We start from the raw sequence: 229,252 nt of genomic DNA, 5'->3' as shown, positions 1-229,252 counted from the left end.
CCTGCCACGGTTTCGACTGAAATCTCGGTCCGCTGCGTCTTCCGCCGTTCCTCGTTCCGCTGAAGCTCTGCGTACTTGGTCCGGAGAATGGTGTCGCGCGACGCGCTGATTTTCTCAGCGACTTCGCCGGCACCCACTGCTTCCAGCAAGCGCCGCATGGTATCCAGCGCCCGTTCGGCATCGTCGTAGGTGAAGTTCTCGTTGTGGGCGAGCTTGTTGCGGACGTCCAACAGCTCTGACACATAGGAGCGTTCGGGATGGCCCAGCACCGTTCCGAAGGCATCCTTCCAGAACGCCATCATGGCCTTGAGCAAGCCCTGTTGGTCCCAGGCGATAGCCGTGCCCTGGCTATTCGGCTTCAATCCCTGAACACGTTGAACAACTTCGACCTGCCAATGGCCGGACAGCGAAGATTCCAAACGCTTCTCAACGAAGGGGATCAGCCCCTCCGGCAACAGTTCCATACCTTCAAATACGTGCTGACGCGTGCTCTTAGCCATAAAATACGCCCCTTAAAAATTCATCCGCGTCTGGCCGTCGCCGCGCGTGTCATGGATAGTTGCCGCCTCGCGGGTCAGTTCGGTCCAGTCCGCTATAAGGGCATTGTAAGCCGTGGCTTCCTTGGCATCCTGCCGCTTGTTCGCGCAGATATCGTACAGGCAGTAGGCAAGGTCTTTCACCGCCTCAGCCTTGTCTCCGATCTTCTTCAGCACGACCGCGGTGTTATGCGAGATACCGTCTTTCTCATGCAGCCGGACCAAGTGCTGAAGGCACTCCCAAATAGTCAGGTGTGTATCAGTGTCTGGGTTCCAATCAGGGGCAAGCTCATCACGCTTGAACACGCGCACCTTTCCCGCAGCGCTCTCAACGATTCCGGCGTGTTTAACGCTCTCGACCGAAATGCCACGTGCGGTTGCAATACTATTGGCGATCCCATACTCGCCGGCCTTTAGTCCGTTTTGCTCAAACCACGTAATGGCAAAACGGGTGTCAGGATCGAATTCTCCCTGAATACCGCCGAGATATTCGTCTAGTTCCCGGTTTATCAACTGCAGTGCGGCCTTCACCGTCATCGGGCTATCGTCGGATTCGAGCACGGCTTTGTAGCGCGAGAAGACGCCCATGCCGGGACCGATAGCCGATTGCGGCATATCGGCGGGGGCAATGTTGGCGACCTGAAGTTCAGCGATAGCCGGAGGCAGTTCGCGCTTCAATGCACGGATAAACTCGGCACGGGTAATGACCTCAGCCGTGGCTTCCTTCTTGCGGCAGACGAGAACAACCGAGTTGGCGAGGGCGTTGGAGTCAGATGCCCTCATGCGATTGGCCATTTCAGTTCGCATAGGCCAAGTACCGACAACAGAATATCCTGCATCCAAGATTGCTTGCAAGAATGTCGCCCAGCCGGTGGAGCTAATTCCTTCCTGTTCGATTTCACTCTGCTTGAACGCATAGTAAATCGTAGCCGGGAAATTATCGCTCGAATCGACAGCCATACGGGTGATCGCGGCAGTCATCCCGGACAGGAAAAACTGTTCCGCGTTCTCGGCACTGTTGTGTCTCACGCGGTCCGCAACCAACTCCTCCATTTTCGGCACAGCAACAGTCTCGAAGAGGTCAGGATAGATCGGTCGAAGCATCCTCCTCATCCAACTGTAAAAGAAGTCAGACAAATCAGCATACGGTATGTTGTCGTAATATGGTGGATCTGAAGAAATAACCATTTCTTTTGTGTAGGATGCGCTCTGCGCTTCAATATTCTTAATGCTGCCCTGTGGTCCGCCCGACCATCTTTCAACTGCCTTTGATACGGTTGTTGCGCTTACTAGGAAATCACCAGCCGTGCCAGAAAAGGGGTTAGCTTCAAAATAATCCCAAGTCATCGGGATTGCTTGGCGCCCGAACATATTTTTGAGCTGAATCTTGTCTGCGGCCCAGCGACAATGCGAATTGCAGCTATCGGTTAATCTGCTGATCGCTAGTGCGAGATAAGTTATCACGGCAGCTGAATAGGCGCCTGAGCCTCCAATTTCAGCCCTGACTTCGTCCAGAAGATCAGAGAAGGTATTCAAGGCAACCAGCTGTCGGTCCGTGAAAAGCTGACCAAAGGTCTCATATCCATAGCCTAACACGCCAATGTACTGAGAATGGTTCGGCAGACGAGTTTCTGGTTTCCAATTGGGAGCCACAGAGTTAGCGAGGTCTATTTGATCCAGTCTTGCCTCCGCAAACGTCCGACCAGCCTTGGAGCTGGCTACGACAGCGAGCAAAATGCGGCCCATTTTTCCATCTCGGGCACATTGCTTCACGTAACTCGGCGTGATGGCTGCGTCTGAAATCAGGCACCGGAAATTGGCACCACGAGCTTCTTTCGTCCCGTTCTTTGCGCCGTCAAGCTGTAACTTCGTACCGCCGAAGCGAACCTTGAAAGAAATCGTCTTACTTGCCCGGTCAACAACGGGTTCGAGCCAAGCTGTTTTCTCTGCCTTGGAACTCAGCAGAAAGCTTGACGCAATAGGAACTTGAACGTCTGAAAACGCGGGGTCTGGGCTCGGCACGGATCGCGACCAAATCCACCCAATCACGTCGGCTTTGCCGCCCCCATACTCCCGAGGCAAGTCCACTTGCGGATAAATGTGCCCGATCCGCTCCCATGCCTTCGTGCGCATCCATTCGCCATAGTATTTTACATCCTCAGCAAGACCTTCGGCATTGCGATAGAAAGACCGATCCTTAACCCCGGAGTGGACCGGCGGGTGGTCTTTAAACTTCGGCGGGATCTCGATCATCGCTTTGCCGATCATCACCGCGACCGGGTTCAGGTCGGACCCATAAGCCGGTAGGCCTAGCCGCTGTGCCTCCAACGGAATCGACCCACCGCCGGAGAACGGGTCATAAACGGGCGGCAGTTCACCGCCGCAGCTCTTGCGAATCTCCGCGCGTGCCTTTTCCAGCACTTCCTCGTTGGTCGAATTCTCCCACTTCACCAGGTCCTCGATGATCGCGAAGAGGCGCTTGCGCTCAACTTCCTGCGACTCGGGAGTCGGAAACTGATCCGGATGACTGGAGGGATCATCCACCAACTGCGCGAACAGCACCGCACGGCAAGCCGCCAGCGGCCGCCGCGCCCACCACAGATGCAACGTCGAAGGATGCCCATGCCGGATCGATTTCTCCCGCGCCGACGCGGTGTTGATCGCCTCAAGCGGAATGGCGACTTCGATCAGTTTTTTCTTGTATGGCTTGCTCATCATCTACACCGGAAAGTTAATTGTTGAGGGCATGGCCACCAGCTCAGGCCCTCTGGGAGGTTTGTCTTTGCGCCAGCCGCCTTTAACGGTCTGAACCGCAGAAATCGGCATCTTCTGGCTGTGTGGCAGTTCGGCCAGGTCCTTAACGTGCCAGAACACGGCCCAGTGGCCTTTATTGTCGGCGCCGTACTGGCCGGTGGTCGGCGGGCGGTGCTTCATTCCGAGGGGATGAGCGCCATTCCCTGTCTCCTGCGCGCCGACATACAGGCCGAACCATGACACGATGAAGCTGTCCTTGGCCGGAACGTCCTCGTGCGAGGGATAAATCAGAACCGGCACCGCCGCCCCGTTACGGAGTTCGTCCACCTTGCGGAAGAGCTCCCATTTGCGGGAGCCGAAGGCGACAAACCCTTCCGCGTCGGCGATAAGCTTCCCAGACTGGAGATGCTCCAGCGGAACGGGCGCAAGAATGGCGAACTGCGAAAAGGGAGCCGTCATCGGGGCGGCTCCGATCGCGCCAGCAGGCCGTCGAGATTCACCTGGATGGCGGTTATCCCGAACTCCGGCTCCTGCGTGAACGGCCTGCGGACGTACCGCGGCTCCCGGGCGAATCCATTCTCAACCTGGACAACGGCGAGAATGAATTTGTCGGGTTCGTGCAGCGAGGTGATAACCTCCTGCCGCGTCACCATGATGCTGTCGGCACCGTCGATACGGCCCTTCACCTCTATGAACCTGAGGTGTTCGCCGTTCGCCGCGAGCGAGGCGATATCGTAGCCGATCTTCTGGGCGGACACGTCGCTCGGCGAGTTGCCGAGAGCGCGCTCCGCCGCCATGACGGCATTCATGGCCAGTATCTCGATCTCCCGGCGCGCCGCAGGGTCCTCCGCGAAGCCGGCAGGCGCTCCCCCATTCTGTGCCGCCACTCCACCACGCGCTGCGAGCAGCCCGCGCGGTATCACAACCATGCCGCCCCTTACGCGGGGGGGCTGCGAGGAGATAAACTTCTCCTGTTCAAGCTGCATCTGACGGCGCTTGAGCCGTTCTGCCAGGTCCTCGGCCCGGCGCTCGGCATTCTGCCAGTTCAGGCGCGTTTTCTTACCGGCTTTCTCCTCCTCCTTCAGCTCGAAGGACCGGCTGTCCCAGTAATTGATCTCCTTCTTGAGGCGCGCCTTCACTTCCTGCTCGACCTTGTCGATCTCGGGGATGCGGCGCGCCTTCACCTCGGCAACGTGGCCTTGAGCCAGCTCTACCGTCGCAAACTGCACGGCGGTGCGCTCCAGGTCCGCCGTCAGCCAGGGTTCGTCCAGGCAATCGTTGACCAGCCTGATCTCGTCCGGCGTGGCCGGGCGGAGATTGAGGTGGGGCGCGATGCCGGCATTCGTCGTGCGGCCCTGCTTGTCGACGGAAGCGAACTGGAGGTTTTGCGAGATGATGTGCGGTTTGCCGGTGCTGGTCAGGCGTCCGTCCTGAACGCTGTGCTCAAGCAGGAAAATCGCCGCAAGCTCCGAGCCCATGTCCGTATCGTCGACAAGGACGGCGCCCTGCTTCATCAGCTGGTCGTAGTCCTCGCGGACGATGCTGATCACGGCCTCAAGAAGCGGGTGGCCCGGGCATACGAATGTGGCGACGGGCTGCTGGTTGATGGCGCTCTTCTCGAAACAGATGCGCTCATACTTTTTCTGAATGGGCGTGCCGCTGCCTGTTTGCCGGTCTCGTTCGCGGATGCGGACAGGCACATGAGTGATTTCCCATCGCCCTTCCTCCCGCTTTTTCAGACGCCCGCCGAGATGCTGAAAAGCCTCGACGAAAAAGCTCTGGATGTGATGCGGCTGCAGGCGCAGTGCCTCCGCCCGTTCCATCTCCAGGCGCAGTTCATGCACCCTGGCCTCGGGCATAGTGTCGTTGGTCAGGGCGCGGCGCTTCAGAAGCTCCAGCAGGTGCTGCTGATCGACCGCGCCGTCGACCTGCCGGAACAGGCGCGCGCGGACATCCTCCTGCTCGCCGTATTGAATGGCCTGGAAGAGAAGATCCTTGAGCGCGACCCCCTCAAACAGCTCCCCAAGGACGTCGTAGACCCTGCCGCCCAGCGCCTCGCGGGCCGCTTCCAGCTTTTCAAGCAGCCGCGCATAGACCTCGCCCTCGCGGGTGTCGGCGGCGACAATATTCCAGAGATGGCAGACCTCGGTCTGGCCGATACGGTGAACGCGGCCGAAGCGCTGCTCGATCTTGTTCGGGTTCCATGGCAGGTCATAGTTGACCATCAGATGCCCGCGCTGGAGGTTCACACCTTCGCCGGCGGCATCGTTGGCGATGAGGACCAGCATATCGCGGTCCTGCATGAACCGTTCGATGACCTTGCGGCGTTCCTCGCGCGTCACCCCGCCGTGGATGACGTCCACGGCTTCAGGATTGCCTAGGCGCGACCGCACCTTGTCGACGAGGTAGTGCAGCGTATCCTTGGGTTCGGTGAAGATGATGAGTTTGCGACGATTGCCGTGGCTATCGATCATCAAATCATCGTCGAGGATGCGATTGAGCTGCGTCCACTTGGTGTCTTCGCCGGAGCGAAGGACGCCCAGCGCCATCTGCTCCAGGCCATTGAGCGTTTTGACTTCGATGGCGAGCTGATCGATGGTCTCCGCCGTGGTCGCGCCGGTGGAGATGATGTCTTCCAGCTCGTCCACTTCCTCCTGTCCGTATTCCTCAATATTGCGGAGAACTTCGCTGCTGACGCCGGTATCGCCGATGGCGCCGCCCGGACGGCCGCGTACCGCAAGGCGCGCCTCGGCCAGTTCATTCTCCAGTCTCTCCCGCCGGCGTTTCAGCGACTGGTAAATGGCCGCCGGCGATGAGGCGAGGCGTCGCTGCAGAATCTGCAAGGCGAAGCCGACATTGTTGCGCTTCTTGTTGTCGCCGTCGGCAAACCGCTGCACCCGGTTCATCTCCGTCCGGACATAGTCCGTCACCGCGCTGTAGAGAGCCGCTTCCTTCGGTGAGAGTTCGTATTTGACGGTGTAGGCGCGGCGCTCGGGAAAGAGTGGACGGCCGTCAAACCGCAGCAGTTCCTCCTTCGTGAGGCGCCGCATCATGTCTTCGGTATCGGCGTAATGCACGCCGTCGCGGAAGCGCCCCTCGAACCGGTCCCCGTCAAGCAAGGCCATGAACAGCTGGAAGTCTTCTTCCTTGCCGTTGTGAGGCGTTGCCGACATGAGCAGGAGATGGCGGCAAATCTGACCGAGCCTTTGCCCGACCTGATAGCGCTTGGTGTATTTCACATCGCCGCCGAAATAGGTGGCGGACATCCGGTGCGCTTCATCGCAGATGATGAGGTCCCATTCCTGCGACTTCAGCAGCTTGTCCTGCAGCTCCTCGTTCCGCGCTAGCACGTCGAGGCGGACAATCAGACGATTATGGTCGTTGAAGGGATTGCCCGACCGCGAGGTCTCGATCATGTCGCGGGTCAGGATATCGAATTCCAGGTTGAACTTTTCTCCCAGCTCGTCCTGCCACTGTTCGACAAGACTGCCCGGCGCAACGACGAGGCAGCGCTCCAGGTCGCTGCGCGCGATGAGTTCCTTGATGAGCAGGCCGGCCATGATGGTTTTGCCCGCGCCCGGATCATCGGCCAGCAGGAACCGCAGCGGCTGGCGCGGCAGCATCTCGCCGTACACCGCCGAAATCTGGTGAGGCAGCGGATCGACGAGACTCGTGTGAATGGCCAGATAAGGATCGAAGTAGTGGGCGAGCTTGATCCGGTTGGCTTCGGTGACGAGGCGGAGAAGCCCGCCGTCGGCTTCAAACGTCCAGAGCCGGCCGCGCGCATCGAGCTCAAGGCGATGCTCGTCATCGCGATACAGCGTGCCTTCGGCAACGGCACCGTTCTGATCCCGGAACACGACATTGACGGCCTGCTGGCCAATCCAGTCGACCGATATGATCTGGACGGGCTGCTGCGGCACGACACCGCGAACGAACGCCCCCCCTTTAATATCTTTAAGCCGAATCATAAATACCCCTGCGCGCCGCCGCATTTTCCGTATTGTTTTCAAAGAATTCCGCGCGCGCCAGCGCAGTTTGCACGTCACTGAGGCTTGAAACAACTATATGTTGTCGTCTCGCTGGTTCTTTTGAAGCATCTCCCAATAGACCGAGTCGGCGAAGAACATAAAACAGCATAGCGTATCGCACCGACAGAACGCATTTTCCATCGATCATTCCATAATCTTTTGCCACAACAATCTGCTGGCTGGGCGTGAGATCGGGATGGGGGACGATCTCAAAACTGAAATATTCGTGCCAAAGCTTGTCCTCGTCCCCCGACGCCCTTGGCTCGTCCGATGCGCGGGCTTCCAGCGCCCGCGGCAGCAGGAAATCTTTGAACTTGCCGTCGATGTGGCAGAAGGCCCGCGCGTGCCAGCGAAAGCCGTCATAGCCGAAGGCATGGGGCGTAATGCGGCGCCAGACCGGGTCGGGCCGCTGCTTGCTCATGGACTGGTACAGGATTTCGATCGACCGGTGGTCGCGCACCGCTTCGAGCACGGCCCGTAACACGTCTGTATTGATGTCCCGCTTCGGGGTGAGGGCGATGTCGGTCTTCGGGGGATTGGCGATCCAGGACTCAACGGGCATCGACAGCCCTTCGCCCAGCGAGCGCAGCCGCGACAGGTAGGCATCTGGATCAGGTTTCAGAAAGCGCGGCTCGAAATCTTTGGCGGCGACGTAGCGCTTGCCGCTCTTGTCATATTCCACATTCCCCGGCGCGCGCTCCTGATAGAGCGAGAGGTCTTTCGAGGCCTGCGGCACCGACACGCCGAACACGTCGATGATGTCCGACCGGTTGACCCCGCCCTCCCAGAAAAGACGGAACTCGATGAATTCGAGCCGCTGCTCCACACCCCATCGGATGCCGGGGTTTTCATTCTCCATTGTGACCACCATAAAAGGGTATAGAAACTATATTGACATCAAAACTATACGAATATAGTTTCTTATCCCATCAGCAGGCCGTGGTCAACAAGATTCGGGGATTTTCCCCTCCCGTGACCGCCCGGCGCTGCCGCGACCAGCACCGAACCGTCCCGGCAGAGCTGCGGACCACAGGAGATGAATATGCCTGCGAAGCTGACCTTCCACGCTCTCGGCAATGCCGACTGCACCCGGATCGATTTTGCCGACGGCAAGAAGATGCTGGTCGACTATGCCGATATGCGGAACGACAACGACCCCTATGACAAGCGGATCGACCTTCCCGTCGAACTGAAGGCCGACCTGCGGGCCGCCGGCCGGGACAACTATGACGTCGTCTGCTTCACCCATCTGGACGACGATCACTGTTGCGGGGCGGGCGATTTCTTCTGGCTCGACCACGCCGCGAAATACCAGGGCGAAGGACGCATCAAGATCAAGGAACTGTGGGTGCCCGCGGCCGCCATCCTGGAGGATGGCTGCGAGGACAGCGCCCGAATTGTCCGGCAGGAAGCACGCCACCGGCTGCGGCAGGGCTACGGCATCCGTGTTTTCTCGCGCCCGAAAAAGCTGGCCGACTGGCTGGCGAAGCAGGGTCTCTCGCTGGAATCGCGGGCGCACCTCATCACCGACGCGGGCCAGGTCGTTCCCGGCTTTTCCAAGTACGGGACGGAACAGGCCGAGTTCTTCATCCACAGCCCTTTCGGCTGGCGTCAGAACGAGAATGGGATTGTTGACCGGAATCAGGACAGCGTCGTCTTCCAGGCCACGTTCCTCGAAGGCGGCCGCGAGACCTATGCGCTGTTCATGTCGGACATCCACGCCGACTCCATCGACCAGATCGTCCTGAACACAAAGCGCCACGGGCGTGAAGACCGCCTGCTGTGGGACATTTTCAAGGTCCCGCATCACTGCTCCTACACGGCGATCGGCTGGACCAAGGGCGAGGATGAAACCGAGCCCACGGAGCACGTCGAGTGGCTGTGCGAGACGCAGGGGCGCGAGCGCCACATCATGGTGTCGACCAGCAAGCCGATGCCGCTCAAGGGGACGGATGAAGACGCCGATGTCCAGCCGCCCCATCGGCAGGCCGGCAACTACTACAAGGAGGTCGCGCGCCGCGCCGACGGATCGTTCAAGGTGACCATGGAATCGCCCTCGACGGCCCGCCCTAAGCCGCTCAGCATCGAGGTCACGGGCCGCGGCGCGCAGCTCCTGACCGTCTCGGCCGTGGCCGGCGCGGCCAGCATCATCTCCACCCCGGCGCGGGCGGGCTGAGGATGACGGCAGCGCTTCATCCCTGGTGGCCAGCTTTCGGGCAGCCGGTGGCACCGGACGCGGTCGCGCCCGATGCCGCGCGGGCGCTTATCGCGCATGTCGCCTCCGGCCTCGTGCCATCCGTCACGCTGGTCGCCGCGCGGCAGTCCAACGATGGCGCACTGGCAGCGCTTCACCTCGACATCGAGGTCGAGCGCCCGCAGGACCTGGCCGCGCCGATCCGCGGCGTGGAGCCGGTGGCCGTGGTCTTCGGGACGGGCGGCGAGCAGCCGGCGGTCCTGGCGCTGCGCCCTGATTTCCCGGAAACCATGCACCAGAACTGGACGCCGGACGACACGCCGCGTGCCTTGTGCATCGACGACCGGCCATGGGCGGAAGCGCGGCTGGCCTTCACGCCCGCGGACTTTATCCGTCGCATCCAGCTCTGGCTCGCCAAGGCGGCCCGCGGCGAGCTTCATGATACGGCGCAGCCGCTGGAACCCCTTTTCTTCCGCAACCCGGCGACCATCATCCTGCCGGCGGCCGCCCTGACGCCGGCCGACCTTCCTGCCGAACTGGTCGGCCATCTCCGCAATGAGCACGAGACGATCATCGTCACCGAGTTCGTGCGGCCGGGCGGGAACAGCCCTGATCCGCAGTTCGTGGTCGTCCCCTTGCGCGCCGCGCCGCAGGGTATGCAGCGCCTGCAGCACGCCCCGCAGACGCTGGATGCGCTTGCGCGGCAGCTGCAGGGCTGCGGGATCGATCTTGGCGTCGAACTCCGCGCCCGCGTCATCGAATGGGCCGGGCTTGATGCCACGGCCGTCCGCCGCCTCCAGGCGCGGATCGCCCTTGTGATCGCCTTCCCGGTCGCCGGGGACGACGGCCGCCAGGCCGACGACCTGCGCGCTTTCATCACCCACGATTCCGCCGGAGATGTCGGCGTCGCCCTCGGCGTTCTCGCGCGCAATGACAGCAATGTGGGCTCAGGCAGCGGCTATGTCAGGATGGTCGGCGTGGCTGCCGGCACGGCCATGCCCGGCCTTCCCATCTCGCCCGCCGATGTCCATCTGGGATTTGACCGCGCTGTCGGCGCAATGATCAGTGGGCAGGCCCAGCCTGACAGGCGTCAGGCCCAGCCTGACAGGCGGCCGCTGCGTCCTGGTCGGTGCCGGCTCGCTGGGATCGCAGCTGGCGGTCAACCTCGCGCGCGAGGGCCGGTTCGACTGGACGATGATCGATCATGACAATCTGCTGCCGCACAACCTTGCCCGCCATGCGCTCTACCCGATTGATGTCGGCAGGTCCAAGGGCTTGGGCCTGGCGCACCGCGTCGGCGCCTTGCTCGGCGAGCCGGTCAGGTTTTTTCAGGCGAATATCCTCCATCCGCGAGAAGAGCTGGCCGCGGATATCGACGCCGCGTTGGCCGGCGCGGAGATCATCATCGATGCCTCGGCCTCCGTCGCCGTGTCGCGGCATCTTGCCGATCTGCCGCGCCCCGGCGCGCGCCGCCTGTCCGCCTTTTTCAACCCCGCCGGAACGGCGGTCGTGCTCCTGGCCGAAGGCGCCGATCCGGACATCACGCTGCGCGACCTGGAAGCGCAGTATCACCGCCTCGTCCAGACTGATCCGCAGCTGGCGGCACACCTTCAGGCCGAGGCCGGCATCCGGTACAGCGGCTCTTGCCGCGCCGCGACGAACCGCATCCCGGCGGCGCGGGCGGCGCTGCTGAGTGCGATCGCTGCGCAGGCGATCACCGACGCGCTTTCCACCCCGCAAGCGGCCGTCCGCGTCTGGACGCTGGGCGACAACCTTACCGTCAGCCTGTCCGGGCAGCCCGGCTCTCCCATGCGCCGGATCGCCCTCGGCGACTGGACCGTGTCGTACGACCAGGAACTCGCGCGCCAGATTGCCGCTCTTCGTGCGGCGGGCCTGCCGCGTGAAACCGGCGGCGTTCTTCTGGGGATCACCGACACGAGCCGCCGCGCGGTTCACGTCGTCTTTGCTTTACCGGCACCGCAGGACAGCACGGGGAGCGTTACCGCTTTCGAACGCGGCGTGTCGGGGCTGGCGGCTGCGGTCACGGCCGCCGCCGAACGGTCGCTGTATCAGGTCCGCTATGTGGGCGAATGGCATTCCCATCCGCGGGGCTCGTCAACCGGCCCCAGCGCCACCGACATCCGGCAATTGTGCTGGCTGACCGAGGAGCTGGAGAGCGAGGGCGTTCCGGCCCTGATGGCTATCGCGGGGGATGATGGACAGCTGCTTGTTCTGCTCGCGGGCAGGGACATCCAGCTCCCCGGCGGAGATGCCGCATGAACGATATCACCTTGGCGCAGGACATCCAGAGCCTGTTCGCGGCCCACGCCGCACAGGACGATTTCCTGCAGGCCGGCAAGCTGGAAGACACCATCGGCCTTTGCCTGTCCGGCGGGGGTTACCGCGCGATGATTTACCACGTCGGGGCCATTATTCGCCTCAACCAGCTCAGCTTCCTGCCGCGTCTCGCGGAGGTCGCCAGCGTCTCCGGTGGTTCGATCACCGCCGGCCTGCTGGCGCTGCGCTGGCCCGCCCTGCGCTTCGATGACGATGGCCGCGCGGTCAATCTCGATGAGCTGTTTGTCTCGCCCCTGCTGCGTTTTGCCGGCAAGGGGATCGATATCAAGGCCGCCCTCTACGGTCTGCTGCCCGGCTGCAGCGCCGGTGACAGCCTTGTCCGCGCCTATGACCGCCATCTCTTCGAGGGGGCGTGCCTGCAGGACATCACCGATTCCCCGCGCTTCACCTTCATGGCTACGAATCTGCAAACCGGCAGCGGCTGGCGCTTCGGAAAGAGCTACGCGGCCGACTACCGCGTGGGCCTGATCGACAGGCCGGTCATTCCGCTGGCGCGCGTCGTTGCGGCATCGTCGGCCTTCCCCCCGATCCTGTCACCGGTGCGTATCGACCTGTCGGGCGAGTCCGTGCGGGGCACGGCCGGCGCCGACCTCCACCGGGCGCCTTTCACCACGACCGCCGTTCTTGCCGATGGCGGCATCTATGACAATCTCGGTCTCGAACGCGTATGGAAGCGGTGCCGGACCATCCTGGTCAGCAATGCCGGCCGCACGATCCCGGAAGTCGGCCGCCCCTCGGGACGCTGGATCGGCCAGATGTTTAGGACGCTCAGTCTGATTCAGCAGCAGGCCGAGCATTCCCGGCGGCGCATCCTGTTCGGCATGGCCAACCGGGGACAGCGGCAGGTCGCCTACTGGAGTATCGACGCGGCGCCCGCCCACTACGCCGTGCCAGACCCGCTCCCGCTCTCCGCCGAGGAGGCCGCGGCGGCCGCCGCCCTGCGCACCCGCCTGAATCCCTTTTCCGATGACGAGCAGCGCCTGCTGCTCAAATCCGGCTATGCCGGCGCCGACGCTTCGCTGCGCGCCCGCGGCCTGGCGCACAATCAGCCGGTGGCCAATTTCGATTTCCTGCGCTGACGATACCGTCAAGGTCCGCCGCGACTGCGGCCCGGATCTGTATAGATCATGCTATCGGTCAGCCTGCTTCGTCTGGAGCCGTCCGTCACCCTCACCCGATGAGGGCGGCGGCGGAAACAGCGAAGCAAGGGCCTGCTTTGGTGGTGGCTCCCGAGCCCTCCTGATCCTTGCGCGAAGGATCGTCACCCGCGCGGGACGAGACCCTGCAAACGGGATCGGCGAACAGGGGCTCGGGGCGAAGCCTAGAGCCTCGTCCGGCCTACGCCTTCGACTTCGCCTTCGGCTTCGCATCCGCAAGGCGCACGCCATATTCCCGCTCGATCATTTCGACGACCTTGGCCAGTGCCCTGAAGATGCTGAGTTCGTTGCTGCCGAATTGATATCGGCCGGTGATGAGGACTTCCGGCGGAATATCGTAAACCGACCAGCGCTTCACGACCTCATCGCCATCCAGAAACTTCACCGGATAGCGGAACGACCGGCCTTCGCCCTGCCAGACGCCGCCGGGGCCGTAGTTCTGTATTTTGCTGTTGTAGCATTCGTTGCCGATGATCTGTTCCATTTTCACCAGCAGTTCACTGATCGGACCGATCTGGGCCTTGACCTCTTCTGTGTGGAGGTAGGTATTGACGCCGCTGACCACGGCATCGCGCTGGCTGCCATAATCAGCCGGGTGCTCCCGTGCGGTTTCCGCCTTCAGCTTACGTATCAGCGCCGGCGGGACTTGATCGAAATCCTGCTGCAGCTCCCGAAACGCGGCAACCTCGCCCTCGACAATCGCCAGCCGCTCTTGCCAGCTTTCCGTCGCCTCGGCGGCGCCGTCGATGATCTTCTGTCTGACAGACGCGGCTGCGCCAAATTCAACCGCCTGCAACGCTATGTACGCGGCAATCTCCTCATCAACGGTATGCTGAACCATGTCCGCATCATCATCCCAATAGTCTTCAGTATATTTGCGAATAGCGGCAAGGATGTCTTTGGGAACCTGCTTTGAACTCATAATGACCCCGGCTGTTTTCCATTGGTAATAGGCACGACACACCCGCTGCGCCTAGGCGGGTTTGGCTGACAAATTTCCGACCTCTCTCACATTCATCTCCCACACGTACCCTGCCGCGCCTGCTCCGCCGCGAGGACCCGATCTCTTACAGCACACCACACGCCCGAAACTCCCCCGCGCCATCATCTCCCTAAGCCGCAACTCGCCGACAACCGCCGCACGCCTGCGGCGTCTCATCGAGCATCTTCGGCGGCCGGCCGCCGCGCCATGACGAGCTCGACAACTCCAGCAGCTTGGAGGACATTCGGCGCCCGCCTAGCTTACGCTCCATGATAGCGCGTGCCATCGCCGGCCGGCCGCGCTCCTTGAGGAGGCCCGACCGGAGGGATACATGATTTTTTAAAGGACAGCTTTTATTTCCGCTCGCCCTCGGCATTGGGGCCGATAGCTATGGAATGCGAGCATGCCAAGACAAGATGTTTCCTCACGCCATTTTCAACGAAAAATCTCAGACTTCTGCGAGGTGCGGATTGCGCCGATCGCATCGAAACAGGTCCTGGCGAACATCCGGCCTTATCTCATCAGCCTCATCATCTACCGCAAGTCGCCGCCTTTGCTGAATGGCCGTGTTGACTGGATGACGATCGCGAAAGCCTGTGGGATCGAGGACGAGATGACAGCGGAGCTGAAAAACCAGCTGCGCCCCTGTCTCGACGCCATCCTCCGATGGCTCCGCCTGCCGCCCGCGGCCGAAGACATACGGCATTCAAAGCAGAAACGAAAACCGACCAAGCCCATTCAACGGGCGCCAGCACCGACCGCATCCTCCACCCGCAAGCCGCAACGGCCGGGCAGCGACAACCCCCGGCTCAACCCACCTCAGCATCGCCAGGTCCGCAGCCGAAACCGATCCAGGAGTTTCCCGAACCGCTGTTCGAGGCGGCCGACGATCCAGAGAATTTTCGGGACGCGCTCGTCTACCAGATGCGCCGCTTCGGCGACAGTTATTGGCAACTCTATCGCGCAATCATTCGTCTCGGCGAGACTTTCGACCACAAGACGCTGTTGTCGTGGATGCAGGGCGAACGCGCGCCGAGGTCCATTGCCAGCTTCGATATCCTCGCCCGCATCGAGCGCCGCTACCGACTGACGCCGGGATATTTCAAGGCCAAGCTTCCGCATCAGTCCCGCTCGATCAATGGTCACGATCTTGGTGATATCAGTCCTGCCGAGCGGCGGCGATTGGCCTGGCATCTGCCGGATAATTTTGGCAGCCTGCCGTTTTCCAAGCGCGAGGAAATCCTCGACTGGGTGCGTCGCGTCATCATCTCCGGCTCCACCGATTATCGTCGATACCAGGCGGCGGCCAGCAAGCAGCGCTATGCCATCCGCTTTCCCGGCATCACCTATGGCGGCGGATCCCTGTCTCCGCGATCGGCCGTGCTGACCAGCGGCGCCAACCGCAGAGAAGAAGAACCCTTCGAGGATCCGGACCTTCTTTCCGGCGTGGTCGACGCGCCGCCGCGGCTGGCGATGGAGATGGCGGACCTGCCCGGTTCAAGACCTCGACACTGACGGAGATCGGCTTTCAGCGCAACGGTGTTTGGGGCGAGGAAACGGCATCGCAGAAGGTCGAGCATCTCGGGCTGATGTTCGGGGCTCTCGCCGCCTCACCCGCCGGCATCGTCAAAGGCCGCGGCGTGACACTCAGCCAGCTAACCTTCGGTCTGCTGATCTTCCCGGGCGTCTGGGACTGGTATCTGCAATGGCGCGAGCAGCGGCGCGGCTTCTACACCAAATGGGAAGAGGATATGCTGATGGTGGCGCAGGCCCTCACCCGTGCCGAGGTCGGCTGGATCCGGCAGCATCCGGAGCTTCTGAAGAACGTTCGCCCTATCAAGGGCTGATCGCGCCAGAGGAGATCGAATTCGCTTCACGCGACTGGCACGGCGCCTGCGGCGCGTTTCATCGGCATGCCGCCAATCGCTCCAAGGAAGTTCAACGGGTCATGCGCGTGCATCGCGATCCGTTCGAACCGATCATGGTGATCCTGGAGGCGGACAGGCCGCTGGCCGAATACCGCAAGGTCACCGACGAGATCCTGAAGCGCATGCCGGACGAACATCTCTATCCGCGGCCGGCCGCCGAAGCCGTCCGCTCCTTCCTTATGCTTCGGCTCGGACTTCATCTGGGACTGCGGCAGAAGAATCTTCGGCAGCTGCTTCTCTGCCCGCGCGGCCATTTTCCGACGGCGGAGCGGCGGCTGGAAGACATGAAGTGCGGCGAACTGCGCTGGAGCGAGCGCGAGCGTGGCTGGGAAGTGCTCATCCCCTCGGTCGCCTTCAAGAATTCCGGCTCGTCCTTCTTCGGGCAAAAACCGTTCCGGCTGATCCTGCCCGATCTGCTCGACCTCTACCACTACCTGGACGCCTATATAGACCGGCATCGCGGTGTGTTGCTCGCCGGCGCGAAGGATCCCGGCACCCTGTTCGTGAAGACGGTCAAGACGACTAGCACCGACGCCGCTTACGACTCAACGACCTTCTATGAGGCCTGGCGGACCGTCATTCAACGCTATGGGATCTACAACCCGTACACCGGTCGCGGCGCCATCAAGGGCCTTTTGCCGCACGGGCCGCACAATGTGCGGGATATTCTCGCGACCCATATCCTCACGCGGACAGGATCATACGAGCAGGCGAGCTATGCGATCCAGGATACGCCGGACGTGGTGCAGCAGCACTATGGCCGGTTCCTGCCGCAGGACAAGGCGGCGCTCGCGGCAAAAATCCTGAACCAGGTTTGGGAGGCGGCATAGGCCGGAACGGGGCGTTTGCCTACAGTACCGGTCCGCTCAGTGACTCGGCCGAGCCTGCCGCCGACGCGCGGGCAGGTTCGGTCTGCCTCGATTGCACGTGGTCTCATTCTGCGCGGCCGTGATCGCCAACTTGGCGCAAGCTGGTGACGTTTGCGCCTCATTAACCATCTGAATTAACGATGTTATTTTCTGTCGCGGAAGCCATCTCACCCCTAATTTCCGTCACTGATAACGGCCTGAACCGTGATAGGTAACCATCGATAAGTACCGGTTATCGATGGCTATGCTGGCAAATTCAGCAATTTGTATTTGCTCAGAGTCGATTCGTGAGTCAAAGAGCAATAGAGATTTCCGTCGCACGACGTTCGATTCATGCCACGTGACGCAGTAAACTGTGCGGGAAACACTTCAGGCTCCTGTTCGCTGGGGGCCAGTCGGATCCTGAGCCAACCTCAACCACTGACTTCGATGTCGTTGTCGTCGCACCAGGTCCTCAAAGCCTCTTCCGTGGCCTTCCTCTCGAATGCGTACCACCGATCGATGGCGTGCCTCTGCTCCAACAGGTCCTTGAAGCGGGCATAGGCACCCTCCCGGCTGAAGATCTCCAGAACTTTATCGCTATCGCCGGGCAAGTGGTGGCGAGCGAACTTCAGCACGAGCGGCTTGCCAAGATCCAGTTCTTTCTTCTCCGGAATGCGGATGTATTCTTCGCTGTCCTCGATGTCAGGTATTTCCTCAACATCGTCCGCCCAGTCCGAATGCCAGTAGATCTTGCCTGTCTCCTTGCATAGAAAAGCCGTGTTTTCGCCGATTCCGACGGAGCTCACGAATTCGAACGCGTCCAGAAGCTCGCTGAAGTCCACAGCCATTCCCGTCCTGCCCCTCACCAGCCTGTCGTCGCAAGATATAACTCGGTCCCAAATCGGGCGCAAACGTGGGCGTCTCCCGTGCTTGCAATGGGAGAACTGCTTGCGCTCCGCCTGCCTGCGTGAAGCCGTTAGATCGAAAACGTGCGATGAATGAATCGGGAGGTAAAGCCAAAGCGACGCCGCCGTCCGCCAGGGTCACCTCGGGGAGTGTTTGCGTCGACCTGCCCAGGGATCGGCATTCATGGTCACCTTCGATCAACGCGATCCTCGAAAGGACGCGATCTTAGATGTGGATTACTTCCTGTAGATTGCCTCTCAAAACTGCGAGTAGACGCTACGAAATCTTTCGCCTATCGATTGCTCATGAAATCGTCGCTTGATCATATGCCGCTTCGCAAGCATCGAGAGCTCGGCCGGGTCCTCGAAATCCTGCATGAGGAATTCGAGGACGCGCTGAAGGAAGGCACGGCCGACTTCAAGAAGCGCGGCAGGATCCTGAAGATTCTTCTGTTCGGCTCCTACGCCAAGGGCGGATGGGTGGATGAACCCTTCACCATGAAGGGGTATCGCTCCGATTTCGATCTCTTGATCATAGTCAACAACCGCAAGCTCTGCGAGTTCGCCGAATACTGGCACAAGGCAGCGGATCGGCTGATCCGGGACAAGTCGATCGAAACGCCGGTGAGCTTCATCGTCCACTCCAGACGCGAGGTGAATACCTACCTTAAGGAGGGGCAGTATTTCTTCTCGGACATTCGCAAGGAGGGCATCGTTCTCTATGAATTGGACGATGAGCCACTGGCGGAGCCCGAGCCGCTTTCGATAGAGGATCGGCTTCGCGTCGCGAAGGAGCATTTTGACCAACGGTTTCGAGCGGCAACTCGTTTCTTGGAAATAGGCCACTTGGCGATAGATCGTGGATATGCAGAGAATGCTGCTTTCGAACTTCATCAATCCCTCGAGCAAGCATATTCTTGCGTTCTGCTCACCCTCACCAACTATGGCCCGCCATCGCACAACATCAAGTTCCTTCGCTCACTCGCCGAGGAGCAGGACCGCCGGCTGGCCGAAGCCTTTCCACGTGATCAGCACAAGGAACGCGCTTGGTTCAATACATTGAACGAGGCCTATGTGAAGGCGCGCTATTCGAAACATTACGAGATCAGCGAGGAGGCGCTGATTTGGCTCGGTGAGCGGACGACCGTCCTGCTTGAATTGGTCGGGGCCGTTTGCTCCGAGCACCTCGAAAAGCTCAAACACGACAGCCACTAGCAGTGGTGTGGCTCACGTTACTGATCGGTGAAATCGTTTGCCCTCAGTACGCCCCGGGTCGCGATAGGTGGAAGGCCGAAGGCTAGATCCAAGCTTAAAGATGGCTTCAATTGGCCCGAGGGTGAACCTACGCCTGGGCTGAATTTCAAGCGTCATCCGACGACATGGATCCAGCCATGAGGGCTCCTTTGCACCGCCACATCTGCTTTTAAAAGAGAGAATCCGTCGCGAAGATCGAGCCCAATCCACGACCATTTCGTGTGGGGTCGCCGGAAATCTGCTCCAAATCTAGACCTGACCGGTGATTTCAATAATCCGTTTGGATGAGAGATCGTGCCCACTGTGCCGCGTGCAGTTCCATGGAGAAACTCCGGTTGCTCATCATGGAAGGCGATCACGGATTGGGGCGGCGAGGACAAGGTGGGAGCGGAGCAGCGGTTACGGTCCGATCATCTTAAACCGAAATAAAAAAGGCCCTGCGACGACAACACTGGCGCCGACTGTCGGCAAAGGTTTCCCGTCAGCGGACGACGGCAATCACCGGAATTCCGGCTTCCTCCGCAGCGCGAAGGAGTGCGGTACGCGCTGCCTTTGCTGGGATATTACCTTTAATGGCATCGAGACATGTTCTTACCGCCGCGATGTATTCCTTGCCATCGTCTGTCGGCCAGGCGGCGACAAGAGCCTCGGCAACCTCACGGAGTGATCGTATCAGCCGATGCTTTTCTTGTCCGCTCATCACAAGCATCAGGGGAGCGAAATCTTCGCTTCTATGCCAATCCACTATACCGACCGTTTGCACGAATAGCCGCCTTTATTCCTAAAATGCGACGCCGGACATGGATCGGCAACGCTTCACCAGGGAGGTTCTGACTGGATACAGCAACATCGCTAAAACCTCCCTGGTGTCCTTTCAACAAGGATGAGCAAAATTTAAGTCGGATAGCGCCGAGTGGAAGACGGACCTAAGTCGGACTGGCCGGCCCAGGACCTGCTTCTCATATCAGGCTTGAGGTAACATGAAGTTCCGTGGAGGGGCGGAACAGGAGGAGAGTATGAAGTTCGGCCCCAATAGTCATGAAGACCGCTGTTCGGAAGGCCACAGTGCGGCCTCCACTATCGCAACGATATCAGCAGCTCTTTCCGTCGATCCTGACATTGACAGCAGTGCCATCGAGATCAGGATGCTTGGCCCCGTCGTTCTGCTCGAAGGCTACATAACAAATGCTCCAGACCGCGACAAAGCCATCTCAATCGCAGCGATGATCGTCGGCCAGGAAAACGTCCAGGACCGGATGTTGAGCCGTTTCCCCATGCAGTAGTGGCGGTATCCATACGGGCTGAGACCAAGGTCCGATGTAGCCCCGGCACGAAGTCCCAGCTCTGGAACAGTTTTTCTGTTTGACGGTTTCGCCCTCCACCGGAACCAACCGCGTCAAAGGAGAAAAACAGATGAATATCAAAGCAGTAGGAATTGCCGCCAGCATCCTGTTGGTATCGACGTCAGCCTTCGCGCAGTCGTCAACGGTGACAGGTGCGGTAGGCGGAGCTGCCACGGGCGCGATTGTCGGTGGTCCGGTGGGTGCTGCTGTCGGTGGCATCGTCGGCGGCGTGGCAGGCAGCGTCATCGATCCGCCGCCTCAGAAAGTGATCACTTATGTCCAGCAGGCTCCGGCCCCGACCGAACGCGTCGTGGTGAAGGAGAAGGTGGTTGTAGGACAGCCCCTGCCGGAGACCGTTGTCGTGACACCAGTCCCCGATGATCCGAAATATGCATACGCGATCGTCAACGATCAGCGTGTGATCGTCGAACCTTCTTCCCGAAAGGTCGTCCAGGTCATCCAATGACCGACGGACCGGCTTAGGCCGTTTTTCTAACAGTGAGGGCACGCATGCGACGCATGAGAATGCGAGGCGGCATCGCGTGCCCGAATTCTCGGAGATTGATCATGAAAAGCAACCATCTCACCATGCTCATGGCAGCGTTGTCACTGAGCGTGTCGCCCCTTGCAACATTGCCGGCAGCAGCCCAGCAGGACACCAAGAGCAGCGGCCAGGCCCAATCCGGTTCTCAGACGGGCACGGACTCCGGTTCGCAGTCCGGCTCCAGCGCCGCCGGAACCGGCACCGACTGCACCCCCGACGCGTCGGGAGCCTGCCCGCAAGGCAAGGGCCAATCATCGCAGCAGAAATCTGGCCAGGGCTCGGATACCCAGAAGAGCGCCGAGCAGCCTTCCCAGGACAAGTCTTCGACGAGTGGAAGCGCCTCCGGCAAGGCTTCGACGGAAACCAAGCCTGGATCGCAAGACGCCGGTAGCGGCACGACGACCGAACAGAAGCCCACCGCCAAGTCCGGCACCACCGATAACAGCGGCGCAGCCACTTCAGGTACGAAGAGCAGCACGCAAAATGCCAAGCCTGCAGAGGGCACGGATAGCGGCACCCCCACGCAGAGCGGTGATGCGTCCAAACAGTCGACCGATCAGAATTCGTCGACGACCAACAAAAGCTCGTCTGAAACAAACGTCAATAACAATAACACGACAAACAATCAGACGAACACCAAGACCAACGTCAACATCTCGGTCGAGCAGCAGACTGAAATTCGCACTGTGGTGAAGGAGGTCCATGTCGAGCCGGTGAAGGAAGTCGACTTCACGGTTTCCGTCGGGGTGAAGATCCCGAAAAAGGTACGGCTGGAACCGCTACCGCCGCGCATCGTGAAGATCGTTCCGCAATATGAAAGCTACCGCTTCTTCATCCTTGCCGACGGGCGGATCGTCATCGTCGATCCTTCTGCATTCACCATCGTCTACATCATTGCGGCATAACCGCCAGCGCCTCGGCGGCCATCCGCCGCCGGGGCGCTGTGCGAAATTCCGCGCGCGGTCAGCACGGTATGGGCAATCTGGCGTTGGAACATCGAAGGTGGCACGATACGAAAGCTCGGTACACAGGACCTATTATCCGAGGATTTGTATCATCTTCGTATGGCGAGGAAAGGTGCCCGATCGAATAGGATGCCCTGGTTCGGGGCTCAAAGCAGGGGGACAGGAAGCGATCACGCGTTATGTCAGCGTGGGCGGCGTGGTTGGCCGAAGCCCCATGGCGGACGGGCGCCTATAGCGAGGGGTTGCAGGAGGGCGCGGGTCACCAGCAGTGTCAGCTGTTCGAATGCAAGCCTGGCGTTTCGTTGCCCGCGGGACGGTGTATTCGTAGCACCCTTCCTGGGAGCGAATTTGCCAGCTACCGCCGAACTTGCTGCAAGCTGCTTATATTCGAAACCTCGACAAACCCCACAGCCGCATCATCTCCGCTGGAGCTGAGATTTCAACCGGGATCACGTAGGGGTCTCCAGATCGTAGCGCGGTGACGCTCTTGCGCTTCTTGATCGGAAGCCCGTGGCCCATATTGGCGACCGAATAGAGGGCCACTTTCAGCTGGCCGCTCATCTTCCACGACTGCAACCTGCCCCAGGGTTTTTCCTCCAAACGGCCGCTGCTCTCTCCAATGCCTTGGACTTCGAGCCACTGGGCAACACACGCGAGCGCATTGACCGGCTTGACCACCCGGTCTTCCATGCCCTGCCAGATGGTTATCGCAGGCCATGCCTTGGCTTCCGGGGAAATCTCAGCGATGGGTCGTCCCCATCCGCCTAGTGGCGGCATCGCACCTGACTTCATCGCGCGCAGGGCCGACATCGCGTCACGGGCAGATCCGAATGGCATGCCGGCGATGATCGCGGCGCCGGCAAACAAGGAGGGATAGTTAGCTACAAGGGCGCCCGTCATCGCCCCGCCGGCGGACAGCCCAGCGACGAAGATCCTCGAACGGTCAACGCGATGTCGCTCACATATGTGCTCGATCATCTGCTTGATTGAACGCACCTCTCCGCGGTCTCGAGCCACCGCGCTGGGTCGAAACCAGTTGAAGCAATTTTGCGGATTGTTTGCTCTCTTCTGCTGCGGATAAAGAAGAACGAAACCGCGTTCTTTCGCGAGCTTGGAGAAGCCGGCCGCGGCATCCAGGCTTTCGGGAGTCTGATGACAGCCATGAAGCAAGACGACAAGAGCGGGGTTCTTCGGCAGCCGCGTCGTCGGGACAGAGGATTTCATCACCAGGCGGCCCGGATTGCTTCCAAACGCGGTTGTCTCGACTAATATCGGTTTCGGGGGACGGGATGTTTTACGTTTCGTTCTGCCTCGGGTCGCTTTGACAACTTTCTCGATCTGCTTGCTGATTTTCTTTTGGGCTCTGAGGGCCTTTAACAGCGATCTGCCGAAACCGAGCTTCATGGGTCCAGGTTCTCAACCCGCGACAAGAGCGTTCGCAGACCTGGCTGGGCGGCGTCGCGCACGGCGTCTTTCAGTCGAAACCATCGTGTCTTACGAATGCTTTTCTCGGGAAACTCGTCCGCGATCCTTAAAACCTGCAGAAGATGGACGGCCACCTGGTAGTGGTTGGGACCCGTGTCCTTTCGATACGAAAATGAACCGAACACGGTCTCGTCGACGATGCCGACCACTCCGGCTTCCTCGAACGCCTCTCTTAGCGCCGCAGCGCTGCTGGCTTCACCATCTTCGACGCGCCCCTTTGGAATGCCCCAGCGGCCGTTCCGTCGGCTGCCTACAAAAAGGATATCAAGTCCACCGCCTTCGGTCCTACGGTAGCAGAGAGCACCAGCCTGCGCGACATCGCGACCAAACAGGGTTTTCGTAAGTTCCGCCTGGGCGTCTTCGTTGAGCATTGTCCGCCTCCGGTTCGAAGCCCGCGCAAGCTAGCTGGGAGACTTTCAAGAGTCCAGTTTGCTTCAGTCCTGGCGTGTGGGAAGGCGTCAGCAGTTTCAACGATCACTGCGAGCAACATCGACGGTCTTGGTTCCCGCGGCGGCCCGATAGTAGATTTCAGTCACCCGAAACCGGCCATCGATACGCTTGCATTGGACGATGACGTCGATTGCGATCTTCAGCATCTCGCGTATGTCGTCTCGCTCCAGATCTCTCCCGCCTTCGGATTCCTTCACCAGCAGTGTCAGCTGTTCGAAAGCAAGCCGGGCAGAATCGGCGTGCACGGTTGTGATCGAGCCCGGATGACCGGAGTTTACATTGCGAATGTAGTAGAACGCGGTGCCGTCGCGCAGTTCCTGCAGAAGAATGCGATCCGGTCGCATGCGCAGGCAGGATTCGAGCAGATCCTTTGCCCCGACCTTTGCCAGCCCTTGGCCACCCTTGGAGTAGAAGAGACGGACATGGTTCGGTTGCGGGATGACGAGCTCGGGCGTGTCTTCGATGGAGATGATGCGTTCGCTCGAAGGGATATGGCGGATCAACGCCTTCGAAAGCGTCGTCTTGCCGGAACCGGTTGCCCCGGAGATGATGATGTTCTTGCGCGCATAGACCGCTTCTCGAAGAAATGCCTGGTATGAGCCGGTTCGATGCAGATCCAGGAGCCTACGGTCGATTGCAGAAACGTCCGCGTCTTCCCTTGCCACCTCGGCGAACAAGCCGCCTTGATCAAGATCGTTCAGGCTCAGCGACACGGACGACGGCTTTCTGATCGTGATGCTGACAGTTCCCTTCGTCGTGGCAGGCGGGATGACGATCTGGATCCGCTCGTCGCCGGGCAGTGTGGCCGAGAGGATGGGCCGGGTTTCGTCGATTGCCTGGTTGGAGAAGCTCGCGACAGCCCGCGCCAGCCGCATGAGCTTATCGAACGACAGCTCTGGCAGATCGTGGGATTGCCAACCGGCTGTGCCCTCGGTGACCACCTGGGTCGGCCAATTGATGATGATTTCGTAAAGCGACTTGTCACCCAGGAAGGGCGACAGCGGCACCAGCAGCTCGCGCACGACACCGGAATCGGCTCCCTCTTTCATGGCGGTCTATTTCGTGACCAGGGTGGAGGCGCGGCTGAAGTCACCAAGAACCGCCCGATCGTAGATGCGGTTGCGCGGTTCGCTCACGCGAAGCCGATAGACGCTCGAAAAATCGAGATCACGCGCCACGAAGATCGAGACCAGCTCTCCTTGATGCTTCAACAGGGTCGGCGGAATATTGATCGACTGCTCGACGGCGATGGTCGCTGCCTGCTTGCCGGCGCTCGTCGTGTTGTCTGCCTCGACATCGCTATCCTGCAGCTGGCTGCTGGCGTAGGAAGTCGCGTCGCCGACGATCGACAACAGGATCGCGCTGCCGAAACGCTCCCACCAATGGGTATCGACGTAGCCGTCGACACCGGCACGCCCGAGGGCATCGGTTGCCGGCGACGCCAGCGTAATGATTACCCCCTTCGGCGTCTTTGCCCGGTTCCAGAGGACAAACAGGCGTTTCTGGCCACGGCGAAGGCCGCCGCGATATTCGCCGACGACCTGCGTGCCCTTCTCCATCAGCACGACGCGGCCATTGTCCGACAGGACGTCGCGGTTGATGACACAGCTCGTGAAGCCGGGTTGGTCGGAGGACAATGCCGTCTCCAGGACGCATGGAATGGAGGTGCCCATTGCAACGATGAAGTCGCGATTTCCGAGCGTGCCGGCGCGCGAGCCTTGCAACTGGGTCGGCGTCAACATCCGATTGAAGCGCTGGTCCTCGTTTTCCGCCTGGGCAGAGAGATTGCCCGGGTTGTTTCCCAGCGGCAGGTAGTTTGAGTTAGCGTCAGTGCTCGCATCTTCGTCCTGACGATGGGCCGGCGGTGATTTCTCGCCACCATAGGCGATGACCGGCGCACGGCGGGCGGCGTCGAGGAGCTTCTCATCCTCGCCCGTCTGCTCGGGCATGCCGGGCGTTGGCAGGAGGTTTTCCGGCGGCGCGGCGACCGGCTGGACCGGCTCCTTGGCCGGCTCGAAATCGGATGTCTGACGGATGACGACGCGCTCGGGCTGGACCCCGTCGGCGGGCTTCTCCTGCCCGCGCATCGACCAGAGCGCAAAGCCGACGAAAGCGACGATCGCCAGCGCCACCACGCCACGTCTCACCGCCGGATTGTTCTCGAGGCCCCTAGCCGTGCTCGTTTCGGCGCGCTCACCAGGAATGTGGGTGCTGTTGTCTTCCTCGGCCATGACGTCCTCCTATTGCCCTGTCGCAGCTTGCGTCTTCACGACGCGCTCGACAGAGGGTGAGGTCGTATTGGTATCGGGATTGATGCCGATACGATCATAGGCCTCGTTGAAGACGCAGAGGACGTCGCTTCCCCTGCGCAGGATGAATTTGCGGCTGATCGCGTGCACAAGCACCACGTTGTTCTCGACGGACTTCGGCACGAGGGTCTCGCTGCCGTCGGAATTTTCCATGTAGATCGCCGGCATTTCCTGGTTGCCTGCAAAGGCGAAGGTGGTGACCTTGCCATTGTCGTAGACCGCCTGCGGTTCCAATGCCGCGGAGCCTTGAGCCGAATAGCGCCAGTTGCGTGGCCCATAGGCTTCGTGAAGGGCAAGAACCTTGTCCGCTTCGCCGGCCTGAGCCGCTTGCGCGCGGGCAGCGGTCTCAAGTCTCCTGCGTTCGGCCTCGTCAGTGGGATAACGATACTTCACGTAAAAATAAGTGTTCTGCCCCGCCTCGACCGTGCCGTCGCGAACCGTCAGCTCCATCTGGTAGCTGCGTGTCGAGCCGTCCCGCCTTGTCGTCACAACCGAGATGTTCGTCACCGGCTGGTTTTCGCGGGGCTTCAGGAACAGGATGTTGCCGGCCGGCGCCACCTCCCATGCGACGCTGTTGCCGAGCGCCACATGGGCGATCTCCTCGTCGGCCGCGAACTCGATCTGCACCGAGGAGCGTAAGGTGCCGACGATCTTGGTGATGTTATAGGGCTGATAGTCGATGAAACGGACACGGCTATCCTGCGATGCGCCGCGCGGGATGTCGAGCGCGAACGCTGCCTGGGAAAAGCCGGCGGCCAGGGCCAGGGCGATCAGGGAACTCTGCTTCAATTGATGGCCTCCGGATCGGCGCGATAGTCGCTGACAGCAAAACCAAGCGGATTGGTCAGCCGGTCGGTCGAGGACATCGGCGCGTTGACATAGGAGAAGGTGAGCGTTGCAACCCAGTGGGTTGTCCGGACATCGTCACCGCGGGTGACCGTCCTGGTATAGCGCACCGACACGACATTGGCGTTGAGCAGCGAGATCGAGACGATGTTGACGCGTGACGTTGCGCTGCGCCCATAGATATTCTGCGGAGAGTCCGGATTGCCGCCGCGGTAGATCGCAGCAAAGCGCGTCTGTTCCGGCTGGGTCGAGAGGAGCGCGACGGTGCGAAAATTCTCCTCGGCCTCGCTCCAGACATAGGCTTCCCGGGCGCGCACATATTTGGCAGCGAAGTATTTGGTCACCGCCTCGTCATAGCTGCCGGCCGTCGAGGTCAGCGCCGAGACGACGTCGACGATGCCGGTCGAATTGTCGACCCGAACGACGAAAGGCTCGACCGTTTTCAAGGGCGTCAGCCCGGCAACGGCGAAGATCGAAGTGGCGGCAAGCACGCTGGCGGCGATCGCGATTGACCAGGCGATGCGCGCCGAGCGTTCTACCTGGACCAGCCGATCCTGATCGAAACGGCGCGCCTTGTCGAAATAGTCTTTCAGACTGTCCGTATTCACCATGTCACCGCCCCCGGCACGGCCGATAGGACCCCACGGCATCGAAATGCGCGAAGGCGGCAGGCTCCTCCGTCGGCGGCTCTTCGCTATAGGAAGTCGCCTGGCCGGCCGCCGTCGCCGGGACATTATCAGAGCCACTCTGCTTGGCAGGCTTGTCGTCCTCCCACTGCCACATGGCGCGGTTGAGCGGCCGGCGTGAATAGCCGTCGCATTTGGGCAAGGGGTGGGAGGCCGAAGCGCAGCCCGTGAGCTCCATGGCAATGAAAAGCGATAAGAAGATGCGGATCATTTGAACGTAAACCTCTGAAACGTTTTTCGTGGAGAAGTCATCATTCGGCTCCTCAGGATCTGAGGCGGCGGCTGACGGAACGGGCGCCTCGTCCAACCGCTCGGGCACCATGCGAGGCCGCCCAGGCAAGCGTGCCTTCGTGTGCGTCTCGGGCAGCACCATAGCCGTAGGTCAAAGACGCCCCGCCCGCCGCGAGCGCGGAGGCAATGCCTGGCAGCTGATAGAAGACGTAAAGGGCCGCAAGGCAGATGGCGCAAAGGGCGACCGGGCGCATCATGACGTCGGTATAGCTTTCGACCGCCGTGAAGGTCGTGTCGATACAGCTGATCAGCAGTGAACCGATTGCGACGACCAGGACCTGGAGAATGACGAAATTGACAAGCTGACCGATCCAGGATTCGGTGAAACGACGAGTGGACTGGAACATCGCAAGCGCGACGAAGATCGGGCCGATGGCCAGCACGATGGCAAGCGCCAGCCGGGCATAGAGCGAGACGATATAACCGATCGCCGCCACGGTGAAACTCGCGCCGATCGCCATCATCCCGCCGATGCCGGTGACGATGTCGGCCGGCCATGTGGCACGCGCCCAGATTTCCTTGGCGCATTTCTGGCCCTTGTCGAGCAGGCTGTCGAAAGTGGAGGCACTCGGCGCCGTTCCCGAGTTCAGCGCCTGTGAGATCTCGCGGGGCAGCGTCTCGAAGAAGATGTTGGTGACGTAGGTCTGATACTCGCTGGCGTTGCGCACCAGCATGACGATGATGGCAAGCTTCATCGCCCGAAACGCGAATTCGAGAATGGGCTCCTGGACCGAGCCGCGCAGGACAAGGTAGCCATAGAGCACGACGTAGAGCGTCAGCGCCGCAGTCAGCGGACCGCTGATCCAGCTGGCGATGTTCGACGTGCCCGACGAGATGAAATTCTCCAGAGGCGACTTGAACTGGCCATCGACGAAGCTGAAGACCTGGTACATGGCTCAGCCTCCAGGCGTAGTGCGGAGCCACAGCTTCCAGTGCGCCGCCTCCGCGTTCTGGCAATTCGGCGTCTGGCGGAGGGTGCCGGGGTTGTTGCGGCATTCACTTGTGATCTTCGCCAGCAGGGCCTCATCAGCCATCAGCTCGTCGACGGTATAAATCCTGTCTCCCTGGCCGAAGCAGCCGGAAAGGGTGAGTGTGAAGATGCCAAGAAGGAGAAGTTTCATTTAAGCGCCTCCCCCATGGCATCCAGGCGCTTTCGCCAGTCCTCGGCCTTGCGCTGGTCGTCGACCTGAACCTGTGCCTGCTGGACCATCTGGAGAGCCTGCATGCGCAGCACGTCGGTTTGCAGAAACGCGGTTTCGGCCTGCAGGCGTGCCTGAAGATCGGCGATATCCTTGGCATCCGCGGCAGCTGATATCTGCTGGCGCAGCTGATCGATGCCGTCGATACGCTTGGTGGCGGCATCGTAGATCTGCTGGCCGAGGCTCATCTGGCCGGCATTCTGGTTCTGGGCGCGCGCCAATTCCTGCGCATAGAAATCATTGGCGCTGGTGCGATAGGTGGAATTATCATCAAGGAATTTCGAGGCGGAATTGCCGAGGACACCGGTGCCATTGCCCTTGAGCAGCCCTTCGATGGCATTGAAATCCTGCGGCAATGCCTTGCGGATCGAGGGATCGTTCAGCAGCCCGGCGACATCGGCCATATTGGTGACCTTGTTCAGCGATGCGTAAAGTTGCTGAGCCTGCTGAAGCTGCTGATTGAGCGTGTCGAGCTGGGATTTCAGCTGGGTGATGCTCTCGATCTGCTTGGCGATCGCCGTCTCATCGATCACTGGAATGCCCTGTGCCGACACCGTTCCAACAGGCACGAGTGCCGCCATCAACACCAGAGCAAACCCTGTTTTGAGCCTTTCCATCAACCCGTCCTCCTTCTTTGCTGAAACAGCGGCAGCCAGTCTTCAAGACGGTCGCCAACCTGCGCCCGGATCGCCTCGGCAAGTTCGATGTTGGCTGTGCGGCCGGACAGAATATCGAGCTCCTCATCGAAACCCCTGAGGTTCAATTCGGCGACGACGCTGTTGTGACCCTGCTTGAGGATGAAGCGGCGGCTTTCGACCGAAAGCTCGCGGGAGACAAGCTCGAACTCGTGCTCCGTCAATTTGAACCCGTCGACGTAATCGCCATGGTCGCCGCGCGGGTTGGGAAGGAAGATCTGCGTCGGGCACTGCTCGATGATCGTGTGGGCAATAGGCGAGACGATCGCATCGCGCGGGCTTTGGGTCGCAAACAACATCAGCCCGTTCTGTTTGCGGATCGTCTTCAACTTGTTCTGCGCGAGATCGCGAAAGCCCTCGTCCTGCAAAGCCTTCCAGAACTCGTCAATGACGATGATGATCCGACGCCCGTCGATCAGCTGCTCGATGCGGAAGAACAGATAGGCCATCAACGGGGTGCGGATTTCCTCATTGTCGAGAAAGTCGGTCATGTCGTAGCCAATGAACTTGGCGCCGATCCCGATGTCGTCGCTCTCATTGTCGAACACCCAGCCGAGCGGTCCTCCCCTCTCCCAACGCCTGAGCCTTGAGGCAATGCCTTCGGGATCGGTGTTGTTGAGGAAGGTGCGCAAGGCGCCGATGGAGCGCCTGTCCACCGGCAGGTCCGCCAGGCCATCGATGGCAGAGGCGATGTCGCGCAGCTCCAAGACCGTGAGTTCGCGCTTCGCCGACCCGACCAGCTGGCCGACCCAGCGGGCGAGGAAAACTCTGTTCTCAGGCGTCAGTTCAAGTGCCTTCAACGGCGCGCAGCCGGTGGCAACGCCGTTTCGAAGCGGCAGGTAGGTGCCGCCTGCTGCCCGCACGAAGAGGTCGGCTCCGCGGTCCTTGTCGAAGAAGACCATGTGGGGATCATGTTTTTCGAGTTGGGAGAGCATGAAGTTCAAGAGCACCGTCTTGCCGGAGCCGGACGGGCCGCAGACGAAGGTGTTGCCGAGGTCGCTATGATGAAAATTGAAATAGAAGGGCGAGCCGGAAGCAGTCTTCAGCATGGCGACGGCCGGTCCCCATTCATTGCCGTCTTTCTTGCCGGTGGGGTAGGAATGATAGGGGGCGAGCGCTGCAAAATTTCGCGACGTGACGGCGCCCGATCTTGCGCGATAGCGGAAATTGCCCGGCAATTGCCCCCACCATGCCGCCTCGAGCCCAAGATCCTCGCGGGCGACGACCGCCCCGCCGTTGGTGAGATAGGCGCGTGCTTTCGCCATGTGGTCGGCAAGCTCCTTCACCGAAGGCGCAAAGACCGACAGCGCCAGATGGTGCTCTCCAAGGACAAAGCGGTTCGACTCCAGCTCGTCCATGGCATCGCCAAGCTCTTCGATCTGCGACGCCGCCTTGTCGCCAGCGCTGACCATCTGGTTTTGTTTGCGACCCATGATCGTGCGCGCATCGGCTTTCGAGACGAAGGCAAAAGACTGCGTCAGGATGAGCTCGAACGGCGCCGTCAGGATGCCGTCGAGCATTCCGCTGCGGGTCGTCGCCGGATATTCCTTGAACCCGAATAGGCCGGCATAGCGGCTTTCGGCCTCATGACGGATCTCGATCGTCTCACGCCCGAAGATCACCCGATCCGAATAGATCGCCGAGGATATCCGGCCCTCCGTCAGCGGAACGCGCTCCCGCCGGCCGCCGACGATCTGATGCAGGACCTCGCTCGGCTCGGAGAAGAGAATGTCGTCCTGCTCGTAGAGGGAGAGCACCCGGGGCTCGAAGCGTTTCAGCCCGGCGGTCACGTCGGATAGCTTGTCGCGGAGATGCTTCAAGGCATCTTCGTCGAGTTCGATGCCGGCGCGGCGCGCCCTGCGCAGGCGTGAAAGCAGCCTGGCTGCTGCTTCGGCGGGATCCCGGCCCGGATGCCAGACCAGCGAGAGGTAAAGATCGTTTCGAAACAGATCCTCCGCGACCATGCGGTCGCGGTAGCGCGCATTCAGCCCTTGCGAGAAAGAATTGGCGAACTCTCCCTCCGGATAGGTGTTGTCGCGACGACGAATGACATGCGTCCAGAGCGCCAGGCGCTCATCGGCGATGTTGCGGTAGAGCGTATTGAGATCGCGGTGCAGACTGTTGAGATCCAGGACATCGGCGGTCTCGAACGATATGCCTTCGAGCGCGAGCATCACCATCAGCGCCCTGGATTCGAGGGCAATCATCGTCTCATCGACATGACGGACGTGCGGAATGAAGGTCTCGGGCCCGAGTTCGCGCGAGCGAAGCGTTGCGATGCTAGGCAAGGCTCAGATCCTTTTCGTCATAGCGCCTGATGAGCGTCAGGGGCGAGAGGGTCGCGCCGCCCCAAAAGGCGGCGTTGCGCGACCGGCCGCGGGTCTCGATCCACGAGATCAGGATGCGGAACATGTTGTGGTCGTGCTTGACGAGTGTTCGGAATATGAAATGGAAGACGACGCCGACAAGCGCGTAGGCGATCGATCCGGCGGTGATGTAAAGGATCGTCGTCAGCATGACGTTCAAGCCCATCGCCTCCATCGTCACGCCGGCGATCATCGCCGGGCGGGTACAGGCAAGGAACAGGGTGTCCTCCTCAATCGCGGCGGTGGTCGGCATGATGATCAGCTTCCGACGATCGTATTGACGAGTTCCGTCGCCCCGAAAATCCCGCCGATGCCGATGATCCAGAAGCCGGCGCGGCGCAGATCCATGTAGCCGAACATCCAGGCGATGCAGATGATGATGACGGCGATGACCGCGAGCAACCGAGCGATGTTGCCGGTCAGCATGTCGACGATATTCTGCAGGACGGTTTCGACGCCGGCTGCCTGGGCAAAGGCAGGCTCCACCAGGCAGGCGACGATGGCTGCGGCCATCAGGAGAGGGGCCGCCACAGGGCGAAGGTTTGCTTTCGAGATCATTGGCTTTGCTCCGATCGAGTTTTTTGAAACACGAGAACCTGGGATGAGCGCCGGGCGTTGAAGACGTCCCACGATGCGGCTTCACCGGATTGGGGAGGGAATTGTTCGACCGCGGACGCCTCCCGGCTGGGTGACGGCTCGGCGCGAAGCGCTTCGTCACGCAGCTCGACGATGGTGAGAGACCCCAGGCTGGCAGGCAGTCGCCCCATTTCCTGGCGGACCTGCTCGTCATATCTGACCATCTTGCCAACCGACGGATCGTCATGCCCGTAATAGGACTGAAGCATCACTGTTTCGGCCTGCTTCGCATCGGCGCCGAAACGCAAGGCAAGGCGATAATAGCCGTCGAGCAGGGTGGCCGTCGCCTTGAGGTTCACACAGGGATCGAACGCATCCGAAATCGATAGCTTGAGCCTGCGCAGTTCCGCCTCGCCAATGCCGCCAAGACCGATCTGAATGTCCTGACGATTGGCAACGAGGGAGGTCGCGAGTTCAATTGCCTCAGCCTTTGATGCGGGTTGACGCTCTAGCGGCGGGCCGCTGTTGATGCGAATGGCGAAAGGCTTGAAACCACTTTCGAGACTGATGACGGCGGCGAGCGTCCTGACCTCCACCATGGGCGCGCAATCCTGGGCGAGATCCATGAAAGTGACGGCCATCGATCAGTACCAGACCCGTTGCGTCGCCATCCCATCGATCGTCACGTCGACATAGTGGGGCTGCGCTCTCACCTTCGGGCGGGCCGTCGGATAGCCCATGCATCGGCGCCCACCATCCGACCGTTGCCATCGCGGGGACAAAACCGAGCCGTCGCCGGAACTGCGGCTCTCACCGACATCGTGGCATAACGCGTCGCTCACTGGCTGGAGGGCCGCCGACACGCAGATGGTTTCTTGCCCGCGCGGACCATAATCGGTCTTCACCCGGTATCCGGTTTCGCAGTAATAGGGCTCATAGCCCGGGCGCGAACTGTGGAAGGTGGCGCCGCTGCATGCCGGGAAGGAATGCCCCTCGGCAAGCTCACGCCACAGTTTCTGGATCGACGGCCGGCATGCCGCGAACTGCGTTGGGCCTCCGGGGTTGGAAAGGCACAGGATAACCTCGCAGCCCCACTCATTTGCTTGCGCCTTGCCAGGTGAAGTAAGGTAGGGTGGCGCCAGGCAGCAGGCCGCGACGACCGAGTTGACGAGAAGGTTTTTCATGAGCACGACCCTCCAGAGGACATTCGGTTGCGGAAGAGGTGGCTTGCCTGTACAACAATCTATACTGATTTATATAACACAGTAAAACGGCATGACAAGAGCACTCGAAACCCAATGGCGCAATCTGGCTTTCTCAGGTCTCATCCTGCACGAAATCCTCGATCATCCCCTCGAAGACGAGACACCTCAGGCAAGGCTGAAACAGGTCGGCATGATGACTGTCCTCTACAGCATGAACCAGGCACACCAGAAGTTAACCCTTTCCAGTATCATGGAAATTACCGCTCTGACACGCACCGGCGTCAAGGAGACGGTCGATCTCTTGGTGAAACGGGGGATGCTCGACGAGACGATCGTGAAGAACTCGATGGGTCGTGGAACAGCACGCCAGTTCGAGATTTCACAAGCGCTCCTGGAGAAACTGAGCTCATTCGGAGCCGGATGAATGACCGATTTAAGTGACGATTTTTGTCGTCTAAAGTCCGTCGCTCAAGATATCGGTGCAACGCCTGCAGCGACCCATGGTGGCGGTCGATCGATGCCAGCTGAAGAATGGAAGGCGATGGATCATCCCTTTCCTGCCGAGGATGACACCGTTTGATCGGATGGCAATCCAGCCATCTCAGGCGCCGTCTTCCTCATAAAGGGAAAGAATCCTGCCGTTGGGGAGGCGTTCCAATTGCATAAAGGCGGCGCCCGACTGAACAGAAAAACGAAGGCTTGCGGGGGCACCTCACCCGCGTGAGGCGCGCCTGTTCCTGCCCTCATCCGAGGGGTTCAACCCTCAGTGGATCGTCCAATTCACCATGGCGTAGCGGGCAATTTCTGGCCGAAGCTCGAAGGTCCGTCGCAGAAGCCGGGCAGCCTCGTCCATGACAAAGACGACGTCCGTCAACTTTTCGATTTCAACGTGAAGCCGATAGGCTTCGACCTCGTCGAGTCCTGCTCCCAGAAGTCGCCTCGCCGCATCGATCACGCGTTCGGTGCGATCAACGACCTCGAGACTATTCTTGATGATCATGTCGAGCATGCGTTTTCCCCTCGCTTGCAGGTCAAGCGTGGCGGAGAATCACCTTATTCGCAATCCCGAAACGACCTAGATCCGATCTCGTACCCTGTCGTAAAGATCGCGCATCTCATCGAGCACGCGGTCGTAACGCGAGCGGGGCGGCGCCGAGCGGGACCCTCCTATTGCGAAGGCGATCGCCCCGACGGCGGCTGCGACCGCAATCATCGTCGAAACAGGATACAAATTCACCGTCGCCTCTGTCTGCCTGGCAGCTTTCCGCGCGCCACTCTTGATAGACTGGGCAGCATCCGACACCTGCTTCTGCAACGTTTCGAGCTGCTTGCGAACGGCTGCGAATTCTTCGCCAGGATCATAAGCGGGCTGGACAGCGGCCCCGACTTCTCCCGTCGCAGTATTCACGATGCCCTTTGGTACCGGGCTGCCGATTTTCGGGCCGGCGGCTTCGAGGGTAGCAGATTTAGGGGACTTGCGAGGTGGCATGGTTGTCCTCCTTACATTTGGTTCTCGGGTAAAAATGGAGTTGCGCCCTAGGAGGGCAAGCCCTTTGCAAAAGTGTCCAACGAAGCGAGCGTTACGTGAGCTTCCCGACCAGTTCGGCGTAGTCTGAGAAAGTGAACTGTTGCCGCGCTGGGCGGCTTCATTGGCCAGTAACAGGAGGCACGATGGCAACCACGAAAACTCCCAACGAACTTTTCCTTGATATCTGAAGCCCATCTATTTCGCGGAAATCAAATCCTGAAGGTCCTACCGAAGACGGCGCACCGCCCTGTCGGAAGAGGGCAAGGCAGGCTTCCTGCTGCAGCGCGACGAAACCCACGGCCTGATCGAAGGTCTTGTGCAGGTCTTCAGCCCGAGAAAGAGCAGAAAACTGCCGCCAAAGCGCTGATCTCCATGATTGGATAGCTCATTCTGTCGAACGAAACCGCCAGGTCGCGGATGGCGCCGGGCGTGTCCCCGCTTCCGGCTTCACTCACGCATGCGGATCCCCGCAATCATGAATGAGAGAGATGTCATTCCACGGCTATCCAAAATTCGCAAACATATACAATTTGCGCACGAAACAGTGCTTTTGCGGTCTGCATTCCATCGGAAAACGCAGGAATTAACAAAGACTTAAGCAATTTTGATACTTCTTGCACATTAGTATGACTTATTGACGGTGGTCTTTTTGCGCTCGGATCTTTCATATTCAGTTGATCGGGTCTTCAAAACCCTTCGCGGTCTCGGAAGGGACAGGGGCGGCAATGTCGCGATCGTCGTTGCCCTCACCCTGGTGCCGATGATCGTCGCAGTCGGCGCGAGCTTTGACTACATTCGTACCTACAATGTCCGCCAGAGGATGCAGAGCGACCTGGACACGGCCTTGATCGCCGCAGTCAAAGAGATCGATACCGACGACGCCGTCGCTCTCAAGCAAAAGGTTTCCGACTGGTTCCACGCGCAGGTCGAAAACAGCTATACGCTTGGCGACATCGACATCGATACGTCAAACCATAAGATCACGGCGACGGCCAGCGGCACGGTTCCGACGACGCTGATGAAGATCGCCAACATCGACACCGTTGACGTCAGCGTGGCAAGCGCCGTCAAGGGGCCGGCCACCTCCTATCTCAATGTCTACATCGTCATCGACACATCGCCGTCGATGCTTCTAGCAGCAACAACGGCCGGCCAGTCGACCATGTATTCCGGCATCGGCTGCCAGTTCGCCTGCCACACGGGCGATGCGCACAAAATCGGCAACAAGACATACAACAACAACTATGAATACAGCACGGCCAAGAGCATAAAGCTGCGCGCCGATGTCGCCGGCGATGCCGTCAAGGACGTGCTTGCCCTGATCGACACCTCAGACAGCAACCATCAACGGATCAAGGTCGGACTATATAGCCTCGGCGATACGCTCACAGAAGTTCTCGCCCCGACGCTGAGCACGGACACGGCGCGCAACCGGCTCACAACCTCAAGCTACGGCCTCACAAGCGCGACCTCGAAGGCAGCCACCTATTTTGACGTGTCGCTTGCAACGCTCAAACAGAAGGTCGGGACCGGCGGGGACGGAACCTCCTCAAACTCGCCGCTCAAGCTGGTTCTCTTGCTGACGGACGGCGTTCAATCGCAGCGCGAATGGGTGACCGACAAGGTGACATGGAAGAACGGGCAGGCGACGTATGGGGCATACTGGAACAAGGTGGCGCCTCTCAATCCGGACTGGTGCGCCTACGTCAAAAACCAGTCCGCCACCATGGCGGTTCTCTACACCGAATACCTGCCGCTCACTTCGGATTGGGGCTACAACGCAACCGTCGGCTCGACCATGGCAAGCGCCAACTGGAAGGGCACCTATGGTGGTACCATGCAAAGCGGCGTGTCGACCAGCATCACCAGGCGCGACTACATCCCCTATGCGCTTTCCGACTGCGCATCGTCCAAGAGCTTGTTCCTCTCAGCCTCGTCGTCGGCCGAGATCACGGCAGGCCTGTCGGCGCTATTCACCCAATATCTCGCATCCGTCCGGCTGACCCAATGAGACGAGGGAAACGCTTCGCATCGTTGCGCCGGCTGCTTGGCGATCGCAAAGGGGTCGCTGCGATCGAATTTGCGATCCTGGCTCTGCCGCTCTTCATCATGATTTTCGGCATTATCGAAGTGTCGCTGATGTTCTTCGTCAATTCGGCGCTGGACGCTTCGGTTCACAAGATCTCCCGGATGATCCGCACCGGCGAGGTTGCATCTTCGAAGATTACGCTGGCCGATTTCAAAGCCAGGATTTGCAACGACATGCTTCTCTCGTTCAGCTGCTCCAGCGGTCTCCTGGTCAAGGTGATCGTGCTTTCCGACCTCTCGTCCGCCGCCAGCACGGATCCCATCGATGACAGCGGCAATCTCACTGTGACCGAGACCTATGATATCGGCAAGGGCAGCGACTACATCCTGGTTCAGACGTTCCTGCCATGGACAGCCGTCGTCAATTTCTTCAGCCTGTCGAGCGCCAAGCTTTCCGACGGCCGCTACCTACTCGGATCTTCCGTTCTCTTCCGCAACGAGCCTTTCTGACATGATGAAACGGAGCCAGTCCCTTTTCCGCCTCGCCCAATCCCGCGCCCGTCATCTCATGCGCGACCGGTCGGCGGCTTCGGGCGTGGAATTCGCGCTGGTCCTGCCGATCCTGGTGATGCTGCTGTTCGGCACCGTCGATCTCGGCCATGCGCTCACGGTCAGCCGAAAGATAGACGAGATCGCCTCTTCCACAGGCGATATGATTTCACAGCAGGGCTCCTGGACGAAGTCCGATGTCGCCAAACTTCTCTCCGGCGCCAGCTTCATCCTGCAGCCCTATGAGACGACAGGGCTCACGATCACCGTCGCGGTGGACGATATTGCCAAGAGCGGCAGCGCCACGGTCAACTGGTCTGCAGCACTCAACACCTCCGCACTGAACTCCGGCACGGCGAGCACGATCGAGGTCCCTTCGGAGATCCAGGATGACGGCGTACAGGTGGTGCTGACCAGGGTGCAGTACACATTGACGACGCCGGTCTCGGCGTTCTTTTCAAACTTCACCGGGCAGAATGGCTACAGCTTCGATCGCCATTACTTCAATCGCCCGAGGGTCGGCGACAAGATCACTTACAAGTAAGCTCCAGAGTCTGTCGGATTTCGTCCTCTGCGGGCCGATCGTTCCCAACAGTCCGCCATACAGCTACGGCGGACGGCATTGACCCAAAGCTTGCTGGGTGCATAGTCGCGGGGGAGTTGGGTGAAGACGGCAACCGCTGCCTTCGTCGTGTTGGAGGCTATCTGGTTTGGCGCGGTGATGTCGCGTAGGGCCGGCTGCGGGCTGCGGAGCAATCAAATGAAAATCGACCGTATTGGATTCGTCGGCACCGGCGCGATTACCGAAGCGATGGTTCGCGGGCTTCTCACTGAGCCGGCCTATGCATCCGAGATTCACGTGTCTCCACGCAGCGCTCACATCGCCGCGACGTTGGCTGACGAATTCGCCGCCGTGAGAATTGCCAAGGACAATCAGGACGTCGTCGAGCGCAGCGACATGGTATTCCTGGCGATACGGCCGCAGGTCGCCGAGGAGGTCGTGCGCGCGCTATCGTTCAGGGATGGCCAAATGGTCGTCAGCCTCGTTGCGGCAACGGAGCGCCAGGCCCTCTCCGAATGGATCGGCGCCGACGTGCATCTCGTGCAGGCGATACCCCTGCCCTTCGTCGCCGGCCGGCAAGGCGTCACGGCCATCTATCCGCCCGATACCGCCGTCGCAGCGCTTTTCGATGCGCTCGGAACGGCTGTCCAATGCCAGTCGAGGAAGGAATATGATCTTCTCGCGGCAGCGAGCGCAATGATGTCGACCTATTTCGGCATCATGGAGCAGGTTGCCGTCTGGCTGGAAAGAAGCGGCCTCGAAAAGGCGAAGGGACAGGCCTACATTGCCCCGCTCTTTGCAAGCCTGGCGCAGAAAGCGAACAGCCCCGGCAACGAACCGTTCAGCGCGCTGAGCCGCGAATTTGCGACCAAGGGCGGACTTAACGAGCAGGTTTACTCAGACTTCGAGAAGAAGGGCGGCCTTGCCGCCCTGACCGCTGCACTCGACGGAGTACTTGCCCGGATCGAGGGCAGGAACTAGAACGTCGGCGGCGTGCAGGCGCTGATGACCTCGCAGGGCACCGGCCCGACACAGCGGAAGCGGTGCGGGCGCCTGCTTTCGAAATAGTAGGCGTCACCCGGCCCGAGGATCCGCCGCTCGTCATCGACCGTCACCTCGAGCCTTCCCGAGAGCACGATCCCGCCTTCTTCGCCCTCGTGAACAAGGGGAACCTTTCCAGTGTCGGCGCCCGGCTGGTAACATTCCTTGAGGATTTGCAAGCTGCGTCCGAACAGGTTTTCCCCAACCTGCCTGTAGGAGATTGCGCCCTTGCCGATCTCCACCAGCTCCTCGGCGGCATAGAAGGCCTTCCTTGGACGCTCGGGCTCGAAGGCGAAGAATTCCGCCAGACCGATGGGGATGCCGTCCAGAATTCGCTTCAGGGCTCCGACCGAGGGATTGGAGGCGTTCGATTCGATCAGCGAGATCGTCGAATTGGGCACTCCGGTGCGCTTGGCGAGCTCACGCTGGGAAAGCTTATGGGCGATGCGGAGATGGCGAAGACGGTTGCCGATATCGACTGACATGATGCGGTTCGTTTGTGTTGTCCAGAATATCCAAAATTATATCTTTACATCCTTTGAATTTCAACAGTTTGCGCCGACAAAGAAAAGGACTTGTTTGAAAGGGAGAAATTGCCATTCTCGGCGCCACCCCAAAGGAGGCCAGGATGGACCAGCTCAGCAAAACGAACGCACCCGTACTTGAAAATTTCTGGATGCCGTTCACTGCGAACCGGCAATTCAAGGCCACACCGCGGCTTCTCGCAGCAGCCGAGGGAATGTACTACACCGACATCGATGGAAATCAGGTGCTTGACGGCACGGCCGGGCTCTGGTGCTGCAATGCCGGCCACGGCCGCAAGAAGATTTCCCAAGCCGTCGAACGACAGCTTGCAACGCTGGATTATGCACCGACCTTCCAGATGGGGCATCCGATCGCCTTCGACTTTGCCTCGAAGCTGGCTGCGAACGCGCCGGGCGGCCCGCAAGCCAAGCTCGACAGGATCTTCTTCACCGGCTCAGGCTCGGAATCGGTCGATACGGCGCTCAAGATTGCCATCGCCTATCAGCGGGCGATCGGCCAGGGCACCCGCACGCGGATCATCGGGCGTGAGAAGGGATATCATGGCGTCGGGTTCGGCGGCATTTCCGTTGGCGGTCTCGTCAACAACCGGCGGGTCTTCCCGCAAATACCGGCCGACCATATGCGCCATACGCTCGACATCGGGCGCAATGCATTTTCAAAGGGCCTTCCCGCTCACGGCGTGGAACTGGCGGACGATCTCGAGCGCCTGGTGCAGTTGCACGGCGCCGAAACCATCGCGGCCGTCATCGTCGAGCCGATGTCGGGATCGGCAGGCGTCGTTCTGCCTCCGAAGGGCTATCTGGAGAAGCTGCGCGCAACCGCCGACAAGCACGGAATCCTGCTGATCTTCGACGAGGTCATCACCGGCTTCGGGCGTCTCGGCACGCCTTTCGCAACCGACTACTTCGGCGTCGTGCCCGACCTGATCACCACGGCAAAGGGCATCACCAACGGCACGATCCCGATGGGCGCGGTCTTTGCCAGCCGCAAGGTCTATGACGGCCTGATGGTCGGACCTGATAATGCGATCGAACTCTTCCATGGCTACACCTATTCCGGCCATCCGGTCGCCTGCGCGGCCGGGCTCGCTACTCTGGAGATCTACGAGGAGGAAGGCCTGCTGACCCGCGCAGCCGATTTGGCCGAGTATTGGCAAGAGGCCCTCCATTCGCTGAAAGGCCTCCCTCACGTCGTCGACATCCGTAATCTCGGACTGGTCGGCGCAGTCGAACTGGCTCCTCGTGACGGCGCGCCGGGAACCCGCGCCTACGAAATCTTCGTCGACTGCTTCAACAAGGGCCTGCTGATCCGGGTGACCGGCGACATTATCGCCCTTTCCCCGCCGCTCATTATCGAGAAAACCCAGATCGACAGAATTGTTTCGACACTTGGCGATGCCCTGAAGCGCGCGGCATAGATCCGCATCCCGCGTGCCGCTCCCGTCGGCGATCGGACGCCTGGTCCATCGTCGACGGAACCATCCGGCACACCGAGACGGAGCTCAGCGCTTCAAGGTCTGTGACGGTAGTTGGCCGAAACGCTTCCTGTATTCGGCAGCAAACCGCCCCAGATGCGTAAATCCCCATCTGAGCGCGACGTCGGCAATGCCTTGCTTCGCATCAGACGCGAGCAAATCGCGATGGGCCGCGGCCATGCGAAGTTCATGCAGGTAGGCCATCGGAGTCGTATCCCTGAACTGCCGAAAACCCTGTTGCAGAGTGCGAACGCTTACCTTGGCGGCCATCGCGATATCGTTGAGCGAAATCGGCTCGGCGATGTGTTCCTGCATGAAGTCGATCGCCCATTTCACATGGCGTGGGGCTGGTGCCGGAGCAGGGAGCGCAAGCTGGTTCGAATAGCGATTGGGGCAGCTTTCCAGAAGCAGGTAGACCGCCGCGTCGAAGAGCGAGCCGACGGCCAGCGGCGACCGTTGCAGCGGCCCGTTGCCGCTAAGGCCGCGATGGAGGCTCGAGACAAGCTGCTGCAATACAAGCCCCGGGCCGGCCGTCAGATCGATGTGAGGATGAAAATCGATATCGCCGCTGATCGTTCGCTCGAACATCTGCGTGAGGTGGCTGATGATCTTTGCCTGATCGATGAACAGGCCGAAATGACGGCGGGGGCCAAACAGGCGAGCACCTGTGGCACGACCTGCTTCAAGGATCGTGCCACGAGCGGGAACCGAATATATTTGCTCCCTCATGCCGTCGAAGCATGCGTTTCCCTCCATCGGCAGAAAAACGATCATCCTGTCGCAGGGCGCCTCCCGCCTGACGAGAACCGTGCCTTCATAGGTGCAGTCGGCAACTGCTACCTCTCCGACGGAGATGAAATTGCAGTGGAATGCAATGGGCATATTGCCTTCCGCCGAAACCTTGATCGGGGAGTTTGGTGTCGACAATATCTCCGAGAGCTCGTCCGGGTCTGTTCCGCTGTGCGCCGTTTCCCGAAACGACATGTTCTGCGCCGCCAGCTGTCGGGTGAGGCCGCCATTGTTCTGGATATGAGAATTAACCGACATACGGGACCTCTAAAGACGATGTTCACAAGTGATAATGGATTTGCGCAATCATGCTCATCTTGTTTTGCGTTACCCGGGCGGTTTCAGCCGTAGCGGCTGATTGCGAGATCCCTCGCGTCGATTTCCGGCTGGCGGCCGCTGACGAGGTCGCCGATGAGCCGCGCCGAACCGGTGCTCATGGTCCAGCCAAGTGTGCCGTGGCCAGTATTGAGAAAGAGGCCGGCGACTTTTGTCGGGCCGATGACCGGCGTGCCATCAGGCGTCATTGGCCGCAGGCCGGACCAGAAGGAGGCCTTGGAAATATCGCCACCGGGGAAGAGATCGGTAACTGAATGTTCCAGCGTGCTGCGGCGGGCCAAGCCGAGATCATTGGTATAGCCTGATATTTCAGCCATGCCGCCGACGCGGATGCGGTCGCCGAGCCGGGTGATCGCGATCTTGTAGGTCTCATCCATGACGGTCGATTCCGGCGCGCGCGACGCATCGGTGATCGGGATGGTGAGCGAATAGCCCTTGACAGGATAGACCGGCAGCCGGATGCCGAGCGGCTTGAGCAGCAGCGGCGAATAGCTGCCGAGCGCGATCACCACCGCCTCCGCGCTCATCCGCTCACGATCGGTGATGACCCCACGCACCCGGCCGGCTTCGACATCCAGCGCCTTGATCGTCGTTCCGTAAGCGAAGCGGACGCCGAGCGCCTCGGCCTTGGCAGCCAGCGCATTGGTGAACTTGAAGCAATCGCCGGTTTCGTCCTTCGGCGTCAGCAGACCGCCGACAATCTTGTCGCGCACGTGCCTGAGCGCCGGTTCGAAGCGGACACAGCCGTCCCGGTCCAGCACCTCATAGGGAATGCCGTCGGCAGCCAGCGCCTTGACATCCTTTGCCGAGGCCTCGAGCTGCTGCTGCGTGCGGAACAGCTGCAGGGTTCCCTGCATGCGTTCGTCATAGGCGATGCCGGTCTCCGCGCGAAGTTCGGCGAGCGCGATGCGGCTGTAATCGGCAAGGCGCAGCATGCGGCTTTTGTTGATCGCATAGCGCTCGGAGGTGCAGTTCGACAGCATCCTTGCCATCCAGGAGAGCATAGCCATGTCTAACTTCGGGCGCAGGATGAGCGGCGCATGCTTCATGAACAGCCACTTCATGGCCTTCATAGGAATGCCGGGCGCTGCCCATGGCGAGCAATAGCCGAAGGAGACTTCCCCGGCATTGGCAAAGCTCGTCTCCAGCGCCGGACCCGACTGCCGGTCAACGACGGTGACGTCATGGCCGGCCTTGGCCAATTGATAAGCGGATGTGACGCCGACGATGCCGGCTCCTAGAACGATGACCTTCATGATGTTCCCAATGATGGAGCCGCCGGCTCTCAGCGATATTGCCTGTGATAACGATCGCCCAGGCCGGTTAGGATTTCGTAAGAAATGGTGCCGGCGTCGCGGGCAATGTCCTCGAGCGTCTGATGGCGGCCTAGCACTTCGACAAGGCTACCGAAGGTCAGAGCGCCTTCGGGCAGCGCTGATATGTCGACGGTCGCGCTGTCCATCGACACGCGGCCGACGATCGGCAGGCGAATGCCCTTGAAATAAACGGCGCCGCAGTCGCTGAGGCTCCGCGGCAACCCATCGGCATAGCCGGCGGCAATGGTGGCGAGACGCGTTTCGCGTTGCGTGACATGCGCGCCGCCATAGCCGACCTTAGCACCCGCCGGCACGCTGCGCGTCTGCACGACGGCGACATCAAGGCTGACGACCGGCTCCATCGGGTTCTTCTCGCCGGCGTTCGGAGCGCCGCCATAAAGCGCGATGCCGGGGCGGGCGAGCACGCCGTAATAGGCCTCGCCCAGGAAAACGCCGCCGGAATTGGCGAAGGAAATGTCGAAGCCCGGAAATTCATCGGCAATACGGGACATCTCGGCAAACTGCTCGCCGTTCTGCTCGCTATCCATGTCATCGGCCGACGCCAGATGACTCATGATGAACAGGATTTCGACATTGGTGCCATCGCGAAGGGCCGCGGCCAGCTCTGCTCGCTCTTCCCTGGGAAAACCGAGCCGCGACATGCCGGTGTCGAACTGCAGGACAGCAGGCAGGCAGCGCTTCAGAATGCGCGCAGCCGCCGACCATTGCCGCCACTGCGCCAGCGAATTGAGAACCGGGACGATGCCCATCTCGGCGCAGGCGATCTCGTTGCCCGGCTGCAAGCCATTCAGCACGAAAACCTGAGCGTCCTGCGCAAGAGCCGGCCGGAGCCTCACGGCCTCGACAAACTGGGCGACGAAGAAATGCCTGCAACCTTCGCCGTAGAGCGTTCTCGCGACCCGCTCGGCGCCGAGGCCATAGGCATCGGCCTTGACGACGGCGCCCGCACGGACCGGCCCCAGCATCGATACCAGCTTGCGATAGTTGCGGCCGAGGGCGGCAAGATCGATCGTCAGATAGCCCGTGGCTCCCTGCGCGGTCGTAGCGATGCGTGTGCGGGAAGCCAAAATATCGCTATCCATGTCCACCCCTTTTCGATTTCAAGGAGTTTATGAAATAATGAGCGAAATTGCCTATCATTCAGTAGTCGATTATTGCTTGATTTGCTTATTAACCGCATCATCAACGAAACTTTGGAACAATCTCTCATGCCCGCTCTCGACGCGATCGATCGCAATATCCTGAGACTGCTGCGCCTCGATGCGCGCATGAGCAACGCCAAGCTCGCCGCCGAGATCGGCCTCTCTCCCTCGGCCTGCCTCAGGCGCATCAAGATCATGGAAAAATCAGGCGTGATCCGCGGCTATACGGTGCTGGTCGACACCGGCAATGCAGATGAGATGATCGCCGTGATCATCAACATCACCCTAGAGCGCCAGACGGAGGACTATCTTGATCGCCTCGAGGCGGCGGTTCGCCGGCATCCCGAGATCCGGGAATGTTTTCTAATGACGGGTGGCTCGGACTATCTGTTGCGGGTGGAGGTTGCCAATGCGGGCGAGTTCGAGCGGATCCACAAAGAGATCCTTTCGACCTTGCCCGGCGTCCTCAGGATCCATTCCAGCTTCTCGATCCGCAATGTTCTGGCGACGCGCACGAGGGGCCGGCGCTGAACCGCGATCTTCAAGCCTATATCAGTTCGAGCGCCGTGGCCTTGGCGACCGCTTCGCTCGTCGTGGCGACGGTCAGCTTCCGCCGCGCCGAGGCGAGATAGAGCTGCACCGCGCTTACCGAAATGGACAGGCGGGCGCAAATCTGCTTCGCGAGCAAGCCATTGGCCGTCATCTCAAGACATTGCAGTTCGCGGCGCGACAATTGCGGAAAATCGGTTATTTTTCTCATCCCCGACAGAACCATTGCCCTGTCGTGAAGATGGTGGGCGAGAAACTGGAGGTCGCGCATGCTGTCCATGCGGAACTGTCGCCAGTAGGCGTCCGGGTGATTGGAGGTCACCGTAAACAGTGATCGCTCTCCGTGAGGTCCGCGCACCGGCAGGGTAACGCCTTGCCGGCCGACACCGAAGGCCATAGCCTCCTTGAAGAAGCCATATGCCTGGCCTGAATCCCATTTAGACGCAGACCATTCCACGGGCAGGAAGCCGCGCCGGCCGAGGCGCACGACGGGATCGATGCTGAAGTAGTCCCGCTCAAGATATTGCTTCACCCACTCGGGCGGGTAGGTCAACATCAGCAATGGATTGCTGGCCGTCGCCCCCGAGGAGCGGGTCACATGCAGAACCATGTGCGATATCGCATAGATGTGGCGGACTTCATCCAGCGTCGTTTCGAGATCCCGCAATGTCGGCGATGCGGAAATTCGGTCCAAACTGTAGAAAAAACGAGAACTGCTCAGCATGAGATGGACTCGTGGTTGCGTGTTTTCCTGACTGCTCGCAGTGGTAACATTTCGCGGTTGCCGAGAACAGCATATTTTATGGCAACCATGGCGCGATGTGAAGAACAGGTTAAAGAGCTGGCGAGACCTATCCCACTGCTGGGCGGCAGAACAGCGACGACGCTTACCGCATGCCGCTATCGGCGAGAGCTCTGGCAGGATTGGGAGAGGCTTGCTCCAGAAGTCGAGACAGGTTGGCCCGAAGTGTCCGACAATTGTCCGCCGTCACGTCCCATAGTCCGACATACAGCTTGCCGATCTCGGGCCGGGATCGGGCAAGCGGCGTCGGCCTCCAGCCGATCCTGCGGTACACCCCGACCATTGCGACATCATAGACGCCGACGATGCTTTCGATACCCGTGTCGAACGCAAGATCGCAAAGCCCTGAGAGCAGTTCGGTGGCGACCGTGCGCGATTGGTCTATCTGTCCGGCGAGCGGATGAATGCAAAAGCGGGTACATTCCCAGGTCGTCGGGCTATCGACGTCGATAGGCTGATCGAAGAAATGCCGGAACTCGCTTTTGAGCATCGTCGCTCCTGTGGTCGGCAGCAGGCGCAGCGAACCCGTCAGCGTGCCGGAAGGTCGTTGCGTGACGAGATAGACGGGATCTTCCGCCTCGTCGTATCGGTCCCTTTCCCACTGGTCCCGGACATCGACCTGCCATCCTAGCCGATCGCGAAAAACGGCGGCGCGTGCCCGGAACATTTCATCGAAAGCACGTCGATCGGTCTCGAGCATGTCTTTGGTGAGTATCCGCAACATATCCGTCCCTCCTGATGTGCTGACGTTTCACAACAGGAGGTCGACCGGGCGCAATCTGGATATTTCACCAGGTTGACCGGTGCTTCGCTTTGCCTTCCCCTTTCATAAGAAGTTTCTGATGTTCGTCGATCGAAAGCTCTTGGTAATTGCCAATTTTAACGCAACCAACGGGAGGATTCTTGATGACCCACGACATGGCACGCGGCAAACGTATTCGAGAGGCGATATCCCGGGGCAAATTCCGGAAAGTTCACGCCCTGGCGGCCGAACTAGACGTGTCCGTCGCCGCCGTCTCCCGCTGGCAGAATGGTGGCCATACCTCGCTGGAAAGCGCCTGCGCGCTCGCCGACCTGCTGGATGTCTCCCTCGACTGGCTGCTGCTCGGGCGGGGCACCATGGACTGGCATAGGAACAGCGCGATCTCCGCCACGGAATTGCAAATGGTTCTGGCGTTGCGCAACCGGTCTGCGGCAACACGGTCCAATCTCGCTGGGCTGGTCGAATCCATCCCTCCTGAGCACCCGTAACGCCAAGCGCAATTCTGTGAGATTTTTTGACCTGAGGTCAACACGTTTAGGTTGCTAAAAAGCAGATCGTCGACGATCTTTCTAGTTAAAGCTTCAACGGCGGCACAACAGGGCGGCCAGCCCGCCCTGCCCTCGCCGCCGCAGAGACCTTGTTTTCACTCTCAACGCAGAAGGGTCGTTGGCGTCGGCTTTTGACGTGAACCTATCAATACGCTGTGCGCAAGGCCGCAATATTTCTCCCATCCGGATCCGGAATATTTCCTCGATCTGGTCCCAGCAAGTCTCAACCGATTTTGGAGTCAGTCAATGACAGTTGCGCTTTGGAGTCAGTCAATGACAGGGGCGAACCCGGCCCATATCGGCGCCACTGCGCCTGCAGTCAAACCGCAGCCTGCCTTCGCGCAGACCGATCTGGTTGCATTGTCGCGCTATTTTTCTCTTCTGATGATGCGCAACATCACAAGCGATGGCTATGTCATCGAGGATCCGGCATCGCCCGGCGTCTTTTCGGCCCCCGGCTGCGTCATCGCCGCCCCCTCCTATCCCGCGAACACGCCGGGTGTCGACCAGGACTATGTTTTCAACTGGGTCCGCGACGGAGCCATTACGGCCATCGAGATCGCGCTTGCCGGCTTGCTGCCCGTTCCGGGCGGGGTTTTGCCGAGCCTGGTCGACTACGTGAACTTCGCCGCACTCTGCCAGGCGAATGCGAAGAATTCCGCGACCGTCACACTTGGCCATGCCTGCTTCACCATCACCGGCGAGGTTCGTCCGTGGTCGGAGCAGAATGACGGGCCGGCTATTCAGTCGATTGCGATCCTGACCTTGTTCGATCAGCTGGATGGCGCCACGCAGACGATCGCCAAACAATTGGTCGAGACAAACCTCTCTTATCTTCTCGAAGTTTACCAGAACAAGACCACAAATCTCTGGGAGGAATATGAGGGCTATTCCTTTTTCGCAAGAGCCGTACAGCTGCGCTTTTTCCGGGAAATTTCCACAAACACGATCGGTATTGCCGTGTCTGCCGGGGTGGCCGATGCCATCTCCTGGCTGGAAAGCCAGCTGGCCACCCACTGGAACGGGCAGCTCTATGTGAGCATTCTGGACGCCGCGGAGCAAGCCGGTTACGACGCGAATATCGATATCGTCTCTTCGGTCTGCTATGGCGGGATCGAGCCGACCGATACCAAGCTTCTGGCAACGGCGGCCATCCTGCGGCGCCAGTGGGCCGATCCTTCATCTTCGAACTATTACCCGATCAATGGCGCCGACGCGGCCAAAGGGCTCGGACCACTCTTCGGGCGCTATCCAGGCGACCATTACGATGGCGATGTGGCGGCCCCGGTGGTCGGTGGGCATCCCTGGGCTCTGTGCACCGCCAACTTCGCCGAGTTTCAATACCGGCTCGCCAATGCCATCGCGGCCAGCGGCGCCATCCCCATCGATCAATTCTCCGAACCCTTCTTCGCGGAACTGGGACTTGGCGCATCCAGCAGCGCCGCCGACGCGTCCGCTGCCTTGCGGGCTTCGTCCGACGGCATGCTGCGCGCCATCGTCTATCACAGCGATCACTATGAGCTGAGCGAACAGTTCGATGGAACCGTTGGCTACGAGAAAAGCGTCCGGAATCTGACCTGGAGCTACGCCTCCTTTCTCTCGGCAGTCAGAGCCCGCTCCGCCGCCGCCCCGGCCGCTGCCAAATCCAAACCCCGAAACTCCCGCGGCGCGAGGTCATGACGATTTCGGGCCGTCCGGCCTGAAATCTCGATTGAATCCAGAACGGCATGATCCGCAAAGCCTGATGCGGGCTTTCCGGGAATAATGGAGGACCAACGTGCTTTTTCCCCTCGAATCCGCGATAAAAGCCGATGCCAAGACCGTTGCTACGTCTGACGACTACGATATCGTCATCGTCGGCAGCGGCATTTCCGGAGCAATCATTGCCAAGCAGGCTGCGGAGGCGGGCAAGCGTGTCCTTATCCTTGAAGCCGGAACCGGTGCCAATAGCACTCTGGCAGGCTATGACAATCTGTTGACGACGTTCTATTCGGCAGCCTCCAAGGACAACCAGTCGCCCTTTCCGCTGAATGCCAACGCGGCCATGCCCCGCAGCCCTCAGCTTCGCAAGCTGCAGGCGGGGGAAACCAATAGCTCGACCTATATCGTTCAATCCGGCCCCTATGTCAGCGATACGACATATACCCGCATTTTCGGCGGAACGACCATGCACTGGGAGGCGAAAACGCCCCGCCTGCTTCGCTCGGATTTCAAAACGCGCACCATTTTCGGCCAAGGGTTGGACTGGCCGCTGAGCTTTGAGGAAGTCGAGGATGATTACCGCCTGGCCGAGCGGGAAATCGGCGTATCGGCGGATGTCGAAGATCAGCAATATTTGGGGCAGACCTTCCCGGGCGACTATGTCTTTCCCATGCGCGGCCTGCCGCTTTCCTATCTGGATCAGCAGGTCAACAAGGGCATCGAAGGCACCAGTGTCGAACTTTACGACAAGACCTATCCCCTGAAGGTCAGGCCCTATCCGCAGGGGCGCAACAGCATACCGAACCCGGCCTATGACGGTGGGAAGGGCTACCGCCCCATCGGCGCAGTCGATACGCATCAGGTCGAAGAGGGCGGTCGCTGCCAGGGCAACACCAACTGCGTACCGCTCTGTCCCGTGCAAGCGCGCTACCACTCCGGCAAAACGCTTGCCAAGGCGTTCGCGGTAAACGGGAAAAGGGGCGAGCAGCTTGTCGAACTGTTGCCGCAGGCGGTCGCATCGAAGGTCAACATCGATCCGGATAGCGGGAAAGTCCGCTCTCTCGAGGTGAAGATTTACAAGGACCCGGCCTCACCGGCCCACGAGACCATCACCGTGAAGGGCAAGGTTTTCGTGCTTGCGGCAGGCGCGATCGAAACGGCGCGTCTCATGCTGGCCTCCGGCCTGCGCAGCACCAGCGGTCTTGTCGGACGCAATCTGATGGACCACGCCTATCTGCTGAACTGGGCGCTGATGCCGGAAATCTGCGGCACGATGCGCGGAACCAGTTCGACGGGCGGTATCGTGGACCTGCGGGACGGCCCTTTCCGGGAAAGGCAGGCCGCCTTCGCCATCGATATCCATAACGACGGCTGGGGTTGGGCCACGGGTGCGCCGACCTCCGACCTTCTCGAACTGGTGGATGATCACAACCTCTACGGGGCGGATCTTCGGCGCGGCATGATCGACCAGGTTTCGCGGCAGTTACTGCTGGCATTCATGATCGAGGTCATGCCCGTCGAAAGCAACCGCATCGCGGTGGATCCGCAATATACCGATGCTCTGGGCAACATGCGGCCCATCCTGTCCTTCACGGTTCCGGAATATACCATGAAGGGTGCCGCCTATGGCCGCCAGTTTGCGCGCACCGTCTTTACGCGTCTGGGCGCGCAGGATCATACCAAATACGACCCCAGCGATTTCGGCTATGTGGCCTATGAGGGGCAAGGCTATGCGATCCGCGGCGGCAATCATCTGGCCGGCACCCATATCATGGGAACGACGAAGACCAATTCCGTCGTGGACAAGAACCAGCGCAGCTGGGACCACGAAAACCTCTATCTCGTGGGCGGCGGCAGCATGCCGACGATTGGCACGGCCAATGTCACCTTGACGCTGGCCGCCATGTGCTTCCGAAGCGGCCGCGACATTCTGAAGTCTCTGCATTGAATGAAGACCGGCATCCGCTGCGCGGAACGAACCGATGGGCTCGACGCAAGCGACACGAAGCCGACCTGTGCACCCAACTTATCTTTCATGGAGCTTGAGCATGTATTCCTACAGCATTAAGACGCTCGATGAGCTGAAAGAGTTTCTCTATCGGGCGATGCAGCTCGAACATGCGACGATTCCGCCGTATCTGACGGCGCTTTACTCGATCAAGCCCGGCGTCAACAAGGATGCGACCCAGGTTCTGCGCGTGATCGTCGTAGAAGAAATGCTGCATCTGACTATTGCTGCCAATATTCTCAATGCCATCGGCGGCACGCCGGATCTTGTCAGGCCGGACTTCGTAGCCCGCTATCCCGCAGCCCTGCCGGACGGTGAGACCGATTTCAAGGTCAGTATCCAGGCTTTCAGCCGTGAGGCGCTGGCGACTTTCCTGAAAATCGAGCGGCCGGCTCAGCGTCCTGAACATCTCGTCGGCAAGGGCCTGATATATCGCAAAACTCCCCCTGATATCACCGCGCTTGCCAGCCACCCAAGGCATGAGGACCTCCATTTCTTCAGTATCGGTGAGTTCTACTCGACCATCGCGGAGGGCATCAAATACCTGGAAGCCGAAGCGCATGGGGCGGGCACAACCATCTTTACCGGCGACAGTTCGCGCCAGATCAGCTCGGAATATTATTATTCCGGCGGCGGCGAGTTGTTTCCCGTGACCGATCTCAAAAGCGCCTTGGAAGCCATCGACCTCATCATTGAACAGGGCGAAGGCGACGGTGGCGGTATCTACGACGATGACGACCACGAACTGGCCCACTACTACCGTTTCGAGGAACTGGTCAAAGGCCGCTACTACCAGAAGGGCGACCAGCCCGGACACCCCACAGGTCCGCAGTTGCAGGTCGATTGGGAAGGCGCCTATCCCATAAAAGAGAACCTGAAAGTGAAGGACATATACGAAGGCTCGGAACTGCGTGAGGCGGCGATCGCCTTCAACACGCGCTATGGCGAATTTCTCCAGCTTTTGACGCGTGCCTATAACGGTCAGCCGAGCCTGCTGCTGGAAGCCGTTCCGATGATGTTCGAATTCCGCAACATGATCCTCGAACTCATCCGCAATCCCCTGCCGAAACATCCCGACAAGAACGGCAGCCCCACCTATGAGATCCCCGGCGGTATCAAACAGTCAGCCGTCACCCGGCAGGCGGAGGTGAACGCATGAGCAACCGTTTCGAGGCATTTCTCGGTCTTTCCGTCGAATTGACGGCCTTCTCCCAGTTCGATCTTCTGGGAACGGGCCTGGCGGAACGTTATCTCGCCACGCTCGACAAGGTGGTCGGCGGCGAGGTCGCCGAGGCGCTGCTGGCCGCTTTCACCGCCCTGCCACCGCCGGAAGGTGAGGCCCGTATCCAGGCAGTGCGCACGACCATTCTGGGCAATGAATTGCTGGGAGACGTGGCCCGCGCGCTGATCAAGCTCTGGTATTCCGGCACCTGGTTCGAGCTGTCCTCCGCCTGGACGGAGCGCTTTGGCCCCAGGGCTGCGAATACCACCTTCGTCGTTTCTCCCGATGCCTATGTCGAGGGTCTGCTCTGGAAGGCGATCGGAGCCCACCCCGCAGGCGCCAAGGGGCCTGGTTTCGGCTCCTGGGCCTTTCCACCGAAAATTCCAGCTTTTGCGGCTCTCGATTCCAAAACCTGACCTGACGCCATTTCCGCTTGTCTTCAAAGAACTGGATGATTGCCATGACAACACATCTGCATCGACTGACGCCCGCCAAGGTCTGGCTCGGCGTCATCCCCACGCTCTGGTGGAATGACGATTTCATCAATATCGACATCGGCATCCCCTACGAGCAGGCTCTGAGTGAAATGGCACTCGCCGGCTATGTCGGATGCGGTGTCGGTCATAAATATCCGACGGATCCGAAAATATTGCGGCCTGTCCTCGAACTCAGGGGATTGCGGATTTCCGAGCCTTGGGTGAGCACCTATTTCACCATCAATGCGATGAAGCGTCATACGCTTGATAATGTCGATGCTCAGCTCGACTTCCTCGAAGCCATGGAAGGCGGCAGCGACGATCCACGCAGGGCCGATCTGGTCGTCGCCGAGTTTGGCGGAGCGGTCAATCCGCTCCCCGTTGCCCTGTTTCCGAATTGCCCCGATTTCTCCGAGGACCAGTGGAAGCAGCTGATCGAAGGCCTGCATGAGGCGGGAGAGAAAGCCAAGGCCCGTAACCGCCGGCTCTGCTATCACCCGCATCTGGGGACCGGGGTGATGAAGACGGAAGCGATCCACCGGCTCATGGACGAGACGGATCCGCGCCTGGTGAACATGCTTCTCGATACCGCGCACCAGGCGGCTGCCGGTGTCGATCCGCTGGCGCTGGCCAGAAAATACGCCCACCGCATCAAGCATGTTCACCTGAAAGACTTTCGCGCCAAGGTGGTTAGGGAGATGCACACCGGAGAATTGTCCTTCCAGCAAGGGATCGAGGCGGGGATCTTCACCGTCCCGGGCGACGGCTCCATAGAGACCTTTCCGGAAATCCTCGATGCGTTGGCCGAGGCGGATTTCGCCGGTTGGATCTGCGTCGAAGCAGAGCAGGACCCGGCCAAGGCCAATCCGCTGCAATACGCGAAAATGGGCCGCGAATATCTGCGCAAGCTGCTTGGATGGTAGCCCGGCGCGGAGTGTTTGTTTCAGCCCGATGGCGATGTGGAGGAGGTGGGGACGGATCTCGCCTCATGACAATGTCGGGCGAGACATCATCCTGAACCACGCATTACTGGATAGCGACAGCTGGAGCGATGAAGATGGAAGAGGCACGCAGGCGAGATATATATTTCAGCTTCTTTATGTTTACAGCCGATTTGAGGCCGAATGACGCGGGCTATACCCAGGTTCTCGTCAGACATCTGAAAGCTCTGACCGAGATCGGCTACACCGGCTTCGATGTGCATATCGCCCCAGGACCGGCCCATGTCGGTCATCACACCGAGGTCGAAAGCTATATCAGCCTCAAGAGGGCGTTCGATCAGGCGGGCTTCCGGGATGTGAAGTTCACAACCAATGTGGGGACCACGCGAACCTTCGATCCGACCTCGCCTTACGAGGAACAGCGCAAGCAGGCTCTGTCCTATCTCAAATCCCGCGTCGACATCACCTCGGTGCTGGGCGGGGAGAATACGATCATGTCAGGGCCGTTCCTGTACCCCTATGGTATCTTTCCGCTGACGGATGACGGCGAAGGGATCTGGAGCGATGCGCTTCAGGATTGGATGAAGCCACGATACGCGGCGGCGGCCTCCATATTCCAGGAATTGGCGCAATATTCTGCGCGGAAAGGGGTGAAGCTCGCCATCGAACCCGTCAAGAATTGGGAAACGCCCGGGCCGACCATGGTCTCGGAAGCGCTGGATTTTCTCGAAAGCGCCGACATTCCGGTCTGTGGCGTCACGATCGATACAGCCCAGGTCGTGATGGAAAGCCAGGGGCCGGCAATCTTCAGGAAAAATGTCGCCCGTGCCGTACAGCGGAAGCGGCTGAATTACGTTCACATCTCAGCGCCGGACCGGGGCGCTGTTAGAGATAGCTGGATTCCCTGGGAGATCATGCTGGACGAAATCGAGCCGGTCTATTCCGGCCCCTATCTCGTTGAAGTCTTCAACGCGATTCCACCCTTCGAGAGCTCGATGCGAATGACGCGCAGACGCTTCTGGCGGCCCGGTGAGGACGCGCCGGAGGCGGGCGTCGACAGCGCCTACGACGTTGCGCGCGCCGCCCTGAAGACATTGGAGGAAAAGATCGCGTCCCGAGGCCGTTGATCTCATCCGTGATGGCGCTCGGGCGCACATGTTGGAACAACCCGGGAATGTTGGCCAGGGGAGCCCTCATCTCCGCCATGCCGGGGTGAACATCAAACCTTAGCAAACGACCTTCAATCAGGGAGATACCTATGGTCACGCAATTGCCGGATCCCATTAAAATCGTCAGGCGAGCAGGCGATGTCCGTATTCATACTTTCATTTCAGCTTTCACGGATGACAACATCGCCAATGCAACGCACATAATCGAAAGCAGGAACAAGCTTGTTCTTGTCGATGGGCAATTCCTCGTTCCCTATGCGCTGCAATTCAGGGAGTATGCCAACAGTATCGGCAAGGAGATCGACCGGATCTACCTGTCGCACAGGCACCCCGACCACTGGTTTGGCCTGGGAGCCGCATTCAGCGACATTCCGATTTATACATTGCCGGAAACGAAAGAGTTCCTGAGGCAGCACGGACAAGATTCCGTCAATGACCATTGGAAAATGGGCGATCTCGCTCCGAAGAGCTTGGTAATCCCCGAAAAAACTGTCCGCGCCGGCGCGGAAATCATCGACGGAGTCAAATACATATTTGATGAAGTCGTTGATACGGAGATCGATTTTCTTCTCACCATCGGTCTTCCGGACGTCGGCGTTTTTATTGCGCAAGACCTGATCTACAGCGGAACGCACCTTTATCTGACGAAATACATGGAGCATTGGATTGGGATTTTGCAGGGTATGCTGCTGTCCGACTATGACCTGTTCCTTCCCGGTCACGGCTTTCCGGCTGACAAGAACGAGGTTGCCAAAAATATAGAGTATCTGTCCGTCGCCATGGAGGCCGCCGGCAACGGACTCACCAATGATGCTTTCAAGCGCTTCATGCTGGAAAGATTTCCCGAACGAAAATGCCCCGGAATATTCGACATATACATACCGCGCTTATTCGATAACGCGAGCGAGTTTTAATACGTCAATTGTCGTCAACAGGGGAGCCGTTGGAACATGGGCGATACATACACGGTTGGGCAATATCTAGTCGACAGACTTCGTGAACTGGGCCTGGGGCACCTGTTTTCCGTAGCGGGCGATTATTCGATCGAATGGGTGAACAGTTATGTCGAGAAAAGCGGTATTCAGGTCATCGAAGAGGTGAATGAACTGAATGCCGGTTATGCGGCTGACGGCTATGCGAGACTGAAAGGAATTGGTGCGCTTTGCGTTACCTATTCCGCAGGCTCGCTTTGCGCAACAAATGCGATCGCCGGATCTTACGTCGAGAAAGTGCCGGTCGTTCTGATCAACGGTGCGCCAAGCATCAAGAAAACGCTCACATTCGAACAAACCGGCTACAGTTCGCATCACTTCATCAGCGGGCGGGAAACGGATCTTCAGGTGTTCGAATACATAACGGCCGCTGCCGTCCGCATCGATAGCCCTCATCTTGCGCCTATGCTCATAGATTATGCGCTGACGCAGTGCATCACGGAAAGACGTCCGGTCTATATCGAGTTGCTGGAGGATATGGTGGACCTGGAATGCGCGCGCCCGTCGAATGCATTAAAGGCGGCGCCAGACATATCCGACGAGGGCAGTCTCAATCAGTCGATCACGCAAATCAGCGAAAGATTGCAAAATGCCACCAAACCCCTGATCTGGATCGGTGTCGAGATCGACCGGTTTGGCCTTCACGACCAGGCGGAACGGCTCATTCGGGACCTCAAAATTCCCTATGTGACCGAGCTTTTGAGCAAGGCCATCCTATCGGAAGACGATGTCCAATTTGCCGGGGTGTTTGATGGCGAATCGTCGTCACCCTATGTCCAGTCGTTGGTCAAAGACTCCGACTTCGTATTGGCGCTGGGCGTCTGGTTGACTGATATCAATGATTTGGGTTGGCCTATCGATCTCGATAAAACCGCATTCGCCTCCTGGGATACAGTGAAATATGGCACGATCTTCAACGCAGAGGTTTCGCTGGCGGATCTCGTCAACGGCTTGATTGACAAGAGGCTGACGTGCAAAGCCCAAAGTCTTCCGGCGAAAACAGCCCGGCAAGCGCCGGTCGTGAATCCGGCAGGCGAAATTACCTATCAGGGCTTCTACGATTTCATTCAGCAGCAGATCGACGGAAATACTATCGTTGGTGCCGACGCGAGTTTGAACTATTTCGGGAGCCTGCTTCTTGAAGTCGGTGCTCGCCGCGGTTTCATCGTACAATCATCCTATTCGGCGATCGGGTATATCGGCCCGGCCGCGACCGGCGTTTCGCTGGCGAAGCAAGATAAACAGAGGCTACTGGTCTTTGCGGGGGATGGCGGGTTTCAGATGACCGCTCAATGCCTCTCGACACAAACCCGCTTCAATCTCAACCCGATCATCTTCGTGATGGACAACGGCATCTATGGCGTGGAGCAATGGCTTGCCGATGCATCGGTTTTCCATGGCAACAAGCCGTTCTACAACTCATGCATCCTGCACCGATGGAATTACAGCAAGTTGGCAGAGGTTTTTGGCTGCCAAGGCTGGAAGGTGGACACCTATGGCGAACTGGCGGAAGCCATAAATGGCGCCAAAGAAAACCTGAACAGTCCGTCCATCATCCAGGTCGTCGTGCCTCAGCGGTCGATCCCCGATAATGCGAACTGGAAAGCAAGCTAGAGCTGTTCAGCTTTTGGCGGAAGCGCGGAACCGCCCTAGCCTTTTGTTTTTACGCAATTCCGGACGAAAAACCGCTTCACGCTTTTCCTGGAATTGCTTTAGACCATGTCGCGCGAAACCGTGCAGCAGATGCCTCAGAAAAGGTGGCCCAGTTCCGCCTGCTATCGCGCGAGCGTCTGCCTGATGCCGGCAATCCCGCGGCGCAGGAAGGGATCGGTGTGGATGTAGAAGAACTGAACACCCTTCTGCAGCCAATGAGGCAGTTCATCGGTGGTAACAAGCGTGCCTGCAACCCTGCCTGCATCGCGGATCTTGTCGACGGCGACCGAGACCTTGTCCATGACCACTTCGGGACGCGGCTCGCCGAAGGGCGGAGCCGGCGGATAGCCCATATTCTGCGAGAGATCGCCAGGCCCGATGAAGAAGACGTCGATGCCGTCGACCTCCAGCATCTCGTCGAGATTGTCGATGGCATCCACCGTCTCGATCATCGCCACCACCAGGCGTTTGTCGAAGTCGGACGGAAGAGCGTAACGGACGGCATCGACGATGGCGCGAGCCTGCTCCGCCGTGTCCACCATCGGGACCATGATGCCGTCAGCGCCCGCATTGAGATACCTGATGAGGATCGGGCGTTCGTGCGAATGCGGCCTAACGATCGCCGCTCCGCCGACAGAACGGACAATCTGTGCAGTCATGCGCACATCGTCGAAGCTCCAGGTTCCGTGTTCGCAGTCGACGAAGACGGAATCGGCGCCGAGTTCCACCAGCCGGGCTGCCAGGCCCGACGAGGAGTGGTGCGGCGTATACATGGTGACTGCCTCGCCGGCCACCAGCCGGGCGCGCAATTTGGCTCCGTTCATCAAGGTCCTCCCAATTCTATTTTTTCGGCATATCCGGCGTATCGGCCGGCGCTCCGACCCAACGCGCAATTTCGATATCCGCTGACGTGTCCCGCATGAATGTCGGGCAGATGTGAAGCTCGGGGATCACGGCGCTCTTGTTCAGGCTGGCGCAGAGGACGATCGCACGGGCGACGTCATGAGGATCCATCATGACGGCACGTTCCTCCTCCAGAGGAGGCCGCGCGCGATTGTCCATGATCGGCGTATTCGTCTCGCCGGGCAGGATCGTCGTCGCCCGGATCCCCTGATTGCGATAGGTGTTGTGCAGGAAGGTCATGAAGTTTTTCACGCCGGCCTTGGCCGCACCATAGGCCGCGCCACCGAGCAGGTTGGGGTTGATCACCGCGAGTGAAGAGACCGTAATGATCGTTCCCTCACCGCTCGCGATCATGTCCGGAAGGACCGCCTGGGTCAGGTTGAAGACGGCGGTCAGATTGATGTTAAGGGTGGAGGCCCACTCAGCCTCGCTCAAGAAACGCGCGTTCAGCACCTTGCTTGCGCTGCCGGCATTGTTCACCAGGATGTCGACGGGTCCGACGCTCTCCTTGATCCACGTCACGGCCGCAAAGATCTCTTCACGCGTCTCGATATCGAGCGCACGCGCGACGGCCTTGCCATGAGCCTCTTCGATCAAGGCCGCCACCTCGCGCAGCGGTTCGATCCGCCGCCCGGTCAGCACGACGGTGGCGCCGTCCTTTGCCAGCAGCAGGGCGGTCTCGCGACCGATGCCGGAGCCGGCTCCTGTTACCAGAGCGATTTTTCCTTGAAGAAGTCCCATGGTTTCCCCTATTCGGCCGCAGCAGCGATCGGGCCAGAATAGCCGTAAATTTCCTTCGCAGCCTTCGCCGTGATCAGGTTTTCGGAAAGATCCTGCTCGATGAGTGCAGACGAACGATCGCTCGCAGGTCCCCAACCGCCGCCGCCAGGCGTCTCTACCTCGAGGCGCTGGCCCGTCTTCAGGACCACCTTGCCCTTCGGGAACTGGGGCTTGCCGTCCTTCATGACCTTTCCTGCCGATCCGCTCTGCCCTTCGACGACGCCGAAGCAGGGATGGCGGACACGCTCGGAAGCGAGATAGATGTTCATCGGGCTCTTGCCGAGGTTGCGGAGCACGACTCGCTGGCCGAGACCGCCGCGATGCTTGCCTGCTCCACCCGAGTCCGCGATCAGTTCCTTCCGCTCCGTCAGCACGGGCACGGCAACCTCGAACATCTCGATGGCCGTTACCTTGCAGTTCGAGGGGAAGCTCAGCGTGTCCAGACCATCGAGCTCTGCGCGCGCGCCCTGCCCGCCGTGGAAATTCTGGACGGAGCCATATTGCGTGCCGTCGTTGCGCTGACCGACGCAATTGGCGGCCCAGATCGGCGCGCCGCCGCTGTCGCCCATAACCTTCTCGGGCACGACGCCTTCGAGCGCCTTGAAGATCAGCGAAGGAATGACGTGCCCGATCAGGTTCCGCGAATTGCCCGCCGTCCAGTGCTGCGGATTGAGGATGCAGCCGAGCGGAGCCTCGTCGGTGATCGGGACGATGCAGCCCTCGTTATTCGGGGTCTCAGGGTCGAGCAGGCATTTCAGAGCATAGACCGAATGGGCATAGCGATAGTTCGTCCGGCAGTTGATCGAGTGCAGAACCTGATCGGAGGTGCCGGTGTAATCGACATGGATCGAGTCGTCCTTGATGATCACCGAAGCCTTCAGCGTCACGTCGACATCGTAACCATCAAGCAGAACCTCGGCTGCGTAGCTGCCGTTCGGCCATTCCCGGATCGCCTTGCGGGTCTGCGCTTCGGAGCGGGAATGGATGGCGGTCGCCAGGCCCTCGACGTCGTCGAGACCGTATTCATCCAGGAATTTGACGAGTTCGCGGCCCATGACGTTGTTGGCAGCGATCATCGACTCGAGATCGCCGCGTACTTCGGTCGGAAGGCGTACCGACGCTTCGATGATGTCGAAGACGTCCTGGTTCGGAACGCCGGCCTTCAGCAGCTTGATAATCGGGAAGCGGATGCCCTCTTCGTAGATGTCGCTCGCTTCGGAATGCAAAGGGGCGCCGCCGATATCGGGAAGATGAGCGATGGACCCGGCATAGGCGACGACCTTGCCGTTCTTGAAGATCGGCGTGATCATCGTGACATCGGGAAGATGACCGGTGCCGATTTCCGGATCGTTGGTCGCCAGCACGTCGCCCTCTTCGAGCTTGTCTGCCGGGAACTTCGGCAGGAAATAGTTCTGGGCCGCCGCCGGGAGCGAGGTGATGAAGACCGGGATCGACCAGGTGCATTGCGCCAGCGCCCGTCCCTTGTTGTCCAGGAGGACGGTCACGTAGTCGTGGTTCTCGCGGACGATCGGCGAGAATGCCGTCTTGCCGAGGACGTTGTCGGCCTGGTCCGCGATGAAGATCAGACGGTTCCACATGACCTGAAGGTTGATCGGGTCGTTGAAATCGGTGGCGGGTTTCGACATCTGAGTACCCCTTAGTGAATGTTGATCACGAGGTTGCCATGGGCATCCACATGGAAGACGCCGCTTGGGCCGACGACAGCAGTTGATTCCCGCTGCTCGACGATTGCCGGGCCCTTGACCTCTTTACCCACAGGAAGCTTGTAGTGGTCGTAGACCGCAGTCTCGACAACGCTGCCGATCTCCTGGAAATAGACCTTGCGGCTGCCCTTCTTCGCGTCGGCAACGACGGTCTCGTGCGGGCGCGTGACCTGATCCTTTTCGCCGCCGGCGCGTAGGCGCCAGGTGATGACCTCCAGCGGAGCGGCAACGGTACGGCCAAACAGTTCGCGGTATAGCTTGAAGAAATTGCCGCGGAGCTCACTGAGGAATTCCTCCTTCGGCAGGGTCCGGTCAGGCAGAACCACGGTGATTTCATGGCCCTGGCCGACGTGGCGCATGTCGACGGTGTAGCGGTTGCTGATCGTATCCTTCGGAACGCCCGCTGCCGACACGACTTCGGCGCCCTGGGCCGAAAGCTCGTCCAGCAGCCGGTTCATGGCATCCATATTCCAGGCGTCGAGTGCCATCGGATGACTTGCGGAAAGATCGACTGCCACCGGAGCGATCAACAGGCCGATCGCCGAGCTCACGCCTGCACCGGTCGGGCAGATGATGCGGGAAATGCCGAGCTTGCGGGCGATGCCATAGGCGTGGACCGGACCGGCGCCGCCGAACGCGACCATGGGCAGCGACCGGGGATCGACGCCGAGATCGGTCGCATGCATGGCGGCCGCCTTGCTCATGGATTCGTTGACGAGGTCATGGATGCCCCATGCGCAGCGCTCGACCGAAACCTCGAGCGAGTCGGCAAGTTTGGCCATCGCTTCGTGGGCGGCTTCCTTGGACACTTTGAACGAGCCGCCAACGAAGGATTCGGTGCCCATGTATCCGAGCAGGATGTCGGCATCCGTGACGGTCGGCTGGGTGCCGCCGCGCTGGTAGGCCGCCGGTCCGGGCATGGCGCCCGCGGAGTGCGGGCCGACGTCGAGCAGGCCGAGAGGGTTTTTGGCGGCGATCGAACCGCCGCCCGCGCCGATCTCGATCATCTGGATCGACTGGATCTTCAGCGGGAAACCGGACCCCTTGCGGAAGCGCTGATAATGGGCGACCTCGAGATCGGTGCCGACATTCGGCTCACCGTCCGGGATCAGGCAGAGCTTCGCGGTCGTGCCACCCATATCGAAGGACAAGACGCTCGCCTCGCCCGCCGTGCGGCCGAACTCGGCAGCGGCCACGGCACCCGCCGCCGGGCCCGACTCGATGAGGCGTACCGGCAGTTCTGCAGCACGCCGGCTCGGCACCAGCCCGCCCGAGGACGTCATCCAGAGGACCTGGCGATCGATGCGCTTTGCCGCGAACTCACGCTGCAGATGCGCGACGTGGCCGGCCATCTGCGGCCGGGTATAGGCGTTGACAACAGTCGTCGAGGCGCGATCGAACTCGCGCATCTCAGGGCAGACTTCGGAGGAGAGCGAGACGAAGATATCGGGGTCTTCTTCGCGCAGCAGCGCCGCGACGCGTTGCTCGTGCTGCGGATATTTGTAGGCGTGGAGAAGGCAGACGGCGACGGAGCGGATGCCCTTCTCCTTCAGGCGTCCGGCGATTTGGCGCACCGTCTCTTCCTCGAGCTCGGTCATGACGGAACCGTCGGCTGCGATACGCTCCTTGGCGCCGAAGCTGTTTGCACGGGTAACCAGCGGGTCGGGATATTTGATGTTCAGGTCGTAGAGGTCGTAGCGTCCTTCGTTGCGGATACGCAGCATGTCCTGAAAGCCGTCGGTGGTGACGAAGCCCGTCTCGACGCCCTTGCGCTCGAGGACCGCGTTGGTGACGACGGTGGTGGCGCCCAGCACCTGAAGGTTCTCGATGGCGATGTTGCCGGCGAATTTTTCCAGCAATTCGGACACACCCTGTACGACTGCTTCCGCCGGGTTCTTCGGCGTGCTCAGGACCTTGTGAAGGTGAAGGTCGCCCTTGTCGTCCAGGAGCGCGAAGTCGGTAAAGGTACCGCCCGTGTCGAAAGCCAGTTTTGCCATTTTGTCCTCGAAGCGACTGTTCGGCGCGGCAGGCGCCGCTATGCGGATCCGATGCCCGGACCCGGTGTCTGCTTGGAGGTTAGGGGAATGCCCGGCGCGTTGGCTAACACAACTACAGTCTGCCGCTATAGGGTTTGCTTATGGCGGATCGGAGATGTGCCGTCAGACTGCCGTTGCGAGGATCGGCCGCCGGCTAGGCCGGCCTGATTCCGGGATGGTGACTGCTCATGAGCTTGCCCACGACATCGAGGAGAACCGACCGTGCAGCGATGGCAGGTTCCGACAAGGGAAGATGATCGGCGACGCAGAGCGACACGGTCGCGTCGATCACCGGCTTCGTCAGCGCCCTCACCTGTGCGCCTGAAAAGATCGCCGTCTCCGTGACCACCGAAGCCGGGAGAATGGTCGATCCAAGCCCATCGAGGACCGCCGCGCTGAGAGCCGGAACGGATTCGATTTCCGAGACGACATCAGGCGTGGCCCGAGCTCTCGCCAGGGCGTCGTCGATCAGCCGCCGGAGCAGATGTGCCTTGCTGGGAAGAAGCAGCGGGATGTCCTGGAGGGCAGAGAGGGGAAGCGGCGCGTTGCTATCCCCAGGGAGTTGGATGCCCGGCGGCGAGACGAGGAACATTTCCTCGCGGAACAATGGCTGCAGGGTGACGCCCTTGATCGGGGCGGCGGCATAGATCAGCGCCATATCCATCTTACCTGTCATGATCAGTTCGCTCAGGATCTGGCCGAAACTGTCATTGATGTGGACGACGATATGGGGATGCCTGGCTTTCATTTCCTTCAGGATCGGCAGCGACAAGGCGCTTGACGAGGAATAGGTCGCAAGCCCGATCGAGACGCGGCCCGCCACCGACTTGGCGGCCTGATCGATGTCGACCTGCGCCTGCTCGATCTGCTTCAACATCAATTGCGCATGCCGATAGAGGATGAGCCCCGCTTCCGTCGGCGTAATGCCGACATTGCTGCGGATGAGAAGCTTGTGCTTGAAGTGCGCCTCCAGAGCGGCAATCTGCTGCGACAGCGCCGGCTGGGCCGTCCGCAGAAGGCTTGCCGCTCGCGATACGCTGCCCGTATCGACGATCTTTACGAAGCTCTTCAATTTTCGGAAATCGACGCTCATGGCCACCGGCTTCTTGTTTCACGAGAAAACGTAAAGCCTGCGGCCGGAGGGACGCAAGTCCCACCGGCCTTTTGCGGTTAACGCAGGCCGGCAACAGCCCGTTCGATGCGATCGCATGCTTGCGTAATTGCCTCCATCGACGTTGCGATCGAGAGGCGGAAATGAGGCGATATCCCGTAGGCGGCACCCTGCAGCGCCGCGACCCCGACGCCATCCAGCAAATAGAGCACAAAATCAAGGTCTGTCTCGATTGTCTTACCTTCGGGTGTCTTCTTGCCGATGACACCGGCGCAGTTCGGAAACAGATAGAAGGCCCCATCCGGCACCAGGCAGGAAAGGCCAGGCACCGCGTTGAGCCGTGAGCACGCATAATCGCGGCGCTCTTTGTAGACCTTTACGCTTTCCGCGACGAATGACTGATCCGAAGATAGCGCATAGGCGGCTGCGGCCTGACTGACCGACGATGGGCAGGACGACATCTGCGACTGCAGCTTGTTGATGGCTGCGATCAAGGCGGCTGGACCCGCCGCATAGCCGATACGCCATCCGGTCATGGCGTAGGACTTGGAGACGCCGTTGGTGAGCAGAACACGCTCCTTCAGTTCCGGCACGACGGCAACCAGCGTCGTCATCGGCTCGTCCTTGAACCAGACCTGGTCGTAAATGTCGTCGGAAAGCACGAAGACATGGGGATGGCGCAACAGCACCTCGCCAAGGGCTTCGAGCTCGCTCCTGTCATAGGCTGCACCCGTTGGATTGGACGGCGCGTTGAGGACCAGCCACAAGGTCTTCGGCGTGATCGCCTTTTCCAGAGCCTCCGGCGTCAGTTTGAAGCCCGCTTCCTGCGGGCATTCGACGATAACCGGCTTGCCTTCGTTGGCGATGACCATATCGGGATAGGAAACCCAGTATGGTGCGGGGATGATTACCTCGGCATCGTTTTCCACGCTCGCCATCAGCGCGAGAAACAGAATCTGCTTGGCGCCGCCGCCGACGCAGATTTCGTTGTCCGCATAGCTGAGGCCGAGCCGGCGCTGGAAGTCGCCGATGATGGCCTTGCGCAGCGCCGGCGTGCCGTTGACCGCGGTATATTTCGTTTCGCCCCTGTCGATGGCCGCGTGCGCCGCGGCCTTGATGTTATCAGGCGTGTCGAAGTCCGGCTCGCCGACGGTCAGATCGACAATATCGCGACCTGCTGCCTTCAGTTCGCGAGCCCGGGCTGCCGCAGCCGTGCTTGGCGAAACCTTGATTCTGGACACACGCGATGCAGGCACGAAAGTGCTCATGGGGATTTCCTCGATTGTGATTCCTTGAGAGGCGAAATCGCCTCAGTGGACGGCTTCTGTTTCGCCGCGCATCTTCCCGGTCAGGAAAAGTTCGCCGAGTTCATCATGGGTGATGTCTTTCGGCAGGCCGTCCCAGATGACTTTGCCAAGTCTCAGAATGACCGCGCGCTGGGCCACTTCCATGGCTTTCTTGGTGTTCTGCTCGACGAGCAGGATCGTCATGCCGTCTGCATGAAGGCGAAGAAGCTCGTCGAAGACGATGCCGATCGCGGCCGGCGACAGCCCGACCGAGGGCTCGTCGACCAGCAGCACCTTCGGCCGCTGCAGCACCGCCATCGCCACTTCGAGCAACTGCTGTTCGCCGCCGGACATATTGCCGGCGAGCGTCGCACGGCGTTTCTTGAGGATCGGAAAGAGGTCGTAGACGTAATCGCGGTCGGCCTTCACCTTGGCGTCGCGGAGAGTATAGGCGGCCATCTGAAGATTTTCGTCGACGCTCATGACGGGAAAGTTGCAGCGCCCCTGAGGCACGAAGGAAATCCCCTCACCCAGAATGGCTCGCGACTTGCAGCCCGCGATGTTCTTGCCGCGCCAGTCGATGTTGCCCTGCTTGATCGTGGTCATGCCATAGAGCGTTTTGAGAAGCGTCGACTTGCCCGCTCCGTTCGGCCCCATGAGCGCCACGAACTGTCCGGCGGGCACGTCGAGGTCGACGCCGTTCAGAATATCCAGATTGCCGTAACCTGCGCGCAGGTCGCGGATCAGAAGGTTCGAATTACCCGCCAAGATAGGCCTCCCTGACGCGTTGATCCTGAATGATATCGCCCGGCAAGCCTTCGACGAGCTTGGCTCCCTGGTCGAGCACGATGACGCGCTGGCAGATGCTGGTGACAACATCGATATTGTGTTCAATCACCAGGAAGCTCACGCCGAGCGACTTATTCGCATAGCGGATGGTGTCGACGACGCGTTCGATGATCTTCGGATTGATCCCGGCCATCGGCTCGTCCAGCAGGATGAGCTTCGGTTCAGGCATCAGCATGGATGCGAACTGGATGAGCTTCTGCTGTCCGCCCGACAGATTGCCCGCCGGCTGGTGGCGCACATCCCAGAGACCCGCCATCTTGATCAGGTCGCGGGCTCTCTCCCTGAGACCATCGATGCGCTGGCGGGACATCTTTCCGAGGCCGAAGGTCGATGCAATGGACGGGAAGGTGAACATCTGACCGGCGATTACCAGGTTCTCCTCGACATCGAGCGACTTGAAGGTGACGGTCTTCTGGAAAGATCGCAGCATGCGGCCTTCCCTGGCGATGCGGTTCAAGGACCAGCCGGTTATGTCCTGTCCATCAAGGACCACCGTGCCGGCGTCCGGCTTCGCAAGGCCTGTGCTGCAATCGAAGAAAGTCGACTTGCCGGAACCGTTCGGTCCGATCAGACCTGCGATCTCTCCTCGGTCGATGTGAATGCTGACATCGTCGACGGCCTTGACCGCGCCATAGGACTTGCTGAGGTTCTTGATCTCGAGAAGGGGAAGATGACTGGTCATTTCGCGCCTCCGATCGCATTCCAGAAGCGATTGATGAGTGGCGCGCAGCCCTTCTTGAACCAGAAAACGAGGACGAGAAGGCAGACGCCATAGGCGATCATGCGCAGTTCCGGTGTAATGCGCAGCGCCTCCGTCAGTCCGACGAAGAGCAGGCTTCCGAAGACAGTGCCGGAAATCATGCCCGCCCCGCCTCCGAGCACGATGATCAGCATCGTCGTCGAATAGTACATCTGGAAGGTCAGCGGGCTGACGACCGTCAGGTAATAGGCGTAAAGGCAGCCGCCGATCCCGGCAAACACGGCGCTGATCATGAAGACGATCAGCTTGTAGTGCCATGTGGGAACGCCGAGAGATTCGGCGAGGGTTTCGTTCTCACGGATCGCCACCATGTTGCGCCCGGCGGGCGAGCGGACGATTGCCCAGACGGCGAAGGTGGCGAGGGTCCCGATGATCAGGGCAAGATAGTAGAAGTTTGTCGTACCGGACACCGTGAACGAAAGCGGGCCTAGCTCGAAGTATGGTTTTGGAATGCTCGATAGTCCCATGTCGCCGCGGGTGAGCGAGATCCAGTTCTTGGCGATGGCCTGGCCAATGATCACGAAACCCAGGGTACACATGACAAAGGACGTCGAGCGCAGCCGCAAGGCGGGAATGCCGAGCGGAAGGGCAAGGGCCCCCGAGACGGCGCCCGCAGCGATGAGATTGACGTAGAATGGCGTTCCATAGGTTACGGCGAGAAGACCTGCCGTATAGGCACCGATACCGAAGAACGCGGCCTGGGCCAATGACAGAAGACCGGTATACCCTACAAGCAGATTGAGCCCATGTGCCGGAAGCATGAAAATCAGGGCGATGATCAGGGAATGGGTGATGTAGCGGCTGCCGATGAACGGCGCGGCGAGTGCTAGGACAACCAGGACTGCGGCGAGCGGTATGCGAAGGTCGCGCCTGCGTGCCTGTTGAGCGGTTTCCGTCAGAGACATGTCGAGTCCTCGGTCGTTCGAGAAAGGTCGGCGGGCGCAGCTGCTAGAAGCGCGCCTGCGTCGAAAAGAGGCCATGCGGTCGCCACATCAGCATCAGGATCAACGTGGCGAAGCCGACGGTGTCGCGGAATTGCAGGCCGACATAGGTGGCGACCAAGCTCTCGGCAACGCCAAGGATCATCGCCGCGACGAAAGTGCCGCGCACATTCCCCAAACCGCCCATGATAATGATCGGCAGCGTCTTGAACGTGATCAGTTCGCCCATGCCGCCATAGACGCTGACGTTGACCGGCGCCGTCAGAACACCTGAAAGCGCGGCGAGTGCCGCCCCCAGCATGAAGGTTCGAAGCACCACCTGCGGCACATCGATGCCGACGACGCTGCAGCACTCGACGTTCTGGGAAACGGCGCGCATCGCCATTCCGAGGCGGGTGTAGCTGACCATCAGTTCGAGGCCGATGAACACCAACAGGCAGACGACGAGAATGAGAATGCGCTGCTGGGCCAGACTGAAGCCCAGGATGGAAACCGGTTCGATATAGCCTCCGGCGAAGAACTTGTAGCCTCCGCCGAAGACGAGAATGATGGTGTTCTGCAGGATCAGCGCGATGCCAAGGGTGGCGAGCACGCCCGACTCAGCGGGCGCGCCGACCATCCGGCGCATGACGAGTTGCCCGACCACATAGGCAACGGCGATTGTCGCAAGAACCCCCACGACAATCGAGGCTTCGTAGGACAGGCCGAGATAGTCGATCGCAAACCAGGCCCCGAACGTGCCGAGCATGTAGTACTCGCCGTGAGCAAAGTTGATGGCTCTCAGCACGCCGAAAATCATGGTCATGCCGACGGCGACGATTGCGTAAACGGAACCAGTGACGATTCCATTCATAGATTGCTCAACTATGGTCGAGAGCATGGGCGTACTCCTCCCGGCAGATTAGTTGGCAGGATATTGAATGTCCGCGGTATATGCACCTTTGATGCTCGGCTTGCCGTTCTCGATCTGCAGCAAGATCATCGGCAATCGGGCCTGGTTGTGGTCGTCGAAAGTGACTTCGCCAACCGGGCTCTTATATTTGATCTTCGAGAGTGCATCGCGAACCTTCACCTTATCCGCGCTGCCGGCCTGCTTGATCGCCGTTGCGAGGAGATTGACGGTATCCCAGTGAACGTAGGCGTGGTTATTCGGGGCTTCATTGTAGGCGGCCGTGAACTTCTCGACGAAAGCCTTGCTTTCGGGCGAGTCGAACTGTGGAAGCCAAGCGGCGGCTTCGACGGCACCTTCGAGCGCCGAAGGGGCTGACTTGATGGTCTTTTCCGTGTTGAACTCGCCATTACCGATCAGCGCGACCTTGCCGGCTATTCCGAGTTCGATCATCTGGCGGGCGATGATGGGCGTCGTATCGGCGAGGCCGTACATGATGATGGCCTGGGCGCCATTGTCGCGGATCTTGGCGAGAACGCTGCGGAAGTCGACTTCGCCTTCCTTGTAGTAGTCTTCGCTGAGGATCTCTCCCTTGAAGTCAGGCAGGTATTTCTTCGTGAAGGTGATCGCCGAGCGGCCATAGTCGCTGTCGACCGAGAGCACGGCGAACTTGGTGAAGCCGCGCTGCTCTGCAGCATATTTGGCGACGATCAGCGCCCGGTTCTCATCTGTCGGATAGTTGCGATAGGTCCACTTAAAGCCGCCGACGCCGGCCTGGTAGGTGATCTTCGGATTGGACGACGCCGCATTCAGGAGAAGCACTTCGGCATCTTCCGCGACGGGCTGAATGGCGAGCGTCACCGAGCTGGAAACATCACCGATGATGAAGTCGACGCCATCCTGGTCAATCAGACGACGGGCGGCCGAGACGCCTTCGACCGGCGTGCCCTGGCTGTCGGCGTTGAGGAGTTCGATCTTCATCCCATCGATGCCGCCGGCATCATTGATGTCTTTGACGGCGAGTTCGGCTCCATGCATCGAAAATGCGCCGTAGCGCGCATTCGGACCGCTCATCGGCGCAACAAGCCCGAGTTTGATCGTCCCGTCCGCTGCCAGCGCGATCTCTGGCAGGCCGGAAACGGCAACCGACAGCGAAAGGATTGCAGTAGAAATGAAAAGTGCTCTGCGGCTTACGGTAAGTTTCATGTTCCCACTCCATGTTCTCGGGTGCAAACGCTTGGCATATGGCCCAGCGTACTCCTGACCGCTTTCCGCGGTTCTTGTTGTGTCAGCCCAGCGCTGACACCGTCACAGTAGGTTCAGGAAAGCGTCGCTGGCCAACACAACTCCACTCTGCCGCTATAGCGTTTATTTATAGCGAACCGATCGATTCGGCATTGCGGGAATGGCTCACCGTCCAGCCGGATGAGCCGTCGGGTGATATAATGGTGATGTCGTCCCTCGTCGCTCGGATCCTGCACTCCACTCGCGATAGGCGAGGTAGATCTTTGCTCCGATCGTCGTGAAAGGCTGCGGCGGCAATGCCGTCGGGGCAGCCAGGCGCGCGTAGACGCGTCGGCCGAGCGGATTCGATTGCTCATCGCCCGCCGAGCAGAGGTGTGAGTTCCGCGACACGTTTTAAAAGGTCAGTTGCACCTTGCAGGCCGCCGTGCGGTCACCGGCGAGGGTGAAGGCTGCGGTGGCTTCTTCAAGCGGCAGGCTGTGGCTGATGATCGGTCGCACATCGATCTTGCGGCTGGAGATCAACTCGACGGCGGTCGCGAATTCCTCGTGGAAGCGCTGCGTTCCGTGGAGTTGAAGCTCCTTGCCAACGATGGCGTTGAGAGGGATCGGGACGTCTCCTGTGACGCCGACCTGCACGATCGTTCCGCGTGGTCTGATGGCGGCAATCGCGCCGCGGATGGCCGGAGCGGCGGCCGAGCATTCGAATACGAGATCGAAATAGCCCTTTCCCGCCTCGTATTCTGCAAGCGCCGGGGCATCCTTGGAAACATTGATGGTGCGGCTGGCGCCCATCGCTTCGGCCCTGGTGAGCGCCGCATCCGCGAGATCGGTCACCACGATCTCGCTTGCGCCATGATAGGAGGCGACGGCAACCATCAGGGCGCCGATCGGGCCGGCTCCGGTGACCAGCACGCGTTTGCCGCCAATGTCTCCTGCACGCGATGCGGCATGCAGACACACGGATAGCGGCTCGCTGCAGGCCGCTTCCGCTGCCGTCGTCGCAGCTCCAACCTTAAAGCACTGCTTGGCCGGTACCACCAGCCATTCCCGGAACATGCCCTGTTCATGCGGCAGGCGCATCGCACTGCCCATGAAGCGCATTTCCAGGCAGTGGATCGGCATGTTTTTCTGGCAATATTCGCAATGCCCGCAGGGTTGGCTGGGATTGACCGCCACCAGCGTGCTGGCCTTCAGATCGACCCCCTCGCCCGCTTGGCTTACGGTCCCCGAGGCCTCGTGGCCGGGTATGATAGGCTCACGAACCCGGACCGGCCCGAAGCCGCCGTCCTGATAATAATGCAGGTCGGAGCCGCAAATCCCCGCGGCTGCCATTTTGAGAAGCACCTCGCCGGGACCAGGGGCCGCAACCGTATCGGTCTCGATCCTGAGATCGCCCTTTTGGTAAAGCCGTGCCAGACGTGTCCGCATGGTGTCCATCCTTATCTCAACAGTCCAAGCTGTTGCGGCAGCCACAGCGATACGGCGGGGACAAAGGTGATCAGGATTAGCGCCAGGAAGAGCGGCACCAGCCAGGGCAGGATCGCCATGGTCGTGCGTTCGACGGAGAGTTTCGCGACCCTCGACAACACGAAAAGCACCATGCCGAGCGGTGGGTGCAGCAGGCCGATCATCAGGTTCAGCGTCATGATGAGACCGAACTGGACGGGATCGATCCCGAATTTCAGGACGATCGGCAGAAGGATCGGCACGAGGATGGTGATGGCCGCGATCGTGTCCAGGAAGCAGCCGACGAAGAGCATCAGCAGGTTCACGAGGATCAGGAAAACCCATTTATTGTCGGTAATCGAGAGGATCGCATCGGACAGCAGCTGCGCCGCCTGGCTTACCGTCAGCAGCCAGGCGAAGACCGATGCCGCGGTGACGATGAAGAGAACCGATGCCGTGGTCTCGATCGTATCGAAACTTGCCTTGGCAAGCGTCGAGGGTGTCATCGTACGGTAACGCACCAGACCGAGGAACAGAGACCAGAGGACGGCTGCGACGGCGGCCTCTGTCGGCGTGAACCAGCCCATTGTCATGCCGCCGATCAGGATGACGGGCGTCATCAGCGCCATGACGGCGGAGAAGCGGAAATACCAGTCGAGAGCAAGAAGCAGGGCAAGGGCAATGCCCGCCGCAACATTCATCGATACGCCCGCCTGCATCAGCAGGTAGATGGCCAGCGGCACCGCCAGGACGACGACGATTTCCATCCCCGCCGACAGCAGCTGTCTAACATCGAACGGCGCGTCGGAGCCCCAGCGCTTCCAGTAGGCGAAGGCGGCGACAGTGATCATCATCAGGAGCGTCATGACGACGCCGGGCAGGATGCCCGCCATGAAAAGAGCGCCGATCGAGACGTTCGCCATCATGCCATAGATCACGAAAGGCAGCGACGGCGGGAAGATCGGACCGAGCGTTGCCGAAGCCGCCGTCACGCCGACCGCTGCCTCGACCGGATAGCCGTGATCCTTCATTGCCTTGATCTCGATCGTGCCGATACCCGCTGCATCGGCCAGCGCCGTGCCGGACATGCCGGAGAAGATGACCGAACCGATGATGTTGACTTGCGCGAGACCGCCCTTCATCCAGCCGACGAGAGCAACGGCAAAGGAATAGATGCGGCCGGTGACGCCGGCCGAGTTCATCAGGTTGCCCGCGAGGATGAAGAAGGGCACGGCGAGCAACGGGAAGCTTTCGACCCCGGCGATCATGCGCTGGGCGACGATGATGTCGGGCGCGACGTCATAGAGGACGATATAAAGCACGGATGCGACGGCCATCGAGATGGCAACGGGCACCCCGACCAGCATCAGCACCAGAAACGAGCCAAGAAGAAGTAGCATCGGATCAACCCTCGACGGTCTGGAATTCTTCGGGGCGCTCCAGAACGGAGTAGCCGCGGCGCATATTGGCGATGAAGACGACGACTGCGCGGATCAGCATCAGCGCGAAGGCGACGAGAACGGCGTAGAAAACGATGTTGCGCGGCAGATCGATCGTGACCATCTGCTCGTCCGCCACGATGTCGACGTAGCGCCACATCAGATGGCAGCCATAGGCGAAGAAGCCGATGCGGACGATATCGACAAAAGTGGCGAGCACGCGCGCCAGGCTTGCAGGCATATAGTGATAGAACACATCCACCTGGATATGCCGCGACGTGCGCACGCACATGACGGAACCGAGAAAGACGACGCCAATCAGACAATTGATCGCGATTTCCTCGGTCCATGCGTAGCTGTCGTTCAGCACATAACGCGTGAAGAACTGCAGGAAGACGCAACCCGCCATCAGCCAGAAGACGATCAGCGTGATCCAGTCTTCAATGGCGTAATCCGAGACGTTTGCGGTCGGAGCGTGCCCTTCGAACTCGTGACCGATTTCTTCGGCCGTGATTTGCGTATGAATTTCTTGCGACATGATCGGCCCTGTTCCAGTTCGGAATGAAGGAGCGCGGCGCCTGCAGCAACCAAGTGTTACAGCGTCCTTGCGCGTCTGAAAGACGCGCGGCGCTGTAAGGCGCCGCGCCGCGAGTTTTACTGGATCGCGCGGATTGCTTCCCAATCGGCCTTCTCGTAGCCGAAATCCTCGAACTTGACCTTTTCCATCACGGCCTTTTCGAAATCGGCCTTGTCGACCTCGGCGACGTTCAGGCCCTTTTCCTTGAAGGTCGCAATAAGACCGTTTTCCTTGCCGGCGATCGTCTTGCTGGTGCGCTCGGCGGCCTCCTGCATGACCTCGCCGAAGATCTTCTTGTCCTCGTCGGAAAGGCTTGCCCACCGCGTCTTCGAGATCACGGTGTTAAGGTGATCGACGATGTGGCCGGTGAGGATGATGTTCTTCTGGACCTCGTAGAATTTCTTCGCCTCGATTGTCGTCAGCGGGTTTTCCTGTGCCTCGACCGTGCCGTTCTGCAAAGCGAGATAGACTTCGGCAAAGGCGATCGGCGTCGTGTTGGCACCGCAGGCGCGCGGCATGGCGAGATAGGCCGGAACGTCAGGCACCCGGATCTTCAAGCCCTGCATATCGGCGCATTTGGTAATCGCCTTGTTTGATGTCGTATGGCGCGTGCCGTAATAGCTGACGGCGGCGATATGGTTGCCGGTCTTGTCTTCATAGCCTTTGGCAAGACGCTTGAAGACATCGCTCTTGGTGTAGGCGATCAGGTGATCGGGACCGCGGAAAATATAGGGGAAGTAAGTCACACCGATCGGCTTGTAGTCGCGTGCCGCAAAGCTCGATCCCGAGATGATGATGTCGACCGTCCCGAGCTTGAGGCCCTGGTTGATGTCTGCTTCCTTGCCGAGCTGCGATGCCGGATAGACCTCGATCTTGTAGCGCCCGTCGGTGCGCTTGTTGATCTCTTCCGCAGCCCAGACGGAATCCGTGTGGAAGGGCTCGGACGTTTCATAGACATGCGCCCATTTCAGCACTGTCTGGGCCTGCGCGATCGCGCTGCTCGCCATGATCGCGGCTGCGGTGCAAAGTATCGTTGCCAGTCTGCTTTTCATTGCTCTCTCCTCCCGAGCTTGGGTTAAGTCTTGGATGTTCCTTTCGACGGCCGCTTCTTGCGTCCGCGCTCCTCTTCCCCCGAAAACTCCTCCCCGAAGCTCTCGGAAAACCTCTTCTGCGACATGGTGAGATGAGCGCGCATGGCCGCCTTGGCGCCGGCGGCATCGCCGGCGGCGATCGCGTCGCGAATGGCGCGATGCTCGTCCAGCGCGCTGCGCCATGTCGTGGGCCCCTCGAAGTGGCTGGCGAGCCTTGCGAAATAAGGGGTCATGCGCATGTCGAACATCTCGCCCGTGACGCGGATCAATGTCGCATTCCCAATGATGGCGGCAATGCCGGTGTGGAAGGCGCGATCGGCATCGAGCACTGCGCTCGCATCGTTGACCACGCCACCCATGCGCGTCAGCGTTTCATCGAGCAGAGCGATATCGTCCGGCTTTGCGCGACCGGCAGCTTCTTCGGCTATGGCACATTCGATGAGGGCTCGCGCCTGCAGCAGCTCGAAAGGCCCCTCCACCGGCTCGCGCTCGGCGCCAGCGACGGTCGCAGCATGCTGGCGCACCACATAGATGCCGGATCCCATGCGGATGTTGACGAGACCTTCGACCTCGAGGACGATCAGTGCCTCGCGGACGGTCGGGCGTGAGACCGACAGTTGCTCCGCAAGGTCGCGCTCAGCCGGCAGCCGCTGGCCGACGGCAAGCTCGCCGCTCGCGATCATCAGGCGAATCTGATCCGCAACCTGCCTATAAAGACGGCGTGATTCAACAGGCGAAAACATCGTGGGCCTCCCCGGCGGCTTCTCCTCAAGCCGCGCAGCTGGTCAACTGGCCTGACCAATTAGCACATGAATATCATCGCGGGAGTTGTGCGTCAATCCGCCGCATAAACGCAAGACACGAATATCCCCACCCGGAGGGCAGCCGTTTGTGAGATCGCCGGGAACCTTCGTCGTCATTCAGGGTTGGGTGGCCGAACATCTGGAGTGGAGCCGATGAATTACCTCTGGCTTTTTGTAGTTGCGGGCGGAGCAGCTCTCCTGGGAATTGCTATTGGCTTGGGGATGATCAAGCAGGATGGACAGCGGTCGGCCGCTGCCATCGCAGGTACTTTCGTCGTTGCACTCGGTGCTGTCGGACTCGGCCTCTTTGTCGCCAGTGCGCCCACGGCCCCTCTGCGAGCGTCCGATAGAGAAGGATCGCAGAACAGGCGCCCGGCGGCTGCGACGACCGAAAAGGATTTTCCTGGAAAGTAACCGAGAAGCAAACCGCCGTGAGCGTGCTGTGCATTGAGGGCACAGACGCCGTGCTCGGCAGGAGGTGCACTGTGATATATTTTATGGCTGTCGCGGAGCGAGCGTTTGCCTCCGCTCTCGAGGCGATGACGGATGAAGAGCTCTTCACAATGATGGCTGATCTGGAAATCCGCAGTGAAACCTGGGTTAAGCCTTCGCCTCATGACGAAGACTTCGCAAAAATCGTTCTGACCGAAAGCGCCATAGAAAGACGTTTCCCTGGACAAATGTTAAAGCCGTACAAGGAGTGGCAAATCCGCCGAGCGCGTCGGAATTGCGCTTGAAACACGCATTGGGACAGGCCTATTTGTTTGGCTGGCCGGCCCCCGGGCGACTAAGCCCAGCCAGCCCTCGCATACAACGAAGCCGATAGCATCACGTGAAGGCTCTGGAGACGCCTGGTGCGGAACCATCAATCCTCGGGTGGAATAAGGAGTTGCCCACCTGGAAGTGCAAAACCTCGGTGACGCTAGCTCCCCGATCGAATCTCCTGGCTGCAAGCGTGGTTAGTCAAGGAGTTGGTTTCCCAGCATCAACAGCAAGGACTCGCGGGCGCGGCTCACGCGGCTTTTCAATGTGCCGATTCGGCACCCACACATCCTGGCGGCGTCCACGTAACTCGTTCCGGTAGCCACTAGCGTTAGGGCGCGGCGCCTGTCGTCGGGAAGAAGAGTTAGTGCATGTTGCAACTCCCGCTCCCGTAGCGCCCACTCCTGGGCTGGCGCGATTGAAACCTGTTCCATCGCCACGTCCAGTCCAGCCGGCTCCCGTCTTTGCTTGCGATAATTGGTGCAGAACGTGTTTCGAAGAATCGTGAAAAGCCAGGACTTGAGCGAGGTGCCTGGGTGGTAGAGATGGAGCGAGTTTAAGGCCTTCATCAGTGTTTCTTGCACGAGATCATCGATATCGTCCTCGTTGCGCAGGAACCTTCTGGCGAAGGCGCGTAATGCCGGCGTCAGCTCAACGATCTTTAGTTCGATTGCGGAAGTTTGTTTGCTATGAGAAGCAGAGTGTACTGCAGATAAAGACGTCATTTTTCTCTCCTTGGATGAAAAGGAAAGTTCTGGACGTCCTAATCGTTGCCGTACGGTAACGGACCGTAGACGCCGTCCTCCGCAGGGCCTGCCCGCGATTGCCACCGTTTGCGTCGAACGCAGCCGATCTCGGGAACTAGGGGCTCGTTCGGATCATCACCGAGTACGCTCGGTCGGCCGAGGCCGACCAAATCATGGAGGAGTTCGATGGCTCGGTCGCCTTTAAGGTCGACCTGATTTCTTCCGCGCGGGCGAGCGCGATGAGATAGCCCCCTACGGCAGTTGATCGCGTGAGCAAAGCAGCACGATCCTTCCCCTAGCCGCAGGCAACACTCGCCGAAGAAGAGGCAACCGACAGGAAACCGACGGAGCGCCGCACTGTCGTCCGCAAACGCTAGGAAGGGAGCGCTTTAAACCATCACGCCGGTGACGGTCAGCGCCTCGGCGGCCGGCTTCCTAGAGTTCCTCACGAACAAACCCGCCCCGTGAACTGACCCCAGAAAATTGGACATCCAACCTCGGGGATCAGTTCACGGAGCGGGGTTTTTTCGTGAAGCGGCCGATCAATTATTATGCGCGGCGCAGGCCTCATCCATCGGGGTCGCGTTGCTCGTGCCGCCTTGTGTCTGGAGTTTGGCGGAGTTGTTGACCGGATTGGGGCACTTGGTCCTGTCGGTTTTCATTGTGCCGGTGCTCGTGGAGCCCGTCGTGGTGGTATCGGTCGCCATCGGCTTTTTGGCCTTCATATTGCCGCTTGCACCGCCACCCTGATCGGCCTGGTTTTTATCGATCGTGGCGCCGGCCGGTGCCGGATTGGATTGGGCGAAGGCAGACGTGGCCATGCCGATGGAAAGAAGCGAAGCTGCTACGAGTTTCATACGCATCTGATGTCCTCCTTAGGATCTTTGCGTGATTATTCAGAACCTCGCCGGCGCGTCATTGTTCCGCAGTTGCTGCTTACAAATATGCCATAGCTTCAGAAGCCGCGGGCGCGACCGAGGATCAACGGTGAGATGGGATCAGGAGACGAGCGATGGAGGCGCGACACTACTTAGCGTAAAGCGCTCGCGACCGCTCGAGATGCTTGAGAAGTGCCGTTTCCGAGCCATCCACGTCGTTTGCTTCAAGGCGGTCGACGATTTCGTCGTGTTCGGCGAGCGTGAACTTTTCCTTGCCGGTCCAGATCAGCATTTCGGTATGATATTCCTTCAACCAGGCAAGCATGGCTTCGCTGACGGCGACGTAGATCGGGTTGCCTGATATCTGCGCGATGCGGGTGTGGAATTCCATGTCCGCGTCGATGAACTCTTCGGCCCGTCCAAGCGACATTCGCTGGCGTTCGATGATGTTCCTGAGGTCGGCGATATCATTTGCGGACGCCCGCTGCGCGGCCTCGCGCGCCATGCCCCGCTCGAAGAAGATGCGGGCGCTCTTGAGGTATTCCAACGAATCCGACGATTGCGACAGCATGATCTTGGCGGTGAGATCGACCTGGCGGAATATCGATTTCGCCGTCAGCCTGAGGACCTTCGCCCGCTCACCGTGCGAAATGTTGACGAGACCTTTGTTGGCAAGGGACTGCATGGCCTCCCTGATCGCCGGCCGGCCGACGCCGAAGCGTTCCATCAGTACGCGCTCGGAGGGCATTTCGTCGCCGGGCTGAAGCTCGCCCGACGTGATCATTCGCTCAAGTCGATCAAACACTTCGTCAGAGAGTTTCCGGCGGACGATTTGTTCGAGGGGCTGTGTCATCACATCTCGCTGGCTCAAAATGTTTCCTCCTAACAGTTTTCCGGGTCGAGAACAAAGCCGCCGGCGAAAATTGCGGGTGCGAAGATTCTACTTTCAATAAGTTGGAATACTCATTATACCAGATCATGAGTTGACGCCATGGCAATGTGGCGGCGAGAGGAGCAACCGTCCGTTTCATGATGATTAGCCTGACCTATCGTATCGAAACGCCCGGCAGCGTCGAGGCAATGGCGGACAAGATCGCGAGCGACCAGTCGACCGGCACCTTCGTGCCCGTTCCCGGCGAAACCGAAGAGCTGAAGTCGCGTGTTGCCGCCCGCGTGCTGGCAATCCGCCCACTCGAAGATGCGCGTCATCCGACCTGGCCCGAGGTCGCCCCCGGCACGCTGCTCAATCGGGCCGATGTCGACATTGCCTTTCCGTTGGAGGCGATCGGGACCGATCTTTCGGCACTGATGACCATTGCGATCGGCGGCGTTTATTCCATCAAGGGCATGACCGGCATCCGCATCGTCGACATGACGCTGCCCGACGCCTTCAAAAGCGCGCATCCCGGACCGCAGTTCGGCATTCCTGGAAGCCGCCGCCTCACCGGCGTCGAAGGCCGCCCCATCATCGGAACGATCGTCAAGCCGGCGCTTGGCCTCAGGCCACACGAGACGGCGGAACTCGTCGGCGAGCTGATCTCATCCGGCGTGGACTTCATCAAGGATGACGAAAAACTGATGAGCCCGGCCTATTCGCCGCTCAGGGACCGCGTTGCGGCGATCATGCCGCGCATTCTCGATCACGAGCAGAAGACCGGCAGGAAGGTCATGTATGCCTTCGGCATCTCGCATGCCGACCCCGACGAGATGATGCGCAACCACGATATCGTCGCCAAGGCCGGCGGCAACTGCGCCGTCGTCAACATCAACTCGATCGGCTTCGGCGGCATGAGCTTTCTGCGCAAGCGCTCGAATCTGGTGCTGCACGCGCATCGAAACGGTTGGGACGTGCTGACACGCGACCCCGGCGCCGGCATGGATTTCAAGGTCTACCAGCAGTTCTGGCGGCTGCTGGGCGTCGACCAATTCCAGATCAACGGCATCAGGGTCAAATATTGGGAGCCGGACGACAGCTTCGTCTCATCCTTCAAGGCCGTCAGTACGCCGCTGTTTAATGCCTCGGATTGCCCGCTTCCGGTTGCCGGGTCGGGCCAGTGGGGAGGGCAGGCGCCGGAGACCTATCAGCGAACCGGCCGGACCGTCGATCTTCTCTATCTCTGCGGCGGCGGCATCGTCAGCCACCCCGGTGGCCCGGCGGCCGGCGTTCGCGCGGTGCAGCAGGCCTGGCAGGCCGCAGTCGCAGACATCCCGCTAGAGATCTACGCCAGGGAGCACCCGGAACTCGCCGCCTCGATTGCAAAATTTAGCGACGGCAAGGGTGCGTGACCGCGATGGATGGACTTCTCGTCAGCTATTACGGCGATGACTTTACTGGCTCCACCGATGTGATGGAGGCCCTGGCCTCGAACGGTGTGTCGACCGTGCTCTTCCTCGACGTTCCGACGCCGGAACTGCTTGCACGCTTTAGCGATTGCCGGGCAATCGGCATTGCCGGGACAAGCCGCAGCGAGACGCCCGCATGGATGGGAGAGCACCTTACGCGCGCTTTCGCATGGCTGAATTCGCTTGGCGCCGCCATCTGCCACTACAAGGTCTGCTCGACCTTCGATTCCAGCCCCGAGATCGGCAATATCGGCAAGGCGATCGAAATAGGCCGTACGGTCTTCAGGCAATCCGTCGTACCGGTCATCGTCGGCGCGCCGCAACTGAAGCGCTACACGGCATTCGGCAACCTCTTTGCCGCTTACCAGGGCCGGGTCTTTCGCATCGATCGCCATCCTGTCATGAGCCGTCATCCGGTGACCCCGATGGACGAGGCGGACCTTGCCGTTCACTTGTCGAAGCAAACCCTGCTTCCCGTCCTGGTCGCCGATCTTATCGCGATCACCGCGGCTGACGCCGATGCGGGTATCGACGGTCTGGCGTCGGGTTCCGAGGGGATTCTGCTCATCGATGTCGATTCCGAGGCGACGCAGGAGGCCGCGGGTCGGCAGTTGCTTCGTGTCGCCAGCCGCTCGGGGAGCTTCGTCGCCGGCTCCTCGGGGGTCGAATATGCCCTGCTCAGCGCATGGCGGCGGAGCGGCTTCATCGGCGAAAGCAAAGCCGAGTTTCCCGATATCGGCCCGGCCGACCGCCTCGCCGTCGTGTCGGGCAGCGTATCGCCGACGACCGAGCGCCAGATCCGGACGGCTGTCGAGAATGGCTTCGAGAGTATCGCGCTCGATCCGCTTGCACTGGTCTCGGAGCAAGGCGAGGGCGCGGTGAGTGCTGCGGTAGAGGCGGGAACCGAGAAGCTCAGGCAAGGCAAGAGCGTCATTCTTTACACGGCGCTTGGACCGTCTGCAGACCGGGGCGCCGACATCGACAAGCTTCCGGGTGCTCGTCACCGGCTCGGAAGCGCGCTCGGCACGATCTTGCGCCGCCTGATCGAGAACGAAGGGCTTTCGCGTGCGGTCGTCGCCGGCGGCGACACATCAAGTCACGCACTCAGGCAGTTGAAGATCGACGCGCTGACGACGCTTCTTCCGCTTCCCCAGACGCCGGGTTCTCCGCTTTGCCTCGCGCATGGCGACTATCAGCCGACCAACGGCCTGCAGATTGCGCTCAAAGGCGGCCAGGTCGGGACGGACGGCTATTTCGTCCAGATCCGTGAGGGGAGGAAGCACTGATGGTTTCCTCCGGCATCGGCCGAAATGTGCGATCGCGGAAAAACGTGATTCCAACGATTAAGTAGTGATATGGTGATTGACTCATCATACCAGTGTATGATCCTATTGATAACGGAACAGGTGAGGAAAACATGACTAAGATTGCCCTCTTCGGCGCAGGCGGAAAAATGGGATACCGGCTTGCCAAAAACCTCAAAGGCTCGCGTTTCGAGGTGCGCCATGTCGAGGTGAGCGACGCAGGCAAGGCCCGTTTGAAGAATGATCTCGGCCTTGATTGCCTACCCGTCGATGCCGCACTCGATGGCGCCGATGTGGTGATCCTTGCCGTGCCGGATACGGCGATCGGCAAAGTGGCGGCAGGCATCGCCGACAAGCTCACATCAGGCACGATGGTGATCGCGCTGGACGCAGCGGCTCCCTTTGCCGGCCACCTGCCGAAGCGCGACGATCTTACCTACTTCGTCACCCATCCCTGCCATCCGCCGATCTTCAACGACGAGACGGAGATGCAGGCCAAGAAGGACCATTTCGGCGGCCTGTTCGCCAAGCAGCACATCGTCTCGGCGCTCATGCAGGGTCCCGAGAGCGCCTATGCGCTTGGCGAGGAAATCGCCAAACTCATCTGGGCTCCGGTCATGCGCTCGCACCGGGTCACGGTCGACCAGCTTGCCATGCTCGAACCGGGTTTGTCGGAAACCGTCTGCGCATCGCTGCTCGTCGTCATGCGGCAGGCCATGGACGAATGCGTGGCACGCGGCGTGCCTGAACAGGCTGCCCGCGACTTCCTGCTCGGCCATATGAACGTGCTCGGCGCGGTCATCTTCAAGGAAGTCGACGGCGTGTTCTCGGATGCCTGCAACAAGGCGATCGAGTTCGGCATCCCGGCGCTGATGCGCGACGACTGGAAAAAGGTATTCGAACCGCAGGAGATCGCCGAAAGCATCCGGCGCATCACCTGAACCGGCATGGGGAGGCGAGCCCTCCCCCTTCAACTGCCCCGAGGAGACGGGGTTAGCCGCTCCGGGAAGTCGGGGCTTCATTCACAACAGGGAGGAAAATATGAAACTGACGCGCAGACTGACACTTGCAGCTTTTGCCGGCGCCCTCGCGCTTGGTACGGCTCTTCCGGCCTTTTCGGCCGATCTCATCGCCATCATCACGCCGGCGCATGACAATCCCTTCTTCAAGGCCGAAGCCGTCGGCGCCGAAGCCAAGGCCAAGGAGCTCGGCTACGAGACGCTGCTCATGACGCATGACGACGACGCCAACAAGCAGTCGGAAATGATCGACACGGCGATCGGGCGCGGCGCCAAGGCGATCATTCTCGACAATGCCGGAGCCGACGCCTCCGTCGCGGCCGTCAAGAAGGCAAAGGATGCGGGCATTCCCTCCTTCCTGATCGACCGCGAAATCAACGCGACGGGCGTTGCCGTCGCCCAGATCGTCTCGAATAACTATCAGGGCGCCCAGCTCGGGGCGCAGGAATTTGTCAAGCTGATGGGCGAGAAGGGCAATTACGTCGAGCTGGTGGGCAAGGAGTCCGACACCAATGCCGGCATCCGCTCGCAAGGCTATCACGACGTCATCGACGACTATCCGGACCTGAAGTCCGTCGCCAAGCAGTCGGCCAACTGGAGCCAGACGGAAGCCTATTCGAAGATGGAAACCATCCTCCAGGCAAATCCCGACATCAAGGGCGTCATTTCAGGGAATGACACGATGGCCATGGGCGCGATCGCGGCACTGCAGGCGGCCGGCCGCAAGGACGTGATTGTCGTCGGCTTCGACGGTTCCAACGACGTGCGCGACTCCATCAAGTCGGGCGGCATCAAGGCAACGGTCCTGCAGCCCGCCTATGCGCAGGCTCAGTTGGCGGTAGAACAGGCAGACGCCTACATCAAGAACAAGACGACGCCAAAGGAAGAGAAGCAGTTGATGGATTGCGTTCTCATCAATGCCGACAATGCCGGCAAACTCGAAACCTTCGCCCTGACGAACTGATCAGCCGCGAATTGCGAAGGGCGCAGCGCTGCGCCCTCCGCAATGCATTTCGCAAGACGTCGAGGTTTAAAGCATGTTGAGAATGAAGGGCGCCCTGCTCGCTGCCGTCGTGGCGGCAGCCTTGCCCGGTTGCAAGATCATCAAGACGCCGACGGCTGAGGAAAAGGCTGCGGCAGCGGCCAAGACCGCCTTCGACCCGAATGCAAAGGTCGAGGCGATCTGGCAGTCCGAGGCCGTGCCCTATTTCGAGAAGCGCGCCGGCGACCTCAAAGACGTCATGCAGCTTTCCGCCTCCAGCCCCGACGCGGCCGGCGAGAAATACGGCAATCCCCGCAAGCAGAGCAGCTCGCCATGGACCTATGCGGTGAAGATCACCGGCAAGATTGTCGCGGCCGATACGGCCTCTCGCGCGGCAACGCTCGATGTCGACGCAGATGGCGACGGCAAGGCCGAAGCCAAGGTGCAGATCGGGCCGGCGCTGCGGGGCACGGCGCTGCGCGACACATTGGAGTTCGTCAATTTCAACGAATTCAAGAACCAGATCGAGTGGGCGCAGTTTGGCAAAGCCTTCAACGAGAAGGCCAATACCTCCTTTCTCTCCGCCATCCCGCGTGAGGGCCTCGCCGGCAAGACGGTAACCGCGATCGGCGCCTTTCCGCTGCCGAAGAGCGGCGAGCTGCCGCTCATAACGCCTTCGGAACTGAAGGTCGGCCCATGACCACAGGAGAGGCACAAAAGGACGATGTCATCCTGCGCCTCGACGACGTGTCGAAGGTCTATTCGGGTATCGTCGCCGTCAAGCGCGCCAATCTCGAGCTGCGTCGCGGGGCAGTGAACGTCCTTGTCGGCGAAAACGGCGCAGGCAAATCGACGCTGATGAAGATCATCGCCGGTGTCGAGCGTCCGACGCTCGGCCGCATCATCCTGGATGGCAAGCCCGTATCCTTCGACAGCCCTGCGGACGCGCAAGCGCATGGCATCGGGATGATCTTCCAGGAACTCAATCTCTTCGCCAACATGTCGGTCGCAGAAAACATCTTCGCCAGGCGCGAAATCACCCGCGGTATCCTCGGCATCGATCACAAGGCGCAGGTCCAAAAGGCCAATGCGTTTTTGAAGCGTCTCGATGCCGGGATCGAGGCCGATACGATGGTCGAGGATTTGCCGATCGGCCAGCAGCAGCTCGTCGAGATCGCCAAGGCGATGTCGTTGAATGCCCGGATCCTGATCATGGACGAGCCGACCTCGGCTCTTTCGGCGGCCGAGGTCGAGATCCTGTTCAAGGTGATCGCGGAACTGAAGGCCCAGGGCGTGGCGATCGTCTATATCTCGCACCGGCTCGAAGAGCTGATGCGGATCGGCGACTACATCACGGTGCTGCGTGACGGCCAGATCACCGGCGAGGCCATGGTCCGCGACATCGATACACGCTGGATCGTGCGTTCGATGATCGGCTCGGATGCCAAGGATTTTGCAAAATCCGTGAATCACGCCATCGGAGCTGAGGTCTTTCGTGCCGAAAACATCAGCCTGCCGCGGCCGACGGGCGGGCTCTCGGTCAACGATGTCTCCCTGTCGGTCAAGGCAGGCGAAATCCTCGGCATCTATGGCCTGATGGGTGCGGGACGCAGCGAATTCTTCGAATGCGTGATCGGGCGTCACACGCACTCGACCGGCAAGATCTTCATCGACGGCAAGCAGGTTCGCGCCCGCGACACCACGCGACGTATCCGCCGCGGCCTTGCGCTCATTCCGGAAGACCGGCAGCGGGAAGGTCTGGTCCAGGTCCTCTCGATTGCCTCCAACCTGACGCTGGCGAGCCTTGGCCGCTTCACCCGGCTCTTCCATATCGACAGGCGTGCGGAGAAGAATGCCATTCGTGATGCGATCCGCGATCTCTCGATCAAGGCACCGAACCCGGATTTCGAGGTGACCTCGATGTCAGGGGGCAATCAGCAGAAGGTCGTCATCGGTAAGGCGTTGATGACCAATCCGAAGGTGCTTCTGATGGATGAACCGAGCCGCGGCATCGATGTCGGCGCCAAGGCCGATGTCTTCCGCACCATGCGGCGGCTGGCGGCAAACGGGCTTGCCATTCTGTTTTCGACTTCCGACCTCGAAGAGGTCATGGCGCTTTCCGATCGCATCGCGGTTTTGAGCAACGGCCAGCTGGTCGCCGTCTTCGACCGGAACGAGGCCACCGAAGAAGCCATCATTGCGGCTTCTGCCAAGGGACACGGACATCAAGGGAAACTCGCGTCATGATGGCGGCTACATCAACTATTCTCACGCCGAAAGGCGCCAACGGCTCCGTGCTTCTGACGCTGATGAAGCTCAGGACCTTCATCGCGCTGTTTGCCGTCATCATCTTCTTTGCGATCTTCGCACCGAACTTCACCTCGACGGCGAACATGATCCTGATGTCGAAGCATGTGGCGCTGAACGCGTTCCTGGCGATGGGCATGACCTTCGTCATCATCACCGGCGGCATCGATCTCTCGGTCGGATCGATCGTCGGTCTTTGCGGCATGGTCGCGGGCGGTCTGATCCTTTACGGCATCGAATTGCCGATTGGCTACACCATCTTTTTCAACCTTTTCGAGATCGTGCTGATCACCCTGTCGATCGGCCTGCTCATCGGTCTGATCAACGGTCTGCTGATCACCAAGCTCAACGTCGCGCCCTTCATCGCCACGCTTGGTACGCTCTATATCGCCCGCGGTCTCGCCCTGCTGTCATCGGACGGCCAGACCTTTCCGAACCTTGTCGGCCGGCCTGAATATGCAACGACCGGCTTCGATTTCTTCGGCGCGGGACGCATTCTCGGCCTGCCGGTGTCGATCTGGATCCTGATCGTGCTTGCGCTGCTGGCCGCCTATGTCGCCCGCTCGACACCGATCGGTCGTCACATCTTCGCCGTCGGCGGCAATGAGCGGGCTGCGCGCATGTCCGGTATCCGGGTCGATGTCGTCAAGATCTTCGTCTACATGTTCTCCGGACTTTGCGCGGCCATCGTCGGCGTCGTCATCTCCTCCGAACTGATGGCAGCCCATCCGGCAACCGGCGAAAGCTTCGAACTCAATGCGATCGCCGCAGCCGTGCTCGGCGGCACCTCGATGTCGGGCGGCCGCGGCACGATCGGCGGCACGATCATTGGAGCCTTCGTCATCGGCATCCTCTCCGACGGATTGGTGATGATGGGCGTTTCCTCCTTCTGGCAGATGGTCATCAAGGGCCTCGTCATCATCATTGCCGTCGTCGTCGACCAGGCGCAACGCCGCCTGCAGCAGCGCGTTACCCTCATGCAGATGGCAAAGGCAGGTTGAGATGACGGAATTAAAAGGAGCTTTGATCGGTTGCGGCTTCTTTGCGATAAACCAGATGCATGCCTGGAATGACGTTCGAGGTGCCGGCATTGTCGCGATCTGCGATCGCGACCCAGAGCGGCTGAAGCTCGTCGGCGATCAGTTCGGCATCAATCGCCGCTATGGCGATGCCGAGGCGTTGTTCGCCGATGGCGGTTTTGATTTCGTCGACATTGCCACGACCGTCCAAAGTCACCGTACCCTCGTCGAAATGGCGGCCGCGAACAAGGTGCCGGCCATCTGCCAGAAGCCGTTCGCCAAGACCTTGTCGGATGCGAAGGCGATGGTCGAGGCGTGCCGCAACGCCGGCATACCGCTAATGGTGCACGAGAACTTTCGCTGGCAGACGCCGATCCAGGCGGTGCGGAAGACGCTGGAGGCCGATGCCATCGGCACGCCCTTCTGGGGCCGTTTCTCCTTCCGTTCGGCCTACGACGTCTTTTCCGGTCAGCCCTATCTCGCCGAGGGCGAACGGTTCATTATTGAAGACCTTGGCATCCATACGCTCGATATCGCGCGCTATATCCTTGGCGACGTTCGATCGCTCACGGCCCGCACCAAGCGGGTCAATCCCATCATCAAGGGCGAGGATGTCGCGACCATTCTGCTCGATCACGAAAACGGCGCCACGTCGGTCGTCGACGTCAGCTACGCCACCAAGCTTTCCAGGGAGCCATTCCCCGAGACCTTGATCGAGCTCGACGGTTCGGAAGGCACGATCCGCCTGACCCAGGGTTACGGCCTCGAAGTCACCAACGCCAAGGGCACCACGACCACGGACGTGTCTCCGAAGCTGCTGTCATGGGCCTCGCGGCCCTGGCACAACATCCAGGAGAGCGTCTATACGATCCAGCAGCATTGGGTCGATCAGTTGGAACGCGGCGCGGAACACTCGACGTCAGGGGCTGACAATCTGAAAACTTTTGCGCTCGTCGAGGCCGCCTATGACAGTGCGGCCAGGGGACAGACGATCGATGTCGGAGCGATGCTGCGATGACGGTCGATGCGTTCCAGCTCTACGGCACTCGCCTCGTCGAAACGCCGCCGATTCGGCTGAGAGCGGGAAAACTGGAAGCCGATCTCGCCAACGGCAACCTCCGCACCATCCGCTACGACGGGACCGAGGTGCTGCGAGCGATTTCCTATCTCGTTCGCGACCGGGACTGGGGCACCTACAGCCCTGAAATCACCGATCTCCGCATCGAGCAGAGTGACGATCGCTTCGAGGTCGCCTATCTCGCCCGCTGCGAGGGACCCGACGATACCAGGCTTGTCATTGACGTTCGCATCAGCGCAACTGCGGACCGGCTCGACTTCGAGGCTGAGGCCATCGCCTCGACCGGCTTCGAGACCAACCGCTGCGGCTTCTGCATTCTGCACCCGATCGTCGGTTTGGCAGGTTCACCGGCGACGGTCGAGCATGTCGACGGGGAGGTCGTGGCAACACGGTTTCCCGATCTCATTGAGCCCTGGCAGCCGTTCAAGGACATGCGCGCCATCACCCACCTGGTCATGCCTGACGTTCAGGCGGAATGCCGGATGGAGGGCGACACCTTTGAAATGGAAGATCAAAGGAACTGGTCGGACGCATCCTATAAGACATATGTCAGGCCGCTCGCCCTGCCCTGGCCCTACCAGATTGCCGCCAATCAGCCTGTCCGTCAAAAGACGTCGCTTGTTATCAGGGATATCAACGGTGCCACACGGGATCCTTCGGCTGGGCTGTCAGTCGGCGCCATAAAACTCGAGCTCGGTGCGCGCACTGGCACCATGCCGGATATCGGCGTGATTATTACACCCGAAGAGGCCGATGCGACCCTCTTGGCAAAGTCCGTCCTGACGGAGATCGCTCCTCAGGAACTCCTCTTCCATTTCGACCCGAGTGCCCGGCACGGCGTCGACGCGCTCAGGCGGTTCGCAGCAATCGCGACGGTCCATCGCGGCCGCTCGACGCTGGAGATTGCCCTTCCCTGCAAATTATCGCCGTCAAGCGAGACCGCCGAGATCGCCCGCCAAATGCAGCTGGCGGAATTCAAGCCCGATGCGATCATGATCTCGCCTTCGGTCGACCGGCAGTCGACGCCGCCCGGCAGCGCCTGGCCGGATTGCCCGCCTTTGGATGAAGTCTATACCGCCGCTCGCGCTGCCTTTCCCGGCATTCGCATTGGCGGCGGCATGCTGAGCTATTTCACCGAGCTCAACCGGAAGCGCGTCCCGGATGGACAGCTCGACTTCGTCAGCCACTGCACCAACCCGATCGTGCATGCGGCCGACGATCTCAGCGTCATGCAGACATTGGAAGCCCTGCCCTTCATCACCCGGTCTGTGCGTGCGATCTACGGCGACAAGCCCTACCGCATCGGCCCGTCGACGATCCCGATGCGGCAAAACCCCTATGGCAGCCGCACGATGGACAATCCGTCCGGCTCTCGCATACCCATGGCCAACCGCGACCCACGCCACAATGGACGCTTCGCGGAGGCTTTTGCATTCGGTTACGCGATACGGGTGCTGGATGCCGATCTGGAATGCCTGACGCTATCGGCCCTGACCGGTCCGTTCGGTTTGATCGCCGGTCCGGCGGAACCGACCGAACAAGGCGGCCGGCGCTCGCTGTTCAACACCATACGGACACTCTCCGCTTTGACTGGTGCATCCTGGCAGGAATGCGTCTCCTCCTCACCCTCTGAGGTCCTGTCTTTCGTTGCAAGGGATACTACAGGCGCCAGGCTGTACGTCGTCAATCTGACGAGCAAAGAGAGAAAGGTCGATTGCAGCGCATGCGGGCCGACCGGCAAGGACTCAAGCGGGGATCTGCTGCTTGCCCCATTGGCTGTCACCGTCTTGCCGCTGCAGCGCGACGTGCTGGCGGATTGACCTCCAGCGGTGCTGCTGCATCTATGCGATCGGGAACTCGCTCTCGGGAGGATCGATGTGAAGACGAAGAAGCTTATCAATTCCGGCGCCGATGCCGTCGATGAGATGCTGCAGGGGGTCCTGGCGGCCCATCCGCGCCATCTCTACGCGGTAGAGGACATGCCCCGCGCGATCGTCGCCAGAAACGGGCCGCGAAAGGGCAAGGTCGGATTGGTCATCGGTGGTGGCTCCGGGCACGAACCGACATTTCTGGGGTTCGTCGGCAAGGGGCTTGCAGACGCGGCCGCAATCGGCAACGTCTTCGCGTCGCCGCCGCCCGATCCGATTGTCGCCTGCGCCATGGCAGTCGACGGCGGCGCCGGTGTGCTGTTCATGTATGGCAATTATGCCGGCGACGTGATGAACTTCGACATGGCAGCCGAGATGCTGGCACTTGACGAGATCGAGGTACGCACCGTCCTGACCACGGATGACGTGGCGTCTGCTCCTCCCGATCAAAGGGATAGACGACGGGGCGTGGCGGGTAACGTCTTCATCTTCAAGGCCGCCGGCGCAGCGTGCGATCTTCTCTACTCGTTTGACGATGTCGAGCGCGCCGCCCGCCATGCCAATGCGCGAACCTATACGATGGGTGTCGCGCTTTCCCCATGTTCGCTGCCCCAGACCCTCCGGCCGAACTTCCTGATCGGCGAAGGGGAGATGGAGATCGGAATGGGCATCCACGGGGAGCCTGGCGTGGCGCGCGAGCCGCTGAGGCCGGCCGACGCGGTGACGGACGAACTCATGGACAGCATTCTTCGCGAAATGAACGCAGACCGGGGCGATCGTGTCGCGGTACTCGTCAATTCGCTGGGCTCGACCCCGATGATGGAACTCTACATCATGATGCGGCGCGTGAAGTCCCGGCTCGACGATGCCGGGCTCATCCTCCATACGTCGCTCGTCGGGAATTACTGCACCTCGCTCGAAATGGCCGGCGCGTCGATCACGGTCATGCATCTTGACGACGAGCTTCAGCGATTGATCGACCACCCCTGTGATTGCGCGATGTTTGCGAGGTAATCGATGACGTTTACGACCGAAGATCTGCAGCGCTTGTTTGCCGGGATTGCCGAGGATATTGCGGCGGAACGGGATCATCTTTGCGAACTGGACGGTGCCATTGGCGATGGGGATCACGGCCTTGCCATGGATGCGGGCTGCCAGGCCGCGGCGAAAGCGGTCGGCGAACTTGACGCCGGGATTGCCCCGACAACCCCATTCAACGTCGCGGCAAAGGCATTCCTGAATGCGGTCGGCGCTTCGTCCGGCCCGCTATATGCCACGGCCTTCATGCGCGCCGGAGCGGCCGCCAAAGGCAAGCAGACATTGAGCGATGACGACTTCCTCAGCGTCTTTGCGGCAATGGCGCAGGGAATCCAGGAACGCGGAAAGGCCGAACCCGGAGAAAAGACGATGGTTGACGCCTGGAAGCCCGCAGCCGACGCAGCACTCGATGCCCGGCAGTCGGGAAAGCCCCTCGCCCAATGCTTCGAGGCAGCGGAGCGGGCAGCGCGGGCAGGCTGTGAAGCGACCAGCAACATGACGGCGGCCAAGGGACGGGCTTCGCGATTGGGGGACCGCGTGATCGGGCACATCGATCCTGGTGCCGCGTCCGCCGTCATCATCATCTCCGCCATGGCCAAATTTGCTCAGCATCACGATGGTTAGGCCGTGAACTCATAAGTCTGCTGGACTGATAGCCTGACAGAGTCCGCTATGCCCCTATGGCCGACACGTTGCTGCGTAGCAGCGAGACGATGCTATGTGCCAAAAGCGGAATTGCCGATAAAGCAGGCTTGCGGCTGCCGGCTTGCCAGCCGAGATCACCAAAACTGAAGGCATCACCGATCATGGCATCCTAACGTTGATATGATCATCATGCCGATCCGGTCTTGCCGCGTTTGCCTGCAGGGAACATACCTAACCTCACAAAGCGGTATTTCCAATGGATGTCGGACTAGAGGAGCCCATGAAATGGATCTGCAGCTCACTGGCAAAAAGGCACTGGTAACCGGCTCGACTCGGGGGATTGGGCTTGCCATCGCTGAGCGTCTTGCGTTGGAGGGAGCCGACGTCGCGATTTGTGCCCGCAGCGGAGACGCCGTTGAGGACGCGGTCAAGGCACTAGAATCCAAGGGAGGCAAGGCCTGGGGCCGGGCCGTTGACGTCAAAGACCCAGCGGCACTTCGGAGCTGGGTTGGAAGCGCTGCGGCGGCGCTTGGGGGTGTCGACATTTTGGTGGCAAATGCCAGCGCTCTATCTTTCGGCCTTAGTATCGAGGCGTTCCAGTCGGCCTTCGACGTCGATCTGATCCACACTGTGACGGCAGTTGAGGCGGTTATGCCGCACCTTGAGCGATCACGGGCGGGGAGCATCGTCGCCATTGGCTCGATTGGGGGAGTCGAGGATTCAGAACTCAATGCTTACACAGAGGTATCCTATGGCGCCATAAAGGCTGCGCTGCACTTTTACATCAAGTCGCTCGCCCGGACCGTCGCGCCCAAGGGTATCCGAGCCAATGTCGTCAGCCCCGGTTCGACGTTCTTTGACGGTGGTGCCTGGGATCGAATCAAGAGCGAGCAACCCGAAGATTTTCGTAATGCGGTTGCCATGATCCCGATGGGCCGCATGGCGAGGCCCGAGGAGATCGCCAACGTCGTCGCATTCACGGCGAGCCCAGCGGCGAGCTACGTCAACGGCGCCAATCTGGTGGTTGACGGCGCCTTCACGCGACGCATCTAAGCTAACGTGTCACACGGGTGACGCCGTTCGGATTAGAGAGCTGGCTCGCCAGCAAGGAGCATGGGCGAACATTCCGTCGAAACGAAACCGCAAAGACCCGATCTGCTTCAGCCCCTATCTCTATCGCGCACGCAACCGGATCGAACGGTTCTTCAACAAAATTAAGCAATGTAGGCGTGTTGCGACCAGATACACCAAACTCGCGGCCAACTATCTGGCGTTCGTCAAATTCGCATCAATCCGAATTTGGCTACGCGGTAATGAGTCCACGCCGTATCTCATCGCGCCAGTTCCTATCTGCAATGGGCCTCGCTCGGCACCAGAAAACGGGCGAAGTCTTCATTCGAAACCGCCAAGGTTCATTTCTTCGACCGAAAGACGCAAAAGCTTTTGAGTGCCTGAACACCACGCGCGTAAAGCAGGTTCGTTGAACGCCGAACGGAATTTGCCCTTCCAGACGACATGGTGACTTGTACTCTCTAATTTTGCCAATAGGCTGTTGGTCGGAGACGAGGTAGCCAGGACATGCACATTCGAAGGGCCGTTTCTGCTGACGCGGAGGAGCTGAGCAGTCTCCTGAACGAGATCATCCGGGCCGGCGGAACAACCGCACTCGAGACACCGCTTTCGGCTGCCGAGTTCGCGGACTGGTTCATCGATGGCGAGTTTCCTCTTACCTGCCATGTCGCAGAGCACGATCAGTCGCTCGTCGGTTTTCAGTCGCTGAGCTTATACGGCGATCCGCCAAAAGGGTTCGCCGACATTGCGACCTTTGCCCGCATGAACCCAAGGACCGCAGGCGTCGGCAGCGCACTTTTTCCTGCAACCCGAGCGGCAGCGGAAGAGCTCGGGCTCGAATTCATCAATGCCACCATTCGCGCCGACAACGTCAGCGGCCTTGGCTATTACGCAAAGATGGGCTTCGAGACCTATGATCGACTGGTCCAGGTTCCGCTTCAGGACGGTACACCCGTCGACAGGATCAAGAAGCGTTTCAGAGTAGACACTAGGCACCGCGCGATACCCGACGCCTGAAACGTGTCGATGGCGCTGGGGAGTGCTTGGCATCCAAGGGCCGATGCCGCCTCTTTGCAGGCCACACTTTGATGTGCGGCGAAGAAGCTAAATTCTGCAGCCTGCGGAACATTAACCCTATGAAGTGACACCGTACTTTTCCTACATGGAAGCTAAATAACACTTACCTTCCGTCATAGGCTTCCTTGTCAAGTAAGACTATCCACCATCCATAAGGATCAGGCATCGGGATAGAGATGGATTTGGAGCCGCAAAGACGTAAAAAGGGAACAGATCAAAGCCATGCCCGGAGATTTGCCCATGCCGACTGCGATGTTCACGGCCGACGAATTGGCGGTGATCCGCCGCGCTTACGCCCATCAGGTAGTGGCAACCGCCGCCACGACGAACCCGCGGATCGAAGCTGCCTTTGCCACCGTCCCGCGCGAAAAATTTCTCGGTCCGCCGCCATGGCAGATCGCCAATATAGGCGGCGGATATCGCCCCCTCCCCTCCTCCGACGTGGTTCTGGCCTATCAGGACGTGCTATTCGCCCTGCTGACCGACAAGGGCATCAACAATGGCAGCCCCTCACTGCATGCCCGGCTCCTGGCAGAGCTAGACGTACAAATCGGCGACCGTATCGCCCATATCGGCGCCGGCACCGGCTACTATAGCGCCATTCTCGCAGAGTTGGTCGGCCCTGCTGGTCATGTCTATGCCGTCGAGATGGATCCGGATCTGGCCGCCCACGCTCAAGCAGCGCTGGCGGATCGAGCCAATGTCAGCGTCATCAACGCCGACGGCAGTCAATGGCCGCAGCAAGAGGTGGATGCGATCTATGTGAATTTCGCCGTCGCGCGGCCTGCTGAACCCTGGATCGAAAGACTGCGGCCTGGAGGGCGTCTGGTGCTGCCGCTCGGCGTGCCGCGCCAGGACCGACCGTCGAAAGGCGGCCGTCACGCGTCCCATGGCGCTGCGCTTCGTATCGTGCGCGGCGAGGGTGGATTTGCGGCGCGTTGGATCGGCGTAGCCTATTTCGTCTGCGCCAACGGTGGATTGTCAATCGACGATAACGAGATCGAGGCGCTGACCGCCGCCTTCAGACGCGGCGGCATCGAATTCGTCAAGAGCCTGCTCTGGAAGACGGACCCGCGGATAGGGCGCTGCTGGCATATCGGCGACCAATGGGCGCTCTGCTATGACGACGTCTGAGGAATCCGCACCGGTTCCGCAAAACCAACTGGCCCACCTCCATGGGGAACGAGAGCAATGCGGCGCGCGGCGGCATCGAAGAGACGTCCTCGACACCATTCTTCTTTCGACCGGCGCGATCAGCTAGCCGCACTTCTGACCACGATGACGGCGCAACTCTCAAGCACCCGGCGTAAGGCACAGGCGGCAACACGCTCGGAGCGCCGGCCTCGGATCTCGCGATCTCGAGGGTTAGTCCAGACCCACCACCGGCACCCTTCCCTGCCCGGTGCTGGAGGGCCGGCTGCGGAAATCACCATCCATCCTCTCTTGAATTCAGCAAGCGCGCGGCAAGGATCCGAGCCACCGCATACCGACTGAGATCGAGACCGGATTGGGTGCCGACGGCGTAATGAAGGGCAGCGGCCGGCGTGCGTCAGATATGGTGCACCAACATTTGACTTGATCCGCTCTAATAGACTGGAACGACATCACCAAGGCATTCGGCGCTTCCTCCTGGAAGGCGCCGCGCAGACCGGAAGCAGATGCCAGTAAGCGGTGGCGTCCGCGCCATCGTCGGTCGTGGCGCTCTTGGCGCGCGGCTTGTTCACAAGCGGTCTCGCGAGACAACCACGCGCGGCTCTTCTGCTGGAGTCGATGCGGCGGTCGCGGCATAAACCGGCGACGCAGACATCCCATCGCCGGCCCAAGCCTCCTCGACCTCGACAAATCTCGCGAGGTCGGATCGACACGAATGGAAGGCGGGGATGCGTTGCCTGTCCGACGGCAGGTTGCCAGAATGGCAAAAGCCCGGCGCGGGAGAGATGCGCCGGGCTTCGATAGTGACCGACAGCCTGGGAGGAGAAGTGCTGTCCGTCGGACCGAAGCGGCTAGGAGGGGAAAGCGCTTCGGTCCGTCACGAGGTAATGTCGCAATGCGGCAAATTCAAGCCTGACGATTGCGCGGATTTCGCAGAGGAGGCGCCAGGCGGATACGGCCTTCTCTCACGCGATGAGCGCTGGAAGTGGTGTTGTCCGCGGACAACTTGCCGAGCAGCGACCTTGGCGGACGCGGTTCTCCGGCCTCAAGCCGGCTGACCTGCCCCGCCCCGAATTGCTCGATGAAGGAAATCGGGCATCGCACTGCTGGTGGGCCAGCAGCCAAACGTGAGGCCAGAGGTTCGCAATGATCGGCGACGATGCGCACTGGAGTTGCCTCGCCTAGCCCTTCGTCCGCTCAAGGGCGTAGCCTCGCTTGTCTCCACCTGACCGACCGCCGAATTGGCCGAGATATCGAACATGGCGATCGCCAAGCTCGACTTCCAACTATCCGCCCCGGCACATGCGGATCCCGACGTCGGCACAAAGCCACCCGCTGCATCATTCGAAGCTTCGGCCCCCGGCCACCGGAACTCAGGAAGGAGGACCAATCGATATAGCTTGGACGGACGAGCCGATCGATGCAGTTCGGGCTCACAGGATGCCAGATTGGCAGCCCTCACGTGCCGCCCCTCTCCAGCTTCCCCCAAAGACGCGCCGCAGGGGCTCGAAGGACGGAGCCGCCGCCCACCGATCTGCTCGGACCAAAGCATCGCCATGAGCCAAACAGCCTAACGCCGCGGGACGGGAGGCCTCGATTGCCGCCCCTCCAGCGAGACGAAAAAGCGGCGACAACGACACCGCGGCGGCGCCTTGCCACCCCTGTCGCGGATCCCATTCGGAGAGTGAAGCCGCAGCGCGCAGTCTCCTTGAATGGGTGCAATTCTGCTCTTCATCAAACCGGTGGCAGGCTCTGGGGAACGCGATCCTGTCGGCAGACCCGACAGGGCTCTTCGGAAGCGCTGGAGCCGAATACCTCCACGCCTGCTCGGCGAGGTGCAGGAAACGGCCGCTCTACGACACCAGGCAGAGCCACCGAGGCGGCCACAGTGCCGCAAGGTCACAGCGTCCATCAGTAGCGCGATATCGGGCATATTTTCCCGGTCGCGCAAACCAATTGCCGCGGGTACCAACTCATGTGCAAACGACCTGACAGCTGCCGGGCTGATCAACCGGTTGTCCGCGGACAACGGCACGATCGGGCGATAACTGGCCTACGGGGGTTCCTGGATTCCCCTGAGGGAAGACTGGAGGATCGACTGTCCTGCCGTCATTGAAGCTGCACCTTCCGTGCGATGGCCGACCGACGGAACGTCGTCGCATCCGACTTTCCACGTGATCGAGCGGAGGGATCACGCGACAGGGGAGGGGCTGCCTTTCGACCCTACGTGATCGGGAGCTCAATGCCGAGGCTTTCCGACGTATCAACTCGTTGTCCAAACGGGCGACCGCTGATATCGGCCGACCGTCCGTCAGCGCACATGCCCCAGCGACAACGATCGCCAATTGCTTGCGGTGGCGAGCCGAGCGCATGTGGGGGCAGGCAGCATCGAGTTCGCCTTGACTGGGATAGCCGGCCGTGACGCCATGGCGCGCCGCCACAGATAGGGCGGCGCCCGCCTTCGATGCACGCCATTTGATGACATGTGGATCCTCGCTCTCTAGCATATGGAAGACCTGCGTTAATCCCGGCCTATATGCCGGTAGATGATCCCCTGCCTCCAAAAGGGATGCGCGAGATGCCCAGCAATGAACTGCCCGAGCAGCGCCTCCAGTCGCGGTCGGGGAGGGGCCGCCGATGGCTCATGGCGCCAGGCTGCGAGCTGGCCGATGTCCCGAGCAACGCGCGCATTAAGTCTCCGCCACATTGCCACGCGGTTGCTTTCGCGTGGCGACTTGGTCGGTGCGCGTTCTGCCGATTGCCGAGACGCTATCAAGCAACCGCCATCGCTATCGAGCTCGCCTCCGCGGGCAGGTCACTATCTAGGTCGCGACGACGCTTTGCCACGCGGCGCGCCGAGCGAAAGCAATCGGCTCGCAGGGGTCGGCCTTGGATTTGGCCGTTGATAACGCAGACGGCTATTGCAGGCCATTGTCACCGGCGCTATTGTTTTGTCGGGCTTGCTACACAGCGCGTCGCGGTCGCCAGCATCGGACGGCAGTGGGATTCAGGTCCAAGTCGCGCTCTCGATAGGAGCTGCGCACCGGTCTCGCGGCCGCCAAGCCGCCCCATCGGTAGACTTGCGAAAAAGAAACAGCACAACGCAGCAAAGGAACTAAAGACCGAGTTCACTTCCGCAGCTGGAGGCGAACGCAGTAATATCAATGCGTTGTAATTTCTAAAACTCCCTAAGATCCGTTGCTTAGGCGGTAACCGAGCGCAGTGGCGGTGCGGCTTGACGAGCCCTCAATCACCTCCGATCCCTGCCGCCTGACCCGGACCGCGGGAACCTGACTGACCTCGCCCCTGCTTAAATGTCCGCAGGAAAGCAACGGCTTGCATCCTTTAGCGGCACGCCGCGTTATCTCCGCACCAGATCGGAGAACATCCTCATGCCAGATGTGCTTCACCTCAAGAAATTCCCCATTGCGGCGACAATCATGGCCGCAGCGATCGGCGCATTTGTCTTGATGCAGGCGACGGAGCGCAGGTCGGCTGCCCCATCTGCGGATGTCGGTCACGCGGGTGACGATCATGGCCGCAGCGCTAGCACGCCCGAGGCTATTCCCTTCAGCGGCCTTCGCGACGTGTTCTGGCGCGTCTTCCACGAGGTCCTCGCCGACCGGGTCACGCTGATTGCCGCGGGCGTGACCTTCTATCTGCTGCTGGCGCTGTTCCCAGCCATGGCGGCTTTGGTATCACTCTACGGGCTGGTTGCAGATCCGACCACCATATCCGAACATCTTCGCGAATTGGCTGGCCTTCTGCCATCAGGCGCGTTCGATCTTCTTGCCGACCAGATCAAGGAACTCGTCGATCGTCGCGACGCTACGCTCGGCATCACCTTTTTTGTCGGTCTCGGCATCGCCCTCTGGAGCACGCATAGCGGCACGCTGGCGATCTTCGACGCTATGAACGTCGCCTATGAGGAAGAGGAGAAGCGGGGGCTTGTCCGGTTGAACCTGATCGGCCTTTGCTTCACCTTGTGCGCAATGCTTTTGACAATTGTCATGGTGGCGCTCGTCGGGGTCATGCCTGTTGTCCTCTCCTATCTCTGGCTCGATCAATTCAAGGAGCACATGGCCCTTCTCATGCGATGGCCGCTGCTTCTGCTGGTCGTCGCTGTGGCCGTTACATCAGTCTATCGCTTCGGCCCCAGCCGGGAGCCTGCCAAACTCCGGTGGATGACGTGGGGCGCGGCTCTGACCACGGTCGCCTGGACCGCCATGTCTCTCGGCTTCTCCTACTATCTGGATCATTTCGCCAATTACAACGCGACATACGGCACACTCGGCGCACTGATCGGCTTCCTCATCTGGATCTGGCTTTCGGTCGTCATTCTCATCATCGGAGGCGAGCTGAACGCCGAACTGGAGCATCAGACCGCGAAGGACACGACGACGGGAGCGCCGCTGCCGATGGGATCGCGCGGGGCCTATGTCGCCGACACTCTGGGCAAGACCATAAGCTGACCGCGATGATTGCTCCTCTCATATGGTTTTGATGTATTCTGCCATTTCTGCAGTCCCGACACAGGAGACGTTGATGACCGCCCCGCATCCTTCCAAAACCCATATCGGCAATCATGCGCTGCATCCCGAGACGCAGATGCTGAACTACGGCTACGATCCCGAACTCTCGGAAGGGGCGGTCAAGCCACCGGTGTTTCTCACCTCCACCTTCGTTTTCAATACAGCCGAGGATGGCCGCGACTTCTTTGATTACGTGTCGGGCCGCCGCGAGCCGCCCGAGGGGAAGGGGGCCGGCCTCGTCTACTCGCGCTTCAACCATCCAAACAGCGAGATCGTCGAAGACAGGCTGGCCGTCTACGAACGGACGGAAAGCGGCGTGCTGTTTTCATCCGGCATGGCGGCGATAGCCACGACTCTGCTCGCCTTCGTCCGGCCGGGGGATGCGATCCTGCATTCGCAGCCGCTCTACGGGGGAACCGAAACATTGCTGGCCAAGACCTTTCTGAACTTCAGCGTCGCCGCCATTGGATTTGCCGACGGCGTCAGCGAAGGATCGGTGCAAAAGGCGGCGGAAGAGGCGATGGCCAAGGGCCGCGTCTCCGTCATCCTGATCGAGACGCCTGCCAATCCGACCAACAGTCTGGTCGATGTCGCGATGATCCGACGCGTGGCCGACATGATTGGTGCAAGACAGGGCCATATGCCGATCATTGTCTGCGACAACACCCTGCTCGGACCGGTCTTCCAGCGGCCGATCGAGCACGGCGCCGATATCTCGCTCTATTCGCTGACCAAATATGTCGGTGGTCATTCGGACCTGATCGCCGGCGCCGTTCTTGGTCGCAAGGCGGTGATCAAACAGATCAAGGCCCTGCGCGGCGCGATCGGCACGCAGCTCGATCCACATTCCTGCTGGATGCTCGGCCGTTCGCTGGAAACGCTGCAGCTTCGCATGGAGCGGGCCAACAGCAATGCGCGGGCCGTTGCAGACTTTCTGCGAGATCACCCGAAGGTCGAGAAGGTTCACTACCTGCCCTACCACGATCCGGAATCGCCGGCCGGCCGGACCTTCATCGCGCAATGCAGCGGCGCGGGCTCCACCTTCTCTTTCGACATCCGCGGCGGTCAGCCCGCCTCGTTCAAATTCCTGAACGCGCTGCAGATCTTCAAGCTCGCGGTCAGCCTCGGGGGCACGGAGTCGCTCGCAAGCCACCCGGCAACCATGACGCATTCCGGCGTGCCCGCCGATATCCGGGAGCGGATCGGCGTTCTGGAATCGACGATCCGGCTGTCGATCGGCATCGAACATCCGGATGATCTGGTGGCGGATCTGGAACTGGCGCTGCAGGGCGCCTGATGCGGCGGGAGAAATCGATGCCCGGCGGTGCCGGGCATCGTGGGTCACGTCACTTGTCGTCGGTCGTCAGTTCCGTCTCGTCGGTATTCAGCACGAAGACCGCAAGCAGGCGCGCCGGCTTTGTCTTGCTGGCGTTTTTGCTGACGGCGTGATGATCGCCCGGAAATTCGGGAAAGCTTTCGCCTGCTTTATAGACCTTCTCCGGCCCGTCATTCACCTTGCTGGTGATCGCCCCTTCGAGAACGGTCGCATAGATGAAGGCCGAGGCCGGGTGGGTATGGCCGGGCGACGACCCGCCCGGTGCATATTCGACGAGCACCGCCCGCATGCTCTTGCCGGGAACATTGGGAAGCTTCTGGTCGAAAACGACGCGAACCTTCGCGTCGCCGCCTGCGGCATAAGCCTGAGTGCCGGCGGCAAGGACAATCGCAAGCGCTGCTGCCGAGATCATTTTTTTGAGCATGTCTGGTCTCCTCAGTTGATGGGAATGGGTCGCTTGGCGCCCGGTGTCAGGCGCTCTTCTTCTGGGGCGGCTGCCGGCTCAGCCAATCGTCAAAGCGGATCTGGCCAAGCCGCGCCTTGGCGCCGGTCACGAGCGAATTATCCTCGAGCTCCACGCCGAAGTAGCGGGCATGCGGATCCGCCACCACTTGCCGCGGATCATTCGTCGCCTTGAAGAGACGCGTCACGATTTCGGTGAGGCGGACTTTCTCGGGCCCGCCGATCTCGATCGTGCCGTTCAGAGGCGTGCCGAGCGCCACCTCGGCCATGACGTCGGCGACGTCGTCCGAGGCGATCGGCTGCACATAAGCCGGCGACAGATGCACGGTCTGGCCGACGGTACCCGACTGGGCGATGCCAGCCATGAATTCATGGAACTGGGTGGAGTGCACGATGGTGTAGGGTATGCCGGAAGTCTTGATCAGCTCTTCCTGGGCCATCTTGGCGCGCATGTAGCCACTGCCCTGCAGCCGCTCCATGCCGACAATCGACAGCGCGATGTGATGCTTGACGCCGGCGGCAGCCCCTGCCTTGAGCAGATTGCGGCCCGACGTCTGGAAGAATTCCAGGACGGCCTTGTCCTCGAACGAGGGTGAGTTTGCGAGATCGAGCACCACCTGTGCTCCAGCGAGCGCTTCCGCCAGGCCTTTGCCGGTAATCGTGTCCACACCCGAGTTCGGCGAAGCCGCCAACACCTCGTGCCCCTTGTTACGCAATCTTTCCACGGTCTTGGAGCCGATGAGGCCAGTGCCGCCGATAACGACGATTTTCATGTTTAGTCTCCTTGTCCTTTACGAGGATGTCCTCTGGTGACCTGAAGGTGAGCAGGCAACTGCTCGGCATGCCCACCGCGTCCCCAATGAGCGAAGCGACTTCATAGGGACCGTCGCCGGTGCGGCCGGTAACCGATGGGCAGGAGGATGCGCCGGATCGCGGTCCCAAACTATTCTTCCTCGGTCGCTGTCACCCTATGCCAACGCAGTAGGCCAGCTGGCCGAAATGGCGGAACATGACGTCAACAGGCATCGGCTTGATAAACCGTTGGGGCAGATGGTCGACCCGGAAGGCAAGGCGTATTCACTGCCTGCAAGCCGAGGCTTGCGTCATCAATGCTCTCACGATGGAGATAAGAATGATCAAGCGTCTGAACTTCATGGCCCATAAGAACAGCGGCATCGACGGCCTCGTGGCCGTTGAAGGCTGGATTGCCAAAAGCTTCGATCCGAAGTTGCTCGAACTCGTCAAGGTGCGCGTTTCCCAGATGAACGGATGCGCTCACTGCCTGCACATGCACCGCCAGGACGCGCTGAAGCTCGGCGAAACGGATGACCGGCTGCTGCTTCTGAACGCGTGGCGGGAGTCGCAGCTTTTCACCACTCGGGAGCGGGCCGCACTCGCCTGGGCCGAGGCTCTCACTCAGATCGCGAAAAGCCATGCGCCGGATGATGTTTATGAAGAGGCACACGCCAACTTCGCGGATGACGAGCTCGTGGCCCTTTCGATCGGTGTTGCGATGATCAACGCCTGGAACAGGCTGGCGATCGGCTTTCGGCTTCAGCATCCGGCAGATCACAAACGCGCCGCCGCCTGACAGCTGCGTTAGGAATGAGCCTGGCGAAAAGCTTCGCCCGGCTATGCCATGAATTTGGCCCGGGATTGCTGGGCCTCAGCCTTCGACGGGCAATCGCAGTGTCACCACCGTGCCTCGGCCGAGCTCGCTTTCCAGACGGAGATGGCCCCGTGCTTCCCGAACGAATCGATTCACCATCGGCAATCCGAGGCCGCCAAGCCCCGATGCTTTCGTCGTGAAGAACGGATCGCTCGCCCTGCGTAGCACATCTTCTGTCATCCCGAGACCATTGTCCGAAATCCGCAATTCGATCCCGGCTGCGGCGCGTTCGTCGTCGATGGAGGTGGCTATGATTGAAATCACGCCGCCATCCGGCATGGCGTCGCGCGCGTTGAGCAGGAGGTTCATAATGGCGCTTTGCAGCCCTACGCGGCTGCATCGGAAGATCGGAAGCGTCTCGCTGGCATATATCTCGAACGCGATATTGCGATCCCAGGTCGCTTTGGCCAGGGCTTCGATCTCCATCAGGCAAGCCCTGATGTCGACCGGCTCGGCGGCGGCATTGCCGTCGCTCGCAAGGCGCATCGTCTGCTGAACGAGCGTTCCTGCACGCTGAAGCGAAATCCTGGCACTGGCGAAGATCGGCAGGAGGGTAGGGGCCATCTCGATGTCCGGACTGCGTGAAATCATGTTCAGCGCGGAGGTGGCGACCTGGATCAGATTGCCCAGATCGTGGACGACGCCGAATATGCCGTCGGCAGAATTTGCATCGAAGGCAATCGCATCCGGTCGAGTGTGGGAAAAGTAAGCTTCATCAGCGAGGATGTTGGTATCTGACTGCGACATGCTTTGCTCCTCATCCGCTCCAGCAACAGACATGTCGTTCCCGAGCAAATGGAGGCTATGACGCGAGCGGGGTTGTAGTCGATTGGTTCAAGGGTGAGGGAAAGCAATACCGTCGTATGGTCGCGCGCCGGATGCCGTTACCCTATTTTGGTCAGGAAAGCTGGGTAGCCTCGAACATGGCGGTCAGCCCAATGCCTCCGCCGATACCGATCATGGCCAGGCCGGTCGCGCCCGGCGCCCATCCGCTGAGGTCGCGGATCAGCTGGCTGTATAGTCGGGTAACGAGGATTGCGCCGGACGCCCCGAACGGGTGGCCCAAGGCAATCGCTCCGCCGTTCCTGTTGATCGTATCGGCAGGAATATCGAGCTGATCCAGCGATGCCAGAACCTGGGCCGCGAAGGCCTCGTTGAATTCGATGGCATCGATGTCGGAGAGCGAGAGCCCGGACTGACGCTGCAGCAGCTTCCTGGTCGAGGCGACCGGCCCGATACCAAGCAGATTGGGATCCACACCGGCAGCGGCGCTATCGATGAAGGCAAGGCCCTTTTCGATGCCCATGCTTCTCGCCATTGCGCGGCTCATGACAAGTACCAGGCAGGCGCCGTCGTTCAGCGGGCAGGCATTGCCTGCTGTCACCGAACCATCGGCCAGGAAGACCGGCCGGAGGTTTGCGAGCGCCGGGAGGGATGTGGAGGCACGTGGGCATTCGTCCCGTTCGATCTGACCATGGCTGGTGGGAATTTCAACGATCTCGGGCCGAAAGATGCCCGCCTCGGCCGCCTGCACGGCGAGCCGGTGGCTGCGCAGGGCGAATTCATCCTGTCTCTGGCGCGTTATGCCGAACTGCCGCGCGACGTTTTCGGCGGCAATTCCCATTTCCGGATCGCCGATCGTTTCAGGCGAAAACCGGGCGCGCCCGTAAAATCGCGGCGGCATCCCATTCGCCTTTGGTCTTTCGACGCGCCATGGCGCGGTGCTGACACTCTCCACGCCGCCGGCCAGAAAGCACGACCCGCCTTTCGCCTGGATCAGACGGGCTGCGGTGATGATCGCTTCCAGACCCGAGCCGCATTGCCGATCGATAGTCACGCCCGGAACCGCCATGGGCAGACCTGCGGTGAGGGCTGCCAGCCGCGCGATGTTTCCACCGCCACCTGCGGCGTTGCCCACCAGAACGTCGTCTATGGTGTCGGGGGCAATTCCCGTTTCGGAAAGGATCCGATGAATGATCGGCGCAAGCAGGTCTTCCGCCGCGACAGTCGCAAGCGATCCGAAAGCCCGGCCGATCGGCGACCGGTAGGCGGCAACCACGACTGGCTGCCAATCCTCGTCAGGCTGAAAGGCGTAGGACAAGATCGTCTCCAGAAACCACGGCCCGCTCCACTTGCCCCCTCGAGATTTTCCCGCTGCTCGTCATCGGCCAGGACCTTATATGGTAGAATTGCTTGGGGATCTTGTACTTCCCGAGCATCTGCGCGCAATGATCGGCCAGGATTTTCGGGTCCATCGTCTCTCCCGAGACAACGGCGACGATCCGTTGGCCGAAATAGGCGTCCGGCAGCCCGAAGACAACGGCATCCTCTACACCGGGGCAGGCCTTGAGCGCACTCTCGACTTCGGCGGGATAAACGTTGTTGCCGCCTGATATCATCATGCCGCCCGCCCTGCCGATCACCCGCAGCATGCCATTGGCATCGAGTTCGCCGAGATCTCCAACCGTCGCTCCGGCTTGTGTGACCCGGAAGGCCTGACCGTCATCGCCCCAGAGATATCCATCCGCGATCAGGTCGCTGCTGACGAATATGGTTCCCGCCACATCGATCCCGACATCCTTTTCATCGGGGTCGCGAATGGAGATTTCCACGCCGGGATAGGCTCGTCCGACCCGGTCGATCGGAAAATCGATCTCGCCGCCCGCGAGGGTCGAGACGGTCATGAAACCAATCTCGGATGCGCCGTAATATTCCCGGATGCGCGCCTTCGGAAACAGGCGGCGCATGGATTCGACACCGTTGACATCGAGCTTTGCGCCGGCAGTGAGGACATCACGCAGGGAGGCCAGGGCCGGTTCACCCGTCCAGGCCCTGGCAATCCCGGCTATATGGGTGGGAACGGCGACCAGCCGTTCGATCCCTTCCGAGAAGAGGGCGCGTGCGACCGCACTAGGCTCCCATTTCCGGACTGAATGGAAGGTTGCCCCGGCATCAAGAGCTTCGACCAGCGCATAAAGCGCCAGGCCATGAGCCAAGGCTCCCGGGCACATTGTCGAGGGGGCGTCTTCGAGCTCGAAAACGACGCGTCCGCGATCGAGGCTCCGGCGCCATTGCTCGCGCGAGCGACAATAGGCTTTCGGCTCGGCAGTGGTCCCCGACGTGAAGCCGATCAGAAAGATCTTATCGGCATCGACCGGCAGCTCGGCTTCACCTTGCGTCGAGGCGAGGTCGAAAGCCTCCGCTCCGGCAGCGATGACGGGAATGCCAAGTCTTCGGGCAATTTCGGCGCTTGGTCCAGCATCGTCGTCGACAATCAAAACGTCAGGCACCAGCCGCTCGATTATGCGTTCGATTCTTTCCGCCGGCATCATCGGGTCGACGACCGCGCAGGCATTTGGGTAGGCGGTGGCCGCCGCAAAATACTCGGCAAAGGCGATATGGTTGCCAAGGCTGAGAGCGGCAAGCTTCTCCACACCGGGCAGATCGAGCGTGCGGCGGTTCGAGCGAGGGAGATCTTGGAGAAAGCGATAAATTGCCTTGGCGCGGACATAGAGCTCGCCATAGCTGAGCGAACGCCCGTCGATCACCAGCGCCGGCTTGTCCGGTGTCTCCGTTGCATGTCGAAGAAGCTGCACATGGATCGGCATGGACACCCGCGGGTTTGAATGATCGGCCGTCAGCCCGGAGACAGAGCGGCTCTGGTCGTTTCGGGAATCGGCGTCGGGCGGCTGTCGGAGAGGCCGACGCAGACCCAGACGAAATGCGCCGATGCGCAATGGGCGCCATCGCGCTGGCGAAAGAGTTCGATCGCAAAGGACAGGCTCGTGCGCCCGATTTTCTCCACGTCCACCTTTGCCTCGACAACATCGTCAAGGTCGATGGGCCTGTGAAAGGTGATCTCCGCCTTCTTCACGTGGTAGGCGACGCCGGAAGAGGTGTGGCGGAAATGGCTGAGAATTTGCCGTTGCCGCAGGAACTCGACGACTGCATCCTCGCAATAGTCGAGATAACGGGAATTGTGGACATGACCATAGATGTCGATGTCTCGCATCGAGACCCGGAACGATGCTAAAGGCCTGTCGTCAACGCTCATTCGATCACCGAAAATTCGACGGGGTGATCTAACCGCAGTGTGTGGGGGATGCAATGCAATATCAGGCGGTCGTGCGAAAATTCGGCCCGGCTCAGGATGTCGTCGAACTCGAGCAGGCTGCGCTGCCGCCGCTGCGGCGCGATGAGGTGAGGGTGCGCCTGCTGGCGCGGGCGATCAATCCGTCCGATATCATCACCATATCAGGAGCCTATAGCGGACGCACCACATTGCCCTTCATTCCGGGCTTCGAAACGTTCGGCGTGATTGAACAGTGCGGTGAAGAGGTTCATGGGCTTTCCCCCGGAACACGCGTGCTGCCGGTGCGCAGCGCCGGCGGCTGGCAGGAATTCAAGGATACCGATCCCGGCTGGTGCCTGCGTGTTCCGGACGAGCTCACCGACTTCGAGGCTGCGACGAGCTACGTCAATCCGATGACGGCCTGGTTGATGCTGCATGCCAAGATCGGGCTGAGGCCGGGCATGCGCATCGCCGTCAATGCCGCCGCCTCTTCGATCGGAGCGATATTGATCGATCTCGCCAACGCCGCAGGGGTGGAGCCGGTCGCCATCGTGCGCAGCGAAGGATCACTTGAGCGCCTGCGCGGCCGGGTCGAGGCTGTCATCATCGATAGGGAAGAAAGCGAAAGCGATCTGGTTGCCGGGCTCGCCGGCCGGCATGGGCTCGACGCAGTGCTCGACTGCGTCGGAGGAGCGCGCGCCGCAGTCCTCGCCGGTGCGCTGCGGCCGGGCGGACGTTTCGTGCATTACGGTCTGCTCTCGGGGCAGAGCATCCCGAATTCATTCTGGGCGTCCCATCCCGATATTTCCTTTTCCTATTTTCACCTTCGGGAATGGGTTCATTCGCAAACCATGGGCGATGTCCAACAGGCCTATTCCGAGGTTGCGGCGCAGATCGTTTCGAAGGTCATCGCGACCGAGGTGCGCGAGGTGTTTCCTTTGGAAAATGTCAGGCAAGCCCTGCAGTCCGCGCTTCCCTTCCGAACGGGCGGCAAGGTGCTCTTGGCCTGACAGGGCTTCGCCGCTAGGCGTTTTCGTGCCGTAGCCGAGCGATGCTGATTGCCGCATGGTTCTGCTCGGCCCATCCGACCAAGGCTTTCATGGGGATGAGGAAGGATCGCCCCAGCTCCGTCAGTTCATATTCCACGCGAGGCGGAACCTGCGGATAGACGGTGCGCCGCACGAAGCCGTCCTGCTCCAGATGCTTCAGCGTCTTGGACAGCATCTGCTTCGAGATGTCTCCGATTTCACGCAGCAGTTCGTTGAAGCGCTTTTTCTCGTTTTCCAGCGCATCGAGTGTCAACAGGCTCCATTGATCACCGATGCGATCGAGCACGCCTCTGATCGGGCATCCAGCGCCGGGCTGTTGTCTTGGGTCATGCGTCTCTGACACGGCTTTCTCCTGCAATTCTCGGTCATCGCCGGCTGACCTTGGCACCAGAAACTGCCTTCTTGCCTGAGATGCAGCGGTTTCATAGACCAAGCGTCATAGTCTGTATTCTAGACTAGCTCGCCGATCCATACCAAGGAGCTTAATGCATGACATTCGGGAAATCGCTTTTCGCACTCGTCATTTTGGCGGGCATCGCCGCGCCGGCCGGCGCTTTTGCTGAATCGGCCACGCGGGATTTGAAGATCGAAGAAGCCAACCGGAAGCTGGTTGTCGAGTTCTACGACCGGTTCTTCAACAAGCACGATATCGCGGCTGCCTCGGTCGTCGCCGACGACTACAGGCAGCACAATCCTCAAGTTCCCGATGGGAAGAAGCCTTTGATTTCCTTCTTCGCCGGCTTCTTCAAGGACAATGCCCAATCGAAGGCTGAGATCGTCCGCAGCGCCGCCGATGGCGATCTGGTCTGGCTGCATGTACACGCGACGAACGGCGCAGGCGATCTCGGCCAGGCGATCGTCGATATTTTCCGCGTCAAGGACGGCAAGATCGTCGAACACTGGGACGTGATCCAGGCCGTTCCGAAAGAGGCGGCAAACAAGAACACCATGTTCTGAGCTGGATGGGGCCGGCTGCCTCGCTGGCCCCATTATCGACACAGCGCGCCTGGTTCAGCCGTCTCTCTCGTTGCTGGCGATTTCCGCCGCACTGCTCGGTCAACATTTGCCGATGGCCTAACGCCCATACGCCAAGATGGCTGGTGCCATCAACCGATCCCGTCAATCAATCCGGGGACGCTCCGATTTCGGCGTTGCCAGCCCGTGTTTGGCAAGCTCCAGGGTCAGGATACGGGTTTCGAGAAGGTTGAAGATGCGCAGGATGGCCTCGATCGCATCGAACGGTTTCGTCAGAAAATCTTTCGCGCCAAGAGAAAGCGCCCGTCGGCGCGTCGGCAATGTTGCATCGGCGGTCAAAACCAGGATCGGCAGATAGCTGTTTTCAGGAATGAGCCTTGCGAAGGTCTCCAGCAAAGCGAAGCCATCGAGATCGGGCATCATCAGGTCGAGAAGAACGAGATCCACCGGATGTTCGCGAAAGAGCCGCAACGCCTCGCGTGGCTCGGTGGTGCTGATGAGTTCGTTGAAGCCTTCGCGTTTGAGAATGCGTTCCAACAGGGAAACATTTGCGGGCTCGTCGTCGACGATCAGGATCGTCGATCGTCGCACGATGTCGGTGGGGTCTGTCATGGGCCAAACGTTTCGTCAAAGGCGTTGGAGGATATCAGCGCGCAATCAAATCATAGGCGACGTCTTCTATGGCGGACTTTCGACGGAGAGGCCTCGTCTTCGGGTTTCCTGCGTCGCCACGGGCGGGCGCGGCAAATCGACGTGGAAGGTGGCGCCACCTTCCGGACGATTGCTGAAGCCGAGCGCGCCGCCCATGGCATCGATCAGATGCCGCGACAGCGCCAGCCCGAGACCGGTCCCTTCTTGACCGATACGTTCTGCTCCCAGCCGATCGAATGGGGTGAAGAGCCGGGAAACGCGTTCCGCCGGGATGCCGGGACCCGTATCATTGACCTCGATCCGAATAGTGTCGCCGCCAATCTCGCGGTGGCTCACGGTCACGCTTCCCTGTTGACGATTGTATTTCACGGCATTTGAGAGAAGGTTCAGGAACACCTGGAGGAGACGCCGCCGGTCAGCCAGGACCGACAGATCTCGCTCGGGCTCGACAACCTCTATGCGGATCTGCTGCTTGCCGCAGAGCGGCCTCGCAAGCGACACCGCTTCATCGATCACATCGGCGACGCGTTGCGGTTCGATGGCAAGATCCATGCGCCCGGCCTCGATCCTCGCCATGTCGAGAACCTCGTCGATCAGGCTGAGCAGATGTCTGCCGGCCCTTAAAATTTGGGCGACGCTATCCCTGGAATCCGCATCGGTGACATCCATTTCCAGAAGCTGTGCGAAGCCGAGGACGGAATTCAACGGCGTGCGCAGCTCGTGGCTCATCCGCGACAGGAATTCGCTCTTGGCGTTGCTCGCGCGAACAGCATCCTCGCGGGCGGCAAGCAGGGCCTCTTCGATTTGCTTGCGCTCGGTAATATCTCGCGTGATTTTGGAAAAACCGCGCAGGCGGCCCGCCTCATCATGCAGGGCAGTCACAAGGACGTGAGACCAGAACCGAGAGCCGTCCTTGCGGATGCGCCAGCCTTCCGCCTCGGCCCGTCCGCCGCGGGCCGCCCTGGAAAGCTCTTCTGCCGGCAACGCGTCCCTGGTTTCGGCGGGATAGAAACGGGAAAAATGCTGGCCGATGATCTCTTCGGCCGCATAGCCGCTGATCCTCTCCGCGCCGGCATTCCAGCTCACAACCCGCCCTGTGGTATCGAGCCCGAAAATACCGTAGTCGCTGACGCCCTCGACCAATAGCCGGAAGCGCTCCTCGCTTTCTGTCAGATCAGCCTCGCGCTTTTTCAAAAGCACGCTTGCATCTTCGAGCGCCTGTTCGAGACTGCCGAGTTCATCACGGAAGGGATCCGCTACGCTGACGACATCGCCCCGCGACAGTCGGTGCGCTTGGGCTTTCAGGGCATGCACCCGACGGACGATGCTTGCCGAAAACAGGAAAACGGCGACGAGCGCTCCGGCAAAACCAAGGAAACCGGCAGCGATCATCAGGCTTCGGGACAGAGTGCGAACCCGGTCCGCGGCCTCGGTCCTCGCGTGGAGCAGATCCGCCTCCCGCCGGCTCATCGCGTCGATTTCCTGTCTCAGCACGTCGAGTACCTGCTTGCCCTCGATGAGTTTGGCCGCAAGGTCTTCGCGTCCGCCGGCGCGCAGGATGTCGGCCTGTTTCAGGAGTTGGAGACGATCGACCTTCGCGACGACGAGGGTGCGGATGCGTTCGAGACGGTTCTTTTGCTCTTCATCCCGCAACCGGCGACCGACTTCGTCGAGCACGACGGGCAGTCTTTCCTCAGCCCGGTTAAAGGGATCAAGAAAATCGGTTCTGCCGGTCAACAGATAACCCCGCATCGCGGTCGCCGCTTCGGCGATCGAGGCATGGATCTCCTGAATGCCCGACTGGATCTCGAGCGTGACCCGCACCTGATCCTCGGCAATCCGGCTCTGCCGGTCGGCCACGAAGACCGAGGCGAGGGCTGCAAGCAGCAGCGCCAGCGGCACCGTGATGATGACGATACCCTTCGCGCGAAGGGGAAGGTCGGCAAAGCGCCACGCCGTCAGGCGCCCCGTCGGGGTCATTGTCGCGGTCATGGTTGCTGCTCTTTCGATGCTTCGACGAGCCCGCCGCGAACGGCCATGACCGCGGCCTGCGTCCGGTCTCCGGCGCCCAGTTTGCCGATGATGCGCTCAACGTGGATCTTCACGGTACCGGGCGAGATCTTCAGGGCCCTGGCGATCTCCTTGTTGGTCAGGCCCTCGGCCACCTTCGACAGGACTTCGCGCTCCCGGATCGTCAGTGTCTCCAATGCGCTGCTGTTGGTCTGTGGCTTGGTGGCGGCGCGGCGCAATAGTTTTGCGACGAGCGGACCGTCGAAGAAGGCATCATCCTGAAGGACCCGCCGGATCGTGCGGAGAATGTCTTCCCGGCTGGCGTCCTTGAGCAGGTAGCCCGTAGCGCCGGCCTCGATCGCCGCTTCCAGGTAGTCGAGGCTGTCATGCATCGTGATGATCATGACGCGTGTTCCCGGCGACACGCGCCGGATCTCCCTCGTCGCGGCGAGGCCGTCCAGGCGAGGCATGCGGATGTCGAGGAGAGCAAGATCCGGTTTGTGCAGCGTACAGGCCTCCACCGCTTCCACGCCGTCGCGCACGTCCCAGGCGACATGAAAATCGTCTTCACCGCCGATCATGGCGATAAGGCCTGCACGGGCGATATCATGATCGTCGGCGACAAGGATCGATGCCGTCATTCTGATGTCGTCTCCTGCGAAATCGGAGCGGTGGCGCGCACATGTGTGCCCCCCGAAGACCCCACGCTGATCTCGATCCGGCCGCCGAGCAGCGCCAGCCGTTCACGCATGCCGACAATGCCTAGGTGCCCGCCCCGCATCTGGGGATGGCGCAGCTCGCCGATGCCTTTGCCATCATCGATCACTTCGAGATGCGCTTCGCCCGCGCCATCCTCGAAGAGACGGACGACCAGCCGGCTCCCCTCGGCGTGCTTGATGACATTGGTGATCGCTTCCTGCGCGACACGATAGAAGATGATTCCCGTCGATGCCGGCCAGCGATCGGCGGCGGCATCGAGATCGGCGATCACCTCGAGATCATCGATCGCATCCAGACGCGTGCGCAGGGCCGCGGCGACGCCGAGATCATCGAGCTCGGGCGGGCGAAGGTCGGCGATGGCCGCCCTGAGATCGGCAACGGAATGGCGCGCGAGCGCGGCGAGCTGGTCGATCTCGGGTTTCAGGGCGTGCGCGTCGCCAATGCGGGCCGCAAGGTCCTGCAGCCGATAGCTGAGGCCTGCTGCAAGTTGCGCCGAGCCGTCATGAAGATCGAGCGCCACTCGCTGCCGCTCCTGCTCCTGCGCCTGGATCAGCTGCGCGACAAGGGCCGCGAGCTCACTGCGCTGCCGCTGGAGATCGCCGAGAAGCGCCTGATTTTCCGCCGCCTGCCGGTTAAGATTGTAGGCGTCGGCGAGCTGCCCCGCCACCACCTCCAATGTCTGCCGGTCGTCGGCATCGATGGCGCGCGCTTTTGACGATCCGATGATCGTCAGGCAGAGATCGGAGCCGGCTTGCGAGGCAAACAAGATGTTATCGCTTTCCGGGATCGTTGACTTACCCACCGACAGCTGCACGGGTACTTTTCCCTGGAACGACGGAAAAACGAGCCTGGCAAGCGATGCTCCCGCGAAGTCTGCAAGCCGGGACAGAGCGTCCAGGGCAGCCGTTTCGAATGCCGCGGCATCGAGCAGGTTCTGCACTTCGATGATGAAACGCAGACGAGCCGCCCGCGCTTCCGCGGCCCGGTAAAGAGCCCGCAGTTCTGCAACGTTTGGCGAGTGCGTTGGACTTGTATTGTGCTCCATGCCGAACAGGACTGCTCCGAAGATGAATGACGCCGGCACGATAGTCATTCCGGCGGGAATGTCATCTATGCCGTTCGGCAGATCGGATCGAAGCCACCCGGCAGATGAGGCGGCAGCACAGGATACTTAAATTGCTGGTCATGCGGTTGACCGATGCGATGTCCGCCGGAACCGCCACATAGGAAAGTCAAAATGCGTACCATCATTGCTGCCGCCCTCGTTCTCGGTTTCGTACAGGTCCAGTCGGCCGCGGCGGCTACCGAAATCGCAACCTGTGCGCCGACAAGCGAGCCGGAAATCGCCAAGCTCTTCGACCGCTGGAATACCTCGCTCGCGACGCTGAGCCCCCAGGAGGTCGCCAAGAACTACAGTGAGGACTCCGTGCTTCTCGCGACCTTGTCGGACAAACCTCGTCTGACGCAGGCGGAGCGGATCGACTATTTCGAGCATTTCCTGGCGAACGAGCCCAAAGGCCACATCGACAGCCGCGACATCCAGATCGGATGTAACTGGGCCGTCGACGTCGGCACTTACACCTTCAGCCTGAAGGACGGCTCGAAGGTTCCGGCCCGCTACACCTATACCTATGAGTTCAAGGACGGGAATTGGCTGATCACCTCGCACCACTCTTCGATGATGCCGGAGAAGTAAGGCCCCATCGTTCTGTTGGTCCGGCAGGGAGACCCCGTGTTCACCCCACGCGGGGTCTCCTGACTGCTGACGAAGCACGCCAACGTCTCTTTCGTCATGCTCGGGCCTCTGCCGAGCGCGCCGGAAGCTTTGACGGCCGAACCGGATCGAGAGTAGCATCCTCACTGCAGCGGCAAGGTGGTCGAAGCGGCCGGCCCGGTGGAGATGCAATGATGAAAGACAAACCTTTCCTCCTGACGTTCGCGGCGCTGGCATTTGGTTCCGCAGGCCAATTTCTAACGCCTTCGCTGCCGCACAGCCTATCTTCTGGAGCGCTTTACGGCCGGCCGATCAGCCCAAAGCGACAGTGCCGCTGTCGGGCAAGGCGGTAAGCGGCCCACAGGGCGAAACACTCGCCTGGCATGGCGAGGAACATCCGATCGAATTGACGGGCTTCGTTCTGCCGATCGACCAGGACGGCGATCTTGTCTACGAATTCATGCTCGTGCCTTGGGCCGGAGCCTGCAGTCACATGCCGTCTCCTCCACCCAACCAACTGGTTCGTGTCGTTCCGGAAGAGCCATTGCACCTGGCAAGAATGTACGAGAGTGTCACCGTGACGGGTAACCTGCGACCCGGCCTGGATCAGGCGCAATTCTTCATGATCGACGGTGACCGCGTCCTCACCTACGGCTACAGCATAAGCCATGCCCAGGTAGCGACAGTAACGGCGACGACTGATCCCGATCTGCTGTCACTTTCGCCTTTCGGCATTCTGCCTCGCTAGAACAGGATGATTTTAGGCCTGTTCGGCCTAAAATCTAAATCCGTTCGAAGGCGCAGAGACGGCTTCTTGCATCACTCCCGCCAGTCGCGTGTATACAACGGCATATATACAAACTGCGGAGGAGTCCCTATGCCGCAATAAGCGCGTGTCTTTCAATCCGGCAATTCGCAAGCCGTCCGGCCGCCGAAGGAATTCCGCTTCGACGTCGACCAGGTGGAGGTGACGCGGGAGGGCGATGCTGTGATCCTTCGGCCACGGGCCGATCGCGGCATGCGGTGGGCATCGTTGCATAGCGCCTTGGAGCGCGGCCTCAGCGACGATTTCATGGCGGAAGGGCGGGAGCAGCCGGAGGGGCAGGACAGGCCTGATCTTCAGGACCTGTTCAAGTGATCACACATCTTATCGACACCAATGCGCTAATCGCCCTGATCGGCAGAAAATCCGAAATACTGCTGAAGCGCGTGATCGACAGCGACGAGAGATCGATCGGGCTGTCGACCGTGGTGATGCACGAGCTCTATCATGGCGCCTATAAAAGCACGAAAACTTCCTACAATCTCGAAACCCTGCGCCTGTTCGTGGCGGATTTCTCAGTCGTCGGCTTCGAGCAGGAGGATGCGTTGGCCGCTGGGGAGATCCGTGCCGCATTGGCGGCAAAGGGAACGCCGATCGGCCCCTATGATGTTCTGATCGCCGCTCACGCGAGGACCCGGGATCTGGTTCTCGTCACCAACAATGTCGGGGTATTCCGCCGCGTCGATGGTCTGCTTGTCGAGGACTGGACGGTCGGGCGATAGATCCCGCCTCCGATGAAAAAATGCCCGGGCGCAGCCGAAACTGCGCCCGGGTAAAATGCTGCCGATCAGACGAGGTCGAAGCGGTCGGCGTTCATGACCTTGTTCCAGGCGGCGACGAAGTCCTTGACGAACTTCCCCTTGGCGTCGGCCTGGCCGTAGACTTCGGCGAAGGCGCGAAGCTGCGAGTGCGAGCCGAAGATCAGGTCAACGCGGGTGCCGGTCCACTTGGCAGCGCCGGTCTTGCGGTCGCGGCCTTCATAGACGCCTTCCTTGCCGGCGACAGGAACCCACTGCGTGCCCATGTCGAGCAGGTTGACGAAGAAGTCGTTCGTCAGCGTCTCGGGACGCGAGGTGAAGACGCCGTGCTCGGGGGCGCCGGCCTTCAGCACGCGCAGGCCGCCGACGAGGGCGGTCATTTCAGGTCCGGTCAGCGTCAGCAACTGGGCGCGGTCGACGAGCGCTTCTTCCGGCTTCATGAACTGATGGCGCTTGCCGTTCACGTAATTGCGGAAGCCGTCGATACGCGGCTCGAGCGCTGCGAAGGAATGCGCGTCGGTCTGGGCTTCGGAAGCATCCATGCGGCCCGGCGTGAAGGGCACGCTGACGGCGTTGCCGCCGGCCGCTGCCGCCTTCTCGACACCGGCAGCACCGGCGAGAACGATCAGGTCGGCCAGCGAGATCTTCTTGGCCCCGGTCTGGGCGGCGTTGAAGTCCTTCTGGATGCCTTCGAGAACGCCGAGCACCTTGGCGAGCTGGGCGGGCTGATTGGCGTCCCAGTCCTTCTGCGGGGCAAGACGGACGCGCGCGCCATTGGCGCCGCCGCGCTTGTCGGAGCCGCGGAAGGTCGACGCCGACGCCCAGGCGGTCGAGACCAGTTCCTGCACGGTAAGGCCGGTGGCGAGAACCTTTTCCTTCAGTTCGGCAATGTCCTTGTCGTCGACGAGCGGATGGTCGACGGCCGGGATCACATCCTGCCAGATCAAGTCTTCGGCCGGAACTTCCGGGCCGAGATAGCGCACCTTCGGTCCCATGTCGCGGTGGGTCAGCTTGAACCAGGCGCGGGCGAAAGCGTCGGCGAACTCGCCGGGATTTTCGAGGAAGTGGCGCGAGATCTTCTCGTAGGTCGGATCGAAACGCAGCGCGAGATCGCTCGTCAGCATGGTCGGCAGGTGCCTCTTCGAGGCGTCGTAGGCATCCGGAATGGAGGCTTCGGCATTTTTGGCCTGCCACTGCTTCGCGCCGGCCGGGCTCGTCGTCAGTTCCCATTCGAAGGCGAAGAGGTTTTCGAAGAAGTAGTTGCTCCACTTGGTCGGTGTCTGCGACCAGGTGACTTCGAGGCCGGCGGTGATGGCATCCTTGCCGACGCCGGTGCCGAACGAGCTCTTCCAGCCGAGACCCTGGTCCTCGATTGCGCCGCCTTCCGGCTCGGCGCCGATCAGGGACGGGTCGCCGGCGCCATGCGTCTTGCCGAAGGTGTGGCCGCCGGCGATCAGCGCCACGGTCTCTTCGTCGTTCATCGCCATGCGAGCGAAGGTTTCGCGGATGTCGCGGGCGGAAGCCAGCGGATCGGAATTGCCGTTCGGGCCTTCGGGGTTGACATAGATGAGGCCCATCTGCACGGCGCCGAGCGGCTCTGCCAGCTCGCGTTCGCCGCTGTAGCGCTCATCGCCCAGCCAGGTTCCCTCAGGGCCCCAGAACAGTTCCTCAGGCTCCCAGACGTCGGCGCGGCCGCCGGCGAAACCAAAGGTCTTGAAGCCCATGGATTCGAGCGCGACGTTGCCGGTGAGGATCAGAAGGTCAGCCCAGGAGATGCGGTTGCCGTATTTCTGCTTGATCGGCCAGAGCAGGCGGCGGGCCTTGTCGAGGTTGGCATTGTCAGGCCAGCTGTTGAGCGGCGCGAAACGCTGCTGGCCCTGGCCGGCGCCGCCGCGACCGTCGGTGATGCGGTAGGTGCCGGCGCTGTGCCAGGCCATGCGGATGAACAGGCCGCCGTAATGACCGAAATCGGCCGGCCACCAATCCTGTGAATCCGTCATCAGCGCGTGAAGATCCTTCTTCAGGCCGTCGAGATCGAGCTTTTTGAACTCCTCGGCATAGTCGAAGGCTTGCCCGAGCGGGTCGGCGCGGCCGGAATTGTGGTGAAGAATCTGCACATTCAGCTGGTCCGGCCACCAGTCGCGATTCGATCGGCTGCGAGGCGTATTGCCGTGGGCAACAGGACATTTGCCTGCGCTGTCAGTGGGATTGTCCATGATCGTCTCCTTCGTTGCTTGATCTGTCTGCGCGTAAAAAAGATGAGCCGAGCTTACGCCCCACTCTCCCCTTGTGGCAGTCTTCATATCGGAAGCGCGTCATAATTTTAAGTTGGATTTACTGATCGTTGCGATAAGCTGAGGTTATGAAGAACCTTACCCTGAAACAGCTACGTTATTTTGAAGCCCTGGCCAGAGATGGCCGCTTCCGACGCGCTGCCGACGCCTGTGCGATCTCCCAGCCGGCATTGTCAATGCAAATCAAAGAACTTGAGCAAGAGTTGGGCGGTGAGCTTTTCGAGCGTAATGCGCGTGAGGTGAAGCTGACCGCCTTCGGTCAGACCGTGGCTCTCAGGATCCGCGATATACTGCGTGGCGTGGATGAGTTGGCGGAGCTGGCGCGGACCTCGCGCGATCCCTTCCTGACGCGGCTGCGCATCGGCATCATCCCAACGATTGCACCCTATCTGTTGCCAGCGATCATCAACGATCTGAACAGGAGCTTTGCCGGTATCCAGATCGAGGTGCGTGAGACGCAGACGTCGAAGCTGGTTCAGGAGTTGGCGCAAGGCCAGCTGGACACTGCAATCGTTGCTTTGCCCGTGTCCGAACCCTCCCTGGCCGAGCACGAGCTCTTCAAGGAAGAGTTCGTGCTGGTCCGGCGGCCCGAAGACGAGGGCAAGCCGGTGCCCGAACGCGAGGCGCTGCGCGAAATGCGGTTGCTGCTGCTTGAGGAAGGCCATTGCTTTCGCGATCAGGCCTTGTCGTTCTGCAAGATAGGGCCGGCCCGCCCCCGGGAAGTCATGGAAGGCAGCTCTTTATCCACTCTGGTTCAGATGGTCAGCGCCGGTATTGGCATCACCCTGATTCCGGAGATGGCTGTTCCTCTCGAAACGCGCTCGGCGCATGTTTCGATTTCGCGCTTCCAGTCTCCGCAGCCGTCGCGAACGATCGGAATGATTTGGCGCCATTCGACGCCCATGGCCAAACAGCTCGTGCAGGTTTCAGAGGCGGTTCGCCGATCAGCCGACAGCATGCGCGAACAGTATGTCGCGCGGTGATGGACCTGGTATCGCCTCGTCTCAGGACCGCCGTTTGAAGGTGTGCTCCGCTGCCGGAAACTGTCGCGACCGGACCTCGCCGGCATAAGCGGCGGCGGCGGCCGAAATCCTCTTGCCGAGTTCGTCGTAGCGCTTGACGAAACGCGGGATGAAATCGTTGAAGAGCCCCAGAATGTCGTCGGAGACCAGAACCTGACCGTCGCAGGCGGAGGAGGCGCCGATACCGATGGTCGGGATGTGCATGGCGCCGGTCACCTCGCGGGCGAGCGGCTCCACCGTGCCCTCGATGACGACGGCAAAGGCGCCAGAGCCGCCGATGGCATGAGCGTCGCGCCGGATCTTCGACGTCTCGTGTTCGGAATGACCGACCGAACGATAGCCGCCAGCGGTTTGGACCTGCTGCGGCATCAGACCGATATGCCCCATGACCGGGACCCCGCGCTTGGTCAGAAAGGCGATGGTCTCGGCCATCTCCTCGCCGCCCTCGAGCTTGATGGCATCGCAGCCGGTTTCCTGCAGGATGCGGACAGCGTTGCGGAAGGCGATCTCCTTCGATTCCTGGTAGGTGCCGAACGGCATGTCGACAACGACGCAGGCCTTGTCGACGCCGCGCATCACCGCCTTGCCGTGGGCGATCATCATGTCGAGCGTGACGCCGATGGTGGACTCCATGCCATAGAGCACCATGCCGAGCGAATCCCCGACCAGCAAGAGGTCGCAATGTTCGTCAAGCAGCCGCGCCATGGGCGTCGTATAGGCGGTCAGGCAGACGATCGGCTTGCCGCCCTTCATGGCTGAAATGCGCGCTGGTGTCAGGCGCTTCTGAATTCCGGCCGCGCTCATCTGGTCACTCCCTTTCCCGGCAAGCCCCGCCCGCCGATAACCCGGTTGCCCCCGGCAACTCGGTTGTCGACAACAACCCTGTTGTCCAGAAGCCGTGTCGAGCCGACCCGAACGAAAAGCGCCACGACGACAGGCTCTGCGATCGACGTGACCGGCTGCAGCGTTGAGGCATCCCTGACGGCGACGACCTCGGGCTTTGCCAGAGGTTCGCGACTAAGAAATGCCGTGAGCTTTGCCTCGAGTTCCGCCGGATCGGCAAGGCCGCCGGCGACCAGGCGCTCCGCCTCGTCAAGGGTCTGGGGGACAATCACCGCGGCACGCCGCTCCGCCTCGCTGAGATAGACGTTGCGCGACGACAATGCGAGGCCGTCGCTATCCCTGACCGTCGGCACGGATATCACGCGCACCGGCACGGCCAGATCGTCCACCATGCGCTTGATGATGACGACCTGTTGGTAATCCTTTTCTCCGAAATAGGCGGTCTGCGGCTGGACGATGTTGAAAAGCTTGCAGACGACAGTGGCGACGCCGGCAAAATGTCCGGGCCGGACCGCCCCTTCGAGTTCGCGGCCGAGATCGGGAACGTCGACGACAGCAAGCATCGGGCGAGGATACATATCCTCAACGCCGGGCGAAAAGAGGAAATTGACGCCGGCTTGCCTCAGCATGGTGGCATCGCGCTCCAGATCGCGCGGATATTTGCTGAGGTCTTCCGCCGGGCCGAACTGCAGCGGATTGACGAAAATCGAGACGACGACGATGTCGTTTTCGGCGCGAGCGCGCGAGACGAGCTCCATATGACCGGCGTGGAGATAGCCCATCGTCGGGACGAGGCCGACGGTCCGACCCTGCCGCCTCAGCGCATCGAGCGTATGGCGCAGCTCGTCAATGCTCGAGAAAACCCGCATATATCCTCCCCCGGTCGGTCACTCCATCTTGGGCGCGGATATGAAGTGTAATCGATGTGGCAGGTCAATGCATATTTCTCGATAAAAACGATTAGATGCAAATGGCAGCCGACGACACCAGGCTCCATTAGCTCTGGGAAACGGCATTTCGCCACAGGGCTCCCGCGCTGCGTTCGCAGGCTTGCAGTGGAACCGACGATGTGCGACTTCCGTTGCTCACCCTGTCCGTCAAGATACTATCACAGTCGGTCGCTATGGACGTTACATGGAGGACGCATGGACAAGCCCTGGAAGATCAGCCGCGGACCGATTGCGGCAACCGAGCTCGACGTGGAGAAGGCAAACGCGATCAGCACGTTGCTGATCCGGCCAGTCGGCGTCCTTCCGGCCAAGGCGGGAGATCCGGTCCTCCCTTTTGCCGTCGGCCTTTTCAATGAACTCCGACCGCTCCTGAAGCCCGATGCCGGCGTCACGACGCTGCGGCGGGCGACCGCTGCCTATGTCCACTGCCGGCGCTACTATTTTGCCAGCGCCCAGCCCGATTCCATGCGCCACGGCCTTGACGGCGAACCCGTCGAACCACTGTCGTCCGAAGACCGGATGGTCGCGCAAAAACGCTTCCTGAGCGTCAAGCAGACCACCGGTAAGACAGACGCGCCAGAGCCGACACCACCGGTTCCTCCTCCCTCGTTGAGCAAAAGCGAACAGATCCGCGCAGCCCTCCTCGGCAAGAGAAGCGCCGTCAGCTAGAGCGGGGATGAGGTTTGCTCAAACAAGCTACCTTGAAGTCGTTTGCAGTTTGCCGCGTGATGGTGCGGAGAACTTTTCCAGTTTGCATAGATCGTTTCGCTGGCTCCAGCTGGTCGATCTCCTCAAAGCCTCATATCTCGACATTTGCTCGGCTCGTTCCTGAGTGCGCCAAGCAAGGCCGGAACCGTGGTCGTCATTCTGAAGGGCAATAGTTGGAGCATGATATTGTCTTTCGGGGCGATCAATATCCGCGAGCGTCACGTTGGCCCCCAAACTTTCGTGTGTAACTCAGGTATTGATTGCTTTACATAGATTTAACGTAATGACGCTAATTTTAGCATAATCCAGAACCAAGTTCGGACTTGCTAGAACGATGCGTTTCCTGATTGCAGCCTCCTTACTCGCATTGGCCGTCGTCCAGCCTGGCGCGGCCGCCGATCTTTCCGCGTATAAGCGGCCGCTGACAGTCCCTTTCGAGGGCGTGACGGCCTACTCCCCTCAACTGGCGACGCTCGGCAAGATGCTGTTCTTCGACCCGCGGCTTTCCGGCAACAAGAACATGACCTGCGCCAGCTGTCATAACCCTTCCTTCGGCTTCGAGACACCGGTGACGACGCCGATCGGCGCGGCCAATACCGCGCTCGCGCGCCAGGCGCCGACGGTCCTGAATGTTGCCTGGGTCTCGCCCTTCTTCTGGGATGGCCGCGCGCCGAACCTGGAGGAGCAAGCGGCAGGTCCGATTACGGCTGCCGCAGAAATGAACGGCAAGCTCGACACCGCCGTGACCGAAATGCAGGGCATACCTGATTACAAGAAGTGGTTCGACGAGGTATTCCCTGACAAGGGCGTCACCAAGGAGACGATGCTGACGGCGATCGCCACCTATGAGCGGACGGTGGTTTCCAACTGGTCGCCCTTCGACCGCTGGGTGGACGGCGACGAGAAGGCGGTCTCCGACAGCGCCAAACGGGGCTTCGAGCTGTTCACCGGCGCCGCCGGCTGTTCCTCCTGCCACACAGGCTGGAACTTCACCGACAACAAGTTCCATGACATCGGCTTGCCGAGCGACGATATCGGCCGCTACAAGATCGATGCGAGCAGCCCTGACAACAAATATGCCTTCAAGACGCCCGGCCTGCGCAACACGCTCTACCGTGGCCCCTATATGCATGACGGCAGCCTGAAGAGCATGGACGAGGTGATCGTCCATTATGAAAGCGGCGGCGTCAGCCGTCCGTCCCTTGATCGGGCGATGTCTCCCTTCCTGCTGACGGACCAGGAGAACAAAGATCTGATCGCGTTCTTGGGAACTCTGACAGCCGAAAAGCAAGACATCCCCCTGCCGACGCTGCCGAACTGAGGTGCAGGCAATGAAACTCTCCATACGCATGCAGATTCTCGCTCCGATGGTGGTCACGATCGTCGTCGGCTTCGGCAGCGCATTCCTGATCGGCTACCAGGCGATCCTCGGCCAGACCCAGGTCGCTGCGGTGGTGCAGGAGGCGGTGAACGCCAAGATAGCCTCGGCCCATATCGAACAGCAGTTCAAGGAAGCCACTTCCGTGGTGGACCGGGTGCTGTCGATGACGAACTTCGTCCCGGCGGCCGAGATCAAGGCCGGGTTCGAAGAGAGCAACGGCGCGCTGGTGCAGTCGCTCGATAAGCTTGGCAGCGTCGATCTCGCCGGTTCACTGACCGAGGGCGTCCGGTCGCTCCGCCAGGCCCATGATGCCTGGGAAAAGGACGTCAGGATCAGTCTCGGGCTGCAGCAGGCGGACGAAGTCCCGACGGCCGAGAAGCTGGCGCGCTCGCAGCAGGCGATCCTTACCGGCATTGCCGCCGTCAATACGATCGTCGACAAAATAGCAACCGAGAGCGTCGCTGCCGCCGGCAGCGCGCTGGAATCGAAGATCGAAATCGAACTGGCATTGGGGGCCATTGCCGCGATCGTTGGCCTCGGCATTCTCATCGCCATCGCCCGGCATGTGTCGCGCCCGATCCAGCGCATCACCCAATCCATGCAGGAACTCGCAGCCGGTGAGACGGATAAGGTGATCCCCTATGCGGGGCGTCGCGACGAAATCGGCCTGATGGCCGGTTCGGTGGAAGTCTTCCGTCAGAATGCCATCGCCCGCGGACAACTCGAAAGCGAGGCCGAGGAGAACCGTCGCCTGGCGGAAGCAAACCGGCTGGCGGACCAGGAGCAGGCGGAGCTGAGCGCGGCGGAACGGCTGACGGTCGCCACCTCAGGCCTTGCCGCCGGCCTGAAGCGGCTCGCCCAGGGCGATCTCGCCTTCAAGCTGGCGGATGCGTTCGCGCCGGAATTCGAGCCGCTGAGGCATGATTTCAACGCCTCCGTCAAGCAACTCGGCGATACGCTTCTTTCCGTTTCCGAAAGCGTTTCGATCATCAATTCAGGCACTCGCGAAATCAGCAACGGCTCCAACGAACTCTCCGGCCGCACCGAACGGCAGGCGGCGACGCTCGAACAGACCGCCGCGGCGCTGAACGCCGTTACCGCCAAGGTCACGGAAGCTTTCGAGATCGCCAAAGAGGCTCGCAGCGTCGCCGACGACGCCAACCGCAGCGCCATGGCTTCGGGCAAGGTGGTGGCCCAGACAGTCGAGGCCATGGATCAGATCCAGGAATCCTCCAAGCAGATCAACAACATCATCGGCGTCATCGATCAGATTGCCTTCCAGACCAATTTGTTGGCGCTCAATGCCGGTGTGGAGGCCGCCCGGGCCGGCGAAGCCGGCAAAGGTTTCGCCGTTGTCGCCCAGGAAGTGCGCGAACTTGCGCAACGCTCGGCCCAAGCCGCCAAAGAGATCAAGGACCTGATCGGGCGGGCATCCGCCAACGTCGCCAGCGGCGTTGAACTGGTCAGCCACACCGGCGCAGCGCTTGGCGATATCGGCCGCTTCATTGCCGATATCAATCAGCGCATGGAAGCGCTGGCGGCCTCGGCGCGCGAACAGGCGACGAACCTGTCGGAGGTCAATTCGGCAATGGGCCAGCTCGACCAGGTGACCCAGCAGAACGCTTCGATGGTGGAGGAAACCACAGCCGCCAGCATCACGCTCGCCAGCGAGGCCGAGCGCCTGCGCGAACTGGTTACGCAGTTCGAATTGGGCAGGACACAGCCCGACACCCGAACGTATCGCGACGCAGCCTGAACCGAGCGCGGAAAACCGACCGTGAAGGACTGAGAGTTTCGGGGCCGGGGGCGCGGAAAACGCGCCCCCGGCTGGCGCCGGCCGAAGGGGAGGGGGCAATCGGCCGGGTCAGTTCAACGGAGCTTCGCCTGATGTGATCCGCTGCTCGTCTCCGGCAAACAGATGAACCGCATCGTGGATTGGCGCAATCCTCAGCACCTCGCCGGGGGCTGCCCTGATCCGGTCCCTGAAGACGCAAGTGAGCGTCTGCGTTCCCAACCGGGCGATGAGCAGCGTTTCCGAACCCGTGGGCTCTACGACCACCGTTGTGACCTCGATGCCGCCCGGGTCCAACCGGAGATGCTCGGGACGAATGCCGTAGGTCACGGCTTCAGGCGGACGGCGCTCGCTCGGCAGGAGCAGGCCATCGGCGGTTCGAAATCCATCTTCCGTCATGTGGCCACTGATGAAATTCATCGCCGGCGAGCCTATGAATCCGGCGACGAAAAGGTTGTTCGGACGATCGTACAATTCCAACGGAGAACCCGACTGCTCGATCAGACCGTCCTTCATGACGACGATCTTGTCGGCCATGGTCATGGCTTCGATCTGATCGTGGGTGACATAGATGGTCGTCGTCTGCAGCCGTTGATGCAGTTCCTTGATCTCCGAGCGCATCTGCACCCTGAGCTTGGCATCGAGGTTCGACAGGGGTTCGTCGAAGAGAAAGACGGCCGGGTCGCGGACGATTGCCCGGCCCATCGCCACGCGCTGTCTCTGGCCGCCAGAAAGCTGCTTCGGATATCTCTCCAGGAGACTTTCGAGGCCGAGAATCTTCGCGGCGTTGCCCACCCGCTGATCGATCTCCGTCCGCGGCATTCGTTTCAGCCGCAGCGAAAAGCCCATGTTCTTTGCAACGGTCATATGCGGGTAGAGTGCGTAATTCTGGAACACCATGGCGATGTCCCGATCCTTGGGCGCAAGCTCGTTGACGATATGCTTGCCGATCTGGATCTGCCCCGAGGTAATGCCCTCCAGGCCGGCAATCATCCTCAAAAGCGTGGATTTGCCGCAGCCAGAGGGGCCGACCAGAACGACGAACTCGCCGTCGCCAATGTCGACCGATACGCCTTTGATGGCTTTGAACGCGCCATAATCCTTGCGCGCATTGTTGACCGAAACATGGGCCATAACAGTCCTCCCGAAATCGCTATCAAAGTCCGCTCAGGACATTTCTCAAATAATCGAGGCCGAGGCGCTCGCCGTCTTTGCGAGCGGCTAAGTCCTTGCCCGGCCAGCCATAGGCGGCATCCTCATGTTCGATCGACAACGTGCCGTCGAAGCCAGCCCCGCGAGCCTGGCGCAGGAACCTCGGCCAATCGATCTGGCCGAGCCCCGGCAGCTTGTATTGCCACCAGCCCTTGCCGTGATAGCCGACAGCCTGCAGCCTCTCCGGATCGATTGCCGTGTCCTTGGCGTGAAGGATGGCAATGCGATCCTTCACCGTCGCCATCGCCTGGTAGGGATCGACGCCAATGCGAATGAGGTGGGAGGGGTCGAATTCCAGCCCGAAGCGGGGATCGCTGATTCTTTGAAAAAGCTCCCGCCACCCTCTCGGCGTCGTTCCGATGAAATTGTCCTTCGGACCCGGCCAGTTCTCGATTGCGAAGGTCAGGCCATAGGACTGCGTCTGCGCGATCAGGCCGTTGGCGAAATCGGCGAAGTCATCATAGTTGGCTTCGTCGCTTGCAGTGTCGTCCCGGCCTGGGAAGATCACAAAGATTGGGACACCCGCTTCACCGATCGCGCCGGCAAATTCGGCGGTCTTCGCCCGAAGCGCCTCACGCTTTGCGCGGTCAGCATCGAGCTGATTGCCGAAATAGGTGATCGACGACACGAAGAGGTCGCGGCTGCGTGCGAGCGCGACGGCTGCCTCCACCCGATCGGGCGTCTTGATATGGCCGCCGACATCGATCTCGATTGCGTCGAAACCTGCCGATGCGGCGAAATCCACCACTTCCTCCAGGGGGCGATCGTTGAATGTCGAGGTGTAAAAGCCGATCTTCACCAAAATCCTCCCGTCTTCACCAAAATCCGTGGGGCCTTGCTGGCCGTTTCAACTGTTCAGGCGGTCCATATTCTTGAGCGGCGAACGTGTGCGTTGAGCAGCGTCCGCCGATGCGAGCATCAGGGCTGCTGCCATCGGCATGGCCGCCGCTCCCATGGCCGAGGCATCCTCTCCGAGCGAGGCGCGATGAAGCGAGGGAAGGCTGGTGTCCTCGGCATCGAGATGCTCGTGCACGTAGCGCAGCAATTCGTCGACGATGCGGATCGGCAGTCTGCCGCCGACGAGGACGGCGTCTGGGTCGACGATCATGCCGATATGCTTGACTGCGACTGCCAGATGCGCGCTCATTTCCTTCAGCCATTGCGACACGAGGCGCCTGCCATGCGCATCCAACGTCAGGAGATCGTGCGGAACACTCACCTCGACGCCGTGCTGCGCGAGGAAATCATAGAGGAAGAACAGCGAGAATATCTCGCCGAGAAGCTGGACCTTATGGGCCTTCCCGTCCCCGCCGTCGGCAATCGGAAGCCAGCCGATTTCGCCGCTGAGGCCCATGGCGCCACGATGACCGTTGCCATCGAGCACGAGGCCACCACCCGGGCATGGATTGATGGCGATGTAGAAGAAGCTGCTGCTTTCGGCACCCAGTCCATAGTCGAGTTCGGCAAGGGCGGCGGCATTGGCTTCGTTTTCGATGAAGACGGGGTGCTGCGTCAGGTTTTCCAATGCTGCGCGCACATCGAATGCTGTCCATTCCTGATAGGTCTTGGGCTTGCCGAGGAGCGAAATCTCGCCAAGCCAATCCGGCATCGCTAGACCGATGCCGGCGAGGCGCGCGTCGTCAATGAGCCGGCTGCGCTGGAAATGCGAAATCGCATCGGCCGTTAGCTGCAGGAATTCCGCCGGCAGGATGAAACGTTTCTCGTGATGCACGCGGGCGCGGACATTGCCGACGGCATCGACGGCCAGGATCGTCAGATGGTCGCGATCGATGTTGATTCCGATGGCAAAACAGGCATCCGGATTGATTTCGAGTTCGATTGCCGGCTGGCCTCGCAACCCGTGCCGCCGGCGGGCTTCCATGATCAGCCCCTCGTCCAGCAGGCGATCGACGATCCGGGCGATTGCCGGTTTGGTAAAACCCGTCCGCCTGGCGATTTCGGCGCGCGAAATCGGCGCCTGGCGATGAATGCAGCGCAGAACGACCGCCCTGTTGTGCTCGCCAGCATCTTCGACATTGGCGCCGGTCAGATCCGGGGACAGCCTGGCGCCGAGTGTCTGGTTCATGCTCGAAATCCTTCCTTGCGCATAGACTGACCGCTCATCCCTTGACTGCGCCGCTGGTCATCGCACCGAGGATCAGCCGCTGGAGCGACAGGAAGGCGACGATCGCCGGAACGACCGCGATCAGGCAGGCGGCGGCAAGCAGTTGGATGGACGAGTCGGTTTGCATGCCGCGGAAGTTAAAGATGCCGACGCCGATCGGCATCAGATCATTTTTCGTGAGCAACAGAAACGGCACCAGAAATTGCGACCAGCCGGCGATCACCGTGATGATGAAGACCGAGGCTATGCCCGGCGCCGACAATGGCAGAACGATGCGCCAGAAGACGGAAAACCTGTTGCAGCCGTCGATCATGGCCGCTTCGTCGAGGCTGCGCGGGATGCCGTCGACCGTGCTCTTCAACAGCCAGGTCGCCAGCGGAACGCCCAGCGCGATGTAGACCATGACGACGGCAAAATGCGTATCCAGCAGGCCGAGACGGTTCATGTAGCGATAGAGCGGCACCATGATGACGAGCGGCGAGATCATCTGGAAGAGAAGCAGCCCCATCATCGACAGGCCCTTGCCCCGGAATTGAAATCGGGAAAAGGCGTAAGCCGCTGGCAGTGCGACGATCAGGACGCCCAGCCCACTGAGGGCGGCAAGCTTGAGACCATTCCAGAGATAGATCGGAAAGTAGCTGTTGTTCAAAACCGTGATGAAGTTATCGATGGTGGGATTGTTTGGAATATATCGCGCCGCGCCGCGATAGATCTCGCGCTTGTCACGCATCGCCATCGACAGGAGATAGGTGAGGGGGCCGGCGAAGAACACGAACATCACCAGCATGAAGAGATAGCTCATGGCATCGCCGAGCCGCGTTCCGGTCCGTCCGCTCATTGCTCTTCCTCCTTCGGCAGGAACGACGCATAGACGAAGGCGAGCCCGAGGCTGATGATCAGCATGAGCACGGAGAGCACGCTGCCGCCGGACAGGTCGTAGTTTCTAAAGACGATATTGAAGACGTAGAGTGAGATGACCTCGGTCGCACGCCCCGGACCGCCGCCCGTCAGCGTGATGATCGCATCGAAGGTATTCACCGTCTGGATCGTGATGAGGATCATATTGACCAGGATCGCCGCACGCAGCTGCGGAAGGGTAACGAAGAAAAACTGCTGCGATGCCGTCGCGCCGTCGACCTCGGCCGCTTCATAGAGCGAGGGATCGATCGACTTCAGCGCCGCATACATGACGACCATCGAAAATGCGGTGCCGCGCCATATGTTGGAGATGAGGGTGGACCACGGCGCAATAGCAGGGTCCGAGAGCCAGGCGACGGTCGGCATGTGCATCAGCCTCAGAATGCTGTTCAGCGCGCCATAAGGCGCTTCGGAAAAGAGCATCTGCCAGATGATGCCGCCGGCAATTCCGGGCACGACCCAGGCAACCAGCGCCGTCGTTCTGAGGATGGTGGTGCCGAACAAGCCGCGCTTTTCACCGCGGATGACCACGACAGCCACCGCAAGACCTAAAATCTGCTGACCGATGACACTGCCGCCGACAAAGATCAGGGTCGCCCATAAAATGTCGGGCAGCTGCGGCGAGCTCAACGCATTGGTGATCGACCCCAGCGTATAATCCTGATTGTCGCCGATCAGCGTGGCGTTGGTGAATGAAAGTCTGAAAACGTCGATGACGGGATAAAGGTAGAAGATGCCGATGACGATGATCACGGGCACGATCCAGGGCAGGGGCGCGCCGGCAAAACGGCGCATGAACGATCTGCTTTGAGGCGGGCTGACAGCCTCGATGGCGATGGGGCTCATTAAAGCTTCTCTGTCCGGGTTTGGCTTGCGCATCGGCCCGAAAATCGGAATCGACTTTCGGAAAGCAGAATGCGTAGGTTCAAAGTGTTACAGCGTCCTTTGCGCGTATTAAAAGGCGCGCGCCGTAGGTCGACGGCGCCTGGCAGGCAGGCGCCGTCACGGTCGGAAGCACTAGAGACGCTTGTACGCCTCCAGCGCCGCGTTGAAGGCGGCATCCAAGGCGTCTTCCGGCTTTTTGGTCCCCGAGAGCACGTCGCCCATCATGATCTGGATCTGGTTGGAGATTTCGGGATAGATCGGCACACCAGGGCGCGCCTGTCCGTCGACCAGAGCCTTGGCGAAGGTCTTGTTGGCTTCGGTGGAGAAGACCTCATATTTGTCGAACAGCGATTTCCTGGTCGGCAACTGCTGCTGCAGCGCGTTTGCCGGGCCCATATAGACCTCGCGGGCGAGGTTGGCACACATCTCGACCTTGTCCTTGTCCTTGCTGAAGGAGGCGATCGTCCAGCCGCCGGTGCCGGTCGAGCGCTGATCGGCACTGGGACCGGGAATCGGCGAGAAGGTCCAGTTGTTGAACTCGTCTTCGTCGAGCGTGGCCTTCAGCTGCGCATATTGCCAGTTGCCGCCGATGAAGAGAGCTGTCGTCGCCGCAGCGGCCGCTGCATTCATATCGTCGTAATTCGCGATCGTGCTGACGCGCTTGGGCGCGGCGCCGGAATCGACGAGATCCTTGAAATAATTCAGCGCCTTCAGGAATTTCTCCTTGTTCTCGCCTTCGCCGAATACTGGCTTGCCCGAGTCGTCGACGAGCTTGCCGCCGAGCGCCCAATAATTCGCGAGCCAGTCGAACGTCGTCCCTTCCCAGCGCCCGCCATTGAAGAGAACGCCTTCCATGCCTTCCTTGGTGGAGGCGAGCGCGGCCTTTTTCAGGTCGTCCCATGTCTGCGGCGCATCCGCAACGATCGACTTGTTGCGGTAGAGCACACGAAGGTCCGTATCCCACCACCAGGCGCGGACCGTCTGGTCCTTATCCGTGATGCCGCTGCGGATGAAGGGGAACAGGTCATCCACTTCCTCCTTCGAAAAATACGGCGTGAAGTCCGCAAGCACGTGATTGACCATGAACTGCGAGAGGACGAAGGAGTCGACAGCGGCGCAATCAGGCGCGTTGCCGGCCTTGGCCTGCTCCAGCATCTTGGCCTGTTCCGTACCGATGTCAGAGGACATGAATTGCATCTGCAATTTCCAGTCCGGATGCTTCTTGATGAAATCGACGAAGAGCTTCTGATAGCCCTCGGCGATCGCCGGATCCGAATTGTTGGGACTGTCGTTCGTCAAACGGACGACGAGGGATTTTGGCGCATCGGCAAGGCCAATCCTGTCCTTCGTGGCAAGTTCCTGGGCAAATGAAGTAGATGCTGAAAATAACATGGTGCTCAGCGCAAATACGCTGATGGTGGCGCTCTTCATGATGGGTCTCCTCCCCATTTTGAACGGATACAGCCTGGCGGTCGGTTGACCTCTCCTCATTTCCGTGCTGCATTAATTAGATTAAGTTACTTTGATTTGATGTCAAGCCACAGCTTGGGAGGCCAGAACCTGGGAGGTTGAGATGCTGGCGACAATCAACAGCAGCTAGTGCATAATTTCCGAAAATCGAGATCGATTTTCGGAAAAGGATCCGCGCCATTAACGTGATGGAGCGTCCTGTCGGGCGCACGGCGCATCGACCGCAGTTTTCCTGAAACAGAGAGAAGCCGATCGCGGATGGCCGCGATGGCAGGAGTGCGATTTTGCCCGGCTGCACGCCGGAGCTCAGCTCTGACACACCCGCGTCCGATAGGATGCGCTAGGGGAGGATAAGATGCGTTTACTCATTCTCGGTACCGGCGGAATGGCCAACCAGCATGCCGCCAAGTTCAAGGCGATCGAAGGCGTCAGTGTCGTGGGCGGCGTCGATATCGTCCCGGAAAGGCTCGCGGCCTTTTGCACCGAACATGGCATCGCCAACCATTTCACGACCCTTGAGGAAGCTCTCGCCTGGGGCGAATTCGACGCAGTGGCAAACGTCACGCCGGACCGCATTCACCACCCGACGACGCTGCAGGCGATCGCAGCCGGCAAGCACGTCTTCTGCGAAAAACCGCTCGCCACCGATGCGATCAAGGCCATGGAGATGACCGAAGCCATCGAGCGATCGGGCAAGGTCGGCATGGTCAATTTCACCTATCGCAACTCGCCGCCTCTCCAGAAAGGCCGGCAGATGGTGCTCGCCGGCGAAATCGGGCAAGTGCGCCATGTCGAGGCGTCGCATCTGCAAAGCTGGCTGGTCGGTCGTCATTGGGGCGACTGGAAGAGCGAAAGCAAATGGCTGTGGCGGCTGAGCAAGAAGCATGGATCCAACGGCGCGCTCGGCGATATCGGAATTCACATCGTCGATTTTGCGTCCTACGGTTCAGGGCTTGACGTTGCCCATGTCTTCGCGCGGCTGAAGACCTTCGACAAGGCGCCGGGCCACAAGATCGGCGAATATGATCTTGATGCGAATGACAGCTTTACGATGAATGTCGATTTCACCAATGGGGCGATCGGGACGATCCAGGCGACGCGCACGGCGGCCGGACAGATGGATCAGCTGCGCCTCAGGGTCTATGGCGAAACCGGCTCGATCGAGATGATCTACGATACCGGTAAATCGACACTTCGCGCCTGCCTTGGAGAAGACGTGCACACGGCGACCTGGCGTGACGTTCCCTTCGATCCGGTCGAGACCAACTACCAGCGTTTCGTCCAGGCCGTGCGGGCGGGAAAGACGCAGGAACCATCATTCCGGCGGGCGGCCAATATCCAGAAAGTCCTGGACAAGGCGCTGGCTTCCGATCTTAGCCACGCCGATGAAGCACTCGGCTGAGCCGGCCATCAGGCCGAAGCAGGCGGCAGCAGCAAAGTGTTGAGGAAGGGCAGGAGGGCTGCACCGAGCGCAACGCCGCCGCCACTGAAGCTCGCGGGTTTCATCGGCGAAATCCAGGGCGTCAGCAAGGGCCTCGTCGAGGTGTCGCGCCGCTCGATGGAAAGCTGATGGATCAGCGCTTCGATCACACCCTGTGGCAAATCGCTCCCGATCATGACGACGCTCGGAGCGAGGAATCCAGCCATGGCGATGATCGGGTCGAGCAGATGACCAGCGGCCTCCCGTATCCATTGCGACAGTGACGACGAGGGGAATTCTTCCCCCTGCAACAGGCGGGTGAAGTCCTGGTCGCCGATCCGCGATCGCAGGGATTCGAAACCGACGACGGTGTTTAGCTGGACATTATCCGGGCCGGTCAGCATTTCGCCGATGCTGCCTGCCCGACCATGCACGCCGGAATAGGGAATACCGCGAATGAGAAAGCCGGCCTGAACGTCGTCGTCGATAATGATCATCGCAAGTCCGCCTTCCCTGCCGGAGCTGCCGATCGTGCGTTCGGCGAGAAGGCTCGCCGTACACTCGTTCTCGACATAAGGACGCGCGATCGTCGACATCGCGGCGATCTGATCGCTTTGATCCTGCGTCCAGTCGTTGGCGGCGATGCCAAGGCCGATGATCGGCAATGAGGCATGACGGTCGACCATATCCCTGACCGCCGCATGCACGAGGCCGACTTTGTCTGCGGGGTCCAGCTCGATATAGACCCGGTCATGGACCTGACCACTCAGATCGATGAGCACGGCCTCGCCACGCCTTTGGCGAAGCTTGACGCCGATCGAGAAAGCACCTTCCGGGCGCAAGGCAAACTCGGTAGCGGTGGCGCCTCCGCCAAGGCCATTGCGGCGGTTGGAGGTGACAAGCTTTTCCTCGGCCAGTCGGCGGAGAATATTGGTAATGCCGGGGCCGGTAAGGCCGCAATGCCGGCCAAGCTCCATCCGGGTCAGCGGGCCGTGGCGGCGGATGGCTTCCAGAATGACGCGAATATTCCGGTCGGCGATCTCGCCCGACCTCAGACCGACTGTTTTGGCGCGCGGGGCGCCCATGTCCTGGGCTTGAAGCCGACGCGGCCCTGATCGAAGATACCGCATGACCGTCTTTCCTAGAGCACTATTCGGTTCTGTATCACGCTTGCAGGTGTTCGTAACGATTTTCCAGTAGATGCTTTTAACGAAGGGCCGCGGCTCTACACAGTTAAGATGTGCTCGGAATCACTTGCGTAGAGAGTTGAATTCAACCGATGACTGATGAACATTCTCCCGCCGCCGGCCGCGACCCAAACGCCGCCCAGCCAATTCTCGTACTGCGAGGGAGCGTTAGATGCCTCTTCACGTTCCTTGGCGTCATGGCGCTCCCTTTCATCTACCTCTCACTTATCGCCCTTGGGCAGATCGAAATGAGCAGACCTACGAGCGGTGTCGGAGAAGGCCTGTTCGCGATCCTGTTCCTCGTCGTCATCGTTTATGTTGCGGTAAAGGCTCGGCAGGTGGACTTCAGAAAGCCCACAATGGTGTGTCAGACCCGACAGTGGCCAATACAGTCAAGGGGCTTCAATGATAAATAACAACGCAGCCGAAAATCCGAATAGCGGTGCAAAGCGGCCGCTTTGGCGGATGAGGTCTATAACTACCTCTACCCACAGCTGAAGTCGCTAAGCATTCCGCCGGGAAGCCGCATCTTCATCGACAATCTCGTCAAGGAAATCGGCGTGTCGCACACACCGATAAGGGAGGCGCTCTCGAGATTGGAAGCGCAAGGACTTGTCGTGAAAACCCATTTGGTGGGCTACAGCGCGGCAAGACAACTCGATCTTAGTCAGGTGGAAAAGCTGTTCGACATGCGATTACTGCTGGAACCCTATGCAGCGGAACACGCGGCGGGAAACCTCGACGATGAAGCGATAGAGACGCTGAACGCGATCGATCATTCGATGCAGGCGATCGAGAGCCGCGATCTCAGGGGAAAGTTCCTCGACTTCGCACGGAGCGATGGGCAGTTGCACAACTTCATCTCTTCGGCCAGCAAAAACGAACTGGTTCACGACGCGCTAACCAGGCTGCATACGCACGTGCATTTGTTCCGGTTGTTTTACTTGCCAAGCGCGACCAAGGACGTCAACAAAGAACACGCTGGTATTATCAAAGCCTTGTCCCGAAGAAATTCTGCGGCGGCATATAAAGCAACGAAACATCACATCGAGCAGTCCCGGCGGAGATTTCTCGAACAATATAATGCAAAAACCTAACCTGCAGGTGGTCAGGATGCTTCTGACGTTACGCCTTCATCGCGCCAATCCTTCAAGAAAAGTGGAGAGTGCAGAGGCGACAGGATCCGGTCCAACCGTTTCGTCCGACAGCAGGCCGTCGATCATTAGCATGGTTATGCCGTGCATCTGAGCCCAGCAGGCTGCTGCTTGACCCAGCGCATCGCGCCTGCGGACCCTGATGACGTTTGGATGTTGAATACGCGCGTCAAGTGTCTCTTGATGTGACCAGCCATCGAGAATGTAGAAGCTGCATCGATGACCGTTCCCGCACCTGTCGCCATATGTATCCGCCATTCCGGGCGCTGCGCCCGCTCAATTGATAATTGAGTAGATCCACTTAAAGCTTGCATAAAAGCCACAAATCGGCTGTCCTTGCATGGCTTCTCTGATGCTGGGCGATCCATCATGAAGACCCGCGACGCACGATTTCGGTTTTCAGGCGAGCGACGGCAAGTCACTGCCCTGTTCTATGATATAGTTGGATCGACAGAGCTTCTATTGAAGAGCGAGCCGGAACAGTTCTTCCGTTCTGTTACCGCCCTGCATCAAAACGCTGAGGCCATCATAAAAAAGCATGGCGGCTTTCTTCATCAGCGCCTTGGAGACGGTGGCTGCTGCTTTTTTGGATATCCCGAACAAGCCGAAGATGCTGCAGAAAGCGCAGTTCAGTCATCGCTGGAACTGATCGAGCTTGCCGCCAAATCCAAAGCGAAGTCCCGACTGGTATTCAAGTTGCGCATCGGTGTTGCGACGAGCCTCGTCGTGTTTTCCTCTGAAGGCAATGAAATTATAGGAACGGCGCCAATTCTGGCCGCCCGCCTGCAGGCAGAGGCCGATCCGAATTCGGCGCTCGTCGCCGAGTCCACTTTCCAACTGACGCGCAGTAAATTTCAATACAGCTTGTCGAGAGAAGCCAAACTCAAAGGTTTTGACGAACCGATTGGTCTTTGGCGACCCCAAGGCCGATTGGAGGAGCCACCTGGAGGGGCGCTGCCTCAAGACCTCAACAGGCCCATTAGGGGCCGGGAAAAGGAGTTGACGGCACTCTCGAAAGCTTGGGAAGCGGCCTGCGGGGGTAACGGAAGCGCAATAGCGCTAGTCGGTGAAGCGGGTATAGGCAAGTCGAAACTGATGCGGGAATTCGCAAATCGATTGGCGAAGACCCAGCATGATAGTGTGGTGTTTCAGTGCAACAGACGCTTGGAAAGCCAACCATTGCACCCGTTCGTTGCCTTTCTTGAGGCCGTCGTGGGAACATCCATTCTGAGGGATGGAAATGCGATAGCTTTTTTAAAGGCTCTCCGAACAACCGGCAGAGAGCTAAGTGAGGCTTCCGCCGCAACGATCCTTTCGTTCACAGCCGAGCAAAAATCAAGCAACCCCGGCCAGATCCGTACGACGGATCTTTCCGGTCGGGCATTTCGACAGGAGGTGATCGAAGCCGCCGCTCATCTGTTGACGTGCAATGCCAGTGTTGTTACCCCTACGCTCCTCGTATTTGAGGACGTTCATTGGGCCGATGGGATGACGGTCGAGTTGATGGATCGCCTTGGTTCGTTGGCTCACGAGCTCCCGGTGCTGATATTACAAACTTCCCGAATACGGAGGTCATTGGCGGCCACAACCGAAATAGAACTCACGGGCTTGGCTCCGACTGCAATTCGGGATCTGGTGGAATCCATCTGGGGTGAACGTCCCCCTCCAGGTTTGTCTGATTTCATTCTAGGCCAATGCGATGGGATGCCCCTCTATGCTGAGGAATTGACCGATTTCTTCCGGGGGCGACACCCACTTGGGAAATGGAAAGGGCTGCTACTCGATGGTGGCGTCACCTCGCTAAACGATCTGCTGTCCGCAAGACTGGCGTCAACCGGCCCCGCTCGAAAGGTTGCCCAATTTGCTAGCGTAATAGGTCGTGAATTCAGCATCCCGCTGCTCACGTATCTTCTTGAGGAAACAAGCCGTCAAGCTGTTGATGTCCACATCGAGAGACTGCTTTCACAAGGCATTATCGAACCCTTGCCTACGGCTCCCCGCACCTATCAGTTTCGCCATGTTCTAATGCAGGAAGCTGCGTACGGAAGTCTTCTGAAGAGCGATCGACGGCGAATACACCGGCGGATTGCAGACTTACTGATTCAGGAGCGAACCCCCAGCTTGCCTGCAGCAATAGCTGCCTGGCAGTGCGCCGAAGCTGGCCTACACGTTGCCGCCGCGAGGTTCGCATTGGCAGCGGCTGAAGCAAGCGTCCTTCGGTCCGCAATGCATGAGGCCAACGTTTCCCTCACACTCTGCGCCGAAGTGATGAGTAGCATATCTTCGCGGGAAGCCGATCGCACTGACCTCACGTTGAACCTGCTGAAGCTCCAGGGCGTAGTTGCAACTGCGCTCGAAGGAGAAGGCTCCGAAGTTGCGCGACGGATCTATTCGCGAGCGACGCAGCTCCTGCGAAAACAACCTTCTGCCGTTCGGGAGAGGCATTTCCCGTTGTATTGGGGGTGGTGGTTCACAGCGCCAAAGATTCAGACTCAACAATCTCGGGCACGGATCCTTGTCGAAGACATGCAATCTGTCGAGGACGAGGAAACAAAGCTTCAGTCGTATCACTGCGGGTGGGCGACCAGCTTTCACGCAGGTGAACACAACTTCTGTCTCGACTGCGTCGCGAAGGGCCTTGAGCTATACGATTCTTACCGAGCCGTCCGAAATCGAGCCTTTTTCGGCGGACACGACGCCAAGGTATGTGGATTGGGCGAAAGTGCTCTCTCTTACCTGCTTCTCAATGAAGTTGACGCCAGCGAAGCAGCAATTCAAGAGTGCTTGGATTGGGCTGACTCGACTGAACACGTTGGGAGTATGGTTCATGGGCTTTATTACGCGATCGTACTTCGTCGATGCCAAGGCAGGTACGATGACGTCCACGCCTTAGGGGAGGAGATGTTGTCGCTGGCTGAAGAACACGGCCTGGCAGCAAGTCAAGCACGGGCCAACATGTACTGCGGATGGGCGGAATTGATGACATCTTCCGACGGAATTGGCGGAAAGCGGTTCGGAGACGCCCTTCAACTCCAGCAACAACTGGGCACTGATGACAATCTCTCCATGCACAGCGACATGCATGCCCAAGTGCTCCACCGGCTTGGCCGAAATGATGAAGCGCTGCAAACCTTGCAAAATGCTGTCGATGTCGGTCGTAGTAGCGGCCAACTGTTTTGGCTCCCCGAGTTGTACAGGCACAGCGCGAAGCTGAGGCGTGTCCTAAGCGAACGACCGTCGTCGATCAAAAAGGACTTGGCAAACGCAATCCGGATAGCCGAAGGACAGGGTGCGGCTTGGCTTCTTGGACGGGCTAAGACTGATATGGATAGGATGATCAAACCATAGTCCAAGAAAATCTGAGGGGATCTTGCAACACGTATCAGTCCTTGAAAGCGTCCTAGATGGTGGGCCTTTGGAGTTTCACGATCCATGGCAGACGGTTCAGCGCATTCTCGCCCGCAAGCACCAGTATGGAATAACCCGACTAGGTTCGGTGACAGAGTTGGATTGGATCAGGATACCCGTTGTCCAGGTAGTGCGACCCGAATCTTTGTCGGTGTCGGTCAATCAAGGCAAAGGGCTAACCTTTCCGCTAGCAGCGATTTCCGCCCTGATGGAGTCGCTGGAGGGTTGGGCATCGGAGCGCATTAGTTCCGACATCGTGACCACTGCACCCTTTTCCGAGCTGAACAAAAACATGCTCTGGTCGTACCTCGACGCCGGAGACAGTATCGAGCCGCTTTCGTGGATCGCGGGAGTTGATCTTCTTAGTGGAAACCGATTGTCAGTTCCATTGGCGCTGGTTGACACCACGTATACGTTCCCCTCGCCTCACCCGCGATGGATGCCTAGAGATACGACCGGCCTTGCCGCCGGCACCAGCGTCCGCCAAGCTACCATACATGCTTGCCTTGAAATTCTGGAGCGGCACGCTCGCTGCAAAGCTATGAGAACCCCTCATTTCTTTGACCGATATCAGGTCGCGAGCAGGTCAGTTACTTCAGGCAGCGCGGGCGAGATCCTCGAGAAGCTCAACGCAGTTGGTTTTACAGTTGGTATCTGGCAGATCCCCGCGCCTCACGAACTACCTGTGTACTGGTGCCAAATAATGGAGGGGTCCGATAGAGCTTCTTTCGCGCCTTTGCCTGGCGAAGGCTTTGGGTGCGACCTTAGCCACGACCGCGCACTCACCAAGGCGTTGTTGGAAGCATGCCAATCGCGGCTCGGTGTCATATCAGCAGCCCGAGAGGATATTAGGACAGAACTATATGGGAACGCAGATGCTACAGAGTTGACCGCTTGGCGTAAACGGCTCGCATCAGGAGGTCGACTTATCACCTGGCAAGAACCTCCCGTCAATCACGACCGCACGTTTCAGCATGTTCTGAAGGCAATGCAGCTCGCAGGCGCGAGAGCAGTAGCACTTGTTATGCTATATACCGACGATGAGGTGCCACTCCACGTCGTTCGAGTTGTCGCACCACCCTTGGAAACGAACCCAGAGATCTACTATGCGCAATGATGTGGTCGTATTCTCCGGGCCCACACTTAGCGCTGCCGAAGGTCGGAACCACTTGGACGCCATCTTTCTTCCTCCAGTTGGGAGTGGAGATGTCGTTCGTGCTGTTGCCAAGTACGCACCATCTGCCATCGCACTGATTGACGGTGTGTTCGGACAGGCTCCTGCTATTCGTCATAAGGAAATTATCTGGGCAATGTCTCGGGGCGTCCGCATGTACGGAGCTTCAAGCATCGGCGCCCTAAGGGCTGCCGAACTCGCTCCTCAAGGAATGGTCGGTCACGGACTGATCTATCGGTACTACCGTCGCAACCCACTTGCCGACGATGCTGACGTCACCGTGCCAATGGCTCCTCCTGAATTAGGGTCCCAAGCCTTGGGCGAAGCCCTCATTGATATTAGGTTGACGCTAAAGAGCGCAGAACGGAACGGCATCATTTCTGAGCAGCTTCGCAGGCTGCTGGAAACATCGGCCCGGTCAATACATTTCCGAGATAGAAGCTTCAGCAAGATCTTGGCGGCGGCGACCCGAAAGGACACGAAGTACAGTAAACTTGGATCACTCTCCACGTGGCTTCGGTCCGGCGTCGTGAAACAGAAGAAGAGCGACGCAGAGAGCCTTCTGCAATTAATCTCCCTCGGCACACACCGATCTCAGCCTGAAATCCAAAGCAATTTTCAAATTACGGAAGCTTTCGCCCTCGATATGGATTACTACAATCTCTTCGATCATATCTTGCCGTGCGCATCCTAGTACTGGTATAGTTGCCCATCGCTTAAGTCTAGGTAATTGAGCGATGGGGGGCGAGCATTGGATGCCATCATACATCCGCAGGGCTCTGGGCGTGGCGTCGCTACACAAGCGGCTCTCGGAACCCGCTTCCTTGTCTTCCCACAAGCGCCTTTTATACCAGGATATGAAAAGCCCGAAGTTGTGTGGATTGGCGCTTCAGCAGGACCAATTCTCGCTGGACCTTCCGATCATCGCATGTACGTGGTGGAGCCGGTCGAGCCGAAGCGTCCGTACGCTCTTCCGTTCCTGCCGCCTTATCGCGGCCTTTTGCGACCACCTGTAGAGCCGGGTCCGGACGGTCACTTTGACCACATCACGCCCGGGTCCCCGGGGTTTCTCTCGGCACATAGTTACGCTTGTGCGCGGAGAGTTCTTGACGTCTGCGAAGGATACATCGGGCGAAGCATAAACTGGTTCTTCGAGCCGGATTTGCAGCGCCTTGAAATCGTGCCTCATATCGTGGGCTGGGACAATGCGCAGTCGGGTTTCGGATTTCTTGAACTCGGCGAGAGCGCTCCAAACCGACAGACATCTTGCTTCGGGTTAAATTTCGACTCCATCGCTCATGAGATGGGCCATCTTGTTCTCCTAAGCGAACTCGGAATCCTCGAAGGGGACGGACGAGGCTGTGACTTCTTCGCGTATCATGAGGCGATAGCCGATTTTATATCTCTCCTTGGCTTGCTGCAGTTCGACACTGCCCTCGATCGAATTCTTCGGCGCACCGGTGGGAACTTGTTGATCCATAACGAGCTAGATCGATTTGCCGAACTGAGCGACGAAAGGCAGATCCGGTCGTTCAACAATTCGTTGCGAATGGGTGACGTTAGCGATGAGGCTCATGATCGATCAAAACCTTTTGCTGCGGGGCTTTTCGACAGTCTGATCGAGGTTTACCAAACGCTGCTTTTTGAACGTGGCCTCTCGGATCTCGATCCTCGGCGCTTCAGCAACCTTCGTCAGCAACTGGAGCCAGCCTTACTTTATGAAGGCCTAAAGCGATCGAGCGCGTCATACGAATTGAAGCACTTTGCCTACAAAGCTGCACTGCAGGAGGCGCGGGATATTATTGGTGAGGGCCTCACGCATTCATGGCACCTGCTGGAGCCTGACACAGTCACGTTTGAATCAGCAGCGCTTACATTTGTTGAAGCCAGTTACAGCGGTCGCGGCCAAAGCTTCATCCAACAAATCGAGGACTGCATGAGGTGGCGTAGAATAATCGATTAACAGGGAGACTTGGAAATGACAGACGAGTATGTCCCAGCACCTTCTAAAAAACGTTATATAGCTAATGAGATTATCTTGTACGGTGTCGAAATAAATCCTCGCGACGATAAAGGGAATGAAACCAGTGCGCATTTCGATGTTGGTCTCGGGATCGCCACTGACCTTGAACTAAAAATTGTCAGCACAGTCGGCATTACCGCATCGGTCGTGCTTGCGTACGGATACTCTTTCGACAGTCACTGCTATCGTATGGATTCAGCGCGAGTATTTCTGGTAACGGACTCAACTGCGAGGGAAGCCGTGGGATGCGGATTCGGCACCGGCTACCAAATGTGGCGCATTACTGCATCCTCGAAGATTCTTGAGATATCGACCAAACTCGGTGACGCACAGTCACTCATTTTAGACTCTCAGTTACCCGGTAAGAGATCTCCGAATTCATATGCCATCACTCAGAGTATGGCACATCGTGACAGCCGTCTAACACGCGACTAGTCAATTAGTCAGGAGCAAAGCCATGCCGCGCGTCGTAAACATTAAGTTTACTCAGGATTTCGCAAACCAGATCGTTCTCAAGGACGCCTACGATGAGGAGAATAAACTATCGCCCGAACCAAGTGCCACGAAGGGTTCAATGATAGCCCGCACCATTACAACGGTCGGCGGCGAAGGAAAGTTGGAGCTTTCGTCGGCCCGAGTCGTAGAGTCCTATATGATACCCTACGATTTCGTCGTGATCGATGGGATCTCAAACAGCGTTTATTTTCCGCGCCTCAGAGCGGCGGTCGCCCAAGAGGATTTCGATAAGTCAATGAACCTCTTAGAAAAAGAGCTCCCGCAATTGGCCGGTCAGTTGAAATGAGACGTAAAAATGACCCCTGGGGATAGGCTCTCGTAAAGCGTCGCATCACGAGTTCTGAATTCCATGTGACCTAAGCTCCGTGGCCACGTTTGCCGCACTACAAGGGTCCTAGAAAGGGCGAGTTGATCGGCTTGATCTATTCGCAGGCGCGGTTCACTTCTTCCGGGCTTGACGCCAAATCAAAGTTACTTAATCTAAGACTCTGCAAGCCCGCTTGGAGGAGGGGCCGGGCAATCGCGATGTCGGTCGCGCCATCTTCATCTCCCCCAAACCATGACCCCGGCCCCAAAGCATGACGACAAAATTGTCAGCCGTCGATTTTCAACAGGATAAGCCATGCCTCTGACCATTGCCCAGCGCCTCGATCGTCTCAAAGTTCGCATTGCCGAGTTGGCTCATTGGCGGGATCGACAAAGTGCTGTGATCGACGGCTGGACTTTCGAGGGCGAGCCGATCGCGCTTCAGCAGGATTGGCCGCACCGCCAGGGGGTGGTGCATTTTGCCGCGACCGCTGAAGCGCCGGAGGCGTGGCCTCTCGCAGACATTCGCCTGCAGCTCGATCTCGGCGGCGAGAGCCTGATTACGCTGAGCTACCCCGGCGGTGAGACCGAAACATTCGGCCTCGATCCCTATCATCAGGAATTCCCGCTGAGGGGTCGCCGCTTTTCGATCGCAACGGAAACCGTCGCCCGCTTTCCATTCGGCGAACCCAATCGCGCTCCGCGGCTCAACAAGTCCCGCTTTATCTGGCTCGATGGCCCGGCTCACCGCCTGCACCTTCTGTTGAAGCAGGTTGCCGAGGCAATCGATGCGCTGGGTGAACATGAAGTCGTTCCGCATCTGATGGATGCCGCCGAGCATGCGCTGCGCAGTCTCGATTGGCCGTCGGATACGGCGGCTTATATCTCCCGCACATCCGGCGCCGTCATGCAGCAGAAAATCTGGGAACTGCCGGAGCTTGAAGCTAATCCGGCAGGCCTCACGGAAGAGCAAAGCGCTTCGGCAGCCGCGGCCTTCGAGGCTCTGACGGCGCGGCTGAAGGAGCTGCAGAAGCGCTTTCCGCCGAACGGAGAACTGCTGCTGACGGGCCATGCGCATATCGATCTTGCCTGGCTTTGGCCCTATCGCGAGACGCGTCGGAAAATGCGGCGCACCTTCAATACGGCGCTCTCGCTGATGGAGCGCTCCGACGATTTCCGCTTCAATCAATCGACCGCCCATTATTACGCGCAGATGGAAGAGGAAGACCCGGACCTTCTCGAGCGCATCAAGAACAAGGTCGCGGAAGGAAAGTGGGAAACCGTCGGCGGCATGTGGGTCGAGCCCGACACGAACATGCCGACCGGCGAAAGTCTCGCCCGTCAGGTTCTCTATGGCCAGCGCTATTTCGAGAAGACCTTCGGCACGCGCCATACGGTCTGCTGGCTGCCGGATTGCTTCGGCTTTTCAGGCGCGCTGCCGCAGATCCTGAGACAGGGCGGTATCGACAGTTTCTTCACCATCAAGGTCAACTGGAGCGAGACCAATCATATTCCCTCCGATCTCTTCTGGTGGAAGGGCCTCGACGGCAGCCAGGTGCTGACCCATACGTTCGACAATCCGATGCAGGGTTATAACGGCTTCGTGCAACCCGATTGCTACGTGCCGACGTGGAAGAATTTCCGCGGCAAGACGCAGCACGATACCTCGCTTCTGGCCGTCGGTTATGGCGACGGCGGCGGCGGCGTCACGCCCGAGATGGTGGAGCGCGAAGTGCAGTTGCGCGATTTCCCGGCGATCCCGCAGGCACGCTGGGGCACCGTCAAAAGCTATTACGAGCAGGCGCACCGCACCGCGGGGGAAAAGAGCCTTCCGGTGTGGGATGGCGAAATCTATCTCGAACTGCACCGCGCCACGCTGACGTCGCAAAGCGGCGTCAAGCGCAAGCACCGCCAGGCCGAACGTGCGCTGATCACCGCCGAAGCCATCGCTTCGCTTGGGCACATGCTTGGAGCAGACAAGCCCCAGAGCCTCGAAGCCGATTGGCGCGTCGTGCTGAAGAACGAATTTCATGACATTCTGCCGGGCTCGAGCATCCGTGAAGTCTATCAGGATGCGGAGCAGGAACTGGGCGGCGTCATCGACCGTGCCAAGATCGAGCAGGCGAGGGCATTGCAGGCGCTGTCGGCCAAGCTGCCGAAGGGCGGGGTTGGCGATGCCCTCGTCGTCGTCAATCCGTCTCTTGCGGCCAGACCGCTCAGCGCAACGCTCTCCGACGGCACGGTCGTCTCGGCCGCCGATGTCGTCGCCCCCCTGTCCGTCGCGGTCTTCGACAAGGGCACGCTCAAGCCCGCGAGTGGGCTGAAGGCCGGCCCCGGCCATCTCGAAAACGAGCACCTCTCGGTCGCCATCGGCAAGGACGGGGCGGTCGTGAGCCTCATCCATAAGGCCACGGGCCGGGAAGCGGTCGACGGCTCGGCAAATCAGCTCTGGGTCTATCCGGGCGACAAGCCGCGCAACTGGGACGCCTGGGACATCGATGCGGATTATGCCGAAAAGGCCGTCCGCCTCGATGCCCCGGAAAGCATCACGCTCGTTGAAGAAGGGCCGCACCGAGCGGCGATCCGCGTCGTCTACCGCTACCGGAATTCGAGCGTCACGCAGACCTATGTGCTGACGGCCAACGCCAGGCGCCTCGACATCGAAACGACGATCGACTGGCATGACCGCCGCACCCTTCTGCGCACGCTGAACCCGGTCGCCGCATTGGCCCGGAAGGCAACGTTCGAATGCGCCTTCGGCATCGTCGAGCGGGCAACGCACACGAATACGTCCTGGGAACAGGCGATGTTCGAGGCCGTCGCGCACCGCTTCGTCGATATCACCGAGCCGGGCTTCGGGGTCGCACTGCTCAACAATGCCAAATACGGTCATAGCGCCCGCGGCAATGTGATCGGCATGAGCCTCGTGCGCGGTCCGATCTATCCGGATCCGCTGGCCGATGAAGGCGAGCAGAGCTTTACCTATGCGCTGATGCCGCATGAAGGCACCTGGCATGAAGGCGGCGTCCTCGACGAGGCGATCGATCTCAATCAACCGCTCGTCGCTGCTGAGGCCAGCGGCCTCTCCACCGGCACCTTCGCGCCGCTTGTGGTCAACGGCATCCCTGTCGCGTTCTCAGGCCTGAAGCCGGCGGAAGAAGGCGATGGTCTCATCCTGCGCCTTTACGAACCAGCTGGCCGGCGCGGTAACCTCTCCCTCGGTCTACCTTCCGGATGGGCAGCATCGCAACCGCTGAACATTCTCGAAGAGCCGATGGAGCGGAAGGGACCTGCCGACATCATGCCGTTCGAAATCCGGACCTGGAAGCTGAAATATGCCTGACGCCTAACCGCCATACGTGCCGGGAATCAAATGGCCTATGGCAAGCATGTCGCGCCATGATTTGAAGAACTGGCGGGCGCTTCTGAAAGCGGCCGCTATCCCCCAGAATTGGATGAGCCGCCAGCCGCATCCAGCGGTCGAAAAGCGTCGGGTCGGGCGGCAAAGTTCGCAACTACAAAATCCACGAAAGCGCGGACTTTTGGTGAAAGCTGACGATTGGACGCCCAGACGAGCGAGAGCGAGCCGTACGGCACCATGAAGGAGGTCAGGACGGGGACCAAACTTCCGGTTCGCATATGGGGTTCTGCGACGTAGACAGGCAGATGCGCGAGCCCCAATGCGTCCCGTGCTGCCCGCAGCCCTGCGTCCGTATTGTTGAATGTAAGGCTTCTTGGCAAAATTAGCCGATCGTATGGTGAGCGGAATGCCCACGGCGCGAGCCGGCCGCTGGATGGGTATTTGAAGTGAATGCAAGCATGTTGGGAGAGGTCATCAGGCGTCTGCGGTTGCCCATGGCGCTTGAAATAATCGGGACTTCCGCAAACGACGAAATGCTGGTCGCCAAGATGGCGGGCGATCAATCGAGCATCGGCAAGCTCACCACTCCGAACGACGACATCCAGGCCCTCTGCGACCAGGTCTGTGACCTTGTCTTCGAAATCGATGTCCAGTTCGATCTCCGGAAATTGCTCGGCAAAAATGGGCAGAAGCGGCATGAGAAGGTGATGCCCGACGATATGTGGTACGCTGACGCGAAGGCGTCCCCTTGGACGTTCCCGGCTTCGTGAGATTGTGGCCTCTGCGTCATCCATGTCGTCGATGATGCGTTTGTAGCGCTCGTAGAGGACCGCTCCTTCCTCAGTCAGGCTGATACTGCGCGTTGTCCGATTGAAGAGCCGCACGCCCAGCCGGCTTTCGAGACGCGCCACTGCCTTTCCGATCGCAGACGGCGAAACTCCGCCAACCCTGGCGGCTGCGACGTAGCTCTGCTGTTCGACGGCGTGGACGAAGGCGACAACGCTTGCGAGACTGTCCACAATAACACCCGATTAGAGATATCTTGTCCTTTATGTACGTCCACAGGCCACCATTGATCAATATTGCGTAGGAAATATCCTCTGTCTCACGATGCTAGGCGCTTTTCGAGGCCTAATCCTTCGCCTGCAGCCGCAGCGGTCGGGTGATCTCGATTGCCGCCTATTCGGACGGCGTCTGGCAATATCAAAGGAGTGAACGCATGCGGGACTATGCAAAAGAACGACCCGAACACACGGAAAAATACGTCGGAGAGAATGACCTATTTCTGGAAATATTTCATGCGTACCGCGCTTCGAGGCAGTCCGTTCGGCCGCCTTTGCTCTTCGTCCATGGCGCCTTTACCGGGAGTTGGATGTGGAGCAAATACATTCCTCATTTCATGTCGGCTGGATGGAAGTCTTATTGCGTCAATCTGCGAGGCCACTACAAAAGCAGGTCGGTGGATTTCACAAAAATCCTGTTTGAAGATTACCTGGAAGACATCCGGCTGGTGATCTCCGAAATCGTCGAAGAATGTGGAACTCCTCCCATCGTGATCGGATTCAGCATGGGCGGAATCCTGAGCCAGAAACTGGCGGAAAGTGTGCAGATAGCCGGGCTGGTCTTGATCGATTCCAGCATTTGCAGGGAAGTGCATGCGGAGGCCCCCTATCGCGATCTCGCGTTGCGAATGCCCGGCCTCGTCGTGCCTGCTCCAGCACGCGACGAGCAGATCAGTGTGGATGAAACATTCGAGGATATCGAATTCCAGCGGAAGTACCTGTCCATGGAATCTGCGAAGGCATTCAGCGCATTTTCCTTTCATTTCGGGTCCGAGGGGATTTCCATCAAAGGCGAGATGATCGCCTGTCCCAGCCTCGTCATCTGCGCCATCAACGACGAATCCGATGAACATCGCGGCCGGGCGACAGCGCGTCACATCGGCAGCGAGTATCTAGGTCTCTGGGGCACGACACATACCGGTCTGCTTGTCGGGCAGAGGTATCACGAAGCTGTAAGCCGCATTATGGTCTGGTTAGCGCGCTTTGATGGGAGGCCGGTTTCCGATAAGGCATCATCCTGGACCGCCCGCGAGTAGAGCCGTAAGCCAAGGCTCAGCCTTGCGGACCAAGGCTCGCCAACAGCCGGCTGATATAGGCTTCCAACCCGCCGACCATGTCGAAGCGGGTGGGATCGCGCAGCCAGAGCATCTGAAGGCCGTCCATCACCGCGATCAGTTCGGCCGCCATTGCCCTGCCGTCAATCTTGCCGTCGATCGAGCCATCGGCGACGGCCTCTTCGAAGGTCGCGGCGATGTCATTCTGCAGTTGGGTGGCGCGATCGAGAAACCATCCTTTGGCCGGGTGATCCTTCATCAGGCTCTCGGCATTCAGGATGGCGAAGGCCCTGATGACCTCGACCATATCGGCGTTGCGGCGGAAGACCTCGACCATGCCCTTGAGCAGGCCGCGGAGATCGGAACGATGGGGCCCGATGAAGCTTTCGCTTTCGCGATCGCGCTTATCCAGAATGGCGAGCAGGAGATCGACCTTGGTCGGGAAATGGTGCAGCAGGCCGGGCAGCGACAGGCCGACGTCGCGGGCAACATCCGCGATGGCGGCATTCTGGTAGCCGTCTTCGGCGAAGCGCCGCATCGCAGCAGTCAGGATCTCCGCGCGGCGCGCTTCGCCCTTGCGGGATCTGCGTCGTCGCTTTTCGTCCTGTCCGGTATTCGATTCGGAAAACTCTGCCATCGCCTCTCCCGTCGGTTTCTCCGGCGCTCTTTATCCATACATCAGGCTTCGCCAGTTGACATCTTAAAAATACCGAGTAATCGGTAGGTTTAAGAACTACCTTACCTGCTGAGAAGTGCGCGTTTGCCGCCGATGGGTTAGCACCGCGCTTGCTCCGGCAATACTTCACGGCAACCGAATTCCATTGAAGGGGAGGTTTGCATGATCGATTCCATTCTCGACAAGATGACGCTCGAGGAGCAGGTCTCCCTGTTGTCCGGCGCCGATTTCTGGACGACGGTTCCCGTCGAGCGTCTTGATGTGCCGAAGATCAAGGTGACGGACGGACCGAATGGCGCCCGCGGCGCCGGTTCGCTGGTCGGCGGCGTCAAGGCGACCTGTTTTCCCACTGCCATCGCGCTCGGCGCCACCTGGAATCCCGATCTGGTCGAGCGCATGGGTGTGGCGCTTGCCCACCAGGCGAAGAGCAAGGGTGCCGCCGTACTGCTCGCGCCTACGGTGAACATCCATCGTTCCGGCCTCAACGGGCGAAATTTCGAATGTTATTCCGAGGATCCGATGCTGACCGCGGAACTCGCCGTCGCCTATATCAAAGGCGTGCAGAGCCAGGGGATCGCAGCGACGATCAAGCACTTCGCCGGCAATGAATCCGAGATAGAGCGGCAGACCATGTCTTCCGATATCGACGAGCGGACGCTGCGCGAAATCTACTTTCCGCCCTTCGAACAGGCTGTCAAACGCGCCGGTGTGATGGCCGTCATGTCCTCCTATAACCGCCTCAACGGCACCTATACCAGCGAGCATGAGTGGCTGCTGACCAAGGTGCTGCGCCAGGAATGGGGATTCGACGGTATCGTCATGTCCGACTGGTTCGGTTCGCATTCGACGGCCGAGACGATCAATGCCGGGCTTGATCTCGAGATGCCCGGCCCGGCGCGCGATCGCGGCGAGAAGCTGGTTGCGGCCGTGCGCGAGGGCAGGGTCGAAGCCGCCACCGTGCGGGCGGCGGCGCAGCGGATCCTGCTTCTACTCGAGCGGGTCGGCGCGTTCGAGAAGAAGCCCGACCTTACGGAGCAGGCGGTCGACCTGCCGGAAGACCGGGCGCTGATCCGGCGTCTCGGCGCAGAGGGCGCAGTCCTTTTGAAGAACGACGGCATACTGCCGCTTGCCAAGACGTCGCTCGACCGGATCGCCGTCATCGGACCCAACGCCGCGAGCGCGCGCGTCATGGGCGGTGGCAGCGCGCAGATCGCGGCGCATTACGTGGTCAGTCCGCTCGAAGGGATTCGAGCCGCCCTTTCCAATGCCAATAGCGTCAGCCACGCCGTCGGCTGCCGCCATAACCGTCTGATCGAGGTGGCCAAGGGAAAGATCACCGTCGAATATTTCAAGGGACGCGGCTGCCGGGGCACTCCGCTTCATGTCGAGACCGTCGACAAGGGTGAGTTCTTTTGGTTCGAACTGCCGGCGGCCGAGCTCGACCCCACCGATTTCTCGGCACGGATGACGATGCAATTCGTGCCGGAGGAGAGCGGCGATCATGTCTTCGGCATGACCAATGCCGGACTGGCGCGGCTCTTCGTCGATGGCAGCCTGACGGTTGACGGCCATGACGGCTGGGCACGCGGCGAAAACTATTTCGGCACGGCCAATGACGAACAGCGCGGCACGGTAGCGCTCGATGCGGGCAAAGCCCATGCCGTCACCGTCGAATATGACCCGCCGGTGGCGAACGGAGAGGGGATCAACCTCACGGCCATTCGGTTCGGCGTCGAAAAGCCCTTGGGCGAGGCCGATATCGTGGGTGCCGTCGAGACGGCGCTGAATGCCGATGTGGCGCTTCTCTTCGTCGGCCGCGACGGCGAATGGGATACCGAGGGCTTGGACCTGCCCGACATGCGGCTTCCGGGGCGGCAGGAAGAGCTGATCGAGCGGGTTGCGGCCGCCAACGCCAACACCGTGGTCGTGCTGCAGACCGGCGGTCCAGTGGAAATGCCGTGGCTCGGCAAGGTTCGCGCCGTGCTGCAGATCTGGTACCCCGGGCAGGAGCTGGGCAATGCCGTCGCGGATGTCCTGTTCGGCGATGTCGAGCCCGGCGGACGTCTGCCGCAGACATTCCCGAGGACGCTTGCCGACAATTCCGCCATCACAGGTGATCCGGCCGTCTATCCGGGTAAGGATGGGCATGTGCGCTATGCCGAAGGCGTCTTCGTCGGCTATCGTCATCACGATACGCGTGCTGTCGAACCGCTCTTCCCTTTCGGTTTCGGCCTTGGCTATACGCGCTTCAACTGGAGCGAACCGCGGCTTTCAGCCAGCGAAATGGGTGCCGAAGGCGTGACCGTCAGCGTCGATCTGACCAATATCGGCGATCGGGCCGGATCGGAACTTGTCCAGCTTTATGTGCGTTCGCCGAGGTCAAAGGTAGAACGGCCGGACAAGGAACTGCGCGCCTTCGCAAAGCTTTCGCTGTTGCCCGGTGAGACAGGAACGGCCGAAATGAGGATCCTGCCGCGCGACCTCGCCTATTACGACGTCGGGGCCGGCGCTTTCCGCGCAGAAGCAGGCGACTACCAACTGGTGGTGGCTGCGAATGCCGCGGATATCAGGTTCATCATCGATCTGCCGTCACCACTCGAATATGTACTGCCATCTTCGAATTAAAGGCAGGCTGGCGAGATCCATATCGTATTCGAGCTGAGCCCGGCCGATCGCGCTTGGCGCGTCTGCACCAAGCGTTGGTTCGAGCTGGATCAGGCCGCGTCGGGCTGAGAGCGGAGATTGGTGACGACGCGCCGGTTCTGCACCTTGCAGGAGCGCTCCGTGCAGTCGCGCACTTCGCGGTCGTTGCCGTAGCCCTTGGCCCACATGCGACTGGCGTCCACGCCCTTCGAGACGAGATAGGCCATCGCCGCATCGGCGCGCTTCTGCGACAGCGTCTCCATTTGGGATGCGGAACCGGAATCGTCGGCAAATCCCTGCAGCTTGAGCAGCCAAGTCGGGTTCTTGTTTAGCCAGATGGCCTGGTTGTCCAATGTTGCCATGGCGACGGAATCGAGCGTGGCGGAGTCCTGCTTGAAGTAGATCCTTCGGCCGACATTGAGGATGAAATCCTCTTCACTGCCAGCCGCGACGGTTTCGAAACCGGGCGCCGGATCGTTGGTCTGGCCGGTCATCGGCGCCGCAGCGGGTTCTTCCAGAGACGCGACCTTGGTTGTGGTGCAGGCGGTAAGCGCCAGGAGCATGGCCGCGGCCATAAGCTGCCTCATGTATCCGGTCGGAGCAAACATCAGCGGATATTCCTCATTCGACCGGAGTTATTTGGCTGACCTGCGCGGCACGTTCAGCCTGGTCGGCAATGTGCGGCAGAACCTGCACCGCGGTGCCGATGGGGCAACGCTGGTAAAGATCGATGGCGTCTTCGTTGAACATGCGGATACAGCCGCTGGAGGCATCCTTGCCGATGCTCCACGGCTCAAGCGTGCCGTGGAAGCGATAACCGGTGTCGACGCCGTCGCGATGCAGATACATGGCGCGGGGACCAAGTGGATTTTTCGGTGAACCTCCGGCCACGAATTCGGGCAGTTCAGGATGGCGCTTGCGCATCTCCGGCGGCGGCGTCCAGCGCGGCCAAAGCGATTTAGCGTCGATCGTGGCGCGGCCAAACCATTTGAAGCCCTCGCGGCCGACGCCGACGCCATAGCGGATGGCCGTCTTGTTCTCCATGATCACGTAGAGAAAATGGTGCCTTGTATCGACGACGACGGTGCCGATCGGCTCGCTGCTGAAATATTTGACAACCTGGCGGTGCCACTTCTTGTCGATCTTGGCGAAGTTGGTCTTTTGGAACGTCACGCCATTGTCGACGGCGGTGCCGGCAAAATTGGAAGATGCGGCGGCGAATGCCGGTTTCTGGACCGCACCGGCGCCAAGTAACGCCAATCCACCAAGCACAATATTTCTGCGTGTCCACGGCATCGGCAATATCCCCCTTAAAGCCAAGCAGCGAAGTGTCAGTAAATCAGATTTTTCATTTGCCACAACAGAAAAATCATATCCTCCCTAAAGGCGGAGATCGGTTCACGGGCCTCCTGTGTCTGGTATTGCCCCATTGTTACTCTGGAATGCCGCGGCGCTTCGAGTTAAAGGGCCGGGCATTCATCACCTTTGAAATCGGCATGTACTCTTTCCGCAACCGCCTGCGAGCCGATGCTCTTCACACGCGGCAGTTCCTTTTCTTGTGCGAATGCCTCCACAAGATCACAAAGCATCTCTCGCGCAACGCCTGGGACCACATGATGGGGCAAATGCCCGACACTTCTGGTCTTCTTGCAGCAAGGTGTAACGCCGCTGCGCTGCCGATCGAGTGCGCAACGATCCTCACCTCCGACAGGTCAAGAGACGTGAGAAGGCGTTCAAGCCAGAAGGGCTGTCCCTCAGGTCCACGCTCAGCCGGTGCAGCCGGCGTGCTCAGTCCATAGCCGGGCCGGTCGGGAGCAATGATCCGGATATCGCTGTTGTCGAAGGGAAGCAAAATTTCCTGCGCAAGACTGCCGCAGCCATGCAGGAGGACGACTGGAATGCCATGTGAGTTGCCACCGCCAAGGATGTGAACGTCCTGATCTGCGACGTGAATTGTTATTCCGAACGTCGGCTGGACAGACTTCACTAACATGAGGCGCATAACTAAATCGGAAGAAGAAGTTCCCGTCGGGACGGCGCCTACGGCATTGAGCCGCTAGAGTAGGATGGACGGGCGGCTCAGCGCTGCCGCCTTATCTGTGCTACCATCATCGCGGTCTCGAAGCGGAAAGATCGAATGCTCCTTCAGCGTGTCAGTTTCTATGTGCTTCTGGTCCTCGTGACTATTGCGTTCGTCGCCGTCGTGCTACCGTTCTATTCGGCGATATTCTGGGCAGTCGTCCTCGCTATCATCTTCTTCCCGCTTCACGCCCGTATCGAGGCGCGGCTGGGTGGGCGGGGAAACCTCGCTGCAGCGCTGTCTGTGTTGATCTGCCTCTGCGTCGTTATCATTCCCGGGCTGATCGTCCTCAGTTCACTCGTCCAGCAGGGCAACCATCTCTACCAACGTATGGACACCGGCGAGATCGACGTCCGGAGCTTTATTCATAATCTGCAGGAAGCATTGCCCTTGTTCCTCCGCGACTGGCTCCGGAGCATCGAGCTGAACGGCGTCGATACGTTTCAGGACCGCGTTTACTCGGCATTGATGCAGGGCGGCGGTTTTTTTGCCGGACGCGCCTTGAGCCTCGGTCAGAACACCGTGCGGTTCTTCGTCACCTTCGGCGTGATGCTCTATCTCCTATTCTTCATGTTCCGGGATGGGCGCGCCCTTGCCCGCGCCATCAGAAGAGCGCTGCCTCTCAGCGATGCCCATACACTTCGCTTCACCTCCAAATTCACTTCGGTCGTTCACGCGACCGTGCGAGGCAATATTATCATCGCCATCATCCAGGGTTCGATCGGCGGAATCGCCTTCTGGGCCCTTGGCGTCGAGCCAGCCCTTCTGTGGGGCGTCCTGATGAGTTTCCTGTCGCTGCTGCCTGCGGTCGGCGCCGCATTGATCTGGGTCCCCACGGCCATTTACCTGGCTCTGGCCGGCTTTTGGGTGAAGGCGATTGTGCTGGTTGCGGTAGGCGCCCTCGTCATCGGTCTTGTCGATAATCTGCTGCGGCCGTCCCTGGTCGGCAGAGAGACCAAGCTTCCCGACTATGTTGTCCTCATTTCCACCATTGGCGGCATTTCTCTACTAGGCATCAATGGTTTCGTGATCGGGCCGCTGATCGCCGCTCTCTTCATCGCCGCTTGGGGGATATTCGTGGAGGAGGAGGGCACGTCGGATTCCTGACGATGCGACCGGAGCATTTACCGATGGCTTCCGGAACTTTCGTCTCCCTGACCGGTTTCATAGAACCATCATCATGGGGGTGGAGCCATGAGCGCTCCGGGTGTCGCCGTCTTCGATAAGACGCTGCAAACTACAAATATGCGGCACGACGATCTGATGGCCGAGCAGGGACCTGATCGGCAGCTAGTCTGCGGTGAACGACGAGCGTTCATCGACGCCCGGGCGAGGTGCGGAAAGTGCGCCACGGACTGCCGGCAGAAGTCCAGGCGCTCTGGCCGGATCCGGATAGCGACACTCAGTCCCCATCGAGAGGGTGGCAGGAGCCGCAACCACGTCGTTTCGGAAGCGACTCTCACCGGAACATTCGACGTCCACTAACCGTAAAAGGCAGGAGGAAAGACCATGAAAGTGTCAGAGATCATGTCTCGCGATGTAGAAATCGCCAACCCTGATCAGACGATAGCCGAAATCGCGAGATGCATGGCCGACAGGCAGATCGGCTTCCTGCCGGTCGGCGACAACGACCGGCTCGTCGGAACGATCACGGATCGCGATCTCGTCGTGCGTGGGCTTGCCGATGGACTCGGGGGCGATGCAAAGGTGCGCGAAGTCATGTCACGCGATGTCAAATATTGTTTCGAAGACGAAGATGTCGACGACGTGACCCGCAATATGGGGCAGGTCCAGGTCCGCCGCCTTCCCGTCGTCAATCGTGACAAACGCCTTACCGGCGTCATCTCGCTCGGCGATGCGTCCCTGGCGGACACCGCTGCAGCGGGAGCCGGGTTGAAAAAAGTTTCCCGACCGGGCGGGAGCTCATGCACATTAGAGGAGGATGATTTTAGGCCTGAAGCAATCAGGATCCTGTCGTTTGAGATCATTCATCATTGAGATGGCAAGCCGACAAATGCCCCGGTGCAATTTCCCTTTTCACCGGCACTTCCATATGGCAGCGGTCCATCGCGAACGGGCATCTCGGATGAAAGTGACAGCCTTTCGGCGGGTTTATCGGGCTGGGGAGTTCGCCATCGACGGGTTTGAACTGTCGCTTGCCGGGTTCGATACGCGGCACCTCGGCCAAGAGCGCTTTCGTGTACGGATGATTGGGCCGCCTGAAAACCTCCTCGACGGGCGCCTCTTCGACGATGCGGCCGAGATACATGATCGCAACGCGGTCGGAAATATGTTCCACAACGCCGAGATCATGACTGACGAACAAGTAGGTCAGGTCAAGCTTGTCACGAAGTTCCATGAACAGGTTGATGACCTGAGCCTGGATAGAAACGTCGAGCGCCGCGACGCTTTCGTCACAGACGAGGAATTTCGGCTGCACGGCGAGCGCGCGCGCAATATTGACGCGCTGCCGCTGGCCACCGGAAAACTGGTGCGGGTATCGCTTTTTCATGGCCGGGTCGAAACCGGCCAGCATTAAGTATCTGTCAACATAGGCGTCGCGTTCCGCCGAGCGGGCAAGCCCATGCGTTCGAGGCGCCTCCCAGATAAGCTCCTCGACGGTCATGCGCGGATTGAGAGCCGCCATCGGGTTCTGGAAAATCATCTGGCTGGCGAGACCAAACTGATGCTGCTCGCCTTTCGACATAGCGCTTCGATCCATCCCCTTCCAGAGAATGTGACCCTGGCTCGGCGAGGTGATCCCTGCAATGGCGCGGCCGAGCGTCGACTTCCCGCAGCCGCTTTCACCGACAAGGCCGACAACCTCTCCGGGCCGAATGCTGAGGCTGACGTTGTCAAGCGCGTGAACGACAGGCGCGGGTCTGGCCAGCTTGAGCTTGAGCGCGATCTTGGCGGCCAAATCGGGCTTGGCTCCGAAGCGCTGCGACACGTTCCTCACTTCGATCAGGGGCGCGGCGGTCGCGGTCATCATGCTAATTCTTTCGTTACGGGATGAATGCAGCGGAAGGAGCGATCGCCTTCCGGCATGAGCTCTGGCATGACCAGGCAGCCGTCGGTTGCCCGATCACAACGCGTACGAAAACTACATCCCTGTGGGAGGCGGTTGATGGCCGGTGTCATGCCGCGGATCTGGTGAAGGGGTTCTCCGCGTCTGTTTTGCGATGGCACCGACGCGATCAGACCGGCAGTGTAGGGATGGTGAGGATCAGTCAGAACCTTGCCCACCGGTCCGGTCTCGACGAGGCGGCCGGCATACATGACGGCGATCTCGTCGGCCAATCTTGAGACGATCGCCAGATCGTGGGTGATCCAGATCACTGCCGTATTTCCCTCTTCGGTGAGTTTCTGGAATTCGGAAATGATCTGGCTCTGGATCGTCACATCAAGCGCCGTTGTCGGTTCATCGGCGATGATGAGGTCCGGTTTGTGAAGAAGCGCGATGGCAATCGCCACGCGCTGGCGCATTCCGCCGGAAAATTGATGCGGATAGGCGGCAAGCCTCTCTTCAGGGCTTGGTATTCCAACCAGCGCTAAAGCATCACGCGCCCGCTGCCGGGCGGTATCCTTCGGGACTCGCTCGTGTGCCTGAACGGCTTCCACCATCTGCGTCCCGACCGTCAGGACCGGGTTGAGCGTCATCGTCGGATCCTGGAATACCATGGCGATCCGCTTGCCGCGCAGCTGCCGCATCTCTTCGTCCGAATATTTCGCGATGTCGGCGCCGTCGAAGATGATCCGGCCGCCGGCAACCCGGCCGGGTTTATCGAGGAGCCGCATGATCGAGAAGCCGGTCACCGACTTTCCGGATCCGGATTCTCCCACAAGACCAAGGACCTTGCCGCGCTCCACCGTGAACGACACATCATTGACGGCGCAAAGGCTGGGGCGTCCCCTACCGCCGCCGAATTCGGTGACAAGATTGCTCACTTGCAGCAACGGGGTCATGACATGTTCCTCGGGTTGAGCACATCGCGCAGCCGGTCACCGACGAGATTGATCGCCGCGATCGTGACCAGAAGGGCAATGCCGGGAAAGAAGCTGATCCAGTAGAGGCCCGTCAGAAGATACTGGTAGCCCGTCGAGATCAGCATGCCGAGCGAGGGTTCGGTCACAGATGCACCGAGACCGAGGAAGGACAAGGTTGCTTCGAGGCCGATTGCCCTCGCTATCTGCATGGTGGCGATGACGATGACCGGCGCAAGACAGTTCGGCAGCAGGTGCCTGAAGAGGATGCGCCATCCGGGCAGGCGCAGCATCCGGGCCGCCTCGATATATTCCTTCTCGCGCTCGACCAGAGCGGTGCCGCGGACCGTGCGGGCATAGGTCGCCCACTCGGCGATGATCAGTGCGATCACGACATTGGGCACACCCTTGCCGAGCACGGCGAGCATCATGAGCGCCATCAATATTGTGGGAAACGACAGCTGCAGGTCGACGAGCCGCATCATCGCGGTTTCCGTGCGCCCTCCCATGTAAGCGGCGAACAAGCCGGCTGAGGTTCCGATGATGGCAGCGGCGAAAGCCGACAGAACACCCACCAGCAAAGAGGTGCGCAGGCCATAGAGGATGCCGGACAGGATATCGCGGCCCTGGCTGTCGGTACCGAGGTGATAGACGAGCCCGGTCATGGATTCGGACCCCGGCGGCAGTCGTCCATCCATGATGTCGAGCTGCATCAAATCATAGGGATTTTGCGGAGAGATACATGGCGCAAACAGCGCCAGGCAACAGATGATCACCAGCGTGAGGAAGGCGATCGCAGCTGCCGGAGAGCTGAAGAAATCCGCGATCCCTTTCGACAGACGACTGGGTTCGGGCGTTGGAGCGCTTGTGTCTTGCGTGTGTGGTTCGGCCATGGGGTCAAGCCTTTCCTTCCAGCCGGACCCGCGGATCCAGAAGGGTATAACAGATGTCGATGATGAAGTTGAGGACGACGAAGAGCAGCACCATCATCATCAGGTAGGCGACGATGACGGGGCGATCGAGAAGGTTGATCGAGTCGATGATGAGCTTGCCCATGCCCGGCCACGCAAAGATGCTTTCGGTGACGACCGAAAAGGCGATGAGTGAGCCGAACTCGAGACCGATAATCGTCACCACCGGGATCATCAGGTTCTTGAGAACGTGCACGGAAATGATCCGCCGCTCTCGCAATCCCTTGGCGCGGGCAAACTTCACATAGTCCTGGGGAAGGACCTCCTGCACGCCGGCACGGGTCAGCCGAAGAATGAGCGACGTCTTGAACAGAGCGAGGTTGAAGGCCGGCAATAAGAGGTGCCGGATGCCGTCTGCGGTCAGAAACGACCATTGTGCGCCGAGCAGCTCCTGCGTCGGGCCGCGGCCATTCGTCGGCAACCAGCCGAGCTCGACGGAAAACACCATGATCAGCATGAGACCGACCCAGAAGGTCGGAAGCGAGAAGCCCAGAATCGAGCCGCTCATGATGAGCTTGGAGGAAATCCGATTGGGGTAGAGCCCTGCATACAGCCCAAGCGGCAAGCCGAACAGCAGCGCGATGCCGAGAGCCGTGATCGCCAGTTCGAGCGTCGCTGGGAGACGTTCGAGGATCAGACCCAGCGCCGGCCGCCCATAAACGAAGCTGTTGCCGAAATCCCCGTGCAGAAGTCCTTGGAGAAACAGCAGATACTGTTTCCACAGCGGCTGATCCAGACCGTAATGCGCGATGACGAGTGCCCGCTCCGCCTGATTGGCGTCCGGGTTGATGAGGATGTCGACCGGGTTGCCGATCACATTGACGCCGATGAAGACAATGATCGTCATCGCGACAATGACGAAGAGCGCCTGTATCAACCGCCTGATAATGGATGTGACCATTGAACCTCTCCCTACAGCGCCGCGCGTCTTTTCGAGAACCGCAAAGGACGCTGTAACACTTTGAATCTAGGCGACGGAGATGGCCATCCCGTCGCGCTGCGGATCGGCCGCGCCTTTCGAGATGCCGCCGTCAATCTTGATCGCGTGGACTGCGGCGAACGCATATGTCTGCGGCGACCGCGCCACCTGATAGCCTTGCGCCCGAAGCTCGTCTTCGACAGAGTGTCGAATGCGATTGCAGATGTCGATCGTGTTTGACACCCCTACGATCCTCGGCGCCGAGACGGCTTCGAGCACGGACATGTCGAAATCGATCATGTTCATCAGGCATTGCGCAACCGCGGGCGCGATATAGCTGCCGCCTGGCGCTCCGATGACGATGCTGGGCTCGCCGTCCTTGAAGACGATCGTCGGCGCAGCCGAACTTGGACGCCGCTTGCCGGGCGCGATGGAGCCGGGCTTACCGGGAACCGGGTTAAAGCGGCTCATCGTGCCATTGTACATGAAGCCGAGGCCGTCGGTGATCGCGCCCGAGGGACTGCCGAGGGTGTGGGTCATCGCGACGGCATTGCCGTCCTTGTCGATCACCGAGATATGCGTGGTGTCGCGCTGCGATCCATCAAGGCGCGATACGCTGGCGATCTCACCTGCCTTGATCGCGCCAGCATGCGCCTTTGCATGCTCTTTCGACAGCAGCTTTTCATAGGGCACGTCGACATAGGCGGGATCGCCCATATGCGCGTCCTTGTCGATCGTCATCCGCTTCATGGCCTCGAACAGGATGCGGACATGTTCGGCGCTGCCATGCTGCAGCGAGCCGACGTCGAACTGCTCCATGATATGGAGGAGTTCCAGCATCGGAAAGCCCGAGCCTGGCGGAGGCGAAGTGGCGATGCGGTTGTCGCGGTAGTCGCCCCAAACCGGTTCTACCTTCGACAATTCGTAACGCGCCAGATCCTCCCGATCGATCAAGCCGCCATTTGCCTTGAAATCGCCGGCGATCTGTTCGGCCAGTTCGCCGTGATAGAAGATGTCCGAGCCACCGCTTCGCGCGATGCGTTCGAGGGTCTCTGCCATGTCCTTGTTGACGAGGAGGTCGCCGACGTTCTTGAGCGTACCGTCGTCGTGGAAATAGGTTCTCCGGCCCGTTGCAGAAAAGCGCAGCTTGTCGAGCGTGTTGGCAAAACCGTCATTCGACTGGTCCTTGGCCCAATACCAGTGCATGTGGTTTCGGATCATGAAACCGTTACGGGCAAGGCGGATGGCCGGCTTGATGAGATCGGCCCAATCGAAGGTGCCGTAGTCGCGCAGCGCGGTCTCATAGCCCTTGAGCGAGCCGGGGGTGCAGACGGCAAGATAGCCGATATCGGAAATATTGCCTTCAAGCACATAGCCGAAACCGTCGCGGCTCTGGTGCTTGATCTTGTCGAGCCACATGTCCGGCGCAGCCTTCAACGGCGCCCGCGCATAAAATTCGAGGATCTCGTGCACGCCCTTTTTCGGCATGTAGACATGCATGGAGCCGAAGCCGCCGATGCCGGCCATCTGCGGGTCGACCACACCTTGGACGAAGGCACAGGCGAGTGCTGCGTCGATGGCATTGCCGCCGCGTTCGAGAACTTCCGCACCGGCTTCGACTGCCTCCGGCTGAGGCGCTACGATCGTTGCATTTCTCATTTCGCGCGCCGCCCCTCTAGCACCTTTGCCAGGAAGGCCTTGACGTGGCCGAGAACTTTCATCCGGTCGTGAGAGACGCCTGGAACACGATCGAACGTCACATCGACACCCGCTTCGCGGAATGAGCCCGCCAGGGCGGCGAGGCGCTCCGGCCGCGTTTTGCCGGCGTCGTTGGCGCCATCCATGTAGTATTTGCCGCCCGGCTTATGGGTGATTTCCCACGTCTCCAGATCGGCATCGCCGACGATCATATGCACCGGCACCTTAGCAAGATCTTCGGGCCGGAAGGACTTGCCGAAGCGCGCCTCCAGATCCCGAATGCCGACCCACCAGTCACGCGTCGGATCCAGAAGAGTGACGGAACCAGGTGCGCCGATCGATGCCGCCCAGAGCCTTTCCGGATGCAGGATGGCGAAACGGTGCACGAAATGCCCGCCGCCGGAGAAGCCGAACATGGCGAATTTGGACCAGTCCTGGCGGTATTTGTCGGCCATCTCCGCGACCATCGCGAGGACGACCTGATCGTAGCGAATGTCGCCTTCCTCAAGGAACTTGTAGCCGGAACGCGCACCGTCGCCGTGAACGCCGACCGGGAATATCGGGCAAAGGATGGCACAGTCGTTATAGAGCCCGAATTCGGCAAAACCGTCGCGGAAGTCGATGGCCGACGTGCGTCCGGTGCCGTGGACCGCGACCAGGAGGTCGAGCTTGCGGCCGTCTGCCGCCGTCGGTGGCACATAAAGCACCATATGGAGGCGGGGATCGGCCTGAGATGCGAAGATGGCCGTCTGGCCATAGTCATAGATGGCCTTCGCCCGGGCGACGGCTTCGCCCGTTCCAAGTTCCTGCATGAATGTCTCCTGGGAGATGAAGAACGGGACGGCCTTGGTGCGGCCCCATGCTGCTGTTTTAAACCGCGTCGCATCGAATGGATCGACGCGACGCACTTCAAATCTTTATTTGTCCCAAAACCGCGGCACGCTTTTGGACGGCATGCATTAGTCCGCCGGCTTTACGTCGTAAGCGAGCGTATATTTATCGCCGCGCGGGGTGTAGGACACGGTCTTCTTTGCGCCCAGCACGACGTTTTCGTAGTGCATCGGGAGGAGCCAGAGGTTGTTGAAGGTCTCGGTCGACAGTTCCTCGAGAAGGGGCGCGCGTGCAGCTTCATCGAGCGTCGAACTGGCCTTGGCCAGCACCTCGTCGATCTTCGGATCGGACACGCCGCCGCCGTTATATCTGCCGGTCCCCTTTTTCTCGTCGCGCGTTGCGACCAGCGCAACAGTCGGATTGGTGGTTTCACCGGTGTTCACACCCCAGGAGCCGAAATAGGTGCTGTAGGTGCCTTTTGAATAGGCTTCCGAATACATCGACCAAGGCAGGACCTCGACTTTCGATTTGATGCCGATGCGCGTGAACATCTGGCCGACCGCCTGCAGAACTTCGGCATCCTTGACGTAACGGCCAGAGGGGCCATGCAGGGTCAGGCTGAAGCCATCCGGATAACCGGCCTCGGCCAGAAGCGCCTTGGCGGCAGCGGGATCATAGCCCACCTTCTCGACTTTTCCGGAAAAGCCCGCATAGCCTTGGGCGACGAATTGGTCGGCCACCGTGCCGTTCTTCTGCATGACGCGGTCGACGATTGCCGGCCGGTTGATCGACATCAGCATTGCGCGACGCACCCGTTCATCCTTGAGCGGGTTCTTGCCGAGATCGGAGCCATCCGCAGACTTCACGAAAGGCGAAACATCGCGGCTCACATCAAGGCCAAGATAAACAAAGCGGGAAGACCGGCCATTGATGATCTGCAGATTATCGCTCGCTTCCACGCGTGCCATTCCATCGGCAGGAAGGGTTTCGACAATGTCGATCTCGTTGGAAAGAAGCGATGCCAGACGGGCGCCGTCATCGGGCAGGAAGCGCAGCGTGACGTTCGACCAGTGCGAGGGGCCAGCGAAATAGCTGTCATTGCGCTTCAAGGTCAGGCTGCTGCCTGGCGAATAGGAGACGAAGGAATAGGCCCCGGTTCCGATTGCACACTTGCCGTTGTCGAAATCCTGGACAGGCGCCTCCTTGCAATCGGCGCTGATAATGCGAATTCGGCTGACGGAATTCAACAGGATCGGATCCGGAACCTTCGTCTCGACGACGATGGTATAGGGATCCGTGGCCGTGACATTGACAATATTGCGGGTGTAAGAAGCAAAGCTCTGGCTGGGCTTGTCGCGGGCACGCAGAAGCGAAGCGATGACGTCATCGGCGTTGAACTCGCTGCCGTCATGGAATTTCACGCCCTTCCGCAGTTTGAACTCCCAGTGGGTCGGGTCGATGACCTTCCATTCGGTGGCGAGTTCCGGCGCATTTGCCGACGTTCCCGTGAGGTTTAGCAGGCTGTCCCAGATATGGCGCGAGGTCGCATTGTTGGGAGCCGAACTGTCTTCATGGGGATCGAGCGTCGTCGGCGTCGTCGACATCCCGATCGTCAGCGGGGTTTCCTGTGCGACGACCATTGCAGGAATAGCAATCGTTCCAAGCAGCCCGATCGCTGCCCGCGTTAATGTTTTTGCGGCCATTTCTTCCATCCCGGTTTAGCGTTTTTAGGCCGACCCTGCTGGTCGGTACGAGCAGGTTCCCGTCCACTCTTGACACAAATTGGTAAGGGGCCCTCAAGGGGACTGTCAAACGGAAAACAAGTGCGTTACGATAGGCGTAACCTGAAATTATGCCAATCCTTCGGCTCTGGTCGCGGAGAAAATTCTTGTCCCATGGACAAAAGACAACCATCAAAAAGCGATATCGTGCAATCGGTTGATGTCTGCATCGAGGTATTGCTGAATGTCGCCAAAAACCCGGATATCAGACTGACTGAGGTGGCGCAGAACCTCGGGGAAACCAAGCCGAGAATTTTGCGCATGTTACGCACACTGGAACGTCGTGGCCTGGTGCGGAAGAGCGAGACAGGCACTTACCGGCTGGGGACGACTGCGATCATTCTCGGGACCGCTGCATCGACACAGGTTGATCTGGTGAGAATAGCCAATCCTATCCTTGAAGAAGTCGGTCAGAAGGCGAACGAAACGACCCAGCTCAGGATCATCGACAATGGGGAATCCCTGTGCATTGCAAAGTTCGAACCGATGCGCGACTTGCGGGTGCAGGCGATGATCGGTCGAAGACGGCCGCTCACGGCGGGCTCGTACAAGGTGCTTCTCGCCTATCTCCAGCCCCAGGTGCAGTTGCAAATGATCCCCGAAACTTTGCCGCGGCTGACCAAGCGCACGATCACGGATCGCGGCAAGTTGGTGGCTGAATTGGATAAAATCCGCCGCCAGGGATTTTGTGTGAGCTATGGTGAAGTGAGCGAGCAACTTGTCTCTGTCTCAGTGCCGGTTCTGGCATTCGACGGATCCGTGATCGCCGCGGTGAATGTCGGCGCCCCGGCCTTCCGCACGCAAAAAAGCGACGTCGACCGCTTCATCGTTCTGCTGAAGGAGGCCTCCAGCAAGATATCGGCCCGGCTGGGATGGTAGAACTTTTCGTCCTGCGCCATATCGGACCTTGTCTCTTCGGTTCGACGCCCATCAAGGCGAGCCAACGCAGGTTGTTTCGTGCCATGCCCGCTCTTTAGGCAAATTCAGGGGAAAAGATCGGGGAGTTCGGAGCGTGCGATGGGTCGCAACCTGACCGCTTCTGCCGTGTCTATCGAGCGATAAGGAGACCGTAAACGGGTGCCGACGGGTCCCCAATTGCCGATGGCACTCAAGAGTTTGTCGAGAGCGGCATTCGAATAGCCGAATTGCTGGCGGAAAGGGACGATATGCGCGTCCATGAACGTGCAGATGCGTCGTTCCAGATCGAGCGCGGCGTCGATATCGTTTCGCATCGAGACCGTCCAGGTCTGAGCGCCGCGGGGGCTAAGGCAGGCCACATTGGAAAAGGACCCTGCCGCGACGCCCTGTTTGATGCCGGTTGCGAGATGGTGACCGGGAACGAAGAGCGACAGACCGGAAAGACGTTCACGTGCCTCCGCATACCAAGAGTCGTCGCCGTCGGCGACCTTGATGCCGATCACCTCAGGCACTGCCGCGCAGACCATGCCCAGCGCCTTTGGCGCCAGCACCCGTTTTGCATGCGGCGGATTATAAAGGATGAGCGGAATTCCGTCGGCAGCGTCGGCTGCTCGTTTCAGGAAGTCGACCGCTTCGTCATCGTTGAGCGGCCACCAGTCCGGCAATATGACTTGAATGGCGCGGGGATCGAGCGCGGCGGCGCGGCGGACCCGATTGAGCATGATCAGCGGATCGGGCTGGCAGGCGCCGATGACGAATGGCATAGAGGAAGCCTTGCAGCGTTCGGCCAGCATTGCCTGGATAGTGTCGAACTCCTCCTCCGTCTGATTGTGGAATTCGCCGGCAGTGCCGTTCGAATAAATACCGTCGACGCCGGCATCGATGAGGATATCGATCTCTTCACCGAGCTTGTCGAATTCGATGCTGTCATCGGCTGCGATCGGTAGAAGCAGGCTCGCCCAGTTTCCGCCGATGGCGGGATGTGGCGTCGTCGCGTTCATCTATTGTCTCCGGTGGCTGGCGGATCAGTTGAGGTCGTCGCGGATGCAGGCCTTGAAGTGGCCGGGAGCGACTTCCCGCAATTGCGGGATCGTACCGGCGCAGGCATCGAGCGCGCTTGGACAGCGCGTGCGGAAGACACATCCGCTCGGCGGATTGGCCGGGCTTGGAATATCGCCTTTCAGGATCTGCCTGTTGCGGCGGGCATCCGGATCGGGCGACGGAATCGCCGAGAGCAGGGCGCGCGTATAGGGATGCTGTGGTCTCGCATAGAGATCGGCACTCGGCGCGACTTCCATGATGCGGCCGAGATAGAGCACGATCACCCGGTCGCAGATATATTCGACGACGGCGAGGTCATGCGAGATGAACAGCATGGTCAGGCCAAGCCGCTGCTGCAGTTCGCGCAGCAGGTTGATCACCTGCGCCTGGATCGACACGTCGAGCGCCGAAACCGGCTCGTCGGCGACGATGAATTCGGGTGACAACGTCAACGCACGGGCGATCCCGATGCGCTGGCGCTGGCCGCCGGAAAATTCATGCGCGTAGCGATTGATCGCGTCGGCGGGCAGGTCGACCTGGGCCAGTGCCGACCGCGCCCGTTCGAGCCTGTCACGGGCGGTGCCGATCCCCTGGATCTTCAGGCCTTCTGTCAGGATCTCGCCGATCGTCATGCGCGGCGACAGGCTGGCGAAGGGGTCCTGGAAAATATACTGCATGCGCGGCCGTTGTCGTCTGAGCGCGGAGGCGGGAAGCGCTGTTAGTTCCGTGCCGTCGAAGCGGACGCTGCCAGACGACGGCTCGACGAGGCGAAGGACGGTACGCCCGATCGTGGTCTTTCCGCTGCCGGATTCGCCGACAAGCCCGACGACTTCACCCTTGCCGAGATCGAAGGAGATGCCCTGGAGAATGTTCAGCCGCGTGCCACGGGAAGTATAGTGTTTCGAAAGGTCGCGGACGGAGAGCAGGGGGGTGCTCATCTAGATCTCCTTCCATCTGATGCAGCGGCTGCGGTGCTGCGAATTGACCTGTTCGAGCGCGGGAACCGCGACGCGACAGGCATCGACCGCGAATTTGCAGCGCGGGGAAAAGGCGCAGCCGCTCGGGATGTTCATCAGGCTCGGGACCATGCCGGGAATGGCGGCGAGCTTTTCGCCGGCCTGTTTCATCCGCGCTGCATCGCCAAGGCGCGGCATGGAGGCGAGAAGGCCCATCGTGTAGGGATGCTTGGGATTGCGGAAAACCTCGCCGACCGGCCCTTCTTCGACGATTCGGCCGGCATACATCACCGCAACGCGGTGGGCGATTTCGGCGACGACACCGAGATTGTGTGTGACGAAGAGCATGGCCATGCCACGCTCACGCTGCAGTTTGAGAAGCAGGTCGAGAATCTGCGCCTGGATCGTCACGTCGAGCGCCGTGGTCGGCTCGTCGGCGATCAGCAGCGCCGGATCGCAGGCGAGCGCCATGGCGATCGTCGCACGCTGCCGCATGCCGCCCGACAGTTCGTGCGGATATTGGCCGGCACGGCGTCGAGCGTCCGGTATGCCGACGCTTTCAAGCAACGCGACGGCTGCGTCCATCGCCGCCTTGCGGTCGGCGCCGCGATGGATGCGAATCGGCTCGCCAATCTGGTCGCCGATAGTGAAGACGGGATTGAGGCTCGACATCGGCTCCTGGAATATCATGCCGATGTCGTCGCCCCTGATCCTGCGCATGCTCTCTTCGTCGAGGGAAACGAGATCTCTGACCGCGCCGCCGCTGGTCGCGAGGCGGATGCTGCCTGCGGCGATCACGCCGATATTGCGGGTGAGCAACCGCATGACCGACAGGCTGGTGACCGACTTGCCGGAGCCGGATTCGCCGACGAGCGCAAGCGTCTCGCCGGCGGCAACGGTCAGGTCGATATCGTTGACCGCCGTGATCTCGCCGCCGCGGGTACGGAAGATCGTTCGCAATCCCTTGATGTCGAGAACGGGTTCGGCGGTTTGTTCCATCAGTCGTCTCAGTTCAGCAGGCCGGTTGCACGCAGGATCTCGTCGATCCGTGCCGTTTCCGTCTCGTTCAGGCTGGCACGCGGCCGCGGCATGACGGCAGAATCGATGATGCCGAGGCTACGCATGGCGGTCTTGAAAGCGCCGATTCCCGCTGCGCCGCCGCTGACGCGGCCCTGCGCGACCCAAACGATTTCGAAGAGGCGGCAGAGGCGCTCCTGTTCCTTCCTCGCGGCGACCCAGTCGCCGCGCTGCGCAGCATCCCAAAGGCGGACATAGCCGTGCGGATCGACATTGGCGATACCGGGGACAACGCCGTCGGCCCCCATCAACAAGGCGGTGTCGACGACGATCTCGGAGCCGGTCATCAGGAAGACGTCCTTGTGTTCGGCAAGGTCGAGGAGCGCATAGCGGAAGTTGCCGTCGTCGCCGCTGGAATCCTTGAGGCCGATAATCGCGCCTTCCCCAGCAAGCGTGACGACCGTCTGGCGCTGCAGCTTGACGTGAACGCAAACGGGAATGTCGTAGGCGATCAGCGGAATGTCCACCGCGTCGCGGATATAACGGAAGTGATCGAGGATCTCGGACTGGCTGGTGACTGTGTAAAATGGCGCCGTCACGACGACCGCGTCGGCACCGGCGGACTTTGCAACCTTTGCGTGGGCGATGACGCGATCCGTGGTCGGATCGATGACGCCGACGATCAACGGCACGCGGCCATTCACTACCTTGGCCGAATGTTCGATGATTTCCCGCCGGGTCTTCTCGTCATGGAAGATCACCTCGCTTGTCGAGCCGAGGACGAATACGCCATGGCAACCGGCATCGATCAGGTGCTCGAGCACACGCGTATAGGAAGGATAGTCGACGGTGAAATCCGGATTGAGCGGGGTTACGACGGGAGGGACGACACCCTTGAATTTGGTCATTTTCGCTTCTTTCGATTGTCAGTTCAGTTCGGCACGCGGGTCGAAGGCATCTCTGAGGCCATCGCCAATGAAATTGATTGCCAGGACGGCAAGGATGAGCGCGGCGCCGGGGAAGAGCCATTGCCACGGATATTGTTCGAGCACGGCGGTCGAGCGGGCCGCGTTCAGCATGTTGCCCCAGCTGGCCGCCGGCGGGGCGATGCCGAGACCGAGGAAGGACAGGCCGGCCTCGAGCAGGATGGCATTGGCGATCTGCAGCGTCGCATAGACCACGAGGATATCGATCGAGTTCGGCAGGCCGTGGCGAAACAGCAGATGTCCGATGCCGGCGCCCATGCCGCGGGCGGCCAGGACGAAGTCGCGTTCACGCAATTCCAGCAGCCGCGAGCGGATCATGCGCGCAAGCAGCGGCCAGGAAAGTAGCGAGATGACGATCACGGTCGGCCAGATGCCGGTACCGGCGATCGAGGCGAGCACAAGCAGGAAGATGACGGGCGGCAGGGTCATCACCAGATCGACGAAGCGCATCGAGACGGCGTCCGTCCAACGTCCCGCAAGCGCCGAGATGGCCCCGAAGAGAAACCCGATGACTGCGGAAAGCGCGGTCGATGCGACGGCGACCAGGAGCGAAATCCGGCCACCTTCGAGCACGCGGGCGAAGACGTCGCGTCCGACGCCGTCGGCTCCGAACCAATGCGTTGCCGTCGGGCCGCTATTCATCGCCAGGAGATCGATGTCGTTCGGCCGGAAAGCCCACCACAGCGGATAGGAAAGGATCAACAGCAGCATTGGCGTGGCAATGCAGACGCCGGCAACGGCTGCGCGATTGAGCAGAAATCGACTGAAGGCGCGGGCAAGTGGCCCCGGGCTGCGGCGTTCGGGAGATCGTGCCAGCATATCAACCCACCTTGATGCGCGGGTCGACGACCGCATAGGTGATGTCGGTCAGAAGATTGACGACGATAACGCAAGTGCCGATGACGAGCGTCGCCCCCATGATGACGGGGTAGTCGCGGGTCTGCACGGCATCGACGAGCAACAGCCCCATGCCCGGCCAGTTGAAGACGCTCTCGATGAAGATGGCGCCGCCGATTGCAAGCCCGATGGTGGAGCCGATCAGCGTGACGATCGGAAGAAGCGCATTGCGCAACGCATGCTTGCTGATGACCCAGAATTCACGAACACCCTTGGCTCGGGCCGTGCGCACGTAATCCTGGTTCAGGACTTCGAGCAGCGAAGCGCGCATGTAGCGCATGATCAATGCGGCTTGCGCGACAGACAGAAGTGCCGCCGGCAGGATCAGATGGTGGAGGAGATCGCTCACCGAGAATTCCTCGCCCGGCGTCAGCATGCCGCCAGACGGCATCCAGTGCAGGCGGACGGAGAAAATATAAAGGCCGATCAGCGCGCTGAGGAATGCCGGGCTGGAAATGCCGGCAAGCGCAACCACCGACAAGGAGAGATCGGCAAGCGAATTGCGGCGGACCGCGCCGATCACCCCGAAGGTGATGCCTGCGACGACGGCGAAGGCAAGTGCGGTGCCCATCAATAGCACTGTCGGGCCAATCCGTGACAGCACCAGACCGAGAACCGGTTGATCGAGACGCTTGATCGAATAGCCGAGATTGCCTGTCAGCGCCTGCTGTAGCCAGCCCAGATACTGCACGGGCAAGGGCTGATCGAGCCCGAGACTTCTGCGCAGATCGGCAAGGTCAGACGGCGACATCGGCAGGTTCGGATCGATATAGGCATCGATCGGATCGCCGGGTGTCAGGCGCAGCAGCAGGAAGATCAGCATGCTCAGGGCGACGAGCATGCCTATTCCTATCACCAGGCGTCTCAGACTGTATTGGAGCATCGGCAATCCGTCTTATCGGGCCGTCTTGTCAGGCCGTCTTGACAGGGTGGCCGAGGCCACCCTCAAGGCTTTTCGGAAAACGCCTATTCGGCGATCGACCACTTCTGCGGGTTGGCCTGGTAGGGGCCGCCGCCCGGCGCCGGCGTCCAGACGAAATCCTTCACCTTGGTCGAGACGATGCCGTAGCGGTTTGCCACCCAGAGCGTCGCCCACGGTAGGTTCGTGTTCATCACCTTGCAGACGTCCTGGTAGGCCACATCCCGCTTGGCACTGTCCGGCTCGGCCAGCGCGCTGTCGAGCGCCTTGGTGAGGTCAGGCATGCGAACCCTGGCGACATTCGGTCCGGCCGGAGGAATCTGCTTCTCGTTGAGGCCGACATTGATGCTTCCGGCATCCGGCCCGTTCTGCAGCCCGGCGTAAACCAGCTGGAACTGGGCAATATCCGGCGTCGCATTGAGCACGATGCTGTTATAAGTCGGCGCATCGACGGCGCGCGGGACGATGTTGATGCCGACCTGGGCCAGCATCGCCTGGACTGCCGCAAGCACGTTGGTGGCAAGCGGCGTGGTGTAATAGGTCAGAAGCGTGATCGGCTTGCCGCCGTTGATCTGGTCCCAGCCGGCTTCGGTCAGCAACTGCTTGGCCTTCTCGGGATCGTAGGCATAGGTGTCGATATCAGGCGGTGTCAGCTGTTCGGCGACATAGGCGCAATTGGCAGGCTTGGCCGCACCGCCATAGAGGCTCTGGATGATGGCATCGCGATTGATCGCGTACATCACCGCCTGGCGCACGCGCACATCCTTCCAGAGCGGAGAATCGTGGTTGAAGCCGAGATAGTTGACGACGAAAGAGTTGCCTTCGATGACCTTGAAGTCCTTGTTGTCCTTGAAGGTCGGCACATCGTTGGAATCGACATAGGTGAACTGGATTTCGCCGGATCTGAGCGCCGCGATCGCCGCGGCCGGGTTGGCGAAATAGCGATCGATGACGCGTTCCAGTGCGGGCTTGCCACCGCGATAATCGGTGTTTGCGGCAAGTTCGACATACTGATCCGAGACGTATTTGGTGAATTTGAACGGGCCGGTGCCGATCGGCGCGGTGGACCACCACGTGTTCTTTGCCAGTTGGTCGGCCGGAATCGAGGCGAGCGCATGCTCGGGCAGCATCATCACCTTGGTCATCGTATCGAGAAAACTGCTGCTCGGTGCGCTGAGCTTGATGACAACAGTGTGATCGTCCGGCGTCTCGACGGACGATATGCCCTTCAATCGGGCGGCGAGTACCGAGCCGGTTTTCGCATCCATCGCAAGGGTCATGGTGAACTTCGCGTCATTGGCGGTGAACGGTTTGCCGTCATGCCACTTGGCGTCCGCCAGCTTGAACGTGTAGCTCATCTGGTCCGGGCTGACCTCGTAGGAGCTTGCCAGCGCGCCGACGACCTTCTGCAGCTTCTCGTCATAGGTGATCAGCGGTTCGTAGTAGACGCTGAGCCAGGTGAAGCCGGCGGTGGCGGCAAGCGGATTGAAGTTGCCCTGGAAACCGCCGGGGCCGACATCGAAGCCGCCGGACAGCGTGGCTGCCTGAGCCTGGGTTGCAACGCCCGAAACGACAAGAGCCGGAACGGCAGCCGTCGACAGCAGGGCGCCAAGCGCAATAGCGGATAATCTAGACAGTCTTTTCATGTGTTCCTCCCACGTTTGAACTTGTCTTGTTGTTGGCAATCACCCGGGCGATGCCCTCGTAGTGACGATCCAGGCGTCTGCGCGCCTCCTCCAGATCCCTTGCCTCGATCGCATCGACGATCGCGGCATGGTCGCGCCACGTCGCCATCGGATCCGTATTTTCAAGATTGACGAAATCCGATGCCTTGTAGAAGGCGAGCCAGAAGACATCGATCAGCCGCACGAGCGTTTCATTGTCCTGGCAGCGGAACAGCAGTCGGTGGAACAGCTGGTCGTCTTCCGCAAAGGTTTCACCGCGTTCGGCATGGGAGCGCATTCGATTGACGGTGGCGCGCAGTTCGGCGATGTCCTCTTCCCCGATCACGTCGATCGTCTTGCTGATCAATCCCACTTCCAGCGTGCGTCGGATTTCGAGGACTTCCTCGATCTGTCGCAGGGCGCCGCCGAGGCCGTAGGCGAGGTTGTCGAGAAGCGGCTCGAAGGAAAAGGCCTTCACGAAGATACCGACGCCGCGCCGCGTCTCCAGCACACCGAGCGATTCCAACGCCTTGATGCCTTCCCTCAGCGAATTGCGGCTGACGCCGAGCTGGGTGGCAAGATCTCCTTCCGCCGGAAGAAGGGTTCCGGGCGCAAGGCCATTGTCGTCGATATAGGCGCGCAGACTTTCCTGCACGGAGACATGCAGCAGCGGCGCGCGCGTCAGCGGCTTCATCGATTTCAATGTCATGCCGGCCACTCTCTCGCATCGCCAATAAGATGGATATTACATATCCACTTGTAGGATATCTGTCAAATGGTCAGGCTTAAACGATTGACACCGAACCCCGCTCGCATCTGGTTGAGGCGGTCGTTCCTGGGGGCCAGAACGACAAGATGCAAACAGCTCAGTTTTCCTGGAACGACCTCAGCCGGAGGCTTGACCGACCTCTGCAGCATGGACCACCACGCAGTTGCGGCCGGTCCTTTTGGCAAGGTAGAGTGCCGCATCGGCCTGTCGCTGCATGTGCTCTGCGGACACGAATTCACTGTTTTCCATCAATATCGCTATTCCGATGCTGACAGTGACCCAGGGACCGACGCGGGAGGTAGGATTTGGAAGAGACGCAGCTTCTACTCGGCTTCGAATTCTCTCAGCAACCAGCCGGGCCTCTTGTTCATCGGCGCGTGGGAGAAAGACGAGAAATTCTTCGCCTCCGTACCGGGCGACTTGGTCTCGCTCGTCTCTCATGCTGCTCTGAATGATGCCGGCAACTTTCACCAGGCAACGGTCGCCCTCGGCATGCCCGCGATTATCGTTGAGGCGCTTGAAGTCATCGACATCGCACATCAGCATCGCCGCGCTGCTCGTTCGTTTAAGGTCCTCGTTCCAGAAATGATGGAGCGTTTCCATCATCGAACGCCGGTTGGCGACACCGGTCAGCGGATCGGTCCGCGCCAGCAACTCCAGCTGGGAATTGGCGTCAGTAAGCTCCACGAGGCGAGTTCGATCTCGTAACTCAAGCAAGAAGGTTTTCTGAGCGAAGATGGTGGCGGTGCGTCTGGCAACGACGGTTGCCGCCACACCGCTTGCGAAAAACAGCGTACCGGCCAGAGCACTCCCCACTTCAATGCCCGGATTTCGCAGCTGAAACACAAGGTAAATACCGAGGGCAGCTGCACCGATCGTCATCGCCCAACCGAGTGGAACGGGAAATATGATAATGGCAGTGACGGCCACAAAGAGCATGATGGTCAAATGCCGCTCGTAAAACTCGCCACCGGTGTTAACGCCCACCAAGGCTACCGAAAGAAGGATGAGAAAAACAGCCGAGAGGAGGAAAACTCCCTGCACCCACAAAGCGTGCGGCCGCAGGAAGGCTATCGCGGCGACAAGAGCTGCGGGGGGAAGGATAGACGCTGGCCAAAGCATCGACATTACGGTTTCGGTCGGAAGCAAGATCGCGTTGAGGCCCAACGTCAGAACGTCGAGCACGATAACCCAAACCATCCACGCGCGGATGATCTTGGCAGTCCGCGGCCAGGAGCGTTCGCGAAAAAGCTGAGCCAGTTCCCCATTGAAGCGGATATCACGCGTGCGTCCACCGAGCAGGCGCTCGACTTGCTCCACAATGGCCGGGCTCAACCTCTGGAGAGGTTTCCGCGAAGACGCCCTTACCGGTTTGATAGGAGCTGTGGTTCGCTCGGTATCCATGTGTCGGATCTAGGGAGCAGACGACCGGAGGCAAGACGAGCCGCAAATTCCGCCCCAAAAGACGATATGCTTGCCCTAATGATTTTGTACCAGGAGACGACAGTATGTCGTTAACGTGTCATATCGGGTCAAAGTCTCACGCGTGCCAGGCCGAATTCACGGTTCGACTCCTTTCAAGACCCCAATCATCCTCGATGAGGTAGGCCATCCAATGATCAAAGCTCGCCCGAAGCGAGATTGAGGAGGATGCCCGCTGAAATCCGACGAAAGGCGATATATGCATCTTCGAGAAACTGAGGTTCTGGAAATAGGCGGGTTGCTGGTTCACATCCGTTCAAGGCGGTCGAACGTGGCGAAGATTACTTAAGAGCGCTTACCTTAGCTTTCTCCTTATTTAAATAAAGCCACGCTTGCTTAAATAGCGGCCGAAACCCATACTCGCGTCGCGATCCTTGGCGAAGGCACTGATCCTTTGCCCCCAACCGCGTGAACATACCAATAATCTACGGGTCGACGGTTCGAACCCCTTCAACGCAATGGCTATGGCTGCTGCACAATGTTTAACGGGGCACGTCACGATGAGCCCTGATCCTGGCGAGCACCCTGGAAAAGGCATTCCCAACGGCGTCAGTAAACCAATCGAGCCCGTATCGTTCCTTGAATCTGGCGGAGTGCATCAAGTATATCATTTGCAGTTTGGCCAACGCCTTCGACTTCAATAACCACGTAACCCGTATCGCCGTGCGTCTGCAGGAACTCGCCCACAATATTAAGTCCACGAGACGAAAAAACCGTATTCAGATTGTTGAGAATGCCAGGGCGATTTTCATGAACATGGATGAAACGCGTGCCGTTTGGACGTGGCGGCAGTTGAACCTGGGGAAAGTTGACAGCGCCTAGGGTCGAGCCGATGTCCGAATATTCGACAAGCTTCCTCGAGACTTCTCTTCCAATACGTTCTTGGGCTTCTTCGGTCGACCCTCCAATATGCGGGGTCAGAATGACATTATCCAAACCTTGCAGCGGTGTTTCAAAACGCTCTTTGTTTGATGCCGGTTCCCTCGGGAATACGTCCACAGCCGCGCCTGCGAGATGTCCTTCTTTCAAAACCTTCGCGAGCGCTTCAAGATCCACCACGGTTCCGCGGGCATTATTGATGAAAATGGCTCCCTTTTTCATCCTGCGCAGTTCAGTTTCGGTTATCATGTTTTGCGTCGAGCTGGTCTCTGGAACATGCATCGTCACAAAATCTGAGATTTCGAGGAGCTCGCCAAGCGTTGCCATCGATTCTGAATTGCCGTGGCGAAGCTTGTCCGAAGGATCAAAATAGCGAACGTTCATACCCATGCTTTCGGCAAGAACGCTTAGCTGCGAACCGATATTGCCATAGCCCACGATGCCCAGCGTTTTCCCGCGCACCTCACGACTACCTTCGGCGGTTTTGTCCCATCCGCCGTCATGAGCGGAAGCCGAACGCGGGAAAATCCGCCTGGTCAGCATTATGATCTCGCCGATCACAAGCTCGGCGACCGAGCGCGTATTCGAATAAGGGGCGTTGAATACCGGGATCCCGCGTCGACGGGCCGCATCCAGGTCGACCTGATTTGTCCCCACAGAGAAACAACCGACGGCCATCAGCTTCTTGGCGGAGCTGAAAATCTCCTCAGTCAGCTGCGTGCGTGAACGAATTCCGACAATGTGGGCCTCGGCTATATGACTTTTGAGATCTTTGTCATCCAGAGCCTTCGGCAAATGGGTCAGGTTGACGTAGCCGGATAAAGCGAAGTAGTCCACCGCGCTCTGACTGATCCCTTCCATCAGAAGCACGGAAATTCGATCGCGAGGAAGAGAAAGTTGTTCGGTCATGGAATTGCCTTGGAGTCTCGAATTCTATCTGGCCGAAATAGCTCGTCCGACACAAAGACGCACTGCTATGGCAGCATGACTTAGCGACCATCCGATGAGCAGCGCAATAACAAACTCAGCTCTGTCGGCAGGCATAAGGCTCCGATGCCGCAATTCAGCATATGCCGACAGTCATGACGAGCGAACGGCGGGCTGTCAAAAAACAGCGGTCGCCGTTTCTCTACAATGATCTGCACATCTTTGATCATCAAAGGCCGGCTCGTCTTTGGTCCGCAAGCCGCGAGTATGAGCTCTCCATCTGAAGAGCCGTCTTCAGCATCTGCTACCGAGCACTTGCAATCGAAAGAAGGTTGGCAAATGGGGCCGTCTTCGATGATTATTCTCAAGTCAATTGATTGACGAGGTCATTGAGCAGCCGGCCAGAATGATCTCCCGCGACTGCGGCACAGGGACCGTTTTTCGAAGGCGGGCCCATCCGTCTAAGCGGATGGTCGGGGTGTTTCCAGGATGGCCGTCGGATTTGACCGAAGGATGGGGTGAAGATGCAAGGCTCTTTGTCGCAAAAGTCTGAGAAGTCAGCGGTTCGATTCCAGTCAAGGCGATCACCTTTCAGTCGGTAGACCTACACGTGATTTGCCTTCCGATCAGAGCGGGATAGCAAGCGCTCGACTTGATGTCTCGTTTCCGAATGACCGCCGCTCACGCCGTGATCTGATTTCGCAGCCGGCCCTCGTCGAGCAGGATCTTGACGGTCTGTGCTGCGTTGTGGCGCATCTCGATGGCTGCATGATCGGAGTAGAAGGCATTGTGCGGCGTTATCACCAGCCGCCCCTCAAGCCAGTCACTCCTATCGCGCCATGCTGTCAGCAGCGGATGATCGCGCGGCGGTTCCTGCGCCAGTGTGTCGATTGCCGCCGCCGCGAGATGGCCATTTCGCAGTGAGGCTTCGAGGGCATCGAGATCGTCGAGCAGTTCTCCGCGCGCGGTATTGACCAGGATGGCTCCGGGCTTCAGCCGGGAAAGTCCATCCGAGTCAAGAATACCGCGCGTGTCGTCGTTTGCCGGGCAATGCAGGGTGACGATATCCGCCTGGGCGAAGAGGTCATCTAGCCGGTCGGTGCGTTCATAGCCGACCGCCTTCTCATGGCCGGGCGGCTGGCCCGGATCATAGCCCAGGATGCGGAAGCCGAAGGGCTTCAGGCGGTTGACCACAGCCGTCCCGATCCGTCCGACACCTATCACGCCCACCGTGGTCCGGTTCGAGCGGGCAAGTGGCTTGAGGCTATGGACCTGCCATCCTGTCGTATAGCCACGGGCACGGGCATCATGCTCCCAGAGTCGCCGGTGCAGCGACAGCATCATCGCGAGCGCATGGTCGGCGACTTCCTCCGTGCCGTAATCGGGATTGTTGGCGAACGGGATGCCTGCATCAGCCAGAGCCGAAAGATCGATCTTCTCGTAGCCGACACCATAGCGGACGACGCCCCTGCAGCGTGAAAGATGGGCGATACTTTTCGGCCCGAGCCGTGCGCCCCAGACCATCAGGGCATCAAGCCGAGCCAAGCGCTCGGGCGAGAAAAGCGTTTCGTCGGTGGTGGCGAAGAAATCGATCTCGACATCGTCGCCGAGCACCTCGGCCTCGAGATCGGGCGCGCCGAACATGTGATCGGTGATGCCGACGACATATTTCTTTTGTGCTGTCATTTTGCCAGTCGACTACTTATTCCGCGGCAATTGCGTCTGCCGTCGAGCGGGCTTTCACAAGGACGGAGGCCTCAGCCAGCGCCTGGTTCACCCGACCGAGAATGGCCGTTGACGGAATGCCATCAGTGAAATCGCGGCTCGAGGCATAGATTGCCGTCGGCAGCACAAAAGCCTCGAAAAAAGCAAACAGCGGGCGAAGCTGATGCTCGACAACGAGGGAGTGTCGATCGCCACCGCCGGTTGCCGTCAGGATGACGGGTTTGCCGCGCAAGTCTGCCGGATCGAGTAGATCGAAGACGTGCTTGAACAGGCCCGTGTAGCTCCCTTTGTAGGTTGGCGAACCGATGACGAGCGCTTCTGCGTCGATGATTGTTTGGATCACCGCTCTTGCTGCCGGATCGAGGTCCGCGACCGATCTTGCGGCCGCCAGTGAGGTGCCGAGGTCTTCGACGTCGAACACCGCATGCTGCAGGCCGGCCTGCCTCGCTAGCGATTCCGTGACGCTCTCCACGAAACGCCTGGTGCTGGACGGGCGGGAGAGATTGCCCGAAAAGCCGACGATCAGATCGTTGCTCATCTAAATTCCTTTCGCGAGTTCGCCTCGATCATGCGAGGGAGGAGGGAGGCCATCGGACGAGGCGCTCTGTTTGCTATGCTGTTTTGAGGACCGTCAGCCCAGCCGGATAGCTCGAGCGGACACTTTCCTCTCTATTCCATCGATCAAAGGCAGCGCGGCCCAATATCGAAATAGAAGTATCTTCCTGCGGCGCGTGGACGAGCACGGATTGGATATCCCTGAAATGCCGTTCAAGTCCCAGGTCGGCACTAAGTCCCGGATTGCCGATGCCACGTACCGCGATCTGCACGGCTTCGCGCAGTTGTCGGCCTGCGATCAGCCGAGCCCTTATCATCTTTTCCGCGTCGCCATGGTTGGCGTCGAGCGCGCCGAAAATGATCTGCCGGGCGCCGGAGACAAGCAGGTCGATCTCACCTGAGAGCGTCACGAACCGCTCCGTGCGGGCGATGGGATGGCCCAGATTGGCGGGCACGCGCTCATGGGCGAAGCGGATGAAGGCAGCCTGGGCAGCCTCAGCCGCGCCGAGATAGATCGCGGTCAGCGCCAGCGTGATCGCCGCATGGGCGCGATTGTCCTGCTGAGCCACCGACGGATCAACGAGTTCCAACACGTTTTCCGTTGGGATCTCGACGTCGGTATATTCGACGTCGTGCGAACCTGTGGCGCGCATGCCCAGGCTGTTCCAGTTCTCGATCACGTGGATGCCGGGCAATCCATTCGGCACGACGAACGTTCCGACGCGCGCGGGCGTTTCGTCGGTATGCGCCCAGACAAGGAAATGCGTCAGACCGTATGCGCCGGTCACGAAGCGCTTGCGACCGGTGATCGACCAGCCGCTTGCCGTGCGGCGGGCGACAGTCGCGGGCAGGCCGCCGCGGGCCGGAGACCCCAGTTCCGGCTCGACGCGTGCGGCGTTGAGCAATAGCGGTCTCTGCTTAGCCTCTGCCAGCAGGCGCCGGTACAGATCATCAGGCCAATGGTTCTTTGCGGCTTGGCCGAGATGATTGAAGATCGTCATGGCGCTGATGAGCGCCACCGAGGGATCACCCCGCCCCAACGCCGCCAGAATGTGGGCCGCATCAGCGAGCGTCGCGCCTTGACCGCCATAGCGGATCGCAACGGTGCTCTCCAGGAGACCGCTCTGATGAACGGCCCGGATACCGATCCAGGGAAATTGACCGGTTCGATCCGCATCCGGTGCGGCGTCCGCGATAACGCGCACGGTTTCATCTGGAACGATTGTATCATGGGACATGCGGGTCGACGCTTTCTGGCTGTTAAGGCAGTCCTATCCCTAGGCAAAGGACGAGCAGATCCGGCTGCGTTGAGAAAAAGGGGACGTGCAGTCCGGCGCTCGGGCCAGACTGCACGCATCACGCAGCACTCTTCTTCTTGTTCGCCTCTTCCCGTTCGCGAATGCCTTCACGCACGAGCGGCAGGATGTAGCGGCCGTAGTCGACCGCATCATTGTAATTGTCATAGCCGCGGATCGAGATCAGATCGCAGCCGAGATCGATGTAGTCGAGGATGGAATCTGCAATGGTGCGCGGCGAACCGACAAGCGCAGTGGTGGCGCCGCCAGCATTGGTCGCGGTCACCGTCGGATACCATAGAGCGCGGTCATGGACATCGCCGCGTGCTGCGATGTCCAGAAGCCGCTGCGAGCCGACATTGGCCGGGCGTGCAGCATTGAGCGGCGCACGGGCCAAGCCTTTCTGGCGGTTTTCGTTCAGCTGGTCGAGAACTCTATGCGCCTTTTCCCATGCCAACTCGTCAGTTTCCGCCACGATCGGCCGGAAGGTAACCCATATGCGAGGGCGATCCGTCCGGCCTGCCCTTGCCGCTTCCGCGTAGATCCGTTCGATCTGCTGCTTTGTTTCTGCAAGCGGCTCGCCCCAGAGCCCGAAAATGTCGCCCAGCGAACCCCCGATGCGATACGCGGCATCCGACGAACCACCGACCGAAATCGGGATCACGCCACTGGTTGGGCGCACCGCGCTGCGGAATTGCTTGAACTGGTAGTATTTCCCATCGAAGTCGAAGGGTTCCTTGGACGTCCAGGCCAGACGAAGGATCCGGATATATTCTTCCTGGCGCTCGTAGCGCTCCTCTTTGTTGAGGAAGTCGCCTTCGCGGGCCTGCTCTTCGTCGCTGCCGCCTGCAATGAAGTGAACGACAACACGCCCGCCGCTCAATTGATCGAGGGTTGCAAGCGATTTGGCTGCGACCGTCGGATAGACGGTGTTCGGGCGCAAGGCGACGATGATCTTGATGTGCTTCGTGTGTGCCAGGACCGTGGCGCCGAGCGTGAAGGGATCGAAGGAGGCGGAGGAGTAGGGGATCAGCGTGTAGTTGAAACCATAGTCATCGAGGGCGCGTGCGTACCGCTCCAGGAAACGAGGATCCACAGGCGCGTCGGGAATGGGGTTGAGGTCGTTCGACGCGTTGGGAAAGCTTACGCTAATGAATTCCGCGGACATGTGAGCTCCTTCAGGTTGCAGACCATTGCATTGACGTTAAGGCGCGGCAGCGCCGCGAGGAAGACAGGTCATTCTCTTTCTATCGATTTTATAGAAAATATTCGCTATCGCGGCGGATGGAGTAGGACCCGCTCCCGGCCATGGCGTTGACACTTGATGTCTTCAACTGTCCTGGCATCGAGCCGTGTAGCCTGTGCATGGGTTACGAGGCAGGTGACCAGCCAAGTCCTGGAGCGACTGTCTCGGCCAGATCGGTCAGCAACCGTATATTCTCGGCGAGGCCGAAGGCGGGAGGCAGGAAGAGCACGACCTCGTCTGCGGCTGCGAGGCCCGGGTCGTTGAGCACTGCCTCAATCACTTGATCGGGCGTGCCTTGGAAGACAGGTGAAATCTGAGCGCCGGCTGGTTGGCTGGCGGGCGCGAGGGCACCTTTGGGACGCGACGCGGCAATTCCGATGGTGCGACGCTCGAGGTCATAGGCAGCATATTTCTCTCGAAGTTCGGCGGTGGTCCCGACCAGGATGGAGGCGGCGACTGCGACCGATGGCGGCTCCGTTCCCCAGGTCGTGCGCCAGGTGGCGCGGAACGCCTCGATAATGCGAGCCTGATACTGCCCGAAAGTCTCGCCCTCGGCATGGTCGTGCTGCACGGTTCCCGAGATAAGCCCGATCCCGAGCTCGGCCGCCTGCACCGCCGAGTTCAGGCTGGCTGACCCTTGTCGAATGCGCGAGCGCAGGGTCGGGCTATGCGGCGTTACGCGCAATTCGGCGCCTTGCGGGGCACCCTGGCCCGGCGAAACGACCGTATGGAGGACTTCGCCTGCGATCGCTGAGAGGAAGCGCGCCTGGCGCCGTTTCGCTTCCGTGCGAGCGTCGGTGTCGACTGCACCGAACACAGCGTCGAAGGCCGCGTTGGCACCAGTCGAGATGGCCAGCTCCAGCCGGCCATCGATGAGCAAGTCTGTCGTACCGGCCGCTTCGGCGAGCAGGATCGGGTCCTGATAGCGCATTGGGATGACCGCCGATCCCAGGTTGATGCGCTTGGTGTGCTGACCGGCCGCGGCAAAGAACGGAAGCGGCGAGGAGAGGTAATGGTCGAAGTGTCGCTGATAGGCCCATCCCGACTGGTAACCCAGCCGCTCGGCTTCCTTGAATAGTTCGATCCCGTCGCGCAGACCTTGCGCCGGTCCGGCCTCGTCATTGAACGATACCCGGGTGTTGAAGCCAAGCCGCTGCTTTGGTCGGAACGACGCGGGCTGAGGATTTACAGGCGCAGCGATGGTCATGCGATCTTTTCCTCGTTGAAGATCCGCCGAGGTTGCGGGTGTGGTGCACGGGCGATACCAGCGCCGCCCGATGGGATCGATTCCAGCAGCGACCGCGTATAGGGCTGCTGGGGGTTTCCGAAGATGTCGGTGACGCTCCCATGTTCGACGATGCGCCCGCGCTGCATCACCGAGACGGTGTGCGCGAGTTGGCGCACCAGAGCCAGATCGTGGGAGACGAATACATAGGTCAGGCCAAGCCTGGCTTGTAGCGAAAGCAGCACCTCGACGATGTCGGCCTGAACGCTGACGTCGAGCGCGGAAGTCGGCTCGTCGAGCACGATCACATCAGGCTTGAGGACCAGAGACCGAGCGATGGCCACGCGCTGGCGCTGTCCACCTGACAAGGCTTCCGGCTTACGCAAGAGCAGGTGCTCGCCGAGCCCGACATTGGCCAGCGCTTCGCGGACCCGCGCGGAGCGCTCCTCGCGGGTTCCGATCTTGAACCGGTCGAGCGGTTCTCGTACCAGCTGCTCGACTTTCCAGGTCGGGTCCAGCGACGTGAACGGGTTCTGGTAGACGAGCTGCAGGTGGCGCCATACCGCGCGCAGCGACTCGGGCGAGCGACCGTTGAGCTGCTCGCCGGCGACCGCAATGTTCCCGATGTCGGGTTGTTCGAGCCCAAGCAGCAGCCGGATTGCCGTCGTCTTGCCCGAACCGGATTCGCCGACCAGCGCGTGTGTGGTGCCAGCCTGGACGGCAAACGACACGTCGTTGACGGCCGTCAGAACCTTGCCGTCGACCGTGAAAGTCTTCGTGACGCCGCTAACCTCGATCTTCGGTGCCTTGTCGGTCTTGGTCCCGAGGAGATGGAAGGCGGGGTCTCGTAGCTTACGGTAACGATCGGGGTTGAGGGCTGGGACGTCGGCATGCAACTTCCTAGCGTATGCCGAAGCGGGCGCGGAGAAGACAGCCGTAGTGCTGCCGGCTTCCTGGACGATGCCGTCCTTGAGCACCACCAGAGAGTCCGCCCGCTCGGCGGCGATCGCCAGATCGTGGGTGATGAGGAGCAGGCTGATATCCAGTTCGTGCTGCAACTTGGAAAGCAAGTCGAGGATGCGCTTCTGGATCGTGACGTCGAGCGCTGACGTCGGCTCGTCTGCGACCAGCAGCAACGGCCGGGGGAGGACAGCAAGGCCGATCAGCACGCGCTGCAGCATGCCGCCGGACAGCTGGTGCGGGTAAGAGTCATAGACCCGCTGGGGGTTGTCGAGGCCGACCTGGGCGAAGGTCTCCAGGATGAGCGCCTTGCGGATTGCCTTATTGGGCTCGTCGACGAGTGCTGCCGCCTCCATCGCCTGGGCGCCGATCGTCCGCACCGGGTTGAGCGAGTTGCCGGGGTCCTGCGGGACAAACCCGATCGCACGTCCCCGCAAGGGCCGGAAACGACGCTCCGAGAGGCCCAATACCTCCTGGCCGTCGAACTCGACGCGGCCGTTAGCGCGTCCACCAGTGGCGAGCAGTCGCAACACCGCGCGAGCGATGGTCGACTTGCCCGAGCCCGACTCTCCGATGAGGGCGAGGCTCTTACCGCGGCCGAGTTCAAAGCCAACGTCACTGACGACTTGCTGCGGTCCGTAGGAAACCGACAGCCCGTCGATCCGGAGCAGGGGGGACGATCGCCGGAGCGCCGACCCGGTGACGTCAGTACGGGCGAAAAGCTCAGTCAGTCTGTCTTGCGAAGCCATCGGCTGATCCTGTTCACGGAGAGGACGGTTGCGATCGTGACGAATGCGGGCGCGTAAACCAGCCACGGCCATTTGAGGTAGTCCTTGCCGATCGAGATCAGCAGGCCCCAGTCGGAGGCCGGTGGAGGGTCGCCGTAGCCGAGAAAAGCGAGACTGGCGATCACCAGGATCGAGTCGCCGAACTGCAGCACCGCAAGCGGCAGCACCGAGCGCGAGGCGTTCGGCAGCACGTGGCGCCAAAGGATGTGCCAGCGCGATCCACCCAGTAGAAAGGAAGATTCGACGAATGTCGCTTGCCGGGTCTTGATGACCTCCGAGCGCATCACCCGGGCGAAGAGGGCCACCGCCGAGACGCCGGTTGCGATGGCGGCGTTCGTGGTGTCGAAGCCGATCGCGGTGACGACGATGACGGCCAGCAGGAATTTTGGAATTGCAAGCAGCACGTCGACCAGGCGGGCAAACAGGGTATCCACCCACCCGCCGAAGAAGCCGGCCAGCAGGCCGATGAAGCCACCGGCGAAAACGCCGATGACGACGGCGATCAGCGCGCTGGCGACCGAGGAAGATGTGCCATAGACGACACGGGTATAAAGGTCGCGGCCGAGGTGATCGGTGCCGAACCAGTGCGCCGCACTGGGGCCCAGCAGCTTTTGAGCGGGAACGCCGTTGACCGGGTCATAGCTCGTGAACAGGTTCGGGGCGAGCGACCAGGCGATCGCCAGCGCGACGATAGCGAAAGAGAGCGCGACGACCGGCGGTACGCGCAGCGCCGTCAGCCACCCGATCGCGGTGACGCGCGAGGTAGAGTAGGTGGAGGCGAGGGTCATGAGGTCACCACCTTGGAAATGCCGACGGAACCTTCGTCGGCTGTAGTTGGACGACGCTGGGGAGTGCCAAGCAGCTTCACGCGCGGGTCGAGCAGCGGGTAGGCAAGATCGGCGATCAGGTTGACGACCACGAAGACCACCGCTGCCAGAGAGACGACCGCCTGAAGCACCGGCAGGTCCTGAGTGCTCACCGACCGCTGTACCAGGCTGCCGAGACCGGTGCGTCCGAATACCGTCTCGGTGATCAGCGAGCCGCCGAGCAGTTCGCCGATGGTAAGCGCAATGACGGTAATGACCGGCAGCGAAGACGGCTTGAGCAGGTGCTTGGCGAACAGGCGCATTTGCCCGAGGCCGCGGCCCCGCGCGACGGCAGCGTATTCCTGCCCGGACTCATGATCGAGATTGGCGATGAGCACTTCGGCGATTTGCGCGGAGATGGGGATGCCGAGCGCGATGGCCGCGAAAAGGGTCGCCCAGAAGCTGTCGGGCTCGATCACGCGGAAGACGCCGAGCTGGAAACCGAAGAGGTGGATCAGCACCAGGCCGATCACGAAGTTGGGCACCGACAGGAACAATGACGGGAAGCCCCGCAGCAAGCCTTGGCCAAAGTGTTTTGGAAGAAACTGCGTGCCATAGGCGATCACCGCCGCGAGCAGCAGCGCGACGACGAGGCCTGCAGAAGCAAGGACCAACGTCGATGGGAGCACCTCGGCGATCAGCGTCGTGACGGGCCGGTTGGTCCGCATCGACAGGCCGAGATCGCCGGTCACGAAGCCGGAAAAGGATGTCCACAACTGGACCGGGATCGGCTTATCCAGGCCCTGGGCAGCGATGATCTCCTTGATCTCATCCGGTGTGAACCCATTCTGGGGGTTGTTCAGGACATTGGTGATCGGGTCGCCGGGCAGGATGCTGACGACGACGAAGGTGAAGACATAGGCCAATAGGATCACGACGATCGCCTGTACGAGGCGTTTTGCGGCGTAGTTTAGGTAGGCTTTGCTCATGCCGTCACCTTCTTACGTTGCTCGGTTGAATTGCGGGTTATTCGCTTTTCGTCGCCGTGTAGTAGCTGGCATAGGCGACGCCGTTATAGACTTCGCCCTTGAGCTTCGGGGATTGGACGTAGATCCGCTGGACGATTTGCGTGCGCGGGATGAAGTAGCCCTGATCGAGAATGTACTTCTGCAGTTCGTCGAGGAGCGGCTTGCGGCCTTCGATGGAACCGGCGCTGGCGATCTTGTCGCGGAGTTCGTTGAGCGTCTTGTCGCTCTCGTCGAGGGCGAACCAGTTCTCGCCGTTGTTGGCGTTCGTCAGGATACTGGCGACGGTGCCGGCGTCGATGAAGCTGCGCGTCACCTCATAGGCCGGCACTGCCGGACCGCCGTATTTGACCTTTTGGCCGAAGGTGACGACATCGTAGGCACGGATAGCGACTTTCCAGCCGATCTTGCCGAGTTGCTGGGCGATGAGTTCGTCGACCGATTTCGAGGTTGCGAGGTAGGGGTTGGAATGCAGCGTCAGCACGAGCGGCTGGCCGTTCTTGGTGCGGATGCCGTCTGCGCCCTTGACCCAACCCGCCTCGTCGAGAAGCTTCTCGGCCTTGTCGGGGTTGTAGGCCAAAAGCGCGCTTTGATCGGTCGCTCCCGGCACGTTGCTCTGGATGAAGGACGTCGCGAGCTTCCAGTCGGGTGTGTAGACGGTGTCGATGATCTCCTGGCGGTTGATGCCGGCCTGCAGGGCCTGGCGGACTTTCACGTCGTCATATGGTGCAAGCTTGGTGTTGATTGCCCAACCGTTCACGAAGCCGAGGTAGCGCGGTGTCGCGGTGGTGAATCCCTCTGCCTTCAAAGACTCCAGCTCCTGCGGCGAGGCGTTGTAGGCTACGTCGGCCTGGCCGGACTGGACAGCGGCCACGCGCAGCGAGGGCTCGGACACCAGCTTGTAGGTGATCGTGTCGAGATAGGCCGGACCGGTATGACCGACTGCCGCGGGCCCCCAGTTGTAGTCCTTGCGCTTGACCAGCTTGACGAAGTCGCCCTCCTTCCAGGAGTCGACCACGTAGGGGCCGCTGCCGGAGGTCTTACTGAGGTCGGCCTGCTGGGCGGCGGGCTGAGCGAGGGTCTTCGGGGAAATGAGGATCGAGCCGTGATAGCCGAGGGTCGGGATGAAACCGAGCGTCGGCGCCTTGAAGAAGACCTTCACTGTGGTCGCGTTCACCGCCTCGGCGTGGTCGTAGGTCTTCGGGAAGAGACCAATCGGGTTGATGCCTTCGCTCTTGCGGCCGGCGTACCAGATGTCGAGGTTGGCGACGACGGCCGACGCATCGAGCGCCGTGCCGTCGGAGAAAGTGACGCCGCTCTTCAGGTGCAGGGTGAACTCGGTGGCCTTGTCGTTCTGCTCCCAGCGTTCGGCGATCCAGGGGCTGACCTTGCCGTCAGCATCGACGTAAAGGAGCTTATCGGTCACATGGCCCCAGATGTGGCCCTGGAAGCTGGAAATGGCGCTGTTGTTCGGGATCCAGGTATCACCCAGCGAGTCAATCAGGAAGGTGATGTCACCGCCGTTGTGTGGGCTATCGGCACTCAGAGCCGGATTGAACTCAGCCGTTACCACCAAGGCGGCGATTGCCAACGCAGAGGTGGCGATCAGCAGACGCCGGGAAAGGGAGAACGGGGAAGAGCGTTCGATCATAATGCGGTCCTGTATTGTTTGCCAAGTAGATCACGACGCATAGCCTAAGCAGGGCAACAGGAGGGAGAAAGACCAGTTGTTCTTTTTCTACTAATTTTATGGATTATTTTGTTCGGTTTCTGGGTGTGTGAGGATCAGCTTTTCCGGGCGCAGTGCATCCTTCGCCGTGGTTGATGAAGCCGATCTACTGGTTGCTGGCCTTCGTGCTGGACCTCTCAGCCTCGTCTAAGAACGTCATCCCCTCGAATATCCGCACCGGAGGCAGTTCGCCGACGAACCGCTCTACCTCCACCCTGGTAAGCTGTCCGGTCGAGCCCTGGGCCAATTGCGAGGTTCCGACATCGCGGGTGAGGATGTTCGGATTGCCGTGGATGCACATGGCTTTGTCGGAGGCCGCATTGTCGGGTTCGAACCACGCACCCGTCGCAAGCTGCATCACGCTCTTTCGGACGTCCTCGCTGATCACCGCGGCTGCAAGGCAACTGCCGCGGGCGTTGAACAGCCTCACAATGTCGCCATCGGAAATGCCGCGTTCAGCCGCGTCAGCCGGGTTTATACGAACCGGTTCCCGCCCCTTTATCTTGGTGGAGCGGCTGAAATCGCCGTAGTCCAGCTGACTGTGCAGCCGCTGATGCGGCTGGTTGCAGACCAGATGGAGCGGGAAGCGGCTTTTATCGTCCTCCGCCTCCGCCCTTGGCGGATACCATCGCGGATGGCCGCGGCAGTCGTCGTAGCCGAAGCTCTCGATCGTCTGCGAAAAGATCTCGATTTTTCCGGATGGCGTTTGCAGCGGAGATGCAAACGGATCATGGCGAAAGGCACGCGCCGGTCCGCCATCGTCGGGTTTGAGCGGCAGGCGTATCTCTCCACGTTCCCAGAACGTCTCGAAGTCGGGAGCTTCGTGTCCACCGGCTACGAGCGCCTTGCGCGTTGTTTCGAAGAGGAAGGTTAGCCATTCCCGGCTGGTGCGGTTTTCGGTGAACTCTTCGAATTTGCCGAGACGGCACGCGATCTCAGAGAAGATCTCATAATCGTCCCGTGCTTCGCCGACCGGCTCGATCAGCTTCTTCATGGCGACCATCAGCGGATCGCGGTCCGCCGCACCGATATCGTCACGCTCGAGCGTGGTCGTCGCCGGCAGCACGATATCGGCGTGGCGCGCAGACGACGTCCAGGCCGTCTCATGCACGATGATGGTCTCCGGTTTCTTGAATGCCGCCCGCAGCCTGTTGAGATCCTGATGGTGATGGAACGGGTTGCCTCCCGCCCAATAGACGAGGCGGATATCGGGATAACGCATCGCGTGGCCGTTGTAGTTGTACTCGTGGCCCGGATTGAGGAGCATGTCGGCGATGCGCGCGACGGGAATGAAATCCGACACGGCATTCTTGAATTGGCTGAACGTCGGCAGCGGGACGGCGAGCTGGTGTTTGCCGATGTTGCCCAACGCTCCAAGGGAATAGGAATAGCCGCCGCCATCCAGCCCAATCTGCCCGAGCATTGCGGCGAGCACGATGCCCATCCAGACCGGCTGCTCGCCATGGTCGGCACGCTGCAAGGAATGGCTGACGGTGATCAACGTCCTGGCGCGCGCCATGGAGAGCGCGAGGGTCTTGATGGTGTCGACGCCGATGCCGCAGATGTGGGACGCCCAATCCGGGCCCTTTTCGACACCATCGATCCGGCCAAGCAGGTAGTCTTCAAAACGTTCGTAGCCGACCGTATATCGGTCGAGAAATTGGCGATCGTGCAATCCCTCGCTGACGAGCACATGCGCGAGGCCGAGCATCAGCGCGATGTCGGTGCCGGGTAAGATGGGCAGCCATTCGGCATTCACCTCAGCAGGAAAATCGTCTTTCAGGGGGCTCACGAGGACAAAACGCGCACCTCGCGCGTGCGCGCCGTTCAGCGTCCGGGGCACGATATGCGCGCTGATGCCGCCGCCATGCACATCGGTGTTCTTGATCGCCATCCCGCCGAAGGCGACGACCAGCTCGCTGCTCCGTTCGATGGCATCCCAGGTGACGCTCTTGCGGTCGAAATGATCGTATGGTCCCAACACGTGCGGGAGGATGACCATTGCCGCACCGGAGCTGTAGGTGTTGACGGAACCGACGTAACCACCCAGCACGTTGAGAAACCGGTGGATCTGGCTTTGTGCATGGTGGAAGCGTCCGGCACTCGACCAGCCGTAGGATCCCCCGAACACGGCTTCCGGGCCAAAGTTTCCGTAAACGCGCTGCAGCTCTTTTGCGACGAGGTCGGCTGCGCGCGGCCAACTGACCTCGACATAGTCGTCCGACCCGCGATTCTGCGCGTGATCCGGCGCGCCTTCGAGCCAGCCGCGCCTGATCGCCGGCCGCCTGATGCGCATAGGGCTATGGGCGATCGCCGGAATGTTGCCCAGCAATGGCGACGGATGCGGATCGCCCGGATGAGGCCGGACCTCAAGACCTCCGTTTTCGTATCGGCCTGAAAATGCCCCCCAATGGGAACTGTGGGTCTTGAAGCTATTCATTTGACAGTATCCTCGGCGATCAAGCCGTTTTCAGAGTACAGCGCCGCGCGTCTTTTAAGACGCGCCAAGGACGCTGTAACGCTTTGAAATGCTGCATAATTCCTTAAATCGATTCCGATTTAAGGAATTATGCAGTAGCCGGCGAAACATGGTCTGGAAGGACTTTGCCGGGATTCATGATGCCTTTCGGATCGATGGCATTTTTGATGACCGCCATGAGATCCACGGCATCTCCGTGTTCCTGACGCAAATATTTGATCTTGCCTGTGCCCACCCCATGTTCGCCCGTCGATGTGCCATCGACCGAAATCGCGTATTCCACCATCTTCTTGTTGATGGCGGCGACCTCGTCGAGTTCTGCCTGGCTCGTCGGATCGACGGCGAAGACAACATGGTAGTTGCCGTCGCCGACATGGCCGAGAATGGCGGCCGGCACGCTGCAGCTACGCAGCAGTTCGCGCGTGTCGAGAATGCAGGCACTGAGCTGCGATACCGGCACGCAGACGTCGGAAGACCAGCCCTTGGCATTCGCACGCTGGGAAACGACGGCATAAAACGCATTGTGACGCGCCTTCCACAGGCGGTTGCGTTCTTCCGGCGTATTGGCCCATTCGAAGTCCTTGCCGCCGTTGTCCCCGACGATGCCGGCGACCATCTCGACCTGTTCCTGCACGCTGGCCGGAGAGCCGTGGAACTCGAAGGCCAGTGTGTCCTCGATCTTCAAGGACAGGTTCGAATAAGCGTTGACGGCTTCAATCAGACCGCGGTCCATCAACTCCATCCGCGCGACCGGAATGCCGAGCTGCACGACTGCGATGGCCGCAGCAACCGCCTGTTCGACATTCTCGAACGAGCAAAGCGCGGCCGAGGTCGTTTCCGGAATGCCATAAAGCCGAAGCGTCACCTCGGTGATGATGCCGAGGGTCCCTTCGGAGCCCACGAACAGCCGCGTCAGATCGTATCCGGCCGACGACTTTCGTGCCCGCCCACCGGTTCGGATGATCTGACCGCTCGGCAGAACGACGGTTAGAGACAAGACGTTTTCGCGCATGGTTCCGTAGCGCACGGCATTCGTGCCTGATGCGCGGGTCGATGCCATACCGCCGATCGAGGCATTGGCGCCCGGATCGATCGGGAAGAACAGGCCCATGTCACGCAGATGAGCGTTCAACTGCTCGCGGGTCACGCCGGCCTCAACCGTGCAATCCAAATCCTCGGCGCTGATGCGGACGATCTGCGACATGCGGGAGAGATCGATGGAAACACCACCCCGTACCGCGCTCAGATGGCCCTCGAGGGAGGTACCGGCGCCGAATGCGATGACCGGCACGCCTTCGGCCGCGCAGAGCCGCACGGTTTCCGCTACGTCCTCCGTGTTTTCCGCAAAGACGATTGCATCCGGAATCGCGGCGATGTGGTGGGATTCACCGCGGCCATGCTGCTCCCGCAAGGGCTGCGATGTGGAGAAGCGGTCACCGAAACGGTCGTATAGCGCCTCGATAAGAGCAGGGGAGAGCGCGCTCACTTGTCCGCTCCGCGCGACATCGGTGTCGTGAAAGAGCCGTCAAGAATGACGTGGCCAGGATGATCGAGATGCGCCGCCAGCCATTCGGTGAAGACCAGGGAACCCGGCGAGCAAAGAGACATGAGAAACCCCGGAATTGCGATCTGAGGTTTGCGGCCCGGCTGCGTTCGAGCGGGCGCGCACCTCGACTTTACGACAGGATCAGGCGACCAGTTTTGCGCCCTTGAGATGACGTTCGAGGAAGGGCAGGCTGTCCTGCCCCCAGTAAAGCTCGTCCTCATAACGGAATGTCGGCAGCCCAAACACACCGGCGTCCTTGGCGGTCTTGTAATTGGCCTTCCATATCGACAACACGGCGTCGCTCTGGGCACGCTCATCCAGCGCTGCGCCATCGAAGCCCGCGGCATCCGCGATTGCGCGACGCACCTGTGCGTCACCGATATTTTCTCCGCGCAACCAGAAGGCCTCCTGCAGCGCTTTCGTCAGCTTGAACCAGTCTTTGCCCGCATCGATGGCGGCAAGGATCATGAAACCCGCCGGCGTTGGATCCGACAAGGCCGCGCGATTTTCGAAGTTCAGCGTTTTGCCCCGGACGGCCGCCCAACGCTTGAGATCCTTCGTCCAATAAGCTCGACGGGCCTCCGGTCGGTTACGAGAATAGATGGCGCCGTTATCCTCAATCAGGGGGATGACATAGGGGCGGATCGTAGCGTTTTGTTCGGAAGCCAGTGCCGCGAACGCGTCCAGACCGATGAAAGCCCATGGCGAGCCAATGCCGAAGAAATAGTCGATGATCTTTGTCATATTATAGTGCTCTCAAGATGTCCGGTCGCGTAGGATTGCGGCGTCGAATACAGAAAGTGCGCAGTCTCGGGCGACGAGAACCGCTGTTGGATCACGTCCGACTGCCACCGTCGCAAGCGCGCCTTCATAGAGAAGCGATAGATGAGCAGCCGTCTGGTCGGGCCCTAATTCGGCTTTGGAGATAATGGCACGGAAGATGTCGCTCACGGCCTTCTTATGCGTTCGGGCGACGGACACGACGCGTTCTGAGTCGCCATGCTCGGCCACCGCAAGAGCAAATGCGCAGCCCCGGAACTCCGGGCTGTCGGCCTTTTCATACAGGCGCTCGAAAATAACTCTCACCTGGTCTCTCGGAGCAGCCGTCGCGTCCAAGGCCTCCCGCAAGGAGCGAACAACACGTTCGTGGCGATCCTGGAGATAGGCCGCAACAAGATGATCCTTGGACGGGAAGTGTCGATATAGCGTTGCCTTTGCAACTTTCGCTTCTTCGATAATGCGATCTATCCCAACAGCCCGAATACCTTCGCTGTAAAATAGCCCGCCGGCTGCGGCGAGGATCTGATCTGATATGGGTTCTCTCATTGGATCGCTTCAGGTTGGTGGTTGCATCGTTGAACAATTAGACGGCGACAATCAGTTCGTTGCGGCGAGATCGGTGTTGCTCGCCCGATAGGGCCTGTCGACAAGTGATTGAATCGCGTCAAGCGCCAGTGCTTTGGTGAAGCCGCCTTGATGCTCCAATCTGCCAGCAAGATTCTGGACAACCTCATTGTAGGGTGTCGGAATATTGTGCAAACGACCCAGCAAGACGATTTCGCCGTTGAGAAAATCGACTTCACTCGAAGCGCCTCTGGTAAAACTCTGCCAGGTCGATTGTTGACCGGGATGGATGCCACTGTCCTGAGCTATACGCCACCCTGAAAGATCTGTGGTCCGTTCAGAGGGTGAGGCGAGGTTATAACCGGCAGCCTCGAGAGCCTGGCGAGCTTCATTGACCAGCGCCTCGGCGATGGAGACGCGGAGATCCTCGGCCCCAACGAACAATTCCAAGACGTTTCTGACGTTGTGAAGAAGTTTGGCTGATTTCCAACGGCGGATATCATTGCTGGTTTCCGCCAGATAATTAGCGCGGGTGAGGTCCGCCGCAATCTGCTCGGCTGTTTCATCAGAACCCGACGGGAAACGCCCTATGGTGACCACGCCGACCTGCGGATCACCCGCCACTGCAACGGAGCCGGTTTCGGTAAACCGTGCTGGCGTCAGAATACTAGCTCCGTAAACCCTGGCGAAAGTTCTGAGCGCAATCGCTTCTGTCGCCAAGCCATTTTGAAAGGTGACGACGGGGAGACTGGCAGCCGTTGCACCTCCCGAATCCGACACAGGACGCCATGACCAGGAGGCCAGGGAGCTTGCCGCGTCCTGAGTTTTGACCGTCAACATCAGGATATCATCGAGGGTCAATTTGGGCGGGTCGCTGAGGTCGAAAGCGTTAAGCCCGGTCTGTCGCTTGCCAGAGGGACGTTGGTAGCTCAAACCATACCTCTTTATATGGCCGATCTGTGCGCCACGTCCGACGAGCGCATATGTGATGCCGGAAAGTTCGAACTGCGCAGCGAGGCTCGCACCAACCGCGCCTGCCCCCACGATAACGTATCGTGTCATCTCTCTTCCCAAATCTGATTTATGACCAAGGCGGACTAGCGTGTGGCGTCAGCGAGAAGGTCGACAAGCCCACGTTTGAAACATAGGCATGTAAATGGGCCGAAGAAAGACAGGTCGTTCTCTTTCTACTGATTTCGTAGAAAATAGTTTGGAATTTGGACGTTTTACGGCCACCTTAATCTCCGCCGGCCATGGATCAAATAAGAAGCAAATTCTGGAAAATGCCTTCGGTAGATCCTGTAACGAGGGCGACTTTACCTGAAAGGTTGATGTTCAACTTGCTTCTCCTGGAAGGTTGGCCGGGCGGCGCATTCATCGCGCCGCCATCAGCTTGTGGACGGAGCCGGCGTTTCAGACCCGGTGATGCCGATGCTCGTCGGGCCGCGCCAGAGCGGCTTACGCCGCCGCGTTCAGGGTATTGAAGGCGGCCCGGTGCGAGGTGACGAAGTCCTGAACGGTCATCGGCGGCACGCCTGTCACTTCGGCGATGATCTTGTCGGCGCCCGAGAAGATGCCATTCTGGTAATCGAGGGCGATCGCGCAGAAATGCTGGATCAGAAATTCCGGCAGGCCGAACTTTTCCAGGCGATCGCGATAGGCGGGGATGGTCAGCGGCTGGTAGCTGATCTTGCGGCCGAGCACCTCGCTGATGGCCGCGGCGATGCCCGGCTGGTCAAGCTCGGTCGACCCATGAAGCGTGTAGGTCTTGCCGATATGGGCGGCCGGATCGGCCAGCAGCGAGGCGATCAGGCGGGCCTGGTCCTCGGCGGCGATCGGCGCATGACGGCCAGCGCCGTAGGGCAGATCAATGATGCTCTGCTCGACGATCGTCTTGCGTGCAAACGGGTAGAGCAGCCATTGCGAGAAGAAGGTCGGCCGCAGGTGGATGGTGGGAACACCCGACCAGTCGAAGACCCGCTCGGCGATCCAGTGATCGCGCGCCGCATGGCTCTTGGAGTCCTCGCGCGCGGAGATCTGCGACATGTTGATTACGGCCTTCAGCCCGGCGCGCCTGGCCGCATCGGCGAAATATGCCGTCGTCTGGATGATGCCGGGACGGACCGGATAGCAGAAATAGGCGGCAGTGGTGCCGGCGGCAGCGCGGATAACGTCGTCATGCTCGAAGAGGTCGCCAACCACGACCTCGGCGCCTTCGTTGCGAAGCGCGTCGGCGCGCTCGTCTTGCCTGTGGACCATAGCGCGGACGGAGTGGCCTTTTTCGAGCAGGCGTTGGACGGTGTAGCGGCCGGTCTCACCGGTTGCGCCGGTAACGAGGAACTTGTCAGTCATTTCTATCTCCTTGTGTTTGGCTGCATCATAAAGTGTGTAATTACACAGTTTTGGGTAAAAAGGGGAGCTACCCGCCGAGGTTCAGCTCCAGGATTTCATCGCGCATGCGCACGGCGCGGTCCTGTCCGACCTCCCGCTCAAACGCGGCCTGGGCGTTTTCCCAAAGGGGGACAGCCTCCGCCACCTTTGCGACGCCGGAGGGGGAGAGGGTGACATCGAAGGCGCGGCCGCTGTCGGCTCTCCCGGCGACAACCCATCCGGCTGCCTGCAGCGGCTTCAGCGCGCGGACGAGCGTCGTACGCTCCATGCTCAGCATATGGGCCAGACTGGTGATCTTGAGGCTCTGGTAGGCTTCTAGCAGCGACAGGATGGAGAACTGCGAGACCGACAGTCCGGCAGGCGCCAGATGATTGTCGTAAAGACGGCTCAGATGGCGCGCGTTCTGGCGGGCGGCGAGGGCGTAACAGAGATGGGGACCAGTGGGTGTCGGCATGGGGCACATCTAAATGTGCAATTGCACAGTGTCAAGCGCGAATCTCGGCGTTCGACGGACAAAGTAGAATGCTCGCCACATCCCGATTCCAAGGCTCATTGCTTGACGTGCAATTACACACTATATCCCGCAAGGTCGATGTTGAGTTTGGATCGCGCTCACGCGGCCACCCCAGAAATCACGCCTTCCGGAGAAACGTCATGACGGGCAGCAACGGAGAAAAGCACCCATTCCTCGATGATCTTGCCGATGACGCCGAACTGAGAGGGACGGTCCTGCGCCGTCCGGTTTCCGGCCGTGACAATATCAAGCGCCTGGTCGAGGCCGTCGGCACGCTCTATGCCTCGCAGACGCCGACCTTCTATGGGGCGATCGATCAGCGCCATTTCCTGCAATACAAGGCAACACTTCGCACCGGCCTCGATCTGGAAGCGGTAGGTGTCATCGAGCGCGACGAGACCGGGCTCGTTCGGCGCGTGACGATGACGTTTTTGCCTTTGGACGCTGCGCTGTCGCTGTCGGCAGGACTGGGCGGCATTGTCGGGGAGGAGTTTGGTGACGATCTCTTTTACGACGCGTCGGTCAACGAGATCACGGCGTCCTGATTGCCAGACTCGCATACGATCGCGCGCAATGGCGCCGGAGGCTGGGCTACAGCCAGCCCCCGGCCTTTTCCACGCCATCAGCCGCGAAGGAACGCCAGCAGATCGGCGTTCAATCGGTCCTTGTCGACATGCAGCAGCCCATGGGAGCCGCCTTCGTAGACAATGAGCTTGGCATGTGGAACGAGCCCGGCGGTCAGTTTCGCGGAGATTTCCAGCGGGACGATCTGGTCGTCGCTGCCGTGGACCACCAGCGCGGGAACGGTGATCTTCTTGAGGTCGTCGCGGAAATCGGTTTCGGAGAAGGCGCCAAGCGCGTGATAGGCGGCAAGAAACCCGGTTGCCTGTCCCTGACGCCAGTAGCTCTCCCTAAGACCTTCCGAGACGTGCGAGCCCGGACGGTTGAAGCTGTAGTACGGCATGGTGACGTCGAGATTCCACTGCGACCGGTTTGCCTGCACAGCGGCGCGGAACGTATCGAACAGCTCCTTTGGCGCTCCGTTTGGATTGGTCGCGGTCTTGAGCAGGAAGGGTGTCACCGAGGAGACGAAGGCGACCTTGGCGACGCGGCTCTGGCCGTGACGCGCGACATAACGCGCGACCTCGCCACCGCCCATCGAGTGGCCGACGAACGTTGCCTCGCGCAGATCGAGCGCTTCGACCAGTTGCGCCAGGTCGTCGGCGAAGGTGTCGTAGTCGTAACCGCCGGACGGCTGGCTCGACCGGCCAAAGCCCCGACGGTCATGGGCGATGACGCGATAGCCGTTCTGCAACAGGAAGAACATCTGGTCCTCCCAGGCGTCGGACGAGAGCGGATAGCCATGGCTAAATACCACGGCCGGACCGGTGCCCCAGTCCTTGAAGTAGAGGTCGGTGCCGTCTTTCGTGACCAGGCGGTCGCCTGTGAGCTTCCCGGCATGGACTGACGCGGGCGTTTTTGCTGCCGCCAAGTTCGCACTGGCACCGGCCGCCGCCAGTCCGACGCCGGCGATGGCAGCCCCTTTCAGCAGGTTGCGCCGGGAAGCGCTGTCGGGTGTTGAGATCGTAGACATGAGGAAACTCCGTGAGATTATGCCGCCTGGGCGGCGCGAGTGGGTAATGTGGTTGGACGTATCGGCGCGATGTTCAGGCCGGGTGCGGGGATCAGAAGCCGAGCCTGCGCAGATCCTCCGCGACGAACATCTGGCCGCTGCGATTCTTGACGCTCGGCAGCTCGGAGACTTTTGCGCGCCAGGACTTCAGCGCGGAATGATCTTCAGGGATGGCAATGCCGGCGGCGTCGGCAAACATCAGCCCGGCAAACACCGTGATGTCGGCCATCGAGAATGCATCGCCGGCGACGAACGACTGGTCCTGCAACAATCTGTCGAAATATGTCATGCCGGCGAGCGCCTTGTCGCGCTGGCGGTTGCCCCAGTCCTGGCGGCCAGCCCATTCCGGGCTCTTGAACACTTGTAGCTCGCCGCCGAGGCCGGGGGTCGCGTGGTGGAAATAGTTGCCGACCGCATCGAGCAGCTCGGTCTCGGCCCGCTTCTGCATCATGTGGATGACGGCCTTTTCCTTTGGCGTCTTGCCGGTGAGCCGCGGATCGCCGTCGAGATTGTCGAGGTATTCGGTGATGGCAGTGGCCTCCGCGATGTAGGTGCCGTCCTCGAGCTGGAGCACCGGCAGCACGCCCGAGGGGTTCTTTTGGAGGAAGGCGGGTTGCTTGTGTTCGGCACCGATAAGATCGACGGAAACAAACTCGACCTGCGGTTCGAGATCCTTCTCGGCGAGCACGATGCGGATGCGGGCCGGATTGGGAAACCCGGGGCGATCGAAGATTTTCATGGGAGACTCCTTTATCTGTCTATCGATAGATAGATTGCAGTCGTCGTTTATCCCTTCCCTTTTCCGGCGTCAACAACTATCTATCGAGTGATAGGTAAGGATCGATGATGGCCAAAACCAAAACGGATATGCGCGAGGCGGTCATGAGCGCCGCAAGAGCGACGGTGCAGGCGCACGGTTATAATGCGCTTAGCTTTCGTGAGCTCGCGAAAGAAGTGGGGATCAAGAGTGCCAGCGTGCACTACCACTTCCCGACCAAGGGCGCCCTCGGCGCCGCATTGGCGCGTCGCTACACCGAGGACGGAGCAGCCTATCTGACGGAGCTGCTGGCGACGTCCGAAAACGCGACCTGGTGCATGGACAGATATACTGAGATCTTTCGCTCAGCTCTGGCAAACGACAATCGCATGTGCCTGTGCGGAATCATGAGCGCCGAACTTGACGACCTTCCCACGGAGGTTCGGACCGAGGTCGATAAATTCGCCGCTATGAACGTCGGTTGGCTATCCAAGGTGCTCTCGCGGGCCAAGCCTTCCGCAAGCGACCAAGACCTGCAGGAGCACGCGATGGCGATCTTCGCAGCCATCGAGGGGGCCCAGCTGGTCGCGCGGGGCTGCCAGGACATCGGCATCTATGACCGGACGATCCGGGCTTACCGAGCGACAGGTCTCTTCCCGTAATTGGCCGGCGGCTCAAATGGGGGTGGCAGTTGACTCAAGTGAGGCGATGGTGTTTTGCGCAAGTCCGCCGGCCGACCTATCCGGCGAGCCACTTCAGCGGCATCTGCGGTCGAAATACCCCTCCTACTCAGTCAGTTGATACTGCTGGCCGCGGGCGTGGTTCAAAATCAGCAGCAATACAAGATCGTCGGGTCCATCCCCGTCAAGACCGGCAGGTTGGCAGTCGTCTCGGTGCGCACTTGGTCTCGCGCGCGGCAGAACCGCCTCCGTTGGCAATTTACCCGCACAGAAAGTTACGAGGCCTCGATTCTACGTGCAACCTGTTCGGGAGTGTTGAAGGCGTGGATTTATCGATTTAAAGGTGACTAAAATAATCATCTTATGTTGACAAGGCCAATTTCGCTCCATAGGTTCCGCCCGCATCCGTGGCGTAGGGACCAAGCAATGGCACGTGTTTTTTTGAATGTTTCTAATAATGTATCGCGAATTTATAGAGATAGCCTATTTGTCACGACAGCGATCGTCCTGATCGGCATTGCGGCATCGCCGGCTGCAGGCCAGAGCGCCACCGATGCCAGTGCGACAGCGCTGGAGCCGATCGTCATTCAAGGCGGCGCAGCCTCTGATAGCAAGGCTGACCGGACGTCCGTTGCCGCTAAGAACAGCTCGGCGGCGACCAAAATCAACACGCCGCTCGTCGAGACGCCGCGTTCGGTCTCGGTGACCACCGAGAAGGAAATCGAGCAGCGGGGCGCCCAGAGCATCATCGAGGCCGTGCGCTATTCGGCCGGCGTGACGACAGGACCGAACGGCTTCGATCCGCGCTTCGACCAAATCTTCATTCGCGGCTTCAACATCACGACGGTTGGCGACTATCGGGACAGCCTGCGCCAGCCCTATATCAATTACGGCATGTTCCGCACCGATCCCTATCAGCTGCAACGCGTCGAGGTGATCAAGGGACCGGTATCCGTTCTCTACGGCTCGGGATCGCCGGGCGGCCTCGTCAACAAGATATCGAAGCTTCCGACCGAAGAGCCGATCCACGAAGTCGGCATCTCCTACAGCACCAAGGATCGGGCTCAGGCGATGTTCGACTTCGGTGGACCTATCAGCGAAGGAAATGATGATTTCCTCTATCGCATCGTCGGCCTTGCCCGTCACGGCGACAACAATTTCGATATTGCCGACGATCGCTATTTCCTGGCGCCGTCCTTCACCTGGAAGCCCGACGAAGGCACGTCCTTCACGCTGTACGGCCTGGCGCAGTCCGACGAGACCGATGCCAATGTCGGCGCGATCACGACCGTCGACGGCAAAATTCTCGACATAAGGCAGAGCGATCCCGACTACGACTACCAGAAGGTCAAGCAGCAGCAGATCGGATATCAGTTCGAGCACGAATTCGACAACGGCCTGACGTTCCGCCAGAACCTGCGCTATTCGCATCTCGATCTCAGGGCTCGTTACCTCGGCGTTTCCAGCTGGACCGGGACTGTCGCTCATCGTAACGCGAGTTCGATCCGCGACGAGATGAACGTCTTCCAGGTCGACAACCAGCTCGAGGCGAAGTTCGATACGGGTCCCCTTGCACACACGATGCTGTTCGGCCTCGATTACACCAATCTCCAGTCGAACTGGGGCTACGGTATCGGCGCCGTCAACTCGGCCTTCGATTTCGATATCGCCAATCCGACCTATGGTGTCTCGGGCGCCACGCCGGACTATAACTTCATCGTTGCCGATGCCGATATGCGCCAAGTCGGCGTTTACGCCCTTGACCAGATCGAGGCTGGAAACTGGCGTTTCAACCTCGGCGGCCGCCAGACCTGGGTGAACCAGACGCGTGACACGACCTATCCCTCCTTCGGGTTGAACGACTCGGAAGACGTCAACAAGAACGCCTTCTCCTGGCAAGCCGGCGCGCTTTACCTCTTCGACAACGGCATTGCACCCTTCGTCTCCTATGCGACCTCGTTCGACCCGGTCACCAACCGGTCGGCATCCGGCAAGATCCTGGAGCCGACCGAGGGTGAACAGTACGAACTCGGCGTGAAGTACCAGCCGCCGGGCACCGACATCCTGCTGTCGGCGGTCGCCTATCACATCGTCGAAAAGAACAAGCCGGTGCTGGTCAATCCGCTGACCCTTGCCTACGACTCGCTTGGCGAAGTGACGGGAAAGGGCATCGAGCTTGAAGCGCGCGCGGCAATCGCCGACGGCCTCGACATCATTGCGGCCTACACCTACAACCATTCCGAGGTGACCGGAGGCGACAATGAGGGCAACACGCCGGCCTTCACGCCCGCGCATGTCGCAAGCCTCTGGGCAAACTATACTTTCCAGGAAACCAATCCGTTCAACGGCCTGTCGGTCGGCGCGGGCGTCCGTTATGTCAGCGAGAATTGGACGGATACCGCCAATACCTCGAAGAACCCGTCGAGCTTCTATGTCGATGCATCTGCCGCTTATGATTTCGGCGCGATCGACAAGAACTACGAGGGCCTGACGGCTGCCTTCAATATCCGCAACATTGCCGACCAGCGCGACACCGTGTGCAACGAGGGCTTCTGCTATCTCGGCCAAGGCCGCAACATGACGGCGACCCTGAAATACCGGTGGTAATAGATGGCGCCGGAGACGACCCGAGCGCTCCTGCCCGCGACGTTGGTCGCTGATCATCCCGTCGCCCACCAGGCCGTCGACCTCGACGGCCTGGTGGGCGACGGCCCGTTCTCCTATTGCCGCGGCAAGCTGCTCAGTTCTCCACCGCAGACGGGCATCGTCATTCCCTGCAGGGATATTTGCGACCGGGCAATCTTTGACGAAATCATTGGCCGATATGCGCAAAAGTTTCCGGACAGCGACCGTCGTGCGATCGTCTCCATGTGGACGCTCTACTATTTCAGCATGCTGACGATCGCCCCCAGCCTCCACATGTTCGTGCACCGGATCGGGCTGCCGTTGGAGATCGACGGGCTTTCGCTCGTCTGCAACGAGCATACGGGCGAGCCGGAAGCATTCGTGATGTCCGAAAGACCAGACGTTACCACCGAGCCCGCCGGCGAGCTTCACCGGCTGATGCGCCGCCACGCCGAACCGGTGATCGCGGCGATCGCCGTCAATGCCGGCGTCGCTCCGAAGCTTCTCTGGAACAATGTCGCGGCATATCTCTCCTGGATTCTCAAGGAGATCGCCCATCGTCACGAGCCCGGCCTCGTCGAAGGCGGCCTGGCGCTGCTTGAAGAAGCTGCATGGCCATGCGGCGGGCGCAATCCGATGTTCGGCATGATCCGCATTGCACGACAGCAATGCGGACTGGAGTTCGCTCGCCGAAAGGTCTGCTGCCTGCGTTACAATCTGCCGGGCGTGGGTGGCTGCGGCGAAGCCTGTCCGCTGCCGGACGGGCGCCATTAGCTCCTGTCGGCTCGCCAAGGTCCTGAAGAGACGATGGATGGCAGTCGGCGATGACGAGAAGGGCCGCTCCAATGTAGCGCGCTGGTCATTGCCAACGCGCCAGGCAGAAATTCCTGTCGCCTCAAAACACGGCTTCACCTGCCTCGACGTCGGCGAGCGGCTTGACCATGAACAGGCATGGATGATCCTCGTGCCAGAGCTTTGCAAAGACCTCCGCCCGCACAAAGCCGTTCCGGTCATAGAAGCGCCGCGTCGCCTCGAACTGCGGTTCGTCGCGGTCGCGCGGGGCGAGAGTCTTGACGGTCAGAAGTCGGGCACCCGATTCATGGCCGAAACGTTCGGCCGCATCGATGAGATGGCGTCCGGCGCCGCGACCGTGATGTTCGGGTCGTGTCGCAATCAGCGCGATCTCGACGGCGCCGGGCGGGTGGGGCTTCAAGGCCATCAACGCTGTCACGACGTCGGCTTCGACATAGCCGAACACCGGCAGGTCTTCGATCGCCTGGGCGCTCGCTTCGATGATCTCAGGTTCTGAAAACCAGTCGGGCAAAGCCCCCATGATCGATCGGCAGAGCTCCGCCTTGCCCGTCAGGATCTCCACTGTCCTTCCCATTTTTTCTCGCTTTCATCAGGTCGATTTAAACTTGACTCTTGTTATCACCTTAAAATAGACACTGCAATCAAATCGTGTACTTTCCTCGGAGAAGGAACGCCAAAACCGCATCGACCAGCAACGACAGAGCCTGATTTTCCATTTGTAAAAAGGGTACAGGACAATGCACACATTGCATCGTGATGTGAACGGAAATGCCGTGGTCAACGCCATGATCGAAAACAAGGAAAAACTCCTCAAAACGATTGAAAGCGTTGTCAAATCAAAGTCATATTCCGAGGATATATTTCAGGATGGAGTCATTAAAGCCTATGGGGTCAAAACTGACGGCATTCGTTGCCCGATCGGTTACGCCTTCCGGATGGTCTATAATCTCGCACTCGACGAGAGCCGCCGGCGACGTCAGCAGATGAACAACTATAGGTCGATCGACCAGGTTCAGGAGATCACGGCTCCCATCCCCACCGTGCTCGACCAGCTTGTCGCCGCCGAGACTTTGCGCAATGTGCTTGCCTCGCTCGAGGCGTTGCCGAAGCGAACCAACGATGCCTTCATTCGCCATCGCCTCAACGGCGTGCCGCAGAAGGATATTGCAGCCGAACTCGGCGTCTCAAGGACCCTCGTCAACTTCATGATCAAGGCGGCAGAGGAGCATTGCCATCTGGCAATTACTGAGCCTGCTTCCCGCCCCGACCATGCGCACCGACAGGACCCTACCGCTTCGCGGCGTGCAGCGCCTGCTGCAAATCACTCCACAACAATTCCGGCTCTTCCAGGCCAACGGCGAAACGAACCGTCTGCTCGCTCACACCGAACCGGATGAAGGAGGTCATCCGGTCGGGGATCTGCAACGCGACCTTGGCGGGGACCACCAGCGTTTCTGGTCCCCCCCAGCTGACACCGAGGCGGATATCGCGAAGGCTATTCACAAAACGGGCGACATCGATATCGGGATTGAGGTCGAAGGCGAACAGCCCGGCATAACCCGTGAGCGTTGCCCGTCCGGAATGCTCCTGGAATGCCGGGTGACGAACGCGTGCGATCGCAGAATGCTCCTTCAGCCGCCCGGCCAGCAAAAGCCCGCTGCGCTCGTGCTCCTTGAGACGGACACGCAGCGTGCGCATGCCGCGCAGCAGCAGCCAGGCCTCGAACGGTGACAGTTTGGCGCCGACATAGGGGTAGGATGTTGAATTGATCCTGGCGATGGCCTCCTTCGAGCCGACGACGACGCCGGCGACCGTATCGCTGTGACCGCCGAGATATTTCGAGGCGGCGTGAATGACGATATCGACGCCATGCTGGATCGGTTTTTGAAAGAGCGGCGTTGCCCAGGAATTGTCGATGATTGTGGTAACACCGGCCTCCTTTGCCATGGCCGACAGCGCCGCAATGTCCTGAAGCTCGAAGACGAAGGATGTGGGGTTTTCGAGGTAGAGCAGCTTGGCGCCCGACAGGGCCTTGCGGACCTCGTCGTGGTCGGCGGGATCGACGAAATCCACCGCGACACCGAGCCTGCCGAGCAGCTTCACCAGAAGGCGGTAGACATCGTTGTAGAGATGGCGAACGGCAACGACCCGGTCTCCCGCCTCAACGAGACTGAGAATTGTCGAAGTAATGGCGGCCGTTCCGCTCGAGAAAGCGCGCCCATCCTCTGCGCCCTCGAGGCGGGCGACCAGGAGTTCGAATTCGCGGACCGTCGGATTGTCGCCGCGCGAATAGATATAGTTGCGAGTGCGGCCGGCGAAGACATCCTCCATCGCCTCGTAACTGTCGTAGGTGAACAGCGACGTCTGGAAGATCGGCGGAGACACGGCGTTGAATGCCGCCGGATCGACAGGCGTAAAGAGATCGTCAGCGGCCGCATGGGCGCCAAGGTCGTGCGGGTTGATCGACTGGTTCATGGTCATCCTCTCATGGACAAAAGCTGGGATATGGACGGATGGAGGTCAGATGATCGGCAGCGCGCTGCCGGAGCGCGCGTAGCGTCCTCATCAGGCAGACGGCCGACAGCAGGCCGGTCAGGGCAGAGGCCAGGAACATTGCTGCCAGCAAGCCTGAAAAACCGAAGAACGGCGGCAGGAGAGCCAGCAGCGGAAACAGAAGATAGCCATTCTGCGCCAGACCGATGGCAACCGCCGCTTTCGCTCTGCCCTGAGCCTGGAAGAGGATCAGCACCGTTTGCCGCAGGCCGAACAGCAGAAGCGGAAGGTGGGTTGCGACGATCGCTTGCGCCGCGATCCCGATCACCGTCGCATCGTCGGTGAAAAACGAGGAAAGCTCTTCGGAGAAGGCGAGCGCGGCCAGCCCGTAAGTGCCACTCACCGCAGTTGTGACCGCTGTCAGGATGCGGGCGGCCGATAGCACTCGGGCCGTATCGCCTCGACCCCAGGCAAAGCTCAGGATCGACTGGGCCCCGAGTGAAATGCCGATGACCGGGAGCGTTCCCACCGCAAGCAGCCGCAAGGCAATCCCGACACCGGCAATGCCGGCTTCTCCGTGATAGGTGCCGGCGAGCGACACCATTGCCGCAATCGCGCCTGCGGTCGCGAGACTGGTCAGCGTCGTCGGCGCGCCCACAGCAAGCACAGGCCTGAGATAGCCGATATCTCTCCACTGCCAGCCAAACGCCAGCCGGACCGTCCCAAGCCGCCTGGCGTGGTAAGCAGCATAAATGCAAAGTGCCACCAGTTGGGACAGGATGGTTGCGATCGCAACGCCCTGCAGGCCGAGGCCGAAGCCAAAGATCATGATTGGGTCGAGGATCATGTTCAGCGCAAAGCAGGCGACCAGCGTCCACATGCTGAAGCGGGCATTGCCCTCTGCAATCGCCAGGAAATCGAGAATGATCTGCGCCATCGTAAGCGGCACCGAGACCGCAATGATCATCAGATATTGCTGCGCGAGCGGCTGAAGGGCAGGCGTGGCGCCGAACAGCAGCAAATCTGGAAATGCGAGGATTGCGATGGCGCTTGCCGCGCCGAAGGCGACGCCGGCAGCAAGGCTGACGGAGGCAATGGCGCCAGCCCGGGATCGGTTGCCGGCTCCGAGCGTCCGCCCGACCTCGGTTGCGACACCGACGCCGATCCCTTCCCCGAAGGCCGCGACGAGCATGAGGACCGGCAGGACGATCATGATCGCCGCGATCTGATCTTCACCGATCATTCCGATGAAGATCATGTTGATCGTGTGATGGGCGGCGTTGATCGACAGGCCGAACATCGCCGGCAGTCCAAGCCGAAGCAGCAGCCTGAAAAGCTGGGGACTGGCAAGGTCCTCCGGTGCGAGGCGCTGCCGTCTCCGGAAGCTGCCGCTTGCGTCGCTCATGTCGTTCATGACGCGGGCACCCAGAGACGATCACCGAAGAAGCGCTCGCGGCCGAGCACTACGAGGAGCGCCCGCTTGTGCGGAAAATCGAAATGCTTGACCTTGGCAAAACCCGAGCGGTCGAGGTTGCGGATCTGCTGCTCGTGACTGGCGCGCGGCTCGCCGACGATACGCTTCGTGCGCGGATCGTCGAGGAAGATGAAATGCATCAGCGAAGGAAGCCATGCGCTGATCCATTTCTTGCCGCGATAATCGGGCTCGCCGATCGCCACATGCCATCCACGATCATAGTCGTCGGCGTCGTAAAAGGGACCGAGACGGTTCTCCTTTGCCCAGTAGACTTCGAAATAGCCGAAGGGGATATCCGCGAAACTGCCGATCAGCGGCAGGACATGCGGATCGGCGATCCTCTCCTCCAGAATCTCCCGATGTTTGTCGATCGAGCCTGCATCCTCCCAGATCATGTTGACCTGTTCGTCGTTCATCCAGCGATGAAATGCTGCAAGATCGGTCTCGGCATCGGCCACGGTGAAGGCTATTTCCCGTTCCAGCCAGGGGATGAAACGCTGGTAGACCGTGCCCTTCGGCTTTGCAGGTCGGCGCGGATGATACCGGCCCGCGGTCATCTCCTGCACGGGCGGCAGCGGATAGGACAGCTGCGGCAGCCAGAGCGATGGCCATTGCCATAGGATCGCCGAATCGAGCCTTCCGCCTGTGCCGGCAATGTGTCTGGGAAGGCTTGTCTGATGCCCTTCGAAGACGACTGATGTAATCGAGCGATCTTGTGCCGTCACCGCTTCGGCGGCCGCCATCAGAAGCTCCGGCGATTGCACCGGATCTCCATGGTAGAAGGTCACCGACGTTATGCCGGCTTCGACCTCGAATGCGGCTTCGTGGTGGCCGTAGGCGGTCTTGAGGTGAATGAGATTGGGTGCGAGGCTGATGTAGCTGCGCGACTGCAAAGCGCGCCTTTGTTTGACGGCGTCGAAATCCATGATGTTCTCCTTGGCCGGTTCGCGGGCCGGTCGGGCTCTCGGCGCTGCGAGCATGAAGCGTGCTCCTGTGCCGATTTAGTAGAATGACGATCCATCTCCCGCTGGGTTTAGGGGTAAGCGAAGAAAAAAATTCTCATCAATTTTCTAAACTGCAGCCTGCCGGATCCGTCACTTGCGCATGACCATCATCACCGCAGGAGCTGCGAATGGATAATCTTGAGCCTCACGACGATCTTTGGATCGCCGTCATCGACACCGAGCGTCGCTACTCGGTCTGGCCGCAGGACAAGCGGATTCCCTTGGGCTGGGAGCCGGCGGGCTTTGCCGGCTCGCGCCAGCAATGCCTGGCGCATATCCGTGACGTCTGGGCGGACCCGCGCCCTCTCTCTTTGCGCTCGGCAATCGCCGGCGACGCGCGTCTCTGAAAACGGCTGGATGGCACGGATGAACAAGCAGATCACAAACTTCGCAGATGCCTACCCGACCGATGTCGCAACGGACGCGGTCTTCGAGAGCTTTCCGCTGACGATCGCGCAGAAGCGTATCTGGTCGCTGGAGCAGATCGGCAACTACACGGTCTTTCCCGACCAGGTCATTTCGCTGCGATTGAGCCCGGCGGTCGACGTCAAGACGATTGCCGGCGCCTGCCGGACGCTGGTGGCGCAACATCCCTCCCTTGCCACCCGATTCCGACGGCTGGCGGGCGGTCGCGTCGAACAGTACTGCGGCACACTAAATGCTGTGCCGATCGAGATTGTCGGTGAAGGTGCTGCTCTTGCCGAGCCGGATGCTTGGGCCGAACAGAAAGCCTTCCGCGACAGACGCTTCGATCTCCTCAGCGGTCCGCCGGCACGTGTTCAGATTGTCTTGCTTGCCGACGGACAGTCGCTTCTGACGATCGTGCTTCATCCAATCATCTCAGACGATCGCGAGAAGTCCGTTCTCGCCGGCTCCCTAACGCGAATTCTCGATGGCGGACCCGCCGGCGACACGCAGCTGACAGATATATTGGCCGGAACACGAGAGGCCGAGTGGCTGCAGACAGAGCAGGCGCAGCAATCCCTCTCCTACTGGCGGCAAACGATCGGCCTCGACTACGCGGCCACGACCTTTCCCACCCGCTTCAACAGTGGCGGGCTGGCAGGCGTGGCACGCGCTCAGCATCGATTTTCGATCGAACCCGGTCTCTGGGAAAAGCTCGATCGACATGCGCAGCAAAAGGGATATCAAGTCGAGCGCGTGTTGCATGCCGCCTTTTGCGCGCTCCTGGCACGCTACAGCGGCAACTACGCCTTGCTGACCGGGCTCCTGATCGCGCGGCCGCAGAAGGAGCACCTTGCGATCCGCGGCCGTGCCGAACAGATCCTTCCCCTCACCCTATCGCTAACATCCAGAAATTCGCTCGACGATGTCATCACTGCGATCACTTCGGTAACGCAGGAGGGGCTTGCCCGGCTGGTTCCGCTGGAGCGCATCACCCAGGAACTGGTCGTCGACGAAGCGGCGGCCCAGGAAGCGGTGGTCAAGGCCCTGTTCGAATTCCGCGAGCCGTATGCGATCCCCAGGCACGCAACAAATCTGGCGCCCCTGGGCGCGCGCGCCGACAGCGAGCTTTCCCTGGTGATCGAAGCAGGTCTGGATGGTGCTGCATCCGGGCTGATCGATTATGCACACGATCTCTATGACAGCGCCCTGATTGCCCGTGTCTCCCGGCATTTCATCCTTGTGCTCGAGCAGATCGTTGCGCGGCCGAACGTGCGGATCAAGGACATCGAACTTGTGGGCAGCGACGAGCTCGACCAGTTGTCGGCGCCCTACGAAGATGAGGTGGTCAACGATGACAGGCCGGTCCACGAGCTGATATCAGCCCATTCGCGCCAGACGCCGGAGAAGACGGCGATTGTCTACGGTGACGAGGAATGGAGCCATGGCTGGCTGGAGGCCGGCACCAACCGTCTCGCACATCGGTTGCGTCAGCTGGGCGTTCGCGCCGAGGTGACGGTCGCCATCTTCATCAAGCGCTCGCCAGAGGCAATCGTCGGGATCCTCGCGACGCTGAAGGCGGGCGGCGCCTATATCCCGGTCGAGCCCGACCATCCGCCGGTACGCAACCATCACATTCTGCGCGATGGCGGTGTCAAAATCGTTCTGACCCACAGCTGGCTTCGCCATCGGCTGCCGGAAGAGCTCGACGCCATTATCCTCGACCTCGACAAGATCGACCTCGACGGCGAGCCGGATACGCCGCTCGATATTCCCACTCACAAGGATCAGCTGGCCTATGTCATGTATACCTCCGGATCGACCGGATTGCCGAAGGGCGTGGCCGTCGAGCACGGCCCGCTGACGCACCATCTGCAGAACACCTCGCGTGTCTATGGCATGAGCTCGGCGTCCCGTGAGCTGCCGTTCCTGCCTTTCAGTTCGGACGGCGGGCACGAGCGATGGATGAACCCGCTGATGGAGGGCGGCAGTATCATTCTTCCCGATCAGCCGCTGTGGACGCCGGAAGAGACATTGACGGCCATGCGCAAGCACGGCGCCAACAATGCCAGCATTCCCACAACCTATCTGCAGCAGCTGGCGGAATGGGCTGATATTTCAGACGGCGCGCCCCCAATGCGCCTTTATTCCTTCGGCGGCGAGGGGCTGGCGCAACCGACCTTCGATCTGCTGTCGCGGGCGCTGAAATCGGAATGGCTGATCAACGGCTACGGGCCGACCGAAACCATCATGACGCCGATGGTCTGGAAGGTGAGGGCGGGCACGAAGTTCCAGGGGGTCTATGCTCCCCTCGGTCGCGCTGTCGGGTTAAGGCGCGTCTATGTGCTCGACCCTGACCTCAATCCGTGCCCGATCGGCGTGACGGGCGAACTCTATATCGGTGGTGAGGGTATCGCACGCGGCTATCTCGGCAAGCCGGATACGACGGCGGACCGCTTCATCCCCGATCCGTTCTTCACGGAGGGCGGCCGGCTTTATCGTTCCGGCGATCTGACGCGTTGGCGTGATGACGGAACCGTCGAATTCGTCGGTCGTGTCGACCATCAGGTGAAGCTTCGTGGCTACCGGATCGAGCTCGGCGAGATCGAAGCGGCTCTCCTCCAGCAGCCGGGTGTCGGCGAGGCTCTGGTCGTCCTGCGCGATGACGATCCCGGCGGTGAAAAGGCGCTCGTTGCCTACGTCGTCCCGAAGAAAGACGAGACGCTTGACGTCGAGACGACCCGCGCCGGCCTCGAGCGCAGTCTGCCGTCCTATATGGTGCCGGCTGCCGTGGTAGAACTGGAAAAAATGCCGACCAATCCGAACAGCAAGCTCGATCGATTTGCGCTGCCGGCGCCGCAACCGGTTAAGCGCGCAATCGTCGAGCCGGCAACCGTGCTCGAAGAAGAGGTGCTGGATGTCTGGCGGCAGGTACTCAAGTTGGAAGCAATCAGCGTCGAGGACAATTTCTTCGCGATCGGCGGCAATTCGCTCGGAGCGATCCGTATTCTTTCCTTGCTCCGGCAGCGCCGACCGAAAACCCCGCTCATCGTCGCCGATATCTTCAACAACCCGACCATTCGCTCGTTTGCCGGCGTGATGGAGCAGGGGGATCAACGGGATCTCTCCGAGGTGATCGTGCTGCGCGCTTCCGGCGCCAAGCCGCGGCTCTACTGCTTCCCGGGGCTTCTCGTCAGCACCCGCGAATATGTCAAGCTCGTCGACTATCTCGGAGCCGATCAGCCGGCGACCGGCTTCATCTGCCACTCGCTCTCCGAGAAAAAGGCAGTCGGCGCTCCGGTCGAAGAGATCATCGAGAGCTATGTCGATTATATCAGGACACATAGTCAGGGCGCGCCCTGCTATTTCCTCGGCTGGTCCTGGGGCGGGCTTCTGGCCTACGAGGCTGCCCGCGCCCTCGGTGATCAAGTCGACGTCAGGATGATGGCGATGGTCGACGTTTGCGATCTCGGATCGGAATTCGCGATCGGCGCAAAGCCGAGGTTCCGGCCCGGCGAGCGCGATGAACTTCATCGAGACGTGCAGGCGTGGCTTGGAAGAACGGCGATGCGTCCCGAATGGGATCGGCTGCTGTCGACGATGGACGCGGATACCTACGACCAGTTCCTGCGTTTTGTCGGCGACGAAAAGGACCCGCTTCCAAACGACGGGCCTGATATCAGCAGTCGTGAGCATACGTTTTGGGTGCTTATCGACAATGCCCTGATCTTCCGCAAGCACCAGCTCGTTCCTCACGATGTACCGATCTATCCCTGGGCTGCCGACGACAGCCTCAACCGCGGCCTCAACCTGATCGACTGGCGCCGCCTGTCGCCGCGGGCGCATGCGGCCGAAATCATCACCGGCACCAACCATCTGCACATGATCGGGTCTCCCGCCTTCCACTCAAGGCTTGCCCTGCGTCTCAAGGAAACAGAGAAGGATATCGCATGACCGTCGCTTTCGCCCGCAGGGATGCCGAGCCGCTGGATATTGCCGGCATCGGCATCGGCCCCTCCAATCTGAGCCTCGCCTGCCTGTTCGAGTCGGTGCCCGAGATCAGAAGCCGCTTCTTCGAGCGACGAGACTCCTTCGACTGGCATCCCGGCATGATGATGCCCGGCGTCGAGCTGCAATCGTCCTTTCTGAAAGACCTCGTCACCCCGGTCCTGCCGACCAGCCGCTGGTCATTCGTCTCCTATCTGGTTGCCCATAAGAGGCTCTACGCTTTCCTTAACGCCAATTATGAGGCCGTTCCCCGGCAGGAATTTGCACGTTATCTCGCCTGGGTCGCCAACGGCGTGGACGGCCTGCGCTTTGGCACGGAGATCCGCGACGTCGAGCACCGCGACGACCGCTTCTTCCTGCGGTTCGACAACGGACAGGAAGAAGCGCGAAACCTGGTGATCGGCACGGGATCTTCACCCTTCGTGCCCGACTGGGCAAAACCGTTTCTAGGGGCCGATTGCTTTCATAACAGCGAGGCCAAATCGCGTCTCGGCGATCTCGGCACCGCCCGCATCGTCGTGGTCGGCGGCGGTCAAAGCGGCGGCGAGGTCGTCGAAGCCTTGCTTGGCGATCCCGGTTCCATGACGGAGCTGACATGGATCAGCCGGCGTCATAATTTCGAGCCGATCAACGATACGCCGTTTTCGAACCAGGTCTTCTCACCGGAATACGTCCAGGCCTATCTGAAGCTCGGCGGCGAGCAGAAGCAGGCCGCTTTGAAGAACTCGATCCTGACCAGCGACGGCCTGTCGATTTCGACGATTCACTCGATCTACCGCCGCCTCTATGCGTTGCGTTATCTGGAACCGAGCACGCTCAATGCCTCTCTGGCGCCCAATCGCGATGTGATTCAGATGGAGCGGAACGGCAATGCCTACCGGCTCATCGTCAGGAACCAATTCGACGGCGGGATCGAGGTGCTGCATGCAGATGCGGTGGTGCTCGCCACCGGCTACCGGTTCCGACTGCCGGATGCTCTCGGCTCGCTGGGCGAAAGGATAACGCTCGACAGAAACGGCTATCCGCTTCTCAATGACGACTACACGATGCAGTGGACGGGTCCGCGGACCAACCGGCTGTTTGCGCAGAATGCGGGGCGATATTCGCACGGTATCGCCGACTCTCAGCTCAGCCTCATGGCCTGGCGCAGCGCAACCATCGTCAATACGCTTCTCGGCCGGCAACATTTCGATGCTGAACCCGACAATGGGCAACTGGCCTGGGCGACGGAGACCGCTGCCGCAATGCCTCATCAGCTCCGAGCCGGCTATTCGGACGGCATGTTATCGTCCTGAAATAGGCGTGTCGAAATGCCGGGGAGCCCGGACTGAGAGCAAGCAGCCAGCGCGACGACGTGCTGGCTGCCGCTTTCGACCAGACGGTGATGCCATCGTCGATCGCGATCGCCGCCTTCGACCATGACGGGGATGCCATCCCTCCAGGAAAAGGCGACGTTGCGGGGATCCTCGCGTAGCCCGACGCCGAGTGCCTTTAGATGGCTCTCCTTAAGGGTCCAAAGTGCAATGGCCGCGCGCGCGCGTTCGGACGCAGGCAATTCCACGAGCCAGCGCCGTTCATCTGCGCTGCAATAGCTATCCATTGCCGCCTCTTCGATCTCGGCGTCGACGCGCTCGCAATCTATTCCCACGTAATCACATCCTGAAGCGACAGCGACGGCGACAAGCCCGTCAGCATTGGCGAGGCTGAATTGCGGCCTATCAGGACCCTCAAGCCTCAGCTTGCCGTGCCTGTCTGGAGACAATGGGACCTTGCTCGGCGATATCCCGGTCTGCAGGCTCAACAGTTGCCGCAAGAGATACCGGCCGGCAATGAACGATGCCCGATCTCGTTCAAACCGATAGCTCGCGGCGCGACCCCGTTCATCCGATGAAAGCGACTGCATCCAGCGGTTCCAGTCGCCTCCGCTCTCGGAATACTGCCAGAGCGCTATTTCAATGTCGGCAGGTTGGTTTTCTGATTGCTGCATGGACCCAGTATGTGTTCCGTGGATCGATTGGCAAGCATGCAGGTACTTGCCGCCGTTGCAGACAGCAGGAGAGTTGCGTGAACGGATCGGCGTTTCCCGTCTTGAAGGCGATCGGACATTCCAACGTTCGTTCTCCGTGGCGAAGATGACCAGATCGTGCCGATCCGAATCAATGTCGATCGATCCTCTTCTTGGTATCGAGACCTGATGTGGTGAGATTTTCGCTCGCCATGGCTGCTATTTCCTTGGATTTCCAGGAACTTTAAGTCGCAGGGCGCTGAATTGATCGCGGAAGTATGGATCTGCTTAGAAGATCTGAGGAAATAAAGCGGGATCATTGTTTAGTTAACACTAAATTATTGAATCTGGCGCGAGATCTTGCATCAACCGGCACGCCGGTCGTCCCACTACCTTCGAGGAGACCCGCATGAAGCGCCCGAGTATCAAGCAAGCCCTGATCTTAAAGCTGTCGATCATCAGTCTGTTCATGGTTGGCCTGTCCTATGTCTCGCTGAGCACGATTTCCACACTTCGTGCCAATACTGAGCAGATCGGGACCTTCTGGATGCAGCGGCTTGTGACGGCTCGCGAGATCAAGGATGACTTCCTCGACCTGAAATTGGTCTATGCCCAGTATCTCCTGGAGGATACAGCGGAGGAGCGGAAGGTCGGACAGCAAAAAATCGATGCCGCCGGCACAGCGGTCGAGAAAGTTGTCAGCGAATACGAAAAGGGCGTGCGCACCGAGCGTGGGCGGGAACTGATCAATCAGATCAAGCCGGAACTCGCCAAATATCGCGCGCTGTCAGAGCAAATGATCGCGTTTGAAAATGACGGGAAGACGCCTGAAGCAATCCGCCTCTTCAAGGAAAATATGGAGCCGCAAGCCGAGTTGGTGAACAAGGCGGTGGCGGATCTGGTCGCTTTCATTCTCAGCCAGGCCGAAGGCTTTGTGACCGCAAGCGGTGATTCTGCGCAATCCGCTTTCATGCTGACGGCCGCGATCGCAGGGCTGGCCGTGCTTCTTGCCATTGCCGGCATCTTCTTTGCGATATCGGGCATCGCCAACCCGATCCGAAGCATCGCTTCCGCCATGAGGCGCTTGTCGGATGGCGATCTTGACAGTGATATTCCCTATGCCGGTCGCGCCGATGAAGTCGGCGAAATGGCCGGCGCGGTCGAAATCTTTCGCCAGAATGCCCTCAACGTCGTCAGGCTCGAGAAGGAAGCCGCCGAATCTCGCAGCGAGAGCGAGGCAGCGCGCGCCGCCGCCCAGCAGCGCGCCGAACGCGAGGCGGAACAATTGCGCTTCGCGACCACGACATTGGGCGGAGGCCTCCGGCGGCTTGCAGCAGGCGACATATCCTTCCAGCTTTCGGAGCAATTTGCGGCCGAATACGAAGCCTTGCGCGAAGACTTCAACGCTTCGCTCCGGCAATTGGGCGCGACGATCGGCGCAGTGCTCCAGACGGTACACAGCATAGACAACGGTACCGGGGAGATTGCATCGGCGGCGCAGGATCTTTCCAAGCGTACCGAGCAACAAGCAGCCTCTCTCGAGGAGACGGCCGCAGCGTTGGACCAGATCACGTCGAATGTGACGATGGCGACCAAACGCACCGACGAGGCACGCAATGTGGCCAAAGAAGCCGATATCAGCGCTCAGCGGTCGGCAACTGTGGTCTCGGAGGCGGAACAGGCCATGCGACGCATCGAGGAAAGTTCACAGCAGATTTCCAACATCATTAGTGCAATTGATGAGATCGCCTTCCAGACGAACCTCTTGGCGTTGAATGCCGGCGTTGAGGCTGCCCGTGCGGGTGAGGCGGGCAAAGGCTTTGCAGTGGTCGCCCAGGAAGTCCGTGAGCTTGCCCAGCGCGCCGCTCAAGCGGCCAAGGAGATCAAGGGCTTTATTCAAAAGTCATCAACTGACGTGGAAAATGGCGTGAAACTGGTTCTCGAAACCGGAACGTCGCTGAAGTCGATCGGTGAGTACGTCGTGCACATCAACCAACTCATGGATGCGATTGCCACATCGGCGCGTGAGCAGTCGACGGGACTTGCCGAAATCAACACGGCCGTCAATCAGATGGACCAGGCGACCCAGCAAAATGCAGCGATGGTCGAGCAGTCGACGGCTGCCGTTGCCTCATTGTCCTCCGAGGCAGGCCGCCTGCGGGATCTGGTCAACCAGTTTCAATTGGACGGCGATAAAGGCGCGGCGGACGGACAGCGCAGCGGACGGGCCTTCGAAGGCAACCGGCCGATCCACTTGGTCGCTCCGCGGCGCGTGACGCAAAGATGACGCGCGGCGGACGTCAGATCGGGTGCCGAAGATATTGAACTGGCCCCAAGACGGTCGTCGGCTCGATCCGACGATCGTCCTGCCTCTTGTCGCAAGACATTATGGGCGGCAGCGATATTCTCATATCCCGCTGCATCTTGTAGGGTCGGCATCTGCAGACCTACGGGAAAGTTCAGCGATGAAGAAGACCTTCAATCCGGCGTCGGTACGCCGGCCTTTTGGAAATTATAATCACGGCCTGCTCGTGCCCCCCGGCGCATCGCTTCTCGTCACCTCGGGCCAGCTTGGTATCGGCCTCGACGATGCTGTTCCGAGCGACATCACTGCTCAGGCGGAACTCTGCTTCGAGGCGATCAAGGCGATTCTGCAGGAGGCGGAGATGAGTTTTGCCGATGTTATCCGCATTTCGGGCTTCGTCACCCGCCGCGAGGATTTCCCGGCCTACATGGCAGTCCGGGATCGCTATACGCTCGATCCAAAGCCGGTTTCCACCTTGCTCGTCATCGGCGGCTTTACGCGCCCTGAGTTCCTCGTCGAGGTCGAGGTGACGGCCGCGAAAATCTTGTAGAGCATTTCCGTTTTTCCTTCGAAGCACGGAGATGCTCTACATCTTTGTTTTCACGCAATTCCCGGCAAGAGCGCTTCGCGCTTTGCCTGTCAAAACCGCGGCACTCTTTTGCTCGAATTGCTCTAGAATCGCTCCATCGCGTCTCCGACGCGGGTGAGGAATTTTGCCCGCGTCTCTGGCGTGCAATTGTTCATATCGTAATGAGCGAGGAACGTCACCGGCCTCACCGGATTGATCTGCGCTCTCAGCACGCGCTTGACGATTTTCTTCGGCGGGTTGCCGGCGGCGAAGGCGCGGAAGGGCGTCGCGCCGTAAGTCAGGACGGCTGCGAGCTTGCGGATGTGGCGCAGCCGCGATTCTACCTTGCCGTTGACCAATTGGAAGGAAACACCCGGTAGCCACACACGGTCGAAATATCCCTTCAGGATAGCCGGAAAGCCGAAGTTCCAGATCGGGGTGCAGATCACCAGCCCCTCGGCCGCTTTGAGCCGGTCGACATGGGGCGCCACCAGCTTCAGATTTTCCGGATAGTCGTGATAGACGAGCCGGTCGTGGCGCGAGAGCACCGGATCGAACTGCTCTTCATAGAGGTCGCAGGCGTCCACCATATGCCCGGCCTTCTCAAGGCTCTCGACGGTCTGCCGGTAAAGCGCCTTGCCGTAACTTTCCTCGACCGGGTGAGAGTGGAGGACGAGAACCCTCATGAAGCCTCCATCAGGGCCGCCAGGCCGGGGAAGAGATAGTTCTTGCCGGCGTTGAAATCGAAATTGGGATTTTCCCACGCAATCATCTTGCCGGGATTGAGCAGGCCCTTCGGATCGGTTTCCTGCTTGAAGGCAAGCTGAACAGCGTCGGTGCGCTTCATGCCGCCTTCTTCAAGCGTATAGCGGTGCGGGTTGAAGATCGGGCATCCATTGTCCTGGTGGATCTTGATGATCTCTTCCAGCCGCTCTTCGGTGGTATAGCGGACCAGCGGCAGGCCGGAGCACTGGATCTGGCCGTCAAACTTGATGAATTCGAGATGCCCCGGCACTTCGTCACCGAAAATTTCGACCATCTTCCGCACCTTGGCGACATGGTCCGGGCCTGGATATTGCACCTGCAGATAGGTGAAGCTCGGGTCGACCTTCAGCGCACGCAATGTCGTGTGGTTCCAGGCAAGCTCATAGGCATGCGGAATGCCGCGCATGCTTTCCACTTTGTCGGAGCGGAACATGATCTCGCCCTTCTGCGCCGCCGTGAAGGCAAGAAAGGCATCCATGGAGTGCGGCGCAATCATCAGCACGACGATCGACTGGCCCTGACGGATGTAAGGCTTGTGGCGGGTGAAATAATCGTGAGGAATGGGAGCCGCGATCGGTGCGATCTCCTTGACGAGGATGCCGTTGCATTTCGCCAGCGCGTCGGAGAAGCGCACCGCTTCCATGAAGTCGTCATAGCCGACGAGCACATCGACCCAGTCATATGCAGGTGCCAGCGGCATCTCGATCTCGGTGATGATGCCGTTCGTGCCGTAGGCATGGCTCACTTTCTGGAGATCCCAGCCGGTGAGATCAAGGACGCGCGGTTCGGCCTCCATGGTGACGACGCGGAGCCGCAATATATTGCCGAGGTCACGCAAGCCGCCCCAGGTGATCGAGCCGACACCGCCGGAACCGCCGGCGATGAAACCGCCGACCGTCGCCGTCTGGGCGGTGGAGGGGTGGAAACGCAGCTCCTGGCCGGAATGGGCCTTGGTTTGCTTGTCGAGTTGGGCAAGCACGATGCCGGGTTCGCAGATGACGCGGCCGGGATGGATCTCCTTGATCTTGTCCATGGCGGCAAGGTTCAGCACGATGCCGCCGGAAAGTGGCATGGCCTGGCCGTAATTGCCGGTGCCGGCGCCGCGCGGCGTGACCGGCACGCCATGGGCATAGGCGACCTTCAGCGTCCGGATGACCTCTTCCTCGGTCTTCGGCGTGACGACGATATCGGCCGTCACATTGTCGAGCTGGGCTTTGAGGACAGGCGAATACCAATAGAAATCCCGGCTCTTCTGGCGAACCAGCGCGGGATTGTCCTCGACGGCGATGCCATCAAGTTCTTTTTTGATCTTCTGATAATCGGCCATGTCAGGCTCCAACGACGTTATCGAGTTCACGGTAATCCGGCAGGCTGCGGTCGATCACCTTGCCGCGGCGAAGCACGACGCGGTCAGACTGCGGACGGGACAGGAATTCACTCCAGCGCCGCGCGCTGAAGAGCACGAGATCGGCCGGATCGCCGGCGGCGATACGGCCCTTGTCCGACCGTCCGACGATGGCGGCGGGCGAGGTGGTGACGACGCGGGCGGCGGTATCGAGCGGATGGTCGAGATGCAGGATCCGCACGGCCTCACGGAAGACCTCCACTGGATCGAGATCACCATAAGCATAGAAGGGGTCACGCGTATTGTCGGATGCGACAGCGGTCGCGACGCCGGCGGCCGCAAGTTCCTTGAACAGCGTGACGCCGCGCCAGCGCGGGGTGCGGCCGGGATAGCGATCCTGTAGATACATGTTGCACATCGGCAGTGCGATGACCGCGATACCTGCCTTGGCGACCAACGCGACGGTGCGCGCGGCGGTGTCTTCATCCTGGCGGGCGAGCGAGCAGCAATGGCCGGCGGTCACCTTGCCCTCGAACCCGTTGCGCAGCACGGCCTCGGCAATTGCTTTCAGCGTCTCGGCGCCGCGATCATCCGTCTCGTCCACATGCAGATCGACATCCAGGCCATGCTCCGCGGCAGTCCTGAAGAGCGTGTCGAGCTGCCAGACGAGCTCCGGCCCCATCCGGGTGACGCCGCCAAGCAGGCCGCCGCTCTGTCTGACCGTTGTGACGAGATCGGCAAAGAAGATGCTGTCTGCCATGGCATCCAGCGGGAAGAGGGCGACCGCCTGCAGTGCAATCCTGTCTCTCCAGGCATCCCGGGTTTCGGCAAAAACCTCGAAGGAGATGCGATGCTGGGGCGCAAGCGAATCCAGGTGCGTGCGGATCAGGCTGGTGCCATGGGCATAGGCGGAGCGGAGCGAGAATTCCATGCGCCGTTTGACGTCTGCGGCCGACCAGTTGGCTTCCCGGTCGGCCCTGACGGCATCGAGCGCGCCCACGAAGCTGCCGTCGGGGTTGGCCTGGCGCGGCCAGATATGGCCTTTGTCGAGATGAGTATGGATATCGGCAAAACACGGCCAGACCATGCCGTCCTTGAGATCGATCCTGGCATAATCGGCGGGTGCGGCGCCGGCCGGCCGGATGGCTGCAATCATGCCGTCGCTGATGACGATATCGACCGTGGCCAGTCCCTCGGTGATTGGCACGTCGACATGCTCGAGGGTGACGGCGGGCACTGTCGCATTGCTCAGCACGAAGCGGGCCGCATTTGGCGGGGATATGAAGGAATAAGTCATCAGTTTTCCCGTTTGATGCTGCTTTCATGCCAGCGGTGAAGGCTCAGCCAGGCAATGAGGGTGGTGAGGCCGAAGATCGCTACCCCAAGCATGGAGAGCATCAACAGCGCTGCGAATAGGCGCGGGATGTTCATCCGGTACTGCGCTTCGAGCAGGCGGAAGGCGAGGCCGGAGCCGGCACCGGCCGAGCCTGCAGCAAATTCAGCGACGACGGCGGCGATCAGCGCGAGCCCGCCGCCGATGCGAAGACCGGTCATGAAATAGGGCTGGGCGGCCGGGATCTTCAGATGGATCAACGTCTGCCAGCGCGAGGCGCCATAGAGTTCGAAGAGGTTGATGAGGTTATGGTCGACACTCTTCAGGCCCTGCACCATGTTCGACAGGATCGGGAAAAACGCGACGAGGAAGGCGCAGATGAGGAGCGCGACCTGCGTGGAGGGAGCGTAGATCAGGATCAGCGGCGAGATCGCCACGATCGGCGTCACCTGCAGGATAACGGCGAGCGGATAGAAGGCGATCTCGATCCAGCGCGATTGCACCAGGAAGATCGCAAAACCCACGCCGCCGACAAGCGCCAGCATCAGCGAGATGAAGGTGATCTTGGTCGTGACCCAGAGGGCTGGAGCCAGCGTGCCCCAATCATTGACAAAGGCCGCGGCCACCGCGCCGGGGCCGGGGAGGATGTATGGCGGAACGCCCGAGAGCACCACGTAAAGCTCCCAGACGATGACGAGCACGGTGATGACGAGGAGAGGCACGGCGATGCGTAGCGCCAGCTCACGCCGCCGGGCATTCGCCGGTTGCGAGGCGGGCGGGGATACGGCTCCGGCGGTTTCGATGCTTTCGACGCTCATCAGTGCTCCTCCGATCCGCCCATCGCCTCGATCAGCGAACGGGACGCCTTTTCGCAGGCCTGCCGATATTGTTCGGAGGTTCGATAATGCGAATCCCGCTCGAGGCTGGTGGTCAGCGGAAAATCGGCATACACGCGGCCGGGCCTTGCCTTCATCACCACGATCCGGTTCGAGAGATAAGCGGATTCGAAGACCGAATGCGTCACGAAGATCACCGTAATCCCGGTCGTCTTCCATAGCCGCAGCACATCGTCGTTGAGCCTTTGGCGCGTGATCTCGTCGAGCGCGGCGAAAGGCTCATCCATCAACAGCAGCTTCGGCTTGGTCACCAGCGCCCGAGCGATCGATACGCGCATCTTCATGCCGCCGGAGAGTTCGCGCGGATAGGCATCGGCGAAATCCTGAAGACTGACGGTCGCCAGCGCTTCCGTGATCCGGTCGCGGGCTTCCGCCTTGGAGATCCCGCGGAGTTTCAGCGGCAGGTAGACGTTGCCGAAAACGGTCTTCCACGGCATCAGCGTCGGCTCCTGGAAGACGAAGCCGATATCGCCTTCAGGCAGGCCCTTGGAATTGATGCGTGAACTTGGCCAGTCGATCTTGCCCGCGGTGATGTCGCCAAGGCCTGCGATGATGCGCAGCGCCGTGGACTTGCCGCAGCCGGAAGGTCCAAGCAGGCTAATGAATTCGCCGCTTTCGACGGTCAGCGACATGCCCGAAAGTGCTGTGGTGCCGCTGGAAAAGACCTTTGACACCGACTGCATGACGACCAGCGGCCGCTTTCTCGCTTCCTTGGAAGGCGCCGCCTTGGTTTCGGCTAGGGACATTTTCTCACTCATTTATCGAAGGAGTGCGGTCCGCCGCCAGACGAGCGGCGGACCTGGCCTGGGAGGCTTATTTCTTCAGCGCAATTCCGGTGCCCTTGCATACGAACTTCGTCGTGAAGGCCTTGGTATAGTCGGTGTCGGTCTTGAAGACCTTGATGGCAGTCATCTCGTCGAAGAACTTCTTGTAATGGGCGTCGGTGATGCAGCCGATGCCCTTGTCGAGGCTGTCGCCGGATTCGATGATGCCGTATTCCTTCATCTTGGCGATCGAGTAGGCGAGCTGGCCATCCGTCATTTCAGGATTATCCTTCTTGATCAGCTCGTTCGCCTTGCTGTTGTCGCCATGGAGGTAGTTGTACCAGCCCTCGATCGAGGCATCGACGAAGCGCTGCACGACATCGGACTTGCTGTCGATCATCGCCTGTGTTGTCGTGATCATCGTCGAATAGGGCGAGTAGCCGTTGTCGGCGAGCAGGAAGACCTTCGGCTCGAAGCCTGCCTGCTTCTGGATCTCGTAAGGTTCGGAGGTCAGGTACCCCTGCTGGGCAGAGTCCTTGTCTGCGAGGAAGGGGGCGGGACTGAAGTTATAGGGCTTGTACTGCTCGTCCTTGAAACCTTTGAAGTTTGCCTTCATCCATTCGAAATAGGTGAGGTAGCCGTCCTTGCTGAGGAACAGCGTTTTCAGCTTGGCGAGATCCTCGAACTTGTCGACGCCATTGTCCGGATGGGCGATCAGCACCTGCGGATCCTTTTGGAAGATCGCGGCGACATCGACCAGCGGAATGCCCTGTTCGACGGCGGATATTTCGCCCTGAGGGCCGCCCATGTAGAAATCGAGCTTGCCGGAGATCAGCAGCGCGCTGTTTGCAGCATTCGGGCCGCCCTGGACGATGGTGACGTCGAGGCCGTATTTTGCATAGGTGCCGTCGGCAACGGCTTGGTAGAACCCGCCATGTTCCGCCTGGGCAAGCCAGTTCGTCCCGTAGCTCACCTTGTCGAGGGCAAGCGCCGGCGAGGCGGCGGCAAGCATCGAAGCGAGGCCGAGGCAGCTCAGGAATTGCGTCTTCATCAGTGCTGTCAACATGGTCGGCAGTTCCCCTTTTGTGGTCGAGGGACGCCTTGCTCGGCTCCCTTTTGAGGGAATTTGAGCCATTGCCATGCGCTTTGAAAAGCATCAAAATTCGTGCGCATTGATGCCTTTTCGGCATCTCTGGGAAAGCTGAAGATAATTTGTGCGTCCTGCGCAAAATTTATGCATTGGAGAGATCATGTTGCACTCCAGACGCCTTCTTTACATCAACGAGATCGCTCGTTGCGGTTCGATCCGCAAGGCGGCCGCGCGCCTCAACGTGGCGTCTTCGGCGGTCAACAGGCAGATTTTGGCGCTGGAGGAGGAGATCGGGGCGCCGCTTTTCGAGCGGCTGCCGCGTGGCTTGCGGCTGACGGCTGCCGGCGAACTCTGCATCGAGCATATCCGGGACGTGCTGAAGAATTACGAGCGCCTGGAGGGGCGCATCCGCAGCCTCAAGATGCAGCAGGCGGGAAAGGTGCGCATGGTGACGACCGTTGGGCTTGCCGCCGGGCCGCTGCCCGAAATCATCGCGCGCTTTCTTTCAGAACATCCGCGCGTCTTCGTCCAGCTGCGCAACGATACCGGCGGCACGACGGCCAGCCCCGTTGTATCAGGCGAAGTGGATATCGGTCTCGGCTTCAACATCCCCGCCACGCCGGGCATCCGCACGCTTGGAAATTTCGATATCCCGATCGGTGTCGTGCTGCCGCCGGGGCATCACCTGATCGGTCCCGGACCGATCAACCTCGCCGATGTCACCCAGGAAAAACTGGTTCTGGCGCAGCCGGGCACCAGCCTGCGCGAGGTGATCAACCTTGCTTTTGCGCGCCTGCCCATCCCGGTCGAGCCGGTGCTGGAAACCAATGCATCGGAGATGCTGAAACAGCTCGTCAAATGCGGCACGGGGCTGACGCTGCTCAATCCGCTCGACGTCATCACCGAATGCCGGCGCGGTGAACTGGTCTTCCGGCCGATCGCCGAGCCGCATGCGCGTTACCAGCAGATGAAGCTGTTTGCCCGCGCCCGCGCGCCCCTCGACGCGGCCACCAGCCTTTTCGTCGAATATCTGCTCGCCGAACTGCTCGGCCTGGTGCAGGAATTGCAGGCCAAGGGTCATATCCCACCGGATGTGAAACCCGCGGCTGAGCCTATTTCACATAGAGATTCGAAAGCGGATAGGCCTTGAGATCCTGGAGCAGCTCGACAAACCCCTTGACCTGATGGCGGCAGATCGCCTCGCCCTTTTCGGCTTTGGCGATCGAGGCATCGCCGACAACGCCGAAGGGATTGAGGTCATGCGCGATCCAGGCCAGCGAATGCGGCGGCAGAGGCTGAAGAAATTTGGATTGCTCCCGCATCCCTTCGGCCTTCGAGGTAAAATTTTGGGCCTTGTCCATGCGCACCAGTTCGGGGCGGAAGTGCAGCATCAACGACGTCTCGACATCGCCGCCGTGGATGCCGTATTTGCTCTCGTGATCGCTGACCATACCTTCCGGATGACCGAAACGGCCCCATTGGGTAGAGACCACCGCCATTTGATGGCGCACGCGCAGTTCGCGCGCGACGATGCTCATGATGTCGACATTGCCGCCGTGGGAATTGACGATCACCATCTTCCGCAGCCCGGCTTCGGCAACCTTCGCACCAATCGCCGTCCAGACGGGGATGAGCAGCTCGGCACTGAGCGACAGCGTGCCGGGGCCGTAGATGTGTTCGTTGGCCTTGCCGATCTCCTGTGTCGGAAGCACCAGGATATCCAGATCCTCCGGCCGCTGCCTCTTCAGCTCCGCCAGCATGCCGGTCGCGATGGCGACATCCGTTGCGATCGGCAGATGCGGGCCGTGCTGTTCCGTCGAGGCGATAGGCAGAACGGCAATCGTGGTCTCGGGGGAGAGGCCGGCAAAATCGTATGTATTGAGCTCGTTCCAGTAAAACGGCGTAGCCATGCGGTCTTCCCTTTTCGTCACCTGCTTCGATAGGGAGTAGGGAATAAAGATAAGCCGGAAAAGCATCATTTTTTGCGCATGGCGCTGCTTTTTTTCGTACGCATCAGCGGGCGTGACTCCTCCGGCGTAGGCACGGTCGGCAACCGCATCGACGAGACGCTGCGCCGACGCTTCCGCATCCAAGGCAACTTCATTGAATATGTGGCTCGCAGCCTCGACGTCGATACGCCAGACGATATCGTGGCCGCCGGTGGCGCAATGAAGAACTAACTCGCGGGATGGCAGCGAGATGGTTCGCCCTATCTGATGACCGTTGCATTCGATCTGGAAGCACCACGCCTAGAGCGCCGCGCGTCTTTCAGACGCGTTAAGGGCGCTCTATCTCTTTGAATTTGCGCATAATCCTCTCCGAAATTCGGTTCCGATTTTCGGGGTTATGCGCTTGAGTCTTATCTGGCCGCCATGCTCGCGACCAGATCGCTGAACCTCTCGCCCTGAATGCCGACGTGCCCCCGCAGCAGCCGGCGGGCCTCATCTCCATCTCCGGCAAAGATCGCATCGACGATGGCGCAATGCTCCAAGAAGGACGTCGACAGGCGGTTGCGCACGCGCAGTTGGAGGCGGCGATAAGGCCGCAGGCGCCGATGCAATTGCAGACATTGCTGCTCAAGGAAATCGCTTCGGCCGGCGGCGTAGATGGCCTTATGGAACTCCTCATTGTCGTAATAATAGGCATCACTGTCACCGGCAGCGGCTGATTGCTCACAGCGGCCGTGGGTGGCCGTGATCGCTTCTCGAGAGGTCTTGTCCAGCCGCCGTGCGGCGAGCGACCCGGCCAGGCCCTCCAGTTCCGCCATAACTTCGAACATCTCATAGACGCGGTGCGGCCCCGGATCGATGACAACAGCACCTCTGCGCGGTCGAATTTCGATGAGACCAATGGCATCGAGCTGCATCAGCGCCTCGCGCACCGGCGTGCGGGAGACCCCGAAACGCGTCGCAAGCACCGTTTCGTCGAGCCGCTCACCGGGAGAGAACTCGTTGGAAAGAATTGAATTTTCAATCTCATCCCGAAGCCATCGGCCGACATTCTCGGACATTCGTTTCACTTTCCTCATACACAAATGCTATTCTTGTATACACGATTGTTGACCTCGTGTACGAAGAGTGGCATTCTACATACTACCGGTGAAACCCGAGGATGGGAAGCAGCCGTCAAAAAGGTCCGCACCTGGCTGGCCGGCGGAAGAGAGGAGAAATGGCATGTCTGAGGCTTCCTTCTTCACCGACATGCTGCAGAGCATCACGGATCGCGGACGCCAGCTCCTGTTTTCCGGCGCGCGCGCCACGCAGGTCGCAGCCAAGGTCGATCTCCAGACACTCTGTGAAATGCTGCTGTCGAGCCGGGGCGAGGCCTCGGGCATGGCGCTTGCCGCCGAGATACTCGATCGCTGGGGCGCACTCGAGAGCGAGGGCGCGCAGAAATTCCTGCTTATGCTGCATGAAAAGTTCGGGCCCGACACGACCAAGCTCGACCAGGCAATTGAAAATTACCGCGCTGACAGAAGCTCTGCCGCGATCATTGCTCTCCATCAGGCAGCCGAGCCGCGGCGACAGGAGCTTTTGCGCCGATTGAACCACGCGCCGAACGGCACCGCCAAGCTGGTCCGGATGCGTCAGCAGCTGCTTGCTTCCAAAGACCAATCCGCAGGTTATCACGCGCTTGACGCCGACTTCACCCATCTGTTCGGCTCCTGGTTCAATCGCGGCTTCCTGACGCTGCGCCCGATCGACTGGACGACACCGGCTTACATCCTTGAAAAGATCATCAAATACGAGGCCGTGCACGAGATCGCCGGCTGGGAGGAGTTGCGCAGGCGGTTGGCGCCGGCCGACCGCCGATGCTTTGCCTTCTTCCACCCCCGACTGGCCGACGAGCCGCTCGTGTTCGTCGAGGTGGCGCTGACAAGATCGGTGCCGAGGGCGATCGGGGATGTGCTCGACGAGGGCAGGGAGCAGATCAATGCCGACGAGGCAACGACGGCTGTCTTCTATTCGATCTCCAACTGCCAGGATGGCTTGCGCGGAATCTCGTTCGGCAACTTCCTGATCAAGCAGGTCGTCGAAGACCTGCGCAGAGACCTGCCCGGTCTGAAGAATTTCGTCACGCTGTCGCCCGTCCCGGGCTTTGCCCGCTGGCTTGCCAAGGCGCGCCCGGAAACGCTGACGGCGCTGGACGATCCGAACTGGCCCGACGACAAGAAGACGGCGACCGAAGTGGAGCGCGTGCTGCTGCCTCTTGCGGCGCGCTATTTCCTGGTCGAACGGACGCCGGAGGGCCGCCCCGTCGATCCTGTCGCCCGCTTCCATCTCGGCAACGGCGCTCGACTTGAAAGACTGAATTTTCTTGGCGACCACTCGACCAAGGCGATGCAGCAGGCACACGGCCTGATGGTCAACTATCTCTACAAGCTCGACGACATCGTGGCCAACCACGAGGCTCTGGCGCAGCGCGGCGAGGTGATTGCCTCGCCTGCTGTCAAAAGCCTGCTCAACCAGAACGACGAAAGCCGCAGCGGCGGCAATGGCCAGCAAGGCTCCCGGCCATTCGCACAGATAGTGAATTCAACACTTGGAGGAGGGCGAAAGTGAGCAACCATCTTTTCGACGCCATGCGGGCCGCCGCGCCCGGTAACGCACCATTCATCCGGATCGATAACACGCGCACATGGACCTATGACGACGCCTTCGCTCTTTCCGGCCGCATTGCCGGCGCGATGGACACGCTCGGCATTCGCCCCGGCGACCGCGTTGCGGTGCAGGTCGAGAAAAGTGCCGAGGCATTGATCCTCTATCTCGCCTGTCTTCGAAGCGGCGCCGTCTACCTGCCGCTCAACACCGCCTATACGCTGGCTGAGCTCGATTACTTTATCGGCGATGCGGAGCCGCGTTTGGTGGTTGTTGCGTCGGCTGCTCGAGCGGGCGTGGAGACAATCGCCAAGCCCCACGGTGCGATCATCGAAACGCTCGATGCTGATGGCAGTGGCTCGTTGCTGGATCTCGCCCGCGATGAGCCGGCCGACTTTGTCGATGCCTCGCGCTCCGCCGATGATCTGGCGGCGATCCTCTACACGTCCGGAACGACGGGACGCTCCAAGGGGGCGATGCTCACGCATGGGAACCTGCTCTCGAACGCCCTGACCTTGCGAGATTTTTGGCGCGTCACCGCCGGCGATCGACTGATCCATGCCTTGCCGATCTTCCACACGCATGGACTGTTCGTCGCCACGAACGTCACACTGCTCGCCGGCGCCTCGATGTTCCTGCTGTCGAAGTTCGACCCGGAGGAGATCCTGTCGCTGATGCCGGAGGCAACGATGCTGATGGGCGTGCCGACCTTCTACGTGCGCCTCCTGCAGAGCCCGCGCCTCGACAAGCAAGCGGTCGCCAACATCCGCCTCTTCATTTCCGGTTCGGCTCCACTGCTTGCAGAAACACATACCGAGTTCCAGGCACGTACCGGTCACGCCATTCTCGAGCGCTACGGCATGACGGAAACCAATATGAACACGTCCAACCCTTATGAGGGGAAACGGATTGCCGGAACGGTCGGCTTCCCGCTGCCTGATGTGACGGTGCGCGTCACCGATCCCGCCACCGGGCTCGCGCTGCCGCCCGAACAAACCGGCATGATCGAGATCAAGGGGCCGAACGTTTTCAAGGGCTATTGGCGCATGCCCGAAAAAACCGCGGCCGAATTCACCGCCGACGGTTTCTTCATCAGCGGCGATCTCGGCAAGATCGACCGCGACGGTTATGTCCACATCGTCGGCCGCGGCAAGGATCTGGTGATTTCCGGTGGATACAACATCTATCCGAAAGAGATTGAGGGCGAGATCGACCAGATCGAGGGTGTAGTTGAGAGCGCTGTGATCGGTGTGCCGCATCCCGATTTCGGAGAAGGCGTAACGGCCGTCGTCGTGCGCAAGCCCGGCGCTGCCCTCGATGAAAAGGCCATCGTCAGCGCCCTCCAGGACCGGCTCGCGCGCTACAAACAACCCAAGCGCATCATCTTTGCCGAAGACTTGCCGCGCAACACGATGGGTAAGGTTCAGAAAAACATCCTGCGGCAGCAATACGCCGATCTTTATACCAGGATGTAAGGCGACCGCGCTCTCTGGGAGGAGGAGAGTGCGTCGACATCCCGCATCAATCTTGAAAACAGCAACTGCGACGCGGAGGCGTCGGAGGGAGGGGAATCATGGGTATTGAATTACTGTCCATAGGCCTGCTGATCGCCATGTTCATCATTGCGACGATCCAGCCAATCAACATGGGTGCGCTCGCTTTTGCCGGCGCCTTCGTGCTCGGCTCCATGATCATCGGGATGAAAACCAACGATATATTTGCCGGCTTTCCGAGTGATCTGTTCCTGACGCTCG

Annotated in this window: 207 protein-coding genes and 4 pseudogenes (2 of these 211 running past the window's edge); 85 read left to right on the top strand and 126 right to left on the bottom strand. The window is 60.2% G+C overall.

The features are described from left to right. The 5 genes in view from AB8B31_RS25550 to AB8B31_RS25530 are tightly spaced (at most 12 nt apart) and all read right to left on the bottom strand, a layout consistent with a single transcriptional unit that may run on beyond the window. Nucleotides 1-500, bottom strand: partial view of a DUF499 domain-containing protein gene (locus AB8B31_RS25550; RefSeq protein ID WP_439007548.1) — the 5' portion only. Its footprint begins 2,809 nt before the window's first position; only the first 500 of its 3,309 coding nucleotides appear in the window; its start codon is at nt 498-500; its stop codon lies off the left edge, out of view. 12 nt (nt 501-512) lie between these two features. Next, nucleotides 513-3,251: a DUF1156 domain-containing protein gene (locus AB8B31_RS25545; protein ID WP_439007547.1), complete on the bottom strand. Its 2,739-nt coding sequence runs from the start codon at nt 3,249-3,251 to the stop codon at nt 513-515. Nucleotides 3,252-3,254: 3 nt separating this feature from the next. After that, on the bottom strand, nt 3,255-3,749 hold the full coding sequence (locus AB8B31_RS25540) for a hypothetical protein (protein ID WP_439007546.1): 495 nt from the start codon (nt 3,747-3,749) through the stop codon (nt 3,255-3,257). Beyond that, a complete protein-coding gene (locus tag AB8B31_RS25535; RefSeq protein WP_439007545.1) occupies nt 3,746-7,261 on the bottom strand; it encodes a helicase-related protein in 3,516 nt (1,171 codons plus the stop codon). Before AB8B31_RS25535 ends, AB8B31_RS25540 begins: the two co-directional genes overlap by 4 nt. Then, on the bottom strand, nt 7,248-8,180 hold the full coding sequence (locus AB8B31_RS25530; RefSeq protein ID WP_439007544.1) for a helix-turn-helix transcriptional regulator: 933 nt from the start codon (nt 8,178-8,180) through the stop codon (nt 7,248-7,250). The genes AB8B31_RS25535 and AB8B31_RS25530 overlap by 14 nt, the downstream gene beginning before the upstream one ends. Nucleotides 8,181-8,363: 183 nt before the next feature. Between AB8B31_RS25530 and AB8B31_RS25525 the strand changes: the two genes are divergently transcribed. The 4 genes from AB8B31_RS25525 to AB8B31_RS25510 are packed head-to-tail and all read left to right on the top strand — an operon-like array spanning nt 8,364 to nt 12,952. Further along, nucleotides 8,364-9,497: a hypothetical protein gene (locus AB8B31_RS25525; RefSeq protein WP_439007543.1), complete on the top strand. Its 1,134-nt coding sequence runs from the start codon at nt 8,364-8,366 to the stop codon at nt 9,495-9,497. A 2-nt stretch (nt 9,498-9,499) separates the two neighbouring features. Continuing rightward, complete coding sequence (locus AB8B31_RS25520; RefSeq protein WP_439007542.1) at nt 9,500-10,723, top strand: hypothetical protein; 1,224 nt, start codon at nt 9,500-9,502, stop codon at nt 10,721-10,723. Then, a complete protein-coding gene (locus AB8B31_RS25515) occupies nt 10,617-11,795 on the top strand; it encodes a Mov34/MPN/PAD-1 family protein (protein ID WP_439007588.1) in 1,179 nt (392 codons plus the stop codon). Before AB8B31_RS25520 ends, AB8B31_RS25515 begins: the two co-directional genes overlap by 107 nt. Next, nucleotides 11,792-12,952 carry a patatin-like phospholipase family protein gene (locus AB8B31_RS25510; protein ID WP_439007541.1) on the top strand — a complete coding sequence of 387 codons (1,161 nt, stop codon included), beginning with the start codon at nt 11,792-11,794 and terminating at the stop codon, nt 12,950-12,952. Before AB8B31_RS25515 ends, AB8B31_RS25510 begins: the two co-directional genes overlap by 4 nt. 259 nt (nt 12,953-13,211) lie before the next feature. Here the strand turns inward: AB8B31_RS25510 and AB8B31_RS25505 are convergent, their stop codons facing one another. Beyond that, nucleotides 13,212-13,994 (bottom strand): hypothetical protein, encoded by a 783-nt coding sequence (locus AB8B31_RS25505; protein ID WP_439007540.1) that lies wholly within the window; start codon nt 13,992-13,994, stop codon nt 13,212-13,214. Nucleotides 13,995-14,415: 421 nt separating this feature from the next. Between AB8B31_RS25505 and AB8B31_RS25500 the strand changes: the two are divergent. Next, nucleotides 14,416-16,770: pseudogene (locus tag AB8B31_RS25500) on the top strand (hypothetical protein). A 452-nt stretch (nt 16,771-17,222) separates the two neighbouring features. Here the strand turns inward: AB8B31_RS25500 and AB8B31_RS25495 are convergent. Further along, the gene (locus AB8B31_RS25495) at nt 17,223-17,639 is read right to left on the bottom strand and encodes a UPF0158 family protein (RefSeq protein WP_018245388.1); all 417 of its coding nucleotides are present in this window, start codon (nt 17,637-17,639) and stop codon (nt 17,223-17,225) included. A 363-nt stretch (nt 17,640-18,002) separates the two neighbouring features. Between AB8B31_RS25495 and AB8B31_RS25490 the strand changes: the two genes are divergently transcribed. Beyond that, a complete protein-coding gene (locus AB8B31_RS25490) occupies nt 18,003-18,911 on the top strand; it encodes a nucleotidyltransferase and HEPN domain-containing protein (RefSeq protein WP_171820914.1) in 909 nt (302 codons plus the stop codon). A gap of 520 nt (nt 18,912-19,431) precedes the next feature. On the opposite strand, the gene AB8B31_RS25485 is transcribed toward AB8B31_RS25490, so the two are convergent. Further along, nucleotides 19,432-19,713 (bottom strand): DUF982 domain-containing protein, encoded by a 282-nt coding sequence (locus AB8B31_RS25485; protein WP_026188665.1) that lies wholly within the window; start codon nt 19,711-19,713, stop codon nt 19,432-19,434. 253 nt (nt 19,714-19,966) lie between these two features. Here AB8B31_RS25485 and AB8B31_RS25480 point away from each other — a divergent pair, with 253 nt between their 5' ends. The 3 genes from AB8B31_RS25480 to AB8B31_RS25470 all read left to right on the top strand — a co-directional run bounded on the left by AB8B31_RS25480 (nt 19,967) and on the right by AB8B31_RS25470 (nt 21,742). Further along, nucleotides 19,967-20,233, top strand: a complete 267-nt coding sequence (locus AB8B31_RS25480) for a BON domain-containing protein (RefSeq protein WP_018245391.1) — start codon at nt 19,967-19,969, stop codon at nt 20,231-20,233. A 130-nt stretch (nt 20,234-20,363) separates the two neighbouring features. Then, complete coding sequence (locus tag AB8B31_RS25475) at nt 20,364-20,759, top strand: DUF1236 domain-containing protein (protein ID WP_018245392.1); 396 nt, start codon at nt 20,364-20,366, stop codon at nt 20,757-20,759. Nucleotides 20,760-20,860: 101 nt separating this feature from the next. After that, nucleotides 20,861-21,742, top strand: coding sequence for a DUF1236 domain-containing protein (locus tag AB8B31_RS25470; RefSeq protein WP_018245393.1), 882 nt, complete (start codon nt 20,861-20,863; stop codon nt 21,740-21,742). Nucleotides 21,743-22,183: 441 nt separating this feature from the next. On the opposite strand, the gene AB8B31_RS25465 is transcribed toward AB8B31_RS25470, so the two are convergent. The 15 genes from AB8B31_RS25465 to AB8B31_RS25395 form a co-directional block, all read right to left on the bottom strand. Continuing rightward, the gene (locus tag AB8B31_RS25465) at nt 22,184-23,206 is read right to left on the bottom strand and encodes an extracellular catalytic domain type 1 short-chain-length polyhydroxyalkanoate depolymerase (RefSeq protein WP_018245394.1); all 1,023 of its coding nucleotides are present in this window, start codon (nt 23,204-23,206) and stop codon (nt 22,184-22,186) included. After that, a complete protein-coding gene (locus tag AB8B31_RS25460) occupies nt 23,203-23,658 on the bottom strand; it encodes an NUDIX hydrolase (protein WP_018245395.1) in 456 nt (151 codons plus the stop codon). Before AB8B31_RS25460 ends, AB8B31_RS25465 begins: the two co-directional genes overlap by 4 nt. A 96-nt stretch (nt 23,659-23,754) precedes the next feature. Further along, nucleotides 23,755-24,786 carry a P-type DNA transfer ATPase VirB11 gene (virB11, locus tag AB8B31_RS25455; protein WP_018245396.1) on the bottom strand — a complete coding sequence of 344 codons (1,032 nt, stop codon included), beginning with the start codon at nt 24,784-24,786 and terminating at the stop codon, nt 23,755-23,757. 6 nt (nt 24,787-24,792) lie between these two features. Beyond that, nucleotides 24,793-25,968 carry a type IV secretion system protein VirB10 gene (gene virB10 / locus AB8B31_RS25450; RefSeq protein WP_018245397.1) on the bottom strand — a complete coding sequence of 392 codons (1,176 nt, stop codon included), beginning with the start codon at nt 25,966-25,968 and terminating at the stop codon, nt 24,793-24,795. Nucleotides 25,969-25,977: 9 nt separating this feature from the next. After that, nucleotides 25,978-26,835 carry a P-type conjugative transfer protein VirB9 gene (virB9, locus tag AB8B31_RS25445; RefSeq protein WP_018245398.1) on the bottom strand — a complete coding sequence of 286 codons (858 nt, stop codon included), beginning with the start codon at nt 26,833-26,835 and terminating at the stop codon, nt 25,978-25,980. Beyond that, the gene (locus tag AB8B31_RS25440) at nt 26,832-27,503 is read right to left on the bottom strand and encodes a virB8 family protein (RefSeq protein WP_018245399.1); all 672 of its coding nucleotides are present in this window, start codon (nt 27,501-27,503) and stop codon (nt 26,832-26,834) included. The genes virB9 and AB8B31_RS25440 overlap by 4 nt, the downstream gene beginning before the upstream one ends. A 1-nt stretch (nt 27,504) precedes the next feature. Further along, a complete protein-coding gene (locus tag AB8B31_RS25435) occupies nt 27,505-27,789 on the bottom strand; it encodes a hypothetical protein (protein ID WP_018245400.1) in 285 nt (94 codons plus the stop codon). A gap of 52 nt (nt 27,790-27,841) precedes the next feature. Continuing rightward, nucleotides 27,842-28,762 carry a type IV secretion system protein gene (locus AB8B31_RS25430; protein ID WP_018245401.1) on the bottom strand — a complete coding sequence of 307 codons (921 nt, stop codon included), beginning with the start codon at nt 28,760-28,762 and terminating at the stop codon, nt 27,842-27,844. Nucleotides 28,763-28,765: 3 nt separating this feature from the next. Continuing rightward, nucleotides 28,766-28,990: an EexN family lipoprotein gene (locus AB8B31_RS25425; RefSeq protein ID WP_018245402.1), complete on the bottom strand. Its 225-nt coding sequence runs from the start codon at nt 28,988-28,990 to the stop codon at nt 28,766-28,768. Then, a complete protein-coding gene (virB5, locus tag AB8B31_RS25420; protein WP_018245403.1) occupies nt 28,987-29,685 on the bottom strand; it encodes a P-type DNA transfer protein VirB5 in 699 nt (232 codons plus the stop codon). The genes AB8B31_RS25425 and virB5 overlap by 4 nt, the downstream gene beginning before the upstream one ends. Next, entirely contained in the window at nt 29,685-32,051 is a 2,367-nt protein-coding gene (locus AB8B31_RS25415) for a VirB4 family type IV secretion/conjugal transfer ATPase (protein WP_018245404.1), read from the bottom strand. The genes virB5 and AB8B31_RS25415 overlap by 1 nt, the downstream gene beginning before the upstream one ends. Beyond that, on the bottom strand, nt 32,044-32,382 hold the full coding sequence (locus AB8B31_RS25410) for a type IV secretion system protein VirB3 (RefSeq protein ID WP_018245405.1): 339 nt from the start codon (nt 32,380-32,382) through the stop codon (nt 32,044-32,046). The genes AB8B31_RS25415 and AB8B31_RS25410 overlap by 8 nt, the downstream gene beginning before the upstream one ends. Nucleotides 32,383-32,387: 5 nt before the next feature. After that, on the bottom strand, nt 32,388-32,687 hold the full coding sequence (locus AB8B31_RS25405; protein WP_018245406.1) for a TrbC/VirB2 family protein: 300 nt from the start codon (nt 32,685-32,687) through the stop codon (nt 32,388-32,390). Next, nucleotides 32,684-33,346: a lytic transglycosylase domain-containing protein gene (locus tag AB8B31_RS25400; protein ID WP_018245407.1), complete on the bottom strand. Its 663-nt coding sequence runs from the start codon at nt 33,344-33,346 to the stop codon at nt 32,684-32,686. Before AB8B31_RS25400 ends, AB8B31_RS25405 begins: the two co-directional genes overlap by 4 nt. 3 nt (nt 33,347-33,349) lie before the next feature. After that, nucleotides 33,350-33,889, bottom strand: coding sequence for a hypothetical protein (locus tag AB8B31_RS25395; RefSeq protein ID WP_018245408.1), 540 nt, complete (start codon nt 33,887-33,889; stop codon nt 33,350-33,352). 91 nt (nt 33,890-33,980) lie between these two features. Between AB8B31_RS25395 and AB8B31_RS25390 the strand changes: the two genes are divergently transcribed. Further along, nucleotides 33,981-34,334: a hypothetical protein gene (locus AB8B31_RS25390; RefSeq protein ID WP_018245409.1), complete on the top strand. Its 354-nt coding sequence runs from the start codon at nt 33,981-33,983 to the stop codon at nt 34,332-34,334. Beyond that, the gene (locus tag AB8B31_RS25385; protein ID WP_155256966.1) at nt 34,335-34,490 is read left to right on the top strand and encodes a hypothetical protein; all 156 of its coding nucleotides are present in this window, start codon (nt 34,335-34,337) and stop codon (nt 34,488-34,490) included. A gap of 183 nt (nt 34,491-34,673) precedes the next feature. Here AB8B31_RS25385 and AB8B31_RS25380 read toward each other — a convergent pair whose 3' ends face one another. Both AB8B31_RS25380 and AB8B31_RS25375 read right to left on the bottom strand, forming a co-directional pair. Continuing rightward, nucleotides 34,674-34,919 (bottom strand): hypothetical protein, encoded by a 246-nt coding sequence (locus AB8B31_RS25380; protein ID WP_018245410.1) that lies wholly within the window; start codon nt 34,917-34,919, stop codon nt 34,674-34,676. Nucleotides 34,920-34,985: 66 nt separating this feature from the next. After that, nucleotides 34,986-35,399 (bottom strand): hypothetical protein, encoded by a 414-nt coding sequence (locus tag AB8B31_RS25375; RefSeq protein WP_018245411.1) that lies wholly within the window; start codon nt 35,397-35,399, stop codon nt 34,986-34,988. Nucleotides 35,400-36,087: 688 nt separating this feature from the next. Between AB8B31_RS25375 and AB8B31_RS25370 the strand changes: the two genes are divergently transcribed. The 4 genes from AB8B31_RS25370 (at nt 36,088) to AB8B31_RS25355 (ending at nt 39,558) form a co-directional block, all read left to right on the top strand. After that, a complete protein-coding gene (locus AB8B31_RS25370; RefSeq protein WP_026188666.1) occupies nt 36,088-37,449 on the top strand; it encodes a TadE/TadG family type IV pilus assembly protein in 1,362 nt (453 codons plus the stop codon). Continuing rightward, nucleotides 37,446-37,976 carry a TadE/TadG family type IV pilus assembly protein gene (locus tag AB8B31_RS25365; protein WP_018245413.1) on the top strand — a complete coding sequence of 177 codons (531 nt, stop codon included), beginning with the start codon at nt 37,446-37,448 and terminating at the stop codon, nt 37,974-37,976. The genes AB8B31_RS25370 and AB8B31_RS25365 overlap by 4 nt, the downstream gene beginning before the upstream one ends. A 1-nt stretch (nt 37,977) precedes the next feature. Further along, on the top strand, nt 37,978-38,559 hold the full coding sequence (locus tag AB8B31_RS25360; protein WP_018245414.1) for a TadE/TadG family type IV pilus assembly protein: 582 nt from the start codon (nt 37,978-37,980) through the stop codon (nt 38,557-38,559). 216 nt (nt 38,560-38,775) lie between these two features. Next, nucleotides 38,776-39,558 carry a pyrroline-5-carboxylate reductase gene (locus tag AB8B31_RS25355; RefSeq protein WP_018245415.1) on the top strand — a complete coding sequence of 261 codons (783 nt, stop codon included), beginning with the start codon at nt 38,776-38,778 and terminating at the stop codon, nt 39,556-39,558. Here the strand turns inward: AB8B31_RS25355 and AB8B31_RS25350 are convergent. Next, entirely contained in the window at nt 39,555-40,103 is a 549-nt protein-coding gene (locus tag AB8B31_RS25350; protein ID WP_018245416.1) for a cupin domain-containing protein, read from the bottom strand. The two genes, AB8B31_RS25355 and AB8B31_RS25350, sit on opposite strands and share 4 nt — an antisense overlap. A gap of 143 nt (nt 40,104-40,246) precedes the next feature. On the opposite strand from AB8B31_RS25350, the gene AB8B31_RS25345 reads away from it, so the two are divergent. Then, nucleotides 40,247-41,581, top strand: a complete 1,335-nt coding sequence (locus AB8B31_RS25345) for an aspartate aminotransferase family protein (protein ID WP_018245417.1) — start codon at nt 40,247-40,249, stop codon at nt 41,579-41,581. Between the two features lie 84 nt (nt 41,582-41,665). On the opposite strand, the gene AB8B31_RS25340 is transcribed toward AB8B31_RS25345, so the two are convergent. The 3 genes from AB8B31_RS25340 to alr all read right to left on the bottom strand — a co-directional run bounded on the left by AB8B31_RS25340 (nt 41,666) and on the right by alr (nt 45,182). Next, nucleotides 41,666-42,685 carry a helix-turn-helix transcriptional regulator gene (locus AB8B31_RS25340; protein WP_018245418.1) on the bottom strand — a complete coding sequence of 340 codons (1,020 nt, stop codon included), beginning with the start codon at nt 42,683-42,685 and terminating at the stop codon, nt 41,666-41,668. Nucleotides 42,686-42,768: 83 nt separating this feature from the next. Then, nucleotides 42,769-44,019: a D-amino acid dehydrogenase gene (locus tag AB8B31_RS25335; RefSeq protein ID WP_018245419.1), complete on the bottom strand. Its 1,251-nt coding sequence runs from the start codon at nt 44,017-44,019 to the stop codon at nt 42,769-42,771. Between the two features lie 29 nt (nt 44,020-44,048). After that, the gene (alr, locus tag AB8B31_RS25330; RefSeq protein ID WP_018245420.1) at nt 44,049-45,182 is read right to left on the bottom strand and encodes an alanine racemase; all 1,134 of its coding nucleotides are present in this window, start codon (nt 45,180-45,182) and stop codon (nt 44,049-44,051) included. A 126-nt stretch (nt 45,183-45,308) separates the two neighbouring features. Here alr and AB8B31_RS25325 point away from each other — a divergent pair, with 126 nt between their 5' ends. After that, entirely contained in the window at nt 45,309-45,773 is a 465-nt protein-coding gene (locus AB8B31_RS25325; protein WP_003550368.1) for an Lrp/AsnC family transcriptional regulator, read from the top strand. Nucleotides 45,774-45,789: 16 nt separating this feature from the next. Here AB8B31_RS25325 and AB8B31_RS25320 read toward each other — a convergent pair whose 3' ends face one another. Further along, nucleotides 45,790-46,515 (bottom strand): helix-turn-helix transcriptional regulator, encoded by a 726-nt coding sequence (locus tag AB8B31_RS25320; RefSeq protein WP_018245421.1) that lies wholly within the window; start codon nt 46,513-46,515, stop codon nt 45,790-45,792. Nucleotides 46,516-46,678: 163 nt separating this feature from the next. Beyond that, a complete protein-coding gene (locus AB8B31_RS25315) occupies nt 46,679-47,317 on the bottom strand; it encodes an acyl-homoserine-lactone synthase (protein ID WP_018245422.1) in 639 nt (212 codons plus the stop codon). A gap of 182 nt (nt 47,318-47,499) precedes the next feature. On the opposite strand from AB8B31_RS25315, the gene AB8B31_RS25310 reads away from it, so the two are divergent. From AB8B31_RS25310 to AB8B31_RS25270, 9 genes are all read left to right on the top strand, one after another. Then, a complete protein-coding gene (locus AB8B31_RS25310) occupies nt 47,500-47,844 on the top strand; it encodes a helix-turn-helix domain-containing protein (RefSeq protein WP_018245423.1) in 345 nt (114 codons plus the stop codon). Between the two features lie 306 nt (nt 47,845-48,150). Continuing rightward, nucleotides 48,151-49,584, top strand: a complete 1,434-nt coding sequence (locus AB8B31_RS25305) for a glycoside hydrolase family 15 protein (RefSeq protein ID WP_026188667.1) — start codon at nt 48,151-48,153, stop codon at nt 49,582-49,584. Between the two features lie 97 nt (nt 49,585-49,681). Then, nucleotides 49,682-51,553, top strand: coding sequence for a GMC oxidoreductase (locus tag AB8B31_RS25300; RefSeq protein WP_018245425.1), 1,872 nt, complete (start codon nt 49,682-49,684; stop codon nt 51,551-51,553). 100 nt (nt 51,554-51,653) lie between these two features. Further along, nucleotides 51,654-52,772 (top strand): ferritin-like domain-containing protein, encoded by a 1,119-nt coding sequence (locus tag AB8B31_RS25295; RefSeq protein ID WP_018245426.1) that lies wholly within the window; start codon nt 51,654-51,656, stop codon nt 52,770-52,772. Next, nucleotides 52,769-53,251, top strand: a complete 483-nt coding sequence (locus AB8B31_RS25290) for a hypothetical protein (RefSeq protein ID WP_018245427.1) — start codon at nt 52,769-52,771, stop codon at nt 53,249-53,251. The genes AB8B31_RS25295 and AB8B31_RS25290 overlap by 4 nt, the downstream gene beginning before the upstream one ends. A 44-nt stretch (nt 53,252-53,295) precedes the next feature. Further along, on the top strand, nt 53,296-54,234 hold the full coding sequence (gene iolE / locus AB8B31_RS25285; RefSeq protein WP_026188668.1) for a myo-inosose-2 dehydratase: 939 nt from the start codon (nt 53,296-53,298) through the stop codon (nt 54,232-54,234). Nucleotides 54,235-54,362: 128 nt separating this feature from the next. Beyond that, nucleotides 54,363-55,379 (top strand): sugar phosphate isomerase/epimerase family protein, encoded by a 1,017-nt coding sequence (locus tag AB8B31_RS25280; protein WP_018245429.1) that lies wholly within the window; start codon nt 54,363-54,365, stop codon nt 55,377-55,379. Nucleotides 55,380-55,510: 131 nt separating this feature from the next. Beyond that, nucleotides 55,511-56,335 carry an MBL fold metallo-hydrolase gene (locus AB8B31_RS25275; RefSeq protein WP_018245430.1) on the top strand — a complete coding sequence of 275 codons (825 nt, stop codon included), beginning with the start codon at nt 55,511-55,513 and terminating at the stop codon, nt 56,333-56,335. A gap of 36 nt (nt 56,336-56,371) precedes the next feature. Further along, the gene (locus AB8B31_RS25270; protein WP_018245431.1) at nt 56,372-58,027 is read left to right on the top strand and encodes an alpha-keto acid decarboxylase family protein; all 1,656 of its coding nucleotides are present in this window, start codon (nt 56,372-56,374) and stop codon (nt 58,025-58,027) included. A 161-nt stretch (nt 58,028-58,188) separates the two neighbouring features. On the opposite strand, the gene AB8B31_RS25265 is transcribed toward AB8B31_RS25270, so the two are convergent. From AB8B31_RS25265 to AB8B31_RS25190, 16 genes are all read right to left on the bottom strand, one after another. Then, nucleotides 58,189-58,890 carry an HpcH/HpaI aldolase family protein gene (locus tag AB8B31_RS25265; RefSeq protein WP_018245432.1) on the bottom strand — a complete coding sequence of 234 codons (702 nt, stop codon included), beginning with the start codon at nt 58,888-58,890 and terminating at the stop codon, nt 58,189-58,191. Between the two features lie 16 nt (nt 58,891-58,906). Further along, on the bottom strand, nt 58,907-59,710 hold the full coding sequence (locus tag AB8B31_RS25260) for an SDR family oxidoreductase (protein ID WP_018245433.1): 804 nt from the start codon (nt 59,708-59,710) through the stop codon (nt 58,907-58,909). An 8-nt stretch (nt 59,711-59,718) separates the two neighbouring features. Then, on the bottom strand, nt 59,719-61,395 hold the full coding sequence (locus tag AB8B31_RS25255; protein ID WP_018245434.1) for a hydantoinase B/oxoprolinase family protein: 1,677 nt from the start codon (nt 61,393-61,395) through the stop codon (nt 59,719-59,721). An 11-nt stretch (nt 61,396-61,406) separates the two neighbouring features. After that, complete coding sequence (locus tag AB8B31_RS25250; protein WP_018245435.1) at nt 61,407-63,470, bottom strand: hydantoinase/oxoprolinase family protein; 2,064 nt, start codon at nt 63,468-63,470, stop codon at nt 61,407-61,409. Between the two features lie 193 nt (nt 63,471-63,663). Beyond that, on the bottom strand, nt 63,664-64,602 hold the full coding sequence (nac, locus tag AB8B31_RS25245) for a nitrogen assimilation transcriptional regulator NAC (protein ID WP_018245436.1): 939 nt from the start codon (nt 64,600-64,602) through the stop codon (nt 63,664-63,666). Nucleotides 64,603-64,679: 77 nt separating this feature from the next. Further along, entirely contained in the window at nt 64,680-65,888 is a 1,209-nt protein-coding gene (locus AB8B31_RS25240) for an aspartate transaminase (RefSeq protein WP_018245437.1), read from the bottom strand. A gap of 42 nt (nt 65,889-65,930) precedes the next feature. Continuing rightward, on the bottom strand, nt 65,931-66,674 hold the full coding sequence (locus tag AB8B31_RS25235) for a branched-chain amino acid ABC transporter ATP-binding protein (protein ID WP_018245438.1): 744 nt from the start codon (nt 66,672-66,674) through the stop codon (nt 65,931-65,933). Then, complete coding sequence (locus AB8B31_RS25230; RefSeq protein ID WP_018245439.1) at nt 66,664-67,437, bottom strand: ABC transporter ATP-binding protein; 774 nt, start codon at nt 67,435-67,437, stop codon at nt 66,664-66,666. Before AB8B31_RS25230 ends, AB8B31_RS25235 begins: the two co-directional genes overlap by 11 nt. Beyond that, the gene (locus AB8B31_RS25225; protein ID WP_018245440.1) at nt 67,434-68,420 is read right to left on the bottom strand and encodes a branched-chain amino acid ABC transporter permease; all 987 of its coding nucleotides are present in this window, start codon (nt 68,418-68,420) and stop codon (nt 67,434-67,436) included. The genes AB8B31_RS25230 and AB8B31_RS25225 overlap by 4 nt, the downstream gene beginning before the upstream one ends. A 43-nt stretch (nt 68,421-68,463) precedes the next feature. Then, nucleotides 68,464-69,336 carry a branched-chain amino acid ABC transporter permease gene (locus tag AB8B31_RS25220; protein WP_018245441.1) on the bottom strand — a complete coding sequence of 291 codons (873 nt, stop codon included), beginning with the start codon at nt 69,334-69,336 and terminating at the stop codon, nt 68,464-68,466. A gap of 21 nt (nt 69,337-69,357) precedes the next feature. Continuing rightward, nucleotides 69,358-70,551, bottom strand: a complete 1,194-nt coding sequence (locus AB8B31_RS25215) for an ABC transporter substrate-binding protein (protein WP_018245442.1) — start codon at nt 70,549-70,551, stop codon at nt 69,358-69,360. Nucleotides 70,552-70,983: 432 nt separating this feature from the next. Beyond that, nucleotides 70,984-72,018, bottom strand: coding sequence for an L-idonate 5-dehydrogenase (locus tag AB8B31_RS25210; RefSeq protein ID WP_439007539.1), 1,035 nt, complete (start codon nt 72,016-72,018; stop codon nt 70,984-70,986). Nucleotides 72,019-72,029: 11 nt separating this feature from the next. Continuing rightward, the gene (locus tag AB8B31_RS25205; protein WP_018516946.1) at nt 72,030-73,436 is read right to left on the bottom strand and encodes a TRAP transporter large permease; all 1,407 of its coding nucleotides are present in this window, start codon (nt 73,434-73,436) and stop codon (nt 72,030-72,032) included. Between the two features lie 4 nt (nt 73,437-73,440). Continuing rightward, entirely contained in the window at nt 73,441-74,013 is a 573-nt protein-coding gene (locus AB8B31_RS25200) for a TRAP transporter small permease (protein WP_018516945.1), read from the bottom strand. A 116-nt stretch (nt 74,014-74,129) separates the two neighbouring features. Then, nucleotides 74,130-75,104 (bottom strand): sialic acid TRAP transporter substrate-binding protein SiaP, encoded by a 975-nt coding sequence (locus AB8B31_RS25195; protein WP_018516944.1) that lies wholly within the window; start codon nt 75,102-75,104, stop codon nt 74,130-74,132. Nucleotides 75,105-75,127: 23 nt separating this feature from the next. After that, nucleotides 75,128-75,886, bottom strand: coding sequence for a FadR/GntR family transcriptional regulator (locus tag AB8B31_RS25190; RefSeq protein WP_018516943.1), 759 nt, complete (start codon nt 75,884-75,886; stop codon nt 75,128-75,130). Nucleotides 75,887-76,443: 557 nt separating this feature from the next. Between AB8B31_RS25190 and AB8B31_RS25185 the strand changes: the two genes are divergently transcribed. Continuing rightward, the gene (locus AB8B31_RS25185) at nt 76,444-76,683 is read left to right on the top strand and encodes a hypothetical protein (protein WP_032990312.1); all 240 of its coding nucleotides are present in this window, start codon (nt 76,444-76,446) and stop codon (nt 76,681-76,683) included. Between the two features lie 222 nt (nt 76,684-76,905). On the opposite strand, the gene AB8B31_RS25180 is transcribed toward AB8B31_RS25185, so the two are convergent. The 3 genes from AB8B31_RS25180 to AB8B31_RS25170 form a co-directional block, all read right to left on the bottom strand. Further along, nucleotides 76,906-77,433: a sigma-70 family RNA polymerase sigma factor gene (locus AB8B31_RS25180; protein WP_018516940.1), complete on the bottom strand. Its 528-nt coding sequence runs from the start codon at nt 77,431-77,433 to the stop codon at nt 76,906-76,908. Nucleotides 77,434-77,996: 563 nt separating this feature from the next. After that, nucleotides 77,997-78,317, bottom strand: coding sequence for a hypothetical protein (locus AB8B31_RS25175; protein ID WP_018516939.1), 321 nt, complete (start codon nt 78,315-78,317; stop codon nt 77,997-77,999). A gap of 163 nt (nt 78,318-78,480) precedes the next feature. Next, a complete protein-coding gene (locus AB8B31_RS25170) occupies nt 78,481-79,185 on the bottom strand; it encodes a transcriptional regulator NanR (RefSeq protein WP_018245449.1) in 705 nt (234 codons plus the stop codon). Nucleotides 79,186-79,361: 176 nt separating this feature from the next. Between AB8B31_RS25170 and oiaX the strand changes: the two genes are divergently transcribed. The 11 genes from oiaX (at nt 79,362) to dhaL (ending at nt 91,914) form a co-directional block, all read left to right on the top strand. Next, complete coding sequence (gene oiaX, locus AB8B31_RS25165) at nt 79,362-80,618, top strand: 3-oxo-isoapionate-4-phosphate decarboxylase OiaX (protein WP_018516938.1); 1,257 nt, start codon at nt 79,362-79,364, stop codon at nt 80,616-80,618. A 5-nt stretch (nt 80,619-80,623) separates the two neighbouring features. Then, a complete protein-coding gene (locus AB8B31_RS25160; RefSeq protein ID WP_018516937.1) occupies nt 80,624-81,961 on the top strand; it encodes a four-carbon acid sugar kinase family protein in 1,338 nt (445 codons plus the stop codon). Between the two features lie 131 nt (nt 81,962-82,092). After that, nucleotides 82,093-82,920: a phosphogluconate dehydrogenase C-terminal domain-containing protein gene (locus AB8B31_RS25155; RefSeq protein ID WP_018516936.1), complete on the top strand. Its 828-nt coding sequence runs from the start codon at nt 82,093-82,095 to the stop codon at nt 82,918-82,920. Nucleotides 82,921-83,020: 100 nt separating this feature from the next. Further along, nucleotides 83,021-83,962 (top strand): D-ribose ABC transporter substrate-binding protein, encoded by a 942-nt coding sequence (locus AB8B31_RS25150; RefSeq protein WP_003550404.1) that lies wholly within the window; start codon nt 83,021-83,023, stop codon nt 83,960-83,962. A 73-nt stretch (nt 83,963-84,035) separates the two neighbouring features. Then, nucleotides 84,036-84,680: a DUF2291 family protein gene (locus AB8B31_RS25145; protein ID WP_018516935.1), complete on the top strand. Its 645-nt coding sequence runs from the start codon at nt 84,036-84,038 to the stop codon at nt 84,678-84,680. Next, the gene (locus AB8B31_RS25140) at nt 84,677-86,227 is read left to right on the top strand and encodes a sugar ABC transporter ATP-binding protein (protein WP_018516934.1); all 1,551 of its coding nucleotides are present in this window, start codon (nt 84,677-84,679) and stop codon (nt 86,225-86,227) included. The genes AB8B31_RS25145 and AB8B31_RS25140 overlap by 4 nt, the downstream gene beginning before the upstream one ends. Continuing rightward, nucleotides 86,224-87,288: an ABC transporter permease gene (locus AB8B31_RS25135; RefSeq protein WP_018516933.1), complete on the top strand. Its 1,065-nt coding sequence runs from the start codon at nt 86,224-86,226 to the stop codon at nt 87,286-87,288. The genes AB8B31_RS25140 and AB8B31_RS25135 overlap by 4 nt, the downstream gene beginning before the upstream one ends. A gap of 1 nt (nt 87,289) precedes the next feature. Then, nucleotides 87,290-88,324 (top strand): Gfo/Idh/MocA family protein, encoded by a 1,035-nt coding sequence (locus AB8B31_RS25130; protein ID WP_018245457.1) that lies wholly within the window; start codon nt 87,290-87,292, stop codon nt 88,322-88,324. Then, nucleotides 88,321-90,204 carry a D-apionate lactonase gene (gene apnL, locus AB8B31_RS25125; protein WP_018516932.1) on the top strand — a complete coding sequence of 628 codons (1,884 nt, stop codon included), beginning with the start codon at nt 88,321-88,323 and terminating at the stop codon, nt 90,202-90,204. The genes AB8B31_RS25130 and apnL overlap by 4 nt, the downstream gene beginning before the upstream one ends. A 57-nt stretch (nt 90,205-90,261) precedes the next feature. Then, nucleotides 90,262-91,266: a dihydroxyacetone kinase subunit DhaK gene (locus tag AB8B31_RS25120; protein ID WP_018516931.1), complete on the top strand. Its 1,005-nt coding sequence runs from the start codon at nt 90,262-90,264 to the stop codon at nt 91,264-91,266. A gap of 3 nt (nt 91,267-91,269) precedes the next feature. Continuing rightward, entirely contained in the window at nt 91,270-91,914 is a 645-nt protein-coding gene (dhaL, locus tag AB8B31_RS25115) for a dihydroxyacetone kinase subunit DhaL (RefSeq protein WP_018516930.1), read from the top strand. A 46-nt stretch (nt 91,915-91,960) separates the two neighbouring features. On the opposite strand, the gene AB8B31_RS25110 is transcribed toward dhaL, so the two are convergent. Further along, on the bottom strand, nt 91,961-92,098 hold the full coding sequence (locus AB8B31_RS25110) for a hypothetical protein (protein WP_020572901.1): 138 nt from the start codon (nt 92,096-92,098) through the stop codon (nt 91,961-91,963). 122 nt (nt 92,099-92,220) lie between these two features. On the opposite strand from AB8B31_RS25110, the gene AB8B31_RS25105 reads away from it, so the two are divergent. The 6 genes and pseudogenes from AB8B31_RS25105 (at nt 92,221) to AB8B31_RS25080 (ending at nt 101,064) form a co-directional block, all read left to right on the top strand. Next, nucleotides 92,221-92,988, top strand: coding sequence for an SDR family NAD(P)-dependent oxidoreductase (locus tag AB8B31_RS25105; RefSeq protein WP_018516929.1), 768 nt, complete (start codon nt 92,221-92,223; stop codon nt 92,986-92,988). Then, nucleotides 92,975-93,262 (top strand): annotated as a pseudogene (locus AB8B31_RS25100) (IS5/IS1182 family transposase); the annotation flags it as partial. The gene AB8B31_RS25105 and the pseudogene AB8B31_RS25100, both read left to right, overlap by 14 nt. Before the next feature lie 251 nt (nt 93,263-93,513). Further along, nucleotides 93,514-94,023: a GNAT family N-acetyltransferase gene (locus tag AB8B31_RS25095; protein ID WP_018245462.1), complete on the top strand. Its 510-nt coding sequence runs from the start codon at nt 93,514-93,516 to the stop codon at nt 94,021-94,023. 282 nt (nt 94,024-94,305) lie between these two features. Beyond that, the gene (locus AB8B31_RS25090; protein ID WP_018516927.1) at nt 94,306-95,217 is read left to right on the top strand and encodes a protein-L-isoaspartate O-methyltransferase family protein; all 912 of its coding nucleotides are present in this window, start codon (nt 94,306-94,308) and stop codon (nt 95,215-95,217) included. Nucleotides 95,218-98,627: 3,410 nt separating this feature from the next. Next, a complete protein-coding gene (locus tag AB8B31_RS25085; protein WP_018516926.1) occupies nt 98,628-99,707 on the top strand; it encodes a YihY/virulence factor BrkB family protein in 1,080 nt (359 codons plus the stop codon). 73 nt (nt 99,708-99,780) lie between these two features. After that, on the top strand, nt 99,781-101,064 hold the full coding sequence (locus AB8B31_RS25080) for a cystathionine gamma-synthase family protein (RefSeq protein ID WP_018444596.1): 1,284 nt from the start codon (nt 99,781-99,783) through the stop codon (nt 101,062-101,064). Nucleotides 101,065-101,113: 49 nt separating this feature from the next. On the opposite strand, the gene AB8B31_RS25075 is transcribed toward AB8B31_RS25080, so the two are convergent. Further along, the gene (locus AB8B31_RS25075) at nt 101,114-101,527 is read right to left on the bottom strand and encodes a cupin domain-containing protein (RefSeq protein WP_018245469.1); all 414 of its coding nucleotides are present in this window, start codon (nt 101,525-101,527) and stop codon (nt 101,114-101,116) included. A gap of 46 nt (nt 101,528-101,573) precedes the next feature. Further along, nucleotides 101,574-102,338, bottom strand: a complete 765-nt coding sequence (locus AB8B31_RS25070; protein WP_018516925.1) for an SDR family oxidoreductase — start codon at nt 102,336-102,338, stop codon at nt 101,574-101,576. A gap of 359 nt (nt 102,339-102,697) precedes the next feature. Here AB8B31_RS25070 and AB8B31_RS25065 point away from each other — a divergent pair, with 359 nt between their 5' ends. Further along, entirely contained in the window at nt 102,698-103,156 is a 459-nt protein-coding gene (locus AB8B31_RS25065) for a carboxymuconolactone decarboxylase family protein (protein ID WP_018245471.1), read from the top strand. A 75-nt stretch (nt 103,157-103,231) separates the two neighbouring features. Here the strand turns inward: AB8B31_RS25065 and AB8B31_RS25060 are convergent, their stop codons facing one another. The 4 genes from AB8B31_RS25060 to AB8B31_RS25045 form a co-directional block, all read right to left on the bottom strand. Continuing rightward, nucleotides 103,232-103,981 (bottom strand): sensor histidine kinase, encoded by a 750-nt coding sequence (locus AB8B31_RS25060; protein WP_018245472.1) that lies wholly within the window; start codon nt 103,979-103,981, stop codon nt 103,232-103,234. A gap of 151 nt (nt 103,982-104,132) precedes the next feature. Next, nucleotides 104,133-105,335 carry a thiolase family protein gene (locus tag AB8B31_RS25055; protein WP_018245473.1) on the bottom strand — a complete coding sequence of 401 codons (1,203 nt, stop codon included), beginning with the start codon at nt 105,333-105,335 and terminating at the stop codon, nt 104,133-104,135. Further along, complete coding sequence (locus tag AB8B31_RS25050) at nt 105,313-106,842, bottom strand: class I adenylate-forming enzyme family protein (protein ID WP_026242344.1); 1,530 nt, start codon at nt 106,840-106,842, stop codon at nt 105,313-105,315. Before AB8B31_RS25050 ends, AB8B31_RS25055 begins: the two co-directional genes overlap by 23 nt. Nucleotides 106,843-106,871: 29 nt before the next feature. After that, nucleotides 106,872-107,288 (bottom strand): acyl-CoA thioesterase, encoded by a 417-nt coding sequence (locus AB8B31_RS25045; protein ID WP_018516923.1) that lies wholly within the window; start codon nt 107,286-107,288, stop codon nt 106,872-106,874. Nucleotides 107,289-107,341: 53 nt separating this feature from the next. On the opposite strand from AB8B31_RS25045, the gene AB8B31_RS25040 reads away from it, so the two are divergent. Beyond that, the gene (locus AB8B31_RS25040) at nt 107,342-108,316 is read left to right on the top strand and encodes a zinc-dependent alcohol dehydrogenase family protein (protein ID WP_026242343.1); all 975 of its coding nucleotides are present in this window, start codon (nt 107,342-107,344) and stop codon (nt 108,314-108,316) included. A 13-nt stretch (nt 108,317-108,329) separates the two neighbouring features. Here the strand turns inward: AB8B31_RS25040 and AB8B31_RS25035 are convergent, their stop codons facing one another. Then, a complete protein-coding gene (locus tag AB8B31_RS25035) occupies nt 108,330-108,698 on the bottom strand; it encodes a winged helix-turn-helix transcriptional regulator (RefSeq protein WP_018245477.1) in 369 nt (122 codons plus the stop codon). Nucleotides 108,699-108,844: 146 nt separating this feature from the next. Here AB8B31_RS25035 and AB8B31_RS25030 point away from each other — a divergent pair, with 146 nt between their 5' ends. Next, a complete protein-coding gene (locus AB8B31_RS25030) occupies nt 108,845-109,312 on the top strand; it encodes a nuclear transport factor 2 family protein (protein WP_018245478.1) in 468 nt (155 codons plus the stop codon). Between the two features lie 162 nt (nt 109,313-109,474). Here AB8B31_RS25030 and AB8B31_RS25025 read toward each other — a convergent pair whose 3' ends face one another. The 4 genes from AB8B31_RS25025 to AB8B31_RS25010 form a co-directional block, all read right to left on the bottom strand. Beyond that, complete coding sequence (locus AB8B31_RS25025) at nt 109,475-109,942, bottom strand: response regulator (RefSeq protein ID WP_018245479.1); 468 nt, start codon at nt 109,940-109,942, stop codon at nt 109,475-109,477. A gap of 66 nt (nt 109,943-110,008) precedes the next feature. After that, nucleotides 110,009-111,973 carry a sensor histidine kinase gene (locus AB8B31_RS25020; RefSeq protein WP_018516921.1) on the bottom strand — a complete coding sequence of 655 codons (1,965 nt, stop codon included), beginning with the start codon at nt 111,971-111,973 and terminating at the stop codon, nt 110,009-110,011. Next, nucleotides 111,970-112,632 carry a response regulator gene (locus AB8B31_RS25015; RefSeq protein WP_018516920.1) on the bottom strand — a complete coding sequence of 221 codons (663 nt, stop codon included), beginning with the start codon at nt 112,630-112,632 and terminating at the stop codon, nt 111,970-111,972. The genes AB8B31_RS25020 and AB8B31_RS25015 overlap by 4 nt, the downstream gene beginning before the upstream one ends. After that, nucleotides 112,629-113,804 carry a sensor histidine kinase gene (locus tag AB8B31_RS25010; RefSeq protein WP_018516919.1) on the bottom strand — a complete coding sequence of 392 codons (1,176 nt, stop codon included), beginning with the start codon at nt 113,802-113,804 and terminating at the stop codon, nt 112,629-112,631. The genes AB8B31_RS25015 and AB8B31_RS25010 overlap by 4 nt, the downstream gene beginning before the upstream one ends. Before the next feature lie 144 nt (nt 113,805-113,948). Here AB8B31_RS25010 and AB8B31_RS25005 point away from each other — a divergent pair, with 144 nt between their 5' ends. From AB8B31_RS25005 to AB8B31_RS24990, 4 genes and pseudogenes are all read left to right on the top strand, one after another. Continuing rightward, nucleotides 113,949-114,407 carry an SgcJ/EcaC family oxidoreductase gene (locus AB8B31_RS25005; RefSeq protein WP_018516918.1) on the top strand — a complete coding sequence of 153 codons (459 nt, stop codon included), beginning with the start codon at nt 113,949-113,951 and terminating at the stop codon, nt 114,405-114,407. A gap of 209 nt (nt 114,408-114,616) precedes the next feature. Continuing rightward, nucleotides 114,617-115,173 (top strand): annotated as a pseudogene (locus tag AB8B31_RS25000) (DUF3299 domain-containing protein). A gap of 141 nt (nt 115,174-115,314) precedes the next feature. After that, nucleotides 115,315-115,563: pseudogene (locus AB8B31_RS24995) on the top strand (antitoxin); the annotation flags it as partial. Continuing rightward, the gene (locus AB8B31_RS24990; RefSeq protein WP_018516916.1) at nt 115,560-115,970 is read left to right on the top strand and encodes a type II toxin-antitoxin system VapC family toxin; all 411 of its coding nucleotides are present in this window, start codon (nt 115,560-115,562) and stop codon (nt 115,968-115,970) included. The pseudogene AB8B31_RS24995 and the gene AB8B31_RS24990, both read left to right, overlap by 4 nt. A 65-nt stretch (nt 115,971-116,035) precedes the next feature. Here AB8B31_RS24990 and katG read toward each other — a convergent pair whose 3' ends face one another. Continuing rightward, nucleotides 116,036-118,222: a catalase/peroxidase HPI gene (katG, locus tag AB8B31_RS24985; RefSeq protein ID WP_018245486.1), complete on the bottom strand. Its 2,187-nt coding sequence runs from the start codon at nt 118,220-118,222 to the stop codon at nt 116,036-116,038. A gap of 146 nt (nt 118,223-118,368) precedes the next feature. Between katG and AB8B31_RS24980 the strand changes: the two genes are divergently transcribed. Continuing rightward, entirely contained in the window at nt 118,369-119,283 is a 915-nt protein-coding gene (locus AB8B31_RS24980; RefSeq protein WP_018516915.1) for a hydrogen peroxide-inducible genes activator, read from the top strand. Between the two features lie 21 nt (nt 119,284-119,304). Here AB8B31_RS24980 and panB read toward each other — a convergent pair whose 3' ends face one another. Both panB and panC read right to left on the bottom strand, forming a co-directional pair. Further along, nucleotides 119,305-120,126, bottom strand: coding sequence for a 3-methyl-2-oxobutanoate hydroxymethyltransferase (gene panB, locus AB8B31_RS24975; protein WP_018245488.1), 822 nt, complete (start codon nt 120,124-120,126; stop codon nt 119,305-119,307). Next, a complete protein-coding gene (panC, locus tag AB8B31_RS24970; RefSeq protein WP_018245489.1) occupies nt 120,123-121,034 on the bottom strand; it encodes a pantoate--beta-alanine ligase in 912 nt (303 codons plus the stop codon). The genes panB and panC overlap by 4 nt, the downstream gene beginning before the upstream one ends. 276 nt (nt 121,035-121,310) lie before the next feature. Between panC and AB8B31_RS24965 the strand changes: the two genes are divergently transcribed. From AB8B31_RS24965 to AB8B31_RS24955, 3 genes are all read left to right on the top strand, one after another. Beyond that, entirely contained in the window at nt 121,311-121,784 is a 474-nt protein-coding gene (locus AB8B31_RS24965; protein ID WP_018245490.1) for a ProQ/FINO family protein, read from the top strand. A 373-nt stretch (nt 121,785-122,157) separates the two neighbouring features. Continuing rightward, the gene (locus tag AB8B31_RS24960) at nt 122,158-123,144 is read left to right on the top strand and encodes a cytochrome-c peroxidase (RefSeq protein WP_018245491.1); all 987 of its coding nucleotides are present in this window, start codon (nt 122,158-122,160) and stop codon (nt 123,142-123,144) included. Between the two features lie 10 nt (nt 123,145-123,154). Further along, entirely contained in the window at nt 123,155-124,960 is a 1,806-nt protein-coding gene (locus AB8B31_RS24955) for a methyl-accepting chemotaxis protein (RefSeq protein ID WP_018245492.1), read from the top strand. 108 nt (nt 124,961-125,068) lie between these two features. On the opposite strand, the gene AB8B31_RS24950 is transcribed toward AB8B31_RS24955, so the two are convergent. The 6 genes from AB8B31_RS24950 to AB8B31_RS24925 form a co-directional block, all read right to left on the bottom strand. Beyond that, complete coding sequence (locus tag AB8B31_RS24950) at nt 125,069-126,130, bottom strand: ABC transporter ATP-binding protein (protein ID WP_018516913.1); 1,062 nt, start codon at nt 126,128-126,130, stop codon at nt 125,069-125,071. Nucleotides 126,131-126,152: 22 nt separating this feature from the next. Next, nucleotides 126,153-127,007 (bottom strand): sugar phosphate isomerase/epimerase family protein, encoded by an 855-nt coding sequence (locus AB8B31_RS24945; protein WP_018516912.1) that lies wholly within the window; start codon nt 127,005-127,007, stop codon nt 126,153-126,155. A gap of 48 nt (nt 127,008-127,055) precedes the next feature. Continuing rightward, entirely contained in the window at nt 127,056-128,294 is a 1,239-nt protein-coding gene (locus AB8B31_RS24940) for an ROK family transcriptional regulator (RefSeq protein WP_018245495.1), read from the bottom strand. A 34-nt stretch (nt 128,295-128,328) separates the two neighbouring features. Next, nucleotides 128,329-129,171 (bottom strand): carbohydrate ABC transporter permease, encoded by an 843-nt coding sequence (locus AB8B31_RS24935; protein WP_018245496.1) that lies wholly within the window; start codon nt 129,169-129,171, stop codon nt 128,329-128,331. Beyond that, nucleotides 129,168-130,097 carry a carbohydrate ABC transporter permease gene (locus tag AB8B31_RS24930; protein WP_018516911.1) on the bottom strand — a complete coding sequence of 310 codons (930 nt, stop codon included), beginning with the start codon at nt 130,095-130,097 and terminating at the stop codon, nt 129,168-129,170. The genes AB8B31_RS24935 and AB8B31_RS24930 overlap by 4 nt, the downstream gene beginning before the upstream one ends. Before the next feature lie 171 nt (nt 130,098-130,268). Continuing rightward, nucleotides 130,269-131,567, bottom strand: coding sequence for an extracellular solute-binding protein (locus tag AB8B31_RS24925; protein ID WP_026188676.1), 1,299 nt, complete (start codon nt 131,565-131,567; stop codon nt 130,269-130,271). Between the two features lie 394 nt (nt 131,568-131,961). Here AB8B31_RS24925 and AB8B31_RS24920 point away from each other — a divergent pair, with 394 nt between their 5' ends. After that, a complete protein-coding gene (locus tag AB8B31_RS24920; RefSeq protein ID WP_018516910.1) occupies nt 131,962-133,008 on the top strand; it encodes a Gfo/Idh/MocA family protein in 1,047 nt (348 codons plus the stop codon). Nucleotides 133,009-133,016: 8 nt separating this feature from the next. Here the strand turns inward: AB8B31_RS24920 and AB8B31_RS24915 are convergent, their stop codons facing one another. After that, complete coding sequence (locus AB8B31_RS24915) at nt 133,017-134,156, bottom strand: ROK family transcriptional regulator (protein ID WP_018516909.1); 1,140 nt, start codon at nt 134,154-134,156, stop codon at nt 133,017-133,019. A 149-nt stretch (nt 134,157-134,305) separates the two neighbouring features. Here AB8B31_RS24915 and AB8B31_RS24910 point away from each other — a divergent pair, with 149 nt between their 5' ends. The 9 genes from AB8B31_RS24910 (at nt 134,306) to AB8B31_RS24870 (ending at nt 146,137) form a co-directional block, all read left to right on the top strand. Then, on the top strand, nt 134,306-134,629 hold the full coding sequence (locus AB8B31_RS24910; protein ID WP_018516908.1) for a hypothetical protein: 324 nt from the start codon (nt 134,306-134,308) through the stop codon (nt 134,627-134,629). A 42-nt stretch (nt 134,630-134,671) separates the two neighbouring features. Beyond that, the gene (locus tag AB8B31_RS24905) at nt 134,672-135,310 is read left to right on the top strand and encodes a GntR family transcriptional regulator (protein ID WP_018516907.1); all 639 of its coding nucleotides are present in this window, start codon (nt 134,672-134,674) and stop codon (nt 135,308-135,310) included. Nucleotides 135,311-135,736: 426 nt separating this feature from the next. After that, on the top strand, nt 135,737-138,715 hold the full coding sequence (locus tag AB8B31_RS24900) for an ATP-binding protein (protein WP_018516906.1): 2,979 nt from the start codon (nt 135,737-135,739) through the stop codon (nt 138,713-138,715). 22 nt (nt 138,716-138,737) lie between these two features. Further along, on the top strand, nt 138,738-139,892 hold the full coding sequence (locus AB8B31_RS24895; RefSeq protein ID WP_026242341.1) for a YcaO-like family protein: 1,155 nt from the start codon (nt 138,738-138,740) through the stop codon (nt 139,890-139,892). A 52-nt stretch (nt 139,893-139,944) separates the two neighbouring features. Beyond that, the gene (locus tag AB8B31_RS24890; RefSeq protein WP_245275427.1) at nt 139,945-140,643 is read left to right on the top strand and encodes a TfuA-like protein; all 699 of its coding nucleotides are present in this window, start codon (nt 139,945-139,947) and stop codon (nt 140,641-140,643) included. Between the two features lie 57 nt (nt 140,644-140,700). Beyond that, nucleotides 140,701-141,912 (top strand): hypothetical protein, encoded by a 1,212-nt coding sequence (locus AB8B31_RS24885; protein WP_018516903.1) that lies wholly within the window; start codon nt 140,701-140,703, stop codon nt 141,910-141,912. Nucleotides 141,913-141,927: 15 nt separating this feature from the next. Further along, nucleotides 141,928-142,407: a hypothetical protein gene (locus AB8B31_RS24880; RefSeq protein ID WP_018516902.1), complete on the top strand. Its 480-nt coding sequence runs from the start codon at nt 141,928-141,930 to the stop codon at nt 142,405-142,407. Between the two features lie 22 nt (nt 142,408-142,429). Then, the gene (locus AB8B31_RS24875; RefSeq protein WP_018516901.1) at nt 142,430-142,774 is read left to right on the top strand and encodes a hypothetical protein; all 345 of its coding nucleotides are present in this window, start codon (nt 142,430-142,432) and stop codon (nt 142,772-142,774) included. A 336-nt stretch (nt 142,775-143,110) separates the two neighbouring features. After that, on the top strand, nt 143,111-146,137 hold the full coding sequence (locus AB8B31_RS24870; protein WP_018516900.1) for an alpha-mannosidase: 3,027 nt from the start codon (nt 143,111-143,113) through the stop codon (nt 146,135-146,137). Nucleotides 146,138-146,232: 95 nt separating this feature from the next. Here AB8B31_RS24870 and AB8B31_RS24865 read toward each other — a convergent pair whose 3' ends face one another. Next, a complete protein-coding gene (locus tag AB8B31_RS24865) occupies nt 146,233-147,174 on the bottom strand; it encodes a LysR family transcriptional regulator (protein ID WP_018516899.1) in 942 nt (313 codons plus the stop codon). Between the two features lie 200 nt (nt 147,175-147,374). Between AB8B31_RS24865 and AB8B31_RS24860 the strand changes: the two genes are divergently transcribed. Continuing rightward, on the top strand, nt 147,375-148,253 hold the full coding sequence (locus tag AB8B31_RS24860; RefSeq protein WP_032990309.1) for an alpha/beta hydrolase: 879 nt from the start codon (nt 147,375-147,377) through the stop codon (nt 148,251-148,253). Nucleotides 148,254-148,269: 16 nt separating this feature from the next. On the opposite strand, the gene AB8B31_RS24855 is transcribed toward AB8B31_RS24860, so the two are convergent. Next, nucleotides 148,270-148,908, bottom strand: coding sequence for a TetR/AcrR family transcriptional regulator (locus AB8B31_RS24855; RefSeq protein ID WP_018516897.1), 639 nt, complete (start codon nt 148,906-148,908; stop codon nt 148,270-148,272). A gap of 201 nt (nt 148,909-149,109) precedes the next feature. Here AB8B31_RS24855 and AB8B31_RS24850 point away from each other — a divergent pair, with 201 nt between their 5' ends. Further along, complete coding sequence (locus AB8B31_RS24850; protein ID WP_018516896.1) at nt 149,110-151,572, top strand: glycoside hydrolase family 3 C-terminal domain-containing protein; 2,463 nt, start codon at nt 149,110-149,112, stop codon at nt 151,570-151,572. Nucleotides 151,573-151,661: 89 nt separating this feature from the next. Here the strand turns inward: AB8B31_RS24850 and AB8B31_RS24845 are convergent, their stop codons facing one another. From AB8B31_RS24845 to AB8B31_RS24835, 3 genes are all read right to left on the bottom strand, one after another. Then, nucleotides 151,662-152,198: an OmpA family protein gene (locus AB8B31_RS24845; protein WP_018516895.1), complete on the bottom strand. Its 537-nt coding sequence runs from the start codon at nt 152,196-152,198 to the stop codon at nt 151,662-151,664. Between the two features lie 13 nt (nt 152,199-152,211). Continuing rightward, nucleotides 152,212-152,886 carry a L,D-transpeptidase gene (locus AB8B31_RS24840; protein ID WP_026242340.1) on the bottom strand — a complete coding sequence of 225 codons (675 nt, stop codon included), beginning with the start codon at nt 152,884-152,886 and terminating at the stop codon, nt 152,212-152,214. Between the two features lie 238 nt (nt 152,887-153,124). Next, complete coding sequence (locus AB8B31_RS24835) at nt 153,125-153,583, bottom strand: alpha/beta fold hydrolase (protein ID WP_245275429.1); 459 nt, start codon at nt 153,581-153,583, stop codon at nt 153,125-153,127. 144 nt (nt 153,584-153,727) lie between these two features. Between AB8B31_RS24835 and AB8B31_RS24830 the strand changes: the two genes are divergently transcribed. Further along, nucleotides 153,728-154,777: an AI-2E family transporter gene (locus AB8B31_RS24830; RefSeq protein WP_113543042.1), complete on the top strand. Its 1,050-nt coding sequence runs from the start codon at nt 153,728-153,730 to the stop codon at nt 154,775-154,777. 402 nt (nt 154,778-155,179) lie between these two features. Beyond that, nucleotides 155,180-155,668 carry a CBS domain-containing protein gene (locus tag AB8B31_RS24825; RefSeq protein WP_018516891.1) on the top strand — a complete coding sequence of 163 codons (489 nt, stop codon included), beginning with the start codon at nt 155,180-155,182 and terminating at the stop codon, nt 155,666-155,668. On the opposite strand, the gene AB8B31_RS24820 is transcribed toward AB8B31_RS24825, so the two are convergent. The 7 genes from AB8B31_RS24820 to AB8B31_RS24790 form a co-directional block, all read right to left on the bottom strand. After that, a complete protein-coding gene (locus AB8B31_RS24820; protein ID WP_026242339.1) occupies nt 155,655-156,659 on the bottom strand; it encodes an ABC transporter ATP-binding protein in 1,005 nt (334 codons plus the stop codon). The genes AB8B31_RS24825 and AB8B31_RS24820 overlap by 14 nt on opposite strands. Further along, on the bottom strand, nt 156,659-157,636 hold the full coding sequence (locus AB8B31_RS24815) for an ABC transporter ATP-binding protein (protein WP_018516889.1): 978 nt from the start codon (nt 157,634-157,636) through the stop codon (nt 156,659-156,661). Before AB8B31_RS24815 ends, AB8B31_RS24820 begins: the two co-directional genes overlap by 1 nt. Beyond that, nucleotides 157,633-158,547, bottom strand: coding sequence for an ABC transporter permease (locus tag AB8B31_RS24810; protein WP_439007537.1), 915 nt, complete (start codon nt 158,545-158,547; stop codon nt 157,633-157,635). Before AB8B31_RS24810 ends, AB8B31_RS24815 begins: the two co-directional genes overlap by 4 nt. Before the next feature lie 4 nt (nt 158,548-158,551). After that, nucleotides 158,552-159,526: an ABC transporter permease gene (locus tag AB8B31_RS24805; protein WP_018245511.1), complete on the bottom strand. Its 975-nt coding sequence runs from the start codon at nt 159,524-159,526 to the stop codon at nt 158,552-158,554. Between the two features lie 66 nt (nt 159,527-159,592). Next, the gene (ggt, locus tag AB8B31_RS24800) at nt 159,593-161,203 is read right to left on the bottom strand and encodes a gamma-glutamyltransferase (RefSeq protein WP_018516888.1); all 1,611 of its coding nucleotides are present in this window, start codon (nt 161,201-161,203) and stop codon (nt 159,593-159,595) included. Further along, nucleotides 161,200-162,054: a hydrolase gene (locus AB8B31_RS24795; protein WP_018516887.1), complete on the bottom strand. Its 855-nt coding sequence runs from the start codon at nt 162,052-162,054 to the stop codon at nt 161,200-161,202. Before AB8B31_RS24795 ends, ggt begins: the two co-directional genes overlap by 4 nt. A gap of 147 nt (nt 162,055-162,201) precedes the next feature. Continuing rightward, the gene (locus AB8B31_RS24790) at nt 162,202-163,776 is read right to left on the bottom strand and encodes an ABC transporter substrate-binding protein (protein ID WP_018516886.1); all 1,575 of its coding nucleotides are present in this window, start codon (nt 163,774-163,776) and stop codon (nt 162,202-162,204) included. Between the two features lie 192 nt (nt 163,777-163,968). Here AB8B31_RS24790 and AB8B31_RS24785 point away from each other — a divergent pair, with 192 nt between their 5' ends. Beyond that, nucleotides 163,969-164,733 (top strand): IclR family transcriptional regulator, encoded by a 765-nt coding sequence (locus tag AB8B31_RS24785; RefSeq protein ID WP_018516885.1) that lies wholly within the window; start codon nt 163,969-163,971, stop codon nt 164,731-164,733. A gap of 104 nt (nt 164,734-164,837) precedes the next feature. On the opposite strand, the gene AB8B31_RS24780 is transcribed toward AB8B31_RS24785, so the two are convergent. The 27 genes from AB8B31_RS24780 to AB8B31_RS24650 form a co-directional block, all read right to left on the bottom strand. Further along, nucleotides 164,838-165,773 (bottom strand): dihydrodipicolinate synthase family protein, encoded by a 936-nt coding sequence (locus AB8B31_RS24780; protein ID WP_018516884.1) that lies wholly within the window; start codon nt 165,771-165,773, stop codon nt 164,838-164,840. Nucleotides 165,774-165,797: 24 nt separating this feature from the next. Next, nucleotides 165,798-166,751, bottom strand: a complete 954-nt coding sequence (locus AB8B31_RS24775) for an ABC transporter ATP-binding protein (RefSeq protein WP_018516883.1) — start codon at nt 166,749-166,751, stop codon at nt 165,798-165,800. Next, nucleotides 166,752-167,768: an ABC transporter ATP-binding protein gene (locus AB8B31_RS24770; RefSeq protein WP_018516882.1), complete on the bottom strand. Its 1,017-nt coding sequence runs from the start codon at nt 167,766-167,768 to the stop codon at nt 166,752-166,754. It lies immediately after the preceding gene. An 8-nt stretch (nt 167,769-167,776) separates the two neighbouring features. Beyond that, the gene (locus AB8B31_RS24765) at nt 167,777-168,694 is read right to left on the bottom strand and encodes a dihydrodipicolinate synthase family protein (RefSeq protein ID WP_018516881.1); all 918 of its coding nucleotides are present in this window, start codon (nt 168,692-168,694) and stop codon (nt 167,777-167,779) included. A gap of 18 nt (nt 168,695-168,712) precedes the next feature. Then, entirely contained in the window at nt 168,713-169,591 is an 879-nt protein-coding gene (locus tag AB8B31_RS24760) for an ABC transporter permease (protein WP_018516880.1), read from the bottom strand. 1 nt (nt 169,592) lies between these two features. Continuing rightward, a complete protein-coding gene (locus AB8B31_RS24755) occupies nt 169,593-170,552 on the bottom strand; it encodes an ABC transporter permease (RefSeq protein ID WP_018516879.1) in 960 nt (319 codons plus the stop codon). Nucleotides 170,553-170,635: 83 nt separating this feature from the next. Further along, nucleotides 170,636-172,234: an ABC transporter substrate-binding protein gene (locus tag AB8B31_RS24750; protein ID WP_018516878.1), complete on the bottom strand. Its 1,599-nt coding sequence runs from the start codon at nt 172,232-172,234 to the stop codon at nt 170,636-170,638. Continuing rightward, nucleotides 172,218-172,961, bottom strand: a complete 744-nt coding sequence (locus AB8B31_RS24745) for a FadR/GntR family transcriptional regulator (protein ID WP_439007536.1) — start codon at nt 172,959-172,961, stop codon at nt 172,218-172,220. Before AB8B31_RS24745 ends, AB8B31_RS24750 begins: the two co-directional genes overlap by 17 nt. A gap of 177 nt (nt 172,962-173,138) precedes the next feature. Next, nucleotides 173,139-174,425, bottom strand: coding sequence for a GGDEF domain-containing protein (locus tag AB8B31_RS24740; protein ID WP_018516876.1), 1,287 nt, complete (start codon nt 174,423-174,425; stop codon nt 173,139-173,141). A gap of 627 nt (nt 174,426-175,052) precedes the next feature. After that, the gene (gene serA, locus AB8B31_RS24735; RefSeq protein ID WP_104891204.1) at nt 175,053-176,291 is read right to left on the bottom strand and encodes a phosphoglycerate dehydrogenase; all 1,239 of its coding nucleotides are present in this window, start codon (nt 176,289-176,291) and stop codon (nt 175,053-175,055) included. Nucleotides 176,292-176,990: 699 nt separating this feature from the next. After that, the gene (locus AB8B31_RS24730) at nt 176,991-177,995 is read right to left on the bottom strand and encodes a C-terminal binding protein (RefSeq protein ID WP_018516846.1); all 1,005 of its coding nucleotides are present in this window, start codon (nt 177,993-177,995) and stop codon (nt 176,991-176,993) included. A 16-nt stretch (nt 177,996-178,011) separates the two neighbouring features. Continuing rightward, nucleotides 178,012-178,572 carry an FMN reductase gene (msuE, locus tag AB8B31_RS24725; protein ID WP_018516845.1) on the bottom strand — a complete coding sequence of 187 codons (561 nt, stop codon included), beginning with the start codon at nt 178,570-178,572 and terminating at the stop codon, nt 178,012-178,014. 73 nt (nt 178,573-178,645) lie between these two features. Further along, a complete protein-coding gene (locus AB8B31_RS24720; RefSeq protein WP_018516844.1) occupies nt 178,646-179,827 on the bottom strand; it encodes an acyl-CoA dehydrogenase family protein in 1,182 nt (393 codons plus the stop codon). A gap of 118 nt (nt 179,828-179,945) precedes the next feature. Beyond that, nucleotides 179,946-181,052, bottom strand: coding sequence for an LLM class flavin-dependent oxidoreductase (locus AB8B31_RS24715; protein WP_018245534.1), 1,107 nt, complete (start codon nt 181,050-181,052; stop codon nt 179,946-179,948). Nucleotides 181,053-181,254: 202 nt separating this feature from the next. Continuing rightward, nucleotides 181,255-182,337, bottom strand: coding sequence for an LLM class flavin-dependent oxidoreductase (locus tag AB8B31_RS24710; protein ID WP_018516843.1), 1,083 nt, complete (start codon nt 182,335-182,337; stop codon nt 181,255-181,257). Beyond that, entirely contained in the window at nt 182,334-184,064 is a 1,731-nt protein-coding gene (locus AB8B31_RS24705) for a dipeptide ABC transporter ATP-binding protein (RefSeq protein ID WP_018516842.1), read from the bottom strand. Before AB8B31_RS24705 ends, AB8B31_RS24710 begins: the two co-directional genes overlap by 4 nt. Beyond that, nucleotides 184,043-184,891 (bottom strand): ABC transporter permease, encoded by an 849-nt coding sequence (locus AB8B31_RS24700; RefSeq protein ID WP_018516841.1) that lies wholly within the window; start codon nt 184,889-184,891, stop codon nt 184,043-184,045. The genes AB8B31_RS24705 and AB8B31_RS24700 overlap by 22 nt, the downstream gene beginning before the upstream one ends. After that, entirely contained in the window at nt 184,888-185,898 is a 1,011-nt protein-coding gene (locus tag AB8B31_RS24695; protein WP_018516840.1) for an ABC transporter permease, read from the bottom strand. The genes AB8B31_RS24700 and AB8B31_RS24695 overlap by 4 nt, the downstream gene beginning before the upstream one ends. A gap of 37 nt (nt 185,899-185,935) precedes the next feature. Then, complete coding sequence (locus AB8B31_RS24690; RefSeq protein ID WP_026242334.1) at nt 185,936-187,585, bottom strand: ABC transporter substrate-binding protein; 1,650 nt, start codon at nt 187,583-187,585, stop codon at nt 185,936-185,938. A gap of 184 nt (nt 187,586-187,769) precedes the next feature. After that, the gene (locus tag AB8B31_RS24685; RefSeq protein ID WP_018516838.1) at nt 187,770-190,103 is read right to left on the bottom strand and encodes a molybdopterin guanine dinucleotide-containing S/N-oxide reductase; all 2,334 of its coding nucleotides are present in this window, start codon (nt 190,101-190,103) and stop codon (nt 187,770-187,772) included. 127 nt (nt 190,104-190,230) lie between these two features. Further along, on the bottom strand, nt 190,231-191,628 hold the full coding sequence (locus AB8B31_RS24680) for an FAD-binding oxidoreductase (protein ID WP_018516837.1): 1,398 nt from the start codon (nt 191,626-191,628) through the stop codon (nt 190,231-190,233). Then, entirely contained in the window at nt 191,625-191,750 is a 126-nt protein-coding gene (locus AB8B31_RS24675; RefSeq protein ID WP_018245542.1) for a hypothetical protein, read from the bottom strand. Before AB8B31_RS24675 ends, AB8B31_RS24680 begins: the two co-directional genes overlap by 4 nt. A gap of 79 nt (nt 191,751-191,829) precedes the next feature. Beyond that, nucleotides 191,830-192,432, bottom strand: coding sequence for a 2-hydroxychromene-2-carboxylate isomerase (locus AB8B31_RS24670; protein WP_018516836.1), 603 nt, complete (start codon nt 192,430-192,432; stop codon nt 191,830-191,832). Nucleotides 192,433-192,444: 12 nt separating this feature from the next. Further along, a complete protein-coding gene (locus tag AB8B31_RS24665) occupies nt 192,445-193,014 on the bottom strand; it encodes a TetR/AcrR family transcriptional regulator (RefSeq protein WP_018516835.1) in 570 nt (189 codons plus the stop codon). Nucleotides 193,015-193,065: 51 nt separating this feature from the next. Next, nucleotides 193,066-194,094, bottom strand: coding sequence for a ketopantoate reductase family protein (locus AB8B31_RS24660; RefSeq protein WP_018516834.1), 1,029 nt, complete (start codon nt 194,092-194,094; stop codon nt 193,066-193,068). Between the two features lie 396 nt (nt 194,095-194,490). Then, nucleotides 194,491-195,384: an NmrA family NAD(P)-binding protein gene (locus AB8B31_RS24655; RefSeq protein ID WP_018516833.1), complete on the bottom strand. Its 894-nt coding sequence runs from the start codon at nt 195,382-195,384 to the stop codon at nt 194,491-194,493. A gap of 67 nt (nt 195,385-195,451) precedes the next feature. Next, entirely contained in the window at nt 195,452-195,877 is a 426-nt protein-coding gene (locus AB8B31_RS24650) for a MarR family winged helix-turn-helix transcriptional regulator (RefSeq protein ID WP_018516832.1), read from the bottom strand. Nucleotides 195,878-196,077: 200 nt separating this feature from the next. On the opposite strand from AB8B31_RS24650, the gene AB8B31_RS24645 reads away from it, so the two are divergent. After that, nucleotides 196,078-196,482, top strand: a complete 405-nt coding sequence (locus AB8B31_RS24645; RefSeq protein ID WP_018516831.1) for a hypothetical protein — start codon at nt 196,078-196,080, stop codon at nt 196,480-196,482. A 77-nt stretch (nt 196,483-196,559) separates the two neighbouring features. Here the strand turns inward: AB8B31_RS24645 and AB8B31_RS24640 are convergent, their stop codons facing one another. Continuing rightward, nucleotides 196,560-197,531, bottom strand: coding sequence for an alpha/beta fold hydrolase (locus AB8B31_RS24640; RefSeq protein ID WP_018245549.1), 972 nt, complete (start codon nt 197,529-197,531; stop codon nt 196,560-196,562). 91 nt (nt 197,532-197,622) lie between these two features. Continuing rightward, nucleotides 197,623-198,309: a glutathione S-transferase family protein gene (locus AB8B31_RS24635; protein ID WP_018516830.1), complete on the bottom strand. Its 687-nt coding sequence runs from the start codon at nt 198,307-198,309 to the stop codon at nt 197,623-197,625. 104 nt (nt 198,310-198,413) lie between these two features. Between AB8B31_RS24635 and AB8B31_RS24630 the strand changes: the two genes are divergently transcribed. From AB8B31_RS24630 to fhuF, 3 genes are all read left to right on the top strand, one after another. Beyond that, nucleotides 198,414-198,989, top strand: coding sequence for a TetR/AcrR family transcriptional regulator (locus tag AB8B31_RS24630; RefSeq protein ID WP_018516829.1), 576 nt, complete (start codon nt 198,414-198,416; stop codon nt 198,987-198,989). 444 nt (nt 198,990-199,433) lie between these two features. Then, entirely contained in the window at nt 199,434-201,614 is a 2,181-nt protein-coding gene (locus AB8B31_RS24625) for a TonB-dependent siderophore receptor (protein ID WP_018516828.1), read from the top strand. A gap of 3 nt (nt 201,615-201,617) precedes the next feature. Then, a complete protein-coding gene (gene fhuF, locus AB8B31_RS24620; protein WP_018516827.1) occupies nt 201,618-202,406 on the top strand; it encodes a siderophore-iron reductase FhuF in 789 nt (262 codons plus the stop codon). A gap of 121 nt (nt 202,407-202,527) precedes the next feature. Here fhuF and AB8B31_RS24615 read toward each other — a convergent pair whose 3' ends face one another. Continuing rightward, nucleotides 202,528-203,019: a GNAT family N-acetyltransferase gene (locus AB8B31_RS24615; protein WP_018516826.1), complete on the bottom strand. Its 492-nt coding sequence runs from the start codon at nt 203,017-203,019 to the stop codon at nt 202,528-202,530. A 163-nt stretch (nt 203,020-203,182) separates the two neighbouring features. Here AB8B31_RS24615 and AB8B31_RS24610 point away from each other — a divergent pair, with 163 nt between their 5' ends. Beyond that, nucleotides 203,183-203,842 carry a sigma-70 family RNA polymerase sigma factor gene (locus AB8B31_RS24610; RefSeq protein ID WP_080646133.1) on the top strand — a complete coding sequence of 220 codons (660 nt, stop codon included), beginning with the start codon at nt 203,183-203,185 and terminating at the stop codon, nt 203,840-203,842. On the opposite strand, the gene AB8B31_RS24605 is transcribed toward AB8B31_RS24610, so the two are convergent. Genes AB8B31_RS24605 through AB8B31_RS24595 form a run of 3 tightly spaced genes read right to left on the bottom strand, consistent with a single transcriptional unit; the run spans nt 203,733 to nt 207,338 of the window. After that, nucleotides 203,733-204,920: a PLP-dependent transferase gene (locus AB8B31_RS24605; protein ID WP_026242333.1), complete on the bottom strand. Its 1,188-nt coding sequence runs from the start codon at nt 204,918-204,920 to the stop codon at nt 203,733-203,735. The two genes, AB8B31_RS24610 and AB8B31_RS24605, sit on opposite strands and share 110 nt — an antisense overlap. Nucleotides 204,921-204,930: 10 nt before the next feature. Beyond that, nucleotides 204,931-206,352 (bottom strand): MATE family efflux transporter, encoded by a 1,422-nt coding sequence (locus tag AB8B31_RS24600; protein ID WP_018516823.1) that lies wholly within the window; start codon nt 206,350-206,352, stop codon nt 204,931-204,933. After that, nucleotides 206,349-207,338, bottom strand: a complete 990-nt coding sequence (locus AB8B31_RS24595) for a GNAT family N-acetyltransferase (protein ID WP_439007587.1) — start codon at nt 207,336-207,338, stop codon at nt 206,349-206,351. The genes AB8B31_RS24600 and AB8B31_RS24595 overlap by 4 nt, the downstream gene beginning before the upstream one ends. A 206-nt stretch (nt 207,339-207,544) precedes the next feature. On the opposite strand from AB8B31_RS24595, the gene AB8B31_RS24590 reads away from it, so the two are divergent. The 3 genes from AB8B31_RS24590 to AB8B31_RS24580 are packed head-to-tail and all read left to right on the top strand — an operon-like array spanning nt 207,545 to nt 213,124. Then, the gene (locus AB8B31_RS24590) at nt 207,545-207,763 is read left to right on the top strand and encodes an MbtH family protein (RefSeq protein WP_018071314.1); all 219 of its coding nucleotides are present in this window, start codon (nt 207,545-207,547) and stop codon (nt 207,761-207,763) included. A gap of 19 nt (nt 207,764-207,782) precedes the next feature. Beyond that, nucleotides 207,783-211,775 carry a non-ribosomal peptide synthetase gene (locus AB8B31_RS24585; protein WP_026242331.1) on the top strand — a complete coding sequence of 1,331 codons (3,993 nt, stop codon included), beginning with the start codon at nt 207,783-207,785 and terminating at the stop codon, nt 211,773-211,775. After that, the gene (locus tag AB8B31_RS24580; RefSeq protein WP_113543040.1) at nt 211,772-213,124 is read left to right on the top strand and encodes a lysine N(6)-hydroxylase/L-ornithine N(5)-oxygenase family protein; all 1,353 of its coding nucleotides are present in this window, start codon (nt 211,772-211,774) and stop codon (nt 213,122-213,124) included. Before AB8B31_RS24585 ends, AB8B31_RS24580 begins: the two co-directional genes overlap by 4 nt. On the opposite strand, the gene AB8B31_RS24575 is transcribed toward AB8B31_RS24580, so the two are convergent. Beyond that, on the bottom strand, nt 213,097-213,816 hold the full coding sequence (locus tag AB8B31_RS24575) for a 4'-phosphopantetheinyl transferase family protein (protein ID WP_018516819.1): 720 nt from the start codon (nt 213,814-213,816) through the stop codon (nt 213,097-213,099). The two genes, AB8B31_RS24580 and AB8B31_RS24575, sit on opposite strands and share 28 nt — an antisense overlap. 427 nt (nt 213,817-214,243) lie before the next feature. Between AB8B31_RS24575 and AB8B31_RS24570 the strand changes: the two genes are divergently transcribed. Together AB8B31_RS24570 and AB8B31_RS24565 are read left to right on the top strand one after the other, a co-directional pair. Beyond that, complete coding sequence (locus AB8B31_RS24570) at nt 214,244-216,121, top strand: HAMP domain-containing methyl-accepting chemotaxis protein (RefSeq protein WP_018516818.1); 1,878 nt, start codon at nt 214,244-214,246, stop codon at nt 216,119-216,121. 178 nt (nt 216,122-216,299) lie between these two features. Further along, nucleotides 216,300-216,689 carry a RidA family protein gene (locus AB8B31_RS24565; RefSeq protein WP_018245570.1) on the top strand — a complete coding sequence of 130 codons (390 nt, stop codon included), beginning with the start codon at nt 216,300-216,302 and terminating at the stop codon, nt 216,687-216,689. A gap of 122 nt (nt 216,690-216,811) precedes the next feature. On the opposite strand, the gene AB8B31_RS24560 is transcribed toward AB8B31_RS24565, so the two are convergent. From AB8B31_RS24560 to AB8B31_RS24535, 6 genes are all read right to left on the bottom strand, one after another. Further along, entirely contained in the window at nt 216,812-217,393 is a 582-nt protein-coding gene (locus AB8B31_RS24560; protein WP_018245571.1) for an NAD(P)H-dependent oxidoreductase, read from the bottom strand. Beyond that, nucleotides 217,390-218,799 (bottom strand): FAD-binding oxidoreductase, encoded by a 1,410-nt coding sequence (locus AB8B31_RS24555; RefSeq protein ID WP_018444699.1) that lies wholly within the window; start codon nt 218,797-218,799, stop codon nt 217,390-217,392. Before AB8B31_RS24555 ends, AB8B31_RS24560 begins: the two co-directional genes overlap by 4 nt. Before the next feature lies 1 nt (nt 218,800). Beyond that, nucleotides 218,801-220,114, bottom strand: a complete 1,314-nt coding sequence (locus AB8B31_RS24550; protein WP_018516817.1) for a cytosine deaminase — start codon at nt 220,112-220,114, stop codon at nt 218,801-218,803. Then, entirely contained in the window at nt 220,114-220,968 is an 855-nt protein-coding gene (locus AB8B31_RS24545) for an ABC transporter permease (RefSeq protein ID WP_018516816.1), read from the bottom strand. The genes AB8B31_RS24550 and AB8B31_RS24545 overlap by 1 nt, the downstream gene beginning before the upstream one ends. After that, complete coding sequence (locus AB8B31_RS24540; protein WP_018516815.1) at nt 220,968-221,792, bottom strand: ABC transporter ATP-binding protein; 825 nt, start codon at nt 221,790-221,792, stop codon at nt 220,968-220,970. Before AB8B31_RS24540 ends, AB8B31_RS24545 begins: the two co-directional genes overlap by 1 nt. A 67-nt stretch (nt 221,793-221,859) precedes the next feature. Next, entirely contained in the window at nt 221,860-222,876 is a 1,017-nt protein-coding gene (locus tag AB8B31_RS24535) for an ABC transporter substrate-binding protein (RefSeq protein WP_018516814.1), read from the bottom strand. 184 nt (nt 222,877-223,060) lie between these two features. Here AB8B31_RS24535 and AB8B31_RS24530 point away from each other — a divergent pair, with 184 nt between their 5' ends. After that, complete coding sequence (locus AB8B31_RS24530) at nt 223,061-224,050, top strand: LysR family transcriptional regulator (RefSeq protein WP_018516813.1); 990 nt, start codon at nt 223,061-223,063, stop codon at nt 224,048-224,050. Here AB8B31_RS24530 and AB8B31_RS24525 read toward each other — a convergent pair. After that, complete coding sequence (locus tag AB8B31_RS24525; RefSeq protein WP_020572897.1) at nt 224,013-224,879, bottom strand: creatininase family protein; 867 nt, start codon at nt 224,877-224,879, stop codon at nt 224,013-224,015. The genes AB8B31_RS24530 and AB8B31_RS24525 overlap by 38 nt on opposite strands. Nucleotides 224,880-224,888: 9 nt before the next feature. Here AB8B31_RS24525 and AB8B31_RS24520 point away from each other — a divergent pair, with 9 nt between their 5' ends. Next, complete coding sequence (locus AB8B31_RS24520) at nt 224,889-225,080, top strand: hypothetical protein (protein WP_018516811.1); 192 nt, start codon at nt 224,889-224,891, stop codon at nt 225,078-225,080. 179 nt (nt 225,081-225,259) lie between these two features. On the opposite strand, the gene AB8B31_RS24515 is transcribed toward AB8B31_RS24520, so the two are convergent. Further along, complete coding sequence (locus AB8B31_RS24515; protein ID WP_026188687.1) at nt 225,260-225,910, bottom strand: GntR family transcriptional regulator; 651 nt, start codon at nt 225,908-225,910, stop codon at nt 225,260-225,262. Between the two features lie 163 nt (nt 225,911-226,073). Between AB8B31_RS24515 and AB8B31_RS24510 the strand changes: the two genes are divergently transcribed. From AB8B31_RS24510 to AB8B31_RS24500, 3 genes are all read left to right on the top strand, one after another. After that, a complete protein-coding gene (locus AB8B31_RS24510; RefSeq protein ID WP_018516810.1) occupies nt 226,074-227,462 on the top strand; it encodes a malonyl-CoA decarboxylase in 1,389 nt (462 codons plus the stop codon). Continuing rightward, entirely contained in the window at nt 227,459-228,973 is a 1,515-nt protein-coding gene (locus AB8B31_RS24505; RefSeq protein ID WP_018516809.1) for a malonate--CoA ligase, read from the top strand. The genes AB8B31_RS24510 and AB8B31_RS24505 overlap by 4 nt, the downstream gene beginning before the upstream one ends. 98 nt (nt 228,974-229,071) lie before the next feature. Next, nucleotides 229,072-229,252, top strand: the 5' portion of a protein-coding gene (locus AB8B31_RS24500) for an SLC13 family permease (RefSeq protein ID WP_018245582.1). Its footprint extends 1,166 nt past the window's final position; 181 of the gene's 1,347 nt are visible here — the first part of the coding sequence; the start codon lies at nt 229,072-229,074; the stop codon falls past the right edge of the window.

It is taken from the genome of Rhizobium sp. 62_C5_N11_2 (assembly GCF_051811185.1).
Lineage (GTDB): Bacteria > Pseudomonadota > Alphaproteobacteria > Rhizobiales > Rhizobiaceae > Rhizobium > Rhizobium leguminosarum.
Note: the sequence above shows the minus strand (reverse complement) of the source record. Positions and strands in the feature narration are given on the sequence as shown.

Excerpts from the sequence above, each read along its gene's own strand:
- AB8B31_RS25380 (WP_018245410.1), bottom strand. The coding sequence starts at position 34,919 with ATGCTCGACATGATCATCAAGAATAGTCTCGAGGTCGTTGATCGCACC.
- AB8B31_RS24925 (WP_026188676.1), bottom strand. The coding sequence starts at position 131,567 with ATGAAGAGCGCCACCATCAGCGTATTTGCGCTGAGCACCATGTTATTT.
- AB8B31_RS25050 (WP_026242344.1), bottom strand. The coding sequence starts at position 106,842 with ATGCCGATCCATGTGCAGCTTCTTCGACATGCAACGGAGACACCGGAC.
- panC (WP_018245489.1), bottom strand. The coding sequence starts at position 121,034 with ATGCGGGTTTTCTCGAGCATTGACGAGCTGCGCCATACGCTCGATGCG.
- AB8B31_RS25280 (WP_018245429.1), top strand. The coding sequence starts at position 54,363 with ATGAAGATGGAAGAGGCACGCAGGCGAGATATATATTTCAGCTTCTTT.
- AB8B31_RS24950 (WP_018516913.1), bottom strand. The coding sequence starts at position 126,130 with ATGGCCCATGTTTCGGTCAACAATGCGCGCAAGGATTATGGCGCGTTC.
- AB8B31_RS24820 (WP_026242339.1), bottom strand. The coding sequence starts at position 156,659 with ATGACCGCGACCGCCGCGCCCCTGATCGAAGTGAGGAACGTGTCGCAG.
- AB8B31_RS25225 (WP_018245440.1), bottom strand. The coding sequence starts at position 68,420 with ATGTCTCTGACGGAAACCGCTCAACAGGCACGCAGGCGCGACCTTCGC.
- AB8B31_RS25295 (WP_018245426.1), top strand. The coding sequence starts at position 51,654 with ATGTATTCCTACAGCATTAAGACGCTCGATGAGCTGAAAGAGTTTCTC.
- AB8B31_RS25220 (WP_018245441.1), bottom strand. The coding sequence starts at position 69,336 with ATGCTCTCGACCATAGTTGAGCAATCTATGAATGGAATCGTCACTGGT.
- fhuF (WP_018516827.1), top strand. The coding sequence starts at position 201,618 with ATGGCGCCGGAGACGACCCGAGCGCTCCTGCCCGCGACGTTGGTCGCT.
- AB8B31_RS24785 (WP_018516885.1), top strand. The coding sequence starts at position 163,969 with ATGGACAAAAGACAACCATCAAAAAGCGATATCGTGCAATCGGTTGAT.
- AB8B31_RS24600 (WP_018516823.1), bottom strand. The coding sequence starts at position 206,352 with ATGAACGACATGAGCGACGCAAGCGGCAGCTTCCGGAGACGGCAGCGC.
- AB8B31_RS25260 (WP_018245433.1), bottom strand. The coding sequence starts at position 59,710 with ATGGGACTTCTTCAAGGAAAAATCGCTCTGGTAACAGGAGCCGGCTCC.
- AB8B31_RS25510 (WP_439007541.1), top strand. The coding sequence starts at position 11,792 with ATGAACGATATCACCTTGGCGCAGGACATCCAGAGCCTGTTCGCGGCC.
- AB8B31_RS24640 (WP_018245549.1), bottom strand. The coding sequence starts at position 197,531 with ATGTCTACGATCTCAACACCCGACAGCGCTTCCCGGCGCAACCTGCTG.
- AB8B31_RS24665 (WP_018516835.1), bottom strand. The coding sequence starts at position 193,014 with ATGAGAGAACCCATATCAGATCAGATCCTCGCCGCAGCCGGCGGGCTA.
- AB8B31_RS24860 (WP_032990309.1), top strand. The coding sequence starts at position 147,375 with ATGCGGGACTATGCAAAAGAACGACCCGAACACACGGAAAAATACGTC.
- AB8B31_RS24875 (WP_018516901.1), top strand. The coding sequence starts at position 142,430 with ATGCCGCGCGTCGTAAACATTAAGTTTACTCAGGATTTCGCAAACCAG.
- AB8B31_RS25015 (WP_018516920.1), bottom strand. The coding sequence starts at position 112,632 with ATGACGGCATCGATCCTTGTCGCCGACGATCATGATATCGCCCGTGCA.
- AB8B31_RS25210 (WP_439007539.1), bottom strand. The coding sequence starts at position 72,018 with ATGCGGACACGTCTGGCACGGCTTTACCAAAAGGGCGATCTCAGGATC.
- AB8B31_RS24790 (WP_018516886.1), bottom strand. The coding sequence starts at position 163,776 with ATGGCCGCAAAAACATTAACGCGGGCAGCGATCGGGCTGCTTGGAACG.
- AB8B31_RS25150 (WP_003550404.1), top strand. The coding sequence starts at position 83,021 with ATGAAACTGACGCGCAGACTGACACTTGCAGCTTTTGCCGGCGCCCTC.
- AB8B31_RS25385 (WP_155256966.1), top strand. The coding sequence starts at position 34,335 with ATGACCGATTTAAGTGACGATTTTTGTCGTCTAAAGTCCGTCGCTCAA.
- nac (WP_018245436.1), bottom strand. The coding sequence starts at position 64,602 with ATGAGCGTCGATTTCCGAAAATTGAAGAGCTTCGTAAAGATCGTCGAT.
- AB8B31_RS25135 (WP_018516933.1), top strand. The coding sequence starts at position 86,224 with ATGATGGCGGCTACATCAACTATTCTCACGCCGAAAGGCGCCAACGGC.
- AB8B31_RS25335 (WP_018245419.1), bottom strand. The coding sequence starts at position 44,019 with ATGAAGGTCATCGTTCTAGGAGCCGGCATCGTCGGCGTCACATCCGCT.
- AB8B31_RS24745 (WP_439007536.1), bottom strand. The coding sequence starts at position 172,961 with ATGACATTGAAATCGATGAAGCCGCTGACGCGCGCGCCGCTGCTGCAT.
- AB8B31_RS25070 (WP_018516925.1), bottom strand. The coding sequence starts at position 102,338 with ATGAAAATCGTCGTTATCGGCGGCACTGGCCTCATCGGCTCCAAGACC.
- AB8B31_RS25310 (WP_018245423.1), top strand. The coding sequence starts at position 47,500 with ATGACCCACGACATGGCACGCGGCAAACGTATTCGAGAGGCGATATCC.
- AB8B31_RS25360 (WP_018245414.1), top strand. The coding sequence starts at position 37,978 with ATGATGAAACGGAGCCAGTCCCTTTTCCGCCTCGCCCAATCCCGCGCC.
- AB8B31_RS24540 (WP_018516815.1), bottom strand. The coding sequence starts at position 221,792 with ATGTCCCTAGCCGAAACCAAGGCGGCGCCTTCCAAGGAAGCGAGAAAG.
- AB8B31_RS25160 (WP_018516937.1), top strand. The coding sequence starts at position 80,624 with ATGGATGGACTTCTCGTCAGCTATTACGGCGATGACTTTACTGGCTCC.
- AB8B31_RS25240 (WP_018245437.1), bottom strand. The coding sequence starts at position 65,888 with ATGAGCACTTTCGTGCCTGCATCGCGTGTGTCCAGAATCAAGGTTTCG.
- msuE (WP_018516845.1), bottom strand. The coding sequence starts at position 178,572 with ATGAGCAACGATCTGATCGTCGGCTTTTCGGGCAATCTCTCCCGCCCG.
- AB8B31_RS24590 (WP_018071314.1), top strand. The coding sequence starts at position 207,545 with ATGGATAATCTTGAGCCTCACGACGATCTTTGGATCGCCGTCATCGAC.
- AB8B31_RS25520 (WP_439007542.1), top strand. The coding sequence starts at position 9,500 with ATGACGGCAGCGCTTCATCCCTGGTGGCCAGCTTTCGGGCAGCCGGTG.
- AB8B31_RS25265 (WP_018245432.1), bottom strand. The coding sequence starts at position 58,890 with ATGAACGGAGCCAAATTGCGCGCCCGGCTGGTGGCCGGCGAGGCAGTC.
- AB8B31_RS24840 (WP_026242340.1), bottom strand. The coding sequence starts at position 152,886 with ATGCCGTGGACACGCAGAAATATTGTGCTTGGTGGATTGGCGTTACTT.
- AB8B31_RS25105 (WP_018516929.1), top strand. The coding sequence starts at position 92,221 with ATGGATCTGCAGCTCACTGGCAAAAAGGCACTGGTAACCGGCTCGACT.
- AB8B31_RS24920 (WP_018516910.1), top strand. The coding sequence starts at position 131,962 with ATGCGTTTACTCATTCTCGGTACCGGCGGAATGGCCAACCAGCATGCC.
- AB8B31_RS24570 (WP_018516818.1), top strand. The coding sequence starts at position 214,244 with ATGAAGCGCCCGAGTATCAAGCAAGCCCTGATCTTAAAGCTGTCGATC.
- AB8B31_RS24830 (WP_113543042.1), top strand. The coding sequence starts at position 153,728 with ATGCTCCTTCAGCGTGTCAGTTTCTATGTGCTTCTGGTCCTCGTGACT.
- AB8B31_RS25215 (WP_018245442.1), bottom strand. The coding sequence starts at position 70,551 with ATGAAACTTACCGTAAGCCGCAGAGCACTTTTCATTTCTACTGCAATC.
- AB8B31_RS24915 (WP_018516909.1), bottom strand. The coding sequence starts at position 134,156 with ATGCGGTATCTTCGATCAGGGCCGCGTCGGCTTCAAGCCCAGGACATG.
- AB8B31_RS25405 (WP_018245406.1), bottom strand. The coding sequence starts at position 32,687 with ATGATCTCGAAAGCAAACCTTCGCCCTGTGGCGGCCCCTCTCCTGATG.
- AB8B31_RS24610 (WP_080646133.1), top strand. The coding sequence starts at position 203,183 with ATGCACACATTGCATCGTGATGTGAACGGAAATGCCGTGGTCAACGCC.
- AB8B31_RS25155 (WP_018516936.1), top strand. The coding sequence starts at position 82,093 with ATGACTAAGATTGCCCTCTTCGGCGCAGGCGGAAAAATGGGATACCGG.
- AB8B31_RS25435 (WP_018245400.1), bottom strand. The coding sequence starts at position 27,789 with ATGATCCGCATCTTCTTATCGCTTTTCATTGCCATGGAGCTCACGGGC.
- AB8B31_RS25530 (WP_439007544.1), bottom strand. The coding sequence starts at position 8,180 with ATGGAGAATGAAAACCCCGGCATCCGATGGGGTGTGGAGCAGCGGCTC.
- AB8B31_RS25355 (WP_018245415.1), top strand. The coding sequence starts at position 38,776 with ATGAAAATCGACCGTATTGGATTCGTCGGCACCGGCGCGATTACCGAA.
- dhaL (WP_018516930.1), top strand. The coding sequence starts at position 91,270 with ATGACGTTTACGACCGAAGATCTGCAGCGCTTGTTTGCCGGGATTGCC.
- AB8B31_RS24855 (WP_018516897.1), bottom strand. The coding sequence starts at position 148,908 with ATGGCAGAGTTTTCCGAATCGAATACCGGACAGGACGAAAAGCGACGA.
- AB8B31_RS25060 (WP_018245472.1), bottom strand. The coding sequence starts at position 103,981 with ATGTCGCAGTCAGATACCAACATCCTCGCTGATGAAGCTTACTTTTCC.
- serA (WP_104891204.1), bottom strand. The coding sequence starts at position 176,291 with ATGACCGAACAACTTTCTCTTCCTCGCGATCGAATTTCCGTGCTTCTG.
- AB8B31_RS24635 (WP_018516830.1), bottom strand. The coding sequence starts at position 198,309 with ATGAAAATCTTCGATCGCCCCGGGTTTCCCAATCCGGCCCGCATCCGC.
- AB8B31_RS25545 (WP_439007547.1), bottom strand. The coding sequence starts at position 3,251 with ATGAGCAAGCCATACAAGAAAAAACTGATCGAAGTCGCCATTCCGCTT.
- AB8B31_RS24615 (WP_018516826.1), bottom strand. The coding sequence starts at position 203,019 with ATGGGAAGGACAGTGGAGATCCTGACGGGCAAGGCGGAGCTCTGCCGA.
- AB8B31_RS25345 (WP_018245417.1), top strand. The coding sequence starts at position 40,247 with ATGGACCAGCTCAGCAAAACGAACGCACCCGTACTTGAAAATTTCTGG.
- AB8B31_RS25080 (WP_018444596.1), top strand. The coding sequence starts at position 99,781 with ATGACCGCCCCGCATCCTTCCAAAACCCATATCGGCAATCATGCGCTG.
- AB8B31_RS24845 (WP_018516895.1), bottom strand. The coding sequence starts at position 152,198 with ATGTTTGCTCCGACCGGATACATGAGGCAGCTTATGGCCGCGGCCATG.
- AB8B31_RS24940 (WP_018245495.1), bottom strand. The coding sequence starts at position 128,294 with ATGAACCAGACACTCGGCGCCAGGCTGTCCCCGGATCTGACCGGCGCC.
- AB8B31_RS24650 (WP_018516832.1), bottom strand. The coding sequence starts at position 195,877 with ATGCCGACACCCACTGGTCCCCATCTCTGTTACGCCCTCGCCGCCCGC.
- AB8B31_RS24545 (WP_018516816.1), bottom strand. The coding sequence starts at position 220,968 with ATGAGCGTCGAAAGCATCGAAACCGCCGGAGCCGTATCCCCGCCCGCC.
- AB8B31_RS25095 (WP_018245462.1), top strand. The coding sequence starts at position 93,514 with ATGCACATTCGAAGGGCCGTTTCTGCTGACGCGGAGGAGCTGAGCAGT.
- AB8B31_RS25315 (WP_018245422.1), bottom strand. The coding sequence starts at position 47,317 with ATGTTGCGGATACTCACCAAAGACATGCTCGAGACCGATCGACGTGCT.
- AB8B31_RS24850 (WP_018516896.1), top strand. The coding sequence starts at position 149,110 with ATGATCGATTCCATTCTCGACAAGATGACGCTCGAGGAGCAGGTCTCC.
- ggt (WP_018516888.1), bottom strand. The coding sequence starts at position 161,203 with ATGAGAAATGCAACGATCGTAGCGCCTCAGCCGGAGGCAGTCGAAGCC.
- AB8B31_RS24660 (WP_018516834.1), bottom strand. The coding sequence starts at position 194,094 with ATGACACGATACGTTATCGTGGGGGCAGGCGCGGTTGGTGCGAGCCTC.
- virB11 (WP_018245396.1), bottom strand. The coding sequence starts at position 24,786 with ATGAAAGAGGGAGCCGATTCCGGTGTCGTGCGCGAGCTGCTGGTGCCG.
- AB8B31_RS25490 (WP_171820914.1), top strand. The coding sequence starts at position 18,003 with ATGAAATCGTCGCTTGATCATATGCCGCTTCGCAAGCATCGAGAGCTC.
- AB8B31_RS24795 (WP_018516887.1), bottom strand. The coding sequence starts at position 162,054 with ATGCAGGAACTTGGAACGGGCGAAGCCGTCGCCCGGGCGAAGGCCATC.
- AB8B31_RS25475 (WP_018245392.1), top strand. The coding sequence starts at position 20,364 with ATGAATATCAAAGCAGTAGGAATTGCCGCCAGCATCCTGTTGGTATCG.
- AB8B31_RS24645 (WP_018516831.1), top strand. The coding sequence starts at position 196,078 with ATGACGGGCAGCAACGGAGAAAAGCACCCATTCCTCGATGATCTTGCC.
- AB8B31_RS25255 (WP_018245434.1), bottom strand. The coding sequence starts at position 61,395 with ATGTCGAAACCCGCCACCGATTTCAACGACCCGATCAACCTTCAGGTC.
- AB8B31_RS25535 (WP_439007545.1), bottom strand. The coding sequence starts at position 7,261 with ATGATTCGGCTTAAAGATATTAAAGGGGGGGCGTTCGTTCGCGGTGTC.
- AB8B31_RS25465 (WP_018245394.1), bottom strand. The coding sequence starts at position 23,206 with ATGAAGCTCGGTTTCGGCAGATCGCTGTTAAAGGCCCTCAGAGCCCAA.
- AB8B31_RS25170 (WP_018245449.1), bottom strand. The coding sequence starts at position 79,185 with ATGACACAGCCCCTCGAACAAATCGTCCGCCGGAAACTCTCTGACGAA.
- AB8B31_RS24775 (WP_018516883.1), bottom strand. The coding sequence starts at position 166,751 with ATGAGCACCCCCCTGCTCTCCGTCCGCGACCTTTCGAAACACTATACT.
- AB8B31_RS25230 (WP_018245439.1), bottom strand. The coding sequence starts at position 67,437 with ATGACCAGTCATCTTCCCCTTCTCGAGATCAAGAACCTCAGCAAGTCC.
- AB8B31_RS25270 (WP_018245431.1), top strand. The coding sequence starts at position 56,372 with ATGGGCGATACATACACGGTTGGGCAATATCTAGTCGACAGACTTCGT.
- AB8B31_RS25350 (WP_018245416.1), bottom strand. The coding sequence starts at position 40,103 with ATGTCAGTCGATATCGGCAACCGTCTTCGCCATCTCCGCATCGCCCAT.
- AB8B31_RS24510 (WP_018516810.1), top strand. The coding sequence starts at position 226,074 with ATGTCTGAGGCTTCCTTCTTCACCGACATGCTGCAGAGCATCACGGAT.
- AB8B31_RS25480 (WP_018245391.1), top strand. The coding sequence starts at position 19,967 with ATGAAGTTCGGCCCCAATAGTCATGAAGACCGCTGTTCGGAAGGCCAC.
- AB8B31_RS25495 (WP_018245388.1), bottom strand. The coding sequence starts at position 17,639 with ATGGCTGTGGACTTCAGCGAGCTTCTGGACGCGTTCGAATTCGTGAGC.
- AB8B31_RS24930 (WP_018516911.1), bottom strand. The coding sequence starts at position 130,097 with ATGAGCCCCATCGCCATCGAGGCTGTCAGCCCGCCTCAAAGCAGATCG.
- AB8B31_RS24525 (WP_020572897.1), bottom strand. The coding sequence starts at position 224,879 with ATGATGCTTTTCCGGCTTATCTTTATTCCCTACTCCCTATCGAAGCAG.
- AB8B31_RS24910 (WP_018516908.1), top strand. The coding sequence starts at position 134,306 with ATGACTGATGAACATTCTCCCGCCGCCGGCCGCGACCCAAACGCCGCC.
- AB8B31_RS24705 (WP_018516842.1), bottom strand. The coding sequence starts at position 184,064 with ATGGCTTCGCAAGACAGACTGACTGAGCTTTTCGCCCGTACTGACGTC.
- AB8B31_RS25305 (WP_026188667.1), top strand. The coding sequence starts at position 48,151 with ATGACAGTTGCGCTTTGGAGTCAGTCAATGACAGGGGCGAACCCGGCC.
- AB8B31_RS24625 (WP_018516828.1), top strand. The coding sequence starts at position 199,434 with ATGGCACGTGTTTTTTTGAATGTTTCTAATAATGTATCGCGAATTTAT.
- AB8B31_RS24605 (WP_026242333.1), bottom strand. The coding sequence starts at position 204,920 with ATGAACCAGTCGATCAACCCGCACGACCTTGGCGCCCATGCGGCCGCT.
- AB8B31_RS25325 (WP_003550368.1), top strand. The coding sequence starts at position 45,309 with ATGCCCGCTCTCGACGCGATCGATCGCAATATCCTGAGACTGCTGCGC.
- AB8B31_RS25395 (WP_018245408.1), bottom strand. The coding sequence starts at position 33,889 with ATGAAAAACCTTCTCGTCAACTCGGTCGTCGCGGCCTGCTGCCTGGCG.
- AB8B31_RS24770 (WP_018516882.1), bottom strand. The coding sequence starts at position 167,768 with ATGGAACAAACCGCCGAACCCGTTCTCGACATCAAGGGATTGCGAACG.
- AB8B31_RS24670 (WP_018516836.1), bottom strand. The coding sequence starts at position 192,432 with ATGACAAAGATCATCGACTATTTCTTCGGCATTGGCTCGCCATGGGCT.
- AB8B31_RS24805 (WP_018245511.1), bottom strand. The coding sequence starts at position 159,526 with ATGGTCACATCCATTATCAGGCGGTTGATACAGGCGCTCTTCGTCATT.
- AB8B31_RS24825 (WP_018516891.1), top strand. The coding sequence starts at position 155,180 with ATGAAAGTGTCAGAGATCATGTCTCGCGATGTAGAAATCGCCAACCCT.
- AB8B31_RS24555 (WP_018444699.1), bottom strand. The coding sequence starts at position 218,799 with ATGGCCGATTATCAGAAGATCAAAAAAGAACTTGATGGCATCGCCGTC.
- AB8B31_RS24630 (WP_018516829.1), top strand. The coding sequence starts at position 198,414 with ATGATGGCCAAAACCAAAACGGATATGCGCGAGGCGGTCATGAGCGCC.
- AB8B31_RS25190 (WP_018516943.1), bottom strand. The coding sequence starts at position 75,886 with ATGTTTTCGCCTGTTGAATCACGCCGTCTTTATAGGCAGGTTGCGGAT.
- AB8B31_RS24655 (WP_018516833.1), bottom strand. The coding sequence starts at position 195,384 with ATGACTGACAAGTTCCTCGTTACCGGCGCAACCGGTGAGACCGGCCGC.
- AB8B31_RS24750 (WP_018516878.1), bottom strand. The coding sequence starts at position 172,234 with ATGAAAAGACTGTCTAGATTATCCGCTATTGCGCTTGGCGCCCTGCTG.
- AB8B31_RS24760 (WP_018516880.1), bottom strand. The coding sequence starts at position 169,591 with ATGCTGGCACGATCTCCCGAACGCCGCAGCCCGGGGCCACTTGCCCGC.
- oiaX (WP_018516938.1), top strand. The coding sequence starts at position 79,362 with ATGATGATTAGCCTGACCTATCGTATCGAAACGCCCGGCAGCGTCGAG.
- AB8B31_RS25005 (WP_018516918.1), top strand. The coding sequence starts at position 113,949 with ATGCGTACCATCATTGCTGCCGCCCTCGTTCTCGGTTTCGTACAGGTC.
- AB8B31_RS24580 (WP_113543040.1), top strand. The coding sequence starts at position 211,772 with ATGACCGTCGCTTTCGCCCGCAGGGATGCCGAGCCGCTGGATATTGCC.
- apnL (WP_018516932.1), top strand. The coding sequence starts at position 88,321 with ATGACGGTCGATGCGTTCCAGCTCTACGGCACTCGCCTCGTCGAAACG.
- AB8B31_RS24565 (WP_018245570.1), top strand. The coding sequence starts at position 216,300 with ATGAAGAAGACCTTCAATCCGGCGTCGGTACGCCGGCCTTTTGGAAAT.
- AB8B31_RS25390 (WP_018245409.1), top strand. The coding sequence starts at position 33,981 with ATGACAAGAGCACTCGAAACCCAATGGCGCAATCTGGCTTTCTCAGGT.
- AB8B31_RS24765 (WP_018516881.1), bottom strand. The coding sequence starts at position 168,694 with ATGACCAAATTCAAGGGTGTCGTCCCTCCCGTCGTAACCCCGCTCAAT.
- AB8B31_RS24960 (WP_018245491.1), top strand. The coding sequence starts at position 122,158 with ATGCGTTTCCTGATTGCAGCCTCCTTACTCGCATTGGCCGTCGTCCAG.
- AB8B31_RS25195 (WP_018516944.1), bottom strand. The coding sequence starts at position 75,104 with ATGAAAAGCAGACTGGCAACGATACTTTGCACCGCAGCCGCGATCATG.
- AB8B31_RS25275 (WP_018245430.1), top strand. The coding sequence starts at position 55,511 with ATGGTCACGCAATTGCCGGATCCCATTAAAATCGTCAGGCGAGCAGGC.
- AB8B31_RS24810 (WP_439007537.1), bottom strand. The coding sequence starts at position 158,547 with ATGGCCGAACCACACACGCAAGACACAAGCGCTCCAACGCCCGAACCC.
- AB8B31_RS24955 (WP_018245492.1), top strand. The coding sequence starts at position 123,155 with ATGAAACTCTCCATACGCATGCAGATTCTCGCTCCGATGGTGGTCACG.
- AB8B31_RS25320 (WP_018245421.1), bottom strand. The coding sequence starts at position 46,515 with ATGCTGAGCAGTTCTCGTTTTTTCTACAGTTTGGACCGAATTTCCGCA.
- AB8B31_RS24755 (WP_018516879.1), bottom strand. The coding sequence starts at position 170,552 with ATGCTCCAATACAGTCTGAGACGCCTGGTGATAGGAATAGGCATGCTC.
- AB8B31_RS25440 (WP_018245399.1), bottom strand. The coding sequence starts at position 27,503 with ATGGTGAATACGGACAGTCTGAAAGACTATTTCGACAAGGCGCGCCGT.
- AB8B31_RS24695 (WP_018516840.1), bottom strand. The coding sequence starts at position 185,898 with ATGAGCAAAGCCTACCTAAACTACGCCGCAAAACGCCTCGTACAGGCG.
- AB8B31_RS24535 (WP_018516814.1), bottom strand. The coding sequence starts at position 222,876 with ATGTTGACAGCACTGATGAAGACGCAATTCCTGAGCTGCCTCGGCCTC.
- AB8B31_RS25400 (WP_018245407.1), bottom strand. The coding sequence starts at position 33,346 with ATGGCCGTCACTTTCATGGATCTCGCCCAGGATTGCGCGCCCATGGTG.
- AB8B31_RS25290 (WP_018245427.1), top strand. The coding sequence starts at position 52,769 with ATGAGCAACCGTTTCGAGGCATTTCTCGGTCTTTCCGTCGAATTGACG.
- AB8B31_RS24935 (WP_018245496.1), bottom strand. The coding sequence starts at position 129,171 with ATGAGCGGACGGACCGGAACGCGGCTCGGCGATGCCATGAGCTATCTC.
- AB8B31_RS24575 (WP_018516819.1), bottom strand. The coding sequence starts at position 213,816 with ATGCAGCAATCAGAAAACCAACCTGCCGACATTGAAATAGCGCTCTGG.
- AB8B31_RS25085 (WP_018516926.1), top strand. The coding sequence starts at position 98,628 with ATGCCAGATGTGCTTCACCTCAAGAAATTCCCCATTGCGGCGACAATC.
- AB8B31_RS25040 (WP_026242343.1), top strand. The coding sequence starts at position 107,342 with ATGCAATATCAGGCGGTCGTGCGAAAATTCGGCCCGGCTCAGGATGTC.
- AB8B31_RS24780 (WP_018516884.1), bottom strand. The coding sequence starts at position 165,773 with ATGAACGCGACGACGCCACATCCCGCCATCGGCGGAAACTGGGCGAGC.
- AB8B31_RS25025 (WP_018245479.1), bottom strand. The coding sequence starts at position 109,942 with ATGACAGACCCCACCGACATCGTGCGACGATCGACGATCCTGATCGTC.
- AB8B31_RS24880 (WP_018516902.1), top strand. The coding sequence starts at position 141,928 with ATGACAGACGAGTATGTCCCAGCACCTTCTAAAAAACGTTATATAGCT.
- AB8B31_RS24515 (WP_026188687.1), bottom strand. The coding sequence starts at position 225,910 with ATGTCCGAGAATGTCGGCCGATGGCTTCGGGATGAGATTGAAAATTCA.
- AB8B31_RS24870 (WP_018516900.1), top strand. The coding sequence starts at position 143,111 with ATGCCTCTGACCATTGCCCAGCGCCTCGATCGTCTCAAAGTTCGCATT.
- AB8B31_RS25425 (WP_018245402.1), bottom strand. The coding sequence starts at position 28,990 with ATGAAACTTCTCCTTCTTGGCATCTTCACACTCACCCTTTCCGGCTGC.
- panB (WP_018245488.1), bottom strand. The coding sequence starts at position 120,126 with ATGAGCGCGGCCGGAATTCAGAAGCGCCTGACACCAGCGCGCATTTCA.
- AB8B31_RS25205 (WP_018516946.1), bottom strand. The coding sequence starts at position 73,436 with ATGCTACTTCTTCTTGGCTCGTTTCTGGTGCTGATGCTGGTCGGGGTG.
- iolE (WP_026188668.1), top strand. The coding sequence starts at position 53,296 with ATGACAACACATCTGCATCGACTGACGCCCGCCAAGGTCTGGCTCGGC.
- AB8B31_RS24530 (WP_018516813.1), top strand. The coding sequence starts at position 223,061 with ATGTTGCACTCCAGACGCCTTCTTTACATCAACGAGATCGCTCGTTGC.
- virB10 (WP_018245397.1), bottom strand. The coding sequence starts at position 25,968 with ATGGCCGAGGAAGACAACAGCACCCACATTCCTGGTGAGCGCGCCGAA.
- AB8B31_RS25180 (WP_018516940.1), bottom strand. The coding sequence starts at position 77,433 with ATGACGTCTTTATCTGCAGTACACTCTGCTTCTCATAGCAAACAAACT.
- AB8B31_RS24965 (WP_018245490.1), top strand. The coding sequence starts at position 121,311 with ATGGACAAGCCCTGGAAGATCAGCCGCGGACCGATTGCGGCAACCGAG.
- AB8B31_RS25010 (WP_018516919.1), bottom strand. The coding sequence starts at position 113,804 with ATGACTATCGTGCCGGCGTCATTCATCTTCGGAGCAGTCCTGTTCGGC.
- AB8B31_RS24730 (WP_018516846.1), bottom strand. The coding sequence starts at position 177,995 with ATGACAGCACAAAAGAAATATGTCGTCGGCATCACCGATCACATGTTC.
- AB8B31_RS24560 (WP_018245571.1), bottom strand. The coding sequence starts at position 217,393 with ATGAGGGTTCTCGTCCTCCACTCTCACCCGGTCGAGGAAAGTTACGGC.
- AB8B31_RS25020 (WP_018516921.1), bottom strand. The coding sequence starts at position 111,973 with ATGACCGCGACAATGACCCCGACGGGGCGCCTGACGGCGTGGCGCTTT.
- AB8B31_RS25460 (WP_018245395.1), bottom strand. The coding sequence starts at position 23,658 with ATGCTCAACGAAGACGCCCAGGCGGAACTTACGAAAACCCTGTTTGGT.
- AB8B31_RS25175 (WP_018516939.1), bottom strand. The coding sequence starts at position 78,317 with ATGCGTATGAAACTCGTAGCAGCTTCGCTTCTTTCCATCGGCATGGCC.
- AB8B31_RS24675 (WP_018245542.1), bottom strand. The coding sequence starts at position 191,750 with ATGTCTCTTTGCTCGCCGGGTTCCCTGGTCTTCACCGAATGGCTGGCG.
- AB8B31_RS24685 (WP_018516838.1), bottom strand. The coding sequence starts at position 190,103 with ATGAATAGCTTCAAGACCCACAGTTCCCATTGGGGGGCATTTTCAGGC.
- AB8B31_RS24835 (WP_245275429.1), bottom strand. The coding sequence starts at position 153,583 with ATGTTAGTGAAGTCTGTCCAGCCGACGTTCGGAATAACAATTCACGTC.
- katG (WP_018245486.1), bottom strand. The coding sequence starts at position 118,222 with ATGGACAATCCCACTGACAGCGCAGGCAAATGTCCTGTTGCCCACGGC.
- AB8B31_RS24585 (WP_026242331.1), top strand. The coding sequence starts at position 207,783 with ATGAACAAGCAGATCACAAACTTCGCAGATGCCTACCCGACCGATGTC.
- AB8B31_RS24595 (WP_439007587.1), bottom strand. The coding sequence starts at position 207,338 with ATGGATTTCGACGCCGTCAAACAAAGGCGCGCTTTGCAGTCGCGCAGC.
- AB8B31_RS24980 (WP_018516915.1), top strand. The coding sequence starts at position 118,369 with ATGAAGAACCTTACCCTGAAACAGCTACGTTATTTTGAAGCCCTGGCC.
- AB8B31_RS25185 (WP_032990312.1), top strand. The coding sequence starts at position 76,444 with ATGGCTGTCGCGGAGCGAGCGTTTGCCTCCGCTCTCGAGGCGATGACG.
- AB8B31_RS25130 (WP_018245457.1), top strand. The coding sequence starts at position 87,290 with ATGACGGAATTAAAAGGAGCTTTGATCGGTTGCGGCTTCTTTGCGATA.
- AB8B31_RS24520 (WP_018516811.1), top strand. The coding sequence starts at position 224,889 with ATGGCGCTGCTTTTTTTCGTACGCATCAGCGGGCGTGACTCCTCCGGC.
- AB8B31_RS25540 (WP_439007546.1), bottom strand. The coding sequence starts at position 3,749 with ATGACGGCTCCCTTTTCGCAGTTCGCCATTCTTGCGCCCGTTCCGCTG.
- AB8B31_RS25365 (WP_018245413.1), top strand. The coding sequence starts at position 37,446 with ATGAGACGAGGGAAACGCTTCGCATCGTTGCGCCGGCTGCTTGGCGAT.
- AB8B31_RS24900 (WP_018516906.1), top strand. The coding sequence starts at position 135,737 with ATGAAGACCCGCGACGCACGATTTCGGTTTTCAGGCGAGCGACGGCAA.
- AB8B31_RS24690 (WP_026242334.1), bottom strand. The coding sequence starts at position 187,585 with ATGATCGAACGCTCTTCCCCGTTCTCCCTTTCCCGGCGTCTGCTGATC.
- AB8B31_RS25030 (WP_018245478.1), top strand. The coding sequence starts at position 108,845 with ATGACATTCGGGAAATCGCTTTTCGCACTCGTCATTTTGGCGGGCATC.
- AB8B31_RS25110 (WP_020572901.1), bottom strand. The coding sequence starts at position 92,098 with ATGATCGGTGATGCCTTCAGTTTTGGTGATCTCGGCTGGCAAGCCGGC.
- AB8B31_RS25470 (WP_018245393.1), top strand. The coding sequence starts at position 20,861 with ATGAAAAGCAACCATCTCACCATGCTCATGGCAGCGTTGTCACTGAGC.
- AB8B31_RS25045 (WP_018516923.1), bottom strand. The coding sequence starts at position 107,288 with ATGAGCGTTGACGACAGGCCTTTAGCATCGTTCCGGGTCTCGATGCGA.
- AB8B31_RS25145 (WP_018516935.1), top strand. The coding sequence starts at position 84,036 with ATGTTGAGAATGAAGGGCGCCCTGCTCGCTGCCGTCGTGGCGGCAGCC.
- AB8B31_RS25250 (WP_018245435.1), bottom strand. The coding sequence starts at position 63,470 with ATGGCAAAACTGGCTTTCGACACGGGCGGTACCTTTACCGACTTCGCG.
- AB8B31_RS24740 (WP_018516876.1), bottom strand. The coding sequence starts at position 174,425 with ATGGATACCGAGCGAACCACAGCTCCTATCAAACCGGTAAGGGCGTCT.
- AB8B31_RS25090 (WP_018516927.1), top strand. The coding sequence starts at position 94,306 with ATGCCCGGAGATTTGCCCATGCCGACTGCGATGTTCACGGCCGACGAA.
- AB8B31_RS25375 (WP_018245411.1), bottom strand. The coding sequence starts at position 35,399 with ATGCCACCTCGCAAGTCCCCTAAATCTGCTACCCTCGAAGCCGCCGGC.
- AB8B31_RS24700 (WP_018516841.1), bottom strand. The coding sequence starts at position 184,891 with ATGACCCTCGCCTCCACCTACTCTACCTCGCGCGTCACCGCGATCGGG.
- AB8B31_RS24715 (WP_018245534.1), bottom strand. The coding sequence starts at position 181,052 with ATGTCCGCGGAATTCATTAGCGTAAGCTTTCCCAACGCGTCGAACGAC.
- AB8B31_RS25065 (WP_018245471.1), top strand. The coding sequence starts at position 102,698 with ATGATCAAGCGTCTGAACTTCATGGCCCATAAGAACAGCGGCATCGAC.
- AB8B31_RS24710 (WP_018516843.1), bottom strand. The coding sequence starts at position 182,337 with ATGACCATCGCTGCGCCTGTAAATCCTCAGCCCGCGTCGTTCCGACCA.
- AB8B31_RS24815 (WP_018516889.1), bottom strand. The coding sequence starts at position 157,636 with ATGACCCCGTTGCTGCAAGTGAGCAATCTTGTCACCGAATTCGGCGGC.
- virB5 (WP_018245403.1), bottom strand. The coding sequence starts at position 29,685 with ATGGAAAGGCTCAAAACAGGGTTTGCTCTGGTGTTGATGGCGGCACTC.
- AB8B31_RS25430 (WP_018245401.1), bottom strand. The coding sequence starts at position 28,762 with ATGTACCAGGTCTTCAGCTTCGTCGATGGCCAGTTCAAGTCGCCTCTG.
- AB8B31_RS25525 (WP_439007543.1), top strand. The coding sequence starts at position 8,364 with ATGCCTGCGAAGCTGACCTTCCACGCTCTCGGCAATGCCGACTGCACC.
- AB8B31_RS25075 (WP_018245469.1), bottom strand. The coding sequence starts at position 101,527 with ATGCTCAAAAAAATGATCTCGGCAGCAGCGCTTGCGATTGTCCTTGCC.
- AB8B31_RS25200 (WP_018516945.1), bottom strand. The coding sequence starts at position 74,013 with ATGTCGCAAGAAATTCATACGCAAATCACGGCCGAAGAAATCGGTCAC.
- AB8B31_RS24720 (WP_018516844.1), bottom strand. The coding sequence starts at position 179,827 with ATGTCCCATGATACAATCGTTCCAGATGAAACCGTGCGCGTTATCGCG.
- AB8B31_RS25340 (WP_018245418.1), bottom strand. The coding sequence starts at position 42,685 with ATGTCGGTTAATTCTCATATCCAGAACAATGGCGGCCTCACCCGACAG.
- AB8B31_RS24550 (WP_018516817.1), bottom strand. The coding sequence starts at position 220,114 with ATGACTTATTCCTTCATATCCCCGCCAAATGCGGCCCGCTTCGTGCTG.
- AB8B31_RS25410 (WP_018245405.1), bottom strand. The coding sequence starts at position 32,382 with ATGCCGACCACCGCCGCGATTGAGGAGGACACCCTGTTCCTTGCCTGT.
- AB8B31_RS25140 (WP_018516934.1), top strand. The coding sequence starts at position 84,677 with ATGACCACAGGAGAGGCACAAAAGGACGATGTCATCCTGCGCCTCGAC.
- alr (WP_018245420.1), bottom strand. The coding sequence starts at position 45,182 with ATGGATAGCGATATTTTGGCTTCCCGCACACGCATCGCTACGACCGCG.